General features: G+C 59.2%; 143 protein-coding genes, 3 tRNA genes and 3 pseudogenes (1 of these 149 cut by a window edge). 69 read left to right on the top strand and 80 right to left on the bottom strand.

Translation table 11 applies throughout. The features are described 5' to 3' along the window. Nucleotides 1-198 precede the first annotated feature (198 nt). Together AACX78_RS07540 and AACX78_RS07535 are read left to right on the top strand one after the other, a co-directional pair. Nucleotides 199-1,056, top strand: a complete 858-nt coding sequence (locus tag AACX78_RS07540; RefSeq protein ID WP_159165819.1) for a formate dehydrogenase accessory sulfurtransferase FdhD — start codon at nucleotides 199-201, stop codon at nucleotides 1,054-1,056. Between the two features lie 89 nt (nucleotides 1,057-1,145). After that, entirely contained in the window at nucleotides 1,146-2,012 is an 867-nt protein-coding gene (locus AACX78_RS07535) for a helix-turn-helix transcriptional regulator (protein ID WP_201302812.1), read from the top strand. 125 nt (nucleotides 2,013-2,137) lie between these two features. Here AACX78_RS07535 and AACX78_RS07530 read toward each other — a convergent pair whose 3' ends face one another. Both AACX78_RS07530 and AACX78_RS07525 read right to left on the bottom strand, forming a co-directional pair. Continuing rightward, nucleotides 2,138-4,264 (bottom strand): sensor histidine kinase, encoded by a 2,127-nt coding sequence (locus tag AACX78_RS07530; RefSeq protein WP_159165818.1) that lies wholly within the window; start codon nucleotides 4,262-4,264, stop codon nucleotides 2,138-2,140. Nucleotides 4,265-4,295: 31 nt separating this feature from the next. Further along, complete coding sequence (locus AACX78_RS07525; protein ID WP_059112070.1) at nucleotides 4,296-5,651, bottom strand: sigma-54-dependent transcriptional regulator; 1,356 nt, start codon at nucleotides 5,649-5,651, stop codon at nucleotides 4,296-4,298. 251 nt (nucleotides 5,652-5,902) lie between these two features. Between AACX78_RS07525 and AACX78_RS07520 the strand changes: the two genes are divergently transcribed. The 6 genes from AACX78_RS07520 to AACX78_RS07495 all read left to right on the top strand — a co-directional run bounded on the left by AACX78_RS07520 (nucleotide 5,903) and on the right by AACX78_RS07495 (nucleotide 11,799). Continuing rightward, nucleotides 5,903-6,739, top strand: a complete 837-nt coding sequence (locus AACX78_RS07520; protein WP_159165817.1) for a substrate-binding domain-containing protein — start codon at nucleotides 5,903-5,905, stop codon at nucleotides 6,737-6,739. Nucleotides 6,740-6,803: 64 nt separating this feature from the next. Further along, nucleotides 6,804-7,505: an ABC transporter permease gene (locus tag AACX78_RS07515; protein WP_125595651.1), complete on the top strand. Its 702-nt coding sequence runs from the start codon at nucleotides 6,804-6,806 to the stop codon at nucleotides 7,503-7,505. A gap of 115 nt (nucleotides 7,506-7,620) precedes the next feature. Then, nucleotides 7,621-8,316, top strand: a complete 696-nt coding sequence (locus tag AACX78_RS07510; RefSeq protein ID WP_159165816.1) for an energy-coupling factor ABC transporter ATP-binding protein — start codon at nucleotides 7,621-7,623, stop codon at nucleotides 8,314-8,316. Continuing rightward, nucleotides 8,288-8,932: a molybdenum cofactor guanylyltransferase MobA gene (gene mobA, locus AACX78_RS07505; protein ID WP_159165815.1), complete on the top strand. Its 645-nt coding sequence runs from the start codon at nucleotides 8,288-8,290 to the stop codon at nucleotides 8,930-8,932. The genes AACX78_RS07510 and mobA overlap by 29 nt, the downstream gene beginning before the upstream one ends. Continuing rightward, nucleotides 8,929-10,674, top strand: a complete 1,746-nt coding sequence (locus tag AACX78_RS07500; protein ID WP_159165814.1) for a bifunctional molybdopterin-guanine dinucleotide biosynthesis adaptor protein MobB/molybdopterin molybdotransferase MoeA — start codon at nucleotides 8,929-8,931, stop codon at nucleotides 10,672-10,674. Before mobA ends, AACX78_RS07500 begins: the two co-directional genes overlap by 4 nt. 63 nt (nucleotides 10,675-10,737) lie before the next feature. Then, the gene (locus tag AACX78_RS07495; RefSeq protein ID WP_159165813.1) at nucleotides 10,738-11,799 is read left to right on the top strand and encodes an FUSC family protein; all 1,062 of its coding nucleotides are present in this window, start codon (nucleotides 10,738-10,740) and stop codon (nucleotides 11,797-11,799) included. 57 nt (nucleotides 11,800-11,856) lie between these two features. Here AACX78_RS07495 and AACX78_RS07490 read toward each other — a convergent pair whose 3' ends face one another. From AACX78_RS07490 to AACX78_RS07455, 8 genes are all read right to left on the bottom strand, one after another. Further along, the gene (locus tag AACX78_RS07490; protein ID WP_159165812.1) at nucleotides 11,857-13,230 is read right to left on the bottom strand and encodes an HD-GYP domain-containing protein; all 1,374 of its coding nucleotides are present in this window, start codon (nucleotides 13,228-13,230) and stop codon (nucleotides 11,857-11,859) included. Between the two features lie 78 nt (nucleotides 13,231-13,308). After that, nucleotides 13,309-14,604 (bottom strand): methyl-accepting chemotaxis protein, encoded by a 1,296-nt coding sequence (locus AACX78_RS07485; protein ID WP_201302811.1) that lies wholly within the window; start codon nucleotides 14,602-14,604, stop codon nucleotides 13,309-13,311. 263 nt (nucleotides 14,605-14,867) lie between these two features. Next, on the bottom strand, nucleotides 14,868-15,332 hold the full coding sequence (locus AACX78_RS07480) for a GNAT family N-acetyltransferase (protein ID WP_159165811.1): 465 nt from the start codon (nucleotides 15,330-15,332) through the stop codon (nucleotides 14,868-14,870). Between the two features lie 102 nt (nucleotides 15,333-15,434). Then, nucleotides 15,435-15,878 carry a DoxX family protein gene (locus AACX78_RS07475; protein WP_159165810.1) on the bottom strand — a complete coding sequence of 148 codons (444 nt, stop codon included), beginning with the start codon at nucleotides 15,876-15,878 and terminating at the stop codon, nucleotides 15,435-15,437. Next, on the bottom strand, nucleotides 15,875-16,627 hold the full coding sequence (locus AACX78_RS07470) for an HvfC/BufC N-terminal domain-containing protein (protein WP_159165809.1): 753 nt from the start codon (nucleotides 16,625-16,627) through the stop codon (nucleotides 15,875-15,877). The genes AACX78_RS07475 and AACX78_RS07470 overlap by 4 nt, the downstream gene beginning before the upstream one ends. Beyond that, nucleotides 16,620-17,468 carry an MNIO family bufferin maturase gene (gene bufB, locus AACX78_RS07465; RefSeq protein WP_159165808.1) on the bottom strand — a complete coding sequence of 283 codons (849 nt, stop codon included), beginning with the start codon at nucleotides 17,466-17,468 and terminating at the stop codon, nucleotides 16,620-16,622. Before bufB ends, AACX78_RS07470 begins: the two co-directional genes overlap by 8 nt. 72 nt (nucleotides 17,469-17,540) lie before the next feature. After that, the gene (locus AACX78_RS07460) at nucleotides 17,541-17,804 is read right to left on the bottom strand and encodes a BufA1 family periplasmic bufferin-type metallophore (RefSeq protein ID WP_034523690.1); all 264 of its coding nucleotides are present in this window, start codon (nucleotides 17,802-17,804) and stop codon (nucleotides 17,541-17,543) included. A 360-nt stretch (nucleotides 17,805-18,164) separates the two neighbouring features. After that, a complete protein-coding gene (locus tag AACX78_RS07455; protein ID WP_021139055.1) occupies nucleotides 18,165-18,365 on the bottom strand; it encodes a YbfA family protein in 201 nt (66 codons plus the stop codon). A 214-nt stretch (nucleotides 18,366-18,579) separates the two neighbouring features. Here AACX78_RS07455 and AACX78_RS07450 point away from each other — a divergent pair, with 214 nt between their 5' ends. After that, on the top strand, nucleotides 18,580-18,873 hold the full coding sequence (locus AACX78_RS07450) for a hypothetical protein (RefSeq protein WP_159165807.1): 294 nt from the start codon (nucleotides 18,580-18,582) through the stop codon (nucleotides 18,871-18,873). 66 nt (nucleotides 18,874-18,939) lie between these two features. Here the strand turns inward: AACX78_RS07450 and AACX78_RS07445 are convergent. Further along, nucleotides 18,940-19,013, bottom strand: a tRNA-Cys gene (locus AACX78_RS07445). 56 nt (nucleotides 19,014-19,069) lie between these two features. Further along, nucleotides 19,070-19,145, bottom strand: a tRNA-Gly gene (locus AACX78_RS07440). A gap of 248 nt (nucleotides 19,146-19,393) precedes the next feature. On the opposite strand from AACX78_RS07440, the gene AACX78_RS07435 reads away from it, so the two are divergent. From AACX78_RS07435 to AACX78_RS07385, 11 genes are all read left to right on the top strand, one after another. After that, the gene (locus AACX78_RS07435; RefSeq protein ID WP_201302810.1) at nucleotides 19,394-22,831 is read left to right on the top strand and encodes a hybrid sensor histidine kinase/response regulator; all 3,438 of its coding nucleotides are present in this window, start codon (nucleotides 19,394-19,396) and stop codon (nucleotides 22,829-22,831) included. Between the two features lie 413 nt (nucleotides 22,832-23,244). Next, nucleotides 23,245-24,930 (top strand): ABC transporter substrate-binding protein, encoded by a 1,686-nt coding sequence (locus tag AACX78_RS07430; RefSeq protein ID WP_159165805.1) that lies wholly within the window; start codon nucleotides 23,245-23,247, stop codon nucleotides 24,928-24,930. A 117-nt stretch (nucleotides 24,931-25,047) separates the two neighbouring features. Next, on the top strand, nucleotides 25,048-26,031 hold the full coding sequence (locus AACX78_RS07425) for an ABC transporter permease (protein ID WP_159165804.1): 984 nt from the start codon (nucleotides 25,048-25,050) through the stop codon (nucleotides 26,029-26,031). Between the two features lies 1 nt (nucleotide 26,032). After that, complete coding sequence (locus AACX78_RS07420; protein ID WP_159165803.1) at nucleotides 26,033-26,941, top strand: ABC transporter permease; 909 nt, start codon at nucleotides 26,033-26,035, stop codon at nucleotides 26,939-26,941. Beyond that, nucleotides 26,938-27,957 carry an ABC transporter ATP-binding protein gene (locus tag AACX78_RS07415; RefSeq protein WP_159165802.1) on the top strand — a complete coding sequence of 340 codons (1,020 nt, stop codon included), beginning with the start codon at nucleotides 26,938-26,940 and terminating at the stop codon, nucleotides 27,955-27,957. The genes AACX78_RS07420 and AACX78_RS07415 overlap by 4 nt, the downstream gene beginning before the upstream one ends. An 11-nt stretch (nucleotides 27,958-27,968) precedes the next feature. After that, on the top strand, nucleotides 27,969-28,961 hold the full coding sequence (locus AACX78_RS07410) for an ABC transporter ATP-binding protein (RefSeq protein ID WP_021139062.1): 993 nt from the start codon (nucleotides 27,969-27,971) through the stop codon (nucleotides 28,959-28,961). Between the two features lie 114 nt (nucleotides 28,962-29,075). Continuing rightward, nucleotides 29,076-30,815: a glycoside hydrolase family 9 protein gene (locus tag AACX78_RS07405; protein WP_159165801.1), complete on the top strand. Its 1,740-nt coding sequence runs from the start codon at nucleotides 29,076-29,078 to the stop codon at nucleotides 30,813-30,815. A 218-nt stretch (nucleotides 30,816-31,033) separates the two neighbouring features. After that, nucleotides 31,034-31,906 carry a BadF/BadG/BcrA/BcrD ATPase family protein gene (locus tag AACX78_RS07400; RefSeq protein ID WP_159165800.1) on the top strand — a complete coding sequence of 291 codons (873 nt, stop codon included), beginning with the start codon at nucleotides 31,034-31,036 and terminating at the stop codon, nucleotides 31,904-31,906. 160 nt (nucleotides 31,907-32,066) lie between these two features. Then, nucleotides 32,067-33,932 carry a beta-N-acetylhexosaminidase gene (locus tag AACX78_RS07395; protein WP_159165799.1) on the top strand — a complete coding sequence of 622 codons (1,866 nt, stop codon included), beginning with the start codon at nucleotides 32,067-32,069 and terminating at the stop codon, nucleotides 33,930-33,932. Between the two features lie 213 nt (nucleotides 33,933-34,145). After that, nucleotides 34,146-35,699 carry a methyl-accepting chemotaxis protein gene (locus AACX78_RS07390; protein ID WP_159165798.1) on the top strand — a complete coding sequence of 518 codons (1,554 nt, stop codon included), beginning with the start codon at nucleotides 34,146-34,148 and terminating at the stop codon, nucleotides 35,697-35,699. Nucleotides 35,700-35,768: 69 nt separating this feature from the next. Next, nucleotides 35,769-36,125, top strand: coding sequence for an MGMT family protein (locus AACX78_RS07385; RefSeq protein ID WP_065401248.1), 357 nt, complete (start codon nucleotides 35,769-35,771; stop codon nucleotides 36,123-36,125). Between the two features lie 130 nt (nucleotides 36,126-36,255). On the opposite strand, the gene AACX78_RS07380 is transcribed toward AACX78_RS07385, so the two are convergent. Together AACX78_RS07380 and topA are read right to left on the bottom strand one after the other, a co-directional pair. Further along, nucleotides 36,256-36,423: a hypothetical protein gene (locus AACX78_RS07380; protein WP_005312189.1), complete on the bottom strand. Its 168-nt coding sequence runs from the start codon at nucleotides 36,421-36,423 to the stop codon at nucleotides 36,256-36,258. A gap of 114 nt (nucleotides 36,424-36,537) precedes the next feature. Beyond that, a complete protein-coding gene (topA, locus tag AACX78_RS07375) occupies nucleotides 36,538-39,159 on the bottom strand; it encodes a type I DNA topoisomerase (RefSeq protein WP_111588236.1) in 2,622 nt (873 codons plus the stop codon). Between the two features lie 361 nt (nucleotides 39,160-39,520). On the opposite strand from topA, the gene astB reads away from it, so the two are divergent. Beyond that, complete coding sequence (gene astB / locus AACX78_RS07370) at nucleotides 39,521-40,858, top strand: N-succinylarginine dihydrolase (RefSeq protein WP_087756241.1); 1,338 nt, start codon at nucleotides 39,521-39,523, stop codon at nucleotides 40,856-40,858. A gap of 89 nt (nucleotides 40,859-40,947) precedes the next feature. Here astB and sohB read toward each other — a convergent pair whose 3' ends face one another. After that, nucleotides 40,948-41,955: a protease SohB gene (gene sohB / locus AACX78_RS07365; RefSeq protein ID WP_159165797.1), complete on the bottom strand. Its 1,008-nt coding sequence runs from the start codon at nucleotides 41,953-41,955 to the stop codon at nucleotides 40,948-40,950. Between the two features lie 222 nt (nucleotides 41,956-42,177). On the opposite strand from sohB, the gene AACX78_RS07360 reads away from it, so the two are divergent. Then, the gene (locus tag AACX78_RS07360; RefSeq protein WP_021139072.1) at nucleotides 42,178-42,933 is read left to right on the top strand and encodes a YciK family oxidoreductase; all 756 of its coding nucleotides are present in this window, start codon (nucleotides 42,178-42,180) and stop codon (nucleotides 42,931-42,933) included. Nucleotides 42,934-43,042: 109 nt separating this feature from the next. Continuing rightward, entirely contained in the window at nucleotides 43,043-43,927 is an 885-nt protein-coding gene (locus AACX78_RS07355) for a LysR family transcriptional regulator (protein WP_005312172.1), read from the top strand. 307 nt (nucleotides 43,928-44,234) lie between these two features. Here the strand turns inward: AACX78_RS07355 and AACX78_RS07350 are convergent, their stop codons facing one another. After that, nucleotides 44,235-45,407: an MFS transporter gene (locus tag AACX78_RS07350; protein WP_005312169.1), complete on the bottom strand. Its 1,173-nt coding sequence runs from the start codon at nucleotides 45,405-45,407 to the stop codon at nucleotides 44,235-44,237. A gap of 161 nt (nucleotides 45,408-45,568) precedes the next feature. Between AACX78_RS07350 and AACX78_RS07345 the strand changes: the two genes are divergently transcribed. Both AACX78_RS07345 and AACX78_RS07340 read left to right on the top strand, forming a co-directional pair. Then, nucleotides 45,569-46,708 (top strand): MalY/PatB family protein, encoded by a 1,140-nt coding sequence (locus AACX78_RS07345; protein ID WP_159165796.1) that lies wholly within the window; start codon nucleotides 45,569-45,571, stop codon nucleotides 46,706-46,708. Nucleotides 46,709-46,885: 177 nt separating this feature from the next. Further along, nucleotides 46,886-48,166, top strand: coding sequence for a TAXI family TRAP transporter solute-binding subunit (locus tag AACX78_RS07340; RefSeq protein WP_201302809.1), 1,281 nt, complete (start codon nucleotides 46,886-46,888; stop codon nucleotides 48,164-48,166). 200 nt (nucleotides 48,167-48,366) lie between these two features. Here AACX78_RS07340 and AACX78_RS07335 read toward each other — a convergent pair whose 3' ends face one another. Then, nucleotides 48,367-49,287, bottom strand: a complete 921-nt coding sequence (locus tag AACX78_RS07335) for a LysR family transcriptional regulator (protein ID WP_058393458.1) — start codon at nucleotides 49,285-49,287, stop codon at nucleotides 48,367-48,369. 181 nt (nucleotides 49,288-49,468) lie between these two features. Between AACX78_RS07335 and AACX78_RS07330 the strand changes: the two genes are divergently transcribed. The 4 genes and pseudogenes from AACX78_RS07330 (at nucleotide 49,469) to AACX78_RS07315 (ending at nucleotide 54,902) form a co-directional block, all read left to right on the top strand. Continuing rightward, nucleotides 49,469-50,725, top strand: coding sequence for an adenylosuccinate synthetase (locus AACX78_RS07330; protein ID WP_159165794.1), 1,257 nt, complete (start codon nucleotides 49,469-49,471; stop codon nucleotides 50,723-50,725). A 269-nt stretch (nucleotides 50,726-50,994) separates the two neighbouring features. Next, entirely contained in the window at nucleotides 50,995-51,531 is a 537-nt protein-coding gene (locus tag AACX78_RS07325; protein WP_159165793.1) for a YbhB/YbcL family Raf kinase inhibitor-like protein, read from the top strand. A gap of 11 nt (nucleotides 51,532-51,542) precedes the next feature. Then, nucleotides 51,543-52,365, top strand: a pseudogene (locus AACX78_RS07320) (helix-turn-helix transcriptional regulator). A gap of 425 nt (nucleotides 52,366-52,790) precedes the next feature. Next, on the top strand, nucleotides 52,791-54,902 hold the full coding sequence (locus AACX78_RS07315) for an alpha-amylase (RefSeq protein WP_159165792.1): 2,112 nt from the start codon (nucleotides 52,791-52,793) through the stop codon (nucleotides 54,900-54,902). A gap of 81 nt (nucleotides 54,903-54,983) precedes the next feature. On the opposite strand, the gene AACX78_RS07310 is transcribed toward AACX78_RS07315, so the two are convergent. Beyond that, entirely contained in the window at nucleotides 54,984-55,610 is a 627-nt protein-coding gene (locus AACX78_RS07310) for a glutathione S-transferase (RefSeq protein ID WP_021139080.1), read from the bottom strand. A 158-nt stretch (nucleotides 55,611-55,768) separates the two neighbouring features. Between AACX78_RS07310 and AACX78_RS07305 the strand changes: the two genes are divergently transcribed. From AACX78_RS07305 to AACX78_RS07285, 4 genes are all read left to right on the top strand, one after another. Then, nucleotides 55,769-56,413, top strand: a complete 645-nt coding sequence (locus AACX78_RS07305) for a response regulator (RefSeq protein ID WP_059112100.1) — start codon at nucleotides 55,769-55,771, stop codon at nucleotides 56,411-56,413. 199 nt (nucleotides 56,414-56,612) lie between these two features. Then, a complete protein-coding gene (locus tag AACX78_RS07295) occupies nucleotides 56,613-57,194 on the top strand; it encodes a TetR/AcrR family transcriptional regulator (protein WP_159165791.1) in 582 nt (193 codons plus the stop codon). 70 nt (nucleotides 57,195-57,264) lie between these two features. Next, nucleotides 57,265-58,134 carry an alpha/beta hydrolase gene (locus AACX78_RS07290; RefSeq protein ID WP_201302808.1) on the top strand — a complete coding sequence of 290 codons (870 nt, stop codon included), beginning with the start codon at nucleotides 57,265-57,267 and terminating at the stop codon, nucleotides 58,132-58,134. A gap of 123 nt (nucleotides 58,135-58,257) precedes the next feature. Continuing rightward, the gene (locus AACX78_RS07285; RefSeq protein ID WP_159165790.1) at nucleotides 58,258-59,403 is read left to right on the top strand and encodes a patatin-like phospholipase family protein; all 1,146 of its coding nucleotides are present in this window, start codon (nucleotides 58,258-58,260) and stop codon (nucleotides 59,401-59,403) included. A gap of 31 nt (nucleotides 59,404-59,434) precedes the next feature. On the opposite strand, the gene AACX78_RS07280 is transcribed toward AACX78_RS07285, so the two are convergent. Then, entirely contained in the window at nucleotides 59,435-61,387 is a 1,953-nt protein-coding gene (locus AACX78_RS07280) for a monovalent cation:proton antiporter family protein (RefSeq protein WP_201302807.1), read from the bottom strand. 119 nt (nucleotides 61,388-61,506) lie between these two features. Between AACX78_RS07280 and AACX78_RS07275 the strand changes: the two genes are divergently transcribed. Then, on the top strand, nucleotides 61,507-62,409 hold the full coding sequence (locus AACX78_RS07275) for a GGDEF domain-containing protein (RefSeq protein WP_034282344.1): 903 nt from the start codon (nucleotides 61,507-61,509) through the stop codon (nucleotides 62,407-62,409). Between the two features lie 60 nt (nucleotides 62,410-62,469). Here AACX78_RS07275 and tilS read toward each other — a convergent pair whose 3' ends face one another. Beyond that, nucleotides 62,470-63,840, bottom strand: a complete 1,371-nt coding sequence (gene tilS, locus AACX78_RS07270; RefSeq protein ID WP_159165789.1) for a tRNA lysidine(34) synthetase TilS — start codon at nucleotides 63,838-63,840, stop codon at nucleotides 62,470-62,472. 128 nt (nucleotides 63,841-63,968) lie between these two features. On the opposite strand from tilS, the gene AACX78_RS07265 reads away from it, so the two are divergent. From AACX78_RS07265 to AACX78_RS07250, 4 genes are all read left to right on the top strand, one after another. Next, nucleotides 63,969-65,999, top strand: coding sequence for a M13 family metallopeptidase (locus tag AACX78_RS07265; protein ID WP_201302806.1), 2,031 nt, complete (start codon nucleotides 63,969-63,971; stop codon nucleotides 65,997-65,999). A 115-nt stretch (nucleotides 66,000-66,114) separates the two neighbouring features. Then, nucleotides 66,115-66,552: a PliI family lysozyme inhibitor of I-type lysozyme gene (locus AACX78_RS07260; protein ID WP_131731377.1), complete on the top strand. Its 438-nt coding sequence runs from the start codon at nucleotides 66,115-66,117 to the stop codon at nucleotides 66,550-66,552. Nucleotides 66,553-66,949: 397 nt separating this feature from the next. Further along, nucleotides 66,950-68,683: an ABC-F family ATP-binding cassette domain-containing protein gene (locus tag AACX78_RS07255; RefSeq protein ID WP_159165787.1), complete on the top strand. Its 1,734-nt coding sequence runs from the start codon at nucleotides 66,950-66,952 to the stop codon at nucleotides 68,681-68,683. A gap of 77 nt (nucleotides 68,684-68,760) precedes the next feature. Continuing rightward, the gene (locus tag AACX78_RS07250; protein ID WP_159165786.1) at nucleotides 68,761-69,300 is read left to right on the top strand and encodes a GNAT family N-acetyltransferase; all 540 of its coding nucleotides are present in this window, start codon (nucleotides 68,761-68,763) and stop codon (nucleotides 69,298-69,300) included. Between the two features lie 55 nt (nucleotides 69,301-69,355). On the opposite strand, the gene yjeH is transcribed toward AACX78_RS07250, so the two are convergent. Next, nucleotides 69,356-70,636 carry an L-methionine/branched-chain amino acid transporter gene (gene yjeH / locus AACX78_RS07245; protein WP_159165785.1) on the bottom strand — a complete coding sequence of 427 codons (1,281 nt, stop codon included), beginning with the start codon at nucleotides 70,634-70,636 and terminating at the stop codon, nucleotides 69,356-69,358. Between the two features lie 140 nt (nucleotides 70,637-70,776). Beyond that, a complete protein-coding gene (locus tag AACX78_RS07240) occupies nucleotides 70,777-72,072 on the bottom strand; it encodes an HAAAP family serine/threonine permease (protein WP_034523881.1) in 1,296 nt (431 codons plus the stop codon). A 503-nt stretch (nucleotides 72,073-72,575) separates the two neighbouring features. Between AACX78_RS07240 and AACX78_RS07235 the strand changes: the two genes are divergently transcribed. Both AACX78_RS07235 and AACX78_RS07230 read left to right on the top strand, forming a co-directional pair. Then, nucleotides 72,576-73,484: a LysR family transcriptional regulator gene (locus tag AACX78_RS07235; protein WP_059112112.1), complete on the top strand. Its 909-nt coding sequence runs from the start codon at nucleotides 72,576-72,578 to the stop codon at nucleotides 73,482-73,484. Nucleotides 73,485-73,590: 106 nt separating this feature from the next. Then, on the top strand, nucleotides 73,591-75,012 hold the full coding sequence (locus AACX78_RS07230; protein ID WP_113720538.1) for an MATE family efflux transporter: 1,422 nt from the start codon (nucleotides 73,591-73,593) through the stop codon (nucleotides 75,010-75,012). A gap of 24 nt (nucleotides 75,013-75,036) precedes the next feature. Here the strand turns inward: AACX78_RS07230 and pdxY are convergent, their stop codons facing one another. From pdxY to rpsB, 21 genes are all read right to left on the bottom strand, one after another. Then, nucleotides 75,037-75,897, bottom strand: a complete 861-nt coding sequence (gene pdxY / locus AACX78_RS07225) for a pyridoxal kinase PdxY (protein ID WP_159165784.1) — start codon at nucleotides 75,895-75,897, stop codon at nucleotides 75,037-75,039. 68 nt (nucleotides 75,898-75,965) lie between these two features. Continuing rightward, complete coding sequence (locus tag AACX78_RS07220; protein WP_059112115.1) at nucleotides 75,966-78,098, bottom strand: lysine decarboxylase CadA; 2,133 nt, start codon at nucleotides 78,096-78,098, stop codon at nucleotides 75,966-75,968. 76 nt (nucleotides 78,099-78,174) lie between these two features. Next, nucleotides 78,175-79,509 carry a cadaverine/lysine antiporter gene (gene cadB / locus AACX78_RS07215; RefSeq protein WP_005312099.1) on the bottom strand — a complete coding sequence of 445 codons (1,335 nt, stop codon included), beginning with the start codon at nucleotides 79,507-79,509 and terminating at the stop codon, nucleotides 78,175-78,177. 726 nt (nucleotides 79,510-80,235) lie between these two features. After that, nucleotides 80,236-81,783: a lysine decarboxylation/transport transcriptional activator CadC gene (cadC, locus tag AACX78_RS07210; protein ID WP_159165783.1), complete on the bottom strand. Its 1,548-nt coding sequence runs from the start codon at nucleotides 81,781-81,783 to the stop codon at nucleotides 80,236-80,238. 403 nt (nucleotides 81,784-82,186) lie between these two features. Next, nucleotides 82,187-83,137, bottom strand: a complete 951-nt coding sequence (accA, locus tag AACX78_RS07205; protein WP_159165782.1) for an acetyl-CoA carboxylase carboxyl transferase subunit alpha — start codon at nucleotides 83,135-83,137, stop codon at nucleotides 82,187-82,189. 16 nt (nucleotides 83,138-83,153) lie between these two features. Further along, entirely contained in the window at nucleotides 83,154-86,633 is a 3,480-nt protein-coding gene (gene dnaE, locus AACX78_RS07200; protein WP_159167473.1) for a DNA polymerase III subunit alpha, read from the bottom strand. 38 nt (nucleotides 86,634-86,671) lie between these two features. Continuing rightward, nucleotides 86,672-87,262, bottom strand: a complete 591-nt coding sequence (rnhB, locus tag AACX78_RS07195; protein WP_005312094.1) for a ribonuclease HII — start codon at nucleotides 87,260-87,262, stop codon at nucleotides 86,672-86,674. Nucleotides 87,263-87,342: 80 nt separating this feature from the next. Further along, nucleotides 87,343-88,482: a lipid-A-disaccharide synthase gene (gene lpxB / locus AACX78_RS07190; protein ID WP_159165781.1), complete on the bottom strand. Its 1,140-nt coding sequence runs from the start codon at nucleotides 88,480-88,482 to the stop codon at nucleotides 87,343-87,345. Continuing rightward, nucleotides 88,475-89,266 carry an acyl-ACP--UDP-N-acetylglucosamine O-acyltransferase gene (lpxA, locus tag AACX78_RS07185; RefSeq protein ID WP_021139730.1) on the bottom strand — a complete coding sequence of 264 codons (792 nt, stop codon included), beginning with the start codon at nucleotides 89,264-89,266 and terminating at the stop codon, nucleotides 88,475-88,477. The genes lpxB and lpxA overlap by 8 nt, the downstream gene beginning before the upstream one ends. Nucleotides 89,267-89,271: 5 nt before the next feature. Then, on the bottom strand, nucleotides 89,272-89,733 hold the full coding sequence (fabZ, locus tag AACX78_RS07180) for a 3-hydroxyacyl-ACP dehydratase FabZ (RefSeq protein WP_005312091.1): 462 nt from the start codon (nucleotides 89,731-89,733) through the stop codon (nucleotides 89,272-89,274). A gap of 24 nt (nucleotides 89,734-89,757) precedes the next feature. After that, nucleotides 89,758-90,777, bottom strand: a complete 1,020-nt coding sequence (lpxD, locus tag AACX78_RS07175) for a UDP-3-O-(3-hydroxymyristoyl)glucosamine N-acyltransferase (protein ID WP_042467152.1) — start codon at nucleotides 90,775-90,777, stop codon at nucleotides 89,758-89,760. Nucleotides 90,778-90,780: 3 nt separating this feature from the next. Beyond that, complete coding sequence (locus tag AACX78_RS07170; RefSeq protein WP_034523884.1) at nucleotides 90,781-91,293, bottom strand: OmpH family outer membrane protein; 513 nt, start codon at nucleotides 91,291-91,293, stop codon at nucleotides 90,781-90,783. A 148-nt stretch (nucleotides 91,294-91,441) separates the two neighbouring features. Then, nucleotides 91,442-93,865 carry an outer membrane protein assembly factor BamA gene (bamA, locus tag AACX78_RS07165; RefSeq protein ID WP_159165780.1) on the bottom strand — a complete coding sequence of 808 codons (2,424 nt, stop codon included), beginning with the start codon at nucleotides 93,863-93,865 and terminating at the stop codon, nucleotides 91,442-91,444. A gap of 34 nt (nucleotides 93,866-93,899) precedes the next feature. Further along, nucleotides 93,900-95,252, bottom strand: coding sequence for a sigma E protease regulator RseP (rseP, locus tag AACX78_RS07160; RefSeq protein ID WP_159165779.1), 1,353 nt, complete (start codon nucleotides 95,250-95,252; stop codon nucleotides 93,900-93,902). A gap of 171 nt (nucleotides 95,253-95,423) precedes the next feature. Then, nucleotides 95,424-96,617 carry a 1-deoxy-D-xylulose-5-phosphate reductoisomerase gene (gene ispC / locus AACX78_RS07155; protein WP_159165778.1) on the bottom strand — a complete coding sequence of 398 codons (1,194 nt, stop codon included), beginning with the start codon at nucleotides 96,615-96,617 and terminating at the stop codon, nucleotides 95,424-95,426. Continuing rightward, nucleotides 96,617-97,474 carry a phosphatidate cytidylyltransferase gene (locus AACX78_RS07150; protein ID WP_059112121.1) on the bottom strand — a complete coding sequence of 286 codons (858 nt, stop codon included), beginning with the start codon at nucleotides 97,472-97,474 and terminating at the stop codon, nucleotides 96,617-96,619. Before AACX78_RS07150 ends, ispC begins: the two co-directional genes overlap by 1 nt. A gap of 26 nt (nucleotides 97,475-97,500) precedes the next feature. Further along, on the bottom strand, nucleotides 97,501-98,277 hold the full coding sequence (uppS, locus tag AACX78_RS07145) for a polyprenyl diphosphate synthase (RefSeq protein WP_005312081.1): 777 nt from the start codon (nucleotides 98,275-98,277) through the stop codon (nucleotides 97,501-97,503). Nucleotides 98,278-98,349: 72 nt separating this feature from the next. Continuing rightward, nucleotides 98,350-98,907, bottom strand: coding sequence for a ribosome recycling factor (frr, locus tag AACX78_RS07140; protein WP_005312078.1), 558 nt, complete (start codon nucleotides 98,905-98,907; stop codon nucleotides 98,350-98,352). 57 nt (nucleotides 98,908-98,964) lie between these two features. Further along, nucleotides 98,965-99,699 carry a UMP kinase gene (gene pyrH, locus AACX78_RS07135; RefSeq protein ID WP_005312076.1) on the bottom strand — a complete coding sequence of 245 codons (735 nt, stop codon included), beginning with the start codon at nucleotides 99,697-99,699 and terminating at the stop codon, nucleotides 98,965-98,967. 71 nt (nucleotides 99,700-99,770) lie between these two features. Then, a complete protein-coding gene (gene tsf, locus AACX78_RS07130; protein ID WP_021139738.1) occupies nucleotides 99,771-100,652 on the bottom strand; it encodes a translation elongation factor Ts in 882 nt (293 codons plus the stop codon). 104 nt (nucleotides 100,653-100,756) lie between these two features. Next, nucleotides 100,757-101,485, bottom strand: coding sequence for a 30S ribosomal protein S2 (gene rpsB / locus AACX78_RS07125; protein WP_005312073.1), 729 nt, complete (start codon nucleotides 101,483-101,485; stop codon nucleotides 100,757-100,759). A gap of 363 nt (nucleotides 101,486-101,848) precedes the next feature. Between rpsB and map the strand changes: the two genes are divergently transcribed. From map to AACX78_RS07105, 4 genes are all read left to right on the top strand, one after another. Continuing rightward, the gene (gene map, locus AACX78_RS07120) at nucleotides 101,849-102,637 is read left to right on the top strand and encodes a type I methionyl aminopeptidase (RefSeq protein WP_111589309.1); all 789 of its coding nucleotides are present in this window, start codon (nucleotides 101,849-101,851) and stop codon (nucleotides 102,635-102,637) included. An 89-nt stretch (nucleotides 102,638-102,726) separates the two neighbouring features. Further along, entirely contained in the window at nucleotides 102,727-105,414 is a 2,688-nt protein-coding gene (gene glnD, locus AACX78_RS07115) for a bifunctional uridylyltransferase/uridylyl-removing protein GlnD (protein ID WP_159165777.1), read from the top strand. Between the two features lie 135 nt (nucleotides 105,415-105,549). Next, nucleotides 105,550-106,377 (top strand): 2,3,4,5-tetrahydropyridine-2,6-dicarboxylate N-succinyltransferase, encoded by an 828-nt coding sequence (dapD, locus tag AACX78_RS07110; RefSeq protein ID WP_096118003.1) that lies wholly within the window; start codon nucleotides 105,550-105,552, stop codon nucleotides 106,375-106,377. A gap of 128 nt (nucleotides 106,378-106,505) precedes the next feature. Next, nucleotides 106,506-106,889: a DUF3461 family protein gene (locus tag AACX78_RS07105; RefSeq protein ID WP_005312064.1), complete on the top strand. Its 384-nt coding sequence runs from the start codon at nucleotides 106,506-106,508 to the stop codon at nucleotides 106,887-106,889. A gap of 255 nt (nucleotides 106,890-107,144) precedes the next feature. On the opposite strand, the gene ptsG is transcribed toward AACX78_RS07105, so the two are convergent. From ptsG to AACX78_RS07075, 6 genes are all read right to left on the bottom strand, one after another. Beyond that, nucleotides 107,145-108,575 (bottom strand): PTS glucose transporter subunit IIBC, encoded by a 1,431-nt coding sequence (gene ptsG, locus AACX78_RS07100; protein ID WP_005312062.1) that lies wholly within the window; start codon nucleotides 108,573-108,575, stop codon nucleotides 107,145-107,147. 433 nt (nucleotides 108,576-109,008) lie between these two features. Then, nucleotides 109,009-109,974 carry a MalM family protein gene (locus tag AACX78_RS07095; RefSeq protein WP_201302805.1) on the bottom strand — a complete coding sequence of 322 codons (966 nt, stop codon included), beginning with the start codon at nucleotides 109,972-109,974 and terminating at the stop codon, nucleotides 109,009-109,011. Between the two features lie 91 nt (nucleotides 109,975-110,065). Further along, a complete protein-coding gene (locus AACX78_RS07090) occupies nucleotides 110,066-111,388 on the bottom strand; it encodes a maltoporin (RefSeq protein WP_169046619.1) in 1,323 nt (440 codons plus the stop codon). 524 nt (nucleotides 111,389-111,912) lie between these two features. Next, complete coding sequence (locus tag AACX78_RS07085; RefSeq protein WP_021139346.1) at nucleotides 111,913-112,353, bottom strand: flavodoxin; 441 nt, start codon at nucleotides 112,351-112,353, stop codon at nucleotides 111,913-111,915. A 90-nt stretch (nucleotides 112,354-112,443) separates the two neighbouring features. Beyond that, nucleotides 112,444-113,184 (bottom strand): tRNA pseudouridine(65) synthase TruC, encoded by a 741-nt coding sequence (gene truC, locus AACX78_RS07080; protein ID WP_021139347.1) that lies wholly within the window; start codon nucleotides 113,182-113,184, stop codon nucleotides 112,444-112,446. Between the two features lie 55 nt (nucleotides 113,185-113,239). After that, complete coding sequence (locus AACX78_RS07075; RefSeq protein ID WP_159165775.1) at nucleotides 113,240-113,575, bottom strand: YqcC family protein; 336 nt, start codon at nucleotides 113,573-113,575, stop codon at nucleotides 113,240-113,242. Nucleotides 113,576-114,071: 496 nt separating this feature from the next. Here AACX78_RS07075 and AACX78_RS07070 point away from each other — a divergent pair, with 496 nt between their 5' ends. From AACX78_RS07070 to AACX78_RS07050, 5 genes are all read left to right on the top strand, one after another. Further along, the gene (locus tag AACX78_RS07070; RefSeq protein ID WP_159165774.1) at nucleotides 114,072-115,100 is read left to right on the top strand and encodes a DUF3549 family protein; all 1,029 of its coding nucleotides are present in this window, start codon (nucleotides 114,072-114,074) and stop codon (nucleotides 115,098-115,100) included. 72 nt (nucleotides 115,101-115,172) lie between these two features. After that, the gene (locus AACX78_RS07065) at nucleotides 115,173-115,472 is read left to right on the top strand and encodes a DUF3301 domain-containing protein (RefSeq protein WP_005312029.1); all 300 of its coding nucleotides are present in this window, start codon (nucleotides 115,173-115,175) and stop codon (nucleotides 115,470-115,472) included. A 124-nt stretch (nucleotides 115,473-115,596) separates the two neighbouring features. Beyond that, a complete protein-coding gene (locus AACX78_RS07060; RefSeq protein WP_005312027.1) occupies nucleotides 115,597-115,833 on the top strand; it encodes a DUF2789 domain-containing protein in 237 nt (78 codons plus the stop codon). A 97-nt stretch (nucleotides 115,834-115,930) separates the two neighbouring features. Beyond that, nucleotides 115,931-116,236 carry a hypothetical protein gene (locus tag AACX78_RS07055; protein ID WP_159165773.1) on the top strand — a complete coding sequence of 102 codons (306 nt, stop codon included), beginning with the start codon at nucleotides 115,931-115,933 and terminating at the stop codon, nucleotides 116,234-116,236. Nucleotides 116,237-116,241: 5 nt separating this feature from the next. Beyond that, nucleotides 116,242-117,027 carry a Zn-ribbon-containing protein gene (locus AACX78_RS07050; RefSeq protein ID WP_159165772.1) on the top strand — a complete coding sequence of 262 codons (786 nt, stop codon included), beginning with the start codon at nucleotides 116,242-116,244 and terminating at the stop codon, nucleotides 117,025-117,027. A gap of 91 nt (nucleotides 117,028-117,118) precedes the next feature. Here the strand turns inward: AACX78_RS07050 and syd are convergent, their stop codons facing one another. Beyond that, on the bottom strand, nucleotides 117,119-117,667 hold the full coding sequence (gene syd, locus AACX78_RS07045) for a SecY-interacting protein (RefSeq protein WP_125595782.1): 549 nt from the start codon (nucleotides 117,665-117,667) through the stop codon (nucleotides 117,119-117,121). Nucleotides 117,668-117,845: 178 nt separating this feature from the next. Between syd and queF the strand changes: the two genes are divergently transcribed. From queF to AACX78_RS07010, 7 genes are all read left to right on the top strand, one after another. Beyond that, nucleotides 117,846-118,694 (top strand): NADPH-dependent 7-cyano-7-deazaguanine reductase QueF, encoded by an 849-nt coding sequence (queF, locus tag AACX78_RS07040; RefSeq protein WP_201302804.1) that lies wholly within the window; start codon nucleotides 117,846-117,848, stop codon nucleotides 118,692-118,694. A gap of 116 nt (nucleotides 118,695-118,810) precedes the next feature. Beyond that, nucleotides 118,811-121,081 carry a hypothetical protein gene (locus AACX78_RS07035; protein ID WP_159165771.1) on the top strand — a complete coding sequence of 757 codons (2,271 nt, stop codon included), beginning with the start codon at nucleotides 118,811-118,813 and terminating at the stop codon, nucleotides 121,079-121,081. A gap of 91 nt (nucleotides 121,082-121,172) precedes the next feature. Then, the gene (locus AACX78_RS07030) at nucleotides 121,173-122,792 is read left to right on the top strand and encodes a GGDEF domain-containing protein (protein WP_159165770.1); all 1,620 of its coding nucleotides are present in this window, start codon (nucleotides 121,173-121,175) and stop codon (nucleotides 122,790-122,792) included. Between the two features lie 161 nt (nucleotides 122,793-122,953). Continuing rightward, nucleotides 122,954-124,309, top strand: coding sequence for a nucleotide 5'-monophosphate nucleosidase PpnN (gene ppnN / locus AACX78_RS07025; RefSeq protein ID WP_021139357.1), 1,356 nt, complete (start codon nucleotides 122,954-122,956; stop codon nucleotides 124,307-124,309). Nucleotides 124,310-124,474: 165 nt separating this feature from the next. Next, complete coding sequence (gene xni, locus AACX78_RS07020; protein WP_159165769.1) at nucleotides 124,475-125,272, top strand: flap endonuclease Xni; 798 nt, start codon at nucleotides 124,475-124,477, stop codon at nucleotides 125,270-125,272. 164 nt (nucleotides 125,273-125,436) lie between these two features. Next, the gene (locus tag AACX78_RS07015; RefSeq protein WP_111589298.1) at nucleotides 125,437-126,444 is read left to right on the top strand and encodes an isocitrate dehydrogenase; all 1,008 of its coding nucleotides are present in this window, start codon (nucleotides 125,437-125,439) and stop codon (nucleotides 126,442-126,444) included. Between the two features lie 121 nt (nucleotides 126,445-126,565). Then, the gene (locus AACX78_RS07010) at nucleotides 126,566-127,009 is read left to right on the top strand and encodes a hypothetical protein (protein ID WP_159165768.1); all 444 of its coding nucleotides are present in this window, start codon (nucleotides 126,566-126,568) and stop codon (nucleotides 127,007-127,009) included. A gap of 84 nt (nucleotides 127,010-127,093) precedes the next feature. On the opposite strand, the gene rlmM is transcribed toward AACX78_RS07010, so the two are convergent. The 6 genes from rlmM to dinB form a co-directional block, all read right to left on the bottom strand. Further along, the gene (rlmM, locus tag AACX78_RS07005; protein ID WP_059112140.1) at nucleotides 127,094-128,188 is read right to left on the bottom strand and encodes a 23S rRNA (cytidine(2498)-2'-O)-methyltransferase RlmM; all 1,095 of its coding nucleotides are present in this window, start codon (nucleotides 128,186-128,188) and stop codon (nucleotides 127,094-127,096) included. Continuing rightward, nucleotides 128,181-128,567 carry a DUF423 domain-containing protein gene (locus AACX78_RS07000; RefSeq protein WP_159165767.1) on the bottom strand — a complete coding sequence of 129 codons (387 nt, stop codon included), beginning with the start codon at nucleotides 128,565-128,567 and terminating at the stop codon, nucleotides 128,181-128,183. The genes rlmM and AACX78_RS07000 overlap by 8 nt, the downstream gene beginning before the upstream one ends. A gap of 32 nt (nucleotides 128,568-128,599) precedes the next feature. After that, nucleotides 128,600-129,238, bottom strand: a complete 639-nt coding sequence (locus tag AACX78_RS06995) for an alpha/beta fold hydrolase (protein WP_113720518.1) — start codon at nucleotides 129,236-129,238, stop codon at nucleotides 128,600-128,602. Further along, entirely contained in the window at nucleotides 129,231-130,151 is a 921-nt protein-coding gene (locus AACX78_RS06990; protein WP_005312000.1) for a transcriptional regulator GcvA, read from the bottom strand. The genes AACX78_RS06995 and AACX78_RS06990 overlap by 8 nt, the downstream gene beginning before the upstream one ends. Nucleotides 130,152-130,433: 282 nt before the next feature. Beyond that, nucleotides 130,434-132,575 (bottom strand): methyl-accepting chemotaxis protein, encoded by a 2,142-nt coding sequence (locus tag AACX78_RS06985; RefSeq protein ID WP_159165766.1) that lies wholly within the window; start codon nucleotides 132,573-132,575, stop codon nucleotides 130,434-130,436. Between the two features lie 66 nt (nucleotides 132,576-132,641). After that, nucleotides 132,642-133,694: a DNA polymerase IV gene (dinB, locus tag AACX78_RS06980; protein ID WP_159165765.1), complete on the bottom strand. Its 1,053-nt coding sequence runs from the start codon at nucleotides 133,692-133,694 to the stop codon at nucleotides 132,642-132,644. 130 nt (nucleotides 133,695-133,824) lie between these two features. Between dinB and AACX78_RS06975 the strand changes: the two genes are divergently transcribed. Beyond that, complete coding sequence (locus AACX78_RS06975; RefSeq protein ID WP_159165764.1) at nucleotides 133,825-134,043, top strand: hypothetical protein; 219 nt, start codon at nucleotides 133,825-133,827, stop codon at nucleotides 134,041-134,043. 96 nt (nucleotides 134,044-134,139) lie between these two features. On the opposite strand, the gene nqrM is transcribed toward AACX78_RS06975, so the two are convergent. From nqrM to AACX78_RS06930, 9 genes are all read right to left on the bottom strand, one after another. After that, nucleotides 134,140-134,364 carry a (Na+)-NQR maturation NqrM gene (gene nqrM / locus AACX78_RS06970; RefSeq protein WP_005311992.1) on the bottom strand — a complete coding sequence of 75 codons (225 nt, stop codon included), beginning with the start codon at nucleotides 134,362-134,364 and terminating at the stop codon, nucleotides 134,140-134,142. Nucleotides 134,365-134,375: 11 nt separating this feature from the next. Beyond that, nucleotides 134,376-135,413, bottom strand: coding sequence for an FAD:protein FMN transferase (locus AACX78_RS06965; RefSeq protein WP_159165763.1), 1,038 nt, complete (start codon nucleotides 135,411-135,413; stop codon nucleotides 134,376-134,378). Between the two features lie 3 nt (nucleotides 135,414-135,416). After that, nucleotides 135,417-136,640 carry an NADH:ubiquinone reductase (Na(+)-transporting) subunit F gene (nqrF, locus tag AACX78_RS06960; RefSeq protein ID WP_059112146.1) on the bottom strand — a complete coding sequence of 408 codons (1,224 nt, stop codon included), beginning with the start codon at nucleotides 136,638-136,640 and terminating at the stop codon, nucleotides 135,417-135,419. 18 nt (nucleotides 136,641-136,658) lie between these two features. Beyond that, on the bottom strand, nucleotides 136,659-137,255 hold the full coding sequence (gene nqrE, locus AACX78_RS06955; protein WP_159165762.1) for an NADH:ubiquinone reductase (Na(+)-transporting) subunit E: 597 nt from the start codon (nucleotides 137,253-137,255) through the stop codon (nucleotides 136,659-136,661). Between the two features lie 3 nt (nucleotides 137,256-137,258). After that, complete coding sequence (locus tag AACX78_RS06950) at nucleotides 137,259-137,891, bottom strand: NADH:ubiquinone reductase (Na(+)-transporting) subunit D (RefSeq protein WP_021139369.1); 633 nt, start codon at nucleotides 137,889-137,891, stop codon at nucleotides 137,259-137,261. Then, nucleotides 137,884-138,672 (bottom strand): Na(+)-translocating NADH-quinone reductase subunit C, encoded by a 789-nt coding sequence (locus AACX78_RS06945; RefSeq protein WP_159165761.1) that lies wholly within the window; start codon nucleotides 138,670-138,672, stop codon nucleotides 137,884-137,886. Before AACX78_RS06945 ends, AACX78_RS06950 begins: the two co-directional genes overlap by 8 nt. Beyond that, entirely contained in the window at nucleotides 138,662-139,891 is a 1,230-nt protein-coding gene (locus AACX78_RS06940) for an NADH:ubiquinone reductase (Na(+)-transporting) subunit B (RefSeq protein ID WP_021139371.1), read from the bottom strand. Before AACX78_RS06940 ends, AACX78_RS06945 begins: the two co-directional genes overlap by 11 nt. A gap of 3 nt (nucleotides 139,892-139,894) precedes the next feature. Then, entirely contained in the window at nucleotides 139,895-141,238 is a 1,344-nt protein-coding gene (locus AACX78_RS06935) for a Na(+)-translocating NADH-quinone reductase subunit A (RefSeq protein WP_021139372.1), read from the bottom strand. Nucleotides 141,239-141,679: 441 nt separating this feature from the next. Beyond that, the gene (locus AACX78_RS06930; RefSeq protein WP_059112151.1) at nucleotides 141,680-142,000 is read right to left on the bottom strand and encodes a BolA family protein; all 321 of its coding nucleotides are present in this window, start codon (nucleotides 141,998-142,000) and stop codon (nucleotides 141,680-141,682) included. A gap of 194 nt (nucleotides 142,001-142,194) precedes the next feature. Between AACX78_RS06930 and AACX78_RS06925 the strand changes: the two genes are divergently transcribed. The 6 genes from AACX78_RS06925 to AACX78_RS06900 all read left to right on the top strand — a co-directional run bounded on the left by AACX78_RS06925 (nucleotide 142,195) and on the right by AACX78_RS06900 (nucleotide 147,404). Continuing rightward, entirely contained in the window at nucleotides 142,195-143,328 is a 1,134-nt protein-coding gene (locus AACX78_RS06925) for a methyltransferase (protein ID WP_159165760.1), read from the top strand. 24 nt (nucleotides 143,329-143,352) lie between these two features. Further along, a complete protein-coding gene (locus AACX78_RS06920; RefSeq protein ID WP_159165759.1) occupies nucleotides 143,353-143,925 on the top strand; it encodes a YajG family lipoprotein in 573 nt (190 codons plus the stop codon). A 17-nt stretch (nucleotides 143,926-143,942) separates the two neighbouring features. Continuing rightward, nucleotides 143,943-144,494 (top strand): peptidylprolyl isomerase, encoded by a 552-nt coding sequence (locus AACX78_RS06915; RefSeq protein WP_159165758.1) that lies wholly within the window; start codon nucleotides 143,943-143,945, stop codon nucleotides 144,492-144,494. Nucleotides 144,495-144,610: 116 nt separating this feature from the next. Next, nucleotides 144,611-144,940 (top strand): hypothetical protein, encoded by a 330-nt coding sequence (locus tag AACX78_RS06910; protein WP_159165757.1) that lies wholly within the window; start codon nucleotides 144,611-144,613, stop codon nucleotides 144,938-144,940. An 85-nt stretch (nucleotides 144,941-145,025) separates the two neighbouring features. Then, nucleotides 145,026-146,405 (top strand): AmpG family muropeptide MFS transporter, encoded by a 1,380-nt coding sequence (locus AACX78_RS06905; protein ID WP_159165756.1) that lies wholly within the window; start codon nucleotides 145,026-145,028, stop codon nucleotides 146,403-146,405. A 156-nt stretch (nucleotides 146,406-146,561) separates the two neighbouring features. Further along, entirely contained in the window at nucleotides 146,562-147,404 is an 843-nt protein-coding gene (locus AACX78_RS06900) for a nucleoside-specific channel-forming Tsx family protein (RefSeq protein WP_021139380.1), read from the top strand. A 132-nt stretch (nucleotides 147,405-147,536) separates the two neighbouring features. Here AACX78_RS06900 and AACX78_RS06895 read toward each other — a convergent pair whose 3' ends face one another. Continuing rightward, nucleotides 147,537-148,019: a YajQ family cyclic di-GMP-binding protein gene (locus tag AACX78_RS06895; RefSeq protein WP_005311958.1), complete on the bottom strand. Its 483-nt coding sequence runs from the start codon at nucleotides 148,017-148,019 to the stop codon at nucleotides 147,537-147,539. 199 nt (nucleotides 148,020-148,218) lie between these two features. Here AACX78_RS06895 and AACX78_RS06890 point away from each other — a divergent pair, with 199 nt between their 5' ends. Next, on the top strand, nucleotides 148,219-149,166 hold the full coding sequence (locus tag AACX78_RS06890; protein ID WP_159165755.1) for a ketopantoate reductase family protein: 948 nt from the start codon (nucleotides 148,219-148,221) through the stop codon (nucleotides 149,164-149,166). A gap of 35 nt (nucleotides 149,167-149,201) precedes the next feature. Next, the gene (locus tag AACX78_RS06885; protein WP_159165754.1) at nucleotides 149,202-149,777 is read left to right on the top strand and encodes a DJ-1 family glyoxalase III; all 576 of its coding nucleotides are present in this window, start codon (nucleotides 149,202-149,204) and stop codon (nucleotides 149,775-149,777) included. 111 nt (nucleotides 149,778-149,888) lie between these two features. Here AACX78_RS06885 and alsS read toward each other — a convergent pair whose 3' ends face one another. After that, on the bottom strand, nucleotides 149,889-151,559 hold the full coding sequence (gene alsS, locus AACX78_RS06880; protein WP_042467139.1) for an acetolactate synthase AlsS: 1,671 nt from the start codon (nucleotides 151,557-151,559) through the stop codon (nucleotides 149,889-149,891). Between the two features lie 27 nt (nucleotides 151,560-151,586). Next, nucleotides 151,587-152,366 carry an acetolactate decarboxylase gene (gene budA / locus AACX78_RS06875; RefSeq protein ID WP_159165753.1) on the bottom strand — a complete coding sequence of 260 codons (780 nt, stop codon included), beginning with the start codon at nucleotides 152,364-152,366 and terminating at the stop codon, nucleotides 151,587-151,589. Between the two features lie 109 nt (nucleotides 152,367-152,475). Here budA and AACX78_RS06870 point away from each other — a divergent pair, with 109 nt between their 5' ends. Next, nucleotides 152,476-153,387 carry a LysR family transcriptional regulator gene (locus AACX78_RS06870; protein ID WP_159165752.1) on the top strand — a complete coding sequence of 304 codons (912 nt, stop codon included), beginning with the start codon at nucleotides 152,476-152,478 and terminating at the stop codon, nucleotides 153,385-153,387. 321 nt (nucleotides 153,388-153,708) lie between these two features. Beyond that, nucleotides 153,709-155,712, top strand: coding sequence for a GH36-type glycosyl hydrolase domain-containing protein (locus AACX78_RS06865; protein WP_265342335.1), 2,004 nt, complete (start codon nucleotides 153,709-153,711; stop codon nucleotides 155,710-155,712). 267 nt (nucleotides 155,713-155,979) lie between these two features. On the opposite strand, the gene AACX78_RS06860 is transcribed toward AACX78_RS06865, so the two are convergent. From AACX78_RS06860 to AACX78_RS06825, 8 genes and pseudogenes are all read right to left on the bottom strand, one after another. After that, nucleotides 155,980-156,834, bottom strand: a complete 855-nt coding sequence (locus AACX78_RS06860; protein WP_159165751.1) for a hypothetical protein — start codon at nucleotides 156,832-156,834, stop codon at nucleotides 155,980-155,982. Nucleotides 156,835-156,838: 4 nt separating this feature from the next. After that, nucleotides 156,839-160,201 carry a T6SS effector BTH_I2691 family protein gene (locus tag AACX78_RS06855; RefSeq protein ID WP_159165750.1) on the bottom strand — a complete coding sequence of 1,121 codons (3,363 nt, stop codon included), beginning with the start codon at nucleotides 160,199-160,201 and terminating at the stop codon, nucleotides 156,839-156,841. After that, nucleotides 160,202-161,071, bottom strand: a complete 870-nt coding sequence (locus AACX78_RS06850; protein ID WP_236556294.1) for a DUF4123 domain-containing protein — start codon at nucleotides 161,069-161,071, stop codon at nucleotides 160,202-160,204. Then, a pseudogene (locus AACX78_RS06845) lies at nucleotides 161,071-161,856 on the bottom strand (type VI secretion system Vgr family protein); the annotation flags it as partial. The gene AACX78_RS06850 and the pseudogene AACX78_RS06845, both read right to left, overlap by 1 nt. Then, a pseudogene (tssD, locus tag AACX78_RS06840) lies at nucleotides 161,813-162,031 on the bottom strand (type VI secretion system tube protein TssD); the annotation flags it as partial. The pseudogenes AACX78_RS06845 and tssD, both read right to left, overlap by 44 nt. Before the next feature lie 230 nt (nucleotides 162,032-162,261). Next, nucleotides 162,262-163,032, bottom strand: a complete 771-nt coding sequence (locus tag AACX78_RS06835) for a LuxR family transcriptional regulator (protein WP_201302803.1) — start codon at nucleotides 163,030-163,032, stop codon at nucleotides 162,262-162,264. A gap of 346 nt (nucleotides 163,033-163,378) precedes the next feature. Next, entirely contained in the window at nucleotides 163,379-163,981 is a 603-nt protein-coding gene (locus AACX78_RS06830) for a histidine phosphatase family protein (protein WP_159165748.1), read from the bottom strand. Between the two features lie 50 nt (nucleotides 163,982-164,031). Continuing rightward, nucleotides 164,032-165,525, bottom strand: a complete 1,494-nt coding sequence (locus AACX78_RS06825) for an SLC13 family permease (protein WP_201302802.1) — start codon at nucleotides 165,523-165,525, stop codon at nucleotides 164,032-164,034. 267 nt (nucleotides 165,526-165,792) lie between these two features. Between AACX78_RS06825 and AACX78_RS06820 the strand changes: the two genes are divergently transcribed. After that, nucleotides 165,793-166,698 (top strand): LysR family transcriptional regulator, encoded by a 906-nt coding sequence (locus AACX78_RS06820; protein WP_159165747.1) that lies wholly within the window; start codon nucleotides 165,793-165,795, stop codon nucleotides 166,696-166,698. A gap of 757 nt (nucleotides 166,699-167,455) precedes the next feature. Here the strand turns inward: AACX78_RS06820 and AACX78_RS06815 are convergent. Continuing rightward, nucleotides 167,456-167,543: transfer RNA gene (locus AACX78_RS06815), tRNA-Ser, on the bottom strand. Between the two features lie 198 nt (nucleotides 167,544-167,741). Between AACX78_RS06815 and AACX78_RS06810 the strand changes: the two genes are divergently transcribed. Continuing rightward, nucleotides 167,742-168,491, top strand: a complete 750-nt coding sequence (locus tag AACX78_RS06810) for a DsbA family protein (RefSeq protein WP_159165746.1) — start codon at nucleotides 167,742-167,744, stop codon at nucleotides 168,489-168,491. 180 nt (nucleotides 168,492-168,671) lie between these two features. On the opposite strand, the gene galE is transcribed toward AACX78_RS06810, so the two are convergent. The 3 genes from galE to hcp form a co-directional block, all read right to left on the bottom strand. Continuing rightward, nucleotides 168,672-169,697 carry a UDP-glucose 4-epimerase GalE gene (gene galE, locus AACX78_RS06805; protein ID WP_159165745.1) on the bottom strand — a complete coding sequence of 342 codons (1,026 nt, stop codon included), beginning with the start codon at nucleotides 169,695-169,697 and terminating at the stop codon, nucleotides 168,672-168,674. A gap of 83 nt (nucleotides 169,698-169,780) precedes the next feature. Next, entirely contained in the window at nucleotides 169,781-170,788 is a 1,008-nt protein-coding gene (locus AACX78_RS06800) for a hybrid-cluster NAD(P)-dependent oxidoreductase (RefSeq protein ID WP_159165744.1), read from the bottom strand. 132 nt (nucleotides 170,789-170,920) lie between these two features. Then, nucleotides 170,921-171,726 carry the 3' portion of a hydroxylamine reductase gene (hcp, locus tag AACX78_RS06795; protein WP_159167469.1) on the bottom strand. The gene runs 844 nt beyond the window's last position, so only the last 806 of its 1,650 coding nucleotides appear in the window; the start codon falls outside the window, past its right edge; its stop codon occupies nucleotides 170,921-170,923.

Below are 171,726 nucleotides of genomic sequence, written 5' to 3'. Positions count from 1 at the left end.
GATTTAATGTAGTCAATGACTTGATCTAAGCAATAATATAAACATTAATGTTTGTATTTTGTCTACACCTAGCTAACGAAAATATCAGAAATAGCCACCTTAGATACTTACTATATATACCTTTGCAGCTACACCCATCTGGAACAAAACTTGCTGTATCCCTTCCCTTAGATCCCGGCAACCGGTCGCGAGGGGCCCATGACACCGACCTTTATCAAAAGCAATGCTGCCGCCCAGCTCACCATGGCCGTCGAGGTGATGGATGAGCAGGGCACAATGCAAACCCGCCAAATCGCCTGTGAGCGGCCACTGACGGTCTACCTCAACTGGAAGGAGATAGTAACCCTGATGACCTTGGGGGCGCGCCCCGAGGCACTGGTGCTGGGTTATCTTAAAAATCAGGGTTTTATCGAGGATATTTCGGCCATCGAGTCGGTGATCGTCGACTGGGAGAGCGAGGCCGCCGCCGTGGTGAGCAGCCAGCAGGCCGAAGATCTCGACCAGTCACTGGAGAAGAAGACGGTCACCTCCGGCTGCGGTCAGGGCACCATGTATGGCAGCGTGATGAAGAAGCTGGAAGGGGTGGTCTTGGCGGCGCCTGAGCTTAAACAGAGCACCCTCTATGCCCTGCTCAAGGCGCTGTCGGCCCATAACGAAACCTACAAGATGGCGGGTGCCGTCCATGGCTGCGCCATCTGTCGCGGCGCCGAAATCCTCTCTTTTGTCGAGGACGTGGGGCGCCACAATGCGGTGGATACCCTGGCGGGCGAGCTCTGGATGCGCGGCGAGAGTGGCAGCGACAAGATCTTCTACACCACGGGGCGGCTCACCTCGGAGATGGTGATCAAGGTGGCGCAGATGGGCATTCCGGTGCTGTTGTCGCGCTCCGGCGTCACCCAGATGGGGCTGGATCTTGCCCGCCAGCTCGGCATCACCATGATTGCCCGCGCCAAGGGGCGCCACTTCGAGGTCTTTAGCGGCCACGACCATATCGTGCTGGACGAGAAGCCGCAGGTGCTACCCGGCAGCCCCTCAGGCCGGGGTCAGCGAGAGTAAGCCATAAATGAATTGATTAGTGCCGAGCAGATCGCCCTGTATCTCGACCACGCCAGCCAGAGGGTCAAACGCAAGCCATGAACGAGTTTATGAATGTGAAGCAGGTGGCCGAGTATCTCGATCTCAACGAGAAGAAGGTCTACCAGCTCGCCAACGAGGCACGTATCCCCGCCACCAAGGCGACCGGCAAGTGGCTGTTTCCGCGATCCCTGCTCGATCGCTGGCTGCTCGGCAGCTGCCACGAGGGGGTGATGAATGACCGGCTGCTGCTGGCGGGCTCTGACGACGTGCTGCTGCACTATGGTTGCAGCACGCTTGCGCGGCAGCTCGGGACCCAGGCACTGGTGGGCTACACCCCGTGCGGCACCCGTCAGGGGCTGGCGATGCTGGCGCGCGGCCATGTGGAGATCGTAGCCATCCACTGGGGGCAGGCCGAGGAGGCCCACCTGCGCCATCCGGCGCTGGTGCAGCAGTATCAGGGCCACCGCCAATGGGTGATAGTGCATGGCTTTCGCCGGGTGCAGGGGCTGGTGCTGCGCCAGGGCTTGCAACCCAAAGAGGCGAAAGAGGCGCTCGACTGGCGCTGGGCCATGCGCCAGGAGGGGGCGGGCAGCCAGCGCGCCCTGCAGGAGTGGCTGCAAACCCAGGGGGAGTCGCTGACCCGGCTGGAGCGTACCCTTGAGGTCAACAGCGAGCGGGAGCTGGCCGCCGCCATCAGCCGTGGCGATGCCGATGTGGGGCCCGGCGCCCAGAGCACCGCCACCGAGTTTGGCCTCGGCTTTATGCCCTTGTCGCAGGAGTGCTTCGATCTGGTGATGCCGCAGGGGGTCTTCTTTCGCACCCTGCTGCAACAGCTGATCAGCTGGCTGCAATCCCCCGAGGGGCGCGAGCTGGCGGCTCGCCTCGGCGGCTATGACCTGACCCAGAGCGGCAAGCTGGTGTGGAGCCCGCAGTAGCGAAAGAGGCTAGCCCCATACCTTGTGCCGACAGCAGTGACAAACACGGGCCTGCCACCCTGGCAGGCCCGTCTGTTTTATTGCCCATCTGTGCTATTCATCCACTCTGATAAATGGGCAGGCACTTACCCTTTCCGTGACTCACCCACTGCCGAGTCAGGTTCATGTCCCGCCGTGCCAGACTCACGCCCCTCGGCCCCCAGCGCAATGCGCCACCCCTCCAGCTGGCGGGGCTCGCTGCCAGCGGGCAGGCGGGCGCGGCTGAGCAGCCGTATGGTAAAGCAGCTTCCTTTCCCCAGAGTGGAGGCCACCACCAGCTCCCCGCCCCAGCGGCTGATGATGCGGTGGCTCAGGGCCAGCCCAAGGCCTGTGCCTGTGGCGCGGGTGGTGAAGAAGGGGTCGAAGATCTTGTCCATGATGGCGGCGTCTATGCCGCTGCCGTTGTCGATGACCCGCACTTCAGCCCCTTGTAGTCCTCCCGCCTCGTCGAACCAGTCGCGGCTCTCGACCCGGATCTCCCCCTGCTCCCCCAGCGCGTGGCTGGCGTTGACCAGCAGGTTTATCAGCACCTGCAGCAACTGCTGGCGATCCGCCTCTATGGGTTGCTGGGCCTGTAGATCAGCCACCAGGTTCACCTGCTGCTGGCGCAGGGCGGAGCGCACCAGGGTCAGGCTCTCTTCGATGATGGGGGTGAGGTGCTGCCAGACAGGCGCCGTCTCGTAGTCGCCGGGGCGAGAGTATTGCAACAGACTGCGGGTGATGGCGCGAATGCGCTCGATCTGTGCCAGCACCAGCGCCAGCTCCTCGCTGACCGGTGCGGCGGCCTCCCCCAGCTCCAGTTTCATCAGCTCCACATTGCCGAGGATCACCGCCAAGGGGTTGTTGATCTCGTGGGCCACACCGGCGCACAGCTCACCGAGGGCCGCCAGCTTCTCGCTGATAAGCAGTTGCTGGCGCGCCTGGGTCAGCATATGGATGTGGTGTTCAAGCTCGGCAGTCTTCTGCTTAAGGCTCAAGGTGCGCTCGGCCACTTTTTGCTCCAGCTCGTCGGCGCTGCGGGCCATCTGCTGGCGATGGGCATCCTGCCGGTCCAGCATGGCGTCAAACTGGCGACCCAGCTGGGCCAGCTCGTGGTCAGGATCCAGAGCCAACTGCCCTACCCTGGCCGATTTGCCATATTGCACCTGACGCACCACCTTGTGCATCCGCTCTATGGGGGTGAAAAGATCCCGCGCGCCGCGATAGACCAGCAGGCCAGAGAGCAGCAAGAGCAGTACCACGCCTGAGCCCAGCTCCAGCAGGTTGGTGAGGTAGGTGCGAATGATGGGCCACTCCAGAAAGCCGACATAGAGCATGCCGATGCGCTCGCCGCCAGCCCCGAGCAGAGGCTCGTAACCGGAGACATACCAGGCATCGTGCACGAAGGCGCGATCTATCCAGAGCTCCCCCCTCCCCAGCACCTGTTCCCGCACCGGCGCCGAGACCCGGGTGCCCACGGCTCGGCCCACCTGACGGCTGCTGCTGACCGGTACATTGGTACTCACCCGCAGATCATCGAGAAACAGGGTGACGGTGCCTATGCTTCCCTCTGGCAGGGTGTTTTTGGCAAACACCTGGCGCTTGAGCTCATCCACCAGTCGGGTGCTGCCGTTGATAAGCTCACCCCCTTCCAGCACGGCCCAGAGCGATCCATCCCGCCCCATGACAGGGGTCATGGAGAGGCTGACAAGCCCCCGTGTCTCCTGAACCGTGGCGGCTGTCTGTTCCCTGTCCAACACGGCGCGGCTGGCAAGGGCGGGCGAGAGGGCCTGCAATTCTTCGCGAGACCAGACCACGAACTGGCTGATGCTGCGCCCGGCGCCGAGGGTGGCACGCTCCCGAGCCGTCAACGGATCAAGTTCGGCGCCACTGCGCAAGCGCAGAAAGTCGAGGTCATAGTTGGCCGCCAGTGGCTTCACCCACTGCTGCAACTCATCGGGCGTCTCGCGCAGTCGCAGCTGAAAAGCCCAGGCATCGCGCAGGTGTTCCAGGTGTTCGGCCTGACGCTGCTGCTGCACGCTCACCGCATGGTGGGCCACCCCGAGGTCACCGCGCACATTGGTGAGCAGGTTCTGCCAGCTGTAGGTGAGGGTCCAGTAAAGCGTCAGCCCCATCATGCCCACCAGGGTGAGCATGATGGGCACAGAGGTGAGCAGCAGCAGGCGCCAACGGACTTTTGTTTTCAACCAGCGGGGCAGCAGGCTCAGCGTCATGGTCGCCGCCAGCGGCAGAGGATCAGCAGTTTCATTCGATGGCCCACTCCTTGAACTTGCGCTCCAGGGTCTTGCGCGCCACCCCCAGCACCCGGGAAGCGGCGGACTTGTTGCCCTCAAAACGCTCAACCACTTGCAGAATATGGGCCTTCTCCACCTCCGCCAGCGCCCACTCCAGGGGATATCCCTCTCCCCCCTTGCTCTGATCGCTGGACTGGGCACTCTGCCAGTAGTCGGCGGGGGGCTTGCCCAGCAGCAGGCAGCGCTCGATCAGGTTGCGCAGCTCGCGCACGTTGCCGGGCCAGGGATAGGCCTGCATGGCCACCACGTCTTCGTGAGTCCAGCTAAGCGAGCCCATCCCCATTTCGGCGGTGAGCTGACGAGTGAAGTGGTGCACCAGGGCGGGGATGTCATCGACGCGATCCCGCAGGGGTGCCACCGGCAGTGCCACCACGTTGAGGCGATAGAAGAGATCTTCCCGAAAGCGGCCCGCCTCCACCTCGGCTTTGAGGTTGCGGTTGGTGGCGGCGACGATGCGCACATCCACCGACAGCTCGCGCTCGGCGCCGACCGGCCGGATGGCTTTTTGTTCCAGAGCCCGCAGCAGGGACGATTGCATGGCGAGCGGCATCTCGCCTATCTCGTCCAGAAAGAGGGTGCCCTGATGGGCAACCCGAAACAGGCCGTCGCGTCCCTTGCGGGCACCGGTGAAAGCCCCCTGCACGTGGCCGAACAGCTCGCTTTCCAGCAGTTCGGGGGCGATGGAGGCACAGTTGAGCGGCACGAAGGCCCCCATCCGGCCTGAGAGTTGATGCAGGGCACGAGCCACCAGCTCCTTGCCGGTACCGGACTCCCCCTCCACCAGCACGGCGGCGTTGGAGGGGGCGACTCTGGCGATGAGGGTCTTGAGCTCGCGGGTCTTGGCGCTGTCACCAATCAGGGTGGGCGGGAACAGCTTGCTCACCTCCCGGCGCAGCAGCAGGTTCTCCCGCTCCATCTGGCGGCGCTCTATCACCCTGTCCACCGCCTGCACCATCTGGTCCAGGTTGAAGGGCTTGAGGATAAAGTCGCTGGCACCGAGGCGCAGCGCCTTGAGGGCGGTATCCATGTCGCCGAAGCCGGTCATGAAGATGATGTCGCTGCGCCGGGTGGCGGGGTCTATGGCTTCGTGCCACTCGATGCCGGAGCGCCCCGGCAGCCGGATGTCGGCGATGATGAGATCGAAATGCAGGCGGCAACGCAGGGCTTCCGCCTCCTCCACGCTGGCGGCCGTCTCTATCTGGGCGAAGCGCCTGGCCAACGCCTTGGCCAGAAAGCTGCGCATGCCGGGCTCGTCATCGACGATAAGCAGAGAGAGGGCAGACCAACGGCTGGCGGGTGCAGTCATGAAAAAAGTACCTCAGATTCGACAAGGTTCCGGGATTGTCCCACCGACCTTATAAACTGTGGGACATTTTGTCGCTAACCGGCCCCGAGTGCCAACCCCCTTTATTAAAAGCGACGAGGCCATCACGCAATTAACGCTCTTAACCGACTGTTTCAACATTAAAAACTGCGCTGCTGGCAGTGTGCGGCCAGCTTGGCACCCTGCTTGCTTAGTCCTGCCCTCTCCCCCATCACCCGGATACGATGAACATCATGATCACAGGAACCGTGCGCAAACGTCTCGCCCTTGCCCTCTCCACCGCCCTGTTGCTGAGCCTCCCCTTGCTGAGTACCGCCAGCCACGCCAAGGCGCCCATTCGCCTCGCCACCACCACCAGCACGGAGCAGTCCGGCCTGCTGGGCTGGCTGCTGCCCCAGTTCACCAAGGAGACAGGTTATCCGGTGCAGGTGATGGCGGCCGGTACCGGCCAGAGCCTGAAAATGGGTGAGAACGGCGACGCGGATCTGGTGATGACCCATGCCCCCTCAGCCGAGAAGGCCTTCGTCGACGCAGGCTTTGGCATAGAGCCGGCACACCTGATGTACAACGACTTCGTCATCGTAGGCCCGAGCCAGGATCCCGCGGGTCTGACCAAGCTGCATGACGCCGCCAGGGCGCTGCAGGCCATCAAGGATAAAAAACAGACCTTCATCTCCCGCGGGGACGAGTCCGGCACCCACATCAAGGAGAAGACACTGTGGCAGGCGGCCGACGTCAAACCCGAGTTTGCCGGCTACAAGTCCATCGGCCAGGGCATGGGCCCGACCCTCACCATGGCCTCCGAGCTGGGCGCCTATACCCTGACCGACCGCGGCACCTGGCTCGCCTATCAGAGCAAACTGGATCTCGCCGTGCTGCTGGAAGGCGACAAACGTCTGTTCAACCCCTATCAGGTGATTCTGGTCAACCCCAAGCGCTACCCGGATCTCAACACCGAAGGGGCCCGCACCCTGAAGAACTGGCTGGTCTCCGAGCACGGCCAGACGCTTATCGGTGACTTCAAGGTGGCAGGCCAGGCGCTGTTTGTAGCCGATGCCAACGGGAAATAATGCAGCCCTTGTTCCATACGATCACATGGATGGCTCTCACCCCGCACGATAGGGGAAGCGCCTGATGCCGACTCTGCTGGATACAACGCTGGCGGCGCTTGCCTTGCTGTTCGGGGGCGATACCGAGCTGTGGCAGGTGGTGGGGGTCTCCTTCTCCGTCTCCTGCATCGCGCTGCTGCTGGTACTGCTGCCGGCGCTGCTGCTCGGCTTTGCGCTGGCCTATCTGCCGATCCCGGCGCGCTGGCTCTGGCTCTCCTGCATCAATACCCTGCAGTCGGTGCCAACCGTGGTGATCGGCCTCCTGCTCTACATGCTGCTCTCCCGGGCCGGCCCCTTCGGCGACTGGAAGATGCTCTTTACCCAACAAGCCATGGTGGTGGGCCAGATGCTGATCGCCTTCCCCGTCATCGCTACTATGGCTCACGCGGCCTTTATCCAGAGCGACAGACGTGCCTGGGAGACGGCGCTCACCCTGGGACTCTCCTGGCCGAGGGCGCTGCTCGGACTGATGCGCGAGTGCCGCTTCGGCCTGCTGGCCGCCGTGATTGGCGCCTTCAGCCGCATCGTCACCGAGGTGGGCTGCTCCATGATGGTGGGGGGAAATATCCTGCATTTTACCCGCAACATCCCCACCGCCATCGCGCTGGAAACCCAGAAGGGTGCCTTTGCCCAGGGGGTTGCCCTTGGCATAGTGCTGCTGAGCCTGGCTCTGCTGCTCAACCTGCTGCTGACCGCGTGTCGCGGCCACAGTTATTTGAAAAACTGACCATGACGCTGCGCACTTTTATCCCTAACCGGATGCTGCTGACCCCATCTCTGTCGCGGCCACAGCTATCTGAAGAACTGACCATGCCCCCACTGTTTATCAACTGGAGTACCCCATGGCCCTGACCGCCCACCAGCTGATGATGCGCTTTGGCGAGCGCAACCTGTTCCAGATAGAGCGGCTCTCCATCGCGGCAGGCGACGCCATCTGGCTGCGCGGGGCCAATGGTGTGGGCAAGACGACCCTGCTCAAGATACTGGCCGGCCTGCTGACACCGACCCGGGGCCATACCAATCTCGCCTGCGGCTGGTGCGCCAGACTCGAGCAGTGGATCAAACGGGATCCCGGCCCGGGCCGGGTCACCTATCTGCACCAGACCCCCTATCTGTTCGATCGCAGCGTGCACGACAACGTGGCCTGGGCCCTCGGCCATCAGGCCGCCGATGAGGTACGGGTGTTCGAGGCGCTGCGCCGGGTCGAGCTGGAGGGGCTGGCGCGGGAGCACATCAGCATACTGTCTGGTGGCGAGCGCCAGCGCCTGGCCATGGCCCGCGCCTGGGCGCTGCAACCCGCCTTTCTACTGATGGACGAACCCACCGCCAATCTGGATGCACATTCGGTTGCCCTGATGGCCGCCTTGGCGCAAGATCTGCGGGAACAGGGCAGCGGCCTGGTCATCATAAGCCACCAGAGCAACGATCTGACCGACCTGTGCGAGCGGCAATGGACCCTCGCCCGTGGCCGGCTGCACGAACCCACTCCTTTGAAAATCATCGAGCGACATGACCTCAAACAGCGAATCCAAAACTGACGTCTTCCCCGTCTCTGCCGTTATCCTGGCCGGTGGCCGCGCCACCCGCATGGGGGGCGAAGACAAGGGGTGGGTAGCACTGGCGGGACGCCCCCTTATCGACCACGTTTTGGAGCGGCTGCGCCCCCAGGTGGATGAGGTGCTGATCAACGCCAACCGCAGTCAGACTCGCTATCAGGCGCTGGCCCCCGTCATCAGCGATGACAATAACGACTATCTCGGCCCGCTGGCGGGCATGCAGGCCGGCCTTGCCGCCGCCCGTCACGACTGGGTGCTGTTCGTCCCCTGCGATGGCCCCGCCTTGCCCCATGATCTGATGAGCCGCTTTTGCGCAGCCCTCACCCCGGATACCGAACTGGTAGTGGCCCACGATGGTGACTGGCTGCAACCCGTGGTGGCCCTGCTGCACAAGTCCCTGCTGCCGTCGCTCACCCATGCCCTGGCCGAGGGTGAGCGCAAGATAGATATCTGGTTCGCCCGCCACAAGATGGCGGTGGTGAGCTTTGCCGACCAGCCGGATGCCTTCATCAACCTCAACAGCCCGGCCGAGCTGGCCGCCTACGAGGCGCGTCTGCTGAACTCGTCTACCGACCCCCGACAAGGAGCCACTGCATGACCCCGGCCCCCACTCTTCCCCTGCTCGGCTTTGCCGCCTGGAGCGGTACCGGCAAGACAACGCTTCTGGAACAACTCATCCCCATACTGGTAAGCCGCGGTCTGCGCTTGGGTGTGCTCAAGCACGCCCATCACGACTTTGACACCGACCAGCCGGGCAAGGACAGCTACCGCCTGCGCAAGGCGGGGGCGGATCAGGTGATGGCGGCTTCGCGCCGTCGTCACGCCCGCATCGTCGAGACGCCCGACGCCGAGCCCCCGTTTCACGCCTTGCTGGCCAGCTTCGACCAGACCCGGCTCGACCTGTTGCTGGTGGAAGGGTTCAAACACGAGCACTTCCCCAAGATAGAGCTGCATCGCACCGAACTCGGCAAGCCCCTGTTGTTCCCGGACGATGGCGACATAATGGCGCTGGCGGCAGATCTGCCACAGCAGACCGACTTGCCCCAGCTCAATATCAATGATCTGGCGGCCATCGCCGACTTCGTCTGCGGCTACACGAGCAAGGCCAAGCATGCCGAACAGGTGCCGGGAACGGGATTTCTGTCGGTGGAGGCGGCCCGCAGCGCCATTCTGGCTGCCCTCAGCCCAAGCAGCGCCTGCTGCGACAAGCCGCTGGCCCGGTGCCACGGCGCCGTGCTCGCACAGGACTTGGTGAGCCCCATCAATGTGCCCCCCCACGCCAATTCGGCGATGGACGGGATTGGCCTGCGCGGCGACGACCTCGCAGCCGGTCGCTGGCAACTGGTGGGTGAAGTGCTGGCGGGCCAGCAGCACCATGAGTCTGTGCTGGCTGGTCAGGCGGTGCAGATCATGACGGGCGCGCCGCTGCCCCCTGACGTCGATACTGTTGTGATGCGCGAAGAGACAAATATCGAGGGCGAGTGGGTCACCATCAGCGCTCCCATCAAGGCGGGGCAGAACGTGCGTCTGGCCGGGGAGGATCTCGCCAGGGGCGCGGTCGCCATTGTGGCCGGTACTCGCCTTGGCGCCCCCCAGCTGGGGCTCGCCGCTTCGCTGGGTCAGGCCAGCCTGTCGGTACGCACCCCGCTCAAGGTGGCGCTGTTCAGCACCGGCGATGAGGTGCAGGCGCCGGGCGAGACGCTGGCCCCGGGCCATATCTTCGACAGCAACCGCTTCACCCTGATGGCGCTTATCGCCGCCGCCGGCTGCGAGGTGATGGATCTGGGCATCATCCCGGATGATCCGGCCATACTGCGCCAGCAATTGGAGCAGGCATCGACCAGCGCCGATCTGGTGCTGAGCTCGGGCGGCGTCTCGGTGGGCAATGCCGACTTCATCAAGCAGGTGCTGGCGGAGCTTGGCCAGATCGACTTCTGGCGCATCCAGATGCGGCCGGGTCGCCCGCTGGCGTTTGGCAAGCTGGGGACTACCCCTTTCTTCGGCCTGCCGGGCAATCCGGTGGCGGCCATGGTCTGCTTCCTGCAATTTGTCGAACCCGCCATCGCCCGCCTGCAGGGCCGGCTCTGGCAGCCGCTGCGCCTCTCGGCGCAGGCCGAGCAGCAGATGAAGAGCCGCCCTGGCCGCACCGAGTTTCTGCGCGGCGTCTTCCACCAGGATGCCAGCGGCGTGCTGCGAGTGCGCACTACTGGGCCGCAGGGCTCCGGCATTCTCAGCTCCATGGCCGATGCCAACTGCCTGATTGAAATTGTCCCCGCCCAGCCGGCCATCGCGGTCGGCGAGCGGGTCTGGATCCACCCACTCCAGGGACGAGTGGCCTGATACATCGCAAGCACCTCGCCGGGCGTGGCGAGGTGCTTGCGCCCATGACCCGAGGCTAGTCCCTTGCGCCTGAATACCCCGCTCTCCCGGCTCGATCTGCTGATCTATGGCCGCTATCGCATCGTCCACGGCCTGCGCATCGCGCTCGCCTTCATGCTCACCTTTCTGCTGACCCGTGAACTCCAGCTGCCGGAAAGCACCTGGCCGCTGATCACGCTGGTGGTGGTGATGGGCCCCATCTCGTTTTGGGGCAATGTGTTGTCACGCGCCCTGCAACGTGTGGTCGGCACCATCTTCGGCGCCGGTTGCGGTGTGGTGGCACTCTATCTGGAGCTCTACTCCCTGCCGCTGACCCTGGTGTGGTGCGGCTGCATCATGTTCCTGTGCGGTTATCTGGCGCTCGGCAAGCGCCCCTACGTGGGGCTGCTCATCGGCATCACACTGGGGGTCACCATGGGGGCCATGCCGGGGGACATAGAGACGGCGCTGTGGCGCAGTGCCGACGTGATCCTGGGCTCCCTGCTGGCGCTGCTGTTTTGCAGCATCTACCCCCAGCGCGCCTACAGCCACTGGCGGTTGCAGATGCACGACACCCTGCTGCAGGCGCACCGGCTCTACCATACCCACCTATCCCCCAATATTCTGGAGCGGCCCAGGCTGGCGCAAAGCCACTCTCGTCTGCTCTCCAAGATGGTCAGCCTGCGCCCCCTGCTGGCTCCGGCAGTCAAGGAGACCCGCCTTGGCAGCGCCCTGTTCGAGGCCATCCAGACCACGATGCGCAACACCCTCTGCACCCTGGAGATGCTGGCCAACACCTACTGGAGTGATCGCCAGAGCCACTTTCTGATGCAGAGTACCCCCGAGCTGCGCGCCTGCCAGCAGGCGACCGAGGCCGTGATGATCCAGCTGGCGCTCATGCTCAAGAGCGGCGAATTGAAAGGGGCTGAGCAGGCCATCAGCGAGTTGCAGGAGGCCGCGACCCGGGTGCGACTCGATGCCAGGGGCGAGGCCGCCATCAGCGGCTATCTCTGGCTGAACCTGCAGCTCACCGAGCAGCTCACCCACTTGCGCCGCCTGCTGGGACTGGTGCTTCACCCGCCCCGCAGCCAGTCGGACGACCGCTGAAAACAAAAGGCCCCGCGAAGCGGGGCCTTGGACTGAACAGGGATCAGGACAACGGACTTAACCGGCATCCGCCAGCGGCTGCTCGGCCGTGAGGTAGATGGAGAAATCCTTGATCCCCGCCTCCAGCGCAGCAAAACAGTCGGGGTCTATGGCAGATCCCAGTTGCTCGGCCATCATCTCCAGCGCCTGGGGCACGGGAATAGCACCACGATAGGGACGCTTGGCGGTGATGGCATCGAAGATGTCGGCCGTGGTGATGATGCGGGTCTCAAGGGCAATCTCCTCTGCCTTGAGTCCCTTGGGATAGCCCTTGCCGTCGAGCCGCTCATGATGGGCCCCCGCCACCTGTGCCAGCTCCTTGAAGGCTCCGATCCGGCTCAGGATCTCTTCTGTGTAGGCGGCATGCATCTGCACCGCCACCCACTCATCGGCATCAAGCTTGCCCGGTTTGTCGAGGATGGCGTTGCTCACCCCAAGCTTGCCCACGTCGTGCAGCAGAGCGCCGCGCTTGAGCCAGCGCCGCCGTGGCTCCGGGATCCCCATCTGGGTGGCGAGGATATCGGTATAGAGTGCCACCCGGCCGCTGTGACCGGCAGTGTAGGGGCTCTTGGAGTCCACCACCTGACCGAAGGCGGCGGCAATCTCGTCCAGATAATCTTCATCGAGCGCCACTTCCCCCTGCCCGGCCGGATGGATAAATACCCACTCAGCCAGCTGGGGATCCGCCAGCCCTTGCCAGAAGGGCTCATCGGCCATGGCTTCAAACTGCCTGACCAGCTCGGGATCAAACCAGCTGCCGCTGCGCTCGCGCACCTCTTTGAGCGCCGCTTCTGGCCCTGCGGCGGCATGAAACACATCCACCACCTGACAGAGCAGGGCGATGCGGGAGAAAAGCGGGATCGCCTCACCGGCCAGCTGCAGCGGCCGACCCTTGCCATTCCAGTGCTCGTCAAGAGAGAGGATGCCACCGGCCACCTCGTCGCTGAAGCGCAGCTGGCGAGCGATATCGGCGCCGCGATGGCAGCGGGTCTGGATCAGTTCGTTGGCTATCTGATCGCCGTTGCGAAAGATGTGGAACAAGCTGCGAAAGCGCCCCAGCAGATCCGCCTGCAGGCCGGTGTGGCCCAGCACGAAGTTGACCACCTCGGAGAGGGAGCCATCCACCAGCTTGAAGTCGCGTTTGAAGTGCAGATCGTCGGTGAGATAGAGCTCGCAAATGCGGGCCGCATTGCTGCTGCAACCGAGATCCTTGAGCAAGAGGGTGTAATAGAGGTCGTGGCGCTGCCCGGCATCCAGGCCAAGCTGCTCCCCCAGCCGGGAACCAATCCAGCAACAGCGGATGCAGTGCCCTCTGGGTTGCCCCTCAGTCATGTCGAGGGCATGACTGAGCGAACCTATCAATTCAGATAATCGCAGACCGCTGAAGGTCATGAGCTGCTCCATTAGCTATAACGGCGATCTTGCCTGCAGGAAATACTATACCCATTCAGGCCAGAACGAATCCCGATGTCAGATGGACAGACTGGATACGGTCGCCGAGACATTGTTGGCTTCCTGCCGGATCTCGACCATCACCTCATTGACCTTGTCGACCTGTTGCTTGCCCAGCTCGGCGCTGCTGGCCACTCTTGCCATGTCGTCCGTCACCCTGGCCGTCAGCTCACGGTTCTTCTGCACCACCTTGGCGATCTCGTCGGTAGAGAGGGAAGTGCGAGCGGCGAGCTGGCGCACTTCATCGGCCACCACGGCAAACCCGCGCCCCTGATCGCCGGCGCGAGCCGCTTCGATGGCCGCATTGAGCGCCAGCAAGTTGGTCTGGTCGGCGATGCTGCTGATGGTGGAGACGATGGCTTCGATGCTCTTGGATTGCTCGTTGAGCTGGTTGACCAGCTGTATGGTCTTGTCTACCTGCTCACTGACAAGGGAGGAGGTCTCCACCACGGAACGCAGCAGATCGGCGCCCTGCTCCGCACTGCGCAATGTCTCTTGCGCCGTGGCATGAGCCACCTGGGCGGCATCCCGGATGGCATGACTCTTGATCACCCGCTCGGTAATGTCAGTGGCCAGCTTGATCACCTTGGTCACCTTGCCGCTCTCGTCCCTGACCGGGTTGTAAGTGGCTTCCAGCCAGATGTCATCACCGTGGCTGTTGCGACGCAGAAAAAGCCCTGACTTGAACTGGCCCTGTGCCAGCTCTTCCCAGAAACGGGGCTGTTCGCGATAGAAGGCATCATCACAGAACATCCTGTGGTTGTGCCCCTTGATCTGGGACAGGCTGTACCCCATGCAACTCAGGAAATTGGCATTGGCGGTCACTATCTCCCCCGTCGGGGTGAACTCTATCATGGCGAGGGAGCGATCAAGCGCCTTGGAGACGGCCTCCTGACTCAGCAGGCGCTGGTGATGCTCGGTCACATCGCTGGCGATCTTGATCACCTGGGTCACTCGCCCCTGTTGCTTCACCGGGAAGTAGCTCGCCTCCAGCCAGAGCGCCTCGCCCCGCTTGTTGATGCGCGGAAAAATGCCGGATTGGACCCTGCCTTGTTGTAGCTGGGCCCAGAGTTGCTGGTAATCAGACGACTGAGCCAGTGCCTTGCTGCAAAACATTCTGTGATGCTGACCCTGGAGTTCAGCTGCGCTGTATCCCATCAGGTTCAAGAAAGGCTCATTGGCCTCCAAGATACCGCCATCCGGAGTGAAGGTGACGGTCGCCATCCCACCTTTGACGGCATCGACAAAACCATGCAGCTCACCGAGCTGCGTCTGGCAGACCAGCAGTTGTGCCTTCAGCTTGTTATTGAACATGGATGTCATACCCCTTTACCGACGATGTGGGAACTCGCAAACGACAACCGCCGTCAATGTGGGCGAGTACGAGCCTGATGAGGCTGATCATAGTTGAGCGAAATCGCCGGATCAGACTTTGACCGACGTTTTACTGCCGGCGCTCGCCCGGTTATCTTCTTGCCATCCATGAAAAGAGACACAACGTAGAGAGCAGGCGCGCTTGCGCTGGACGATGGGTACGAATATCTGCCCGTGTTGGATCAGTTTCGCATCGCTCGGGGTCACACTGCTGGTTGCCACTCCAGATAGGCCGGATTGGCCACAAAACCCATTCGTTCATACAGGGGACGCCCCTGCTCACTGGCATGCAGCCACACCCGACCCAGTTGCTCGGCGCTGGCATGGGCCACCATGGCATCGAGCAGGGCGCTGGCCATGCCCTGCTTTCGATGGGCTGGCAGTGTATACATATTAAGCAGGTAGGCCTCCTTCCCCGACACATTGCCAGGATAGGGTGGTCGCACAAACAGTGACAGGGTGCCACTTGCCACCACTTCTCCCCCGACCTCCGCCACCCAGGAGCGCGCACTTCCATCAGCCTGCCCCGCACTGAAATAGGCACTGGTCGCCTGCCAGAGATCCAGGTCGGCCAGCGGATCGGCCAACTCCCCCACCTCGCAAAACAGTCCCATGCGCAAACTCACCAAGGCGGGAATATCGGCCATATCTGCCTGACGAATAATCATTGCTCTCTCCATTGAGGACAAGGCCAATAGCCCTGACTGTTCATCATCATGACAAATAGCAGCATCAGGCACCCTTTGTCATCGGAAGATATCTGAGACTCATCACCGGCGGCGGCCTGTCAGCCAATGATCAAGGCTCAGCACACCGCCGCCCCAGATGGTCAGGGTCAGCAGCATCCAGCCCCACAGCTGATGATCGTAAAAGCCTCCCGCCCAGAGGGTTGGATAGGAGATCACCGCCATGATATTGAAGCCAAACAGCAGCAGAGCAGCCGGACGGGTAAAGAGGCCTGCCAGCAGAAACAGGGGAAGCAGCAACTCGGTCGCCGTCCCCAGATAGGCGGCCCACAACCAGGGCAGCAGGGGCACCTGATACTCGGATTCAAACAGATAGAGGGTTGAATCCCACGCCGTCAGCTTGAGCCAGCCTGAAGTGATAAAGACCGAGGCGACCCAGAGCCTCGCCAGCAACAAGACGGCACCGCTCATCCAGCGCGGCAGGTCGCTACTCGAGCTGGCCAGCGCCAGCCATTTGTTTCCCATCATGGCATCACCTCCACATCGACCAAGAGACCAAGCATTACCAGGCGGGTGAGATGATCACTCGCCACGGGATCGGTTGCCAGCAGGGTGGGCAAGGGTCTGCCTTCCAGGCAGCCTTGCAGCAGCGCCCACTCACCTGCCTCTAAAGGCAACGGCGTGACCCGATAATCCAGCTGCTTCTTCAATACCAGCCAGACAGGGGCACAGAGATCCCCCACCGCCTCCCCACCGTGTAGCGCCATCTGCCACAGGGCCAGCACCGGGTAGTCGCTGGCAACCAGCAGCAGATCCGTGGCAGGCAACAGCCGCAGCCGCTCCCATTGTGGCGGCGATAATCCGGCCAGACGTTCGGCTGGCCAGCAGCGGGACTCCAGCGGCAGCAGACTGGCACGCTCAAGCTGCCACTCGAACTGCGCCAGCGCCTCCAGCCAGGGTAACTCGGCCGTGGTTGGCAAGCGGGCCAGCCACTGACCAAAACCGGCGCCATAGTGCATGACGCTCCCTTCCTGCAGCGGCTCGTCCAGTACGAAACCACGGGCCGCTGCCACGAAAAATTCGTCTCCCACCATGGCCTTGACGGCGGGATAGCTGCTCGCCAGCACCTCGCCAAGACTCAGGATGAAGTGGTTGCGATAGACCTGCAGCACCGACTCGGCAGGAAACAACCGGGAGCTGATGTGGGGGGCAATCGCGGCAGGCTCTCCCAGCAGGCCATCGGCAAAGTGCCGTTGCAACTGCTTCAGTTCAACCATGGGCTAGCTCCCGAACCATGTTTGCAGCTTGCGCCGCATCCAGAATGGCGCTGGCCTGCTCAGCTTCGACCAGCAAGACCGGCAGCGGGGGGATCTCGAGATCCCACTCAATCAGGGTGGGGATGGCCTGCTTGCGGCAGATCTGGCGATAGAGTTCCCAGACCGGCTCCACCACAGGGGCGCTGTGGGTGTCGATATAGAGGGCACCTTCGGGCAGCTGTTTCTCGGTATAACCAGCCAGATGGATTTCCCCGACGGTGGCGAGATCGATCGTCGCCAGATACTCATCGCAAGAGAAACCGTGGTTGAAGGCACTGACGTAGAGATTGTTGAGGTCGAGCACGATGCCGCAATCACTGTGTTGCTGCAGCTCGGCCAGAAATTCCCATTCACTCATCTCCCCGGCCAGTTGCAGATAGGAGGAGGGATTTTCCATCAGCAACCGGCAACCCAGGGTCTGTTGTACCTGCTGGATCTTGTCACTCATGTTGCGAAGGGATTGACGGGTATAGGGTACAGGCAGCAGGTCGTTGAAGTAGCGTCCGCCAATGCTGCCCCAGCTCAGATGTTCGGAGATCCGTACCGGCTTGATCGCCGCTGCCAATGATGACAACTGTTGCAGATGGCGCTGTTCGAGCGGGTCGGCCGAGCCGAGGGACATGCCAACGCCGTGCAGACTGACGGGGTAGTGTTGCGCCAACTCACTCAGCACCTGAAAGCCCTGGCTGTGCGGCTCGAAGTAATTTTCACTGTGCACCTCCAGCCAACCGACTGCCGGCAGGGTTTGCCGGATCCCGTCGTAATGGGGAGTGCGTAATCCGATACCAATCAAAGGGTTCATCGCAAGACTCGCTTTCGCCAATCAGAGAGGATGCAGGGGGCGGCCCCTTGGCCATCCCCTGCCTGATGTCTCTTACTTGGGTTGCAGCGAACCGCCCACCAGCTTCTCGCACAGCCCTTTGGGCATCACCACAAAGGCATCGCCCTGGGCATCTTCCTTGGCGGTCCCGGCGCAGGAGCTGCTCTTGGTCGCACAGTCATTCTTGCTGGCCTTGACCACGCCGTAGCACTTCTCCTTTTCCTCGGCAGCCATGGCTGGCGCCGCGATGAACTGGGCACCCAGTGCCAGCAGACCTGTCATGGCGGAGGCGATCGCTGTGCTTTTTTTAACGTTCATGTTCGTGATCCTTGTGCTGTTGAGTGTGATGACCCCGCTCAGTGTCGTGGCGGGGTACCTGCAATAGAACCGGAACAGCAGAGAATTAATTTCATGAAAAGAGCAAAACAAGGGCGGCGACTCAGAAATCATCATCTAATGCATTGTTTAATAACACATATTTTCTTACGTTAGCCAGTCACGAGAAAAGCACTTTCGCCCGCCGGATCCCGGCAGACCAAAGATCAGCTCCCGCTTGTGGCACCGGTCAGTCCATCAGAAAGGAGCAATAGGAGATGTTCGGCAGGAGGGGAACCACTGCTATTTCTGGAGCACAATAAAAAAGAGAGCCGAAGCTCTCTTTTTTAAGATGAATGGGGTCTAGTAGAAGATCCGCTCACCGCGCTCGCTCATCTTGAGCCATACCGGCTTGGTACTGGTTTTACTCCAGATACGATGCAAGTAACTGTAGAAGCGGGCACGATCGCTGCGAAACAGCATAACGGGGAAGGCCAGAATACCCACCAGCAGCGCATAGATGCGACGAAGAATTATCTGAGTCAGAGAAAAGGGATGAAACATGATAGCACTCCTTACTGGTAAGACCACTGAGCAAAGATTACTCCACAAACTGTAGGATTACTACACCAATAACGCCATTTTTTCGCAAAAAAATCCACAAAAAGCCATATAATGAAATCCAATTACATTAATTAACTTACAGGTAACAAAAACTGGCAAAGGGATGTGCGTCGACCAGATTTAATGGGTTGGCAGTCAGGAGGGAGTTTGTGCGATGAAACCTGCGGAAATGGCGGTCTTGGGGGTACTGGGCCTCTTGCTCTGGTCGGAATGGCAGGATTGGCAACTCAATCAAGGCGACAGCATCACCCTGGCCTATCAGGGCGTGCCCACCGTCAGCCTGTGGCAGTGCGGCCTGCTGAAACAGAAGATGGCGGATCTGACCGAACATTCGGCCGCAGTGCAATTTCAATTCCGGGGGCAGGATCTGGTGGAGGTCAATCGCTATCTGGAACGGGAGTGGCAACAGCAGGGCTGTGAACAGTTACTGACTCAGCAGGGATATTGAGAAACAGAAAAGCACACCTGTGGTGTGTGATACTTATCGCTGAAATGATATTGAACTGGAAGGATATGGAGGCACGTTCCGGAGTCGAACCGGACTAAACGGATTTGCAATCCGCTGCATAACCGCTTTGCTAACGCGCCATGCTGACAAGGCTGTTGCCTTGAAAGTGATACCCATAGTTGGTGCTATGAGAAATTGGAGCGGGAAACGAGACTCGAACTCGCGACCCCGACCTTGGCAAGGTCGTGCTCTACCAACTGAGCTATTCCCGCCTGACTGCCGTATGCCAGTTACCTGACAACGAGGCGCATTATACGTACCCCGAGCGCGGGCACAACCCTTTTTTCGCACTTTTAGCCCTTGCCCGTACTGTTTGCTCAGGGTTTAGACGGCTTGACCAAAAAAACCACATCAGGCTGTGACCCCACAGGCGAATTTAAGATAAAGTCATTGAAATGATTAGTCTTTAGTCAGAGACTTGTGCCGCTTAGTAACTGGATTCTCAATTGAAAATCACACGATGAAATGGATCTTCAAGCCTCGTGGGCTCAGGCCGCAGCTAATGCTGGCTTTTTTCATGTTGGGTCTGGTGCCCTTCCTGGTCGTTACCCTGTTCTTCCTCTACAGCCATGGCAAAGATCTCACCACCCAGACTTCCAACCACCTGGTGTCCGTTCGCAACATCAAGAAGAGCCAGCTGGAGGATTACTTCGGCAACCTCAAAGAACAGATCATCAACTTCTCCCAGCAGGATTTTGCCGGCAACAGTATAGGTCGCTTCTACGGCTTTACCGGTGCGTTCGAGAAGCTCGGCACCACGCCACAGGAGGCCCGCGCACGCGCCCAGGCACGCTATGTGCCCGGCTCCTGGGACAAGCTGCAAAAACCCGAGCCCAAAGTCGAGATCGAACCGGCCATCAGTGCCCTGATCCTGGCAGACGAGATGTATGGCCGGGTGCACCAGCGCTTTCATCGCGGCTATGCCGACATGGTGCGCAAATCCAATTACAGCGACATCTTCCTCATCGATCTCAACGGCGACGTTGTCTATTCAGTCATCAAGCGCCCCAACTTTGCCACCAACCTGCTCTCCGGCCCCTATCAGGCCAGCGGCCTTGGCAGCACCTTCGCCAAGATCAAGCGCCGCCTCGACGGCGGCCAGAAACCGCAGCAGATCTTCGAATTCACCGACTTTGGCCGCAACGAGCTGACCGGCCAGGTGGTCGCCTACATGGCCGCCCCCGTCATGCAGTACGACTATGTGCGCGGCGTGGTGATCTTCGAACTGCTGCCGGACAAGCTCAACCAGATCATGGCCGAGCGGGAGGGGCTGGGAGAAACTGGCGAGACCATCCTCATAGGGCCGGACAAGCGGATGCGTGCCAATGCCTGGCTGGCGCCGGAATTCAGTGTCGAGAACAGCTTCAGCCCCAATTTCAGGCCCTTGCAGACCCCATTGGTGGTCAAGGCCCTCTCCGGTGAACAGGGTGTCGGGCTGTTTCGTTCCTATCACGATGACGATGTGCTGGCCGCCTATACCCAGGTGAAGGTGTTCGACACCGAGTGGGCCTTCATCGCCGAGATCTCCACCAGCGAGGCCTATCGCCCCATCCGTCAGCTGGAGACGCTGGTGATCCTGCTGGGAGCCGGATCCTTGCTGCTGCTGATCCTGTTTTCCCGCTGGCTCTCCCACTCCATCACGGCCCCGTTGCGATCCCTCACCGCCGCCGCCGAGCAGGTGGCCGATGGCGCCCTGGATCACCCCATCACTATCCCTCGCACCGACGATGACATAGACAGGCTGGCTCAGGCGTTTCGCCACATGCAGCGCTCGGTGAAGGACAAGATTGAGCTTATCGAGCGCCAGACCCAGGAGCTGCAACAGCAGGTCAAACTGACCCACAAGCAGAACCTCAGTCTGCAACAGGCGGACAAGCTCAAAGATGAGCTGCTGGCCAACACCTCCCACGAGCTGCGCACACCCATCCATGGCATCAAGGGGATGGCGGAGTCCATGCTCGCCAGTCAGCAGGACTTGACCGAAGGGCAGCAAAATCAGCTCGGCCTCATCATCAAGAGCGCCGACGGTCTGGCCCGGCTGGTGGACGACCTGCTCGACTACCATCAGATGCGCTACGGCCAGCTGGAGATCCATTCCCAGCCAGTCGCCTCCAAGGGGGTCATACGGCTGGTGCTGGATCTCTGTCAGCACCTGGTGCAGGCCAAGCCCCTCACTCTGGTGGACATAAGCCCGGCCGAACTGCCGCCGGTACTGGCCGACGAGCAGCGCCTCGAACAGGTGCTCTACAACCTGGTGGGCAACGCCATCAAGTACACGCCCCAGGGCAAGGTGGTACTCAGCGCTCTGGTGGAGGGCAACTTCCTGCGTATCAAGGTGACCGACACCGGTATCGGGATTGCCAAAGACCATCTGGAGCACATCTTCGAACCACTGGTACAGATGAGCCCCGAGGTGAGCAAGCAGGGTGCCGGCCTCGGCCTCTCCATCACCCGCCAGCTGGTACACCTGATGGGAGGCGAGCTCTTCGTGGAGAGCGAGCCGAGCGTTGGTTCCACCTTCGCCTTCACCCTGCCGCTCGCCAGCGGCAAGGCGGGCAACCTGACCCTGGACAGCCGCCAGATTGAACACCAGCTGGTGCGCCAGCAGCCGCTCATCTTGCCGGACTGGGAGAGCGATGATCTGCCTCCCCCGCCACAGGATGCCCCCCTCATACTGGTGGTGGATGACGAGCCCATCAATTTGCATATCCTGCGCCACCTGCTGCAACCCTGCGGTTATCGCATCCTGCCCAGCAGCGATGGCCACGACGCCCTGGCCAAGCTGGCCCAGGAGCCGGTCGACCTGATTCTGCTCGATGTCATGATGCCGACCCTCTCGGGTTTTGACGTCTGCCGCCGCCTGCGCGAGCAGCACCCGAAAGACAAGCTGCCGGTGCTGCTGCTCACCGCCCTCAACCAGCCAAAAGATATAGAAGAGGGATTCAACGCCGGCGCCAACGACTATCTGGTGAAACCTTTCTGCAAGGAGGAGCTGTTTGCCCGGGTCAGGGCCCTGCTGGAAGCGAGTGCGGGCCGCGCCTCCCTGGTGGAGAACCGCCTGCTCAAGCAGGAGATAGAGCATCGCCTCATCCTGCAGGAGCAACTGCATCAGGATCAGGAGCGGCTGCTGGCGCTGCTCGGGGAAGGGGCCGATCCCATTGTCTTCATCGATGAGCAGGGCACTGTGCTGTTTGCCTCCCGGGTGCTGGCCCGCTTGCTGGGTCAGGAGCCGGAAGCCATGGAGGGCCAGCCTCTGGATGAGTGGCTGGCCCTCCCGCTGGCAATCCAGTGGCCCGACCTGAAGGCGCAGCAGGAGCAGCGACTGGCGTTTCTGGTAGCAGGCCAGCAGGACGATCTCAATGCCCGCGCCCTCTCCATCAGCCTGGGGGGGCAGGCCGCCTTCGCCCTCACCCTCAGCACTGAGCTGCGCCAGGACGAGAACCGGGTGATGGCTCTGGAAAACGCCCTCAAGAGCCTGTCGCGCCAGGCCATCATAGAGGACGGTCAGCTGCTGGGTGAACTGAGCCGACTGGGGGGAGAATTCCGTTCACTGGCCGACGATCTCATTCGCCAACAGGATGACGAACCCCTGCGCCGAGCTCTGGTGGATACCATGCGCCTCACCCTGGATGCCTGGCAGCAGAGCACCGGCAAGGGCAAGATAGTGCTCGCGGAGAAGAGCAAGCTGTGGCGCGTCTACATGGACAGATCCAGCCCCCAGACCCGTACCCTCGATAAATACCTGAGCCTGGATACTCTACCCAAGGCACCGCGCTGGAAGACGGTCGTCGCCACCGCCGAGTATGTGCTCGCCCACAGTCCGCTGAGCGATCCCCTGCGCCAGCAGTTGCACCACAGCGCCCAGACCCTGCGTCAACTCGCCAACCGCAAATCCTGATCCCCCCCGAACTGCGCCCTGGCTCACACTTGCCGGGGCGGTTTTTTTTTGTGCAGAATTAAGCGGGTAAAACGCGTCAAAACAAGAGCCGATCCAATTCACACAATTGTCATGAATGGCCTGCAGACAGGGACTTATTACGCCAAAGTAAATAACATAACTTCATGATTTAAAATGGGTTAAAAACCATTTTGACGATATTGACGTCGGGGCTGTGATTTTTACGATATCGACGAACGGAACAGTTGTTGTTTTCCTGTTAACTCTGCTTTGCTAGGGACGTTGGAAAACAGAACGACAAAGGTTAGACACCTGACCAACACAGAGGGCCGACCTCCCCAGCATGCGAAGTCGGTGCTCACACAAAACAAGGCGAACCCTCGGGAATGCCAAAAAATAAGAAAGGACATAATATGCTTGCCAAAGTATCCAAAATCTCTACTGCTGTACTGCTGGGAACCATGATGCTTGCCGGGGCCGCCGGCAATGTCATGGCTACTGAAAACAAGACTGTGCTGACCCTGGTCGCACAACAGGAGACCGCCTGGGTCAAAAACTTCAACCCCTTCCTGCAAGCGGGTTTGCTCCATACCACTCGTCACTTCATCTATGAACCTCTGGTGATCTTCAACGATATGCAGGGTGGCAAACCCGTCTATCGTCTGGCCACTCACTATGCGTTCAGCGATGACCTGAAATCCGTCACCTTCGATCTGCGTGAAGGGGTCAAGTGGTCCGACGGGGAAGGTTTTGATGCGGATGACATCCTCTTCTCCTTCAATCTGGTGAAAGCCAACAAGGCGCTGGATGAGCGCTCTATCTGGACCCAGATCAAGAACATAGAGAAATTAGGTCCCTACAAGATCAAGTTCGACCTGACCGACGTCAATACCAACGTGGTGAATGACTTGGTGCTGGTGCCCATAGTCCCCGAGCACCAGTGGAAGTCGGTAAAAGACCCGGTCGCCTTCACCAACGACAAGCCGGTCGGTACCGGTCCCTTCACCGAGGTGGACAACTTCTCCGCCCAGCTCTACACCCAGTGCCGCAACCCGCACTACTGGGATAACGCCAACCTCGCCATCGACTGCCTGCGCATGCCGCAGATGGCCACCAACGACCAGGTGTTGGCCGCCGTAATGAAGGGTGACGTTGACTGGTTCGGCTCCTTCGTACCGGACATAGAGCGCCTCTACGTTGGCAACGATCCGAAAAACAACAAGTACTGGTTCCCGGCCTCCGGCACAGTGGCATTCAACGTCAACTTCCAGACCAAGAACCCGGGCAACCACGAAGCCTTCAACGACATCACTTTCCGCCGCGCCTTCTCCATGGCGATGGACCGTCAGGCCATGGTGGATATCGCCGGTTATGGCTACCCGACCGTCAACGAGTATCCCTCAGGGCTCGGCAAAGCCTTCGACTCCTGGAACAACCCGGAAGTCGACAAGAAGTACGGCAAATTCAACAAGTTCGACTTGGAAGGCGCCAAGGCCATGCTGAAAGAGGCGGGCTACAAGGATTGTGACGGCGACAAGTTCCTCGACACCCCGAGCTGCAAGAAGATCGAGTTCAAGGTGCTGGTACCGAACGGCTGGACCGACTGGGTCAATACCGCCCAGATCGGGGTCGAAGGCTTGCAGGCCCTGGGCCTGAACGCCAAGACCGCCACCCCGGAAGCCACCGTCTGGACCGAAAACCTGATCACCGGTGACTTCGACGTCGCCCTGCAGGGTTACTTTGCCGGTGCCAACCCGCACAAGTACTTCGAGACCGCCTTCCACTCCCGCAACATGGGTGAGCGTGGCAACCGCTTTGCGGCGCCCCGTTACAAGGACCCGGCCCTCGACCAGCTGATCGATGACTTCACCCAGACCGCCGATGCGGCCAAGCAGAAGGCCATCATGTTCGAGATCCAGGACAAGGTCGGTGCCAACCAGACCATAATCCCGGTATTCAACAACCCGACCTGGTACGAATACAGCACCAAGCGCTTCAATGGCTGGTTCAGTGCCGACAACCCGGTCGCCAAGCCGCAGGTTCACCCGGATACCCCGGAACGTCTGCTGCACGTGTTGTCACTCAAGCCAAACAGCTAACCACCCCGGCCCCCTGCGGGGGGCCATTCTCCCCGCCATGTCTTCCATCCCCCTGATTGTTCGGGGTTGGGGGAGCTTTGCCCGGCGCGGGGTAGGCTTGCAGTAAAAGGGTTCACCATGGGATTTATACTAAGACGTTTCTCCTTCTATCTGGTCGCCTTTCTGGTGGCCGCCACCATCAACTTCCTGCTACCCAGAGCCATGCCGGGGGATCCTGTCTCCGTCATGTTTGCCCGGGCTGGCGCCATGATGGAACCCGCCGCGCTGGAGGCCCTCAAGGCCACCTTCGGTTTTGTGGACGGCCCCATCAGCACCCAATTTCTCACCTATGTGAAGAGTGTCTTCACCTGGGATCTCGGCACCTCGGTGCGCTACTACCCCCAACCCGTGGCCGACGTACTCGGACGCGCCATCGGCTGGACCCTGTTCCTGGTGGGCACCTCCACCATACTGAGCTTCTCCGTCGGATCCATCGTCGGCATCTTCGCCGCCTGGTATCGGGGAGGCGCCATGGACAGCATTCTCTCCCCGCTCACCCTGGTGATACAGGCCATTCCGCCCGTGGTCATCTCCCTGCTCGCCCTCTTCCTGTTCGGGGTCAGTCTGGAGTGGTTGCCCATCGGCTATGCCTACAGCCCGGAGATAAAAGCCGATTTTGGCTGGGAGCACATCAAGAGCATCATGACCCACGCCATCATGCCGGTCGCCACCCTTGCCATGGTGCAGGTGGGGGGCTTCCTCATCACCATGCGCAACAACATGATTAACCTCTTGGGGGAGGATTACATCACCATGGCCAAGGCCAAGGGGCTCTCCAGCAACAGGGTCATTTTCAACTACGGTGCCCGCAACGCCATACTGCCGAGCGTCACCGCGCTCTCCATGGCGCTCGGTTTCGTCATCGGCGGCTCCCTCATCACTGAGGTGATCTTCAACTACCCAGGGCTGGGTCTGACCCTCTATCAGGGCATTCTGGCCCGCGACTACCCCCTCATTCAGGGGCAGCTGCTCATCATGACCATCACAATGCTCAGCTTCAACTTCCTGGCCGACGTGCTCTACGTCTTCCTGGATCCCCGTCTGCGTACAGGAGGCAAATAAGATGCGTATGCCGACTATTTTGAAAATCCTGCTGGGCAACAAGAAAGCCGCCTTCGGCCTCTTCATCGTGGTCAGCTTCGTGCTGATGGCACTGTTCGCCCCTCTGCTGGCCAGCAATGAGCCGACCAAGCGAGTCTCCCGTCCGCACCAGCCCCCCAGCGCCGAATACGTGATGGGCACCACCCGCATGGGCCACGATATCTGGTCCCAGTTTGCCAACGGTGCCCGCATCTCCCTGATGGTGGGCTTCGGAGCCGGCATACTGGTGTGCGCCCTCGCCATCACGGTCGGCATCACCGCTGGCTACTTTGGCGGCGTGATCGACGAGTGCCTCACCTTCCTGATGAACGTGGTGCTGGTGATCCCCAACCTCCCCCTGCTGCTGGTGCTCGCGAGCTTCATCGGGGAGGCGTCACCGACGGTGATCGCGCTCATCATAGGCTTTACCTCCTGGGCCTACGGCGCGCGGGTCATCCGGGCCCAGACCCTGGCCCTGCGGGAAAAAGAGTTCGTCATCGCCGCCGAGGTGCTGGGGGAGCCGGCCTGGCGCATCATTCTGGTGGAGATACTGCCGAACCTCATCTCCATCATAGGGGTGAGCTTCATCGGCTCCATCATCTACGCCATCGTCACCGAGGCGACCCTGGAGTTCCTGGGGCTCGGCGATCCGACCGTGGTCAGCTGGGGCATCATGCTCTACAACGCCCAGACCTCCAGTGCCATCCTGGTGGGTGCCTGGTGGGAGATCCTGGCCCCCTGCTTCGCCATCGCCACCCTGGGCGCGGGCCTGGCCCTGCTCAACTTCGCCATCGACGAGATAGCCAACCCGCAACTGCGCTCCCACAAGGGATTGCATCGCTGGAAAAAACTCGCCGCGCCCGTCTCAGCACCACAGGAGAGGACAGCATGAACAAGCAACCCCTGCTGTCGGTACGCAACCTCTGCGTCGACTACATCACGGAGAGCGGCGACGTGCGCGCCGTCAACTCGGTCAGTTTTGACATAGCCCCGGGGGAGGTGTTCGGCCTCGCCGGCGAGTCCGGCTGCGGCAAGTCCACGGTCGCCTTCTCGGTGGCCCGGCTGCACAAGCCGCCCGCTTACATCAGCGGCGGCGAGATCCTGTTCAAGGGAGAGAACATACTCCACTACGGCGAAGCGCGGCTGCGCTCCTATCGCTGGCAACAGGTATCCGTGGTGTTCCAGTCCGCCATGAACGCCCTCAACCCAGTGCTGCGCATGGAAGAGCAGTTCTGCGACGTGCTGCTGGCCCACAATCCCGGCATGACCCGTTATGAGGCGATCAAGCGCGCCCAGGTGCTGCTGGAGATAGTCGACATCCATCCGAGCCGGCTCAAGGATTATCCGCACCAGTTTTCCGGCGGCATGCGCCAGCGGCTGGTGATCGCCATCGCCATGGCGCTGAACCCCGAGCTCTTGATCATGGATGAGCCGACCACGGCGCTCGATGTGGTGGTGCAGCGAGAGATACTGCAGAAGGTCTATGCCCTGAAAGAGCAGTTCAACTTCTCCATTTTGTTTATCACCCACGACCTCTCCTTGATGGTCGAATTCTGCGATCGCATCGGCATCATGTACGCCGGTGAGCTGATCGAGGTGGCGCCTTCCAAGGCGATCCTGACAGCTCCGCTGCACCCCTACACCAAAGGGCTAGGCAACTCCTTCCCGCCCCTGCACGGCCCGAAAACCGTGCTGGAAGGGATCCCCGGCACACCGCTCAACCTGCTGGAGGTGCCGGTCGGCTGCCGCTTCCAGGCCCGCTGTGGCAAGGTGCACGATCGCTGCCGCCAGGAGTACACCCGCCTGGTCGAGATCCGCCCGGGGCAACAAACCGCCTGCCACCTTTATGAGGCGCAGGATGAGCAACCGGATCCCGTTTTCTATCTGGACAAGGCCGCTGGCTGTTAAGGATGTCTGTCATGCAAATCGCCCAAACCGACGCGCCCATCATCGAAGTCCAGCACCTCTACAAGGACTTCCCCGTCAACTCCAATGCCATCAAGAGCGGCAAGATGCGGGCCCTCTCCGACATCACCTTCAACCTGCACCGGGGCCGCGCCCTGGCGGTGGTGGGGGAGTCGGGCTCCGGCAAGAGCACCATCGCCAAGATCATCGCCAAGATGTACAAGCTCTCCAGCGGCCGCATCCTCTATCGCGGCCGGGATCTGGAGGAGTTCAACAAGGGCACGGCCCTGCTCGACTATCGCCAGAGCGTGCAGATGGTGTGGCAAGACCCCTTCGGTTCTCTCAACCCGACCCACACCATCTACCACCACATAGCCCGCCCCCTGCTGCTGCACAGCAAGGTGATCGACAAGAAAGATCTGCCCGAGATGGTCTATACCCTGCTTGAAAAAGTGGGACTGACCCCGGCCAAGGCCACGGCGGCCAAGTACCCCCACCAGCTCTCCGGCGGCCAGCGCCAGCGGGTCAACATAGCCCGCAACCTGGCGGTGGAGGCGGAAGTGGTGCTGGCGGACGAACCCACCTCCATGCTCGACGTCTCCATTCGCATCGGCATCCTCAACCTGATGGAGCAGATGAAAAACGAGCTGGGGGTCTCCATGCTCTACATCACCCACGACATCGCCACCGCACGCTATGTGGCGGAAGACTTGGCGGTGATGTACGTGGGTCACATGGTGGAGTGGGGCGAGGTGGACGAGATACTGCACCACCCGCAGCACCCCTACACCCAGCTGCTCATCTCGGCGGTGCCCGACCCCGAGAAGAGCATCCACGCCGCGCTGGAGGGGGGCCGCAAGGGGGAGATACCGCTCTGGACGCCGGACTCCTGTGGCTGCCCCTTCGCCGGGCGCTGCAACCAGGCGATGGCCCGCTGCAAGGATGAGCTGCCCCCCATCACCAAACTCGCCGACAACCACTTCGTGCGCTGCTATCTCTACGAGTGATACTCGCCACTAAAACGGCCGGACAAGCCAGTCCGGCCATGCCTCGATGCGGGGCCACCACGGCCCCGCTATGTGCCTCACCGCAATGGGGTGAACCACAGGAGCAATACCTTGATGGAACTCTTGATCAATCAGGTGGGTTACGAGCGCGACGGGCACAAGGTCGCCCTGCTACAAACCTCCCCTGCCCATGATCTCGGCGGCTATGTCAGGCTGCAACGCTTAAGCGATGGCCAGACGCTGTTTGAAACCCAACTGCAAGCGGCCGGTGAGGTCCCTGGCTGGCAGGGCCGCGCTTACCTAAGCGCCGACTTCTCCGCATTCAAGGAGCCCGGCCACTACCGGCTGGAGGCGATCACTGCCCCCACAGGCGCAGCCGCCACGGAGCAGCGCATAGTCCGCTCTACCCGCTTCGCCATCGGCCAGGATCTGCTGGCCAGCCGCTGCCTCTCCGACGTCATTCACTACTTCAAGGGCCAGCGCGCCAGCGGCGCCTTCGATCGAGCCGACCGCACTGCCTGCCTGTTTGGCACCGACCAGCACAAAGATGTGCACGGCGGCTGGTTCGACGCCAGTGGCGACATGAGCAAGTACTTGAGCCACCTCTCCTACGCCAACTACCTCAACCCCCAGCAGACCCCCATGGTAGTGTGGGCCCTGCTCAAGTGCCGGGAACTGCTGGCCCCACGCCGCGACATAGACGGGGTGAACCTGTGCAAGCGGCTCAATGACGAGGCGCTGCACGGCGCCGATTTCCTCTGCCGGATGCAGGATGAGTCGGGCTTCTTCTTCATGACGCTGTTCGACAAGTGGAGCAAGGACCCGGAGCAGCGCGAGCTGTGCGCCTACGCCACCCAGCAGGGGATCAAATCCGCCAACTGGCAGGCCGGTTTCCGGCAAGGGGGGGGCATGGCTATCGCCGCGCTGGCCCGCGCCGCCCGCGAGAGCGTCAGTGGCGACTTCGATGCCAGCCGCTACGCCGAGGCGGCCAGCCGTGGCTATCTGCACCTGCGCGAGCACAACCTCGCCTATCTCGACGACGGGACCGAGAACATCATCGATGACTACTGCGCCCTGCTGGCCACGGTCGAGCTGACCAAGACCCTAGGCCATGAGTGGCTAAGCGAGGCGAGAGTGTGGGCCAGCAAGCTCTGCGCTCGCCAACGCATCCATCCGGAGCTGGGTCACTACTGGTCGGCCAATGAGGATGGTTCACGCCCCTACTACCACGCCGCCGAAGCGGGTCTGCCGGTGCTGGCGCTGCTGGAATATTTAGGCGTAGAGCCGGATCAGGGGCGCAGGGCTCAGGTGAAAACCGTGGTGCAGCAGGCGCTGGCCGCCGAGCTGGCACTTTGCGCCCAAGCAGGCAACCCCTTCTCCCTCGCCCGCCAGTATGTAAAAGGGGTGGATGAAGCGCCTCGCGTCAGCTTCTTTATGCCCCACCACAACGAATCCGGTTACTGGTGGCAGGGGGAGAATGCCCGACTGGCCTCCCTGGCCGCCATGGCCTTTGCCGCCGCCGAGCAGCTCCCGCAGCAATCCGGGCCGCTGCTCGGCTTCGGCCAGCGCCAGCTCGACTGGATCCTGGGGCAGAACCCGTTCAACGTCTGCATGCTGGCGGGCCACGGCATCAACAACCCGGGCTACACAGCCGGTTATCCCAATGCCCTCGGCGGCATCTGCAACGGCATCACAGCAGGGTTCGATGATGAAAACGACCTTGCCTTCATTCCTGAGCAGTACAAGGATCGGCTGGATCAGAACTGGCGCTGGGGGGAGCAGTGGATCCCGCACGCCGCCTGGTTTGCCCTCGCCATCACTTGGCAGAGCGCGCAGGGAGGTCGCCATGATTGAGAGCAGCTCGGACATCATTAGCCCTGGAGGAGAGCAGTGGATCCTCCATACATTCCGCCTGGTTTTCCCTCGCCATCACTTGGCAGAGCGCGCAGGGAGGTCGCCATGATTGAGAGCGGCTCGGACATCATTAGCCCTGGGGAAGAGCAGTGGATCCTCCATACATTCCGCCTGGTTTGCCCTGATCATCAGCTGGCAGAGCGCACAGGGAGGACAGCATGATTGAGTACTGGGTCGGTGTGGATGGCGGCGGCACTCACACCCGCGCCCGCATTCGGGACAAGGCGGGCAAGCTCTTGGGTGAGGGGCGCGCCGCCGGATCCAACCTGGAGCTCGGCATAGAGGTCGCCCACACCAACGTGCTGGCCGCCATCGATCTGGCCAGGGTTGAAGCCGGATTGGGTAACGATTCACAGCAACGGATGGGAGTCGGGCTGGCGCTTGCCTCCGCCGAGCTGGCGGAGTGCTATCACGCCATGCTCGAAATGCCCTTTCCCTTTGCCAGCGTCAGGCTCACCTCCGATGCCTTCGGTGCCTGCCTCGGTGCCTTTGGCGGCGAGGAGGGGGCCATCCTCATCGCCGGCACTGGCTCGGCCGGGCTCATCTATCGCCACGGTCAGCTGCACACCTGTTCCGGTCGCGGTTTTCCCATTTCGGATCTGGGCAGCGGTGCCTGGCTGGGGCTGCGCGCTATCCAGCAATCCCTGCTCTGCCACGACGGCATCCTGCCCCCCAGCACGCTGGCCATCCGCTTGCTCGATCACTTCAAACGGGATCAGGCCGAAGTGGTGCGCTGGGCCGCCCGCGCCATTCCCGCCGACTACGGCCGCTTCGCCCCCTGGGTGTTCGATGCCGCCAGCGACGGCGACGAGCTTGCCTGCCAGCTGCTTGACGAGACCTGCGCCCAGCTGAATACCCTGCTGGAGGGGATGCAGCAGCTGGGAGCCAGCCAGATTGCCCTGCTCGGCGGCATCGGCATGCGCCTCGCTCCCCGGCTGGCGCACCTCAATCTGGTCAACCCCAAGGCCGATGCACTGGAGGGGGCCATACTGTTTGCCCAGTCGGAGGCGTTCCCATGTCTGCACTACTGAGCCTTGTCCAATTTGATCTGCCCGCCGGCGGGGACAGGATCCCCCTCTGCCCGCTCCGGGGAATACCCATGCCTGCACTTTGGATCCCTCCCCGGGTTGACCAGTACCACAAGGAGATGATCGCCCTGTTTGTTCCCTTAACTCCATCAGAGGAATTTTCATGTCTGCACCCCTGATCCACACCCAGGTTGACCGACGCGATGGCGAGGACGTCTGGTTCCGATTCAACCTGAGCCAGTTGCCGGCAGCCCCCTGGAAACTTCACTTCTGCCTAGCACGCCACATAGATCCCGCCTCCCTCGAAGGTGCCAGACTGGAGCGTCAGAGCGGCAGCTACAAGGTGCTGATCCCGGCCGAGGGGCAAAGCGAGCTGCGTTTTTGCTGTCGCAACACCCCCATCAAGCGATTGTCTGACATGCCGCAGGGCTTCTTCCTGAGCCTGCCCGAGGCGAGCACTGGCCCCCAGCTGATGCCGGTCACCTTGCTGGAACAAGAGCTGGGCCTGCCGCCAAGCGGGCCCGGCGCCCCGGATCTGCCAGAGGTCGAGCCCCTCGCCGGCATAGTGCCCCAGCCGGATCAGCTGGTGCTGCTGGAGGGCAACTTCCGGCTGGCGGAGCGGGCTCATGTCAGCGGGCCCGGGTCGCTGACCGGCCTGCTGGCCCATTTCAACGAGCTGACAGGGCTGGCGCTGGAGCAGGATCATGATGCCGAGATCCGGCTGATCGAGGCCCCCCTGGCTGCCGAAGCCTATCGCCTCACCATCACGCCGGAGGGGGTGACCATAGCCGCAGCTGGCGAGGCTGGCTGGCGCCACGGCCTGACAAGCCTGGCCCAGTGGGCCCTGCAGCACGGAGAGAGCCTGCCCTGCATCGAGCTGGTCGATGCCCCCCGCTTCGGTTTTCGCGGCATCTTCCTCGACTGCGCCCGCCACTTTCAATCCGTCGCTAGCCTCAAGCGCCTGCTCAAGTTGATGAGCCTCTACAAGTTCAACCGCTTCCACTGGCATCTGACCGATGACGAGGGGTGGCGGCTCGAGATCAAGGCTTTCCCGCAGCTGACAGAGATTGCAGCCTGGCGCGGCCACGATCTGCCTGTGGGGCCCCAGCTCAGTGGCGGTCCCGAGCCCTATGGCGGCTACTATACCCAAAGCGAGGTACGCGAGCTGGTGGCTTATGCCAGCGGGCTCGGCATTACCGTCATCCCCGAGATCGACATCCCGGGCCACTGCCACGCCGCCATCAAGGCGCTGCCCGGGCTACTGATCGAGGACGCGGATCGCTCCCGCTACCTGTCGGTGCAATATTTCGACGACAACGTGCTCAACCCGGCCCTGCCCGGCACCTATCAGTTCCTGGAGGCGGTAATTGACGAGGTGTGCGAGCTGTTCCCGGGCCCCCTGGTACACATGGGGGGGGACGAGGTACCGACCGGAGTATGGACCGACAGCCCAGCCTGCCAGCAGTTGATGCAACGGCAGGGATATCAGGATTGCCGCGAGCTGCAGGGCCACCTGCTGCGCCACTGCCAACAGTATCTGGCCAGCAAGGGCAAGCAGATGCTGGGTTGGGAGGAAATATTGCACGGCGACAAGGTCAGCCGGGATGCCACCATCTTCGCCTGGACCAGCTTCCAGGCAGGGCTGGATGCCGCTGCTGCGGGCTATCCCGTTGTGATGGCACCGGCCCAGCACCTCTATCTGGATCTGGCCTGGAGCCAGGATCCCCGCGAACCCGGCCTCTATTGGGCGGGCACCCTCAATCTGGAGCAGGTCTATCGATGTGATCCTGCCCCGGCCGATTTCCATGCCAACGATAACATCCTGGGGGTGCTGAGCCCCTTATGGTCGGAACTGGTGACCTCTCGTGACCGTCTCGACTATATGTTGTTCCCGCGCATGCTGGCCACCGCCGAGGTAGCCTGGAGCGACGCCACCCGCAAGGCGTGGGATCACTTCGCCGCCCGCCTGCCTGGCCAGCTGCAGATCCTCGACCAGCTACAGGTGCGTTATCGGGTACCACAGAGGTAGTGTTATCTTTCTGTCTGGCGACCTTTGGGTCGCCTTTTTTACCATCCACCAACAAAAAACCAACTTTCCCCTACCATTCATCCGCCATTGTTGGCAAAATTCAGCCCCCTATGAAGCCGACTCGGCGCGCCCTGGCAATCACCTGCAACCACGCCCGGATCTGCCACAATAACAACGACAAAACTATCAACAAGAACATCGGAGCGTATTCCTATGGCTCGCAGAGACGTCCATACCCTGGACAGCGAAGTGGAGTTTCCTGCCGACGAACAACTCGTTTCCACCACCGACCTGCGCGGGGTGATCACCTACGCCAATCCCGCCTTCTGTCGCATTGCCGGCTACCCCGTTGAAGAGCTGGTCGGTCACAACCACAACCTGGTGCGCCACCCCGACATGCCCAAGGCCGCCTTTGCCGATCTGTGGGCCCGCCTCAAAGAGGGCAAGCCCTGGCGCGGCATGGTGAAGAACCGCTGTAAGGATGGCCGTTACTACTGGGTCGACGCCTATGTGACCCCCATCTACGAGGGGGGCAGGATCAGCGGTTACCAGTCGGTGCGCTGCAAACCGGAACCCCAGCTCAAGCGCGTCGCCAGCCAGACCTATCAGGCCCTGCTCAAGACGGAGCGTGGCTCGGCCAGCAGCCTCCCCTCTCTCAACCGCGTGCGCTTGCCGCTGCTCGGCTTGCTGCTGCTCGGCCTGCTCGGCTGGGCCTTTCTCAGCAAGGGTGCCATGACAGCCCTGCTGATGCTGCTGCCCCTGCTGCTCATCGGTGGCGCCTACTGGCGGGAAATATTCTCCCTGCCCCTCTACCTGCAGCAGCTCGGCCGGGAGTATGACAGCCTGACCCGGCTGGTTTATTCGGGTGACGGCCCGGGCGCCATCGCCGATTTTCACATCAAGATGCTGCAGGCCCGTATCCGTACCGTGCTGGGCCGGATCAGCGATGCGACCCATCCCCTGCAGACCCTGGCCACCAACCTGAAACAGGCATCCCATCAGGCCTGTCTCGACATCAACGAACAGGATGCCCAGACCCAGCAGATGGCTGCCGCCATGACCCAGATGGCCAGCACGGCTCATGAGATTGCCCACAACATTCAGGACTCCAACGGTCAGGTCAACGAGGCACGCAGCCGCTGCGAGCACACCAACAAACAGCTGAGCCAGACCGAACAGCGCATCGAGCAACTCGCCAAACAGGCTGAACTGGCGTTCAACTCTGCGGTAGAACTTGCCAGCGAGTCGGAGCGGATCGGCAGCGTCATGGGCGAAATTCAGGGCATAGCCGATCAGACCAACCTGCTGGCCCTCAACGCCGCCATAGAGGCGGCGCGGGCCGGTGAGCAGGGCCGCGGCTTTGCGGTGGTGGCCGACGAGGTGCGTACCCTGTCGACCCGCACCCATAAGGCGACCGAGCAGATCCAGGGCAGCATACAGCAGATCCAGCACACACTGGGACGCTGGAAGGGGATGATGCAGGAGAACCTGCAACAGACCCGCGAGTGCGCCGAGATGACCCGCCAGGGCGCCAGCAGCCTGCATTCCGTACTGGAAGAGATAGAGCTGGTCACTGAACACTCCACCCAGATCGCCGCCGCCGCCGAGCAGCAACAGGCGGTGGTGGAGGAGATCAGCCGCAGCATCAACCAGATATCCCAGTACTCCCAGGCCAATAGCCAGAAGATGCAGGAGGTCGACGACTCGAGTCAGGAGCTGCTGGAGCGCGCCAGACAGCTCAAGGGGCTCAGTCAGACCTTTGGTTGACGCCGGGTTGCCCCCCCACGACAGAAGCGCCACAATGGCGCTTCTGTCGTTTCTGGAGAGTCATGACCCATGAGAATAGAGCCAGCCCCTGCCACCCTGAACAAGGTCGCCCGCATCGAGGCGATCCTCGCCCTGATCCCGGCCGGCAAGGTGGTCAGCTATGGTCAGGTGGCGGATCTGGCTGGGCTGCCCGGTCGAGCCCGACTGGTGGGCAAGGTGCTGCGGGAAACGGACAAGGTGCTGCCCTGGCATCGCGTGCTGGGCGCAGGCGGCACTATTTCACTGCCAAAAGGGTCGACTGGCTTTATGGAACAGACGGGGCGATTGCAGCAGGAGGGGGTGCCTGTGGTAGGCGGAAGGGTAAAGATGCGGGAGTGGCAATGGCAGCCCGACCTCGCCGAGCTGCTATTCCTCATCCCTTTTTAAAGCGCTGCTATTTTTTGTTAAACCAGAGCGCTGCGGTTTCTCATGATGTTCTGTTGAGTCACAGCGCGGCTATCTGTCTTGGTTTCCTTTCGAATCAAAGAGCAGTCATGCCTCCTTGTTCCCTTTCAAGTCACAGTGTGAGGGGAGCCAGGATCTCGTCGCTGCGCACCTGCACGGGTATGGTTTCATACTCCCGTTGCAGCAACACCAGCAGACTCTGCCTGTCTACTTCCAGCACATAGGCAGTCCCTTCCCGGGTCAAGCAGGTCATTCCCGGCCGGATCTCGTTAATCTCCATCACAACCTCCATGTACAGCGCTGCCATCCTTGCAGCCGTTTCAGTATACCGTCATCTCCCAACAAAAAGGCCCCTGCAAGGGGCCTCTTTCATCATAGTGTGAACTGCGCGCCATCACGCCTTCTTCGACTTGGCCAGGCTCTCCTGCCACTTGCCGTTGTCGTAGTGCGCCGTCCAGCCCGTCGCCTTGCCGTTGACCTCCGTCATCACGTACTGCTCCTTGGTCTTGCGACTGAAGCGAACGATGGAGGCGTTACCGTCAGGATCTGACGCCGGAGCGTCAGCCAGGTACTGGTGCTTGGGCGAGAGGCGATCCTTGAAGCGCTTGAGCTCTTCCACCAGAGGCGCACGGGTCTCGCGGGATTTCGGGAAGTTGCTGGCGGCCAGGAACAGGCCCGCCGCCCCGTCACGCAGCACGAAGTATGCATCGGACTGGGTGCACTTGAGCTCGGGCAGCGGTACAGGATCTTCCTTCGGCGGCGCTATGTCGCCGTTTTTCAGGATCTTGCGGGTGTTCTTGCAAGTCTCATTGGTACAGCCCATGTACTTGCCGAAACGGCCGTTCTTGAGCTGCATCTCGGAGCCGCAGCGATCGCACTCTATGCTGGGGCCTTCATAACCCTTGAGCTTGAACTGGCCCTTCTCGATTTCGTAACCGTCGCAATCCGGGTTACGACCACAGACATGCAGCTTGCGGCTGTCGTCGATGATGTAGGCGTCCATGGCGGTGCCACAGACACCGCAGCGGTGCTTGGCACGCAGCGCCTCGGTTTCGGCCTCGTCACCGTCGGTGGCGGAGACAAATTCGTCGGCGGAGACCAGGTTGATGGTCTTCTTGCAGCGCTCTTTCGGCGGCAGGGCGTAACCGGAGCAACCGAGGAAGACGCCGGTGGTGGCGGTACGAATGCCCATCTTGCGGCCGCAATCCGGGCAGTCGATGTCGGTCAGCACCATCTGGTTGGCACGCATGCCACCCTCTTCCGCATCCCGATCCGCTTTTGCCAGCTCCTGAGTAAATTCTTCGTAGAAGGCGTCCAGCACCTTCTTCCACTCCAGGCTGCCTTCGGCGATGCCATCGAGCTTGTCTTCCATCTTGGCGGTGAACTCGTAGTTCATCAGCTCGACGAAGTTCTCCACCAGACGGTCGGTGACGATTTCACCCATCTTCTCGGCGAAGAAACGGCGGCTCTCGACCCGCACATAACCGCGATCCACGATGGTGGAGATGATGGAGGCGTAGGTAGACGGACGGCCTATGCCGCGCTTTTCCAGCTCGCGCACCAAGGCCGCTTCGGTGAAGCGCGCAGGCGGCTTGGTGAAGTGCTGGCGCGGATCCAGCTTGATCAGTTTGAGCACCTCGCCCACTGTCACCGCCGGCAGCTGGCTGTCTTCGCCCTTGCGCCCCATGGGTGGCAATGCCTTGGTCCAACCGGCGAAACGCAGGGTACGACCACGGGCCTTGAGCTCGAACTCACCGGCCTTGACGGTCAGGGTGGAGGAGTCGTACTGGGCCGGTGTCATCTGGCAGGCCACGAACTGGCGCCAGATGAGATCGTACAGACGCATTGCATCCGGCTCCATGCCTTCCAGCATCTCGGCAGTCACCAGCACGCTGGAGGGACGGATCGCCTCGTGAGCCTCCTGGGCGCCAGCCTTGGAACCATACAGATTCGGCTCGGCCGGTAGATAGGCGGCGCCATACTGCTCACCGATATATTCACGCAGCGCCTCGACCGCCTCTTTGCTGAGGTTGGTGGAGTCGGTACGCATATAGGTGATGTAACCCGCTTCATACAGACGCTGGGCCATCATCATGGTCTTCTTGACCCCGAAGCTCAGACGGGTCGATGCCGCCTGTTGCAGGGTGGAAGTAATGAAGGGGGCGGACGGCTTGGAGCCGGTCGGCTTGTCTTCCCGGTTCACCACCTTGTAGTCGACCCCTTCCAGAGCGGCCACGGCGGCAAAGGTCTCAGCCTGGGTGACTGGCTTGAAGTCGGCGCCGTTGCGGCTGACCACTTCCATGCGCAAGTCGGCCTTGTCACCGGTCAGCAGATCGGCGTTGAGATCCCAGAACTCGACCGGTACGAACGCCTTGATCTCGCGCTCTTTATCGACGATGAGACGCACGGCAACAGACTGCACCCGGCCGGCAGAGAGGCCACGGGCCAGCTTCTTCCACAGCAGGGGGGAGACCATGTAACCCACTACCCGGTCGAGGAAACGACGGGCCTGCTGGGCATTGACGCGGTGGATGTTCAGCTCGGATGGCTGGGCAAACGCCTCCTGAATCGCAGTCTTGGTGATCTCGTTGAACACCACCCGCTTGTAGCGGCTGTCGTCACCACCGATGATCTCGCGCAAGTGCCAGGCGATGGCCTCTCCCTCTCTATCCAAGTCGGTTGCGAGATAGATGGTGTCGGCCTTGGCGGCCAGACTTTGCAACTCACTGACCACTTTCTCTTTGCCGGGCAAAATCTGGTAGTTGGCCTGCCAGCCTGCGGTCGGATTGATCCCCATCCGTGAGAACAGGGCATTGCGATCCTTGGCAGCCTTCTCTGATTCGCTCAGCTTTATACCGCGAATGACAGGTTTTTTGGGCTCGTTGCTAGCGCTGCCACTGGTGGGCAGATCGCGAACATGACCGACGCTGGATTTCACCACGTAGTCCTTGCCCAAATATTTATTGATGGTCTTGGCCTTGGCCGGAGACTCCACTATGACCAGTGATTTGCCCATGCTGTAACTATTATCCTCATTGCACCCGACGGGGTTGGTGTGCGGTTTTGTGGGGCTGTATAAGAGATTTGACGCGAAAAAGCAATCTTGTGAGCAAATTAGCTCACCAGCCCGAACCACCTGACCTCTTTATTTATTAATGCGAAGCCGAGCCTTGGGAAGCAACCGCTTTTTTATTTTTATGCCATATCCACCCCTTTTTTATATTTGAAACGACATAACAAACCGCTCTTGCAACATAACAAACCACTTTAGTTATCAGCTTGTTACAAAAGACAAAATCTCCTTATAATGGCTGCATCCCGCAGCTTTGTGCGCGGAAGGAACCGCTACCCATATAAAAATCGAAAGGATGTACTCAATGAAGCACTTCGAGGTCAATTTCGACGGCCTGGTCGGCCCGACCCACAACTATGCGGGCTTGTCCTACGGCAACGTTGCCTCCCAGAGCAATGCCAAGGAAGCGTCCAATCCCAAGGAGGCCGCCAAGCAGGGGCTGCGCAAGATGAAGGCGCTGACCGAGCTTGGCATGACCCAGGGGGTGCTGGCACCGCAGGAGCGGCCGGATCTGGCTACCCTGCGCCGTCTCGGCTTCACCGGCAATGATGCAAGCGTGCTGGCCCAGGCTGCGAAACAGGCACCCGCCGTGCTGGCCGCCTGTTATTCAGCTTCCAGCATGTGGACCGCCAACGCCGCCACCGTCTCCCCGAGTGCCGATACCCAGGATGGCCGCATTCACTTCACCCCCGCCAACCTGACCAACAAGTTCCACCGCTCCCTCGAACCCGAGGTGACGGGCCGCATACTGCGCGCCGTGTTCAACAACGACCGTCACTTCTATCACCACCAGCACCTGCCGGAAAACGATCACTTTGGTGACGAGGGCGCCGCCAACCACACCCGACTGTGTCGTGCCTACGGCGAATCCGGGGTCGAGTTGTTCGTCTATGGCCGCAGCGCGTTTGATGTCTCCCAACCCGCCCCCAAGCGCTATCCGGCCCGCCAGACCCTGGAAGCCAGCCAGGCCATCGCCCGCCTGCACGGTTTGAGTGAAGAGAGTGCCGTCTTCATCCAGCAGAATCCGGACGTGATCGATCAAGGGGTGTTTCACAACGACGTGATAGCGGTAGGCAACCAGAACGTGCTCTTCTTCCACCAGCAGGCGTTTCTCAATACCGAGTCGGCACTGGTCGAGGTGCGCAACAAGTTCGGCGAAGGCGAGCTGCACTTTATCGAGGTACCGACTGCCGAGGTGTCGGTACAAGATGCGGTGAAATCCTATCTGTTCAATACCCAGATCCTGACCCTGCCGTCCGGTGAGATGGCGATCATCGCCCCCACCGAGTGTCGTGACAATCCGGCGGTATCGGCCTACCTCGGCAAGCTCATCGCCCAGGGCACCCCCATCAAGCAGATACACTACATGGACGTGAAGCAGAGCATGCGCAACGGCGGTGGCCCCGCCTGTCTGCGGCTGCGGGTCGCCATGAACGATCAGGAGCTGGCGGCGGTCAACCCGGCCTGCCTCATCAACGACAGCCAGTTCGCCCGGCTGGATCAGTGGGTGGATCGCCACTACCGCGACAGTCTGGCGCTGGATGATCTGCGCGACCCGGCACTGGTACAGGAGTCCCGTACCGCACTGGACGAGCTGACCCAGATCCTCAAACTCGGCTCCGTCTACCCCTTCCAGCGCTGAGAACCTGTTCACGATCTTGCTGCGACAGAATGATAAACAGAGAGCCGGGCAATGCCCGGCTCTCTTGTTTCAACCCATTGAACTGTGCCTCAGCGCCAGGGGCTCTGCTGCCACAGCCGGCCGAGACTCGACTCCAGCGCCAGGCCCGCCTGCTGGCCCAGCTTCTGGGTCAGGCTCTTTGGCTTGCGATAGCTGATGCCGACCACCTTGTGGTGGCTGGCCTGGGCCAGAAGGTAGTCGTCGCTGGTGCAGAGGGTATCCACCAGCCCCAGCCCCTTGGCCTGGCTCGCCAGCCAATGTTCCCCCGTAGTGACACTGTCTATGTCGAGGTTGGGTCTGTGCTCGGCCACGAACGCCTTGAACCGCTCGTGGATGGCGCCCAGCTCCTCACGAAACTTTTCCCGCCCCAGATCATCGTTCTCACCGAACATGGTGATGGTGCGCTTGTACTGGCCAGCGGTGTGCATCTCGAATTCGATGTCGTGCTTTTTCAAGAGCTTGTTGAAGTTAGGCAACTGGGCAATCACGCCGATGGAGCCGACGATGGCAAAGGGCGCCGCCAGTATCTGATCTGCCACGCAGGCCATCATGTAGCCGCCGCTCGCCGCCACCTTGTCGATGGCTACGGTGAGCTTGATGCCCTTGTCCCGCAGTCGCTGCAACTGGGAAGCCGCCAGGCCATAGCCATGGACCACACCGCCGCCGGACTCAAGACGCAGCAACACCTCGTCACCGGACTGGGCGACCCCTATCACGGCGCTCACCTCTTCTCGCAGGGAAGCCACCTCTTTGGCATCCATGCTGCCGTTGAAATCGAGCACAAACAGGCGACTGCGTTCGTCTTCCGTCTTGGCACGGGCCTTGTGTTCGGCCTTGCGCGCCTTCTCCAGCTGCTTGCGCTCGGTCTTGCCGGCCAGCGCCGCCTGCAACTGGTAACGCCCTGCTTCCAGCTCGCTGGAGAGATCTGTCACCACCAGCTCACCCTTGCGGGATTTCGGCTGACGGCTGCTGATCACCATCAGGATGACGGCAGCTATGGCCAGCAGTAAGGTGAGGGTCTTGGCCAGGAACAGGCCATACTCGGTCAAAAATGCCACTTGATACTCCATAGTGAGTCAGTTTTTTCACATTCTAGGGAGTTTGCAGGGCTCGCGCAAAAACTCTGCGACAGCGGCTCAAAAAACACACTATTCAATCACAACCCCTCTATTTTCTTCACATTTTTGCCGTCTCATACTGGTCAAGTGCCGTGCGGGGTCAGTACACTTGCCCCTCTATTGCCGCGCGCATCTGCCACGAATTTGTTAACAGGAGTTGTCATGCTCGATTATCAGGCACCCCGGGATCTGCTCAAGGACAAGGTCATTCTGGTCACAGGTGCCGGTGACGGCATAGGCCGCGAAGCGGCTATCACCTATGCAGCCCACGGCGCGACCGTGATCCTGCTCGGCCGCACCAGTGCCAAACTCGAGGCTGTTTATGACCAGATTGAGGCCGCCGGTTATCCCCTTCCCGCCATAGTGCCGGTGGACCTGAAAGGGGCAACTGCCGCCCACTACCGCGGCATGGCCGAGACCTTCGCCCAGCAGTTTGGCCGCCTCGACGGCGTGCTGTTCAACGCGGGCCTGCTCGGCACCCTTTCTCCCTTCGAACATATTCAGGAGAAAGAGTGGGACGAGGTGATGCAGGTCAACGTGAAATCCGAATTCCTGCTGACCCAGGCGCTGCTGCCGCTGATCCGCCAGACCGCCAAGGAGCATGGTGAGGCCTCCATTGTCTACACCTCCTCCAGCGTGGGGCGCAAAGGCCGCGCCTACTGGGGCACCTACGCCATCTCCAAGTTCGCCATCGAAGGCATGATGGAAGTGCTGGCCGACGAACTGGAAAACACGGCTGTGCGAGTCAACACCCTCAACCCGGGCGGTACCCGCACCAAGATGCGTGCCAGCGCCTTCCCGGCGGAAGATCCCCAGCAGCTCAAGACGCCGGCCGACCTGATGCCGCTCTATCTCTACCTGATGGGACAGGACAGCCGTGGCAAAACCGGTCAGACCTTTGTGGCCCAGCCCAAATAAATCAACAAAATAACCGGAACCCTGCACCGCATGGGGTTAAATTCAATAGGGTGTCGTCGGCACCCTGTCGAAGGCCTTTATCAGATCCGATCCCTTATCAGGTTGAGATATGTTTCGTCCCAAGAGCACGTTTGAGCAATGGCGGATCTTTCAGGCCGTGGTGGACTGCGGCGGTTATGCCCAGGCCGCCGAGGCGCTGAACAAGAGCCAATCCTCTCTCAATCATGCGGTGGCCAAGCTGCAGCAGAGTCTGGGAGTCCCCCTGCTGGAAGTGAGGGGGCGCAAGGCGGTATTGACGCCGGCAGGGGAGATCTTCCTCAAGCGGGCCCGTCAGCTCAGCCAGCAGGTGGAAGAGCTGGAAAATCTGGCCAACAACCTGGAGCGGCAGTGGGAGCCGCAGATCAATCTCTATGTTTCCGTGCTGCAACCGCGGGAGCGTCTCTATCGGGCACTGGCCAACTTCTATCCCCGCAGCCGGGGCTGCCGCGTCAATCTGCACGAACGCATTCACTGCCACTTCAATGCATTGCAGGTAGGGGATCTCATGCTGTCCGAACACCTGCCCCAGGATCGCACCGGCCTGCCGCTGGACGAAGTGTGCCTGCTGCCGCTCTGCTCGGCCGAACATCCCCTCGCCGCCCTGACGGGGGCCGTCTCGACCGAGGAGCTCGCCAGCCACAACCAGATAAGCTTGCATCCCCCCATCCACCGCTCAGTGGACTGGAACGATGCGGACGACACCGGCTGGAAGGCGACCCACTATCACGAAGCCATCGCCATGCTCAAACTCGGCCTTGGCTATGCCTGGTTGCCCCGCCATCTGGTGCAGGAGGAGCTCGGCAGCGGCGCCCTGGTGCCACTGGATCTGGAGAGCGGCAACGAGCGCCATCTCTATACCTATCTGCTCACCCCGTCAGCCGATACCCTGGGCCCTGCTACCGAACTGCTGCTGCGCTGTCTTCGCAACGAATATCAGACCGATAACGACAAGTAACCTCGGTCAGCGACAGCGATACTGATATCTCAGCTCACGCCATCAACGGCCGATACTCTGGGCCCGGCCACCGAACTGCTGCTGCGCTGTCTGCGCAACGAATATCAGACCGATAACGACATGTAACCTCGGTCAGCGACAGCGATACTGATACCTCAGCTCACGCCATCAACGGCCGATACCCTGGGTCCGGCCACCGAACTGCTGCTGCGCTGTCTTCGCAACGAATATCAGACCGATAACGACAGATAAGCCCAAGCCGTCAGGCTGCCTGCGTCACCCATCGCCAACCGGTCACAGACCCGCCTCACACATTGGGTACCCGCCAGCAGGCGGCCAGTGCCGCCATCGCCAGTGCGGTCGCCACCATGAAGACACCATGAAAGCTCCAGATCTCGGCCACGGTTCCCGCTATGGCCCCCGCCATGATGGAACCGGTGCGGATGCTGTTGGCAAACAGAGTAGTCGCCACTCCGGCGCGCCCCGGCATCAGATCCTGGAAGTAGGACATGCCGATCCCCGCGACTATACCGATGAAGATGGCGTTGAGCAGTTGCAGCGCTATGAGGGCAGGCTGGCTCGACAAGGTGACCAGCCCCACGTAGAAAAACACCCCGGCCAGCACGGCCACCAGCATCATGGGGCGCTTGCCAAAGCGCTGGGTGTAGTAGCCTGCCAGCAACATGAAGGGGATTTCCAGGGCCGCAGCCGTGCCCATCAACACACCCGCCAGTTTCTCCTCCAGCCCCAGCTCGCGGGTAATGTAGAGCGGCATGTTGATGAGATACATGCTGTTGCAGGTCCACATCAGGGTGGAGGCGATAAACAGTGCCCGCACCGACGGGTCCCGCCAGCTGCTGACCCGTTCCACCTCGTTATTTGGCGTGGGCAACGGCAGGGAAGGCAGCCAGCGCCACACCACCAGCGCGCAGACAAGGTAGGCAAAGGCGGAGGCGAGATACATCACCTCGAAGCCATAGCCGATGGCCAGCGCGAAGGCGATGGGGGGACCAATCACCCAGGCTAGGGAAAACTGGGCCCGCAGCACTGAGCTGAACATGTCCGCTCGCTTGTTGCGGCTGTCGGCATATTCACGGGCCAGGGCAAACAGCTGGGGGCTGGCAGTAGCTGCCAGACTGGCCAGCACGACCCCCAGGCTTACCAGCAGCCAGTAGTTGCGATTCCAGGCGAACAGCAGGGAGAGCACTACACCCGCGAAGCAGCAGCGCAGGATCAGCTGCTTGCGATCCCCCTTGCTGTCGGAGCGGTGGCCAAGCCACTGGCTGATGAGGATGCCGACCACAGCGTTGACGGTGTAAAAGAGCCCGACCAGCAAGGGGCGCACCTGCACCTCTTCGGCCAGAAACAGGCTCAAGGTCGGTACCTGGAGCGCGACTGCAACCCCGGTCATAAAGGTCACGGCCAGAAAAGAGAGGGAGACGGGATCACGCCTCTGCAGGGCTGTGGTCAGCAGGCTCATAGGATTACCACTGGATTGGGGGATAAAAACTGGCCAAAATTCGGCAAGTGCATGAAATAGCGCCGCTTATTTTATGTCATTATCAAGAGTTACCTCAAGGCTTGCGACCCCGCGCCCGACCCCGTACATTGAAAGCCCACTGGCCAGTATAAGGATTTCACATGTTTGATTTTGACCGGGAAATAGATCGTCGCGACACCATGAGCCTGAAATGGGACAAGTACAAAGGCGAGGACGTGCTGCCCATGTGGGTTGCCGACACCGACTTTGTCTCGCCGCCCGCCGTCGTCGAGGCCCTCACCAAACGGGTCGCCCACGGTATCTTCGGTTACTCGCGCCCCTCTGCCCGGCTGATCGAACTCATCATAGGGCGTCTGGCAAGCCGCTACGGCTGGACCATACAGCCAGAGTGGCTCATCTTCCTGCCCGGCGTGGTACCGGGTCTGAACCTGGCGTGCAAGGCCTGGAGCCAGCAAGGCCGCGGCATCATCACCCCCAAGCCGGTCTACTACCCCTTCCTGCAAGCCCCCGGTTTCAACGACCGTCCCCTGCTCACAGTCCCCATGGTGGAAGAGGCGGGTCGCTGGGTGCTGGATCTGGAAGCGCTGGAGCGTCAGGCCCCGTTTGGTGATCTGCTGCTGCTGTGCAACCCGCACAACCCGGGTGGGACAGTATTTACCCGCGAGGAGCTCGAAGCCATCGATGCCATCGCCGAGCGCCACAATCTGGTGGTCTGCTCGGACGAGATCCATTGCGATCTGCTGCTGGACAAAAATGCCCGTCACATACCCTATGGCGCCATCAGCCCACAAGCCGCCGATCGCTGCGCCGTAATGATGGCACCGAGCAAGACCTTCAATATTGCGGGCCTGTGCTGCGCCTTCGCCGTGGTGCCCAACCCCCGCCTGCGCCTCAAGCTGCAACAGGCAATGCGCGGCATCAGCGCCGACGTCAACCTGCTGGGCTTTGTCGCGGCCGAAGCGGCCTATGAAGGGGGCGACCCCTGGCTTGCCGAACAGCTCGACTATCTGGCTGCCAATCTGGCGCTGATCGAGCAGGCGGTCGCCCGCTGGCCTGGCGTCACGCTGGCGCGCCATCAGGCGACCTACCTCGCCTGGATCGATGTCAGTGCGCTCGGGCTCGACGATCCCATCGCCTTCTTCGAACAGGCGGGAGTGGGGCTCTCCCCCGGCGCCCAGTTCGGCAATGGCCAGTTCGTGCGGCTCAACTTCGGTTGTACCAGGGCACGGCTGACCGAGGCACTGGCTCGGATGGAGAAAACGATCCAGACTCGCATCTGACGGCAATAGCGTATATTTTTGCAGCTGCATGTCGGCGGCAACCAACTACGCTTGAGCGCAGTCGTTGCGGGCCACAATGGTTGACTACATTGTGGCCCGCCGCTGAATAGACAACATGAGACGTCATACGGGATGGGCCAGGCCCATCCCTTTTATCAGCCATTTATCCGGTTCACTATGTACCCAAGCCCCTTGCTCCACCTGCCTGCCCTGCTACGAATCACCCTGCCCTGGCTGGCTGCTGCCCTGGCACTGCCCCTGCACGCCACCACGCCCACCAATCTCACCATTGGCACAGGGGCGCTCAACGGCGTCTACTATCCGACCGGAGGCGCCATCTGCCGCTTGCTGAACGAAGATAGTGCCAACAAGGGGCTGCACTGTTCGGTGCAGAGCACCTCAGGTTCGCTGGCCAACTTGAAGGAGCTGGGCCAGGGCAAAATCCAGCTGGCACTGGTGCAATCGGATGTGGTTCATCATGCCGCCAAGGGCACAGGCCCCTTCGTGGGCCAGCCGCCCAACGACCGGCTTCGCAGCCTGTTCAGGCTCCATCAGGAGTCGCTGACCCTGCTTGCCAGCGCCACCAGCAGCATCACTACCCTGGCTGACATCGAAGGCAAGCGGGTCGATCTGGGCAACCCGGGCTCGGGGGAGCGCGTCACCAGTCAGGCTCTGCTCGATGCCATGGGTTGGCAGGCAAGCAGCTTTGCCCCCGTCATCCCGGCCGCAGTCAACAGTCGGCTGGAAGGGCTCTGCGATGGCACTCTGGACGCCGCTTTCGTGGTGGCGGGCCACCCCAATCAGGGCATAGGGGACCTGACCGGTCGCTGCAAGGCGCGTATCATCCCTATCGAAGGAAAGCAGATCGACCGCCTGCTCAAGCATCACCCTTACTATCAACACAGCCGGATCGGCGCGAACCTCTATCCCGGACAGCCCACCAGCGTCAGTACCTTCGCCGTTACCGCCGAGTTGATCGCACTGGACAGCCTGCCCGAAGCCGAGGTGCGCACAGTGCGGGACGTGCTGACCGCGCGGCTCAAGCAATTTACCCGATTGCACCCGGCACTGACGCCCCTCACCCAGGACTCCATGCTGGCCGCGGCAGACGTACCACGCCATCCGGGCATGGAAGACGCCGCTCTGCCACTGCCGTCACTGACACCTGAATCCCTCACGGCCTCTGCGACAGAAGTGTCGGCGGCAACCCCCGCAATGGAAGCGGCCTCGGCTGCGCACGCCAGCAGCGAGGTGACAGTTCCCCCTGCGGGCACATCCGCCCCGGTGGCAACCCAGCCCGTCGCGGTACCGCCCACCTCGGCGGCAGTCTCTCCGGCAGCGGTTGCCCCCCCGGCGGCAAGCGACACAAAAGGGGGCTCGCCAAGCGCGACCGGTTCAACGAACGACGCGAGCCAGCCCTTGCCCGCCGCGCCCTCGGCGAACATCCCCAGCCAGTGATCCCGGGGATACCCAAGGCAAAGAGGCCACCCATTCGGGTGGCCTCTTTTTTTGTATCGTTTTATATCCCTTGGCCCGGCACACACAGCGAGAATAAAGGCGATAGATATACCATTTATTTCAGCCCTTTAACCTTGCCTGTTATCGGTTGTGATCGCGGCCGGACAAGTGACAACTCCCCCGGCTTATCCGAAACCGGCTCAGCGCTCAGCCGTGGGCTGCGGGGGATGGTAGGCATCCGGCCTTTGTATCTCCTCCTCCACCCAGTGCAGCAGTTGCTTGATGGCCCGTGACAACACCTGATTCTGACGCACCACGTATCCTAAGCTGGTGCCGGGAAAGTCGGTCAATCTGGTCACGGGGGCGGTGAGCTTGAGGCGCGGATGGAGCGAGAAGTCCGGCACTATGGCCACCCCGAATCCCGCCTCGGCCCAGTCGAGCTGGGCATCCACGCTGCCCACTTCCATGATGCGACAAGTAGGCAAACCGAGCAGGGGCAAGGAAGGATCTATCAGCGCCCGGGTGCGGGTATCGTGACCAAGCAGGATCAGGGTCGGCTCATCGAGGGGATCGCTCTCTCCCGCCTTCGCCCGCGCTTGCCAGCGGGCCAAGCCGTGTCCCAGCGCGCACCAGGTCACTTGCTGCAACTCTGTGTAGAACAGGGGTTCGCTGCGCTTTTGCGCCATCACGAAGCCAAGGTCCGCCTTGCCAGCCTTGACCAGCTCGGCCGCCTGATCCGACGTGGTATTGAACAAGGTGAGGTCGATGCCGGGAAACTCCTGCTTGAAACGCTGGAACGGCTGGATCAGCAGCAAGCGGGAAATGATGTCGCTGGCGGCGATGGCGAGCGTGCCCTGACTCAGCTGATTGAGGGCATTGAGGTCGGATTGGCACAGCAGCAACTCATTGATGGCGCGCTCGGCGCTTTGCAACAGGCGCTCCCCCGCCTGGGTCAGCCGGAACGGGCTGCGTTCAATCAGCTTGACCCGGGTAGCCTGCTCCAGATTCTTGAGGTGCAGGCTGACATTGGGCTGGGTCATGTGCAGTTCGGTGGCGGTGTGGCCGAAGTGCTGCAACCGTGCCAGGGTGACGAAGGTTTGCAGCCAGTGAATATCCAGCATGGGGATCCTTTTGTTTTCCACCTCTGCGCACCTTATGCCGGCCAGTGCAGCAGCACAGGTGTCTTGCCGATAACGCTGTCGTAATTATATGGCTCTCTTATCGGAATTATAAAGATAATTAATTTTTCTAATCCGCCTTAGCCTCCTAGGATGAACGCCTAACGTCTTAGGAGAAAGAGTCATGTCGTCTATCGTAGTCGTAGGTGCTAACTGGGGTGATGAAGGCAAAGGCCGCATCGTCGATTATCTGGCAGGTCAATCCGCCGCCAGCATCCGTTTTCAGGGCGGCAACAACGCCGGCCACACCGTCGTCAACGACCTGGGCACCTTCAAGCTGCACCAGTTGCCGAGCGGCGTATTCAACCCGGAGTGCCTGGTTGTCCTCGGCCCTGGCATGGTCATCAGCCCGGAGCCGTTGACCAAAGAGCTGGCTGAAGTGAAAGCCGCCGGCGTGACCCCGAAACTGGCCATCTCTGATCGCGCTACCTTCTGCCTGCCGATCCATGCGCTGGAAGATACCCTGGAAGAAGTCCGTCTGGGTGATGGTGCCTATGGCTCCACCCGTCAGGGCATTGCACCGGCTTACGGTGATCGGGTCATGAAAAAAGCGATCCTGGTCGGCTGGTTGAAACAGCCTGAAGTGCTGGTCGAGCGCATCCAGTTCTTCCTCGACTGGAAACTGCCGCAGCTCAAGGCCCTCTACCCGAGCTTCGAGTTCAGCCAGACAGCCCAGGAAATGGCCGACTGGCTGCTGGAAGTGTCCGCTCCCTGGATCGACGCCGTCTGCAACGTCAGCGAACCGCTCAAGGCCATCCAGGCCCAGAATGGCACCCTGCTGTTCGAAGCCCAGCTGGGCGCCGGCCGTGACCTCATCTACGGCGAATACCCCTGGGTAACTTCTTCCCACGTTTCCGGCGCTTACGCCGGCATCGGTGGCGGCCTGCCGGCCCTGCGCCCCGAGCGCGTGATTGCCGTGGCCAAGGCGTTCAGTACCTCTGTCGGTACCGGCACCCTGATCACCGCCATGGAGAACCAGGAAGAGTTCCGCAAGTTCGCCAACGAGTTCGGTGCCACCACTGGCCGTCCCCGTGACATCGGCTACTTCGACGCCGTTGCCACCAAGCAGGGTCTGGAGATCCAGGCCGCCAACGAGATCGCCCTGACCAAGCTGGACTGCCTCTCCGGCATGCCGGATCTGAAGATCTGCGTGGCCTACGAAGGTGCCAACACCGAGAACCCGATCTGGCCACAGACTGCCGGTCTGAAGCCGGTGTACGAGTCCATGGAAGCCTGGAGCGAAGACATCTCCCACATCCGCAAGTTTGAAGACTTGCCCCAGGCTGCCCAGCACTATGTGTTGCGTATCGAAGCCCTGTTGGGTGTGCCGGTCCCCATGGTCTCCGTCGGCCCGGGCCGCGAGCAGATGATACTGCGCTAAGCCGCCTGCTCTTCTGTCAGCACAATGTCAAAACCGGCCTCATGGAGGCCGGTTTTTTATGGTCGCCACACCACCAGTCACCTTCTCCCTTGCCGTCTCACCCCACCTTACCAATCTTTTACCTTTCAGATGCAGACCTGCTCACAATCAGCCACCTGAAACCTGATATTGAGCCTTGATGTTGCACCAGGCTGCCCCTCCTTCGCTAGACTGATCCCCTCATCAGGATCCCCCCATGGAGATCCCCTCATCCATAAAGGAGCACCACAATGAAATTACCCCTGCGTTCCGCCCTGCTATCCCTGCTGTGCGTGGCGGCCCTGCCCGCTTCTGCCATGACCTTGAAGAGCACGGACATCCAGGAAGGTCAACTGATGGACAAGGCGTTCAGCTTCAACGGCTTCGGCTGCAAGGGGGAAAACCGCTCGCCCCAGCTGAGCTGGCAGGACCTGCCGGCCGGCACCAGGAGCGTCACCATCACGGCCTATGACCCCGATGCCCCCACCGGCAGCGGCTGGTGGCACTGGCTGGTGGTGAACCTGCCCGCCAATCAGAGCGAGCTGGCCAGCAACGCCTCCGGCAAACTCAAACAGGGTCTTGAGCTCGGAACCGACTTCGGCAGCCAGGGCTACGGCGGCCCCTGTCCGCCCGCCGGGCATGGCATGCACCGCTACCAGTTCACCGCCTGGGCTTTGCCTCAGGATCTCGAGGTCAAGGCAGATACCCCGCCCGCCATGGTAGGCTACATGCTCAATGCCATGGCGCTGGGCAAGGCCACCCTGACCGCCACCTTCGTCACCCCCTAGGAGCCCGCCGGATGAGCACTCCCTTGCTGCAACTGAATCACTATTTCGGGATCCGCGAGCAGCCCCTGCACAGGGTGCTCATCTATGCGCCGACCATCATCTGGGTGCAACAGGGCCACAAGCTGCTGTGGTGGCAAGACAGGCGCCTGTCGTTTGACAAGGGGAGCTGGCTGCTGATCCCGGCAGGCCACCAGCTCACCTTCGTCAATCAGCCCGAACAGGGCAAGTTCAGCTCCCATGCCCTGACCCTGCTGGCCCCTCCCCCCGCCGAATGGCTGAACAGGGCCCCACTGGCTGAACAGTGCCCCACCCACCCCGCAGAGGGAGCCGCGCCTTGAGGTGAACCCGGCGCTGGCGTTCTGCTTCGAGCTGGTCTGCTCCATGGCCAGCCGCACGCTGAGCCAGGCCACCCAGACCCAGCTGCTGCACGGCTTCTATGCCGAGCTGCACGCCGCCCATGCCCTCGACCTGCTGTTTCCCGCCAGCACAATGACACTCGGGGAGCGGCTGGCCCGCTACCTCGGCGTGGAGCCTGGCGCCGACCATACACTCGAGACCCTGGCCCCCCACTTCGCCATGAGCCGCGCCTCCCTGGTGCGCAAGCTGGCCGCCGAGGGGCGCAGCTTTCGCCAACTGCTGACCCAGGTGCGCATGAGCCACGCCCTCACTCTGCTGCAACAGGCCCTCACTCCGCTGGAGGTGGCCCTCGCCTGCGGTTATGACTCTCCCAGCCGTTTCGCCGCCCGCTTCAAGCAGGAGTTCGGCCTGACCCCCCATCAATATCTGCGCACCTGTCCCTCTGTTAACGCACAGCGCAAGATAAATAGTGGCTGAGACAGCCTCTGGCATATCGCGCAACGTGATCACGTCCGCCAACTGTGACCGACCCGCTCTGTCATACCCGCTGACCGACACAGTTAGCGGGGTCCGCCGCGTCGGGTTAGAGCCGTGCCATTTTCCCGGGAGAAGAAGCGGGCCCAGTATAAGCACCCAAGCGATGCCTTGGGGTTGCTCAGTCGTGAGCAAATGCCCTGCGAATGTCGCGACTCGGACGGCGGCTTCTTGACGTCAGGGCGGCCTACTCTGGACAAGCGCGATCGGATGCTTGCCGTCATCACACTTTGCGCGGCTTGAAAACGTAACCATTTGAACTGAGTTCACAGATCGGCGTTTTGCCTGTCCAAGCCCGCCACTATGCCCCCTAGAATGAGCCCCATTGACGGAATCTGGTCCGGTTACCCTTGCTCAAGGAATGGCTTATGCGTCGCTCTCCTCGCTTCTCTCCCCTCTGGCTCGCCCTGCTGGCTGGCCCCCTGTGTTCAAGCCTGGTGCTGGCCGCACCCGAGGTGCATCTCTATGTGGATGGCAAACCTGTGGCCGAGGCGCTGACGCTGGACAAGGGCACCGTCAGCCTGACCCACAGGCTGGACAAGGGCAATCACCAGATCCGCATCAGCGATGCCGGCAACAGCTGCGGCACCAGCTTCGGGCCGACCGAGGTCAAGGCGCTCCCCTTCGGCACCGCCCAACCCATGGACAAGTGCAGCAAGGGGGCAAGCTTCAACCTGAGGGTGATGCTGGCGGGGGACTACGAGTTTACCTTCAATCCCGATACCCCCAGCCTCAAGGTGCTGCGGGCCACCAGAAAGAGCGAGTTCAAGCGCCAGCCCCCGGCAGAGCCCTGTATCGCCTGGGATGGCGGCCCTGTGACGGTGTCGCTGAAGGGAGTCTGGCCTGACGGCACCCGGCTGCGGGATACCTACTCAAAACAGGAGGCTGTGGTCAAACAGGGCAAGCTGACCCTGACCCCGAGTAAGGAGAGCGGCGGCCTGCTGCTGCTTGAACCGGTCAAGGCAGCCAAGCAAGCACCTTTCAGCTGGGATCAGGCGAGCGTCTATTTCTTGCTGACCGATCGCTTCCACAACGGCGATCCCGCCAACGATCACAGCTTCGGCCGCCAGAAGGATGGTCAGGACGAGGTGGCAACCTGGCACGGCGGAGACTTCAAGGGGCTGACCGAGAAGCTCGACTACATCAAGAGCCTCGGCATGAACGCCATCTGGATCACTCCCATGGTGGAGCAGGTACACGGCTTCATCGGCGGCGGCGAGCAGGGCAACTTCCCCTTCTACGCCTACCACGGCTACTGGGCACTGGATTTCACCAAGATCGATCCCAACTACGGCGACGAGGAGAGTCTGAAAACCCTGGTGGACGAGGCCCACAAGCGTGGCATGCGGATCATCCTCGATGTGGTGATGAACCACGCCGGTTACGCCACCCTGGCCGACCTGCAGGATCTGGGGCTCACCGATCTGACCCAGAACACCGGCAAACTGCCGGCCACCTGGAACCAGTGGCGTCCGAGTGGCGGCCTCAACTGGCATGGCTACAACCAGTTTATCGACTACCAATCACCAGACTGGAACAAGTGGTGGAGCGGTGATTGGGTGCGGGCTGGTCTGCCCGGCTACCCGCAACCGGGCACAGACGACGTCACCGGCACTGTGGCGGGGCTGCCGGACTTCCTGACTGAATCAACAAAACCGGTAGGTCTGCCGCCGCTGCTGGCAGCGAAAAAAGACACCAGAGCCAAGGCGCACCCCAATGCAAGCGTCAGCGACTACCTGATCGCCTGGCACACCGACTGGGTGCGCCGCTTCGGCATCGACGGCTTTCGCGCCGACACCGTCAAGCACCTGGAGCCCGCAGTGTGGGCCAAGCTCAAACAGGCGGGCACGGCGGCGCTCCAGGAGTGGAAGGACGCCAATCCAAGCAAGGCGCTCGACGATCTGCCCTTCTACATGGTGGGCGAGGTGTGGGATCACGGGGTCGCCAAGGATTTCTGGTATCAGAACGGTTTCGATTCCCTGATCAACTTCGACTATCAGAGGGAGTTCGCCCTGCCCCAGGCCCAGTGCATGGCGGGCAGCGATCCCACCTATGCCAGCTACGCCAGCCGCATCAATCAGGATCCCGAGTTCAACGTGCTGAGCTACATCAGCTCCCACGACACCAAGCTGTTCTTTGGCGACTATCAGGACGTGCCGCTACAACGCAGAGTTGCCAACAGCTTCATGCTGTTGCCGGGGGGCATCCAGCTCTACTACGGCGACGAGTCCGGCCGGGGTCTGGCCAAGGATGGCGGCGTGTTCGATCAGAGTGTTCGCTCGGACATGAACTGGCAGGAGATCGAGAGCGGCGAGAAGGCCGAGCTGGTCAAGCACTGGCAGCGACTCGGCCAGTTCCGCGCCGCCCATCCGGCCATAGCCGCTGGCAGCCACAAGAAGCTGTCGGATGCTCCCTACAGCTTCGTGAGGGAGAAGGGGGAGGACAAGGTGGTGGTGGTGTTTGCAGGGCGGCAGCCGTAGACAGTCCCACCCATCAGCAGAGAGGGGAGCCAATGGCTCCCCTCTTCAATGTCAGCCACCGACCCGTTCAACAGGGCCGTCTTACGCCGGTTGACGGGCAGCCACAGGCCACTGCAACCGTACCTTGACCAGCAGAGCCTGCCACAAAGGCCAGGCCAGCAAGGCCTGCTGATAGACACCGGCCTGACCGGGCAACTGGATGCCATAGCTGGCAAGCCGATAGGCCATCACCCCATAGAAGGCATCTATGATGCCCTCTTCACCGAAATAGAATGGCCCCCTCGCCTGGGACCAGATGGTCTGCAGGCGAGCCAGCTCGCCGATGGCCTCCACCGGCGGCTCGCTGCGGGTCGGCGCCCCCAGAAAGAAGGGCAGCTGACTGCGGATCTGGCCAAAGCCCGAGTGCATTTCCGCGCACAGACTGCGGGCCAGCGCCCGCTCGGCACGGGAAGCGGGATAGAGCTGGCGGTCTGGGCAGAGCTCGTACAGGTATTCGGCAATGGCCAGCGAGTCGTGTACCCGCACGCCATCGTGATCCAGCCAGGGCACCAGGCCGGCAGGCGCCAACCGCTTGAGCCGCGCCAACGCCTTGGCATCTTCCAGATCAAACACCTGCTCCTGCCACTCCTGCCCGCTCATGGCGAGCACCAGTGCCGCCCGCATTGCCCAGGTGGAGCCCGTGCCCACCGTCAATACCAAGGATCCCATCTCTTGCCTCCTGCATGGGTTGCTCGTGACCATCCCATCTGCCCCAATGGCACGACATCCGACGGTCGCTTCACATTTGCACGCCTGCGGGTTTGACCCCCCAAGAGAGCGATGCTAGTTTGATTTTCCAAAACAATCAGTTAGCAACAATGTGAGCAATGGACAGCCAATTTACCATCGTCATCGCAGATGACCACCCCCTGTTTCGGGGCGCCCTCTATCAAGCTGTGCACATGGCCATCAAGGATGCCCAGCTGCTGGAGGCCGACTCCATTAACAGCCTGACCAGCCTGCTGGGGGAACACCCTGAGGTAGACCTGTTGCTGCTCGATCTCAAGATGCCCGGTGCCAACGGCTTCTCCGGCCTCGCCCACCTGCGCGGCCAGTATCCCGACCTGCCCATTGTCGTGGTCTCCGCCTCGGAAGATGCCGCCATCATCCAGCAGGTACTGCGGCTCGGCGCGCTGGGCTTCATCCCCAAGTCGGTCCCCATGAAAGAGCTGGTCAACGCCCTCAATACGGTGATCGGGGGAGATAACTGGGTGCCAGCCGGCATATCCCTGCATCCCGAGTCCGAAGACGGCCCCGATTTCGCCAGCAAGCTCGCCAGCCTCACCCCCCAGCAGTACAAGGTGCTGGTGATGTTGCGCGATGGCAGCCTGAACAAGCAGATCGCCTGGGAGCTCAATGTCTCCGAAGCCACCATCAAGGCCCATATCACGGCTGTTTTTCGCAAACTCGGCGTCAAGAACCGCACCCAGGCGGTCATCGCCTTGCAGCAGATGGATATCAAGGACGACTGACCCCCTTGCCACCATCAAGGTCCATATCACTCCCGCCTTTCGCAAGCCCAGCGTCAAGAATCGCACCCGAGCGGTCATCGCCTTGCAGCAGATGGATATCAAGGAGGATTGAGTCTGACCTGTGGCCTCTCCTGCCAGTTTCTCCCTCGACAATTAGCACGATCGTACTTTATGCTGCAGGGCCAACGAGGAGAGTGTGATGAGCAAGGGCCGTCTGACCCGCGACAACATTTTGCAGACTGCGTTTGAGCAGGCGAGCCAGCAAGGGCTGGAGAGCCTGACCATAGGCTCCCTTGCCTGTGCGTGCGAGATGTCCAAGAGCGGCCTCTTTGCCCACTTTCAATCCCGCGACAACCTGCAGATCGCCGTGCTGGAACACGCTGCCGAGGTGTTCCGGGAACGGGTGATCCAGCCCGTGCGCCAGCAACAACACCAGAGTCAGCGCGAAAAACTTGTCGCCCTGCTCCAGGCCTGGCTGGCCTGGAACCAGAGCTTCGCCGGCCGCTGCATGTTCCTCGACGCCTGGACCTCGGCCCAGGAGGGCGAGGTGCAACAGGCGGCGCGCCAGCTGGTGCGCTTCTGGCTCGACTACCTGGCCCGCCAGGTGGTGCAGGGTCAGGCGCAGGGGGAGTGGCGCCAGGATCTGGAACCCTGGCGCGCCGTCTATCGGCTATACGGCCTCTATCTGGCAGATCAGGTGTTCAATGCGCTGGACTTGTGTCAGGATCCCGCTCGCCACTTTTGGCCCGAAGTGGATGATCTGCTGACGAGCTGGCAATGATTTCTCGAATGACTTTTTAAAAACTCACAAAAAAGCACGACCGTTCGCACACAAAACAGACAGGACCATCATGAGCAGCAAGATCTACTTCAACACCCGCCGCTTCAGCCCGAGCAAATGGCTGCTGGGGCTTGGCACCCGGTTGCATCACAGACTCGCCCCCGCTCACGCCAGGCGTACCGCCAGCAAGCTGCTGCTCACCCCCCAGCGCAATCAGCGGGATGAGGCGGCGCCTGCGGGCCTGGTGAAGCAAGCCGTGCACACCAGCGAAGGGATATTGATGAGCTATCGGCTCGGCCAGGGGCCGGTCTGGCTGTTGATGCACGGCTGGTCCGGCAGTGCCAGCCAGTTTTATCCGCTGATGAGCCATATCGCCGCCCAGGGCTTCACCGCCATCGCCTATGACCATCCGGCCCATGGCCATAGCGCCGGTCATACCGGTCACCTGCCCCGCTTCGTGCGCGCCTTTGACGAGCTGGTGGCCGCACAGGTCGCCAAATTCGGTCCACTCAGTGGCGTCATCGCCCACAGTATGGGAGGTGCCGTCACCCTCTCCAGTCGCCAACAAGCCCTCGACCAGTTGCCGCTGCTGCTTGTTTCGCCCGTGCTCGACTATGTGCCCCAGCTCTACGGCATGGTGGCCCGCTCCGGCTATTCCATCCGCCTGTTCGATGCGGTAGTGAAAGAGATTGAGCAGGAGTACCAGCATCCCCTCAGCACGGTCGACCCGCTGGGGCGTCTCGCCAGCCGCAGCGGCGCCGCCATCATAGTGCACGACGAGGAAGACAGGTTTGCCCCCTACGGCGACTCCCAACGAGCAACCCTGGATGGCCGTACCCGACTGGTCAGCACCCGTGGATTGGGTCACGGCCGAATCCTTGCCAGTGCCCCCCTCTTTGCCGCCTTCGATAGCCTGGCAGGCTCCCATTCACCGGCATAACCACCGTTGAAACCAGCCTGCTGAAAAAATGGTGCGCAGACCTGTTTTTATATTCGATACAGCGCCTTATAGTTAAATTGCTCGGTGGCAACACCTTCAGTGGCAACCATAAGGCGCAGTATCATGGCCAGACCCAACACAGCTCTTCTCTTGACCGGTGGCGGTGCTCGCGCGGCCTATCAGGTCGGTGCCCTCAAGGCCATCGCCGAGTTTTATCCTCGCAATCTCGGCATTCCGTTTCCCATACTGTGTGGCACCTCGGCCGGTGCCATCAATGTCACTGCGCTGGCCTGCTATGCCTCCTGTTTCCACCTGGGGGTACGCAAGCTGGAGTGGGTCTGGCGCCGCTTCGAAACCCACCATATATTCGACTTTCATCCCGGCAGATTGCTGTGGCGGCTGTTGTATGAAGGCTCGGCCGGGCTTATCAATCCTCACACCAATCACGCCTTTCACCTGTTTGACAACGCCCCCCTGCGCCGCCTGCTGGATCAGCTCATCGACTATCACCGCATCGACGACAACATCCTCTATGGCAGCCTGGAGGCGCTGGCCATCACAGCGTCGGACTATGATGACGGCCTCTCAACCACCTTTTTTCAGGGACGGGCCGACCATCTGCCGTGGGAGCGAGCCAGACGGCGCGGGGTGCGCACCCTGCTCACCTCGGATCACCTGCTGGCCTCCTCGGCGTTGCCGTTTGTCTTTCCGGCGACCCATATTGGCGACAAGTTTTACGGCGATGGTTCCATTCACCAGTTGAGCCCATTAAGCCCAGCCATCCATCTGGGGGCGGAGCGGATCCTACTGATTGCGCTGGATCCACCTGCCCACTCGGCCCCCACCTTTCGCCATGGCCACCTGACCAGCTCCAACATCGCGAGCCACCTGCTCGATACCGTCTTTACCGATACCCTGAATTCGGATCTGGAACGGCTATGGCGTATCAATCAGACCCTGGATCTCATACCCGAGCGGGAGCGCAGACGCCTGAAACTCAAACGGGTGGAGACCTGCGTGCTGAAACCGAGCCAGGATCTCGACACCATAGCGCTGGCCTATCTGCGCAAGCTGCCGGTGCACCTGCGCCGCCTGTTACGGGTGCTGGGAGTGTCGGGGGACGAGACCAGCAGCCTGGCCAGCTTTCTGATGTTCTATCCCGGCTACTGCCAGCAACTGATCAAGCTGGGTTACCGGGATACCCTCAACGAGCGGGCGCGGGTCGAACAGTTTCTGGGGATTGAAGAAGTGATGCGGGAAGAGATGTAAATCAGCTGGTAGGCCTTGTGCAGCGCAAGGCCTAACGCCCCTCCAGCAACTTTTGTTCTGCCTGCTCCATCGCTACCGCATTGCCAAACAACACCAGCCTGTCCCCTGCCGCCAGCCGCAATTCGGGCCTGGGCTCCAGGCTCTGTTCACCGCGTTGCACCTCTTTTATTCGCACAGCGTCAAGCGCCAGCGCCTGGACAGTCTGCCCCACGGCCCAGGCCTGATCGTGCAGCAGCACGGGATGCAGACGCTCGAGCAACTGATCCGTCTCCAGATTGCTGGCACTCTGGTCCCCCCAGTAGAAGCCGTGCAAAAAGCGATACTGGCTGCTGCGTTCCAGCTCCATGCGCCGGATCACCCGGCCGATAGGGATGTCGCAATTGAGCAATAGATGAGAAACCAGCATCAGGGCCCCTTCCTGGGATTCCGGGATAACCTCATGCGCCCCAGCCTGCTTGAAGGCCTCCAGAAAGCTGTCGTCCCGGGTCCGTACCAGTACCCTGACCTGCCCCGCCAGCTCCTTTATCAACGCCAGCATGGCCTCGACCCGCTTGCGATCGTCGAAGGTGATGATCACCAGGCGAGCCCGCAGCAGACCGGCGGCCAGCAGGATATCGCGCCGGCTGGCATCGCCAAATGCCACCTGCTCCCCCGCCGTCTTGGCTTCGCCCACCCGCTCGGGATCGAGATCCAGCGCGAGGAAGGGAATGTCTTCCAGCTTGAGAAAACGGGCGCATGTCTGCCCGGCACGCCCAAAACCGGCGATGATGACGTGTTGATGTTTGCTCAGCCCCGACTGCGCCACCTCGGAGCGGGTCAGCAGGGCCGAGTCGGTGAGCGCGCGCGCCAGACCGTGCGCCTTTTGCACCAGCCAGGGGGTCATGGCGATGGAGATCACCCCTATGCCGATGAGCAGGGAGACCAGCTGATGGTCGAGCAGTACGTGGTGGTTGGCCAGCGCCAGCAACACGAAGCCGAACTCACCGACTTGGCTCAGCATGATCCCCGCCGCCATGGCATCCCGCTTGCGCTCTCCCATCAGGCGGCCCGCCAGCAGTACCAGCAGGGATTTGATCAAGATGAGGCCAAATACGCAGAGGATCACCTGCCACCAGGCCAGCGCCACCAGTTGCCAATCCATGGTCATGCCGATGGTGATGAAGAAGAGTCCCATCAACACATCCCGAAACGGCCTTATGTCCACCTCCAGCTGATGGCGATAGTGAGACTCGCCCAGCATCATGCCCGCCAGGAAAGCCCCTAGCGCCATCGACAACCCCAGCGAATGGGTCATGAAAGCCGCCAGCAAGGCCACCAGCAGGGCACTGAGCACGAAGAGTTCATCGGAGCGGGCCCGCGCCACTTCGTGAAACAGCAAGGGAAGCAGCCACTTGCCGACGGCAAGCAGACTGAACAGGGCAAACAGGCCTTTGAGAGTGGCCCAGGCGATCTCCGCCAGCAGGGCACTGCCCTGGATCTCGGGTCTGGCCAGTATGGGGATCATCACCAGCAGCGGCACCACCGCCAGATCCTGAAACAGGAGCACGCTGACCCCGAGTTGAGCGCGGCGGGTATGCAGCTGTTTTTGCTCTCCCAGCTGCTTGATCACCACGGCGGTGGAAGAGAGCGCCAGGGTGCCCGACACCACCAGCGCCTGGGGCAGGCTCAGCCCCCACCACCAGCCAAGCCAGAAGAACAGCAGGGAGGTGAACAGCACTTGCAGACCACCGACCCCCACGACCAGCATCCGCATGGCGATCAGACGCGGTAACGAGAACTCCAGCCCCAGTGAGAACATCAGAAAGACGATGCCAAGCTCGGCGATGGTCTGCATGTTCGCCTGCTCGGAGAGAACGGCGGCACCATGGGGACCCAGCAGAACCCCGGCTACTAGGTAAGCGAGGATCACCGGCTGGCCGAGGCGCCGGAAAATCGCCACCAGCAAGACGGCGGCAAACAGCAGGATCAACACATCTGCGTACAAATTTTTCCTCCCTTTTTATCCACTTAAGCCTAGTCAGCCGCCCTTGCTCACATTGAACATATTTTAGGCACAGGGATTGCAGGGAAGTGGCAGGTAGTAGGACGTATGAGGGCTGTACCGTGGAAAACACATCGTCATTGAATGGTTTGGGGCATGGCATCGAGTTGTGGGTTCGGCAGATGGAGCGGCTCACGCCGCTGGCAAGTCAGGATCGCAACCAGTTGCTCGAGCTGTTGCTGGCACAGTCGGATCTCGACAGCCTGCTGGCAACCTTTGCCGATCGTGCGGCAAGAGTTGTCCGTATACATAGCCTCTATTTCGACAACCCCCAGCCACAGAGGCTGATCCAGCAGCCGCCCCAGGCCAGCCTGACGCTCCACAGCTACCCGTTTGAACTGCGCGGCCAGCACGGTCAGCTGTTCGGCCAGTTGCACTACACCCTGGAACACATACTGAGCGGCAGCCAGCAGCGGATCCTGCAGCAATACCATCAGCTGCTCTGCCAGCCGCTGCCCCTCTACCTGAGGCTGGCGCAGCTGGAGCAGCAAGTACGACTCGATCACCTGACAGGGCTCGGCAACCGCTCCTATTTCGACGAGGCCATAGGTCGCGCCGTGGAGCAGCACAGTCGGGAATCCCACGGTCTGGTGCTGGTACTGCTGGATCTCGATCACTTCAAGCAGATCAACGACACCTGGGGTCACCCGGTCGGCGATCTGGTGCTGAGCCGCTTTGCCCATCTGCTCCAGAGCTGCATCCGCAGCACGGATCAGGCCTTCCGCCTCGGTGGCGACGAGTTTGCCCTCTTGCTGCAACCCGCCGAGCCAGAGGCCTGGCGCCCGGTCTGGCTGCGGCTGCAACACATGCTGCTGACCCACAAGGAACTCAGTACCTTCTCGGTCGGTTGCAGTCTGGGGGCGGCCAGCTGGCAATCCGGGGTCGCAGTCCAGAGCCTGTATGAGGCGGCCGATGCTCACCTCTATGCCCGCAAGAAAGCCGGTAAAGCGGGTCTGCTGGACTGAGTACCACAGCGCCAGGATCGTAAAAAGGCCCGCCAGGCTAGCTGCATGGCGGGCCTGAGCTCACTGCGGGATGCCGCTGTCGGCCGCGGGCAGCCACTGCCATCCCATCCCCGCTTCTTGCGTCATAAATCCGTCACAGATAAAGAGTCCGGCTACTGCCGCCACCTGCTCGCCATAGTAGAGGATGGGAATACGGCCCCGCAGCCAGGAAGGTACCCCATACTCTTGCAGCAGCTTCTTGAAACGGCGGCTGCCGCTGCGCCCCACAGGTTTGAGCATGACACCGGGCGTCACCTGAAAACGCACCGACAAAGGCTCCCCCATCCCTGGCAACCTCAGCCCCTCCCCGTCCGGCGTGGCCGACACGTGCACCCGCCCCAGCCCATCGGGCAGGACCACTGACTCGCCGATAGTGACGGCCAGTTGTTCATGACGGGGCGTCAACCCGGGCCGAACCAGATGCAGCCGCCCCTGAAAACGGCGGCAATCGAGGTTTTTCAGGCTGAACTGAGGGTTGGCATCCTCCCGCGCCAGCGCCACCTCCTGCCACAGCAGAGCGAGCTGATCCCGGGAGGGCATCTCGCCCCCCAGGCGGCGGATCCAGTAACGCAGCAAGTTGTTGCGCCGGGTGGGCGACAGGGTGAGCAGGGGCACAATCTGCAGCGATGAAGCCGGTAATGATGAAACGTGCAGCGCCTCCCCCCCACAGGCCAGCTGCCAGTCTTCTTCGGCCAGCTCCTCCAATAACGCCTCCTGCTCGGCGCACAGCGCCATGCTGCGGGCGGCGGTACGAGCCATGGCCGGCCAGCGCGCCTTGAGCTGGGGGATCAACTGCTGACGCAGAAAATTGCGGTCATAACTCACGTCCTGATTGCTCTCATCCTCCACCCAGTCGAAGGGGAGGGTCGCCGCCGCCTCGGCCAATTCGGCGCGGCTGAACTCAAGCAGGGGGCGCAACAAGAGGCCACCGGCAAAGGGCTGACTCGGCAAGATCCCCGCCAGACCGCGCAGACCGGCACCTCGCTTGAGGGCCAGCAGCAAGGTCTCCAGCTGATCGTCCTGATGATGAGCGGTGAGCAGCCACTCCCCTTTTTCCTGTCTGGCGGCCAGCCGCTGATAACGGGCATCCCGCGCCTGTGCCTCCAGACTCTCGCCATTGCCACGCACCAGCTGCACCCGCTCCACCATGAGCGGTACCGCCAGTTGCTGACACACGGCTTCGCAGTGGGCGACCCACTCATCGGCGTGGGGGCTGAGGCCGTGGTGGACGTGCAGGGCGCGCAGCGCAAGCCCATGCTCGCGGGCAAACTGCGCCGCCAATGCCAGCAGCACTGTGGAATCGAGCCCGCCACTGAAGGCTACCAACAGGCCCCGGGAACCTTCCGGCTCTGGCAGGGTCTGACAAAAACGAGAATAAATACGAGAAATCATAGGCTTCCCCAAAACGACTTGGCCGATCTTAGCAGAGTCGGGCTTATCAAGCTGTAACCCGACTGCTAGAGTGATGTGCGCCCTGCGTGGGCAAGGAAGCTGAATAACCCGAATTGGAATCCAACAGAATGAACAACAAGAAAAGCATACTGGCCGGCCTCATTGGGTTGGCCCTGTTAGCCGGTTGCAGTCAGGCGCCGGACACGGCAGACAAGCACTCGGGCCTGGCGCTGGCCAATATGGATACCCGGGTCAAACCCGGTGATGATTTCTTCCGCTACGTGAACGGTCACTGGCTGGCCACCGCCAAGATCCCGGATGACAGGCCCGCCGATGGTGCCTTCTATATGCTCAGGGACAAATCCCTGGCGGATGTACGAGTGCTGGTGGAAGGGCTTGATGCCAAGGCCCCCGCCGATACCCAGGCCCGGCAGATCCGCGATCTCTACACCAGCTATCTGGATCAGGCTGGTCGGGATGCCAAGGGCACCACACCGCTGCTGCCCCTGCTCGGCGAAATCGATCAGATCCGCGATCAGAACGGACTGGCTCGCGCCTTCGCCCGCTCGGGCCAGCTGGGGGGCGGCGCCCCGTTCGGCTTCTGGATCGGTGCCGATGCCAAGGCACCGGACAGCCATGCCGTCTATCTCTATCAGTCCGGGCTCAGCCTGCCGGACAGGGATTACTACCTCAAAACCGACGCCAGCAGCCAGGCCCTGCGCCAGAAATACGAGCAGCACATCGCCGGTATGCTGACACGCTTTGGCGAAGCGGATGCGAACGCAAAGGCCAAGCGTATCCTGGCCCTTGAGACCAAACTCGCCCAGATCCAGTGGGACAACGTGACCCTGCGGGACAGGGAGAAGAACTACAACAAGGGCTCCCTCGGCGAGCTCAAGCGTCTCGCACCCCATATCGACTGGAACGGCTACCTTGGCCAGGCCGGTCTCGCCGGTCAGCAGAGCCTGATCATCGGCCAGCCCAGCTATCTCGCTGCCCTCGACGACCTGATGCAGCAGACTCCCATCGGTGATTGGCAGGCTTACCTCAAGTGGCAGCTCATCACGGATTATGCCCCCTATCTCGACAGCCAGACCGACGCCCAGCATTTCGCCTTCTTCGGCACCACCTTGAGCGGCACCCCCAAGCAACGTGCCCCCTGGGAACGCGCCCTCGGCATACTGGACGATCACCTTGGGGAAGCGGTGGGCAAACTCTATGTGGAGCGCTACTTCCCGCCCCAGGCCAAGGCCCGCATGGAGCAATTGGTGGAAAACCTGCGCACAGCCTACGGCCAGAGCATTCAGGAGCTGGACTGGATGTCCCCGGCCACCAAGACCCAGGCACTGGAAAAGCTTGCCAAGTTCAGGCCCAAAATAGGCTATCCGGACAAATGGAAGGATTACAGCGCCATCGAGATCCGCGCCGATGATCTGGTAGGCAACCTGCAACGGGCTCGCGCCTTTGAATATGCCGACAGCCTGGCACGCCTGGGCAAGCCGGTGGACAGGGACGAGTGGCACATGTCGCCGCAGACGGTGAATGCCTACTACAACCCGAGCAACAACGAGATCGTCTTCCCGGCCGCCATATTGCAGCCCCCCTTCTTCGACATGCAGGCCGATGATGCCGTCAACTACGGTGCCATCGGCGGCGTCATTGGCCATGAAATGGGTCACGGTTTCGATGATCAGGGAGCCAAATCCGACGGTGATGGCGTGATGCGCGACTGGTGGACGCCGGCCGACCTCAAGGAGTTTCGCTTTCGTACCAGCCGACTGGTTGCCCAATACAACCGCTTCGAGCCCATCAATGGCCAGTTCGTCAACGGCCAGTTCACCCTGGGGGAGAACATAGGCGATCTGGGTGGTCTCACCATAGCCCACAAGGCCTATCTACTGTCACTCAAGGGCGAGGAAGCCCCCGTGCTGGACGGCTTCACAGGCGAACAGCGCTTCTTCCTCGGCTGGGCCCAGGTGTGGAAAGGCATGTACCGCCCCGAACTGATGCAGATGCTGCTCTCCTCGGATCCGCACTCCCCGCCGGAGTACAGGGTCAACGGCGTGGTGCCGAACATCCCCGCCTTCTACGAGGCATTCAATATCAAGCCGGGGGACAAGCTCTATCTGGCCCCCTCCAAACGGGTCAAGATCTGGTAACGGACGCCCCGTGCGAAGAGCCGGAGACAGGCATCACCTGACCCCGGCTAACATATCAACATCCGTGACGGGCAGGAGATACCCGCCCGTCACCACAGTCACAAGGATCACATCCATGAAAGCCTTGCTCATGACACTCGGTCTGCTCACCCTGCCACTGGCTGGTCAGGCGGCAGAAGGGTTCTTCAAACAGCTGACGCTGCCCACCGGTCAGGTGCTTGCCATCAGCGAGGGGCGCGGTGAGCCCGCCTCCATCGGCAGCTACGACGTGCGTCTCTATTCCGGCGCCAACCCCCAGTTTCCCCTCGATCAGTTCATCGACGGCAAGGTACTGGCGCGAGATGGCAGCATCAAGGAGCTGAAGTTGCAGGATCTCAACGGCGACAAGCAGCCCGAGCTCATCGTCATCATCGAAAGCGCCGGCAGCGGCAGCTATCGCAGTGCCGACGCCTTTACCATCAATGCGCAGGAGGGGCTGGAGATCTTCAACCACGTAGAAGGGCTGGCCCCCGACGAGGATGTGATCCAGGCGCTCAAGACCCCCCGCGATTGACCCACCATTCTCATACAGCCAAGGCCCCGCAATGCGGGGCTTTGACTTTGCTGGCGCAGGCGATGAAGCCACTGCCTCCGTGTACCCGGACCCGCCTCACCACGGGGGAAAGAGACAGGGCCCCCGATGGACGGCTATTTTTTCTGTGCTTATAATCGGCGCACCTTGTCATCACAAAAAATAAGGAGGTAAAAAATGGTTATCCAAGCGTGTCCGATGTTCTCGGCTCGCCTGTTCGGCACATTCCAGTGCTCTTGCCTGCATACCATCGCGCTGCGATAGCGGGTTCGAGCAAAGCCGACTCCCTTCCAAACCGAGACCTTTCTCGACTCTGCCGTTGTCGCCAGCGCTCCTGATGACAGGGATTTTCGATCCCGTGATTTTAGAGAGCAAGAGCATGACAACCCTGATGAGTACCCATTCCCTGCACATGACGGCAGGACACCTTCCCCTGTTTGACAGCGTCGACCTCAGCATCCGCAGCGGTGATCGCATCGGCCTTATCGGTGCCAATGGCAGCGGCAAGAGCACACTGCTCGCCCTGCTGGCCGGTCAGCTCGATCCCCATGACGGACGCGTGCATCACGCAGCGGCTTGCCGTTGTGAATTCGTGGCGCAACATCTGCCCGCACGCCTGCAGGCGCTCACCGCCCGCGCCGTACTGCTCGATGCAGTGGACGGGGATCCCGCGCTCGACTGGCAGGTGGACAAGATGCTGACCGAGCTGCAGCTTGAAGCACAGGCCGTGTTACCGGTCAGCGCCCTGAGCGGCGGCCAGCACACCCGATTGCAGATAGGCCGCGCCCTGCTGCGCCAGCCCAATCTGTTGCTGCTCGATGAGCCCAGCAACCACCTGGACTTGCCAGCCCTGCTCTGGCTGGAACGCTTCCTGCTGGGCTGGCGCGGCGCTTTCGTGCTGGTGTCCCACGATGGCCGCCTGCTCGACCGGGTCACCCGCGAGACCCTGATCCTGCGTGACCGATGCCTCTATCGCTTCGCCCTGCCTTGCAGCCAGGCCAGGGCGGCCCAGGCGGAAGAGGACGAGCAAGCCCGTTTGCGCAGGGCCGACGAGCAAAAAGAGATCGATCGCCTGAGCGCCAGCAGCAAACGCCTCGCCATCTGGGGGCGGGAGCATGACAACGAGAAGCTGGTGCGTCAGGCCAAATCCATGGAGAAACGGATTGCCAGGATGCAGGAGGAGCAGAGCGTTGTCGGTGCCGGCGCACCCTGGCGCCTCGAACTGCACGGGCAGGCACTGCCCGCCGATGCCCTGCTGCGGCTGGACGCCCTCGACGTGCGTCCCGCTCCCGGCTTGCCTCCCCTGCTGCGGGCCGAGGACCTCGGGCTGCGAGCCGGAGACAGGGTTGCCCTGCTCGGTGCCAATGGCGCCGGCAAGTCCTCCCTGCTGCGTCAGTGCTGGCACGATCTGCGCGCTCAACTACCGGGTGAAGGCTGGCACCACCACCCCGGCGCCAGCATCGCCTACTACGATCAGTCCCTGCAGCAGCTCGATGACGCAGCAACGCTGACCGATGCCCTCTATTGTCTGGCCCCCCTGCCCGAGGTGACGCTGCGCCAGGCCTTGATCCGTGCAGGTTTCCCCTACTCCCGTCACGGGCAACGCGTGCATAGCCTGAGCGGTGGTGAGCGGGCCAGGCTGCTGTTTCTCGCCCTGTCGCTGGCGAGCCACCATCTGCTCTGGCTGGATGAACCCACCAACCATCTGGATCTGGAAGGAAAAGAAGATCTGGCCGAGGCGCTGTCGCGTTTTGCCGGTGGCGTGCTGCTGATCTCCCACGACAGGGATCTGATCGAGCGCAGTTGCAACCGGTTCTGGGTGATCAGGGAAGGCCGGATTGTCGAAGCCCACAGTGCCGAGCGGGCCTATGCCGAGTTGCTCTGTGATGAACCCATGGACCTTTCAATCAGCCCCGCCACCGATGGCAGTCCGCAGGAGCAAGCCACTGTGGAGGATGACGAAGAGGCGCTGCTGGCACGCTGGTACGAGCTGGATGCCCTGCTCGCCGCCGACCTCGCCCGCAAGCCCAGGCATCAGACACCCCGGCTGCAACAACAGTGGCGCGACGAGTTGCAGCAGCTGGCCGGTTTGCTTGGCCTCGCAGCGAACTGACACCAACAGTCACACCTTCACACAACTGTCTTTCCCAATCAGGCGGCCTGCCAACACAGGCCGCACAGGAGAAGAGCATGAATTCACGACAAGGGGGCGAACTGCGGCTCGACCCCATCACGGCGGCCGATCTGCCTCACATCTATCGCGGCCTGTCGGATCCAGAGGTTATTGCCCACTACGGCATCAGTTACGATAGCCTGACAGCCTGTGAGGCCCAGATGGCGTGGTACGCCGACCTGGTGCGTCAGGGCACTGGCGGCTGGTTTCTGATCCGCAGTCAGCACACCGACCTCCCCATGGGGGCCATCGGCTACAACGATGCCGATCCGCAGCACAGAAAGGCCGAGCTAGGTTATTGGCTCTATCCCGAGTACTGGGGAAAAGGGGTAATGGGCAGGGCCCTGCCCCTTTTTCTGACCCACTTCTATGGCACCACTACGCTGCACCGGCTGCAGGCCCTGGTGGAGGAGCCCAATGTCGCCTCCGCCCGCGTCCTGCTCGGCGCCGGATTTCGCTACGAGGGGACGGCGCGGGAGTGCGAATGGAAGGGGGATCAGTTTATCTCCCTGCAACACTACGCTCTGCTGCGCAGCGACCAGCCAAGCGCCCGGTAGCCAACACCCCTGATAGACAAAGAACCCCGCACTGCGGGGCTCTTTGTCGGGCTGGTTACTTGATGGCGCAGATAGTCTCCGTGGCCCGGGTGCGGCGCAGATAGCGGCGCCACAGGGAGAAGAGACCGTAACCTGCACTCAGCAATACGGCATAAAACACCTGGGAGGCGAGCGCCACCAGCACGGCGAGGCAGAGCAAGACGCTCAATCCCGCCAGCCCCTTGCCCATGCCGCCGAGCAGGCGCCAGCCTGCCGCCATGCAGAGCAGGTAGACCAGCACGAAGTTGCCGTTGGCGTAGCGGATCAGCTCATCCAGCGGCAGCCGCAGCCAGAGGATCAAGGTGATGGAGACAAGGCAGATGGCGAGCACCCAGCACAGGGCATTGAGCGGCGCTCCCCGGGCCGAGAGACGAGCCAGCGAGATGGGCAGCTTGCCCTCCCGCGCCATGCTCCAGATAAGGCGCGCAAACCCCTGCAGATAGATGTTGATGCTGGCAAAACAGGAGAGATAACCCAGGATTGCCACCAGCCACTTGGCGGTAGGGCCGAACAGCAGCGAGAGCAGGGCCGGAATGGCGGTGGCATTTTTTGCCTCGTCGCCATAGAGCCCATACTTGAGCACCACCAGCGAGTGACCCCAGTAGATAAGCCCCGCCAGCAGCACGCCGCCAAGCAGTGCCAACGGGTAGTCCCGCTCAGGTCGCTTGAACTCCTCCCCCATGTGGGCGAAGGCTTCCAGCCCCACGAAGCACCAGAACATCACCGCCAGCGCCGTGCCCATGGCAGGCCATTCGCTTGCGGTCGGCAACGGCTGGGCCCCGTCGCGCCAACTGAGATCCCCCTTGAACCAGATGAGCAGGGTCAGCCCCAAAATGGCCAGGGCGATCAGCAGTTGCAAGTTGCCGGAGGAGCGCGCGCCCCGCAACCCCAGCAGAAACACCCCGAGCAGGGTCAGCAGCTGTATGCCCCACAGGGTCCACTCCTCCATCTCGAACAGGGCATGCCAGAAGCCGGCGGCAATGGTGAGTGCAGCAGGCAATCCCACCGGCAGCACAGCCAGAAACAGGAAGGCGGAAAAGCGCTCGGCGCCATTGCCAAAGGCAAGCCCAATCAGGTGCGGCGCCCCGCCTGCGTGAGGATAGCGACGGCCAAGCCGGGCGAAGGTGAAGGCAATGGGCAGCACCAGCACAATGAGCAGCACCCAGGCCCAGAGCGAGGCCCCACCGGCCAGCGACGCCGCGGTCGCCGGCACCACGAAGATACCGGTACCCAGCAGTGAGGTGGCGAGCAGCCCCATTCCCTGCCAGAGCCCGAGATCCTTTTTCAAAGCAGACATATTCCTTTGTCCCGATTAATAAACACACATCGGGCCATGTTAGGCCGCAACCCCTTGCTTGTTAAGGACTATCCCTTGTTCAAACAAAAAAGCCGCCTCTTGCGAGGCGGCTTCTTCATTCAACAGTGTAACCGGAATTATCAGGCAATCAGCTTGTAGATGATACCGGACATGGCGATCAGGCCAATCAGGGTCACGAAGCCATTGCTGATGTTACCAGCGTATTTGCGCATGGCGGGAACCTTGGTGATGGCGTACATCGGCATCAGGAACAGCAGCATGGCGATGATGGGGCCGCCCAGGTCTTCGATCATGCCGAGGATGCTGGGGTTGACGGTAGCCACAGCCCAGGTGGTCAGGATCATGAAGACGGCAGTCACCTTGTCCAGTTGCTTGATGTCGACCTGCTTGCCTTTCTCGCGCAACGCCTTGGCCATCAGACCGTTCATGCCCTCTTTGGCACCCAGATAGTGGCCGAGGAAGGACTTGCTGATGGCAACCATGGCGATCAGCGGAGCCGCTGTGGCAATGAAGGCATTATCGAAATGGTTGGCCAGGTAGGACAGAATGGTGATGTTCTGTTCCTTGGCGGCAGCCAGATCAGCCGGGGAGAGGCTCAGTACGCAGCTGAACACGAAGAACATGACGGTCATGACCATCATGACATGGGCACCCAGCAGTATGTTGCCGCACTTCTTCTCGGCACCGGCGCCGTAACGACCCTTGTTGTCCACCGCGAAGGAGGAGATGATCGGAGAGTGGTTGAAGGAGAACACCATCACAGGAATGGCCAGCCACAGGGTCTTGATGAAGTCGCCGTTGAAGGCATCGGACAGAGCCGGTGCTTCTGTGATGATGGCGCCGTTCCAGTGTGGAACCAGATAGAAGGCCAGGCCCATCAGGGTCAGCACGAACGGGAATACCAGCACGCTCATCGCCTTGACGATGAACTGGCCACCGAGGCGTACCACCGCCATCAGACCCAGGATCAGTGCCAGCGACAGGACGGCACGGGGTGGTGCTGTCATACCCAGTTGGTGAACCAGCAGGCTTTCAACCGTGTTGGTGATGGCGACCGAGTACATCAGTACTATGGGATAGATGGCAAAGAAGTAGAGCAGGGTGATGAACTTGCCAGCGGTCTTGCCAAAGTGCTCTTCCACCACTTCGGTGATGTCGCCATCACGGGTGGAGCCGGACAGTACGAAGCGAGTCAGACCACGGTGTGCAAAGAAGGTCAGCGGCAACGCCAGAAGCGCCATGGCCACCAGCGGCCACAAACCACCTACACCGGCGTTGATCGGCAGGAAGAGTACACCGGCACCGATGGCGGTACCGTACAAACCCAGCATCCAGACCAGATCGGCCTTGGTGTTGCCACGGGAAGACGCATTACTGGCTACGCTGCCTTCTACTGCAATATTCATGTCAGACATAGTGGTGTTCCTGTCATCAAGGAAAATAGAAAAATCGAGTCAACCGGGCGCAATGCCCTGTCCCATTTCCCTGGAACTCCTGCCGTCCATCCCTGTTTTTTCTTCCCCCCAAACCCGGCAAGGTGGTCATTACTCCATGCAATAACCAAATTGCAACAAACAGGTCAGTGGGTCATCAGCCTGGGGCTGTCAGCGCGTCAGCTGTTACAAGTCGTTAACGCGCCTTTGTTCTGATGGGCTGACTCTAATTAAATCCCCTTAACGATCACAGTGTTTTTTTGAATTAATCAACCAAAGTTTGACTAGAATCGCCTTTCTGGCGTCATGGATCACGTTATCAGCTCAACCTTGTGAACAACCGTTAACAAGTACAGGTAGTTTCACCAGTATCTATATCCTTATAGGTATAACAAACCGCTTACACTCGGTCGTTTATTGGTCAGGTTGTGCCTCGCCTTGCCCTGACGTACCCTGTTGTTCACCCTTTTTTCCCCTGAGTTGTCATGGTCATCACCCGTACCGATCTCGCCGAACTGGCGGTTTTTGCCGCCGTGGCCCGCCATCAGAGTTTCAGCAAGGCCGCCCTCGAACTCGGCGTCTCGGCCTCCGCCCTGAGCCACAGCCTGAAAGGGCTGGAGACCCGGCTCGGTGTCAGACTGCTCAATCGCAGCACACGCGCCGTGGTGCCGACCGATGCGGGTCAACGTCTGCTCGAGCAGTTGCTGCCGACCCTCAATACCCTGGAAGAGGCCCTCGACGAGCTGGCCCATCACAGCAATGAGCCTGTCGGGCGACTGAAAATAAGCGCACCAAGGGAGGCCATCAACGACTTGCTGGCCCCTGTGCTTATCGATTACATGGTGCGCTACCCGCGTATGCAGGTAGAGGTGGTGGAGCAGGAGCTGATGCCACGGCTTATCGAGGATGGCTATGACGCCGCCATCTTCTACGGCGATCTGCTGCCCAAGGAGATGATCGGTGTGCCACTGGGACCACACCAGCGTTATCTGGTGGTGGGCTCACCGGCCTATCTGAGCAAACACGGCACACCGCAACATCCCCGCGAGCTGTCGCGTCACGCCTGCATAGGTTATCGGTTGACACCCTCCCACCATTATCGCTGGGCGTTTACCGAGGGAAAGGGGAGCATGCTGGAAATCGAGGTGACAGGGCCGCTCACCACCAGTACGCCAGCCCTCTATCTTGGCGCTGCCGAGGCAGGGCTGGGATTGGCTTACTGTCCGGAAGAGGAGGTCAGCAAGCAGCTGGCAGAAGGGAAACTGTTGCGAGTACTGGAGCCCTGGTGCCCAACCTTCGTGGGATTTTCACTCTTCTATCCAAGCCGTCATCAACTGGGTAAAGGTCTGCGCGCCCTGATCGACATGCTCAAGGCACACTACCAAACCCAGTGATTGCTGAATTTTACTCATCAATTCATCAATCTTAAGGCGGATTATCAACAAAAATGTATTAATTTAGACTGTCGGCTCGATAATCGAACTCCCCAAGAGAATAGATATGTCTGCCTACTTCACATTGCGCCAGCGGGCGATGACCCGCCGTTTCTGGGGCTATGCCCTCCCCTCCATCATGGCCATGCTGGTTTCCGGTGCCTACTACCTGGTCGATGGCATCTTCGTCGGTCACTACGTGGGCGCCGCCGGCCTCGCCGGCATCAACCTGGTCTACCCGGTCATCATGGTGTTGATCGGTCTCGCCGCCATGATCAGCATGGGCGCGGCCACCGCCATCTCCTTCCAGCAAGGGGCCAAGAACCTCAAACTCGCCCGCCAGGCACTGGTCAATGCGCTCTGGCTGCTGGCCTTGCTCGGCACTCTGGCCCCCCTGCTACTGCACCACTGGCACATCGATATCTTGCTGGCATTGGGAATCGAGCAAGGCACAGAGACCTGGAAACAGGCCAGTGACTACCTCTACTGGATTGGTGGCGGTACCCTGCTGCTGGCCAGCAACCTGGCGGTGCCCTATCTGCTGCGCAACGACGGCAAACCCAGGCTGGCCATGATCCTGGTCAGCGGGGGCGCAGTGCTGAACATCATTCTCAACTACATCATGGTCGGTCGGCTGGGGTTGGGACTGATAGGCTCTGCCCAGGCGACACTCATGTCCGAGGGGGTCGTCAGCCTGCTGGGTCTGGGTTACTTCTTTACTTCCCATGCCAAACTGAATTTGTCATGGCGCCATATGGTGCCCAATTTTCCGGCCATGCCCAACCTGCTCTTTACCGGCCTGCCGAGCCTGATCGCCCAGTTCAACCTGGGACTGCTGCTGCTGCTGCACAACAGCCAGCTGATGGCGTATGGCGCCATCAAGGATCTGGCCGGTTACACGGTAGCAGGCTACACGGAGGCAATATTCATCGTCATCCTGCAGGGACTGGCATTTGGCATCCAGCCTCTCGTCAGTCAGGCGGCGGGGGCCAAGCGCTACCGTGATCTGAAATTCCTGATGGAGATGGGGCTCAAGATCACGCTGGTCTATGGCATGGCGGTCTGGTTGCTGATCCAGCTGCTGCCGCGCCAGGTGGCCATGCTCTACACCGGCGGTCAGGATGCCGAACTGCTTGCCGCCGCCGTCAGCAGCCTGACCCTCAACCTCAGCGCCATTCCGCTGGAAGGGATCATCATCTTTGGCATAGTGCTGCTGCAATCCATGGCTCGCACCAAGCAGGCACTGATCATCTCGGCAGCCAAGACACTGCTGCTGCTGCCACTGATCTTCTTGCTGCCGATGCAGTGGGGACGCGAAGGTGTACTGCTCGCCCAGCCCACGACTGTGCTGCTGTTGACCCTGCCGCTGTGCTGGTTGCTGTGGCGAGAGTGGCGTCGCCTAAAGCTGGCGTGCGCTCCTCAGGGTCTGCACCAGGCCACAGGGCTAACCGCTCGTCAGGCTCTGCGACTGGCACGTCGCCCTAGCTAGACACAAGTAGCACGAATACGTCGGCTAAAGCCGGGTAGCCAGCTCACGCACCTGTGGCAGCACCATCGCCTGCTGGGCTGCCACCAGTTGCAGCTCATAGGCTCCGGCCAGCCAGGTCTGGGCCACGACTGCATCGACGCTGGCATTGGTGCGCTCGAACGCCGCCACAGGCGTGAACCCTGCCAGCAGATTGGCCAGCATGGTGGCGCTCAGCAGATCACCTACCCCAATGGGATCGCGAGCAAAGGGATAGAGGGGGCGTGAGATATGAAACGCCCCCTCTTCGCATACCAGCAGCATTTCGAACCTGTCCATGGCAAACCCCGCCTTCCCGAGATACTTGACCATCACCAGCTTGACCCCCTGATCCCGCAGTTGCTGGCATGCTGCCAGTGCCTGGGGCACATTGCGGATCTCCCGATCGGTCAGCTGTTCCAGCTCCAGCAGATTGGGGGCCAGCATATCGGCGCAGGTCAGCGCCCGATTTTTGAAAAAGTCGGCGACGCCGGGTGCCACTATGCACCCTTTGTCGGGGTGACCCATGACGGGATCACAGAAATAGAGGGCGTTCGGGTTGAGCGCCTTGAGTCTGGCCACCGCCGCCAGTATCTCTTCCCCCTGCTCGGCCGAGCCGAGGTAACCGCTTAGCAGCGCATCGCACTGCCCCAGCACGCCTATGTCGGCCAGACCGGTTATCAGCTGACGGATATGGCCATACGGCATCACCATCCCCTGCCACCCCTGACTGTATTGGGTGTGGTTGGAAAACTGCACCGTGTTGACGGGCCACACTTCCATGCCCATGCGGCGCATAGGGAAGACGGCGGCACTGTTGCCGGCACAGCCAAAGACGACGTGGGATTGAATGGAGAGAATGCGCTTCATGACGACTCACAAAATGGATAAAAACCGCAGGGAAAAACGGGCCTTGCGGCCCGTTGTTGTCACTTTGATTAGCGCAGCACCTTGACGGTGTAGCTGCCATCGGCCTGACGATAGAGGCCGTGGATATCGGTCTCGAAGCCCGGGTAGTGGGCGCCGATCTCGCACAGCATCTCGAGGAACTCGAGCACCGGCAGGGAATCAGCCGTTACCATCTCGCCCGGCAGAACCAGGGGCACTCCCGGCGGGTACGGCAGTATCATGTTGGCGCTGATGCGGTTCACCATGTCACGCAGCGGTACCTCTTCCAGATTGCCCGCCAGCTCCTGTTGCCAGGCGAGGTGCGGGGTCATCTTCATCTCCGGCAGCACGTCGAACGCCTTGAACATCAGCTCCGGCAGACGGTACTTGCAGGTCAGATCATGGATGCTCTGGGCCAACTCCTGAATGCGCATCCCTTCGTAGAAGCTCGGGTCTTCACGATAGAGGCTCGGCAATATGCTCTTGATGGTCAGGTTCAGGTCATAGCCACGCTTGAACTCGGTCAGGGCGCGCAGCAGCTGCATCGCATTGGACTGATCGATCCCGATGGAGAAGAGGAACAGCAGGTTATAGGGACCTGTCTTCTCCACCACTATGCCGCGCTCGTCCAGGAACTTGGAGACCAGGGAGGCAGGCAGGCCACGCTCAAGCAGCTCGCCCTGACGGTTCATCCCCGGGGTCAGCAGCGTGACCTTGATGGGATCCAGGTACATGTGGTCATCGTCGATGCCGTTGAAACCGTGCCAGTCATCTTTGGGATCCAGCTTCCAGCACTCAACGGTGTCGATGTTGTCCGGCTGCCATACATCGAAGAACCAGCCTTCGCTCTGATCACGCAGCCGCTTGATCTCCTTGCGAAAGGAGACGGCGCGATCGATGGAGTCCTTGATCAGACGCTTGCCGCTGTTGCCCCGCATCATGGCGGCGGAGATCTCGGTGGACGCCACTATGCCGTATTGCGGCGATGTGGAGGTGTGCATCATGAAGGCTTCGTTGAAGGTCTCTTCCTCAACGTCACCCTTGATGTGGATCATCGAGGCCTGGGAGAAGGCCGCCAGCAGCTTGTGGGTGGACTGGGTTTCGTAGAACACCTTGCCCGGCATGGCGTCGCCACTCATGCCGCATTTGCCCTCATAGATGGGGCTGAAGTTGGTGTAAGGCACCCAGGCACTGTCGAAGTGGATGTAAGGGGTATCCAGACTCTCCTTGATGAAGCCGGTGTTGTAGAGCAGGCCGTCGTAGGTGGAGTTGGTGATCACGGCGTATCGGGGGGCCTGGGCACCCGGGGTGGCAGCAACCTTGGCCGCTATGGTCTCGCGGCTAAATTCGCTCTGCGGAATCCCCCCCAGAATGCCGTAGGCGTTGCGGGTCGGACGAAAATAGATAGGGGTCACGTCACTCATCATCATCAGGTGAGTGAGGGACTTGTGACAGTTGCGATCCACCAGCACAGTGCTGCCCGCCGGGGCGGAGAACATGCCGACAATCTTGTTGGCGGTGGAGGTGCCGTTGGTGACTATGTAGGAGCGGTCGGCATTGAAGGTTCGGGCGATGTACTCCTCGGCCTCCTTGTGCGGGCCTGAGTGATCCAGCAGGGAACCCAGCTCCGGCATGGAGATGGAGACATCCGCCTTGAAGGCGTTGGGGCCGTAGAAGTCATAGAAGATGCTGCCGGCCGGGCTCATCTGGAAGGCGGTACCGCCCATGTGCCCCGGGGTACAGAAGGTGTACTTGCCCTCTTCCACGTACTTGAACAGCGCCTTGGTGAAGGGCGGCAGTATGGCGTCCTGATACGCCTGAGTAGCCTGACCCATCTTGAGGGCGATGTCGTCGGCCATACCGAGACGGTACTCGAAGAAGTGGACGTTCAGACGCAGGTCGGTCAGGTGAATGTCCAGGGTGGACTGATCGTTGGCGAAGGCGAAGATCGGCAGCTTCTCGTTGCGATCGTGGATCTCCTTGCACAGACCCAGTGAATATTTGTCCCAGTCGAAGATGGCGCCGCAGACGCGGGGGTTCTTCTCGATAAGCTTCAGCAAGTCGGCCACATCGACCGGGTACACAACCTGAAAGCCTTTGCGCTCCAGGGAAGCTTGCAGCTGGCGAATGGGTTCTTCTTTAAAGAAAACGCCCAGGTGGTTGAGGATGGCAATGATATTCATCTTGATGCTCCACACATGAAAGGGCGCTCTCCATCAGGGATGGTGAGTGAAGAGCGCTCGGAAGAAGAAAAGGGAATTAGTGGCTGGCTTGCTCTTTGAGCAGGGCGTCGTGTTGACGCAGCCCCTGTTTTTTGGCGTAGAACATCAGAATGATGAGCGACACCACGAAGGTGGCAGTAAGGTTTGACCCCTTGGCGCCCATCAGGGCCACCAGACAGAAGACACAGGCGACGCCGGAGAAGATCATGGTGCCTATACTGCGGGAGGTCATGCCCTCGAAGCGAATGAGGTTAATGCTGGAGTAGAAGTAGGGCAGCATGGTCAGCAGCACAGCATCCGTGGTCAGCACGTTGAACAGATCGGCGGCGTGAGCGGACCGGGAGGTGAAGGCGGTCAGGCCAATCATCAGCGCAGTCATCTTGAGGGAGCCGAGGATCAGGCCCTTCTTGGCCACACCGTTCTTGTCCAGCTCACCATAGATTTTCGGGAAGTTGCCGTCGTTGGCGGCACGCTTGCCCGCCTCGCCCACCAGCATCATCCAGGAGCCCAGCGAGGTGAAACAGGCCAAAGCGGTAAAGGCAGACACGAAGGGAGCAGACCAGTTGCCAAAGATGGCGGAGGAGGCCATGGCAAACGGTGCGCCGGAGGCTGCTACTTCACCGGCCGGGAACATGCCGCTGATCACCTGGGTAGAGAGGATGTAGATAACACCCGCGATACCCGTGCCCAGCATGGTGGCGAGGGGGACGGTGCGCTTGGGGTTCTTCACCATGCCGGAAGAGACGGCGGCGGATTCCACGCCGACGAAAGACCAGAGGCAGATGAGCACGGCACTGATGACCGCATGCAGGTCGCTGCCGCTGGTGGTGTTCCAGTTCTGGCTGTAGACGCTGGTATCAAAATGCCCCCACCCCATCACGGCAGTACCCACCACAGGCAGCAGGATCAGCACCAGACCCAGGGTACAGAGTCGGCTCACCCAGCTGCCGCCGAGCAGGTTGACGAAGGTGAAGATCCAGACCGCCGCTATGGTGGCGATGGCCGCCGGGATAGGGTTGTTGAGGATGGGGAAGAAGACCGACAGGTAAGAGACGCCGGTAATGGCGATGGCCAGGTTGCCGATCCAGTTGGCATGGTAATAGAGCACACCGGTCTGGAAACCGAACACCGGAGAGATCTCGCCAGCGTACGCAATGGGGCCACCCTCTTGCGGGTTCTTGGTGGCGAGACGGGCAAACACGAAGGCCAGGCCCATGGCACCTACCAGACAGATGGCCCAGCTAAAAATGGAAATGGAACCTATGGTAGCCAGTGCCGAAGGCAGCAGCGCTATGCCGCTCCCCATCATGTTGCCGGCCACCACACCAGTACAGGCGATAAGGCCAATCTTCTTGCTCGTATCTAGGGACATAAGATCTCCGGTTCTATAAAAGGTCGGGTCGTCACATACACATTTGGCGGAACGCCCCGCCAACGAATGGGCACAGACTAGGCCTCTCCTCCCCGGAAAACATAAGGACCCGCTAACGGATAAAAATATGAGCCAACTTTTTTCGCCGCCTCGGCACCTTTTCAAAAAACCATTTAAAAACAGCAAATTGAAATCAAGCCACACCGCCATATTGATAAAACCTTGATATCCGGCCACCCCGCTTTTGCCCCTTGATAACCCCCTTATCTCGCCGTCTTGATATTTTTCCGGGGATAAACCCGGGATAAAGAGGCTCCCATTGCGCCCCCTCCCCTTGCGGCCATCCGAAAGTCCATCGGACCATCACTCCAAGTGGCCACTCACCCCTGTTCGACCCTCCGCATCTCTCATCACCACCCCGGCTCAGAGGCAAACCTCAGCGGCAATACCCGGTGCCCGGTGACCGGCAGGCCATACCCGCACTCACAGTGGAATAGCGGCAGCGAGCAGTGCTCATGACGCAAAGCCGGACAAGCGCAAATGCGGCGAGCAAGTCAAACGCGGGTGACAATGAGCAGCGGGAGATAAATCGGGCTGAGCCAGACTGGCTATTCCCTTGGGCAGACAGACGGATTGACGCAGACAGAAACGACACAGGCCGCCCGAAGGCAGCCTGTGGATACGGCCGGCAACAGTGCCGACCGAGGGAAAACAAGCGCTTCGGCGCTAGAAGAGCTTCACCTTGCTCTGGCCCAGCGCATTGAACAGTGCTGGGGTGAGGGTCTCCATGTTGCTGTAGAAACCGAGCTGCTGGCAGAGCAGATAGGTCTGCTCGGTCGCCTCCATCAGGAAGGCCTGACTGTAGGCATCTCCCGCCACCTCGGGGCGGCCATCCAGCTCCGCCAGCTTGCCCTGCAGTATGTAGTAGAGTACGGAGCGGCCACGGCTGGCGGCCTGCGCCAGCAGCTGACTCGCCTGCTGAGGCTGGTTGTTGAGGATGGCTTGCAGGGTCAAGGCCTCCCACACCCGAGCAGGCACGACGCCATCGCTTTGCACCACGCTGGCGAGATGAGTACCTATCCCCATCAGATGCTCACTCTCGGACTTGCCCGCCAGGGTTGCCAGCGCCTCCCCCGCCAGATAGCGCTCTGCCAGCAACAACGGCTGATCCGGCTGGACGAAAAGAGAGTTGTCGAGCAGCGCTATGCCACGCTTGAGGGCCACGGGATCCTGGCTGTTGATGTAATACTGCGCCTCCATCATGGCCATCAGGGAGGCATCATCGGTGGGCCATCCCATGCCGGGCAAGACGTCCGGCTGATCGAGGGCCCGCAGCAGATCCTGACTGCTCGCCTGCAGCACAGCGTGTACCTTGTGACGGCTGAGCTGGTACTGGTGGCTGAACAGCACCCGATTGGTATTGATGTTGCGATACTCCAGATCCAGATAGGTGCCCCGCGGCTGGCGGGAGACCCGCACGCTCAGCTCCTTGCCGGGCAGTATGCCCCCCATCAGATTGGTGGCGCCGTACTGCACCCGTAGCGGGGTAGCCGCAGCCACCTCCCCCATCAGGGCACGAGTGATGCCATCGGCCAAGCGCACGTTCTCGTTGTTGTCATCCATGCCGGAGTGAAAGCGAAACACCAGCAAATTGGGATCCAGCATGGCGTGGACCTGGGGGCTGGCGTGCTGATAGCTGAGCATGCTGACGATGGCGACCAGGATGACGGCCACGAAGATATCGAAGCTCACCATCTTCCAGCGGCTGCGGGCATCCTTGGCGTGAGTCGAGATGGCGCGGGTCAGGGGCCCGGCGGGAAAAGGGGCGACATTGGGCAGGGCATCGTCATCGTCGGCCGTGGCAGGCGGGCTCAGATCGGAGAGAGTCGGGTTGTCTGAGAGAGCGGTATTGACCGCGGGCTGCTCGTCCGCCATCACCACGGAAACCACCTGCAGCGGCCGCACCGATGCCACCAGCTTGTAGCCGCGCTTGGGCACGGTAACGATATAGTCGGCCGCATCAAAGCGACCATCTTTGAGGATCTTGCGCAACTCAAAGATGGACTGGGTGACCACCTGATCGGTCACCTCGGCGCCGTCCCACACCTCCTTGATCAGGGCATCGCGGCCAAACACTGTGCCCGTATGGCAGGCCAGAAACCGCAACAGATTGACCAGTCTGGGTTCAAGGTAAACCTCGCGGTCGGCGCGACACAGCATGTTGTCGTCAACCCTCAGGGTCCAGTCGTGGATCTCAAAAACCGATTCGCTCATGATTCACTCGCTGCAGATGGAGACAATGCACAATGAGAGTGACGCAAACCAGGACTGACTGAACGGAACAAGGCGCTGCCAGTGCGAGGTGGCAGAAAAAAGGGAACCGGATCAGTAAACATCGCTGTGAGTCAGTCTGGCCAGGCCATCCTGCGTACGTCTGAAGAGCATCCTTGCGGGCATTCCAATCGGGTCGATCGGAAGGGGGCCACTTTAAGCAAAACGGGAGCGGGATCCCACTTTTATTGGCCATTAACCACAGCTGAATTGATCCAACACAGGGGTTTTCGGCAAACGGGGTGCCGACTGATATCCATATGAACAGCACTTTCCCCGCGCCCAAAAAAGAAGGCCCCCGCATATGCAGGGGCCTTTTGACGCCATTTAGAGAAGCATGCAGGGCTTAGCAGTAGCCGTAGCCCATCAGGCGCTGGTAGCGCTGCTCCAGCAGCTGATCGGTCTCGAGCGGACGCAGGGCATCCAGGTCCTGCTTGAGGCGCTCCTTCAGGCGCTGGGCCATCAGGGGCACATCGCGGTGGGCACCACCGAGCGGCTCTTCGACTATGGTGTCGATGAGCTTGAGCTCTTTCAGGCGCTGGGCCGTGATACCCATGGCATCGGCGGCCACGGGCGCCTTGTCGGCACTCTTCCACAGTATGGAGGCGCAGCCTTCCGGCGAGATGACGGAGTAGGTGGAGTACTGCAGCATGTTGACGCGATCACCCACGCCGATAGCCAGGGCGCCACCCGAGCCGCCTTCACCGATCACGGTGCAGACAACGGGCACGGTCAGACCGGCCATCACTTTCAGGTTGCGGGCGATGGCTTCAGACTGACCACGCTCCTCGGCACCCACGCCTGGGTAAGCGCCCGGGGTGTCGATGAAGGTGATGATCGGCATCTTGAAGCGCTCGGCCATCTCCATCAGACGCAGGGCCTTGCGGTACCCTTCCGGGCGCGGCATGCCGAAGTTGCGCTTGATCTTCTCCTTGGTCTCGCGACCCTTCTGCTGACCAATCACCATCACGGGCTCGCCGTCGAGACGGGCGATACCCCCGACGATGGCCTTGTCATCGGCATAGGCGCGATCGCCAGCCAGCTCGTCGAAGTCGGTGAAGATGTGCTCGATATAATCGAGGGTGTAAGGACGCTGAGGATGACGCGCCATCTGGGATACCTGCCAGGCACCCAGATCGCCGAAGATCTTCTTGGTCAGCTCTTCGTTTTTCTTCTCCAGCCGGCGAATGTCTTCATTGAGATCGACAGCACTGTTGTGCTCACTCACATGACGGAGTTCATCAATCTGCGCCTGCAGCTCGGCAATCGGCTGTTCAAAATCCAGAAAAAGACTCATAGGGCCTATAGATCCTCTAATCAAAAACCAATTCAACCCGCTCTCGTCCCAGCAGGACACGCAAGTCATCTATCAGTTGATCGGTGGGCGTCACCCGCCACTCGGTACCGAGCGTCAATCGCACCCGTGAGCCGGGGCGACGATAGTTTACCTGAACCGGACAGACTCCGGCACGGGCGGGTTCCAAAATCTCGCACAAACGCGGGAAAAAGCGATCATCAATCCGCTGTTCATCGAGGGAGATGCGGATTGCCCTGGCAAAACGCTCCCTCGCATCGTTGATATCCAGTAATTCACGGGCCGACATTTTAAGGCCACCGGAGAAGTCATCAAAGCTGACCTGTCCAGAAACCACCAAAATACGGTCTTTTTGCATCAATTCTTCATATTTTTCCAGCGCTTCACTGAACAGAGTCACATCCAGACGGCCGGATCTGTCGTCCAGGGTGAAGATCCCCATCTTGTTGCCACGCTTGGTCACCATGCTGCGGGCCGCGATCACCAGCCCCGCTGCCGTGGTAACCGTATCCCGGGAGGTGGGATGCAGATCGCACAGACGGCCGGACGTGTAGCGACGCAATTCGCCGCTGTACTGGTTGATGGGGTGACCGGTCAGGTAAAGACCGAGCGTCTCCCGCTCCCCTTCCAGCCACACCTTGTCAGGCCAGTGCGGCACGTTGGCGAACGCCTTCTTGACGTCGTCAATCTCCTGGGTCAAGACCCCGAACATGTCGACCTGACCCACGGCCTGTGCCTTGGCGTGCTGCTCGGCGGCGCGCATCGCCTCTTCCAGCGTCGCCATCAGGGCGGCGCGGTGAGGACCGAGCCTGTCCATGGCGCCTGAGAGGATGAGTTTTTCCATCACCCGCTTGTTGATCTTCTTGATGTCGACCCGGTTACAGAAGTCGAACAGATCGCGAAACGGCCCGTCCTGATCCCGGGCACTGAGAATGGCGTCGATAGGGCCTTCCCCCACTCCCTTCACAGCCCCTATGCCGTAGACGATGTGGCCATCTTCGTTGACGCTGAACCGGTAGCGACCGGTATTCACATCAGGCGGTATCACGGTAAGCCCCATGCGCTGACATTCGTCCACCAGGGTCACTATCTTGTCGGTGTTGTCCATATCGGCGGTCATGACCGCCGCCATGAACTCGGCCGGGAAGTGGGTCTTGAGCCAGAGGGTCTGGTAGGAGACCAGCGCATAGGCGGCGGAGTGGGATTTGTTGAAGCCGTAGCCCGCAAACTTCTCCACCAGATCGAAGATCTTTACCGCCAGTTCGCCGTCGATGCCGTTCTTGACCGCCCCTTCCTCAAACCCGGATCGCTGCTTGGCCATCTCGGCCGGGTTTTTCTTGCCCATGGCCCGGCGCAGCATGTCCGCACCCCCCAGGGTGTAGCCCGCCAGCACCTGGGCTATCTGCATCACCTGCTCCTGATAGAGGATGATGCCGTAGGTGGGTTCAAGGATCGGTTTGAGACTTTCGTGTTGCCACTTCTCGTCCGGGTAGGAGATCGCCTCCTTGCCGTGCTTTCGCTCGATGAAGTTGTCCACCATGCCCGACTGGAGCGGGCCCGGACGGAACAGGGCCACCAAGGCGATCATGTCTTCGAAACAGTCAGGCTGCAGCCGTTTGATGAGATCCTTCATGCCACGGGATTCGAGCTGGAATACCGCCGTGGTCTCGAACCGCTGCAACAGATCAAACGACTTCTTGTCGTGGATGGGGATGGCGGCGATGTCGACCGGCGGCTTGCCCTCTTTGACAAGGCGCGGGTTTATCATGCCGAGCGCCCAGTCGATGATGGTCAGGGTACGCAGCCCCAGGAAGTCGAACTTCACCAGCCCGGCGTATTCCACATCGTTCTTGTCAAACTGGGTGACAGGGTGATTGCCGGAGTCGTCGCAGTAAAGCGGCGCAAAGTCGGTGATCTTGGTGGGCGCTATTACCACACCACCTGCGTGTTTGCCGGCGTTGCGCACCACCCCTTCCAGCCGGCGCGCCATGTCGATGAGGTCTTTGACCTCCTCGTCCTGCTCATAAAGCTCGGGCAGCTTGGGCTCGGCCTCGAATGCCTTGGCCAGGGTCATGCCCGGATCAGGCGGGATCAGCTTGGATATGCGATCGACGAAACCATAGGCATGGCCCAGCACCCGGCCCACGTCCCGTACCACCGCCTTGGCCGCCATGCTGCCGAAGGTGATGATCTGGGATACGGCATCCCGGCCATACATGTCGGAGACGTGCTCGATCACCTCGTCCCGTCTGTCCATGCAGAAGTCGACGTCAAAGTCGGGCATGGATACCCGCTCCGGGTTCAGGAAGCGTTCGAACAGCAAGTCGAATTCAAGCGGGTCGAGGTCGGTGATCTTGAGCGCGTAAGCCACCAGTGAACCCGCCCCCGAGCCCCGGCCCGGGCCAACGGGGATGCCGTTGTCCTTGGACCACTGGATAAACTCCATCACTATGAGGAAGTAACCCGGGAAGCCCATCTGGTTGATGACTTTCAGCTCGATCTCGAGGCGCTCGTCATACTCGCCGCGCTTGACGGCGCGCACGGCCGGATCCGGGAACAGAAAGGTGAGACGCTCTTCCAGGCCCTCTTTGGATTTGGCCACCAGAAAGTCTTCGGTGGTCATGTCGCCGGTCGGGAAATTGGGCAGGAAGTATTCACCCAGACGCACAGTCACGTTGCAGCGCTTGGCGATCTCCACCGTGTTTTCCAGCGCTTCGGGGATGTCGGCAAACAGCTCGGCCATCTCCTCCTGGCTGCGCAGGTACTGCTGCGGGCTGTAACGGCGCGGGCGACGCTTGTCCATCAGGGTATAGCCATCGTGGATGGCAACCCGGATCTCGTGGGCGTCGAAGTCCTCGGCGTTGAGGAACACCACCTCGTTGGTGGCCACCACCGGCAGCTCGAACTCGGTGGCAATGGCCACCGCCATGTGCAGGTAGACCTCTTCATCGGGTCGACCGGTACGCAGCAGCTCCAGGTAGTAGGCGTCGGGAAAGTGGGTCTGGTAGAAGGCGAGACAAGACTCCGTCATCTGCCGGTTGCCCTTGAGCAGGAACTTGCCCACGTCCCCCTCCCGTCCACCCGAGAGCACTATGACCCCCTTGGCGTGATCAGTGAGCCACTCCTTGTCGATGACGGGACGCCCCTGCACATGCCCGCGCTGATAACCGCGGGAGATGAGCAGGGTAATGTTCTGGTAGCCGTCATTGTCCATGGCCAGCAGAGTGAGGCGGAACTGCTCGTCCCCCAGCTCACTGCTTTGCACCCAGAAGTCGGCCCCGACGATGGGCTTGATGCCCTTGCCGTGGGCGGCGCCATAGAAGCGCACCAGACCGCACATGTTCATCTGGTCGGTCAGGGCCAGCGCCGGCATGTTGTTGGCCGCAGCGGCTCCGACGATGGGATTGATCTTCTGCAGACCATCGACCATGGAGAAATCGGAGTGGACGCGCAGGTGGATAAAACGGGGTTCAGCCATCGTCATACCCTCTCGTTGCTCAAACAGAAATGCATTGGCTATTCGATCCCAAGTGCATGGCGCACCGGCTTGAAACTCTTGCGATAAGCGGGCAAGGGCCCGCGCTCGGCCAGAATGGCGAGGTGCTCAGGGGTCGGATAGCCCTTGTGACGGGCGAAACCATATTCGGGATGACGGCTGTCCAGCTCGGTCATCTCCGCATCGCGAGTCACCTTGGCCAGAATCGAGGCGGCGCTGATGGCGGCCACCAGGCTGTCGCCCTTGACCACGGCGCGCGCTTCCATCGGCAAGCTTGGACAACGGTTGCCGTCGATAAAGACCAGCTCAGGGGTGATAGACAAGCCCGCCACGGCGCGCTGCATTGCCAGCATGGTGGCGTGCAGTATGTTGAGCTCGTCTATCTCTTCGGGACTGGCACGGCCTATGGCCCAGGCCAGCGCCTTCTGCTTGATCTCGTCAAACAGCGCCAGACGCTTCTTCTCGGAGAGCTTCTTGGAATCGGCGAGCCCGGTGATCGGGTTGGCCGGATCCAGGATCACGGCGGCGGTGACCACGTCACCCACCAGGGGGCCACGACCCACCTCGTCCACCCCGGCAACCAGCTTGTCTTCGGGAATATCGATCATCATCTTGCAGCCTTGAATCAAAACAGGCCCCGCAGGGCCTGACATGGGGTAGATGAGCGCAGCGCTATCGGCCACCCTGCCTGTTATCTGCCGAGCAGTTCGGCCACCGCATCCGCGGCCTGCACATCGGCGTTGCAGCGAATGCTCTGGTGCAGCCGGGTGAAAGTGGCGATGAGTTCACGGTTGTCGTGTTCCAGCAGCTTGCTGACTTCATCCACCAGATTGTCCGGGGTGCACTCGTGCTGAATAAGCTCCGGCACCAGCATCTGATCGGCCAGCAGATTGGGTAGTGACACATAGGCGGTCTTCACCAGCCGCTGAGCCAGCCAATAGCTGAACGGTTTGAGCTTGTAGCCCACCACCATGGGCTTTTTCACCAGCATGGCTTCCAGCGCAGCGGTACCGGAGGCAAGCAGCACGGCATCGGCAGCTATCATGGCTTCGCGCCCCTGGCCTTCCAGCAACACCATGTCGAGATCCGGCGCCAGCTCGGCCTTGATGGCCATGAACTGCGCCCGTCGCGCCTCGTTGACCAGCGGCACGATAAAGCCGAGATCCGGATAACGTACCGTCAGCCGCTTGCAGGCCTCGAGAAATACCGGTGACATGAAGCCCACCTCGGCGGTGCGACTGCCGGGCAACACGGCCAGCCAGCGTCGGCCCGGGTCAATGCCCAGCGCCTGGCGCACGGCGACCTGGTCCGGTTCGAGCGGGATCGCATCGGCCATGGTGTGACCCACGAACCGGCAAGGGGCAGCGAAGCGATCGTAGAAGGCTTTCTCGAACGGCAGGAAGGCGAGCACCATGTCGGTGGCGGCCTTGATCTTGTGAATGCGGTTCTGACGCCAGGCCCAGACAGAGGGACTGACATAGTGAACCGTCTTGATACCGGCGCGGCGCAGCTTCAGCTCCACCCCGATATTGAAATCCGGTGCATCCACCCCGACGAAGATGTCAGGTGGATTGGCAATGAAATGGCGCAGCAGTTCACGGCGAACCTTGAGGATGCGCGGCAGACGGCCCAGCACCTCTGTGATCCCCATGACGGAGAGCTCTTCCATCTCGAACAGGGCCTTGACGCCGAGGGCCTGCATGCGCGGCCCGGCGATCCCTTCAAACTGCGCATCCGGATAACGGCGCTGCAGCTCGCGCACCAGGCCAGCGGCCAGAATGTCGCCGGAGGTCTCTCCGGCGACGATACCGATGCGAACGGGATCAGGCACGGATGATCCCGCGCTCGTTGTCCTTGAGGAAATCCACGTAGAGCTGGACGGCCGGTTCGGTGGCCGCCATCTCTGTCAGCACGGGCAACACCTCTTCGACTGTCTTGCCGGAGCGGAAGATCTCTTTGTAGGCACGCTTGACGGCGGAGATGGCTTCAGCGCTGAAACCACGGCGACGCAGGCCCTCGGAGTTGACCCCGAACGGCTTGGCGTAATTGCCAGCGGCCATCACGTAGGGCGGCACATCCTTGTTCAGGGCGGCGCAGCCACCGATGAAGGCGTGGGAGCCAACGCGACCGAACTGGTGGATCGCGGAGAGACCGCCGAAGATCACGAAGTCACCTATCACCACGTGGCCCGCCAGGGTCGCGTTGTTGGCGAAGATGCAGTTGTCACCGATGATGCAATCATGGGCAACGTGCACGTTGACCATAAAGAGGTTGCCGCTGCCCACCCTGGTCAGGGATTGATCCTGGATGGTGCCGCGGTGCACAGTGCAGTTCTCGCGAAAGACGTTGTTGTCGCCAATCTCGAGGAAGGTGCGCTCGCCGGCATACTTCTTGTCCTGGCAATCCTCACCGATGGAGGTGTGCTGGAAGATCTTGTTGCCACGGCCTAGTTTGGCCGGCCCCTTGATCACCACATGGGAACCTACCCAGGTGTTGTCGCCGATTTCCACCTCGGCACCGATGACGGAAAAGGGGCCGATTTCAACCCCTTTGCCAATCACCGCAGACTCATGGACGATGGCAGTATCGTGAATGATGGCAGTCTGGTCGATCACGTGTATTAAACCTCGCGTTTGGCGCACATCAGCTCGGCGGTACAAACCACTTCACCGTTGACCGTGGCCACACCGGTGAACTTGGCAATACCGCGACGCTCTTTCAGGAACTCCACGTCGAGCACCAGCTGATCGCCAGGGCCAACCGGACGCTTGAAACGAGCGTTGTCGATGGAGGCAAAGTAATAGAGTTCGTTGGGAGACGGCTTGCCCACCATGGTAAAGGCCAGGATACCGGTGGCCTGCGCCATGGCTTCCAGGATCAGTACGCCGGGAAACACCGGCTTGGCCGGGAAATGTCCCTGGAAGATCGGCTCGTTGAACGAGACATTCTTGATGGCACGCAAGGTTTTGCGCTCATCGCTGATCTCGTAATCGTCGACCCGATCCACCATCAGGAACGGATAACGGTGGGGCAGCAGATCCATGATTTCCTGGATGCCCAGGCTCTTCTTTTCAGTAGTCAAAACAGTACCCTATACCAATCGTGATTATTCTTGATCCAGCTTCTTCTCAAGCTTGCTCAACCGCTTGTGCATCTCTTCGATACGCATCACCCGGGCGGCGGTCTTGCGCCACTCTTTATTGGTTTGCAGAGGGATGCCGGAAGAGTAGACACCGGGCTCGGTAATGGGTCGCATCACCATGGCCATGCCGGTAACGGTGGCCTGATCGCAGATCTCCATGTGCCCGTTAAAGACGGAGGCGCCGCCAATGATACAGTATTTGCCGACCTTGAGACTACCAGCCATCACGGTGGAGCCTGCCACGGCGGTGCCGTAGCCGATCTCGACGTTGTGGGCGATCTGGCACTGGTTGTCGATGATGACGTTATCCGCGATGCGGGTATCTTCCAGCGCGCCGCGGTCTATGGTGGTGCAGGCACCAATCTCGACCCGGTTGCCGATGGTCACGCCACCGAGCTGGGGGATCTTGATCCACTCGCCACGCTCATTGGCATAACCGAACCCATCGGCCCCGATCACTGTGCCGGATTGAACCAGACAGTCGGAACCCATGGTGATGTTGTGATACAGGGTGACGTTGGCCCACAACCGGGAGCGCGCTCCCAGTCGGGTATTCTTGCCAACAAAACAGCCAGGGCCTATGCGTACGTCATCCCCCAGCACGACGCCGGATTCGATCACTGCATTGGCCCCGATAGCCACTCTCTCGCCCAGTTGCACGTCAGCCGCAATGACGGCGCTCGGATGGATATCCGTGGCCGGCTGCGGTGTGGTGTCCAGCAGTTGGGCTACCCGGGCAAACCCCACATAGGGGTCTTTGAGTACCAGGGCATTGGTGGGACAAAATGGCAGATCCGCTTCTGTAATGAGCACGGCCGAGGCCTTGCTCTGCTCCAGATAATGCCGGTACTTTTTATTGGACAGGAAGGTGATATCCCCCTCCCCGGCCTTTTCCAGTGTCGCTACCTTGCGGATTTCCAGGGTTCCGTCGCCATGGATCTCGGCCCCCAGTTGCTGGGCCAGCTGTGCGAGAGTGAATGCCATCAATTAGTTGCTCTTGCTTACCTGAGAAATAACCTGGGCAGAGATGTCCAGCTTGCTGGCGGCATAGGGCGCAGCATTGCGCTCAAGCACCAGATCATAGCCATTGCTCTTGGCGATGGAATCGATGGCAGCCTGTACCTTGGTCAGGATCTTGTTGCGCTCTTCAGACTGACGACGACCGTTGTCCTGCTCAAACGCTTGACGCTTCTGGTTGAACTCCATCTGCAGCTTGGCCAGTTTTTCCTGGTTCTGCTTCTTCTGATCGGCGCTCATGAAGGCTTCATCCTTCTTGAACTTCTCGACCAGTTTCTGACCGTCGGATTCCAGCTTCTGCAGCTCACGCATGCGCGGCTCGAATTCACCTTTCAGCTTCTTGGAAACAGCTTCACGCTGGGGCAGCTTTTGGAATACTTCGCCCATGTCGACCACGGCGATCTTGGTGTCAGCCAAGGCGGAGCCCATGCCGGCAGCCATCAGTGCAAAACTCAAACCAGCTACTTTCAACGCTTTATTCACACTAACTCCTTGTTCCCTCATGTGAGGGCAACCTGATTTACCTGATTATGCAAGTGGTACCCGGACCGACTTGTTACCTGGTGAGGCACGCAAGCTGCGCGTCCCATCATTAAATACCCCCACCGGCTGGGTGGGGGCGCGTCCGTCCTTAGAAGGTACGGCCGATATTGAACGAGAAGAACTCTGTCCTGTCCCCTTCGTACTCCTTGAGCGGACGGGCAATCGCGAACACCAGGGGTCCCATGGGGGAGAGCCATTGCAGCGACAGACCGGCCGAGGCACGGTAGTTGGTCGGGTCCGAATAGTCGGTCAGATAGTTGCAACCACTGAAACAGCGGTTTTGATACTGGGCATAGTCGAAGGTGGTATCCCACACTGAACCAGCATCGATGAAGAAGCTGGTACGCAGCTGAGGCTGATAGGTTTCGGACGCAAACGGCGTCGGTACTATCATCTCGAGGGAGGCCACTGCCAGGGCGTTGCCGCCCACCGAGCTGTCGGTACCCTGAATGACGTCGTTACCGCTCAGGTTGTAGTAGTAGAGCGCCTTCGGACCTACCGTATTGCTCTTGAAGCCACGCAGTGTGTCAAAACCACCGGCGAAGTAGTTCTCGAAGAACGGCAGGACGTGATCATAGCTGCCGTTGCTGCCATAACCGTTGCCGTAAGAGGCGCGAGCCTTGGCCATCAGCACCCACTTGTGGTCCGCATCGAACGGGAAGTAGTGTGCATCTTCGGCGTTCAGCTTGAAGTACTGCAGATCCATGCCGGGCACTGTCACCTTGGCGTTCACACGCTGACGGTCACCCGCGGTTGGGAACATCCCCTTGTTGAGGGTTGAACGGGTCCAGCCGGCGGTGACGTCAACGGTGTTGAACACCATGCGGTTGTCGCCATCCTTGTTCTTGCTGTACACCTTCCAGAACTCGTCCACCTGCAGATAGGGGTTGGGCTGGGACAGTTTGTTGTTCTCGATCCCCAGGCTGAAGTCGAGGCGGTTGTTCTCGTTGACCGGGAAACCACTGGAGAGGCGGAAGCCAATCGTGGTGTTCTCATAGTCGACTATGTTGGCATCGGCCGCACTGAACTGGTTGTAGTAGAGGCGGCCGCCCAGGCTGACACCGTCCACGGTGAAGTAGGGATCGTTGTAGCTGAGGTCGACGCTCTTGGAGTACTTGTTGGTACTGGCGGAGATACCGATCTTCTTGCCGGTACCCATGAAGTTGTCCTGCTGCAGGCCTGCCTGCAGGCTCAGGCCCGATTCGGTACCATAACCCACACCGGCGTTGATGGAGCCAGCTGGCTGCTCCTTGACCTTGAAGTCGAGATCGACCTGGTCATCGCTGCCCGGTACCCGCTTGGTGTCCACTTCCGCGGTTTCAAAGAAGCCGAGACGGTTGAGACGGGTCTTGGACTGCTCGACGCTGTCGGAGGAGAGCCAGGTGCCTTCCATCTGACGCATTTCGCGGCGCAGCACTTCGTCCTGGGTGGTGACGTTGCCGCTGAAGTTGATGTTGCGCACATAGACACGGGGACCCGGCTCTATGTTGACGATCAGCTCCACTTCCTTGGTTTCGTCGTTGACCTGGGGGAAGGTGACCACTTTCGGGTAGGCATAGCCGTAACGACCGAGGAACTTGGAGAGCACCTCTTCGGTGTGAGTTACCTGACTGGCGGAGTAGGTGCTGCCTGCCTCTATGGGGATCAGGCCCTTCATTTCGCCACCACGGTCGATCAAATCGCCCTTGAGCTGGACGCCGGAGACCTTGTACTGATCCCCTTCCTTGACGTTCAGGGTCACGTAGACACCCTTCTTGTCAGGGGTCATGGAAACCTGGGTCGACTCTTGGGCGAAGCGGATATAGCCGCGGTCCATGTAGTAGGAGCGCAGGGTTTCGATGTCGCCGGCCAGTTTCTGTTTCTGGTAACGCTGGTCACCGGTGAAGTTCCACCAGGGCACATCGTCCTTGAGGGAGAGTTGGGCCAGCAGTCGCTCTTCCGGGAAGACGTTGTTGCCAACTATGTTGATCTGCTGGATCTTGGCCGCTTCCCCTTCCACGAAGGTGAACTTGAGGTCGACCCGGTTGCGCGGCAGCGGGGTGACGATGGCCTTGACCTTGGCGGAGTATTTGCCCACGCCGTAGTAGAAATCTTCCAGACCCTTTTCGAGGGAGCTCAGCACGGTACGATCCAGCGGATCACCCACCCGGATGCCGGAGGACTCCAGGCTCTGGGTCAGCTGCTCTTCCTTGATATCCTTGTTGCCTGAAAACTCGATGCTGGAGATGGTCGGCCGCTCCTTGACCGCCACTTGCAACACCTGGCCGTCACGGTAAACCTTCACATCCTCGAAGTTACCGGAGGAGTAGAGCTTTTTGATGGCGTTGGCCAGGGTCACGGAATCGACGGTGTCGCCAACCCGGATCGGCAGGTTCAACAGGGCGGCCCCCAGCGTTACACGCTGCAAGCCGTCGACCTGGATATCTTGCACCACAAAAGAGGCAGGGGCCGCCTGGGCCAGGAAACTGGCACCCAGCAGGCAACTCAACACCAATGCTTTTTTAACAGCCATTTTGTTCTTGTGTGTCCTTGTTGATGCTCTGGCCTCAGAGGCGAGCGAAATCATTAAATAGCGCAATGCCCATCAGTAACATCAGAATGGCGGCGCCGATCCTGAAACCCACTTCCTGAATTTTGTCTGATACCGGCTTGCCGGTGACTGCCTCGATGAGGAAGTAGACCAGATGGCCACCGTCCAGCACCGGCAGGGGAAACAGGTTGATGATCCCCAGGTTGACGCTGATCAGCGCCAGAAAGCCGAGGAAATAGACCAGACCGTAATCGGCACTGCTGCCTGCCCCCTTGGCAATGGAGATGGGACCGCTCAGGTTATCCAGGGAGACGATGCCACCAATCAGCTTGCCAATCATGTCAAAGGTCAGCGTGGTCAGGCTCCAGGTCTTCTGGGCTCCCTGCCACAGGGCCTGCAAAGGCCCATACTGTAACAGAATTCGATACTCATCCGGTAATGGAACCAATTGCGGTGACAAGCCGACAAAACCGACCAGCTGGCCACGCACTTTTTTCACATCCGGAGTCAGGGTCAGGGTCAGTTCACTGCCTGCCCGCTCCACCACGACCTGCAATGGCTGCTCGGGGGACTGCTGGACCTGGTGCACGAACTGGGTCCACTCGGTGACCTCCTGCTCGCCCACCCGCTTGATGCGATCGCCCACCTGCAGGCCGGCTTTTTCACTGGCGCTCGCAGGCACTATGGCCTCGACCACAGGCAGTACCTTGCCGCCGAGGGGCACTATCCCCAGGCTGCCGACGGGGGACTCTTTGTCCGGATCGAAGGTCCAGCTATCCAGCATCAGCGTCTTGTCGACGGCGTAGCTGGCGCCTGGCGCCTTCAGCTTGAGCTGGACGGCCTCATCGCCCAGGTGGCTGATGAGGGCATAGGTCACGCTCTCCCAGTCACCGGTCGCCTTGTCGCCGACACCGACGATCTCCATGCCGGGTTCGATCCCTGCCACCGCCACTATGGAGGCGGGACGCACCTCCCCCACCACGGGTTTGACGGCAGGGACGCCGATCATGAACATCAGCCAGAGGGCAAACAGGGCAAACACGAAGTTCGCCATGGGACCCGCTGCCACTATGGCCATCCGCGTCCAGACACTCTTGTGATTGAAAGCAAATTGCTCATCGCCGGGTTTGAGCTCGTCGACCCGACCATCCAGCATCTTGACGTAACCGCCGAGCGGGATCAGTGCCAGCACATACTCGGTGCCATCCTTGCCCGTCCGGCGCCAAATAGCCTTGCCAAAACCGATGGAGAAGCGCTCGACCTTGACGCCGCAACGGCGGGCCACCCAGAAATGGCCAAATTCATGCACCGCAACCAGCAATCCGAGGGCGATGATAAAAGCACCAATGTTCCACAGCACGCCGCCCATCAGCCGATCACCTCGAAATCACACCCATTCGAATCATCGAAGGAGGCAGTAACAAAGGCAGGTTTGTCATTCCACAGCACAGCACTCATCAGCCAGTTACCTCGATTTCATGCATGGTCCGGTACCCAAAGGCAACGATAAAGGCAGCACAATGCCACGAAATACCACTCATTAGCTAAGCTCCTCAATCAAATTGTGAGCACGGGCACGGGCCGCACCATCCAGCGCAATCAAATCATCCAGTGAACCCACAGGGGAACTCCCCAGCGCCAGCATGGTGGCCTCATTGACTCTGGCAATATCCATAAAACCGATCCGCTCTGCAAGGAAAGCCGCAACGGCCTCTTCATTGGCGGCATTGAGCGCAGTGGTCGCCGCCTGCCCTTGCTGACAGGCACTCATGGCAAGTGCCAGGCAGGGATAACGCTCATAATCGGGCCGGATAAAGCTGAACTCTCCGACACTGAAGAAATCCAAAGGTTCCACTCCGGACTCAACTCGAGCCGGATAAGCCAGGGCGTGCGCTATGGGGGTACACATGTCCGGATTGCCAAGTTGGGCCATCACTGAGCCGTCCTTATACTGCACCATGGAGTGGATCACTGACTGGGGATGGATCACCACCAGGATCTGCTCGGGCGCGGCGTTGAACAACCAGCGCGCCTCTATGTACTCCAGCCCCTTGTTGATCATGGTGGCGGAGTCGACCGAGATCTTGGCCCCCATGGACCAGTTCGGGTGGGCGATGGCCTGGGCCGGCGTGACCTGTGCCAGCGCATGGATGTCGGTATATCGAAACGGACCGCCTGAGCCGGTCAGCAGTATCCTGCTGATGCCCGCCCCCGCCAGATCGCAGTAGCCGGGCTGGCGCTGAATGGCTTCGGGCAGGCACTGAAAAATCGCATTGTGTTCGCTGTCGATGGGCAGCAGCTCGGCGCCATGCTCGCGCACCGCCTCCATGAAGAAGGCCCCGGACATCACCAGCGCCTCCTTGTTGGCCAGCAGGATCCGCTTGCCGGCGCGCACTGCGGCCATGGTCGGTGCCAGACCCGCCGCACCGACGATGGCCGCCATCACGCTGTGTGCATCGGGATGGGCAGCCACCTCGCACAGGGCAGCCTGACCGGACAGTACCCGCGTCGCGCTACCGTGGGTCTTGAGCTGGCCCGCCAGTGCGGTCGCGGCGGCCTCATCCACCATGACGGCGAAACGGGGGGAAAACTCGAGACAGTCCCGCACCATGGCATCCACGCTGCGAGCGGCGGTGAGCGCCAGTACTTGCCAACGCCCGGGATTGCGGCGCAGCACCTTGAGGGTGCTCTGCCCGATGGAGCCGGAAGCCCCCAGGATCACCAGGTTATGCATCAGAACTCCTGACTGAGTAACAGATAACTGAGCAGGAAGACTGGCAGGGCCGCGGTCAGGCTGTCGATCCGGTCGAGGATACCACCATGACCGGGCAATAGAGTGCCAGAATCCTTGATGCCTGCCTCCCGCTTGAACATGCTCTCGGTGAGATCGCCGAGCACGGAAGCCAGCACGGCCAGCAAGGAGCAGAACAGCACTATCGCCATCTTGGCGGGTACAAAGCCCATGAACCAGGTCACACCGACCGCCAGCAGGCTGGCGGTAAAGAGACCACCGCACATGCCTTCGATGGTTTTACCCGGGCTGACGGCCGGCGCCAGCTTGTGTTTGCCAAAGGCCTTGCCGAAAAAATACGCGCCAGAATCTGCCGCCCAGACCAGCCCCATGACGAACAACAGGATCCAGGCCCCCATCATGGGGTCGTGATAGAAGTTGTAACCACGAATGGCCACCAGGGACCAGAAGAAGGGCACCAGGGTCACCAGACCAAACAGGGATTTGAGCCAGATGGACTCTTTCCACAGCCTGGCGCTCCGGGGATAGCGCAATACCAGCAGCAGCCCCAGCAGCCACCAGCTGACGGCGGTCCAGAGCACGCCCATCACCAGCGGATGCAGATGGGGGGTCCAGAGCTGATCGACCGGCAGCCAGAACAGGCTGGCACCGAGCAACAGACAGAACACCAGCGGCAACCATTGCTGCGGCTGGGCAGAGACGAAGCCACTCCACTCGCGGCTGGCCAACAGAAACACCAGAGCTGCCAACAGGGCAAAGAATTTCAACGGCAGGAAAAATAGCGCTCCCAATACCAGGGGAACAAGCAGTAATGCGGTAATAATTCGTTGTTTTAGCAAAAGAAACCTCTCTCTTGGGAGGGGATTTAGCCGGTCTGATGCTCGGCGATCAATTCCCGTATCTGTTCACCCGTACACCCGAAGCGACGCTCGCGGGCAACGAAAGAGGCAACGGCCTCACTGAACTCGGCCTCGTTGAAATCGGGCCACAATACCGGGGTAAAATAGAGCTCGGCATAGGCGAGCTGCCATAACACAAAATTGCTGATGCGATGATCGCCGCCGGTCCGGATCAGCAGATCCACAGGTGGTAAATCCGCCATGCAGACCTGCTCGGCCAGCAGGGACTCATCGATGGCATCGGCATCCAGCTCGCCTGCCGCCACGGCTCGGGCCAGCTTGCGGGCCGCCTGGGCGATATCCCACTGACCACCGTAATTGGCAGCAATGTTGAGGGTCAGCCCCTTGTTGTCTGCAGTCAAAGCCTCGGCCTTGGCGATCCTGGCCTGCAAGCGCTCGCTGAAACGGGCGGTATCGCCGATCACCTTGAGCCGGATCCCGTTGCTGTGCAGTTGCTTGACCTCGCGGCCCAGCACTGTCATGAAGAGTTCCATCAGGGCACTGACCTCCCCTTCCGGACGCCGCCAGTTCTCGCTGGAGAACGCAAACAGGGTCAACGCCTCTATCTTGGCGCGCGCGGCAAACGTCACCGCCTCACGAACAGACTTCACGCCCGCCTTATGGCCATAGACCCGCATCTTGCCACGGTTCTGAGCCCAGCGCCCGTTGCCATCCATGATGATGGCCACATGACGAGGCAAGGACGAATTGGCACAATCACCTAACGCTGCCAAAAGCGACATTCATTTCTCCCACAAAGACAAAAGCGCCGTGCAGGGGCACTACACGGCGCTCGTAATATACCTGTCAGAGGCTTAGATTTCCATTAGCTCCTTTTCCTTCGCGGCCAGGGCGTCATCCACCAGCTTGATGAAGGAATCGGTGAGTTTCTGGATCTCTTCCTGGGCACGACGGTCATCGTCTTCGGAGATTTCTTTGTCTTTGAGCAGTGCTTTCAGATCGGCGTTGGCATCACGACGGATGTTGCGCACGGCCACACGGGCACCTTCCGCTTCAGCACGGACGATCTTGGTCAGATCGCGGCGACGCTCTTCGGTCAGAGGCGGCAGGGGCACACGCAGGGTCTGACCGTTGCTGGACGGATTCAGGCCCAGATCGGAGGTCAGGATGGCCTTTTCTACCGCCTGGATCATGGAACGGTCAAAAATGGAGATGGACAGGGTGCGGGCATCTTCTGCCACCACGTTGGCCAACTGTTTCAGAGGAGTGGCAGCACCGTAATACTCAACCTGGATACCGTCGAGCAGGCTCGGGTGAGCACGGCCGGTACGGATCTTGGACATCTGGGTCTTGAGCGACTCTACGCTCTTGGCCATACGGTCCTTGGCGTCGTTTTTAATCTCGTTGATCACAGTGGTTTTCCTTTTGGCGAACGAGCCATCACGCGGCTCGTGTCTATCATATTTATCTTATTTGCCGATGTGGTGGATCAGCGTGCCTTCCGGCTCACCCATGATAACCCGACGCAATGCACCCGGTTTGTTCATGTTGAACACGCGGATCGGCAGATCGTGGTCACGGGCCAGAGTAAAGGCTGCAAGATCCATCACCTTGAGCTCTTTTTCAAGCACTTCGTTGTAGCTGAGCTCATGATACAGCACGGCGTCCGGATTCTTAACCGGATCCTCGTTGAATACGCCATCGACCTTGGTCGCCTTGAGCACAACATCGGCTTCGATCTCGATGCCACGCAGGCAGGCTGCAGAATCGGTGGTAAAGAAGGGGTTGCCGGTACCGGCAGAGAAAATCACCACTTTGCCGGCGCGCAGCTGGCTGATGGCCTCGGCCCAGCTATAGGAATCGCAAACACCCTGCAGGGAGATGGCAGACATCAGACGGGCATTCACATAAGCACGATGCAGGGCATCACGCATGGCCAGACCGTTCATCACGGTAGCCAACATACCCATGTGGTCGCCCACCACGCGGTTCATGCCCGCTTTGGCAAGACCGGCACCACGGAACAAGTTGCCGCCACCGATGACCAGACCGACCTGAACACCCAACTCAACCAGTTCCTTGATCTCTTGGGCCATCCGCTCCAGCACAGCTGGATCAATGCCAAAACCCTCGGATCCTTGCAGGGCTTCACCACTCAACTTCAGAAGAACACGTCTGTATGCAGGCTTGGGATTGGTACTCATGTCACTGATTCCTGGTCATATAAAGACCGCGACATAAGTCGCGGTCTGGGGAAACGGAAAAACCGGTTCGATTAGGCCTTCTGAGCGGCCGCGATTTGGGCTGCTACTTCAGCAGCGAAATCGGTCTCTTGCTTCTCGATGCCTTCGCCCACTTCGAAACGGGTGAAGGAGACAACGTCAGCGCCTTCTTTCTTCAGCAGCTCGGCAACGGTCATGGAAGGATCCTTCACGAACGGCTGACCAGTCAGGGAAACCTCACCGGTGAACTTCTTCATGCGGCCTTCAACCATCTTCTCGGCGATCTCTTTCGGCTTGCCGGAGTTGATGGCGATGTCGATCTGAATTTCGCGCTCTTTGGCAACGACTTCAGCAGACACGTCTTCAGGCTTGACGAACTGCGGGCTGTTGGCAGCAACGTGCATGGCCAAATCTTTGGCCAGCTCGGCAGTACCACCGGTCAGCTTGGTGATAACACCAATGCGGGAACCGTGAACGTAGGTGCCCAGGTTGTCACCTTCAACCAGCATCACGCGACGCAGGTTCATGTTCTCACCGATCTTGGCGATCAGGTTGGTGATGGTCAGTTCGACGGACTCACCGTTACCGAAGTCAGCCGCTTTCAGTGCGTCAACGTCAGCAATTTTCTGGGTCGCAGCGATATCGGCGATCTTCTGGCCCATTGCCATGAAGCTGGCATCTTTGGCGACGAAGTCGGTTTCGCTGTTCAGCTCGATCATGACGGCAACGTTGCCTTCGGTACGAGCAAAGATCACGCCTTCAGCAGCGATACGGCCTGCTTTCTTGGCGGCCTTGGCCTGACCGGATTTACGCATGTTCTCGATTGCCAGCTCGATATCACCAGCGGCTTCTTCCAGCGCTTTTTTGCAATCCATCATGCCAGCGGCAGTGCGCTCGCGCAGTTCTTTTACCAGGGCGGCAGTAACGTTAGCCATGTCCAGTATCCTCGGTCTTGAATTGACAAGAAACAGGGGCCACAAGGGCCCCTGCTAACCAATTACATCAGCTTGGTTAATAAGGGCTTTACAGTCCTTATCAATTACTCAGCTTCAACGAAGCCATCTTGTTCAGCTTGAACAACGATGTCCTGAGCGCGAGCTTCCAGTACGGTGTCAGCAGCAGCATTCAGGTACAGCTGTACGGCACGGATAGCATCGTCGTTACCCGGGATGACGTAATCAACGCCGTCCGGGTTGGAGTTGGTATCAACGATGGAAACTACCGGGATACCCAGGTTGTTGGCTTCTTTGATAGCAATGTGCTCATGGTCGGCATCGACAACGAACAGCACGTCAGGCAGGCCGCCCATGTTCTTGATACCACCCAGGCTCTTCTCGAGCTTGTCCATTTCGCGAGTACGCATCAGCGCCTCTTTCTTGGTCAGCTTTTCGAAGGTACCGTCCTGGCTCTGGGTTTCCAGATCTTTCAGACGCTTGATGGACTGACGAACGGTTTTCCAGTTGGTCAGCATGCCACCCAACCAGCGGTGGTTGACATAGAACTGGTCACAACGACCGGCGGCATCTTTTACGGCTTCAGACGCGGCACGCTTGGTACCTACGAACAGTACCTTGCCTTTCTTGGCAGCTACGGAGCTGATGAAGTTCATGGCATCGTCAAACATCGGAACGGTTTTTTCCAAGTTGATGATGTGAACCTTGCTGCGGGCACCGAAGATGTAGGACTTCATTTTCGGGTTCCAGTAACGAGTCTGGTGACCGAAGTGAACGCCGGCTTGCAGCATGTCGCGCATAGAAACTTTAGCCATTATATACCTCTGTATTGGGGTTAGGCCTCCACACATCCCATGTAACCGACCCCAAAGGGGCACCCCGGTACAGGTGTCGATGTGTGTGTGTTATTGATTAAGGGTGATGAAATGGTGGACGCAAGTTCCCCATTCCGGCGCGCTTTATACCATACCTTTGCTCAGGACACCACCGACCACAGTGCTAAAAATGGATCCCTGCGCGCAATGCTGACCAGAGGATTTGACGTTGTGATGACAATCACACTGGAAGTAAACGGGGGTTGGGGATAAAATTTTGGCCTGATTGCAAACGCATCTATTTTTCATTACCTGATTGTTGGGCATCGACAGGATGCGCAGTCAGGCCCCAAGAGAGATCCCATGTCCATTAAAATCAAGACACCGGAAGAGATTGAAAAGATGCGCGTTGCCGGCCAGCTGGCCGCCGATGTGCTGATCATGATAGCCCCCCACGTCAAGGCAGGCGTCACCACAGATGAGCTGAACACCCTGTGCCACGACTATATTGTCGACGTACAGCAGGCTATTCCGGCTCCGCTCAACTACCACGGCTTCCCCAAGTCCATCTGCACCTCGGTGAACGACGTGATTTGCCATGGCATCCCCAACCACAAGAAATTGCGCGAAGGGGACATCATCAACCTGGACATCACAGTCATCAAGGATGGCTACCACGGCGATACCTCCGCCATGTTCATCGTGGGTGAGACCACACCGCTGCGTCGCCAGCTGTGCAAGGTCGCCCAGGAGAGCCTCTACGCTGCCATCAAGCAGGTGCGCCCCGGCATGTGCATCACAGAGATAGGCGCCCTGATCCAGCCCATCGTCGAGAAGGCCGGTTTCTCCGTGGTGCGTGACTACTGTGGCCACGGCATCGGCAGCGAATTCCACGAGGAGCCGCAAATCCTGCACTACCGCAATGGCGGCAAGCTGGAGCTCAAAGCGGGCATGTGCTTCACCATAGAGCCCATGGTCAACAGCAAGAAGTATCACTGCCGCATCAACCCGAAAGATGGCTGGACAGTGACCACCAAGGATGGCGGCGATTCCGCCCAGTGGGAACACACACTGCTGGTGACCGACGATGGCTGCGAGGTGCTTACCCTGCGCCCCGATGACACTATCGACCGCTATATCAAACACGGTTAACATCAAAAACCCCGGCGCCGAAGCGAGAAGGCACCGGGGTTTGTTTTTATCAGCCGCTGTGTATGCGTGCGACAAGAGCGTGAGATGCCATGGATGCCAGCCTGCTTTCCCCCCATCTGTTACCCGACGATCAGCTCACCCGCGAGAACTGCAAAGAGTATCTGGGCCGCTTTCTCGGCTGGTTGCACGCCCGTTTCGATGCCGGCGACAACATCATAGAGCTGGTTGCGACCCGTTCCGAATACATGGATGCGCTGCTGACCCGACTGTGGCAAAAATTTGGCTTCGACAAGACAGATCTCAGCCTGATAGCCGTCGGCGGCTATGGCCGTGGAGAGTTGCATCCCCACTCCGACATAGACCTGCTCATCCTCTATGAAGGGGAGGAGCTGGACGAGGTACTGGGACTGCGCATCGGTGAATTCATTACCCTGCTGTGGGATCTCAAGCTGGAGGTGGGTCAGGCGGTACGCAACGTGGCCGAGTGCATCGAGCAAGGCCGCGCCGACATCACGGTCGCCACCAACCTCATAGAGGCTCGTTTCATCACAGGCCGCAAAGCCGGTTTCGAGCAGCTCACCCTGGCCACGCGTCCCGAGCGCTTCTGGCCGAGCGAACAGTTCTTTCAGGCCAAGCGCGAAGAGCAGGCCCTGCGCCACCAGCAATTTCTTGGCACTGCCTACAAGCTGGAGCCCGACCTCAAGAGCAACCCTGGCGGACTGAGAGACATTCAGACCCTGGCCTGGGTCGCCCGCCGCCACTTCGGCGCCACCACATTGTTCGAGATGACCAGCCACGGCTTTCTCAACCGGGCGGAGTACCGTGAACTGCTCGATTGTCAGAACTTCCTGTGGAAGGTGCGCTTCGCCCTGCACATGGCGATCAACAAGGGTGACAACCGGCTGCTGTTCGACCGCCAGCGTACCGTGGCCCAGATGCTGGGGTTCGAGGGGGAAGGCAACAGCCCGGTCGAGCAGATGATGAAGCGCTTCTACCAAACAGTGCGGCGAGTCTCCGAGCTCAACGAGATGCTGCTGCAGCTGTTTGACGAGGCGATCCTCGGCAACACCGCCATGGACGTGCGTCGTCTCTGCGACGAGTTCCAGCTGCGTGGCCGCCTCATCGATGCGGTGGACTCAGAGCTGTTTGGCCGTGAGCCCGCGGCCATACTGCGGCTCTTCTACCAGATAGCCCAGCATCCCGAGATTGCCGGCATTCACTCCGCCACCTTGCGCCAGCTGCGCGAGGCGAGGCGCAAACTCAATTGCTGGCTGCAGGATTTGCCCGATTGCCGCCGCCTCTTCATGGCGCTGCTGCGCCACCCCAACGGCATCGGCCAGCCCCTCACCTTGATGCACAAGTACGGCATACTGGCGGCCTACCTGCCCCAGTGGAACCTCATCGTCGGCCAGATGCAGTTCGACATGTTCCACGCCTATACGGTCGATGAGCACACCCACAGGCTGCTCAAGAACATTCACCAGTTTCCCAATCCGGCCAGCCGCCAGACCCACCCGCTCTGCCACGAGGTGTTTACCCGGCTGCGCAAGCCGGAACTGCTCAGCATAGCGGCCCTGTTCCACGACATCGCCAAGGGGCGCCGCGGGGACCACTCAGAGCTAGGCGCCGTGGACGCGCTGGAGTTCTGCCAGCTGCATGGCCTGGATCGCTACGAGAGCCGACTGGTGGCCTGGCTGGTGCGCCACCATCTGCTGATGTCGGTCACCGCCCAGCGCCGCGACATCTACGACCCGGACGTGGTCACCAACTTCGCCCAGAAGGTGCGCGACGAGCAGCACCTCGACCTTATCTATTGCCTGACGGTGGCCGATATCTGCGCCACCAACGACACCCTCTGGAACGACTGGAAAGGCACCCTGCTGCGCGAACTCTATTTCGCCACCCAGAAAGCCCTGCGTCAGGGGCTGGAAAACCCGCCCGACATGCGACTGCGCATTCGTGAGAACCAGCGCCAGGCCAAGCAAATTCTGGCCCAGCGGGATGTGCCGGAAGAGGCCATCAACCAGCTGTGGAGCGACTTCAAGGCCGACTACTTCCTGCGCCACACCCCTGAGCAGATCGCCTGGCATTGCCGCAAGATCATCGAGCACGGCGACAATCCGGCGCCGCTGGTGATCATCGGCAAGCACCCGACCCGGGGTGGCAGCGAGGTCTTTATCTACTGCCGCGACACACCGAATCTGTTTGCCACCGTAGCCTCGGCACTGGATCAGAAAAACCTCAACATCCACGATGCCCAGATCATGAATTCCCGCAGCGACTATGTGCTGGATACCTTCGTGGTGCTGGAGCCCAGCGGCGAGCCCATCAGCCCCAACCGCACAGCCACCATCAGAAAGGCGCTGGAGAAGGCCCTGCAGGAACCGGGCAAGCTGGTGCTGCGCAACAAGCCGCTGTCGCGGCGCCACCGTCAGTTCAGCGTGCCGACCCGGGTGGTGTTTCTGCCCCACAAGGGCGAAACCCGTCACACCCTGCTGGAGCTGACGGCACTGGATACCCCTGGCCTGCTGGCTCGTATCGGCGCCGTGTTCCAGCAGTGTGGCCTCTCCCTGCACGCGGCCAAGATCACCACCATAGGCGAGCGAGTGGAGGACTTTTTCAGCCTCACCACACTGGCGGGGGAGCCGCTGAACCAGGCCGAACAGCTGGCGCTGGAGGATCGACTGGTGAGCCAGCTCAACCCGCAGGAATCGGCGGATGAAGCCCCTGACGGCGAGCCGCTGACAGGCCTCACAAGGCGCCTTTCCTCATCCTGATTCTTCAAATAGAACAAGTGGTTGGGCCACCTGAGTATAATAAATCGTCATTCTCCTGAAGAAATCGGCTTGAGCCCTTAAAAACAATTGGAAAAGTGTGATACAACAAACCGAATTTTTTAAAGGAAACCTGTCATGACCGAGTTGCAACAGATCATCGAAGCGGCCTTCGAGCGCCGTGATTCCATCACTCCCGGCTCCGTCGATGCCGCCACCAAGTCCGCCATCCTGCAGACCATAGAGCTGCTGGACGCCGGCAAGGCCCGTGTCGCCGAGAAGATTGCCGGCGAGTGGGTGGTACACCAGTGGTTGAAGAAGGCGGTACTGCTCTACTTCCGCATCAATGACAACGGCATCATCAAGGGCGACGATGCCCAGTACTACGACAAGGTTCCTCTCAAGTTCTCCGACTACACCGCCGAGCAGTTCAAGGAAGCGGGTGTGCGTGTGGTGCCGCCTGCGACGGCTCGCAAAGGCTCCTTCATCGCCCCCAATACAGTGCTGATGCCTTCCTACGTCAACATAGGCGCCTTCGTCGATGAAGGCACCATGGTCGATACCTGGGCCACTGTGGGCTCCTGCGCCCAGATCGGCAAGAACGTGCACCTCTCAGGCGGCGTCGGCATCGGCGGCGTGCTGGAGCCTTTGCAGGCCAACCCGACCATCATCGAAGACAACTGCTTCATCGGTGCCCGCTCCGAAGTGGTTGAAGGGGTTATCGTCGAGGAAGGTTCCGTCATCTCCATGGGCGTCTTCATCGGCCAGTCCACCCGCATCTATGATCGCGAAACCGGCGAAATTCACTACGGCCGCGTGCCGGCGGGTTCAGTGGTCGTTTCTGGCTCCCTGCCCTCCAAGTGTGGCAAGTACAGTCTCTACGCCGCCGTCATCGTCAAGAAGGTGGATGCCAAGACCCGTGCAAAGGTCGGCATCAATGCACTGCTGCGTTCCATCGACGAGTAATACCTCTCACCATTGAGAGCAAGGGCGCCTGATGGCGCCCTTTTGATTTTGGCGCCCCTGTCACAGGCAAGCCACATCGACTCGGTTAAGATAGATTGGTCAGGATCGTTTCAAACCGAGGAAGCCCGATGTACGAGAATCTGAAGAGCCTGGGGATCCAGGAACCCACCTCAGTGGACAGCTATACCCTGCGCCAGGAAGCCAATCACGACATCCTCAAGATCTACTTCAAGAAGCAGAAGGGCGAGTTCTTCGCCAAGAGTGTCAAATTCAAATACCCTCGCCAGCGCAAGACCATGCTGGTCGACTCGGGTACTCATGAGTACAAGGATGTCACCGAGATCAACGCCAATCTCAAGTACGTGGTGGATGAGTTGGACAACCTGACTCAGGGCGTACATATCCAGGCAGACCCGGATATCAAACAGAAGATACTGCGTGACCTGCGCCATCTGGAAAAAGTGGTGCAGAACAAGATCAGCGAAATAGAGCGGGATCTGGAAAAACTGTAAGCCAGCACCAACAACAAGGGCGCCTATCAGGCGCCTTTTTTTGGCTTGAATACGTGTCACACCACTGGCTCATGACGCAGGTATCAGGTGTTGGCACCTCACGCCTGCACACTGCACCCTTGAAGCACTTTTCGATACAGCAAGCCAAGATATCTGAATATTCCTTATCCAGGCTCTTTACCAGATCAAAAAGCAGCCAGCAAAAAGGGAGGCTTTCGCCTCCCTTTTCGGAACTCTGAAATCCAGGCAACAGGATTAGTTGCTCTTCATCCAGATATCCATGTCGGTTTTCAGGTTGTCGGACTTGGTACCGAAGATGGCTTGAACACCGGAGCCAGAGACTACCACACCGGCAGCACCCAGTTTCTTCAGACCAGCCTGGTCAACCTTGGCCACATCCTTCACGCCAACACGCAGGCGGGTGATGCAAGCATCCAGAGAGGCAATGTTCTCTTTACCACCGAAGGCAGTCACCAGAGCTTCAGACATGCCGTCCTTGCTTTGGCTGACAGTCTCTTCAGCAGTCTCGTCTTCACGACCCGGGGTTTTCAGGTTCATGGCACGGATAACGAAGCTGAAGACCACGTAGTAGATACCAGCGTAAACCAGACCCAGACCTACCAGCAGCAGCATGTTGTCGGCACGGGGTGATTGAACCACGAAGTCGATGAAGCCGTTGGAGAAGGTATGGCCATGTACAACGCCCAGCATGTTGGTCAGCACATAAGCCAGACCAGCCAGTACGGCGTGGATGGCGTACAGTACCGGAGCGATGAACAGGAAGGAGAATTCAATCGGTTCGGTGATACCGGTCAGGAAAGAGGTCAGGGCAGCGGAGGCCATGATACCAACAATCTTGGCGCGGTTTTCCGGCTTGGCAGCGTGGGCAATGGCAAACGCAGCAGCAGGCAGACCGAACATCTTGAACAGGTAACCACCAGCCAGCTGACCGAAGCCGTTACCGGCAGCGCGGGAAGCGTCATCAGCGGTCAGGAAGCAGGTCATGATACCGTGGACAGTTTCACCGGCACCGTTGACACAGGTACCCGCCTGATAGAAGAAAGGCACGTTCCAGATGTGGTGCAGACCGAACGGGATCAGGGAGCGCTCAACCACACCGTAGATACCGAAGGCCAGTACCGGGTTCTGGTTGGCAGCCCAGTCAGAGAAGGCACCGATGGCAGAGCCAACTGGCGGCCAAATCACGGACAGGATCACACCCAGACCGATGGAAACGAAACCTGTGATGATGGGCACAGCACGTTTGCCAGCGAAGAAGCCCAGGTACTCAGGCAGCTGGATCTTGTAGAAACGGTTGAACGCCCAGGCGGCGACACCACCGGCGAGGATACCGCCCAGAACACCCGTGTCGATCTTGTCAACACCCATCACTGGCGCCATGACTGACAGGGTGGCGGTCATGATGCCGTAGCCAACGATGGCTGACAGACCGGATACACCGTCGTTATTGGTAAAGCCAAGGGCAACACCCACCGCGAACAACAGAGCCATCTGGCCAAATACCGAGCCACCGGCCTGTTCCATCAAATGGGAAACAATTTCTGGCAACCAGCTGAAGTTTGCAGCACCGACACCAAGCAGGATACCTGCGACTGGCAATACGGAGACGGGCAACATCAGCGATTTACCAACCTTTTGCAGATTAGAAAACGCATTTTTCATCATGTGTGTATGCTCCTGAATGGATTGTCTTCCCGTAAACGGTTCAGTCCAATTGATAGACGATCACCAGCATCATCTTTCATTGGGGTGAATTCGATTGGGGTTGTTTATTTTGACCAGCTGAATATAACCCAGCAGATCGGAAATTTCTTCCATCAGGCACAAGGGAATAAAAATTTTGGAGGGGAGATCACAAGATAATTTCGGGGGGAATTACAGATTAATCAGGAATATATTTCGGCATTGTCATTGTATGACATAAATATGAAAAGTGCTGTTTCGCATTGTATTTTAACCAATCAAACCAATACACAAGGAAACGCATTGTAACTCAATGTAACAATTTGCTGTTTTTTCTATTTTAGTCTACCGATTAAAAAGGCCTCCAACAAGGGAGGCCTCAAATAAATATTACAATTTAAAGGCTGGAAAATACTCAGCCTTTTTGCGAACGTTTGACCGCATCAATAAAAATGGATTTAGCCTTGGTTGAACCGGCACGCTCGGCTTCACTGACCAGTTGCATGGCCTTGTCGATATCACCGGCTTTCACCGCTTTCTCAATCTGGGACTGATAGAAGGCTTCGGTCTCGGTCAACATGGCGGGCACGGGTTTGGCAGCAACCGCAGTTGCCGTCACCGCACTGGCAGCCACTGCGGCAGTTGCTGACGCGGCCTGGCTCATCGCAACCTTGTCTGCGTACTCGGGTTTGAACACAGCCTCAAGGCCCTGTCCCTTGGCCATATCGACCACCTCGATCTGTACCAGCCCCCATGGTGAATGCGGGATCACGGGATCCGGCACTGCTGGCTCAACCGTTTGGTTGGCACGGGCGAAGGCTTTCGCCGGGTGCAATATGGTGGTACTGCCCGCCAGCTCGCTGGCCGGGGCATAGACAATCATATAGGTTTCGGCAGCCGGGTTGCCCGGCATGCTGCGATCGACAAAGATATTGCCTTCAATCCGATCGTTATTCAGCAGGTGGGCTGGCTGGTAGCTGAACACTGACTCACCCAGCACCCGTGTCACCTTGAACTGGGCATCCAGCATGATCACTTGCGGCACCAGTACCGTCTTGCTGACCTGAGATGCGACCTTGATGGCCAGGTTGCCTGTGTTGGCTGGCAGGCGATAAGCCGCAAAGTAGCTCATCCCCTCGTCAAACTGAAAACTGGGTTGCTTGCCGTCGAGGGCCAGCAGGGTATCGCCTTCCGGCAAGGTCACATAGTTGAAGTCGTTGAAAGCATTGCAGCAGCTGGTCGCCTGTGAAAGCGCCTGCTTGGCCTGTTCGGCATTGCTCAGAATGGATGCGTGATCCTGCATGGGGACCACCATGCTACCGGAACAACCGGCCAACAGCGCAGTAACCACGGCTGCGATAGACATCTTTACCAGTTTCATTCTTCTTATCTCCATAACCCGGTTGCCGTTACCCGGCGAAACAAAACTGCCCCCATACGGGGGCAGTGACTAACTTAACTGAAAGAAGTGCTTACCACCAAGCTTCCGCTTGAACACCAACCTGATAGGTGTCTTTGGAGGTACCGCTTTCGAAGACTTTCTTGTCTTCGTCGTTGGCCAGGTAGGAGGCGAACACACGGATTTCAGGACGGGCCCAGAAGCTGGAGCCGGCGGACCAGGCTTGAGCCAGAGTCAGCTTGTAGCCAGAGTCATCTTCAGAAGTACCGTTGGTGGACTTGTTCTTGTCCTTGAAGTAGCCGCCTTCGAAGATGGTCTTGTTGAAGTCATCCCACTTGTACATGGGGCGAACAACGGCTGACATGGCTTCCCACTTGTCGTTGCCATCCCACATATCGTTGCCTACACCGTAGACCAGCTGGTGGCCCATCTCCCAAGAGTTACCCATGGGGACAACACCCCAGTTGATCAAACGGTAACCATCAGCGCCGTCTTTGGCTTCGGCACCGTACCAGGATCCATCACCGTAGAAGGCCATGGTCTTGGAATAACCTTCAGTACCGTATTGCAGCACAGTTTTGTTAAAGCCACCCAGAATGCCGGCGGTCAGTTCGGCAGTCAGCATGACGCCGTCTTTCATATTGTTGTTTTTCAGCGGTTTCTGAGCTTCGGTCTCGTTAACCAGCGCATAGTCTACGCCCAGTTCCAGAGAAGCCTCGCTCCACAGCGGGATACCGGCATAACGCAGGTCCAGTGTGTTGACGTTCAGATCTTCGTTCTTCTGGTAAGTCGGATCGCCGTTGCCATCTACACCAGTCTGGGTGTACTGACCAAACACATCGGCCGCGCTGCGGTCGTTGCGAACCCAAGCGAAGGAGATCTTGCCAGGACCGGCCTGGATGCCTTCGATACCGGCACCGGCACCGGAGATGTTCCAGTAGTAGAAGTCAGAGATATGGACATCGTGACGTTGGTAGTAACGCTTACCGGCCCACAGGGTGGCTTCCGGCGCGAAGCCCAGCAGACCTTTGGCCTGTACGTTGAACTGGCGCAGGGCGAAATCGGAGTCGCCATTGCACTGTTTGGCATCGAAGTTACAAACGGTACCGGTACCTTCCCAGTCGTTTGAACCGTTGGAAGCCATGGCAAACATGGAGTCAACGTAGAAAGTCTTGCCATCCTTGTTGAATACTTCCTGACCCAGCTGAACTTCGCCATAGGTATCATTTTCGTTACCCAGACGGCCAACTTTGTTCACGTTGTATTTAACCATGTCTCCGTCACCGGAAACGCCTACACCTGAACGGAAGTAGCCGTGGAAATCAACGGCGAAGGCGGCTTGGGAAGCCAGGGCTGCGGTTACTGCTGCAGCGATCGGGAGCCACTTTGCTTTCATTTTCATTTTCCTTATTCCCGCTGAGAGGAGTGTGATCCTGATATTCAAGTTCTTATCACCTAGAAAAACGTTTCGGTGATAACCGGGATGGATTATAGGTAGCCAATTTCGAGACAAACATGAGCTGATTCACAAAATGGCGACAAATCGCCCACCACCACTGCCAATGGGGTTAAACGAAGATTAAAGACCAATAATTAGCAATAAATCACCCTTAAAACATCAAAAATCGCTCAAAAAAAATCTTGAAAACGCTATCATCAATTAATTCGCTTCGAGCATTAAGGTGAAAAATGTCAATTCAATGACAAAAACATGACTGAAATCGCTTTCAATGCGGAACTTTTAATTTTCCTGCATGTCGGTCAGGACTGGAATAAAAGCTCAAATACATGATTGGGTGACAGGAAAATAATCGGCGGAATGGTGGAAAATAGACTCAACTGGCAGGCATGAAACGTAGAAATAAACATCCCCGTGGTCGAACCCATCGGGGATGAATAAAAAATGACGAGGGAATGGCCCTAGAGTTTATTTTCCCAGCCGGTGAGCCAGGCCAATGCCACCTTTTCCGGTTCATCATCAACGGCGGCATCTATCTCAAGGCGGGGTAATAGTGCACTCGCTCCCAATTCCTGCAACAAGCCGTCGAGCTGACGACCAGCACCGCAAAAGTGTTCGTAGCTGCTGTCCCCCATGGCGATAAGGACATAACGCCAGCCTTTCATATAGGGAGCCCGATCCGTCAGGGCGGCGGCCAAGGGTTGCAGGTTGGGCGGAATATCGCCCTGCCCCGTGGTGGCGGTGATCAGCAGCAGAAAGCGGGAGGCATCTATGTCTTCCAGCACGGCCTCATCGAAAATCTGACATACATGTCCGGCTTGCTGCAGATGTTCAGCCAGCGTCTCGGCCACCAGCATGGCTGAGCCATAGACGGTTCCCACTACAAGATCTATCTGAGCCATAACGGATTCCTTTGACGAGTATGGCTTCACAGCATGCCACAGCGCCGTCAAAGGCAACACCCTGTCAGGATGAAGGAATAGAGGGGATGATCAGTAGTCACTTTCACTGCCAGGCCAGCCCAGCTTGGCGAACAGCTGCAACAGATCAGGACCCAGCGGCGCCTGGATCCGCATCGGGACCTTGAGGATCGGGTGCTCGAAGCTGAGAGTACGAGCTACCAGCAGCAGGCGTTCGCAGCCGAAGTGTTCACGAAAGAAGCGATTGTGGCGACCATCACCATGAGTGGTATCGCCCACTATTGGGTGGAAAAGATGTTCCATATGGCGGCGCAACTGATGCTTGCGACCGGTTTTCGGGAACAACTTGACCAGACTATAGCGACTGGTAGGGTGCTTCTTGGAAACTGCATGGGGCAGTTCGACCTGATGCAGGCAACGAAATGCCGTTACCGCCTCCTGGGCCGGGCGATCAGGATTGCTCATGGCATCGGCGATCTTGTCCAGCTGCTCCTTGAGGGGGTAGTCGATCACCCCCTGCTCCGGGGCCCAGCCCCGCACCAGCGCAAGATACTCCTTGTGTACCTGCCGGGCGGCAAAGGCCTCTGTCAGGATACGGGCAACGGCAGGATCCAGAGCAAACAGCAGCACGCCCGAGGTGGGGCGGTCGAGACGATGCACGGGGTAGACATGGCGGCCTCCGATCAGATCCCGGGTCATCTGCATGGCGAACCGGGTCTCGGCCTTGTCGAGCCAGCTGCGGTGCACCAGCAGACCGGAGGGTTTGTTGACCGCTACCAACCAATCATCCTGATAGAGCAGAGTCAGTTTCATTGCAGCACCACGTCGTCATCCGGCTGCGTCTCTCTCTGAAAGCGCAAGGTCAAACTCATTTTTCCACCACTTTACCGGTCAGCAGCAGATCGAAGCGACCGATGAGACGCAACAGGCTCGCCATCTCGGCCAGCTCGTTCTTGTAGACCTCGCTCGCCATGGGATAGAGGGAGACGCTGGTAGGCAAGGGGGCTTGCAGCATGACAAGCTGCTCCATGCGCGGGATCAGCACGAATTGCAGCCACTGATCAAAGTTCAGGGTATCGACACAGAACGGCAGCTCGCTCGCCAGAGCCTCTTTGCCAGGATGCTCGTCTTGCCAGCGCCCCAGGCGCTGCAACTCGGCAGTGAGTTCACCCAGCAGGCCGGCTACCAGCAGATATTGATTCATCTCGTTCTCTTCCTCTTACTGCGATACCGGCCTGACGCTCCTCTGCATGGCAGATAACGGCTGGCCGGGTTCCTCAAAAAAGGGCGCTACTATACACCGTCCCCCTCCCCCTCTGCCATGTTCCATTGGCAAGCGGAACGCAGAACCCAGCCCCTGCTGGCTATCTGATGCAATCGCTTTATACAGATTGACCCGCAACGCCCTGATGCATCTTTTTCAGCTCGTGACAGGGTGGCCTTGGTGCCCCACTGGCTATCTGATACAACCGCTTTATACAGATTGACCCGCAGCGCCCTGATGCGTCTTTTTCAGCTCGTAACAGGATGGCCTTGGTGCCCCCCCACTGGCTATCTGATACAACCGCTTTATACAGATTGACCCGCAGCGCCCTGATGCGCCTTTCTCAGCTTGTCACAAGGCGGTCTTGGTACCGCTGCTGGCTATCTGATACAACCGCTTTATAATCGGCCCGTATCACTCTTAGCCGGATCACATCATGTCTACCATCAATACGCTGACCGAGTTTCTGACCCAGGCCGATACCCAGTTTCAACTGTTTGACATGGGTCGCCAGGTGCGGCCGCTGGCGAGCGACGTCTTCGAACGCATAGAGCAGCAACAAGAGCCCTATCCCTGGCCACTGCAGCAGCACGCCTGGCTCGGCGTTCATTTCTTCCAGCCGGCAGAATCCCGACACTATCTCTGGTTCCTCAAGTTTGCACTCGATGAGCGTGGCCTGCTCATCGGCAGCGGCCCCAAGCTCTTTATGGATCAAGTGGTCGAGACCCTCGGCTACAAGCTGACCGGCGATCTGGATGAAGAGAAGGCCCAGCGACTGGCCGACAATCCCTATACTTTCCGTCCTGCCGAAGCCAAGATGGCCAGCCTGCACGCCAAGCTGGCTCGCCAGCTGGAACAGGCTCCTTCCGCCTACTATGAGGGCCTGTGCCACTATCTGGCTGCGCCGGGTGACGAGGGCTGGCAGGCATTGGGACTGCAAGGTTTTGCCGACATGGCGGAGCGGCTGCAGGACGAGCGCAATCTGGCGCTGGTGTGCAAGGCCCTGCCGAAGCTGCCCCAGGCCCCGCTCTACGCCCTGTGTCAGAGCCTGGAAAATGTCCCGCTGCCGCCGGCCGTGCAAGGTGCCCTGTTCGAGCGGATCGGCAAGGAACAGGAAACTGCCGAGCCCAATGCCGAAACCCTGGCCTACCTGTGTCGGGCGCTGGCTTCCTGCAACGGCAATGCGATGCGCACCAACAAGTTGCTGACCCTGCTGCAAACCCAGCCAAGCCCGGCCTTGTTGCTCGCCATCGCAGGGCGCCTCTGGCCCGACCTCAAAGAGCCAAGCCTGCTCAGCCTGTTCCTGGAACAGTTGGCGCTGCAGCCGACCCAGTTCTTCAATCAGGTGTTTGCCGAACTGGTGACCCTGCCGGCCCTGCGCAATGATATGCTGGCAAGATTGCGTGATCCTGAGCGCAGCAATGCACTCGGTCAGGCTATCGGACGTCTGTTTGCCTCGGCGTAACGGTTAATGGAATAACGGCCAGGTGGGTTGCCGCCTGGCAAAGACAACTCCAGATCACACAAGGAGCCCTTGATGGGTGAAATGCTCGGTATCTTGCTGCTTATCCTCGTCGGGGGCGCCTTCTGGCATCAGCGCCGCCAAGCGGAGCTCGCCTGGCAATACATGCGCCGCTACTGCCAGCATCACGATCTGCAACTGCTGTCTCTGGCACGCAGCCACCGCGCGCTGGCACACAGGCCGCTGCGACTCTTGACCTATTACGAGTTTGAATTTTCCAGCGATGGCGAGAGCCATTATCAGGGACAGTTGCGTATGCAGGGACTGCATATAGTCGGTGTCGACCTGCCGCCCCATCGCATCCCCGCCCAATAAGGCCCCCGGTAGCCAGATACGAGGCCAGAGCGGCCCTATCCCCCGGACGCATGCCATCCCAGTAAACAAGACGCGGCGGATCACAACCTATAATGTTCAGGGATGTCCCCTGGGAGAGATCAAGATGGAACTGTTGACCCACGACCTGCCTGCCCTGTTCGCCCAGCTGGGCCTGCCCAATGACGAGCTGAGCCTGCACCGCTTCATCCACGAACACAAACTGGACAATCAGACCCTGCTGCCCGAAGCCAGCTTCTGGACCCCATCCCAGGCTGGCTTCCTGCGCGATGCCCTCTGGAATGACTCGGACTGGTCGGAAACCATAGACCAGCTGGATGTGCTGCTGCGCCAGACCGACTGATCCCTTCTTTTACCACCCGCTTTCCAGAGGAGAGCGGTTTGGTTAAGCTCTGTGCCCCGTCAAGCCCGTATTACAGCACTACTGCGCAGGAGCCCCCATGTCCGCCCAAGAGATCATCCGCATCGCCAACGAACTGGCCGCCAAGGGGATCACCCCCTCCACTGCCATGGTCAAGGCCCGCCTCAGTCAGCCCGTTCCCATGGCCGAACTGCTCAAGGTGCTGAGCCAGTGGAAGCAGCAGCCCCACCCCACAGAACCGGCCCCGGCGAGCACGCCAGCCGCTGCCAATACCGGCACGCAGGCCGATGCCGTCAACCTGCAACAGTTGAGCGAGCAGCTCAACCGGCTCGAGCAGAAAGTCGATCGCCTGACCACCCTGCTGCTCCAACGCCAACCAGACTGAGCCCCATGTATATTCTCGAACTTTGCTTTGAGTGCTATCGCGATACCTCCCTCGGTGAGGCCGAACGGGCCATCGTCAACTACCTGGACATGCTGCGCTATCAGGGCCAGATCCTGGGACGGGAGTGTCCCACCAGCATGCATGAAGGGCAGTTCGTCAGCCGGGTGGTCTGCCCCGAACAGGACAGTCTGCATCCGGACAACCAGAGCGAACAGGTCAAGCTGGCTGAACAGCAGCTCAATCAGGCGGGTCTGCTCGCACCCAAGCTCCAGCTGCAAGGGATGGATTTGCTCTCCGACAGCACTGACCCTTGCGGTCACACCGACGAGCGGCCGAGCTGGATGCTGCTCTACACCAGCTTCCTGCACACCTGCTCGCCACTGCGCTGCGGTGACCACTTCGCTCCCATACCGCTCTACCGGCTGCCTGCCGTCGCCAACGGCGATCACAAGCAAATTATCAAGTGGCAGGAGGATTGGGAGGCGTGCGATCAGCTGCAGATGAACGGCTCCATCGCCGAACATGCGGCACTGCACGAGATAGGCGAAGTGGGCAGCCGCCTCCATCGGCGCGGCAGCGATCTGGTCAAGCGGCTGGAAGTGCTGAGCGGCATTCCCACTTACTACTACCTCTACCGGGTCGGCGGGCTGAGCGTATCCGAAGAGAGAAACCGCCCCTGTCCTGGCTGCGGCGGTGAGTGGGCACTGACAGCGCCGCTGCACGATATCTTCGACTTCAAGTGCGATCCCTGCCGGCTGATCTCCAACCTCTCCTGGGACTTCAAGGATTGAGCCTCCTCCCTTGAGATGGCACTACCTTGTGTCCAGATAGCAGAAGGGCCTTGCCGGATGGCAAGGCCCTTCTCGTCTCACAGGGACAGGATCAATGGGGCAGGGTTTCCAGCCGCTCGAGGAAGGCTGGCAGCGAGGGGGCCAAGGTAAGACGTCGACCGGAATCGAGCCACTCCAGCCATATCTGACCGCTCTCGTTGTCCAGCGACACCAGGGTCATCTCGTTGCGGGTGGTGGCAATGAACAGCGATGGCGTGCGCTTTAACTTGCGCAGCATCAGCAGATGACCGATGAGGTTTTCCCTGAGCAGGTCCAGATCCGCCTCGTTCCAAGGCAAGATGAGCTCAAGGCGCAGCCCCTTGTAGGAACAGGGGATGGGGCGACTGAACCAGTGACCAAACAGCGCCTGGGCCGCAGGATGCAGCACCAGCTCCAGCGCATTGGCCATGGCCGCAAAATCGGCCGCTTGCTGGCGCTGATGAGGGCGCCAGGCGACCCGCCCCTCTCTGGGCTCATCCAGCTCGCAAGGGGAGCGCCAGTCAGCTTCCCACTCACACAGGGGCAATCCCCGCCTTGCCTCGCCATCACGCTGCCAGCGCAAAAAAAAGTGTTCCAGGGCAGACAAGACTTGATCCGACATCGAAATTCCCCACAATTGCTGCCAAAGTCCGCTATTGCACCATCAAACCCACGAGCAGACAAGGTGAAGCATGAGACGTCACCATCCGGTGGCGATCCCCTGCAATATCCAGGTAGGGGCAAGCGCCCCTGACGCTGCCGGCGCAATGGCCCATTCAACGTCCGGATCCATAAACACAATGAGCAAACAAGAGAAATACGCCGGTGCCAGCGCCTTGCAAGGGCTGAGCCTGGGTCAGCAATCTGCCTACATCAGTCAGTACAGCCCTGCCCTGCTGCAACCTGTGCCGCGCAGCCTCAATCGCGACGACCTCGGCTTGACCGGCGAGTTGCCTTTCCAGGGTTGCGACATCTGGACTCTGTACGAGCTCTCCTGGCTCAACGCCAAGGGTAAACCCATGGTGGCTGTGGGTGAGGTGTCCGTGCCCGCAGTGAGCGCCAACCTCATCGAATCCAAGTCATTCAAGCTCTATCTCAACTCCTTCAACCAGACCCGTTGCGACTCGCTGGAAGCGGTACAAGCCATGCTGGTCAAGGATCTGAGTGCCTGCGCCGGCAGCGAAGTAAGCGTGACTCTGTTCCCCCTGGCACAGGCTCCACACCAGATTGCCGCCCTGCCGGGTGAGTGCATCGATGAGCAGGATATAGAGGTTGATTGCTATGAATTCGATGCCAATCTGCTGCAAGGGGCCGCGGGCAACGAAGAGGTGGAAGAGACACTGCACAGTCACCTGCTCAAGTCCAACTGCCTGGTCACCAGCCAGCCCGACTGGGGCTCAGTGGTGATCCACTATCGCGGCCCACGGCTGGATCGGGAAAAACTGCTGCGCTACCTCATCTCGTTTCGCCAGCACAACGAATTTCATGAACAGTGTATCGAGCGCATCTTTACCGATCTCAAGCTCCTCTGCCGCCCGAGCCAGCTGACAGTGTATGCCCGCTACACCCGCCGTGGCGGGCTGGATATCAACCCGTTTCGCAGCGACTGGGAGCTTCCCCCCGCCAACCTGCGGCTGATCCGGCAGTAAAGTTGGGGTCCTGGCTGACAGAGAAGGACCTTGGCTATCGTATCTGTCAGTAAACTCTGGACGTGCAGGGGGGGGCTTGGATAACATGCCCACACCCCTGTGCTGTCCTTAATCCAATGAATCAACTGTTTTTTCTGGCAATGATGATGTCCTCCCTGTCGGCTCCTGACCTGGATCTGGCCAAGGAGCAATTGTCTATCGATCTGCAGCAGGCCCAAACCCTGGTACTGACCGATCCTGCCAGATGTGTCCAGATCACCTCTGCCTTCCTGACACGCACAGCCAATAATCCCAAGCAAATCATCAGCAATCGCCAGGAGTATGGCTATCGCGAGCCATTGCTGAGCTATGGCACGGCAGCCCAGGCCACAGGCGCCCACCTGCTCAAGGGGGAGTGCCTGCTGCAACTGGGCCAGTTCCAGGCGGCCCAGAAGGCGCTTGATCAAGGCATTGCCATGGCCACCAAGGAGCAGCAGCTGGAGTTGCAGGCCCACGGCCTCTATCTGAAGATCCGCAGCCAGAATCTGCAGGAGCACTCTCATGGCGCCAGTGCCACTCTGCTCGGCCAGCTCGAGACCCTGCTCAGCACCCCCAGCCTCAAAGAGAGTCAGTTGCAGGTATACAGCCGCTTGCTGCGCACCAACGCCAGCATAGAGGCGCACCAGTTTGACGAGGCCAAACGCCAGCTGGCAGAGGCACGGCGCTGGGCAGATCAGGCAAAGAACCCGCTGGCCAGCGCCTGGGTCAGCGCTGTGAGCGGCGATCTCTACCATGCCCTCCAGCAGCCCCAGCTCTCTCTTGGTGACTACATAGATGCCCAGCAACAGGCGAGAGGACTGCAGGATCCTCTCTTCCTCGGCCTGCTGTCGAACCAGATAGTGAACCTCTATCAGGCGGAGCAGGAACCACAGAAGGCACTGCAATATGCCAATGAGGCCGCCAACTACTTCCACGCCCTCGGCAATCCCTCCCTGCTCAGCGATGCGCTGATCGTGCTGGCCCGCCTCAACCGGGATCAGGGCGAGATGAACATGGCGCTGGTCTACTTCTTCAATGCGCTGGATCTGCTGGACGAGGGCAATAACCGCACCCGCATCGCCAATCTCAAGTACGAGATAGGCAAAACCTATCTGCAGACCGGCAATCTGACTCTGGCCCGCAACTACCTCACTGCGGCCCGTCAATCCCACGAACTGGGGGACGACAAGGAGCCGCTGATCGACACCCTGCTGTTGCTGGGTGAGCTGCACCTCAAGCAGAAGGAGGCGGGCATCGCCATCCTTCAGCTGGAAAATGCGCTGGCGCTGGCCAACCAGATTGGCGACGCCCAGCGCCAGTTCGAGATCTTCCGTCTGCTCTCGGTGGCCTACGAACAGAAGGGCTACCTCAAGCAGGCGCTGGACAGCTACAAGAATTTCCACCAGCGCAGCGAGCAGGTACGCCAGCAGCAGGTCGACCTGGAGCAGGAGGCGATCCGCGACAACTATGTCCAGGTAGAGCGGGAACAGCAGATCAAGGAGCTGGAGCAACAACTGGATACCAGCCAGCATCAGCAGGATCGCTACCTCTGGTCGAGCGTGATCACAGGCCTGCTGCTGACCCTGTTCATCTATCTGTTCTTCACCCTCTGGCTCAAGCTCAGGGTCGCACGCCTGCAGGGCAAACAACTGGGTGAGGCCATACTGATCGAGCCACGCACCGGCCTTGCCAACTGGCAGCGGCTGATGAGCCGCTGGCCGCGGGAGATGGCAAGACGCCAGCAAAAATCAGAACGCTGGTATCTGAGCGAACGGCCCACCAGCGAATTTGACGACAAGTTGCATTACCTGCTGTTTCGGGTGCCCTTCCTGGTGAACAGCCTGGAGCAGCACGGCTATCAGGTGAGCCGAGAGATAGAGCAGGCTTTCGGCGCTTATATCAAGGGGCTGACACCGCAGGATGGCCGCATCTATGATTTGCGCGAAGGCCATCTGCTCTACGTGGTGCCCCAGCGCCACGTGGAGGACCTGCACAAGCTGGCTCAGGATCTGCTCGCGGCCTTTGCCGCTTTCCCCTGCCAGCACTCGCTGGATCGCCACATAAGCCTCGGTATCGTCAGCCACCCCTTCCTGCCCAAGGCGGCGACCGCCCTCGATCACCACGGCCTGTTCGACCTCTGCTATCTGGCACTGGCTGGAGCCATTCAGCTCAGCGAAAAATACCAGCAAAGCGTCTGGCTGGAGCTTGCCGCCATCGATTGCCAACAGGCCGCATTTTTTAATGGGGATGTGTGGCAATGCTGCTTGATGGCAATTGACAAGGGACTGGTAAAAGTAAATTCTTCTCATGAAAAGCAATGGGTTAATTGGCTTCGACTTTCACGGACGAAAGCACCGGATAACCAATAACCCTATAGATAATCAACTGGGTCTGGAACTGGGTTCGACCGCCGTTGCTATCCAACACAAAAACGATAATGACAACAGGGCGACCTGAATAATGAATGATATCGCTGCCGTAGCAGGACAATTGGCCAGACTCAGGGAATCCCTTCAGCAAAAGCAGCTGGAGCTAGACGGCATAGTCACTTTTTCCGATGCAGAGCGAGCCCGCAGCATCCAGTTTATCGGTAAATTGATGCAAGCCTGTCGTGGCCATGACAGGGAGCTGGACAACAAGCTCGCCAAGCTCAAGCAAAAACTCGACGGCAATCCGCCGCTCTCCTCGCTGGATGCCGACCTCGCCGTCATCGAAAAGCTGTTGCAGCAACATGGCAATGCGCTGGAAGAGTCCATCAGCCTGACCAAGTCCGCCATCGACCTTGGCACCAAACAACTCAAATCCATCAAGGGCTTCCCGGAGGATACCCGCAAGTCCCTCAAGGAGTTTCTGGCAAGCCCGGATGGCTATGGCATCGGCGACCATCAAAAGAAAGTGATCCGCCTGCTGGAGTTTTACCAGCAGGCCATCAAGATCCAGCTGCTGCCGACCCAACCCCTGCTAGCCCCGGCGCCCGCCGCCAGCGTGCAGGCCATGGCCATCACAGAACTTTCGTCTCCTGAGCCTGCGATCCCGTTTGACGCCAAGGCTCACGCTCATATCGCCGACGAGTTGCAGCGGCTCATCACAGAGCTGGATTTTGCCGGCGCCGTTGGCGAGAGTCTGGCGGATATCCGCCGTCAGTTGCTCAATGGCATCACGCCGCCGCTGCTGGCGGAGATCTGCCTGCAGGTGATAGAGCTCATCATTGAGGGCACCCGCGAAGAGCGAAAATCCTCCCAGGCTTTCCTGAGTACCCTCAACGAGAGCCTCTCTGCGGTGCATTTCAGCTTCACCGAGTCCCTCGACGAGGGGCGTGCCCTGCAAAGCGCCACTCACGATACCCGTCAGGCCATCGACAAGGAGCTGCGAGCCCTCGACCATACCCTGTCCAGCCACGACGCCTTCGGCGAGCTCAAGGATGCCATCTCAGGCCATATGGGTGCCATCAACATGCTGCTGCAGGACAGGGAAGCCATGGCTACCCGTGAGCGCCACCTGCTCACCCGCCTCTCCACCATGGAGGCCAAGCTGCGGTTAATGAAGGAGGAGACCGCCGAGTACAAGAAGCGGCTCACCATCCAGAAACACAAATTGTTCCTCGACAGTCTGACCCAGGTGCATAACCGGGCGGCGCTGGACGAGCGGCTCGAACTCGAATACAAGCGCTGGCTGCGCTACAACACTCCACTCTGTCTGGCCATCATAGACATTGATCACTTCAAAAACATCAATGACAACTATGGCCACATGGCCGGCGACAAGGCGTTGAAGGTGGTGGCCAAGGCATTGCAGGGCGCCCTGCGCGATACCGACTTCATCGCCCGCTTTGGCGGTGAGGAGTTCGTGGTGCTGCTGCCGAACATCAACCCGGACAAATACCAGAAGCCGCTGGAGACACTGCGCCAGACCATCAAGAGCATTCCGTTCCGTTTTCGGGATGCCAGGGTCGAGATCACCATCTCCATCGGTGCAACCCTGTTTCGGGAAGGGGATCACACCACGGATGCGTTCGAGCGAGCCGACAAGGCGCTCTACAGCTCCAAGCACTCGGGTCGGGATCAGGTCAATCTGGCCTGAATCCGGGCTGAGCGGCGGCTAAAAAAGCAGCAAACGCACTTCTCCCCTATTCCCCTGCCCTACCGCTTACATCTACTATCAAATTCAAGGGATGCCACATGGCATCCTGTTTTCTCCCCAGGGAAAAGCACAACGATAACAAGCGAGTGAAAGGGGAACTTATGATTACACACATCAATCCTGTGGGCAGCATGGACTTGCTGTCACAACTCGAGGTGGATCGCCTCAAACAGACTGCTTCCAGCGATATCTATCAACTGTTTCGCAACTGCTCGCTGGCGGTGCTCAACTCAGGTAGCCATACCGACAGCTCCAAAGAGATACTGGAGCGTTTCAAATCCTTTGATATCCATGTGATCCGGCGCGAGCGCGGGGTCAAACTCGAACTGTTCAATGCCCCCGAGCATGCCTTTGTGGATGGCGAGATCATCCGTGGCATTCAGGAGCACCTCTTCTCCGTACTCCGCGACATCCTCTATGTGTCGACCCAGCTGGAGTCGAACCGACTGGTCAACCTGACCAGCTCCACCCATATCACCAACGTGGTGTTCGCCATACTACGCAACGCCAAGGCGATCCTGCCGGGGGCGGATCCCAATCTGGTGGTCTGCTGGGGCGGCCACTCCATCAACCCCATTGAATACCAGTACACCCGCGAGGTCGGCAGCGAGCTGGGATTGCGCGAGCTCAACATCTGCACCGGTTGCGGTCCGGGTGCCATGGAAGGGCCCATGAAGGGGGGCGCCGTCGGCCACGCCAAGCAGCGGGTACGCAATGGCCGCTACATAGGTCTGACCGAACCTTCGATCATTGCCGCCGAGCCGCCCAACCCCATCGTCAACGAGCTGGTGATACTGCCGGATATCGAGAAACGGCTGGAGGCTTTCGTGCGTCTGGGCCACGGCATCATCATATTCCCGGGCGGGGTCGGCACGGCCGAAGAGCTGCTCTATCTGCTCGGCATCATGATGCATCCGGCCAACGAGCGCCAACCCATGCCGATTATCCTGACCGGTCCGAAAGAGAGCGCCGATTACTTCCGCGCCATCGATGACTTCGTCAAGGCTACCCTGGGCGAACCCGCTACCAGCCTCTACCGGATCATCGTCGGCGATGCGCCGGAAGTGGCCCGGGTGATGAAGGAAGCGATGCCGAAAATTCGCGAATATCGCAAATCGGTCGGCGATGCCTACTCCTTCAACTGGTCCCTCAAGATTGAGCCCGAGTTCCAGCTGCCGTTCGAGCCGGATCATGCCAGCATGGCCAGCCTGGATCTGCATCGCAACCAGCCGCCCCAATTGCTGGCAGCCAACCTTCGCCGTGCCTTTTCCGGCATCGTCGCCGGTAACGTGAAGGAAGGGGGCATCCGCGCCATCGAGAAGAAGGGCCCCTTCAAGCTGCACGGCGACAAGGAGCTGATGCACCTGATGGACAAGCTGCTGGAGAGCTTCGTCAAACAACAGCGCATGAAACTGCCTGGCACCCAATACGTACCCTGTTACGAGATAGTTCGTTAAGGGCTGTTAGTCGCCGGTGACCAGCGACAACATGGCGGAAGGGGCGCAGCAGCGCCCCTTCCTTTTGCCATCTGTATGAGCATCTGACGCTCTGGCACCACCTGAACACTGTCATCAAGGCTGCCAGTTGTTACAATGGCGCGTCCTGACTGCCAAGAGTCCCCCATGCCACACCTGCTTATCATCGATGCCCTCAACCTCATCCGCCGTCTGCACGCAGTGCAAGCCCAGCAGGCGCTGACCCCGGCCCAGGCGCTCATCGCCACCCGTGCCAATCTCATCAATACCTGCCGCAAGCTGCTGGCGGGCAGCGAGCCGACCCACGTCATAGCGGTATTCGACGGCGAGATACACAGCTGGCGCAAAGAGGTCTACCCGGCCTACAAGGAGGGGCGAACCCCCATGCCGGTGGAGCTGCGTGAAGGTCTGAACACGCTGCAGGATGCCTTCTGGGAGTGTGGCGTAGACGCGTTGCTCTCCCAGACCGATGAGGCGGACGATCTCATCGCCACCCTGGCCAGCGGCATCGCCCAGCACGGGGCAAGGGCCACCATCATCTCTACCGACAAGGGGTTCTGTCAGCTCATCTGCCCGCAGATCCAGATCAGGGACTATTTCAACAAACGCTGGCTGGATGCCGCCTTCGTCGAGCAACAATATGGCGTGGACCCGGCCCAGCTGGTGGATTTTTGGGCCCTGACCGGCATCGGCGGATCCAATATCAAGGGGGTACCCGGCATAGGCCCCAAGACGGCGACCCAATTGCTGCAGCAATATGGCAGCCTGTCGGCGCTGCTCGCGGCCTGTCAACAGGAAGAGGCCAGCAAGCCCTTGCTCAAGCTTCGCCAGTATCAGGACGATGCCCTGCTGGCCCAGCGTCTGGTCCGGCTGCAGCGTGATATTCCCCTGGGTTTCAACTTGCGGGAAATACGCTATCCCCCAGCACCCGAGAGCGAGGCATGACACCGGCTTGCCCCATTGACCAGCAATCCTGCCAATCATGACGGGACTCACCCTTGCTGTTGACAAAAACAGATAGAATGTAAAGAAACATGGAGGGTTAGTTGTATAAATGGTATAAAACGGCCGAATCCTCCCCCTCTGTTCCCTAGAAGTGGATACCTCTCATGTCAAAAAGAAAGATTACCGTCATCCCGGGCGACGGCATTGGCCCCAGCATCATCGAATCCGCCATCCAGATCCTGACCCACGCCGGTTGTGACTTCGAATACGAGTATGCGGATGCCGGTCTGGTCGCGCTGGAGAAGCACGGCGAGCTGCTGCCCCAGGCAACCCTGGATCTGATCGAGAAGAACAAGGTCAGCCTGAAAGGCCCGCTCACCACCCCAGTCGGCGGCGGCTTCACCTCCATCAACGTCTCCCTGCGCAAGAAATTCAACCTCTACGCCAACGTCCGCCCCGTCATCTCCTTCAAGGGTACCAAGAGTCGTTACGACAACATCGATATCATCACAGTGCGCGAGAACACCGAAGGGATGTACTCGGGCGCCGGCCAGAAGCGCAGCGATGACAACAATAGCGCCGAGGCGATGAGCATAGTTACCCGCGACGGGGCAGAACGCATCGTCAAGTTTGCCTTCGAACTGGCCCGCCAGGAAGGACGCAAGAAAGTGACCATCATCCACAAGGCCAACATTCTCAAGTCCACCTCTGGCCTGTTTCTGGAAGTGGCCCGCGATGTCGCCGCTCGCTACCCGGATATCCAGAGCGAAGAGATGATTGTCGATGCCGCTTGCATGAACCTGGTGATGTACCCGGAGCGGTTCGATGTCATGGTCACCACCAACCTGTTTGGCGACATCCTCTCGGATCTGTGCGCCGGCCTGGTGGGCGGTCTGGGGATGGCACCTGGCGCCAACATCGGCGATGGCGCCGCCATCTTCGAAGCTGTGCATGGCTCGGCGCCGGATATCGCAGGCAAGAACATCGCCAACCCGACCTCGGTGATCCTCGCCTCCATCCAGATGCTGGAATACCTGGGCATGCAGGACAAGGCTGAGCGCATCCGTGAGGCAGTGCGCGCCACCATCGAATCCGGTGATCGCGTGACCCGTGATCTCGGGGGGACCGCCTCTACCAGCGAGTTCACCCAATCCATCATAGACCGTTTGTAATTCATCTTAATTCATTGATTTAAAAGGGGAGCTCAGGCTCCCCTTGTTTTATCTCGCGGCACGCTACCCGCCTAGTCAATTGGCTACTATGTTCAATGCATAAGGGATAAGGAGATCCATTATGCGCGCTATTTTTCCCCTATTGCTTGTCAGCAGCAGCGTCATGGCAGTAGACAGACCGGTCGAAAATGCCTGGAAACAGCTTCCGGCAGCCCAGTCGCAGCCCGCCAGTCAGGTATGGCGTTCCAGTCTGGATACCAATGATCTGCTCAAGGCGCCCAAACCGCTCTCCTTCGGGGTAGACATCATGACGGACAGCGACGGAAACCAGCAGGTTACCGCATACCAGAAGCTGAATTTGACGGCGGAGAAGAGCGTGAGCCTCTCCTTCGAGCACCACAAACCCAGGATCAAGTTCAAGGCTGCTGGCATGAATACGGCCATCAAACTCAGAGGGGATGGGGTCAAGTTGCAGTTCAATCCGATCGACAAGAGCATTCCCCTGCAGATAGAGCTCAAAGTCACGGATGACGAGTCATCCCTGCGTCTCGACTACCGCTTCTGACACTGGCTGCATGGCGCAGATAGCAAAAGACCGATGGCATCGCTGCCATCGGTCTTTTTTCTGCTCACGGCAAGGGGCCGGATGTCACTCCTTGGCTTCCAGCTTGGAGACCCAGTACTTGTTGTAGACGTGTACCGTGATCTCTTCGCGATCGTGATAGAGCTGCTTGGCCTGAATGACGAAGGCGTTGTCTACCTCCTTGAGCAGGCCGCGCAACACCTCTATGTTGTGTACCGCTTCGGCGTAACGCTTCTTCATCGGCAGCTTGAGGTTGAACATGGCCTCCTGACAGTCATTCTCGCGGAACCAGTCGGCGATCATGTGAACAACCCGCGCCGGCTTCTCCACCATGTCGCACACCAGCCAGTAGATATTCTTCTTGCTGGGGCGCCACACAAAACCATCATCACGCAGGTGCTTCACCTGACCGGTATCCATCAAGGACTGGGCCATGGTGCCGTTATCCACCGCTGTCACCATCATGCCGCGACGCACCAGCTGATGGGTCCAGCCACCCGGACAGGCGCCCAGATCGACCGCTTTCATGCCGGAGGTGAGGCGCAGGTCCCACTCTTCCCGCGGTACGAACACATAGAAGGCCTCTTCCAGCTTGAGGCTGGATCGGCTCGGTGCATCCGGCGGGCAGCGCAGACGGGGAATGCCCATGTGGAATTCGGAGTTGTTGAACGAGTAGGAATACCCCAGCAACAGGTGATCGTTGGCCATGAAGAAGGCGTGGAACACCGGACGGTGCGGCGTCTCTTTCTTGGTCAGCAGCTCCTTGCTGCGCAGGGCCTGACGAAGCGGCACTGTGAACTTGCGGCAGAAGGCCGACAGCTCTTTCGCTTCGTTGGTATCGGCGGTTTCAACTCGCAGATCGCCACAGATGGTGTATTCACGGGTCGCTTCTATGATGGGCGAGATCCGATCAGCCACATCCAGATCCTTCAGCTCGTGGGTCACCACCAGCATCTGACGGATAAAGATAAGCTCCCTGAATGGCAACTTGCGCGCCAACAGATCGGCCTGCTCCTCGTCATACAACTCGAATATCACATAACCGCTGTCGTCCTTGACCCGGGCGAAACCGTAGCACTGCATGTTACTGGCACGCTCGGTGATCTCTGCCGCCGCCTCTTTCTCAAAACCGGGGCGGCAATAAAGCAGCAGATTATTCATTTTTTCCTCCAAGACGACAGCCAGCCCATATCAGAGCCGCCCATCCCAACATAAAACAGAGGCCACCGGCCGGAGTAATGAGCCCCAGCCCCTTGCTGCCAAGCAGCACCATGGCGTAAATACTGCCGCAGAATCCAAGGATCCCCAGCAAAAATGTGGTGCCAGCGAAGGTGATTACCTTGCTGCGCACACCGCACCAACCCAGCACCAGCAGGGCCAATGCGTGAAAAAACTGATAATGCACGGCGGTGTTGAACGCCGCCAGCTGCGAAGCCGTAATACCGCGCGCCGCCAGACCGTGGGCGCCATAAGCCCCCAGCATGGTCGCCGTCAGGCCAAAAAAACCCGCCAGTACCAGCCAATGTCGATGGATCTGCATTCTTACCCTCCTCGTTCTCTCCCTCGCGACCGTCAGCCCTGTGCCAGCGTCGCCGCGATGAAGCACCTGATATGATCAGCCGCCTGCTGCAGGTTCTCCTGCTCGCTCACGCCGCTGGCTTTTCGCGGTTTGAAGCCATGGTCACCATCGGTCAGCCAGTGGACCGATACGTGGGGTGAGAAGGGAAAATCTGCCAGTTCGGCGCGCGTGCCGAAGGTGTCGCGCTCTCCTTGCAACAGCAGGGTCGGCGTCTTGATCTGCTTGAGCACCTCGCCCCGCCAGCGGTCGGGCTTGGCCGGGGGGTGGAAAGGATACCCGAGAATGAGCAATCCTGCAGCATTCATCTCGTCCCCACCTTCGCCATACAGCTCTGCCGCCATGCGTCCCCCCATGGACTTGCCCGCCAGGAACAGCCTTGGGTGAGCGAACAGCTGCGCCATCTGGCGCCAATGGTCGAGCAATACCGGCTGCCTGTCCGGTGGCCTGCGCTTGCCATCCTGGGCCCGCTTGGTCATGTAGGGAAAGTTGAAACGCACTACCTCGATATCGGGCCCCGCCAGCAGGCGTGACAGCTCGCAAAGAAAGGTGTGTTCCATGCCGGCCCCGGCGCCATGGGCCAGCAGAATGCGAACGGGGGCATCACTCGCCCCCTCCCTCATCACATCAGGCATCGGCGAGCCGTGCCCGGCGACGAGCCTCTTCCTGCTCCACCAGTTCCAGCATCCAGTCGCGGAAGGCCACTATCTTGCCCTGATCGGACTGCTGCTCCTGGCATACCAGGTAGAACGCATTCTTGCTCACCAGCACCTGCTCGAACGGGCAGATAAGGCGCCCCGCTTCGATTTCTGGCTGAGCCAGCACACTGTGACCAAGCGCCACACCCTGACCGTGGATCGCCGCCTGGATCACCATGGTGGAGTGACTGAAGATAGGCCCCTGATTGACGTTGGGCGCATCGATGTCGAGCTGGCGAAACCAGGCCTTCCAGTCACGGCGGGAGGTATCGTGCAACAGGGTGTGGCGGATCAGATCATCCGGGGTGCGCAGCGGCTTGGGGCCGGTCAGCAAGAGCGGCGAGCAGACAGGGATCAGGTACTCGGTGTGCAGCTTGTCGGCACGCAGTCCAGGCCAGTTGCCACGGCCGTAGTAGATGGCCACGTCCACATCGTCGGTCAGCGACCCCTCGTCCATGTCCACCGCCTTGATCCGTACGTCTATGTCCGGATGACGTTCACTGAACTTCACCAGTCGGGGTACCAGCCACTGGATGGCAAAACTTGGCTGCAAGCTGACGGTGAGCGCACCCTTGGCACTGCGGGCCAGCAGCTTGTCAGTCGCCTCCGAGATGGAGGTGAAGATGTCTTTGATATCGAGGAAGTAACCCTGCCCCTCTTCGGTCAACAGCAAGGAGCGGTTCTTGCGGCGAAACAGCTTGATGCCGAGATACTCTTCCAACGCCTTGATCTGGTGACTGATGGCAGCCTGGGTCACAAACAGCTCTTCCGCTGCCCGGGTGAAGCTTAAGTGACGAGCCGCGGCTTCGAATGCTTTCAGGGCATTGAGCGGGGGTAAACGACGAGACATGAGACCAGCCGACGATGAGTTTTTCTAATGGGCCGCATTATAATTTGTCGGTTGCGGGTCGACCAGTGAATAAACATAATTCGCTTCGCAATCCGTTGTCATATGGCTCACTTTTTCTCTTCCATGTTGGTTTACATGTGATTTTTGTGAGTCAGTGGTCTGCGATTGTGGTGTTGTGTTTCTTCCTCTGCGGGAAGAGGGGCTTAAATCGGACCGATTTAACCCAGTCTGTCATCTGAATGTGTTTGGCGCCTCCGGTTGGATGGCGCCTTTTTTCTTATCCTATACCTTGAACTGCCCCACCAGCTGCTGCTGTTTGTCCGCCAGCGCCGACAACTCGCGACCGTTCTCGGCGGAGGACGCCGCCTCGGCCCGTATGGTATGACTCACATCACGAATGTTGCTGACGTTGCGATTGATCTCGTCCGCCACCCCGCTCTGCTCCTGCGCCGCCCTGGCAATCTGCTCGTTCATCTGATGAATGGTCGCCACCGCATGGATGATCTGCTCCAGCACGCTGACCGACAGATCCACTTTTGTCAGCGTCACATCCGCCTGGCTGTGACCCGTCATGATCGCCTTGACCACGGCCTCGGTACCGGACTGAAGCTGCCCTATAAGGGTCTGGATCTCGACGATGGCATTCTGGGTACGCCCCGCCAGATTGCGCACTTCGTCGGCCACCACGGCGAAGCCACGGCCCTGTTCACCGGCCCGCGCCGCCTCGATGGCGGCGTTCAGCGCCAACAGGTTGGTCTGCTCGGCGATCCCCTGGATCACCACCAGTATGTCGTTGATGTTGTCGCTGTTGGCGGCGAGTCGCTCCACCACAGGTTTGGCATCGCTGATCACCGCCATCAACTTGCGCATGGCCTCCTGGGTATCGGCCACCACATACTTGCCCTCCTGCGCCGAGGTATCTGCCTGGTTGGCCGCCGCCACCGCCGAGTTGGCGTTGCCCGCCACCTGCAAGGCAGTGGCACTGAGTTCCTCGAATGCAGTCGCCACCAGATCCACCTCCTGGTACTGGGCCTGCATGCCGGCACTGGTGCGTTCGGCAACCTGAGCCGCCTGCTCCGCACTGGCGCGGGTGCCCGCAACGGTATCAATCACCTGACTGATGGTGGATTGCAATTTGTTGAGGAAGCTGTTGAACCACTTGGCCAACTCGCCAATCTCGTCATCGCGATGCAGGTCAATCCGCTGGGTCAGGTCTCCCTCCCCCGTGGCGATGTCCTTGAGGCGAGCCACCACGGCACGAATGGGGGCAACTATCTGACGAGCCATCAACCAGATGCAGAGCAAGGCAACTACCGAAATCACGCCGCCAATCACCAGTTGGGTGACCACGCTGCCATTGGCCTGGTTGGAAAGTTCGTCTTGCAGCTGGCGGGCCGAGGCCAGCACAACGGTGCGGGGAAGCTCGATATAGATGCCCCATTTGTGCTCGGTGCCGCGCATGCTGACCGGCACGAAGGTTTGCAGCAGAGTCCCGTCAGGACTCCAGCGTGTCATTGTCTGCCCCTGGCCGATCCAGCCTTTCAGATCGCCAGCCAGTGCCTGATATTGCTGCCCCAACGGGCTGCCCAGGGTGACGTCAAACCCATCCACCCCGGCGGCTCGCCCTTCGTGACTGACCAGCAATACCTTGCCCTGCCCGTCGTACAGCGCCTGATCCATCTCCTTGACCAGACTTTGCAGGGTCGCCAGCGAGATATCGACCCCGACCATGCCGAGCAATGTCTCCTGCTCCAGTAGGGGCACTGTCACCGAGGTCATCAGCACCTTCTGCGACCCCACATCATCGAGGTAGGGTTCGAGCAGGCAGAGCGCCTTGCTGCGGATGCTGCAACGATACCAGTCGTTCTCCACGCCGCCTGCTGCCGTGGGGCTCTCGTCCGCCAGCACGGATTCGTCTTGCACCTCAGCTTCTATCTTGCCGTCGACCCGGGCCCAGTAAGTGGAGAAGCGCCCCTTGTCATTGGCACCCAGCTCGCTGGAACCGTGGTAGTTGCTGTCCTCCCCATCCAGCTGATCGGGCTCGAACACCGCATAGACACCAAGCAGGTTGGCGGAAGCTGCCGCCGCATCGTGCAGTTGCTGATTGACGGCACCACGCAGCGCCTCGGAAGAGCCAAAGTTGTCGGCCGCATTCTTGCGCTGGAACAATATGCTCTGAGCCAGCAGAGTGGTACGGAAATAGGCCTCATCCAGATAGCTGGTGACCTTGGCCGCCTGCTCGGATCCCATCGCCTTCATCCAGTTTTCGGCCGAGCGTTGCGCCTCCTCAGTAGTGGAGGTCAGCACCTGATCCTGCATCCGGGCGGCGCTATAAAGAGAAGAGGCAACCAGGGCACCAGCACTGGCCAATAAACAACAACCGGCGATCAGGGTGATCCGCCCCTGAACAGAAAGAGAACTCATGCCACCATTCCTAGCTCATACAGATGTGATCAGTGTATCGGTTTTGGATACAAAAACTTAACCTAATCAAGCAAAATCCAGGCTCAGCTGGTTAACTTCCCCGTCACGAGGCAAGCCCACAACCAGCCCGAGCAATCGAATGGGTTTGCCCTGCGCCCGCAGCAGCCCCTCATGGAGCAGATCGTGAAACAGCTCGGGCTGATAGCCGCCACGGCGATAGACAGTGGTCTGCTGAAAATCGGCGAACTTGAGCTTGATCCCCTGCCCCATCAACTGCTCCCTGGCATAGCCAGCGGCAAAACGACGCTCCAGCTCGGGAATAAGCTGACTCAGTACCTGCCAGCAGGCGGCTTCATCCAGCACATCGCTGGCCAGCGTGGTCTCCACGCCAATGGTTTTACGGATCCGCTGCGCCTGCACCGGCTGATCATCACGGCCCCAGATCCGGCCCGTCAGCATCTCCCCCAACTTGCCAAACCGGGCGATCAGCTCATCACTGCTGAGCACTCTCGCATCCTCGCACGAATAGAGTCCCTGGGACTCCAGCCGCTCGGCCGTCTTGCGTCCGATCCCCGGCAACTTGGCCAAAGGCAGCTGGCGCACGAACTCATCCACCTCCTCTGGCCGGATCACGAACAGGCCGTCGGGTTTACGCTGCTCCGACGCGAGTTTGGCCAGAAATTTGTTCGGTGCCACCCCGGCCGAAGCGGTCAACCCCAGTTCGGTCACTATGGCGTGGCGGATCTCGGCCGCCATCAGGGTGGCACTGCCACCACAGCAATTACTGTCGGTGACATCGAGGTAGGCTTCGTCCAGCGAAAGCGGTTCCACCAGCTCGGTGTAACGCAGGAAGATGGCGCGCAGCTGACGGGAGGTCTCCTTGTAGACCGCCATTCGTCCCGGTATGAGTACGAGCGGCGGGCAGAGTTTCTTGGCCAGGCCACTCGGCATGGCGGAGCGCACCCCGAAACGGCGCGCCACATAGTTGCAGGTCGAGATGACCCCCCGCCGATCGGAGGAGCCCCCTATCGCCAACGGTACGTCCCGCAGAGCCGGGTTATCCCGCATCTCTACCGCCGCATAAAAGCAGTCCATGTCGATGTGAATGATTTTGCGCATACCACTGTACGGATAAACAGTTAACTCACCCATGCTAACCCAGCACACCCGTTTCTGCCATCGGCATGAAACAACGAACAGGCATAGACTCTTAAGACACCACTCACAAAAAATGACAAGGAGGAAAGGAATGAGAGCACTCTGGCTGGGAGTAGGACTGGGACTCTGTCTGCTGCCGCTGCTTGGCAGTACCAAGGGCCATCCAACCGCCGAATGCAGCTGGCTGCATGATCGCATCGAGACACTGGAGAAGGCCATCAAGCAAGGGGATGAACTGGGAACGCGGGAGGAACTGGCGCGCTGGAAGGCCGAATTCAAAAGGAAAGCCTGTCATCAATACGACTACTGAATCCCCCTCCCGCCAAAGAAAAGGCGGGCTGACCCCAAGGTCAGCCCGCCTGCCATTCAGCCTTGGCCCGAGTACAACTCGAAAACCCAGGCCCGCTCAGATGATCCGGTTATCGGTCAGCATCTTGCGACGGGCCTCTTCCTTGGCCATCTTCTTCTTGCGGTTGTCACAGGGTTCCGGGCAATCGCACTCCTTTTCGATACCTATAGTGCCCAGTCCGCCACAGGAGCCGGAAATGGTCTTCTTCTGGAAGATGTAACCTATGGCCATGGCCACTACAACGACCAGAAATACCCCGAAGGTGATCAGAAAAATCTGCATGCTGGTGCCCCTTACTTTCTAACCAGGTACTGTTTGAACGCATCTGAATAGGCTTCGTCAAACCCATCGGCCGTCTTGGTGATCACGAAGATCGCCAGTCCGCGCTCCTTGGCATACGCCAGGCTCTTCTCGGGCCCGAGCACCATGAACACGGTCGCCAACCCGTCTGCGGTCATGCAGGAAGGGTGAATGACGGTCACCGACACCATGCGATGCTGGATGGGTTTGCCCGTCATGGGATCGATCGTGTGGGAGAAACGCTGGCCATCCATTTCGTAGTAATTGCGGTACTCGCCTGAAGTGGCAACCCCGTTGTCCCCCGGCACTATCACTTCCTGCACCGAGCCGGCATTGGCGGTCGGCTTCTCGATGGCCACGCGCCAGGGATGCCCCTTGCCGTTGACGCCATTGATCCGCAGCTCGCCACCGATCTCCACCAGATAGTTGCGAGACCCCATGGACTCCAGATACTCGGCCACCTTGTCCACCCCGAAGCCCTTGGCAATGGCGGAGAGATCCACGTAGAGGTCCGGAATATCTTTTTGCAACGTATCGGCATCGGCGGAGGTGATCACATGCAAATTGCCCAGACCAGTCTTCTGACGGGTCTGGGTGATCAGCTCCTCGGAGGGGATCCTGGTCGGACGCGCATCCGGCCCGAAGCCCCACAGATTGACCAGAGGGCCGACGGTAACGTCAAGCGCCCCGCGGCTCTCACGGCCCAGATGCAGGGATTCAGTCACCACCCGGGCGGTATCGCGAGAGACCACCACAGGGGTCGAGCTTCTGTGCTGGTTGAAGCGCGACAACTCGGAATCGGGACGATAGGTCGACATCTGGTCGTTGACCCGCTCCAGCAGAATGTCTACTTCAGCCTGAAACTTGGCCGGATCCTTGATGATCTCATCCGCGACCTTGATGGAATAGTAGGTACCCATGGTGCTGCCGGTGATGTGGATCTCCGGCTTGGATTGGACCGTTTCCTGACCGCACCCAGTCAAGAAAAAGGCTAGCCCTAAGGCTAGCCAGGTCTTTACAACACTGTGCATTGATTAACCACCAAAGTCATCCAGCAGGATGTTTTCGTCTTCAACACCGAGGTTCTTCAGCATGTTGATGACGGCAGCATTCATGACGGGAGGTCCACACATGTAGAACTCGCAATCTTCCGGCGCCTCGTGGTTCTTGAGATAGTTCTCGAACAAGACGTTGTGGATGAAGCCTGTGTAACCATCCCAGTTGTCTTCCGGTTGCGGATCAGACAGGGCAACGTGCCACTGGAAGTTGTCATTCTCGGCCGCCAGCATGTCGAAGTCTTCGACATAGAACATCTCGCGCTTGGAACGGGCACCGTACCAGAAGCTCATCTTGCGTTGGGTCTTCAGGCGACGCAGCTGGTCGAAGATATGGGAGCGCATCGGCGCCATACCCGCACCACCACCGACGAACACCATTTCGGCATTGGTGTCTTTGGCGAAGAATTCACCGAACGGACCCGAGATGGTCACCTTGTCGCCAGCCTTGAGGCTGAAGATATAGGAGGACATCTGGCCGGGAGGCGCAGTCCAGTTGCTAGGCGGCGGGGTCGCGATCCGCACGTTCAGCATTATGATGCCGAACTCTTCCGGATAGTTGGCCATGGAATAAGCACGAATGATCGGCTCGTTGACCTTGGACTCCAGTTCGAAGATCTTGAAGCGATCCCAATCCCCGCGATACTCCTCGGGAATATCGAAGTTCTTGTACTGCACATGGTGTGCAGGGGCTTCGATCTGGATATAACCACCGGCGCGGAACGGCACGCTCTCGCCATCGGGGATCTGCAGCTTAAGCTCCTTGATGAAGGTGGCCTTGTTATCGTTGGAGATAACAGTACAGTCCCACTTCTTCACCCCAAAGATCTCTTCCGGCAGCTCGATATCCATGTCGGAACGCACTGTGACCTGACAGGCCAGACGCTCCCCATGACGGGCTTCACCCTTGCTGATGTGATCCAGCTCGGTCGGCAGAATATCACCGCCGCCAGCTTTCACCCGCACCTTGCACTGACCACAGGAGCCACCGCCGCCACAGGCGGAGGAGACGAAGATGCCGCTGCCGGCCAGCACGCCGAGCAGCTTGCCACCCGCCGGGCTGGTGACAGCCTTGGCCGGGTCGCCGTTGATGCTGATTGTCACGTCACCTGCGGTCACCAGCTTGGACTTGGCGAACAGAATGACTGCCACCAAAGCCAGCAGGATCACGGTGAACATGACCACACCCAGAATAATTTCCATCTATTATTCCTTTTCCGATTACAGGGAAATACCAGAGAAGGACATAAAGCCCAGCGCCATGAGTCCCGCGGTGATGAAGGTGATGCCCAGTCCACGCAGACCTTGCGGCACGTCGGAGTACTTCATCTTCTCGCGGATCCCCGCCATCGCCACGATGGCAAGCATCCAGCCGGCACCCGACCCCACGCCATAGACCACAGACTCCACGAAGTTGTAGTCACGCTGCACCATGAAGGAGACGCCACCGAAGATGGCGCAGTTCACGGTAATGAGCGGCAGGAAGATGCCGAGCGCGTTGTAGAGCGCAGGGAAGTACTTGTCCAGCGCCATTTCTAGGATCTGCACCAAGGCTGCAATCACACCGATAAAGGTGATGAAGCTCAGGAAGCTCAGATCCAGGCCGGAGACCAGGGCACCATCCTTGAGGACGTAGTTGTAGATCAGGTTGTTGGCCGGAACGGCAACGGTCTGAACCACGATAACGGCAATCCCCAGACCCATGGCGGTCTTGACCTTCTTGGACACTGCCAGGAAGGTACACATCCCCAGGAAGAAAGAGAGGGCCAGGTTTTCGATGAAGATCGATTTAATCAACAGACTCAGATAGTGTTCCATACCTTAATCCTTCGCCTCCACCTGCTTGGGATCCTTGGTGCGAACGCCCCAAATGATCAGACCAATGATGAAGAACGCACTCGGCGGCAGCAGCAGCAGACCGTTAGGCACATACCAGCCACCATTGTTCACCAGCGGCAGCAGCTCGATACCGAACCAGGTGCCGGAGCCCAGGATCTCACGCACTGTGGCCACGGTCAGCAGCACGGCGCCGTAACCCAGACCGTTACCGATACCATCCAGGAAGGAGGGCAACGGAGCGCTCTTCATGGCATAGGCTTCGGCACGACCCATCACGATACAGTTGGTGATGATGAGGCCCACGAATACCGACAGTTGCTTGGAGATCTCATAGGCATACGCCTTGAGCACCTGGTCAACCACGATAACCAGTGACGCTATGATCGCCATCTGGGCGATGATCCGCACACTGTTCGGGATCTGGTTGCGGATCAGGGAGATGAACAGGTTGGAGAAGGCAGTGACCGAGATAACGGCCAGCGTCATCACGAATGCCGTCTTCATCTGGCTGGTAACGGCCAGCGCGGAACAGACACCCAGCACCTGCAAGGCGATGGGGTTGTTGCCGAGCACAGGCGTCAACAGCAACTTCTTCATTTCGCTCTTGTCAGCCATTGTTGATTTCTCCTGCACGAATCTTGGCCAGGAAAGGACCAAAGCCCTTGGGTCCCATCCAGAAGTCGAACGTGTGCTGTACACCGTTACCGGTCAGAGTCGCGCCAGACAGGCCATCGATCTCATGCTTGGAACCTTCAGGGGCGTGGCCCTTGATGACTCGCAAGGCTGGCATGCCGTCCTGATCGAACAACTTCTTGTCCTTGAACAGACCTTGCCAGACCGGGTTTCCAATCTCGCCGCCCAGACCCGGGGTTTCACCGTGGTCATAGTAGGTGATGCCCTTGACGGTCTCGCCATCTGCCGCCACGGCAACGAAGGCATACATGGTGGACCACAGACCCTGGCCATAAATTGGCAGAATGATGTTGTCGACCTTGCCTTGCGCATCCTTGGCGAAGAACACAGGGATCAGCCTGGAGATTTGACGCAAACCAGCCTTGTCATCGGCAGGTGCCAGACGAATGCTTTTTGCCGGGTCTTTCGCTGCCAGCTTGGTGTCGAAGTTGTCGGCATCGCCGTCAACAAATTCACCGGTAGTCAGGTCAACCAGACGCGCTTCAATCTTGTCACCGTACAGTTGGGCCAGGTCACGCTTGGCCACACTGCTGATATCGACACCGGCAACGGACAGGATATTGCTTTGCTTGTCCAGCGCCTTGTTTTCCAGCTGAGCCGGACGCAGCCCCACAGCAGCCACTGAGACCACGATGGAACACACCAGACACAGACCAGCCACGACGGTAAGGGTGCCGACGGTAGAGTCTTTATTAAACGCCACGAGCGATCCTCCGCTTGATGTTCGCCTGCGCCACGAAATGGTCAAACAAGGGGGCAAACAGGTTGGCAAACAGAATGGCCAACATCATGCCTTCCGGGAACGCTGGGTTCACCACCCGGATCAGCACTACCATGACGCCGATCAGGGCGCCATACCACCACTTGCCCTTGTTGGTAAAGGCGGCGGAGACCGGATCGGTCGCCATGAATGCCATACCGAAGGCAAAGCCGCCCAGCACCAGATGCCAGTGCCACGGCATGCTGAACATGGGGTTGGTATCGGAACCGATGACGTTGAACAGCAGGGAGGTGGCGACCATACCGATCATCACGCCTGCGATGATGCGCCAGGAGGCGATCCGCATGTAGACGATCATGGCAGCACCGATGAGGATCATCAGGGTAGAGACTTCACCGATGGAACCCGGCAGGTTGCCAAGGAAAGCGTCCATCCAGCTTATGGCCTGGCCGGTTGTACCGTTGATCAGCGCCATCTGGCCGCCCTGGGCCCATTGGCTCAGCGCAGTCGCGCCCGAATAGCCATCAACGGCAACCCAGACGGCATCACCGGAGATCTGGCCCGGGTAGGCGAAGAACAGGAACGCACGACCCGCCAGGGCCGGGTTCAGGAAGTTCTTGCCGGTACCACCGAACACCTCTTTGGCCATCACCACACCGAAGGTGATACCCAGAGCGGCTTGCCACAAGGGCAGCTCTGGCGGCACTATCAGGGCGAACAGGATGGAGGTCACGAAGAAGCCTTCGTTGATCTCGTGCTTGCGCACCATGGCGAACAGCACTTCCCAGAAACCACCGACCAGGAACACGGTCAGGTAGATGGGCAGGAAGTGAGCCGCACCGATCAGCATCTTGCTGCCGATACCGGCAACCGCTGGATCCAGTGAGGCTCCCAGCAGAGTCGCTATGGTGTATTGCCAGGTATCGGCACCGGCCGCGCTGCCCAGATGGGCGATGGCGGCGATGGACTGGTTGCCGACGTTGAACATGCCCCAGAACATGGCCGGGAACACGGCCAGCCACACCATGATCATCATGCGCTTCAGATCGATCGCATCACGGACGTGGGCAGCGTTGCGGGTCACGGACCCGGGGGTATAAAACAGGGTGTACGCCGCTTCGAACAGGGCATAGTACTTGGCGTACTTGCCACCCGGCTCGAAGTGATGTTCCATATTTTCAAGAAGTTGCTTGAAACTCATCGCTTAACCTTCCAGTTCTATCTTGGTCAGGCACTCACGCAAGATCGGGCCGTACTCTGTCTTGCCGGGGCAGACGAAGGTACAGAGCGCCAAATCTTCCTCATCCAGCTCAAGGCAACCGAGCGCTTGCGCACTGTCGGCATCGCCGGAGACCAGATCCCGCAGCAGCAGGGTCGGCAGGATGTCGAGCGGCATCACACGCTCATAGTTGCCGATAGGCACCATGGAGCGATCACTACCGTTGGTGGTGGTAGTGAAGTTGATGAGCTTGCCCTTCATCAGATGAGAGAGCGTCGTACGGGTGATGGAGAATTTGCTGGCACTGGGTTTGACCCATCCCAGAAACTCTTTCTCACGACCTTCACTCAGCACGCTCACCTGATTGTGGTAACGACCCAGGTAGTCATGGACTCCTTCGGCCTTGGCACCACTGAGTAGGGAACCGGAAATGACGCGGTTTTCACCCGCCCGCAGCTCGTTGTTGGTCAACTGGCTGATGCAGGCACCCAGACGGGTACGCAGCAGGCGTGGCTTGAGTACGTTCGGGCCAGCCAGGGCGATCACCTTGTCGGTGAAGATCTGGCCAGTGGTGAACAACTTGCCGTACGCGATGACATCCTGATAGTTGATATGCCACTGCACCTTCTTGGCGCTGACCGGATCCAGGAAATGGATATGGGTACCTGGCAGACCGGCAGGATGCGGACCGACGAACACTTCTTCTTTGACTTGCGCCAGAGAAGCGTGCGGCAGGCTGGCCTCGCCTTTACAGACGTAGACGGCGCCATCGGTCAGGCGCGTCAATACGGCCAGACCATCGAGGAAAGCCTGTGACTGCTCCTTGATGATGAGCTCGGCATTGGCAGCCAGCGGGTTGGTGTCCATGGCGGTGACGAAAATGGCACGGGGAGAAGACTCCACGGCCGGCACCTTGCTGAACGGGCGAGTACGCAACGCAGTCCATTGGCCTGATGCGACCAGGATCTCCTGCACCTTGCTGCGCGCGAGCTGTGCCAGCTCGGCAGACGCAAAGTGTTCAAAGGTCACCTGCTCGTCGGACCCATCGATATCGATGACAACGGATTGCAGAATGCGCTTGGCACCCCGGTTGATCTCTGAAACCACACCGGTGGCAGGGGCCGTGAATTTAACGCCAGGGTTCTTCTTATCTTCGAAGAGCTCCTGACCTTTAATGACGCGATCACCTACTTTGACAAGCATAGTAGGACGCATCCCCACGAACTCTTCGCCGAGTGTAGCAACACGGGTGATGGCCGGGCCATCGTAGATTACTTGCTCCGGAGCACCCAGCACGGGGATGTCCAGTCCTCTTTTAATTGTAATCATACTCACTTGCACTACCGTTAAGGGAAGACAGGTTGGTTAGCGCCGAGAAATACATCACGACGAGTTGTTGAATGAGCCCGTTCATGTTGCAGGATAATGTCGAAGCGACAAACAAATCAGCAACATACAGGGTCATTCAAAAGCGCTTGAGTTTAGCACTTATGGCAAGTCAGCTTCTATGCAAAATGGGGAAAATCCCCGCTCTATCACAAAATCATCGAAATTTAATCGCGCCGTTTTTTTCGCTAAACCTCAGGCTCTGCGTTGAGTTAGCCATTAATACCCCAAAATAGGTAATAGTTTTTATGTTCAAAAATGGATTAGAAATTTTGATGTCTGGGCAGGGGAATAGCGCCCTGCTTCCGGACACAAGACGCAGCCCAAAAAACGTTTGTTAATTGTTAACTGGTCGCGGATTAAGTAACTTATTAGTCAATAATGTTAGGTCAGCCCATTTTTGCTGACACAGCTCGGCGTCTTTGGTGCCTGTTCCCGTTGCAACCACTCCTGCTCCGTATAGGTATGCAACGCCAGTGCATGAATGGCGCCAGCCAGCTCGTCGGCCAACACGGCATTGACCTGACGATGACGGGCCAGCAACCGGTGACCTTCGAAATGCGGGCTCACCACCACCACCTTGAAGTGGCTCTCGGAACCCGGCGCCACCCTGTGCATATAGCTTTCGTTGACGACCTCAAGATGAGTGGGGGACAAGGCAGCGGCCAGCTTGGCCTCTATCTGTTGTTGCATGGTCACGAGCATCACTCCCAAAATAGATGTCCGGCCATTGTAGCCAGAGTTGGCGGTATGACGAAATTGCCCCGCGTGGGAAAATGGCCGCAAATTTGCCCCGCCCACACAGCTGCCGGACTGGTGAAATTCTCCGCCCCCGCTAGAATAGCGCCACTTTGCGCCCCGTCGGCGCCTGTTTTATGAATCACGCTGGACTCTCGCTTATGCAAACCCTTCTCGAGACGGCTCATTGTCGTCTGACCCTGTATCGCTACCCACGCCAGAGCCAGGATCCGTTGCAAGCCTGGGATGCGGCAGACGAGTATCTGATCAATACCCTGGCCGAGACGCCACTCGAACAAGCCGGCCCCGTCATCATCATGAATGACGGCTTCGGCGCACTGGCGGCGTTTCTGCATCCTCACGCCCCTGTCTGTGTCAGCGACTCCTATATCAGCGAGCGGGCGATCCTTGCCAACCTCGCAGAGAACGAACTGGATCCTCACGCCATCAGATTGCAGGATGCGCTGACGCCGCTGCCCCCTGCCCCGGCACTGGTAGTGATCAAGGTATCCAAGTATCAGGCGCTGCTGGAGCAGCAACTGCTGGCATTGCGTGCGGTGGTCACACCGGCTACTCGCGTCATTGCCGCCGGCAAGGCCAAGGACATTCACAGCTCGACCCTGGCATTGTTTGAAAAATACCTGGGGCCGACCCGCACCTCGCTGGCCTGGAAGAAGGCGCGCCTGATCCATTGTGAGCCGCAAGCGATATACCCGGAACTGGCCAACCCCTATCCGACGGTCTGGCCGCTGGAGGGCACCGGCATGCTCATCCACAACCATGCCAACGTGTTTTCGCGCACCAGCCTGGATATAGGTGCCCGCTTCATGCTGGACAATTTGCCTGTCCACAGTGCGCGCAAGGTGATCGATCTCGGTTGCGGCAACGGTGTGCTGGGGCTGGCACTGCTGGCGAAGGATCCCGAGGTGGAAGTGACCTTCATCGACGAGTCCTATATGGCAGTGGCCTCGGCGCAACTCAACGTCGAGCACAATCTGCCAGACGGCCTGCCGCGGGCCCGCTTCATGGTCAATAACTGTCTCGACGGCGTGGCGGTCGGTTCGGCGGACAGGATCCTCTGCAATCCCCCCTTCCACCAGCTGCAGGCTATTACCGATCATATTGCCTGGCAGATGTTCACCGATGCCCACCGGGTGTTGCCCCAGGGGGGCGAACTCTGGATAGTAGGCAACCGTCATCTGGATTATCACAACAAACTCAAGCGCCTGTTTGCCAACGCACAAGTCGTTGCGTCGAACAGCAAATTCGTTATTTTGAAAGCCATCAAACGCTAAAGATAAGGTTAAAGGAAACCCATGATGAAAAAGTCAATCTTGCTGCTGGCCGCCCTGATGCTGGGTGGTTGTGCCACTCACTGGCCGGAAACCGCGCTGCTGAACCCGCAGGTCATCCCCTCCAACCAGCAGTACTACTCTGGCAACCGCATCACCCTGGAAGGAGTCGACAAGCGTGAAGCCGCCTACGTCTTCTCCATCAAGAAGAAAGAGAAGGCAGCCGTGCTGGTCAACAGCGAACAGCCGCTCAACAACCTGCTGGCCGAGAAACTGGCCGAAGGGCTGCGCAGTCAGGGACTGATCGTTGGCAACAGCGGTACCACCAACCTGACCCTGGCCATCTCCAGCGCCGCCGTCACGGTGGAAGAGAAAACCTTCACCTATGTCACCAAGTCCCGCGTCAGCCTGCAGGTGATTGCCGACTTCCAGGGCAGCAAGCTGACCAAGCAGTTCAACATGTCTTCCAGCAAGGAAGGTCCGGGGGAGCCGAGCATGGCCGAACTGGAATCCATCCTGAACCAGCAATTGGGCAGCCTGCTGCAACAGATCATGACGGATGACGCTCTGCGTGGTTACCTCAAGGGTCAGCCGAGCTGAGAAAGGAGAGCTAAACAATGAAGAAACTCTGGTTACTGGCCATGCTGATCGCCCCGCTGGCGTTTGCCGGCCCCAAGGTCAGGATGGAGACCAACCACGGCAATATAGTGGTGGAGCTGGCATCCAAACAGGCGCCGCAGACGGTGAAGAACTTCCTGCGCTACGTAGCGGACGGCAGTTATGACGGCAGCCTGTTCCACCGGGTGATCCAGGATTTCGTGGTGCAGGGGGGCGGCTACAACCAGCAGTTCCAGCAACTGCCGACCTTCGATCCCGTGGTCAACGAATCCAAGGGCGGCCTGCCCAACAAACGCGGCAGCATCGCCATGGCCCGTACCCAGGCCGTGGACAGCGCCACCCGCCAGTTCTACTTCAACCTGACCGACAACAATAACCTTAACGCCAATGCCGGCGCCGGTTATACCGTATTCGGCCAGGTCGTGCAGGGTATGGATGTACTGGACAAGCTGGCCCAGGTGCAGACGGGTTACAGCTCCATTCTGCGCGCCAACGACGTACCCACCAGCCCCATCATCCTGAAGAAGATGGTGTTGCTGGCGGAGAAATAACGCGAGCCGGATCACATTCCGCCGCGTCTTTGCCCGGGTCACCGGTGCCCCTTTCTATACTCTGACCCTGCCCCGTTTCCCCGGGGCAGGGCCCACCCGAAGAGAAGGAGGTTCCGGTGATCTACCACCAGTATTTAACCCAACACGCCGTCCCGCTGGCTCAGGCGGTTCGTCACTTTCTGGCACGAGAAATCCCCTATCAGCAGTTGGAAGACTTGAGCTGGCAGCTCCTCTCCCACTGGCAAGATTTGCCCCACGATCCCTATAACACCCAAGCCGCAACCGATCAGGAAGGGGTCTTCTGGTTCCTGCTGCACAGCCTGCATCAGTGGGACGAGCAGCAGATCATCGCCGATGTCTGGCTGCGCATGCAGCTGATGGCGTGTGCCAATTATCTGACCATGGAAGGCCCCTGCCCCCGCCACTGCATGGGTTCCCGCCCCTGAATCCTGGTCCGCCCTGCTCGGCTTGCCTTGGCTATCCCCCCCGAACCTGACAAAATGGCGCAATTTTCCCAGAGGAGTCAGGTATTTGAACACTGTCCGCACACCGAGCTGGCGAGACTCGCTCGCCGTCTATCTTGAGTCTCGGGTCCTCATCCTGTTTGCCATGGGCTTCTCTTCCGGTCTGCCGCTGCTGCTGGTGTTTGGCACCCTGTCGTTCTGGCTGCGCGAGGCCGATGTCAGCCTGACCGACATAGGTTACATGAGCTGGGTAGCACTGGCTTATGGCTTCAAGTGGTTGTGGTCACCGCTGGTCGATCGACTGCCCCTGCTGCTGCTCTCCCGCTGGCTGGGGCGGCGTCGCAGCTGGATGCTGCTCTCCCAGATACTGATTGCCGCGTCACTGGTGGGCATGGCCTTCTGCGATCCCAAGACCCAGCTGGCCCAACTGGCCCTGTTCGCCCTGTTGGTGGCGTTCGCCTCCGCCACTCAGGACATCGTCATCGACGCCTATCGCATCGAGTCGGCGCCGGAGCGGCTACAGGCAGCCATGGCCGCCTCCTATATGACAGGTTATCGACTGGCGATGATCATGGCGGGTGCGGGGGCACTGGCGCTGGCAGCCTGGCTTGGCAGCAACACCGGCTATGACTACAACGGCTGGCGACTCACCTATCTGCTGATGGCGGGACTCATGTCTCTTGGCGTCATCACCACACTGATCTGCCATGAGCCGGATATCGATCTCGCCGGTCAGAACGAACAGCAGGAGGCGCGCAAGGCGCTGCTGCTCTCCCATGGCTGGCCAACCTCGCTGGCCGGAGTCGGTGCCTGGATCTATGAGGCCATCTGGTGTCCGTTTGCCGATTTCTTCCGCCGTTACGGTGGATCGGCCATGCTGATCCTCGGGCTCATCGCCTGCTATCGTATCTCGGACGTAGTGATGGGCGTGATGTCCAACAGCTTCTACGTGGACATGCAGTTCAGCAAGACAGAAGTGGCCACCATCACCAAGGTGTACGGCGTCATCATGACGCTGGTGGGTGCTGCCTTGGGGGGCGTGCTGGTGATGCGCTTTGGTACCTTGCGGATCCTGTTCCTCGGCGCCCTGCTCACCGCCAGCACCAATCTGCTGTTTGCCCTGCTCAACGAAGTGGGTCACAACCTGCAGCTGCTAACCCTGATCATCTCGGTCGACAACCTGAGCGCCGGCATAGCGACTGCCGCCTTCGTGACCTATCTGTCGAGCCTGACCAACGTGGCCTTCTCCGCCACCCAATATGCCCTGTTCAGCTCCGTCATGCTGCTGATGCCCAAGCTGCTGGCAGGTTTTTCCGGCCGCTTTGTCGAACAGTTTGGCTACAGCACCTTCTTTATTGGCACCAGCCTGCTCGGCATTCCGGTGTTGATCCTGATCGTCATGGTTGCCAGACGAGGAAGGGCTTTGCTCTCGGAATCGGACAAATAGCAAGCGTTTGCGTGAAATTGGGGGTGATTAGATTCACACTTCCGAATAAAGTTCTCCGGTGCTTGTTTCTCCGATGAATTTATTTGGCTAGAATCCCTCCCGCTCCTTGTGGGCAGGCTACGGAAAACCTCAACTAACGCACAAGAGACCAATAAAATGGCCAAATTTACCAAGACTCTGATCGCTGCCGGTCTGCTGGCTGCTGCCGCTACTCCGGCCTTTGCTGCTGACTACAGCGGTGACATCCACAAGAATGATTACAAGTGGATGCAGTTCAACGTCATGCACACCATCGACCAGCGTCCCTTCACCTCCGGTCAAGATAGCTACAACGATACCTATTTCGAAATGGAATTCGGTGGTCGCTCCGGTCTGTTTGACCTGTACGGTTACGTTGATGTGTTCGACATCTTCGACTCCCGTCACAGCGACAAGCACAATGGTCAGAACCTGTTCATGAAGTTTGCGCCGCGTATGTCTCTGGATGCGCTGACTGGTAAAGATCTCTCCTTCGGCCCGGTGCAAGAGGTGTACATCGCCTCCCTGAACAACATCGGCGACAACCAGATGGAAAACATGATCGGTCTGGGTGCTGATGTCATGGTTCCCTGGTTCGGCAAAGTTGGCATGAACCTGTATGCCCGCCACGCTACCGAAAACCAGTTCTTCACCGAAGAAGAAGGTGACTGGAACGGTTACTGGTTCGCTATGAACTGGTTCAAGCCTTTCTATACCTTCAGCAACGGCAGCTTCGTTTCCTATCAGGGTTACCTGGATTACGCCTTCGACCTGGATACCCACAACCGTGCTGACCGTACCAGCGACAACATGGCGACCTTCCACGGTATCTACTGGCACTCCGACCGCTACGCAGTGGGTTATGGCCTGAAGTACTTCATGGATGCCTACGGCACCAAAGACGGCTCTACCGCGTTTGACGGTACCGCCTGGAAGAGCTCTGGCTTCAGCCACTACTTCTCCGTTACCTACAAGTTCTAATCGAACGGGTAATGTGGACACAAAAAAACCGGAGCAGCTGCTCCGGTTTTTTATGGCTCTGTCATCGAGCCTTTTGCTATCGCACTATGTGCAATCGAACAAGGGGGAAGGCCGAACCTTCCCCGCCCGTCATCAATCGCGGAAATTCTGGAACTGCATCGGCTGACCCAGCTCGGCACCACGTACCAGCGCCATGGCTTCCTGCAGATCGTCACGCTTCTTGCCGGTGACCCGCACTTCATCACCCTGAATGGCAACCTGCACCTTGATCTTGGAATCCTTGATCAACTTCACCAGCTTCTTGGCGATCTCTTTCTCGATCCCCTGCTTGAACTTGACGTTCAGGTGGAAACGCTTGCCTGAGTGAACGCTGTCACCCACGTCCATTGAGCTGTTCTCGATGTTGCGCTTGAGCAGGGCTGCGCGCAGGATCTCGACCATCTGCTTGAGCTGGAAGTCGGCATCGGCCTCCAGCTTTACTTCTTCCTTGTTCAGCTCGAAGCTGGCTTCAACACCACGAAAATCGAAACGGGTCGCCAGTTCACGATTGGCGTTATCGACGGCGTTCAACACCTCGTTCATTTTGACTTCAGAGACAATATCGAATGACGGCATGTCAGGGCTCCTCATGTTGCGCTATAAGGGCGCAAATCTACCAGAAAACCGGCAAATTTGCTGATTTCGATGGGGTTGCTCTGCTAGAATCCCCTGCGCACAGGAATGGCGAGACCCGTTAGTGTCCGCCAAGCGACATTTCACTTATCCCCGGTAAATGGTTGATCGGAATGCAACCCTACCTTGATTGAGTCTCTCCATGCCAAGCGGATTACGCGATTACAACCTTAAAACAAGCCGACTGCCCTCCTCCTCCCAATGGTCACTGCTGGGCTGCGGCGCCCTGGGTGGCGTCTTCGCCTCCCTGCTGACTCAAAGCGGCCAATCGACCCGCGTCTTGCTGCGCGATCGCCACCGTTCGACCCTGCACCCCGGGATTGATTTCACCTCGCTGGAAGGCCAGACCCAGCTGATCACCATCGAGCGCGGCTTCGTCGACCAGCCCGGTCAGATCAAGCGCCTGCTGGTGATGACCAAGGCAGGTCAAGTCGTGTCCGCCCTGACCCCCTTGGCAGGCAAGCTGGCGGCGGGCGTGCCCATAGTGCTGCTGCACAATGGCATGGGCATTGCCGAGCAGGTGGTGCAGCTGTTTCCGCATAATCCTGTCATTGCGGGCGTCACCAGCCACGGCGCCATGCAGAGCGGTCACTTCGTGTTCCGCCACACAGGCAAGGGCGAGACCTGGCTCGGCCCGGTCAATGAAGATGCCAGGGCTCATGCCTCCCTGGCAGAGGATCTCGCCGCCGCCCTCGGCCAGGCCGGCTGGGACGAGCAGATCCTGGCTCGCCAGTGGCAAAAACTCGCCATCAACTGCGCCATCAATCCGTTGACGGCGCTCTATAAGCTCAAAAATGGCGAGCTGGCCGGCCCTCGCTTCGCCGATGCCATGCAGCAGATCTGCGTGGAAGTGGCCGACGTCATGCAGGCCGAAGGCCAGCCCACCAACAGCGATGAGCTGCTGCGCCGCGCCATGACGGTGGTAGAGTTGACCGCCGACAACTACTCCTCCATGCATCAGGATATGGAGCAGGGGCGCGAGACAGAGATCGAGGCCATCACCGGCTTCCTGCTGGCCTGCGCCGCCAAACACGGCATAGCGGTGCCGGTCAATCAGGGCCTCTATCAGGCCATCAAAGAGAAGAGCTGAGCCCGGCGAGGTGGCCGGTAACCAAGGAGCGCAGCATGACAGTACTGGTATTGGTAGCACCGGGGTCTGAAGAGATCGAAACCGTCGCCATCGTCGACACCCTGGTGCGCGCCCGCATCGAGGTGCTGCTGGCCTCCTGCTGTCCGGCGGGTCTGCGCCAGATCCGCGCCTCCCGCGGGGTACAGCTGGTCGCTGACTATCATATCGACGAGCTGACCAGCCGTGACTTCGAAGCCATCGTCGTGCCGGGCGGCTTGCCCGGCAGCGAGGTAATCCGCGATACGCCGCTCGCCATCGATCTGCTCAGGGAACAGGCGGCGATCGGCCGCTGGCGGGCGGCTATGTGCGCCGCCCCCGTGGTGGTACTGCACCATCATGATCTGCTGGGAGATGCCAACGTGACCTGCCACCCGGGCTTGCAGGCCCAACTGCCCACCAGCCAGCTCAGCACGGCGCGGGTCGTGACGGATGAGTCACATCGCCTGATCACCAGCCAGGGGCCGGGCACCGCCATCGAATTTGCCCTCGAGATCGTGCGGGTGCTGCGCGGGGATGACACCGCCCTCGCGGTCGCCGGCCCCATGGTGATGCCCCCTTCTGTCATGCCATGACCCCTGTTGCCATCGTGGATGCCCTCTCGTCATGACAGAACGCCCCTTGCCGATTGGCAAGGGGCGTTCTGTTGTTGGCGGACACCACTCAGACTGCCCCCCCTTCAATCGCTAGCTCAACAACTCTGGCCTGAGCTGCTCCATCAGCAGGTGGTTGTCACTGTAATCCACCGGTATGGCCACTACGGCAGGTCCAACGACCGCCATGGCGGCGCGCAGGGTCGGCCGCAAGTCTTCGGCACTGGTGACCGCAAAACCGGCCGCCCCGAAGGACTCGGCATAGGCCTTGAAGTTGATGGGCCCGAAGCTCACCCCCGAGCTGCGGCGGTACTTTTTCTCCTCCTGCATCGCCACCATGTTGTAGCCGTTATCGACCCAGATGATGTGCACTATGTTGGATTTGAGCCGCACCGCCGTCTCCAGCTCCATGCTCGACTGCATGAAGCTGCCATCGCCGGAGACGGAGATGATCTTCTCCCCCGGCCGCACCATGGCGGCCCCTATGGCCCAGGGCAGCGCTACCCCCATGGTCTGCTGACCGTTGGAGATAAGCACCTGACGCGCCCGGAAGCTGTAGAGGTAACGGGCAATCCAGATGTGGAAGCTGCCCATGTCCACGCACAGTGTCATGTCCTGCCCTATGATGTCCTGCAGCTCCTTGACGATGCGTAGCGGATGGATGGGCATGCCCCCCAGATGCTGGGCATGCTGGGTCAGCTGGTGACGCTGGGCCCGTATCTCACCAAGCAGGGCCGCGATGGCGGGGTCCCGTGCCAGCGGCTTGTGCAGCATCTTGGTCAAGCAATACAGATTGGCGCTGATGGAGCCCACCAGCTCAACCGCCGGGCAGTAGCTGCTGTCTATCTCCGCAGGCAGAGCATCGATGTGCAGCAGTTGCCGCTCACCCGTGCCATTCCACAGAACAGGGTCATATTCGATGGGGCTGTAACCTATGCAGATCACCAGATCCGCATCCTGCAGCAACCTGTCCCCCGGCTGGTTGTTGAACAGCCCGACCCGCCCGGCGAAGTCATCGAAATGGTGGGTATCCACCACACCGGCCGCCTGATAGGTGCCCGTCACCGGCAACCGGCTTTTGTCGAGAAAAGCGCGCACCGCGAGGGAATTCTCGGGCCGGCTGGCCAGCAGGCCAAGCAGCACCACCGGCTTGCGGGCCTGTGCCAGCAGGCTCAGCGCCCTGTCTATGCCCGCCTCATCGGCGGCGCCCGGTTCGGGTATGGCTCTGGGCACCAGGATGGCGCCATCGGTCGGCTCATTGATGATGTCCATGGGCAGGCTGACGAAGGCGGCGCCGGGGCGACCCAGTTCGGCGGACCGAAAGGCGTTGGCCATCACCTCTGAAAGGGCGGATCCGGTTCCCACCTGGGCGCTGAACTTGGTGACGGGGCGGCACAGGCTGACGGTGTCCAGGCTCTGGTGAGTGAGCTTGAGGCCATCGGCACGTCGCACAGCGCCCCCCAGCGCCACCATGGCATCCCCTTCCGAGGTGGCGGTCGCGAGGCCGGTGATCAGGTTGGCGCAACCCGGGCCCGAGGTCACCAGCGCCACCCCGGCCTTGCCGGTCAGACGGCCCACGGCGGCGGCCATGAAGGCGGCGTTCGCCTCGTGGCGCACCACTATGGTGTCGATGGGGGAATCTTCCAGGGCATCGAATACCCGGTCGATCTTGGCCCCCGGAATACCGAATACCTGCTTGACGCCCTGCGCCTCCAGATGGCGTACGACCAGCTCGGCCCCGCAGCCCCAGTGTTGATTTTCCATGATAATAACTCCTTGTAAGCGAAGGGATTAGCCTTCGGCGGCGCGGATGGCGCGGTCCAGATCGGCGGGGTTGAGGTCAGCCTGTTGAAAAGCAGGGTTGCGTGGCAGCTCTATGTTGAGATGCTGAACCACAGACAACTGCAGCTGGCCGTGGCCCATGGCGTAATAGAGGATATGACCGCCGCCTTTGCGCTCCTCGGTGATGAAGTGTTCGTGATAGCCGGCCACATTGATCCCCTGCACGAAGGGCGGGCAGCGAAAGCCCACCAGGGTGCCGCGCCGCTGGCTAAACGAGAACAAGGGCTGTGCCTCTATGGCTTCCAGCATGGGTTTATAGGGCGGGGTCTGGCAGGGCACTGTGCGTACCTGGGCCTGCTCAAACAGACCATCGAGGCGAAAAGCGACGAAGACGTTGTCGGTGCCCACCAGCTGATCGATCCACTGATGGATCTCGTCGCGGCTCAGGGGGTGATCGAAGCGGCGCTCCAGACAGGGTCGAAAGTGAGTCATCACCGCAAACGGGGTTTTCTGCCCGGCCTGGGCAGGACGGGCCGAGCCATCGGCCTTGAGCTGATGGATCTGGCGCTCGAACGCAATCAGCTCGCCGTCGAGCCGGTTGAAGGTGCCAAGACCAAAGTCGCCGTGGCGCAACAAATCGGCCATGGTGGTCTCGCCCTCATAGACGCCGGCCAGCAGGGCGCTCATCAAGGAGCTCTGATAGACCTCACCACCACCCTGACGGGCTTGCCAGCGAGCAAACTGCTGGCTGATCTCGATGGCACAGTCACACTGTGTATGGGTTTCCATTTGGATTTAACCTCCAATCCTGTTAGGTTGGCAAACAAGGATTCAATAGTGACCAAGATCACACTTTGATACCAATATCCAAACTCATCAGCTTCGAGACGTACCAGATATGGAATTTCGTTACCTGCGCTACCTGGTAGCCGTGGCAGAGAAGCAGAGCTTTACCAAGGCGGCCGAAGCGCTGGGCATGGCCCAGCCGCCCCTCAGCCAGCAGATCCGCAAATTTGAACAGGAGGTGGGCACGCCGCTGTTTCACCGGCTGACCCGCAGTGTGGAGCTGACCGAGGCGGGGCTGAGCCTCTATCAGGATGCCAAGGGCATACTGTCGCAAACCGAGCAGGCCATGCAGAAGGCCCAGCGCATCGCCCGCGGTCAGCTCGGCTCCCTGCGCCTGGGCTTTGCCGGTTCCACTGTGCTGCATCCGAGCGTGCTGCGCCTGATCCACGACTTTCGCCAGGCCTGGCCCGAGGTGAGCCTGCACCCCATCGAGAACAGCATGCCCAATCTGGTGCGCGACCTGGTGAGCGAGGAGCTGGATGCCGCCATACTGCGCCTGCCGTGCAGCAGCAGCTCGGCGCTGACTCACCATCTCATCGATGAGGAGGAGATGCTGATCGCCCTCCCCCCGCACCACCCGCTGGCAAGCACGGGCGCCATCGCCATCGAGGCCCTGGCGCAGGATCCCTTCATCCTGTTCCCCCGCGAACTGGGGCCGGGCCTGCACGATGCCATCACCCAACGCTGCCAGCGGGCAGGTTTCAGCCCCCGTCTCGGCAGCCAGAGCCCGCAGGTAATCTCCACCGTCGGCATGGTGCAGGCCGGTTTCGGGGTTGCCATCATCCCGCGCTCTGTGAGCGAACTGCATCCCCACGGCGTCAGCTATCACCCCATCGCCGATGAACCGCTCACCACCCGCATCAGCCTCGCCACCCGCCGCCATCCACGCCAGAAAAGCCTGCAGCACCTGATAGGGCTGATCCCGAGCCGGCATGATAGACACACCGACATCACATCGGCATAGCGCCAGCCCCCGCACACCTTCATCTGCGTTCCACCAATAGGCCACCACGCTGTCAGTGACAGCCTGGTGGCGCCTTGCAATTGAACCCAAGCGAATCGCTCATCCCCTGCGGCTGGATGGTACGACCTTGTCAGTCCGGCTCACCCGAGCATGTGCGTTAACGAACAGACGGCACTCCCCCGCGCCCCCATAGTGTCAGTGCAGCGACTGCACTCACGTGAAACAAGGTGCTTGTTCACCACGGCTGTCAGACCCGGCGGCAGGTCATTTATGCCCGCCTTTGAAGAATGGCAATATGTCTAGGTCGCGGATCCCGGCAAGATCTCCCGCCTGACACTGCGCAACCAGACGAATGTCCCCCGCCGTCTCTCAGTGACCTGTTACGTGGAATGGGTGCTGGGCGCCTCTCGCAGCGTCACAGCCCCCTTTATCACGACCCAGATGGATGCACAGACGGGGACCATGCTGGCACACAGCCCCTGGAATACCGCCCTCCCTGACCGGGTAGCCTTCCTCGATCTGGGGGAACAGCAAACGAGCTGGACCGCCGATCGCAGTGAGTTCCTGGGATACCGTGGTCAACCCGCCTCTCCTGCGGCGCTGGCAAGCCATAAAGCCTTGTCTGGCAGCACAGGGGCCGGGATTGACCCCTGTTCAGCGCTGCAAACCCATGTTGATCTTGCCCCGGGCCAGAGCCTTGAGCTTGTGATCCTGCTCGGCCAGGCAGGCTCAACCGAACAAGCCCGAGCCCTCGTCACCCGCTATCGTCATGATCTCGATGTGGTGCTGGACGAGGTGGAGGCTCAATGGCAGTCACTGATCGGAGCCGTTCAGGTCAAGACCCCGGACAGGGCCATGGACATAATGCTCAACGGCTGGCTGATGTATCAAACGCTCGCATGCCGGATCTGGGCTCGTTCTGCCTTCTATCAGGCGGGAGGCGCTTACGGTTTTCGCGACCAGTTGCAAGACGGGATGGCGCTCAGCTTTGCCAACCCCCGGAGCACACGACAACATTTGTTGCGCACTGCCGCTCGCCAGTTTATTGAAGGGGATGTGCAGCATTGGTGGCTGCCCCACTCGGGCCAGGGTGTGCGCACCCGGATCTCCGATGACAGGGTCTGGCTGGCCTTCGCCACGGCCACCTACGTTCGAAGCAGTGCCGATGACAGCATTCTCGATGAGGAGATCCCGTTTCTGGAAGGCCCGGCACTGGGCACGGATCAGCAGGATGCCTTCTTCCTGCCACAAGTATCCGAAACGTCAGCCTCTCTGTATGAGCATTGCGCTCGCTGCCTGGATCAAGCCATGGCGCTCACCGGGAGCAATGGTCTGCCACTCATGGGCTCGGGTGACTGGAACGATGGGATGAATCAGGTCAGCAGTGCAGGCAAGGGTGAGAGTGTCTGGCTAGGCTGGTTGCTACTGCGCACCATCAGTCTGTTTACACCTCTGGCCCACGCCCGTCAAGACAAGCGCGCCGAGCTCTGGCTGGCTCATGCCAACCGGGTCGGGGTCGCGCTGGAACGCAAAGCCTGGGATGGTGCCTGGTATCGCCGGGCGACATTCGATGACGGCAGCTGGCTGGGTTCAAAAGAGAGCCCCGAATGCCAGATAGACTCCATCGCACAATCCTGGGCCGTCCTGTCCGGTGCGGCCAACCCGACCCGAGCCAGAATAGCCATGCAATCCCTGGAGCAACACCTCATCAAATACGATCAGGGCTTGTCTCTGCTGTTCAGTCCACCGTTCGACAAGCTGACCCAGAATCCGGGGTATATTCGCGGATATCCGCCCGGACTGCGCGAAAATGGCGGCCAGTATACTCATGCCGCCATCTGGGCCATCCTCGCCTTCGCGCGCCTCAAAGAAGGCACCAAGGCTTATGACCTGTTCTGCCTGCTCAACCCCATCAACCATGCACTGGATCCTGAGGCCGTCGAGCGTTACAAGGTTGAACCTTACGTGATGGCTGCGGATATCTACTCAGTCGCGCCGCACAACGGTCGTGGCGGCTGGACCTGGTACACGGGGGCGTCTGGCTGGATGTATCAGGCCGGTATCGAAGGCATATTGGGGATCCGTCGTGAGGGGCAGCTGTTGCTCATCGCCCCCAACTTGCCCGCGCATTGGCCCGGATTTAGCGCAGCCATCACCCTTGATGCCGCCCACTACAACATAGAGGTGAATACAGAGGTATTATCGGGGCTGCAAGCAGACACAATCCGACTCGATGGCGTGCTGATGGAGCCTTGCGGCTCACCATTTCGCGTGCCACTGATCGATGGGCACCACAGGATTGACATTACCCTGGCGGTGCAATAACAGAGTCTGAGTGAACAAGGTAGAGACAAAGCGGCCTGCTCCCGGGCCGCTTTTTGCTTGATTGCACGCCCAACTTTTATCCTGATCATGACGTGATTGCGCAAACCATTTTTCCAGCTCGCTGCGTTTGAAGATATTAATCAGCACTGCCAGCAACAGATAGGCGACCCCCTGCACAAACAAGTGGTTAGCATCCAGATGGCGCTGATGAAGAAATATCGCACCAGTAGCAGGCACGAAAGAAAGCGTTAGCCGGCATGGGTATTGTCAGGGGGCAAAATCTGATAGTTGGGCTGGTTTTCCTGACTCAAATGACGCAAATGGTACGCCATCTAACACCCGCTCATTTTTAAACACACGGATTTCAGAATCAGGTAACTGCGTCATCAGCAATGACAAGATGGTGTGCATCTTATCCAATGGGCAATGAAGACGAATGCTTGCGCGTAAGCCCATTGTTCGTACATCCGATTGGCAGGCAATAAATGGACGATTCCGCGTTACCTTAATCAAATGACGATGCCCATTTTTTATAGGACTCTCGTAAGTAGTCTCTATATTTTTAAAACCGGTGAAGAAAAATGCCATCACGGCAAAACCACCCGCGCCGACCAAGGCGGCCGGGCCTAACAACGCCACGCCGACGATGCAAACCACTACCCCAAACCAAGCCAGCCCCCGCACTACCGCGTAGGCTGCATCCGGAATCGCATCATGATAGGTGGTGACCAGCCCCTCTGTGGTGAGCCGATAGTGGTACTGCTTGTCTGCAAACCAGAGGTAACGAGCAGATAGGCACATTATTAGGGCCATGATGATTAACCCCACACCCAAGCTAGTATCGCCAGATAGCAAATAGCTCCCTATAAGTGCTAAACAACCACACGGGATCAGGAAGGTTAACCAAAATAGACCATAGACAGTCGCCACCCGAATATCCCACTCATAAAGCGTGGGCGCCTCTCGCACACGCTGCTGACGCAACTGATAGAGCCGGTCTTGCTCCTCTTGGGGTAATTGCAGGAACTCACTGCGCGGCAGGTCTTCATACCGGCTGTCGTCCAATGGGGGGGGCGCTTGTTCTGTTGACGCCGACGGCTGCACCGTTGCTTTCTTATTCATTTAGTTATCCCTTTGCTGTGCCCACCGGTAGCCTGGTCATTACCAACGCCCCCGCGCTGCTCGCGCTTAATATCATCTCCCCCCGGCTCGCCTTGCCGCTAAAGATAAGCTGACCACCATACAAGCCGCCATAGCTCACCGTCAGCCGATATTCGCTATTCTGGGGGCCCAACCACAGGCTGAACTGACTCCCTTGCCAGAGGCCATCACTGAGGACGGGAGTATATGGCGTCATACTGGCGGAAAGCCGTTTTACCTCCTCAACGCTGCGAATGCCAGCCCCTTGCCCTATTCCCAGTTGAGGTTGGCCACTCAGGTGCAGGTCGAACCACTGACCTTGCAGATAGCCCGGCAGGTCTATCTCCAGATAGCGGTCATAACTGGTGCCACCCCAACCAAAACGCGAGGAGGTCTCTTTCGTCACAATACGCGCCGCGGGTTTATGGACGATGTGCTCCAGCTCTTTTAACTCCTGCTCGGCGGTCCAGTGGGTATTAGGCTGGGTGCCCCAGGTTGATTGCGCCAGCCATTTTTCCAGCTCGCTGCGCTTGAAGATATTAATCAGCACAGTCAGCAGCAGATAGGCCACCCCCAGCACAAACAAGCTGGTTAGCATCCAGGTAGCGAAGATGGCGCTGATAGCACCGAGCCCAAAACTTGAGGATCCAAGTGTGGCGACTTGAATGAAGAAAACTACTCCTTGCCCACCCAAAACCCATATCTTGGCCCGCATCAGCAGTCTCTCAATCTCACCCAATAGCGGATCTTTGGCTGCCTCAAAGGTATCCCATGCCTCCGCCACCGCGGCCACCAAACCCAATCCGGCAAAGGCCAGCATTCTGTTGGTAAAGGTTTTGACGATAGCTACATGGTCACTTTCTGAAACAGCCAGTTTGATCGACATATTTTTAAGGCTGGGCACCTCCTGCATGGCCGTCCATGCCTGGCCCTGATAGAGCGCCATCACCGCATTGCCTGTCCAGCCGACTGCTGCCCCCCACTGCGCCGCCGCGCGCGCCTCTCCGAGCGAATTGATATTCTCCCCCGTTGCCTGCGTAACTACCAACAGGTTCCAGAGGTTAATCAGCGCCACCAAACCGCCAACGGTGCCCATATTCGGTACGGTATTGTTGCTATTGAGGGCGGTAAACAGCTCCCGCTTGCCACTGCCCAGCGCCTCACTCACCCGCGTCAGATAACCGCGTACATACTGCCGCCCCGCTTCGGTATAAGCATCCGCCTTCAACTGGATGAGGGGTGACGCCTCTTGCATCAGCGCCAACATTTTCTGCTGCTTGATGACACTCTGTGTGTCCTGATGATGTTTGCTCTGATAACCACCACTCCGATCCGTGTGGCTGCTCTGCTGCTCTTTGGCAACACTCTGCTCAAACGCCTTCTGCTTCGTTCTGTACGCGCCATGCTCCGCCAATTGTAATGGCATCTCGCCCAGTACTGACTCCAGCAAAACAAGGCGCAGCAAGGTGCCCAGATTGTTGATATTGCCATGGGGCAGCACTACCGCCAGTAGCGTTTCCCTGGCCCCCTTGGCCAGTTCGCGACTCGCCTCTCGCATTGCATCAAAAACTGCCGCTGATGCCTGATACCATCCCTTCTGTTTGATATGCTCATCGCCAAGCAAACTCTCAAGGTCGGCAAGACGGCCCCAAAAGGCGGTCATATCTCCAGATGAGCCGGTCAGCCAGGGCTGATCCACCGTCTGCGCCGTCAACCCATCAAACAGCCTCACATCAAAGCCGTAAGGCCCAAGCGCCAGCAAGTTGCTCGGCGTCGATGCCAGTTTCTTCATCGCCTCGGCCGCGCGTTCATCCTGGCAACTTAAGCTCAGCGCCTGCCCCGCCTCGGCAAACAGCAAGGATAAATAGGCCTGCCCCTTTACCTGCTCGGGGTCCAGCCCCAACGGCAGCGGGTCTGCTTTAAGATGCGAGATCGCCACGCTCAAATCCTGATGGGCCAGCGCCAGCTCGTGGGCAAGCTCTGCCAAGGGCGCCTGATAACGAGCCACAAAGTCGTTCAGTCCCTTCCAGTTCACCTCATTTTGAAAACGGCTACGCTCACTCCAGGCCTTTTCTTGCGCCAGACTCGGGGTAAAACCATACTCGTTGGCCAATGTTTTTTGTAAGTCATCAACCCGCTCGGCCAGCGGTGAACGTATGCCTCTCATCGCCCCAAGAGCCTCACCAGACATCTCTTCCATCTGTTCGAGGTTGCGATAGCCAAGATACTCATCTAGCACAGTTTCAAACTCATAGGCCTTGGCCGCATCCCCGCGCACCGAGGCGGGCAAGTCTTGCTCGCCTACCCGCACTCGCGCCAGATTGCGGGTAACCTCTGCCATCATCAGCTTGTGACTCGTCTGCTTTCGCTCCTCGTCATTACTTCCCAGCAATACATCCTGCTGCGCCATCAAGCTATTCACCACCATGCTCAAATCAGCCACATCCGCCAGCGGATCAGCGAGTGCGATCATCATGGCGCTCTTGGGATCTGGCATGTTTGTCATATAGATCGACTGGCTGTAGGCTGCCTTGTGTGACAGCAAACGCACATCCCCTTGTTGGTCCTCATCAACATCTTTGAGAAGGGGTGTACAAGAGAGCACAAAAGCCTGATTGCCATCGTTCATGTCTGCCACATTATTGAGCTGATCGATGGGCGCGCCATGGGTGTGTCCCAAGTTGCAGACAAACGCAGGCAAACTGAGCGTTCTCATCCACTGGCTGCGCACACTCTTTCCTTTATCCACATCACTCATTATTGATTTGATGCGCTCACTCCAGACGTGGGGTGAATAGCATAGCGACAACATCGCTGAACGCGGATAAATGACATGCCCCTTGGCACCCTTGCTGGCATGGATAAACTGCGCCCCTTTGATTTCATACTCGTCGAGTTCTTTGCTGGTCTCGTTATAGACATAAAGCCAACCATCGCGCAGTTGGCGCAACGTGTAGGCACTGCCTTTGAGGGCCAAGGGCCATCTAAAGTCCGGCCCTTTCGGTAACGGATGGGGTTGGGCCCCCCCTTTGCTGGCAGGTCGCTCATCGATGGCATAACGCACCGGCACCAGCGATATATCTCCATTGCATGGACATACACCGGCTGGACTCTGGCAATCTGTGATGCCTGAAGCCCGCGCATCCGCATTGGCTCCCCCTTTCGGCTGCGTCGATGTGTCGCCCGCAGCCGCACTGTTCGATTCAGGCAGTTTAAGGGTCTGCCCGCTATTAATTTTGTTCGGGTCAGTAATGCCGTTGAGCTTGGCAATGGCATCGACAGTGGTGTTATTGCGACGAGCAATGTCGCCCAAGGTATCACCCTGTTTAACCAGGTAGGTTTTGCCCATTTAGGTTAACTCCAGTGGTAATGCGCGCTGCTCTGCCCAACCGGCCGCCAGCTCCACACGTTGTGATGGTGTCTGTGCCGAAGGTACCGTCAGCAGTTTGGTCAGGCTCGGGTAGTCATGGTTCTCCCACCATCCATCACCGACAAATCCCAGCACATTGAAAAACAGCAGCAGGTCACGCTCTGTCTGAAATCCCAGTTGATAAGCCTGTTTGGCCCAACGGGCAATCCATGCTGCGGGCTCAATTTGTTCCTGCAAACGAGCCGGAAACCATTTATTCATATGGCGCCAGATAGCATCCAGAGTGCTCAACCAGGTGACTTCCCCCAGGCGAGTCCACTGCGCATCCGAGAGTCTGAACCGTTTGCCAACCGGCTCACCCAGCTCAGGTGACACTGTCTTGTGCCACCACACTGGCTGGTTGGCTTGCCGCACCGGGATCCAGACCTGCTCAACGTCTTGCCAGAGCCAGGGCTCGTCATCCATAAACAAACGCCACATGGTCTCAGGCATGGCAAGTTTGAGCAGGATCCGGCTGCCGTAAGGGCTTTCGACTTCGATTAGCGCTCTCAGTCGCTCAGCAAGAGGCAACAAGCCAAGCTGGGACGATAGCAGGTAACCCCATGATGGTTCACGGTTTTGCATAAACCAATCGAGCAGATTAGGCGTTGCACACACCAGACAGGGGCTCACCTCTCGCAGGCTGTCCCAGGGAGCATAAAGATAAATAGGCTGATAAGCGGGAGCATCGTCCTGTTCGAACAAGACTCGCTCCAGCTCGGGAATACGGGCACCATCAAGCAGCAAATAGAGCCGCTCAGCGTTGGCCAGCTCGATATCGGGCGTCATCTCGATTGGGATAGCCCCCATCAATCGCCCCCTTCCTGCCCGGCCAACTGCTCACAAATTTCACACACTGGCTCGGCAGATTTTAGCGTCGCAATCTGACGCACAGGCTCCATCGGCGGCGGCGGTGCTACCACTTCAACCTCACCGGGCTGGATCGGCATCTGGCCACCCCAGCCGGAGCCGGCCCCCGGGCTGCCACCCGAGTTCATCTTGATGGAACCGCCGCTGAGGGTGACACCGCTCGGGTCAATCTTGACAAAACTGCCACCCACTTTCAGGGTCAGCTCGGCGCCTGCCTCCATCACTATTTTCATACCCGCCTTGTGGTGTACTTCGCAGCCAGCATCGACCAGCAGGGACTGCCCCAGTTTCTGGTGCATGGAGGCATCGACTGTGAGGGAATAGTCCGCCTTGACCTGGTCACGCTTCTCACCCTCCACACTCAGGTGGTCGTTGGCCTTGATGCGGGTGACTCGCTCATTGTCGATATCTGTGTGCTGGTCGTGCTTGATATGCCAGGCCGCATCATTTTCGATGAGCACGTTCAGGTCTTTCTGACCGTGGATATAAATCTCTTCCTGCCCAGCCTGGTCTTCAAAACGCAGCTCGTTGAAGCCCTCACCCTGATGGGTTTCGGTACGCAGCACTGTGCGGGTCTTGTTGGCAGGCAAGTCGTAGGGCGGCCGGTTGGTGGCGTGGAAGGTGCGGCCGGTCACGATGGGCTGGTCGGGGTCCCCTTCCAGGAAACTCACGATAACTTCATGGCCGATGCGCGGAATCGCCATCATGCCGTACTGGCCACCCGCCCNGACCAGATTGCGGGTCAGTCGGTACGGTCACAACGTGTTGGAACTCTTGTACCAGCATCTCGTCTTCGTGACCTTGCACGAAGATGTTGCCGACGGAATCGGAGGTGAAGGCACTCGCGGTGATGTTGCCCTGGGTTTTACCTTCGATGCTGATATAACATGGAGTTGGCATGTGTATGCTCCTGATTGGTTGAACGGTAATGACACTCGACCGAAACCATTAGCAGCGACCATGCCACTCTTTTTATTTCATATTTTTCAATGCATTAACAACATAGCTTTGCACCAGCCAGCTCACATGACGCAATAAGCTGCGCCCGACCACCGTTTACACCGGGAATAGTTGCTCTGCCAGCTGAATATTTCGCATATTGCGCAATTTGTTGCGCGATACAAAGTGAATCACTGCCCTTCATCCACATTGGCAACCAATGCCATCTCTACATTCAGTCTGACGACGCCCTGCTTCAGGGCCCATGAGATGGCCTGGCTCTTGCTGCTGGCTCCCAGCTTGCTCACTACATTGTTCAGGTGAAACGTCACGGTACGAGGAGTGATCCCCAATATCTGGGCAATGTCACTCACCTGCTTTCCCTCCGCCGCCCATCGGCACACCTCCAGCTCCCGCACGCTCAGTGCATCCTGCGGTGACAGACCGGCCAGACAGACCCTGGCTACCGCCTCGAAGATATGCATGGAGAGCCAGCTGAGAAATGGCACGGCCGAGAGCCACTGTTGGCTGCTACGTGGTGTACTGGTGATAAAGGAGAGCAGGCCCACATGGCCGTTGGCACCGTGCCAGGGAAAGGTCACGCCATCGCGAATGCCGAATTCGCTGGCCAGTTGCATCACCTCCCGGCCCTGCTCATCGCAACGCTCGTCATCGCGCGCCACATCGGCCCACAGAATGGGTGTGCTTTGGGTCATGCCGCGTTTGACGATGGGATCGATGGCAAAGAAGCCGCTGGCCGTGTAGGTATCTACCCAGGCTCGCGGGCAACCGTTGAAGATGATGACGTCGGGACGCTGAATGGTACTGGGGAAGATCAGGCCGAGCCTGAAATAATCGAACCCCATGCGCGCTGTCAGTTCACGCAACAGGGTCACTATGGTGCGCTCATCAGCGGCCGTCTCAAACTGGGCGATGAGATCCAGCGCATGCAGGGTGTTCATTTCTACGGTATGAGGATCGTGCACAAGATAGGGTGGCCAAACATGGAAACGTACCGCATGTTAACAAGCATAAACAACTCGTAAACCCGCTCCCATCACAGAACCAAAATTTTCCGGTAAATAATGCCTGCAAACTTGGCGTTTGCTACGTACACCACAGAAGTTTTAAACGAAGTTACACATTAATTTCGAATACACTAGACACCAGATAAACGTTCTATTGATAACCTCAAAAAACCATATGAATCTCATAAAATAAATTATAGAAATATAAAATACAAAGGTCTGCAAGACCATAGAGGGGGGAAGGTTATGACTCTTCCTTAAAGGAAGAGTCATAACCTAATTAATCCGCCACAGATTTATCAGGTGATAACCCACCTATGTTATAAGCTTCCAATTGAGGCCGGCATGAATGTCTGGAAAAATTAAAAATCGTCAGACTCCCAGGCGTTACAGGTAACAGTTGTGAAGGTTTCAATCCCATCAATATTACGCAAGCTGCTCGTATAACACCGCTATGTACTACAGCTAAAAGATCTCCATCGCCGGCCTGAACCCATGAATGAAGTGCCTTTTCTATTCTGGATAAAAAATCATCCCATTTCTCACCACCTTCAGGGGTAAACGTACCAGCCCGCCACTCATCATAGAGCACTTTTTGGGTAGCGATTAAATCAGGCTTGGATTGCCCTGTCCATACACCCATGTTCAATTCACGTAACTCAGGATCTGAGGGAGCCTGACTATATCCAATGATATCGACTGTTTGTCGAGCACGGCCAAGATCCGAGCTAACAACTCGTGCCGGAGCAAGTTCGCGGACATTTGGGATAATAGCCTTTGCCTGAGCAATTCCACGAGGAGAAAGAGGTGTATTCTCATGTCCTTGCAGACGTTTTTCTATATTCCATAGTGTTTCACCGTGTCTCATTAGAATAAGTCGCATATTTATACATCCTATTTATATTAAATTTCACCATTCATAGTCTATAAGTTTCACAAAGTATAACCAAGTAATTTGAACCAGCTCAACACCGCAATTGAAATAATAGTCGCACCAATAAAACAAGTGATAACACCATATTTCAGCTGATCTAGAACTGTAAAAAAACCTGTGGAGAAATAAATAGCATTAACTTTCGAATGAGGTGGCAATGTAATTGTGTATGTCAAGGTAAAGGCTGCTGCGAGAGCGAGTGTAACTGGATTAAGGCCTAATGTTTTAGCCAGTGCAATAAATGCAGGAATCAAAATAGTAGTACGTACCGTCTTAGAAGTAAAAATCATGTGGCTATACATACTTAGGAAAATAACCACTATATAGGTGGTAGTCGGAGTCATTGTTTCCAGTCCCAAACCATAGACTAGCTTACCAATTATCCATTGAGCTCCCTGGGTTGATTCCAATGCATTACCTGCAGCGTAGGCTCCGGCCGCAAATAACATCAAGTCCCATTTTATATTTGCCTCAGACCATGTCAGCAAGCCAACTTTCGGCATCAAACATAAAACTGCAGCTATCACAGCTGTCATATATACACTGATACTCCAGCCATTGAACCAGACTGCGTGATAGTCCTCCGTTGCCCATAGCACGACAGTAAAAATAAAGATCGCTATCGCTCGTTTTTCATTGCTAGTTATCTTACCCAGCGACGCCAATTCGGCTGTCAGTTTATTCATTCCTTCAGAAAAACCTACTTCGCCCTTGAATGAAAACAGCCGTAATCCTACGCCATAAGTAAGAAGCATAGTTAGAATTGCTGTTGGCATGCTGGCCATCAACCAATCCATATAACCAATATTTGCACCAGTTTGTTCTTCAATAAATCGAACAGCTATCATGTTTGCTGCAGTACCCGTCATGACACCAGATGTAGCAATAGCATCAGCTTGCACCCCTAGCAACATTGTTAATTTACCAAAGTTGCTTTCACCTGGGATAGCCCGATAAATTTCTAATAAAATAATACAAATAGGCACCATTAGGCTTGCTCTAGCGGTTGTCGATGGAACGAAAAAGGCCAATGCAAAGTTGATGAATATCAGAACCAATAGAGTTTTTTTAGGGGTCTGACCAAAATGAGTAATCATCCATAGAGCAAAGCGACGAGCCAGATTCGACTTCATCATGGCGGATGTCAAAATAAATGCTGAGACCATTAACCATATGACATCAAATCCCAGGGTGCTAAATGCAGCTTTTTCTTTTACTGTATTGGTCAGCACCAACATAATGATAGCAATTATGGATGTCAAATAGATGGGCAATGATCCTGACACCCACATCACCAAGGCTGAACAAAATATTGCCAATGCCTTTTTACCTTCAGCAGTCAGGCCTTCAGGAGTTGGCATAAACATCAAAACTAAAAACACTACTATTGAAATAGGAATGCCAAATTTATTCAAAAATGATGAGCTTTTTAGTTTCTTGTTTAATTGTTGAGGGGGCATATTATGCGATTCACCCAATGGACTGATGTTCATGCGACTTTCTCCTTTTAGCATGTGCCATGTTACTTTCATGAAAAACAGTATGTAAATCCAATTGCTTTTTTGAATTTAAGTCATAATATTTACCTATTAGGGGGATATCGATGGAGAAAGTCTATATGATGAGTGAGTGTCGACCCCAATAGTAACCCTCATGGTAGTAACTTGAAATCAGGAAGAAAATGATATGAAACCACTGTTCTTCTCACGCAGCTTATGGCATATATATTTTATAACATACCTAACTTTTAGGTGAAAATGATGAATTTAAATCAGCTTCAAGCATTTCTCATTCTGTCCGATTGTCTTAATCTGACCGAAACAGCCAATCTCATGCACTGCTCACAACCAGCAATGAGCCAGAAAATACGGACATTGGAGCAGGAACTAAACACAGTACTATTTGATCGCATTGGGAAGCGTATGCATCTGACTCATCAAGGGGAGGAGTTTCGCATTTACGCAGCACAGGTTATTAATACATTACAAGCAGCACATGAACATCTGCGCCAACTTGATAACCCGCTTAAGGGGACTGTTACATTTGGAGCCAGTAATTTTATTGGTGTCTATCTTATCCCAAGACTGCTTTCATTGTATAAAAAGCAGGCTCCAGATATTAAATTCTTAATAGATATTACGTCCTCACAACATTTACTACGTAAATTGGAGGCAAATGAGGTCGAGTTTCTATTACTGTCTGATCAGATAAAAATAGATTCAGAGCGTTACTTACTAACTAATTTTTATCGCGATACTCTGGTGTTGGTCAGCTCACCTAATCACCGCTTGGCGCAGCAGCGTCATTGTCAGTTGGCTGATTTGTGCAATGAAACTTTTCTGACCAAACCCATTGGCTCGGCAACACGCTCATTCCTGTTCAAGACGATAGAGTCCCATAACGTCCAGTTACATAATTTGCTAGAGATCTCAAGTCAGGAAGCAATTAAACAAGGTGTCATTCACAACCTAGGCATTTCTATTATTTCACGGCTGGCAGTTTCTCATGATATTGAAAGTGGAAGACTGGTCGAGATCCCTATAGAGGGGCTCACATTCGAACGAGGCATCCGCATCGTCCATCATGTGGAGAAATATATGCCGCCTGCAACTGCTTTATTTATAAAAGAAATTCAATTCCTTGCGAGGAGCCTATCAAAAATATGAAAGATGTTGACATTACCAATAATAAATTCGAGTAGCATTTACCGCTGCTATTAAAAATCATTTGTTAGGACTTAAGATAAATTAGCACGTATATAACCACTCTCATATGAGAAACTGCCTTATTAATAAATGCTGTACTAAAACCTATCACCGAAAAATGCACTATGGCATTCAATCATGTTCACCATCCTCCAATATCGACGCTCGATCTTTCATTAATGCCAAAGCCATCAGCCACATTGATAAATAGCAGGTCATCATAATCCCACAGCAAATGCTTTTCATCCCATAAGTCCCTTGAGTCGGTTGCGAGCCTCTCTCCTTAGACATCTTGGCCACTTTCTTCACCCACTGGAAATAGACAGGAGATAGTCGCTCAGACCGCACGTTGACGGACAGAGTAAACAGTGCTTCACGCAATTGACAGTGGAAGGATCCGTTGGAGCAGCCAACTGCATGATGATGCTATCCTGCGGTGGCTTCGGCGGTCACAGTCCCGTTTCAGCATAATGGGAATGATGGTCCATTTAGGAAGGAAGACTTGTAGTCAGGAGTAATGCTATCTGACCTGGCGGCAGAAAGGCGCACTTGTAACAGCGGTTGGCATCGAATTTTGCATGGTGTATTGGGAGACTAAAACCAAACCACAAAAGGATTTTACTCTTGTTTGAATGTGTGACCGCCAATGCCTTCGCGCATCATTTTTTACATAGCAAAAAGGCCATCCTTTCGGATGGCCTTTTTGCTATGTAAAAAATGGCGGAGGAGGTGGGATTTGAACCCACGGATGGTCGCCCATCGCCGGTTTTCAAGACCGGTGCATTCAGCCGCTCTGCCACCCCTCCGCGACAGTGCGGCGAATATTACCCATGGCGATCCGGCTTGTAAATCCCCTTTTGGTTCGTTTGCCGATTTATTGGGCTAAATGACGCATAAAGTCGATAGAACGGGCAGAAACAGCGCTTTTTCAACCAGATAACTTGACTTGAAAACAGACTCACCCACTATAGTGACCATCACGAAATTCCCAGCAAGATGGACTTATGAGAATCAAACATGCCCTGCTTTGCGCCCTGACTGGCACCACCCTGCTTGCGGCGCCGGTTCAGGCAAGCGAGCTGACCAAGAGCGATGTCGAGCAAATCGTGCGCGACTATCTGGTCAAGAATCCGGAGATCCTGGTCGAGATGTCCAATGCCCTGCGTGCCAAGCAGGAGAGCCAGCAGGCGGCCAACGACAAAAGCCTGATCGAGGCGCACGCCAAGCAGCTCTATTCCAATAAGGATCCCGAGAGCGGCAACCCCAAGGGCAGCCTGACCGTGGTCGAGTTCTTCGATTACAACTGCGGTTACTGCAAGCGCGCCCATCCGCTGATCAAGCAACTGCTGGGTGAAGACAGGGATATCCGCTACATCTACAAGCAGTTCCCCATCCTGAGCGAGACCTCCTACTTCGCGGCCCGGGCGGCGCTGGCGGTGCAACTGGGTCAACCCGACAAATACCAGGCCTTCCACGAGAAGCTGTACGCCCATCAGGGCCCGCTGTCCGATGAGGCCCAGGTGAAGCAGCTGGCGGAAGCGGCCGGGGTAAACTGGAGCAAGGTCGAGGCCAAGATCAAGGACGGCAGCATAGATCAGAACCTCGGCACCAACCGGGCGCTGGCCGAAGCCATGAGCATCTCAGGCACACCGGCCTTCATCATTGGTGACCAGATACTGCGTGGCGCACCCCGCGATCTGGCAAGTCTGAAAGGCTTCATCAAGGATGTGCGAGCGGGCAAGAGCATTCAGTAACCAGGCCCTTCGCACATAAAAAAACGCCCCGGCATTGCGATGCCGGGGCGTTTTGCCATTCAGGCTTTAGCCCTCAGAACTCCTGGGCCGTCGCTAGGAGCTTTCAGCAAGGCGAAGAGCTGCGCAGGGACCGGAGTTTATATGAATAAATGAGGCTCCCGAGCAGCGCATGATCCTTGATCACGGCTTCTCAGCAGGACCATAGCCGTTCGGGTTCTGGCTTTGCCAGCGCCAGGTATCGGCCATCATCTGTTCGAGTCCGCGCTCCGCCTGCCAGCCCAGCTCGTCACGGGCCTTGTGCGGCTCAGCCCAGCATTCGGCTATGTCACCGGGACGGCGCGGTTTGATCTGGTACGCTATGGTGCGTCCGCTGGCCGCCTCGAACGCCCTGATCATCTGCAGTACGGAATAGCCCTGACCGGTACCCAGGTTGTAGGTAAAGACACCGGTATCGGCAGCGATGCGGGCCAGCGCCTTGAGGTGACCGAGTGCAAGATCCACCACGTGGATATAGTCACGCACACCTGTGCCATCCGGGGTCGGATAGTCGTTGCCAAACACCCCCAGCTCCTTGAGCTTGCCGACGCCCACCTGGCTGATATAGGGCAGCAGGTTGTTGGGGATGCCGTTGGGATCTTCACCGATGAGGCCGCTCTCGTGGGCGCCGACCGGGTTGAAGTAGCGCAGCAGCACTATGGCCCAGCGCGGATCGGATTTGGACAAGTCACGCAGTATCTCTTCCACCATCAGCTTGGAGCGACCATAAGGGTTGGTCGCGCTGGTTGGGAAATCTTCCCGCAGCGGCACAGAGGCAGGATCGCCATACACTGTGGCCGACGAGCTGAACACCAGCCGGAACACACCCGCCTTGGCCATCTCCTCGCACAGCACCAAAGTGCCTGTGATGTTGTTCTGGTAGTAGGTGAGCGGGATCTGGCTCGACTCCCCCACCGCCTTGAGGCCGGCGAAGTGGATCACGGATTCAATCTTGTGGGCGGCAAACAGCTGCTGCAGGCAGGCTCTGTCCAGCACGTCCCCTTCAACGAAGGTGACCGGCTTGCCGGTGATCCGTTCGACCCGCTTGAGCGATTCCGGGGAGGCATTGGAGAGGTTGTCCAGTACCACCACCTGCTGCCCGGCACCCAGCAGCTCAACCAGGGTATGTGAGCCGATGTAGCCGGCGCCGCCCGTGACCAATATTGTCATTTGTTATCCCGTGTTCTGGTGAAACTGGGCAGAGTCTACCTGCCCTGCGTCATCGGGAAAAGCTTGAGATGCCAATGAAACCGTCAATAGTCGAGACTGATATCCCCCTTTGCGGTGCAGGAACAGGCCAGTGCGACGCCGCTCTCCAGATCCTGTGCACTCAGCATCATCACGCTCTGGCGCTCAATTTCGCCGGTCGTGCTACAGCGACAGGCGCCACACACTCCGGCGCGGCAGGCGGCCATCATGGTCTCGCCAGCCCCCTCCAGTGCGGCCAACAGGGTCTGGCCCGGCAGTATCTTCACCTTCTTGCCGCTTTTCTTGAGGGTCAGCCAGAAATGGTCGCTGGCGGCAGCAACCGGCACAGCTTCGGGCAGGCCGAACGACTCCTGATGCAACTGCTCCGCTGGCAACCCCAGCTCCGCCAAGATGCGACTCACAGCCGCCATGTAAGGCGCAGGGCCACACAGGTAGACGTGGCGAGCGAGCAAGTCCGGCGCCAATTCCCTCAGCATGTCCTGGCTGAGTCGGCCCACCCAGGGATGATCCGCCGAAGCCTGCTCCAATACTCTCTCCAGCACTAAGGCATGGCGCAGCCCGGGATGAGATTCAGCCAGCGCAGCCAGCTCATCTGAGAAGATCACATCCGCTGGCGAGCGGGCGCTGTGGATAAAGCGGATGTCTGCCTCAGGCCGTTTGGCAAGCTCGTCGCGCAACATGGCCCACATGGGGGTGATGCCGGAGCCTGCGCTGAGCAGCAGCGGTAGCTCGCAGGGCAGCGCCGCCAGGTTGAAGTCGCCGAAGGGGCCGTCAACCCGGATCTCGTCCCCCACCTGCAGGTTCTGGTGCAGATGGTGGGAGACTAGCCCCACATCCTTGATGGTGACTTGCCAGAAATCATCCTGCGGGCTGGAGGAGAGGGTATAGGCGCGGCACATGGGCTGGCCGTCTATCTCTGAGTGCAGGGTCACGCACTGGCCGGCCAACACGGGAGGCAGGCTGCCTGCGAGCGGCATGAACTGCCAGCTCACCACATCATGGGTGTCGGCGCGACGACCGATGCAGCGCAGGGTGAGAGAGGTGGAGGTCATCACAAGGCTCCTCATTTTGAAAACATGCTTTTGAAACACGACGCTTTGAAAAAAAGGCGAGCCATCAGGCTCGCCAAAGGCTTACAACATGCTGAGATGATCAGGCCGGCACGGTCTGCGGTATCACCGGATTCAGGCAGCCAGGATCTCGGCCAAATCCGCCTCGGCCGTGGTGGTCCCTTTCAGGCCGAACTGCTCCTCCAGCACCTTGAGCAGGGCCGGGGTCAGGAAGGCCGGTGCGGTCGGACCGGTGCGAATGTCTTTCACACCGAGCGCCAGCAGGGTGAGCAGGATGACGATGGCCTTCTGTTCGAACCAGGAGAGCACCAGGGTCAACGGCAGGTCATTGACGCCACACTCGAACGCCTCGGAGAGCGCCAGCGCCAGCTGGATGGCGGAGTAGGCATCGTTGCACTGACCCACATCCAGCAGACGGGGAATGCCACCTATGTTGCCAAAATCGAGCTTGTTGAACTTGTACTTGCCGCAGCCCAGGGTGAGCAGCAGGCTGTCTTTGGGGGCGGCCTTGGCAAACTCGGTGAAGTAGGCGCGCTCAGCCTTGTCGCCGTCACAACCGCCCACCAGGAAGAAGTGGCTGATTTCACCCGCTTTCACCTTCTCAATCACTGCCGGGGCGGCCTGCATCAGGGCATTGCGGGCAAAGCCGATGGTGATGAAGTGCTCGAGCTCTGTGTGCTTGAAACCGTCCAGCGACAAGGCTTTTGCCACCACTGCGGAGAAATCGTCCCCTTCGAGGTGCGTCACGCCCGGCCAGCCGACGATGGAGCGGGTGAAGATGCGGTCGCTATAGTCGCCCACGTTGGGATCTATGATGCAGTTGGAGGTCATCACAACGGCACCGGGGAAGTTGGCAAACTCCTTCTGCTGGTTTTGCCAGGCGGAGCCGTAATTGCCCACCAGGTGCGGGTACTGCTTGA

It is taken from the genome of Aeromonas sp. 9A, assembly GCF_963900955.1.
In the GTDB taxonomy this organism is placed as follows: Bacteria; Pseudomonadota; Gammaproteobacteria; order Enterobacterales; family Aeromonadaceae; genus Aeromonas; species Aeromonas salmonicida.
This window is presented reverse-complemented; position numbering and strand designations above follow the sequence as displayed.

Excerpts from the sequence above, each read along its gene's own strand:
- AACX78_RS07490 (WP_159165812.1), bottom strand. The coding sequence starts at position 13,230 with ATGACCTTCAGCGGTCTGCGATTATCTGAATTGATAGGTTCGCTCAGT.
- AACX78_RS06915 (WP_159165758.1), top strand. The coding sequence starts at position 143,943 with ATGAAGAAACTCTGGTTACTGGCCATGCTGATCGCCCCGCTGGCGTTT.
- AACX78_RS07500 (WP_159165814.1), top strand. The coding sequence starts at position 8,929 with ATGACCCCGGCCCCCACTCTTCCCCTGCTCGGCTTTGCCGCCTGGAGC.
- glnD (WP_159165777.1), top strand. The coding sequence starts at position 102,727 with ATGGATGCCAGCCTGCTTTCCCCCCATCTGTTACCCGACGATCAGCTC.
- AACX78_RS07250 (WP_159165786.1), top strand. The coding sequence starts at position 68,761 with ATGAATTCACGACAAGGGGGCGAACTGCGGCTCGACCCCATCACGGCG.
- ppnN (WP_021139357.1), top strand. The coding sequence starts at position 122,954 with ATGATTACACACATCAATCCTGTGGGCAGCATGGACTTGCTGTCACAA.
- xni (WP_159165769.1), top strand. The coding sequence starts at position 124,475 with ATGCCACACCTGCTTATCATCGATGCCCTCAACCTCATCCGCCGTCTG.
- dinB (WP_159165765.1), bottom strand. The coding sequence starts at position 133,694 with ATGCGCAAAATCATTCACATCGACATGGACTGCTTTTATGCGGCGGTA.
- AACX78_RS07095 (WP_201302805.1), bottom strand. The coding sequence starts at position 109,974 with ATGAAACTGGTAAAGATGTCTATCGCAGCCGTGGTTACTGCGCTGTTG.
- AACX78_RS07460 (WP_034523690.1), bottom strand. The coding sequence starts at position 17,804 with ATGAACGTTAAAAAAAGCACAGCGATCGCCTCCGCCATGACAGGTCTG.
- AACX78_RS07230 (WP_113720538.1), top strand. The coding sequence starts at position 73,591 with ATGTCTGCCTACTTCACATTGCGCCAGCGGGCGATGACCCGCCGTTTC.
- AACX78_RS07010 (WP_159165768.1), top strand. The coding sequence starts at position 126,566 with ATGCGCGCTATTTTTCCCCTATTGCTTGTCAGCAGCAGCGTCATGGCA.
- dapD (WP_096118003.1), top strand. The coding sequence starts at position 105,550 with ATGACCGAGTTGCAACAGATCATCGAAGCGGCCTTCGAGCGCCGTGAT.
- AACX78_RS07530 (WP_159165818.1), bottom strand. The coding sequence starts at position 4,264 with ATGACGCTGAGCCTGCTGCCCCGCTGGTTGAAAACAAAAGTCCGTTGG.
- AACX78_RS07060 (WP_005312027.1), top strand. The coding sequence starts at position 115,597 with ATGGAACTGTTGACCCACGACCTGCCTGCCCTGTTCGCCCAGCTGGGC.
- AACX78_RS07350 (WP_005312169.1), bottom strand. The coding sequence starts at position 45,407 with ATGAGCCTGCTGACCACAGCCCTGCAGAGGCGTGATCCCGTCTCCCTC.
- AACX78_RS07380 (WP_005312189.1), bottom strand. The coding sequence starts at position 36,423 with ATGGAGATTAACGAGATCCGGCCGGGAATGACCTGCTTGACCCGGGAA.
- pyrH (WP_005312076.1), bottom strand. The coding sequence starts at position 99,699 with ATGAGTACCAATCCCAAGCCTGCATACAGACGTGTTCTTCTGAAGTTG.
- AACX78_RS06930 (WP_059112151.1), bottom strand. The coding sequence starts at position 142,000 with ATGCTCGTGACCATGCAACAACAGATAGAGGCCAAGCTGGCCGCTGCC.
- AACX78_RS07050 (WP_159165772.1), top strand. The coding sequence starts at position 116,242 with ATGTATATTCTCGAACTTTGCTTTGAGTGCTATCGCGATACCTCCCTC.
- rnhB (WP_005312094.1), bottom strand. The coding sequence starts at position 87,262 with ATGATGATCGATATTCCCGAAGACAAGCTGGTTGCCGGGGTGGACGAG.
- AACX78_RS06830 (WP_159165748.1), bottom strand. The coding sequence starts at position 163,981 with ATGCGACTTATTCTAATGAGACACGGTGAAACACTATGGAATATAGAA.
- mobA (WP_159165815.1), top strand. The coding sequence starts at position 8,288 with ATGACCTCAAACAGCGAATCCAAAACTGACGTCTTCCCCGTCTCTGCC.
- AACX78_RS07540 (WP_159165819.1), top strand. The coding sequence starts at position 199 with ATGACACCGACCTTTATCAAAAGCAATGCTGCCGCCCAGCTCACCATG.
- AACX78_RS07510 (WP_159165816.1), top strand. The coding sequence starts at position 7,621 with ATGGCCCTGACCGCCCACCAGCTGATGATGCGCTTTGGCGAGCGCAAC.
- AACX78_RS07410 (WP_021139062.1), top strand. The coding sequence starts at position 27,969 with ATGCAAATCGCCCAAACCGACGCGCCCATCATCGAAGTCCAGCACCTC.
- AACX78_RS07235 (WP_059112112.1), top strand. The coding sequence starts at position 72,576 with ATGGTCATCACCCGTACCGATCTCGCCGAACTGGCGGTTTTTGCCGCC.
- nqrM (WP_005311992.1), bottom strand. The coding sequence starts at position 134,364 with ATGCAGATTTTTCTGATCACCTTCGGGGTATTTCTGGTCGTTGTAGTG.
- nqrE (WP_159165762.1), bottom strand. The coding sequence starts at position 137,255 with ATGGAACACTATCTGAGTCTGTTGATTAAATCGATCTTCATCGAAAAC.
- uppS (WP_005312081.1), bottom strand. The coding sequence starts at position 98,277 with ATGTCGCTTTTGGCAGCGTTAGGTGATTGTGCCAATTCGTCCTTGCCT.
- AACX78_RS07515 (WP_125595651.1), top strand. The coding sequence starts at position 6,804 with ATGCCGACTCTGCTGGATACAACGCTGGCGGCGCTTGCCTTGCTGTTC.
- AACX78_RS07315 (WP_159165792.1), top strand. The coding sequence starts at position 52,791 with ATGCGTCGCTCTCCTCGCTTCTCTCCCCTCTGGCTCGCCCTGCTGGCT.
- AACX78_RS06940 (WP_021139371.1), bottom strand. The coding sequence starts at position 139,891 with ATGAGTTTCAAGCAACTTCTTGAAAATATGGAACATCACTTCGAGCCG.
- AACX78_RS07240 (WP_034523881.1), bottom strand. The coding sequence starts at position 72,072 with ATGTCTGACATGAATATTGCAGTAGAAGGCAGCGTAGCCAGTAATGCG.
- AACX78_RS06850 (WP_236556294.1), bottom strand. The coding sequence starts at position 161,071 with ATGGGGGCTATCCCAATCGAGATGACGCCCGATATCGAGCTGGCCAAC.
- pdxY (WP_159165784.1), bottom strand. The coding sequence starts at position 75,897 with ATGAAGCGCATTCTCTCCATTCAATCCCACGTCGTCTTTGGCTGTGCC.
- AACX78_RS07000 (WP_159165767.1), bottom strand. The coding sequence starts at position 128,567 with ATGCAGATCCATCGACATTGGCTGGTACTGGCGGGTTTTTTTGGCCTG.
- AACX78_RS06810 (WP_159165746.1), top strand. The coding sequence starts at position 167,742 with ATGAGAATCAAACATGCCCTGCTTTGCGCCCTGACTGGCACCACCCTG.
- AACX78_RS07355 (WP_005312172.1), top strand. The coding sequence starts at position 43,043 with ATGTTTCGTCCCAAGAGCACGTTTGAGCAATGGCGGATCTTTCAGGCC.
- syd (WP_125595782.1), bottom strand. The coding sequence starts at position 117,667 with ATGTCGGATCAAGTCTTGTCTGCCCTGGAACACTTTTTTTTGCGCTGG.
- ispC (WP_159165778.1), bottom strand. The coding sequence starts at position 96,617 with ATGCATAACCTGGTGATCCTGGGGGCTTCCGGCTCCATCGGGCAGAGC.
- AACX78_RS07480 (WP_159165811.1), bottom strand. The coding sequence starts at position 15,332 with ATGATTATTCGTCAGGCAGATATGGCCGATATTCCCGCCTTGGTGAGT.
- AACX78_RS07400 (WP_159165800.1), top strand. The coding sequence starts at position 31,034 with ATGATTGAGTACTGGGTCGGTGTGGATGGCGGCGGCACTCACACCCGC.
- AACX78_RS06920 (WP_159165759.1), top strand. The coding sequence starts at position 143,353 with ATGAAAAAGTCAATCTTGCTGCTGGCCGCCCTGATGCTGGGTGGTTGT.
- topA (WP_111588236.1), bottom strand. The coding sequence starts at position 39,159 with ATGGGCAAATCACTGGTCATAGTGGAGTCTCCGGCCAAGGCCAAGACC.
- AACX78_RS07055 (WP_159165773.1), top strand. The coding sequence starts at position 115,931 with ATGTCCGCCCAAGAGATCATCCGCATCGCCAACGAACTGGCCGCCAAG.
- AACX78_RS07430 (WP_159165805.1), top strand. The coding sequence starts at position 23,245 with ATGCTTGCCAAAGTATCCAAAATCTCTACTGCTGTACTGCTGGGAACC.
- AACX78_RS07360 (WP_021139072.1), top strand. The coding sequence starts at position 42,178 with ATGCTCGATTATCAGGCACCCCGGGATCTGCTCAAGGACAAGGTCATT.
- rpsB (WP_005312073.1), bottom strand. The coding sequence starts at position 101,485 with ATGGCTAAAGTTTCTATGCGCGACATGCTGCAAGCCGGCGTTCACTTC.
- AACX78_RS07075 (WP_159165775.1), bottom strand. The coding sequence starts at position 113,575 with ATGAATCAATATCTGCTGGTAGCCGGCCTGCTGGGTGAACTCACTGCC.
- accA (WP_159165782.1), bottom strand. The coding sequence starts at position 83,137 with ATGAGTCTTTTTCTGGATTTTGAACAGCCGATTGCCGAGCTGCAGGCG.
- AACX78_RS06995 (WP_113720518.1), bottom strand. The coding sequence starts at position 129,238 with ATGCCTGATGTGATGAGGGAGGGGGCGAGTGATGCCCCCGTTCGCATT.
- AACX78_RS07485 (WP_201302811.1), bottom strand. The coding sequence starts at position 14,604 with ATGTTCAATAACAAGCTGAAGGCACAACTGCTGGTCTGCCAGACGCAG.
- bamA (WP_159165780.1), bottom strand. The coding sequence starts at position 93,865 with ATGGCTGTTAAAAAAGCATTGGTGTTGAGTTGCCTGCTGGGTGCCAGT.
- AACX78_RS07425 (WP_159165804.1), top strand. The coding sequence starts at position 25,048 with ATGGGATTTATACTAAGACGTTTCTCCTTCTATCTGGTCGCCTTTCTG.
- AACX78_RS07035 (WP_159165771.1), top strand. The coding sequence starts at position 118,811 with ATGAATCAACTGTTTTTTCTGGCAATGATGATGTCCTCCCTGTCGGCT.
- AACX78_RS07260 (WP_131731377.1), top strand. The coding sequence starts at position 66,115 with ATGAAAGCCTTGCTCATGACACTCGGTCTGCTCACCCTGCCACTGGCT.
- AACX78_RS07255 (WP_159165787.1), top strand. The coding sequence starts at position 66,950 with ATGACAACCCTGATGAGTACCCATTCCCTGCACATGACGGCAGGACAC.
- AACX78_RS06825 (WP_201302802.1), bottom strand. The coding sequence starts at position 165,525 with ATGAACATCAGTCCATTGGGTGAATCGCATAATATGCCCCCTCAACAA.
- dnaE (WP_159167473.1), bottom strand. The coding sequence starts at position 86,633 with ATGGCTGAACCCCGTTTTATCCACCTGCGCGTCCACTCCGATTTCTCC.
- AACX78_RS07015 (WP_111589298.1), top strand. The coding sequence starts at position 125,437 with ATGTCAAAAAGAAAGATTACCGTCATCCCGGGCGACGGCATTGGCCCC.
- AACX78_RS07390 (WP_159165798.1), top strand. The coding sequence starts at position 34,146 with ATGGCTCGCAGAGACGTCCATACCCTGGACAGCGAAGTGGAGTTTCCT.
- bufB (WP_159165808.1), bottom strand. The coding sequence starts at position 17,468 with ATGAACCCTTTGATTGGTATCGGATTACGCACTCCCCATTACGACGGG.
- AACX78_RS07070 (WP_159165774.1), top strand. The coding sequence starts at position 114,072 with ATGTCTACCATCAATACGCTGACCGAGTTTCTGACCCAGGCCGATACC.
- AACX78_RS06900 (WP_021139380.1), top strand. The coding sequence starts at position 146,562 with ATGGCCAAATTTACCAAGACTCTGATCGCTGCCGGTCTGCTGGCTGCT.
- AACX78_RS07030 (WP_159165770.1), top strand. The coding sequence starts at position 121,173 with ATGAATGATATCGCTGCCGTAGCAGGACAATTGGCCAGACTCAGGGAA.
- AACX78_RS07265 (WP_201302806.1), top strand. The coding sequence starts at position 63,969 with ATGAACAACAAGAAAAGCATACTGGCCGGCCTCATTGGGTTGGCCCTG.
- AACX78_RS07220 (WP_059112115.1), bottom strand. The coding sequence starts at position 78,098 with ATGAATATCATTGCCATCCTCAACCACCTGGGCGTTTTCTTTAAAGAA.
- AACX78_RS07520 (WP_159165817.1), top strand. The coding sequence starts at position 5,903 with ATGATCACAGGAACCGTGCGCAAACGTCTCGCCCTTGCCCTCTCCACC.
- rseP (WP_159165779.1), bottom strand. The coding sequence starts at position 95,252 with ATGGGCGGCGTGCTGTGGAACATTGGTGCTTTTATCATCGCCCTCGGA.
- AACX78_RS07285 (WP_159165790.1), top strand. The coding sequence starts at position 58,258 with ATGGCCAGACCCAACACAGCTCTTCTCTTGACCGGTGGCGGTGCTCGC.
- AACX78_RS07535 (WP_201302812.1), top strand. The coding sequence starts at position 1,146 with ATGAATGTGAAGCAGGTGGCCGAGTATCTCGATCTCAACGAGAAGAAG.
- AACX78_RS07405 (WP_159165801.1), top strand. The coding sequence starts at position 29,076 with ATGGAACTCTTGATCAATCAGGTGGGTTACGAGCGCGACGGGCACAAG.
- AACX78_RS07090 (WP_169046619.1), bottom strand. The coding sequence starts at position 111,388 with ATGAAAGCAAAGTGGCTCCCGATCGCTGCAGCAGTAACCGCAGCCCTG.
- queF (WP_201302804.1), top strand. The coding sequence starts at position 117,846 with ATGAGCAAACAAGAGAAATACGCCGGTGCCAGCGCCTTGCAAGGGCTG.
- yjeH (WP_159165785.1), bottom strand. The coding sequence starts at position 70,636 with ATGTCTGCTTTGAAAAAGGATCTCGGGCTCTGGCAGGGAATGGGGCTG.
- AACX78_RS07345 (WP_159165796.1), top strand. The coding sequence starts at position 45,569 with ATGTTTGATTTTGACCGGGAAATAGATCGTCGCGACACCATGAGCCTG.
- AACX78_RS07065 (WP_005312029.1), top strand. The coding sequence starts at position 115,173 with ATGGGTGAAATGCTCGGTATCTTGCTGCTTATCCTCGTCGGGGGCGCC.
- AACX78_RS06985 (WP_159165766.1), bottom strand. The coding sequence starts at position 132,575 with ATGAGTTCTCTTTCTGTTCAGGGGCGGATCACCCTGATCGCCGGTTGT.
- ptsG (WP_005312062.1), bottom strand. The coding sequence starts at position 108,575 with ATGATGAAAAATGCGTTTTCTAATCTGCAAAAGGTTGGTAAATCGCTG.
- AACX78_RS07525 (WP_059112070.1), bottom strand. The coding sequence starts at position 5,651 with ATGACTGCACCCGCCAGCCGTTGGTCTGCCCTCTCTCTGCTTATCGTC.
- AACX78_RS06895 (WP_005311958.1), bottom strand. The coding sequence starts at position 148,019 with ATGCCGTCATTCGATATTGTCTCTGAAGTCAAAATGAACGAGGTGTTG.
- AACX78_RS06965 (WP_159165763.1), bottom strand. The coding sequence starts at position 135,413 with ATGCACAGTGTTGTAAAGACCTGGCTAGCCTTAGGGCTAGCCTTTTTC.
- AACX78_RS06800 (WP_159165744.1), bottom strand. The coding sequence starts at position 170,788 with ATGACCTCCACCTCTCTCACCCTGCGCTGCATCGGTCGTCGCGCCGAC.
- AACX78_RS07340 (WP_201302809.1), top strand. The coding sequence starts at position 46,886 with ATGTACCCAAGCCCCTTGCTCCACCTGCCTGCCCTGCTACGAATCACC.
- AACX78_RS06990 (WP_005312000.1), bottom strand. The coding sequence starts at position 130,151 with ATGTCTCGTCGTTTACCCCCGCTCAATGCCCTGAAAGCATTCGAAGCC.
- galE (WP_159165745.1), bottom strand. The coding sequence starts at position 169,697 with ATGACAATATTGGTCACGGGCGGCGCCGGCTACATCGGCTCACATACC.
- AACX78_RS07310 (WP_021139080.1), bottom strand. The coding sequence starts at position 55,610 with ATGGGATCCTTGGTATTGACGGTGGGCACGGGCTCCACCTGGGCAATG.
- truC (WP_021139347.1), bottom strand. The coding sequence starts at position 113,184 with ATGAAACTGACTCTGCTCTATCAGGATGATTGGTTGGTAGCGGTCAAC.
- AACX78_RS07305 (WP_059112100.1), top strand. The coding sequence starts at position 55,769 with ATGGACAGCCAATTTACCATCGTCATCGCAGATGACCACCCCCTGTTT.
- AACX78_RS07295 (WP_159165791.1), top strand. The coding sequence starts at position 56,613 with ATGAGCAAGGGCCGTCTGACCCGCGACAACATTTTGCAGACTGCGTTT.
- map (WP_111589309.1), top strand. The coding sequence starts at position 101,849 with ATGTCCATTAAAATCAAGACACCGGAAGAGATTGAAAAGATGCGCGTT.
- AACX78_RS07330 (WP_159165794.1), top strand. The coding sequence starts at position 49,469 with ATGTCGTCTATCGTAGTCGTAGGTGCTAACTGGGGTGATGAAGGCAAA.
- AACX78_RS07420 (WP_159165803.1), top strand. The coding sequence starts at position 26,033 with ATGCGTATGCCGACTATTTTGAAAATCCTGCTGGGCAACAAGAAAGCC.
- AACX78_RS07435 (WP_201302810.1), top strand. The coding sequence starts at position 19,394 with ATGAAATGGATCTTCAAGCCTCGTGGGCTCAGGCCGCAGCTAATGCTG.
- AACX78_RS06860 (WP_159165751.1), bottom strand. The coding sequence starts at position 156,834 with ATGAATAAGAAAGCAACGGTGCAGCCGTCGGCGTCAACAGAACAAGCG.
- budA (WP_159165753.1), bottom strand. The coding sequence starts at position 152,366 with ATGGAAACCCATACACAGTGTGACTGTGCCATCGAGATCAGCCAGCAG.
- AACX78_RS07395 (WP_159165799.1), top strand. The coding sequence starts at position 32,067 with ATGTCTGCACCCCTGATCCACACCCAGGTTGACCGACGCGATGGCGAG.
- AACX78_RS07290 (WP_201302808.1), top strand. The coding sequence starts at position 57,265 with ATGAGCAGCAAGATCTACTTCAACACCCGCCGCTTCAGCCCGAGCAAA.
- AACX78_RS07455 (WP_021139055.1), bottom strand. The coding sequence starts at position 18,365 with ATGTTTCATCCCTTTTCTCTGACTCAGATAATTCTTCGTCGCATCTAT.
- AACX78_RS07475 (WP_159165810.1), bottom strand. The coding sequence starts at position 15,878 with ATGATGGGAAACAAATGGCTGGCGCTGGCCAGCTCGAGTAGCGACCTG.
- AACX78_RS06885 (WP_159165754.1), top strand. The coding sequence starts at position 149,202 with ATGACAGTACTGGTATTGGTAGCACCGGGGTCTGAAGAGATCGAAACC.
- nqrF (WP_059112146.1), bottom strand. The coding sequence starts at position 136,640 with ATGGAAATTATTCTGGGTGTGGTCATGTTCACCGTGATCCTGCTGGCT.
- tsf (WP_021139738.1), bottom strand. The coding sequence starts at position 100,652 with ATGGCTAACGTTACTGCCGCCCTGGTAAAAGAACTGCGCGAGCGCACT.
- AACX78_RS07415 (WP_159165802.1), top strand. The coding sequence starts at position 26,938 with ATGAACAAGCAACCCCTGCTGTCGGTACGCAACCTCTGCGTCGACTAC.
- AACX78_RS06950 (WP_021139369.1), bottom strand. The coding sequence starts at position 137,891 with ATGGCTGACAAGAGCGAAATGAAGAAGTTGCTGTTGACGCCTGTGCTC.
- AACX78_RS07085 (WP_021139346.1), bottom strand. The coding sequence starts at position 112,353 with ATGGCTCAGATAGATCTTGTAGTGGGAACCGTCTATGGCTCAGCCATG.
- AACX78_RS07385 (WP_065401248.1), top strand. The coding sequence starts at position 35,769 with ATGAGAATAGAGCCAGCCCCTGCCACCCTGAACAAGGTCGCCCGCATC.
- cadB (WP_005312099.1), bottom strand. The coding sequence starts at position 79,509 with ATGTCCCTAGATACGAGCAAGAAGATTGGCCTTATCGCCTGTACTGGT.
- astB (WP_087756241.1), top strand. The coding sequence starts at position 39,521 with ATGAAGCACTTCGAGGTCAATTTCGACGGCCTGGTCGGCCCGACCCAC.
- AACX78_RS07450 (WP_159165807.1), top strand. The coding sequence starts at position 18,580 with ATGAAACCTGCGGAAATGGCGGTCTTGGGGGTACTGGGCCTCTTGCTC.
- tilS (WP_159165789.1), bottom strand. The coding sequence starts at position 63,840 with ATGATTTCTCGTATTTATTCTCGTTTTTGTCAGACCCTGCCAGAGCCG.
- AACX78_RS07105 (WP_005312064.1), top strand. The coding sequence starts at position 106,506 with ATGTACGAGAATCTGAAGAGCCTGGGGATCCAGGAACCCACCTCAGTG.
- AACX78_RS07325 (WP_159165793.1), top strand. The coding sequence starts at position 50,995 with ATGAAATTACCCCTGCGTTCCGCCCTGCTATCCCTGCTGTGCGTGGCG.
- lpxD (WP_042467152.1), bottom strand. The coding sequence starts at position 90,777 with ATGGCATTCACTCTCGCACAGCTGGCCCAGCAACTGGGGGCCGAGATC.
- AACX78_RS06855 (WP_159165750.1), bottom strand. The coding sequence starts at position 160,201 with ATGGGCAAAACCTACCTGGTTAAACAGGGTGATACCTTGGGCGACATT.
- alsS (WP_042467139.1), bottom strand. The coding sequence starts at position 151,559 with ATGGAAAATCAACACTGGGGCTGCGGGGCCGAGCTGGTCGTACGCCAT.
- cadC (WP_159165783.1), bottom strand. The coding sequence starts at position 81,783 with ATGAGCGAATCGGTTTTTGAGATCCACGACTGGACCCTGAGGGTTGAC.
- AACX78_RS06835 (WP_201302803.1), bottom strand. The coding sequence starts at position 163,032 with ATGAACACCCTGCATGCGCTGGATCTCATCGCCCAGTTTGAGACGGCC.
- AACX78_RS06935 (WP_021139372.1), bottom strand. The coding sequence starts at position 141,238 with ATGATTACAATTAAAAGAGGACTGGACATCCCCGTGCTGGGTGCTCCG.
- AACX78_RS06820 (WP_159165747.1), top strand. The coding sequence starts at position 165,793 with ATGAATTTAAATCAGCTTCAAGCATTTCTCATTCTGTCCGATTGTCTT.
- AACX78_RS06975 (WP_159165764.1), top strand. The coding sequence starts at position 133,825 with ATGAGAGCACTCTGGCTGGGAGTAGGACTGGGACTCTGTCTGCTGCCG.
- rlmM (WP_059112140.1), bottom strand. The coding sequence starts at position 128,188 with ATGAATAATCTGCTGCTTTATTGCCGCCCCGGTTTTGAGAAAGAGGCG.
- AACX78_RS06870 (WP_159165752.1), top strand. The coding sequence starts at position 152,476 with ATGGAATTTCGTTACCTGCGCTACCTGGTAGCCGTGGCAGAGAAGCAG.
- AACX78_RS07335 (WP_058393458.1), bottom strand. The coding sequence starts at position 49,287 with ATGCTGGATATTCACTGGCTGCAAACCTTCGTCACCCTGGCACGGTTG.
- AACX78_RS06890 (WP_159165755.1), top strand. The coding sequence starts at position 148,219 with ATGCCAAGCGGATTACGCGATTACAACCTTAAAACAAGCCGACTGCCC.
- AACX78_RS07470 (WP_159165809.1), bottom strand. The coding sequence starts at position 16,627 with ATGGTTGAACTGAAGCAGTTGCAACGGCACTTTGCCGATGGCCTGCTG.
- AACX78_RS06925 (WP_159165760.1), top strand. The coding sequence starts at position 142,195 with ATGCAAACCCTTCTCGAGACGGCTCATTGTCGTCTGACCCTGTATCGC.